The sequence below is a fragment of the Nostoc sp. genome (genome assembly GCF_036917675.1).
Classification (GTDB): domain Bacteria; phylum Cyanobacteriota; class Cyanobacteriia; order Cyanobacteriales; family Nostocaceae; genus Nostoc.
The window spans coordinates 1-230,686 of the sequence record NZ_JBALCT010000073.1 but is presented as its reverse complement, the minus strand read 5'-3'; the positions used below and the strand labels follow the sequence as shown (position 1 = coordinate 230,686).

Annotated in this window: 170 protein-coding genes, 3 pseudogenes and 1 riboswitch (1 of these 174 cut by a window edge); of the genes and pseudogenes, 96 read left to right on the top strand and 77 right to left on the bottom strand. The window is 42.8% G+C overall.

Features of this window, described 5'->3' with window-relative positions:
- Positions 1-95, top strand: the 3' end of a protein-coding gene (locus V7K31_RS29530; protein WP_335099691.1) for a PIN domain-containing protein. 355 nt of this gene lie to the left of the window's left edge; 95 of the gene's 450 nt are visible here — the last part of the coding sequence; the start codon falls outside the window, past its left edge; it ends in the stop codon at positions 93-95.
- 65 nt (positions 96-160) lie between these two features.
- Here V7K31_RS29530 and V7K31_RS29525 read toward each other — a convergent pair whose 3' ends face one another.
- Both V7K31_RS29525 and mnmG read right to left on the bottom strand, forming a co-directional pair.
- The gene (locus V7K31_RS29525; RefSeq protein ID WP_335099689.1) at positions 161-1,507 is read right to left on the bottom strand and encodes a hypothetical protein; all 1,347 of its coding nucleotides are present in this window, start codon (positions 1,505-1,507) and stop codon (positions 161-163) included.
- A gap of 137 nt (positions 1,508-1,644) precedes the next feature.
- Entirely contained in the window at positions 1,645-3,588 is a 1,944-nt protein-coding gene (mnmG, locus tag V7K31_RS29520) for a tRNA uridine-5-carboxymethylaminomethyl(34) synthesis enzyme MnmG (protein WP_335099687.1), read from the bottom strand.
- Positions 3,589-4,238: 650 nt separating this feature from the next.
- On the opposite strand from mnmG, the gene V7K31_RS29515 reads away from it, so the two are divergent.
- Positions 4,239-5,111: a D-alanyl-D-alanine carboxypeptidase family protein gene (locus V7K31_RS29515; RefSeq protein ID WP_335099684.1), complete on the top strand. Its 873-nt coding sequence runs from the start codon at positions 4,239-4,241 to the stop codon at positions 5,109-5,111.
- A 63-nt stretch (positions 5,112-5,174) separates the two neighbouring features.
- Positions 5,175-6,338, top strand: coding sequence for an NYN domain-containing protein (locus V7K31_RS29510; protein ID WP_335099681.1), 1,164 nt, complete (start codon positions 5,175-5,177; stop codon positions 6,336-6,338).
- A 70-nt stretch (positions 6,339-6,408) separates the two neighbouring features.
- On the opposite strand, the gene V7K31_RS29505 is transcribed toward V7K31_RS29510, so the two are convergent.
- Positions 6,409-6,771 (bottom strand): hypothetical protein, encoded by a 363-nt coding sequence (locus tag V7K31_RS29505; RefSeq protein ID WP_335099679.1) that lies wholly within the window; start codon positions 6,769-6,771, stop codon positions 6,409-6,411.
- Positions 6,772-7,413: 642 nt separating this feature from the next.
- Between V7K31_RS29505 and V7K31_RS29500 the strand changes: the two are divergent.
- The 4 genes and pseudogenes from V7K31_RS29500 to V7K31_RS29485 form a co-directional block, all read left to right on the top strand.
- Positions 7,414-7,668 (top strand): annotated as a pseudogene (locus tag V7K31_RS29500) (hypothetical protein); the annotation flags it as partial.
- Between the two features lie 129 nt (positions 7,669-7,797).
- Positions 7,798-8,049, top strand: coding sequence for a UPF0175 family protein (locus V7K31_RS29495; RefSeq protein ID WP_335099676.1), 252 nt, complete (start codon positions 7,798-7,800; stop codon positions 8,047-8,049).
- Between the two features lie 5 nt (positions 8,050-8,054).
- Positions 8,055-8,546: a DUF3368 domain-containing protein gene (locus tag V7K31_RS29490; protein WP_335099673.1), complete on the top strand. Its 492-nt coding sequence runs from the start codon at positions 8,055-8,057 to the stop codon at positions 8,544-8,546.
- A 200-nt stretch (positions 8,547-8,746) separates the two neighbouring features.
- Positions 8,747-10,735, top strand: a complete 1,989-nt coding sequence (locus tag V7K31_RS29485) for a S8 family serine peptidase (RefSeq protein WP_335099670.1) — start codon at positions 8,747-8,749, stop codon at positions 10,733-10,735.
- 151 nt (positions 10,736-10,886) lie between these two features.
- Here V7K31_RS29485 and V7K31_RS29480 read toward each other — a convergent pair whose 3' ends face one another.
- The 3 genes and pseudogenes from V7K31_RS29480 to V7K31_RS29470 all read right to left on the bottom strand — a co-directional run.
- Positions 10,887-11,669: an ATP-grasp domain-containing protein gene (locus V7K31_RS29480; protein WP_335099668.1), complete on the bottom strand. Its 783-nt coding sequence runs from the start codon at positions 11,667-11,669 to the stop codon at positions 10,887-10,889.
- Positions 11,670-11,998: 329 nt separating this feature from the next.
- Positions 11,999-13,372, bottom strand: a complete 1,374-nt coding sequence (gene thiC / locus V7K31_RS29475) for a phosphomethylpyrimidine synthase (RefSeq protein WP_335099665.1) — start codon at positions 13,370-13,372, stop codon at positions 11,999-12,001.
- Between the two features lie 7 nt (positions 13,373-13,379).
- A riboswitch (TPP riboswitch) is annotated at positions 13,380-13,473 on the bottom strand.
- A gap of 34 nt (positions 13,474-13,507) precedes the next feature.
- Positions 13,508-13,753 (bottom strand): annotated as a pseudogene (locus V7K31_RS29470) (transposase); the annotation flags it as partial.
- Positions 13,754-14,015: 262 nt separating this feature from the next.
- Between V7K31_RS29470 and V7K31_RS29465 the strand changes: the two are divergent.
- From V7K31_RS29465 to V7K31_RS29430, 8 genes are all read left to right on the top strand, one after another.
- Positions 14,016-15,656 carry an FAD-binding protein gene (locus V7K31_RS29465; RefSeq protein WP_335099663.1) on the top strand — a complete coding sequence of 547 codons (1,641 nt, stop codon included), beginning with the start codon at positions 14,016-14,018 and terminating at the stop codon, positions 15,654-15,656.
- Complete coding sequence (locus tag V7K31_RS29460) at positions 15,653-15,982, top strand: ferredoxin family protein (protein WP_334947728.1); 330 nt, start codon at positions 15,653-15,655, stop codon at positions 15,980-15,982. Before V7K31_RS29465 ends, V7K31_RS29460 begins: the two co-directional genes overlap by 4 nt.
- 416 nt (positions 15,983-16,398) lie before the next feature.
- The gene (locus V7K31_RS29455; RefSeq protein ID WP_335099659.1) at positions 16,399-17,580 is read left to right on the top strand and encodes an acyl-CoA dehydrogenase family protein; all 1,182 of its coding nucleotides are present in this window, start codon (positions 16,399-16,401) and stop codon (positions 17,578-17,580) included.
- 225 nt (positions 17,581-17,805) lie between these two features.
- Positions 17,806-18,627 (top strand): class I SAM-dependent methyltransferase, encoded by an 822-nt coding sequence (locus tag V7K31_RS29450; RefSeq protein ID WP_335099656.1) that lies wholly within the window; start codon positions 17,806-17,808, stop codon positions 18,625-18,627.
- 311 nt (positions 18,628-18,938) lie between these two features.
- Positions 18,939-20,045: an aliphatic sulfonate ABC transporter substrate-binding protein gene (locus tag V7K31_RS29445; RefSeq protein ID WP_335099653.1), complete on the top strand. Its 1,107-nt coding sequence runs from the start codon at positions 18,939-18,941 to the stop codon at positions 20,043-20,045.
- 36 nt (positions 20,046-20,081) lie between these two features.
- A complete protein-coding gene (locus V7K31_RS29440) occupies positions 20,082-20,945 on the top strand; it encodes a TauD/TfdA dioxygenase family protein (protein WP_335099651.1) in 864 nt (287 codons plus the stop codon).
- A 615-nt stretch (positions 20,946-21,560) separates the two neighbouring features.
- Positions 21,561-21,719, top strand: coding sequence for a hypothetical protein (locus V7K31_RS29435; protein ID WP_335099648.1), 159 nt, complete (start codon positions 21,561-21,563; stop codon positions 21,717-21,719).
- A gap of 342 nt (positions 21,720-22,061) precedes the next feature.
- Entirely contained in the window at positions 22,062-22,211 is a 150-nt protein-coding gene (locus V7K31_RS29430; protein ID WP_335099645.1) for a hypothetical protein, read from the top strand.
- A 234-nt stretch (positions 22,212-22,445) separates the two neighbouring features.
- Here V7K31_RS29430 and V7K31_RS29425 read toward each other — a convergent pair whose 3' ends face one another.
- Entirely contained in the window at positions 22,446-22,925 is a 480-nt protein-coding gene (locus tag V7K31_RS29425; protein ID WP_335099642.1) for a beta-lactamase hydrolase domain-containing protein, read from the bottom strand.
- Between the two features lie 736 nt (positions 22,926-23,661).
- Here V7K31_RS29425 and V7K31_RS29420 point away from each other — a divergent pair.
- The gene (locus V7K31_RS29420; protein WP_335099639.1) at positions 23,662-23,925 is read left to right on the top strand and encodes a hypothetical protein; all 264 of its coding nucleotides are present in this window, start codon (positions 23,662-23,664) and stop codon (positions 23,923-23,925) included.
- Positions 23,926-23,974: 49 nt separating this feature from the next.
- Here V7K31_RS29420 and V7K31_RS29415 read toward each other — a convergent pair whose 3' ends face one another.
- Positions 23,975-24,736, bottom strand: a complete 762-nt coding sequence (locus tag V7K31_RS29415; RefSeq protein WP_335099637.1) for a class II aldolase/adducin family protein — start codon at positions 24,734-24,736, stop codon at positions 23,975-23,977.
- A 327-nt stretch (positions 24,737-25,063) separates the two neighbouring features.
- A complete protein-coding gene (locus tag V7K31_RS29410; RefSeq protein ID WP_335099633.1) occupies positions 25,064-26,809 on the bottom strand; it encodes an energy transducer TonB family protein in 1,746 nt (581 codons plus the stop codon).
- Positions 26,810-26,958: 149 nt separating this feature from the next.
- Here V7K31_RS29410 and V7K31_RS29405 point away from each other — a divergent pair, with 149 nt between their 5' ends.
- The 6 genes from V7K31_RS29405 (at position 26,959) to V7K31_RS29380 (ending at position 35,040) form a co-directional block, all read left to right on the top strand.
- Entirely contained in the window at positions 26,959-27,144 is a 186-nt protein-coding gene (locus V7K31_RS29405) for a hypothetical protein (RefSeq protein WP_335099631.1), read from the top strand.
- 288 nt (positions 27,145-27,432) lie between these two features.
- A complete protein-coding gene (locus V7K31_RS29400) occupies positions 27,433-29,325 on the top strand; it encodes a lipoxygenase family protein (RefSeq protein ID WP_335099628.1) in 1,893 nt (630 codons plus the stop codon).
- A 91-nt stretch (positions 29,326-29,416) separates the two neighbouring features.
- A complete protein-coding gene (locus V7K31_RS29395; RefSeq protein WP_335099763.1) occupies positions 29,417-30,766 on the top strand; it encodes a cytochrome P450 in 1,350 nt (449 codons plus the stop codon).
- 166 nt (positions 30,767-30,932) lie between these two features.
- Complete coding sequence (locus tag V7K31_RS29390; RefSeq protein ID WP_335099625.1) at positions 30,933-31,535, top strand: hypothetical protein; 603 nt, start codon at positions 30,933-30,935, stop codon at positions 31,533-31,535.
- A gap of 139 nt (positions 31,536-31,674) precedes the next feature.
- A complete protein-coding gene (locus V7K31_RS29385; RefSeq protein WP_335099622.1) occupies positions 31,675-33,363 on the top strand; it encodes an alpha/beta hydrolase in 1,689 nt (562 codons plus the stop codon).
- An 801-nt stretch (positions 33,364-34,164) separates the two neighbouring features.
- Positions 34,165-35,040 carry an extracellular catalytic domain type 1 short-chain-length polyhydroxyalkanoate depolymerase gene (locus tag V7K31_RS29380; protein WP_335099619.1) on the top strand — a complete coding sequence of 292 codons (876 nt, stop codon included), beginning with the start codon at positions 34,165-34,167 and terminating at the stop codon, positions 35,038-35,040.
- Between the two features lie 40 nt (positions 35,041-35,080).
- On the opposite strand, the gene V7K31_RS29375 is transcribed toward V7K31_RS29380, so the two are convergent.
- From V7K31_RS29375 to V7K31_RS29350, 6 genes are all read right to left on the bottom strand, one after another.
- Positions 35,081-35,206: a hypothetical protein gene (locus V7K31_RS29375; protein ID WP_335099617.1), complete on the bottom strand. Its 126-nt coding sequence runs from the start codon at positions 35,204-35,206 to the stop codon at positions 35,081-35,083.
- Positions 35,196-36,782 (bottom strand): GMC family oxidoreductase, encoded by a 1,587-nt coding sequence (locus V7K31_RS29370; RefSeq protein ID WP_335099615.1) that lies wholly within the window; start codon positions 36,780-36,782, stop codon positions 35,196-35,198. Before V7K31_RS29370 ends, V7K31_RS29375 begins: the two co-directional genes overlap by 11 nt.
- A gap of 213 nt (positions 36,783-36,995) precedes the next feature.
- The gene (locus tag V7K31_RS29365) at positions 36,996-38,012 is read right to left on the bottom strand and encodes a catalase family protein (protein WP_335099612.1); all 1,017 of its coding nucleotides are present in this window, start codon (positions 38,010-38,012) and stop codon (positions 36,996-36,998) included.
- A 221-nt stretch (positions 38,013-38,233) separates the two neighbouring features.
- Positions 38,234-38,977, bottom strand: coding sequence for an SDR family oxidoreductase (locus V7K31_RS29360; RefSeq protein WP_335099610.1), 744 nt, complete (start codon positions 38,975-38,977; stop codon positions 38,234-38,236).
- Between the two features lie 109 nt (positions 38,978-39,086).
- A complete protein-coding gene (locus tag V7K31_RS29355) occupies positions 39,087-39,494 on the bottom strand; it encodes a hypothetical protein (RefSeq protein ID WP_335099607.1) in 408 nt (135 codons plus the stop codon).
- A 24-nt stretch (positions 39,495-39,518) separates the two neighbouring features.
- A complete protein-coding gene (locus V7K31_RS29350; protein WP_335099604.1) occupies positions 39,519-40,481 on the bottom strand; it encodes an NAD-dependent epimerase/dehydratase family protein in 963 nt (320 codons plus the stop codon).
- Between the two features lie 203 nt (positions 40,482-40,684).
- Here V7K31_RS29350 and V7K31_RS32010 point away from each other — a divergent pair, with 203 nt between their 5' ends.
- The 22 genes from V7K31_RS32010 to V7K31_RS29245 all read left to right on the top strand — a co-directional run bounded on the left by V7K31_RS32010 (position 40,685) and on the right by V7K31_RS29245 (position 64,844).
- A complete protein-coding gene (locus V7K31_RS32010) occupies positions 40,685-40,813 on the top strand; it encodes a zinc ribbon domain-containing protein (RefSeq protein ID WP_442941407.1) in 129 nt (42 codons plus the stop codon).
- A 189-nt stretch (positions 40,814-41,002) separates the two neighbouring features.
- The gene (locus V7K31_RS29345; protein ID WP_335099601.1) at positions 41,003-46,984 is read left to right on the top strand and encodes an AAA family ATPase; all 5,982 of its coding nucleotides are present in this window, start codon (positions 41,003-41,005) and stop codon (positions 46,982-46,984) included.
- Positions 46,985-47,050: 66 nt separating this feature from the next.
- Positions 47,051-47,680 (top strand): response regulator transcription factor, encoded by a 630-nt coding sequence (locus V7K31_RS29340; RefSeq protein ID WP_335099599.1) that lies wholly within the window; start codon positions 47,051-47,053, stop codon positions 47,678-47,680.
- Between the two features lie 271 nt (positions 47,681-47,951).
- On the top strand, positions 47,952-48,242 hold the full coding sequence (locus tag V7K31_RS29335; RefSeq protein ID WP_335099597.1) for a hypothetical protein: 291 nt from the start codon (positions 47,952-47,954) through the stop codon (positions 48,240-48,242).
- Positions 48,243-48,553: 311 nt separating this feature from the next.
- The gene (locus V7K31_RS29330) at positions 48,554-49,111 is read left to right on the top strand and encodes a DsbA family protein (protein WP_335099594.1); all 558 of its coding nucleotides are present in this window, start codon (positions 48,554-48,556) and stop codon (positions 49,109-49,111) included.
- Between the two features lie 201 nt (positions 49,112-49,312).
- The gene (locus V7K31_RS29325; protein WP_335099592.1) at positions 49,313-51,037 is read left to right on the top strand and encodes a ferric reductase-like transmembrane domain-containing protein; all 1,725 of its coding nucleotides are present in this window, start codon (positions 49,313-49,315) and stop codon (positions 51,035-51,037) included.
- A 17-nt stretch (positions 51,038-51,054) separates the two neighbouring features.
- Positions 51,055-51,492 carry a cupin domain-containing protein gene (locus V7K31_RS29320; RefSeq protein ID WP_335099589.1) on the top strand — a complete coding sequence of 146 codons (438 nt, stop codon included), beginning with the start codon at positions 51,055-51,057 and terminating at the stop codon, positions 51,490-51,492.
- Between the two features lie 122 nt (positions 51,493-51,614).
- Positions 51,615-52,367 carry an SDR family oxidoreductase gene (locus V7K31_RS29315; RefSeq protein WP_335099586.1) on the top strand — a complete coding sequence of 251 codons (753 nt, stop codon included), beginning with the start codon at positions 51,615-51,617 and terminating at the stop codon, positions 52,365-52,367.
- A 195-nt stretch (positions 52,368-52,562) separates the two neighbouring features.
- Positions 52,563-53,453, top strand: a complete 891-nt coding sequence (locus V7K31_RS29310; protein ID WP_335099584.1) for an alpha/beta fold hydrolase — start codon at positions 52,563-52,565, stop codon at positions 53,451-53,453.
- 135 nt (positions 53,454-53,588) lie between these two features.
- On the top strand, positions 53,589-54,584 hold the full coding sequence (locus tag V7K31_RS29305; protein ID WP_335099581.1) for an alpha/beta hydrolase: 996 nt from the start codon (positions 53,589-53,591) through the stop codon (positions 54,582-54,584).
- A gap of 240 nt (positions 54,585-54,824) precedes the next feature.
- Positions 54,825-55,472 carry a cysteine hydrolase gene (locus V7K31_RS29300; RefSeq protein ID WP_335099578.1) on the top strand — a complete coding sequence of 216 codons (648 nt, stop codon included), beginning with the start codon at positions 54,825-54,827 and terminating at the stop codon, positions 55,470-55,472.
- 128 nt (positions 55,473-55,600) lie between these two features.
- Positions 55,601-56,629 (top strand): alpha/beta fold hydrolase, encoded by a 1,029-nt coding sequence (locus V7K31_RS29295; RefSeq protein ID WP_335099576.1) that lies wholly within the window; start codon positions 55,601-55,603, stop codon positions 56,627-56,629.
- Between the two features lie 16 nt (positions 56,630-56,645).
- Complete coding sequence (locus tag V7K31_RS29290) at positions 56,646-57,104, top strand: DUF6130 family protein (RefSeq protein ID WP_335099574.1); 459 nt, start codon at positions 56,646-56,648, stop codon at positions 57,102-57,104.
- Positions 57,105-57,142: 38 nt separating this feature from the next.
- On the top strand, positions 57,143-57,622 hold the full coding sequence (locus tag V7K31_RS29285) for a nuclear transport factor 2 family protein (RefSeq protein ID WP_335099571.1): 480 nt from the start codon (positions 57,143-57,145) through the stop codon (positions 57,620-57,622).
- Positions 57,623-57,723: 101 nt separating this feature from the next.
- Positions 57,724-58,071 (top strand): DUF302 domain-containing protein, encoded by a 348-nt coding sequence (locus V7K31_RS29280; protein ID WP_335099568.1) that lies wholly within the window; start codon positions 57,724-57,726, stop codon positions 58,069-58,071.
- Positions 58,072-58,125: 54 nt separating this feature from the next.
- Complete coding sequence (locus tag V7K31_RS29275) at positions 58,126-58,776, top strand: MOSC domain-containing protein (RefSeq protein WP_335099565.1); 651 nt, start codon at positions 58,126-58,128, stop codon at positions 58,774-58,776.
- A 151-nt stretch (positions 58,777-58,927) separates the two neighbouring features.
- Positions 58,928-59,743, top strand: a complete 816-nt coding sequence (locus tag V7K31_RS29270; RefSeq protein ID WP_335099562.1) for an alpha/beta fold hydrolase — start codon at positions 58,928-58,930, stop codon at positions 59,741-59,743.
- A 223-nt stretch (positions 59,744-59,966) separates the two neighbouring features.
- Positions 59,967-61,523, top strand: coding sequence for a GMC family oxidoreductase (locus V7K31_RS29265; RefSeq protein ID WP_335099560.1), 1,557 nt, complete (start codon positions 59,967-59,969; stop codon positions 61,521-61,523).
- A gap of 408 nt (positions 61,524-61,931) precedes the next feature.
- Positions 61,932-62,309 (top strand): hypothetical protein, encoded by a 378-nt coding sequence (locus V7K31_RS29260; RefSeq protein ID WP_335099558.1) that lies wholly within the window; start codon positions 61,932-61,934, stop codon positions 62,307-62,309.
- A gap of 77 nt (positions 62,310-62,386) precedes the next feature.
- Positions 62,387-63,781 carry a mercuric reductase gene (locus V7K31_RS29255; RefSeq protein WP_335099555.1) on the top strand — a complete coding sequence of 465 codons (1,395 nt, stop codon included), beginning with the start codon at positions 62,387-62,389 and terminating at the stop codon, positions 63,779-63,781.
- 55 nt (positions 63,782-63,836) lie between these two features.
- A complete protein-coding gene (locus V7K31_RS29250) occupies positions 63,837-63,989 on the top strand; it encodes a hypothetical protein (protein WP_335099552.1) in 153 nt (50 codons plus the stop codon).
- Positions 63,990-64,301: 312 nt separating this feature from the next.
- Complete coding sequence (locus V7K31_RS29245) at positions 64,302-64,844, top strand: hypothetical protein (RefSeq protein ID WP_335099549.1); 543 nt, start codon at positions 64,302-64,304, stop codon at positions 64,842-64,844.
- Positions 64,845-64,962: 118 nt separating this feature from the next.
- Here V7K31_RS29245 and V7K31_RS29240 read toward each other — a convergent pair whose 3' ends face one another.
- Positions 64,963-65,439 carry a hypothetical protein gene (locus V7K31_RS29240; protein WP_335099547.1) on the bottom strand — a complete coding sequence of 159 codons (477 nt, stop codon included), beginning with the start codon at positions 65,437-65,439 and terminating at the stop codon, positions 64,963-64,965.
- Between the two features lie 675 nt (positions 65,440-66,114).
- Here V7K31_RS29240 and V7K31_RS29235 point away from each other — a divergent pair.
- Both V7K31_RS29235 and V7K31_RS29230 read left to right on the top strand, forming a co-directional pair.
- Positions 66,115-67,053, top strand: coding sequence for a DUF5996 family protein (locus tag V7K31_RS29235; protein ID WP_335099545.1), 939 nt, complete (start codon positions 66,115-66,117; stop codon positions 67,051-67,053).
- 35 nt (positions 67,054-67,088) lie between these two features.
- Positions 67,089-68,579, top strand: a complete 1,491-nt coding sequence (locus tag V7K31_RS29230; protein WP_335099543.1) for a glutamine synthetase family protein — start codon at positions 67,089-67,091, stop codon at positions 68,577-68,579.
- A gap of 266 nt (positions 68,580-68,845) precedes the next feature.
- Here the strand turns inward: V7K31_RS29230 and V7K31_RS29225 are convergent, their stop codons facing one another.
- Complete coding sequence (locus tag V7K31_RS29225; RefSeq protein WP_335099541.1) at positions 68,846-69,184, bottom strand: type II toxin-antitoxin system PemK/MazF family toxin; 339 nt, start codon at positions 69,182-69,184, stop codon at positions 68,846-68,848.
- Complete coding sequence (locus V7K31_RS29220) at positions 69,171-69,395, bottom strand: CopG family transcriptional regulator (protein ID WP_335099538.1); 225 nt, start codon at positions 69,393-69,395, stop codon at positions 69,171-69,173. The genes V7K31_RS29225 and V7K31_RS29220 overlap by 14 nt, the downstream gene beginning before the upstream one ends.
- A gap of 329 nt (positions 69,396-69,724) precedes the next feature.
- Here V7K31_RS29220 and V7K31_RS29215 point away from each other — a divergent pair, with 329 nt between their 5' ends.
- On the top strand, positions 69,725-70,609 hold the full coding sequence (locus tag V7K31_RS29215; RefSeq protein ID WP_335099535.1) for a substrate-binding domain-containing protein: 885 nt from the start codon (positions 69,725-69,727) through the stop codon (positions 70,607-70,609).
- Positions 70,610-70,848: 239 nt separating this feature from the next.
- Here the strand turns inward: V7K31_RS29215 and V7K31_RS29210 are convergent, their stop codons facing one another.
- Complete coding sequence (locus V7K31_RS29210) at positions 70,849-70,980, bottom strand: hypothetical protein (RefSeq protein ID WP_335099533.1); 132 nt, start codon at positions 70,978-70,980, stop codon at positions 70,849-70,851.
- On the opposite strand from V7K31_RS29210, the gene iscB reads away from it, so the two are divergent.
- The 3 genes from iscB to V7K31_RS29195 all read left to right on the top strand — a co-directional run bounded on the left by iscB (position 70,973) and on the right by V7K31_RS29195 (position 74,106).
- On the top strand, positions 70,973-72,256 hold the full coding sequence (gene iscB, locus V7K31_RS29205; RefSeq protein ID WP_335099531.1) for an RNA-guided endonuclease IscB: 1,284 nt from the start codon (positions 70,973-70,975) through the stop codon (positions 72,254-72,256). The genes V7K31_RS29210 and iscB overlap by 8 nt on opposite strands.
- Positions 72,257-72,328: 72 nt before the next feature.
- Positions 72,329-73,027, top strand: a complete 699-nt coding sequence (locus tag V7K31_RS29200) for an ABC transporter permease (protein ID WP_335099529.1) — start codon at positions 72,329-72,331, stop codon at positions 73,025-73,027.
- On the top strand, positions 73,024-74,106 hold the full coding sequence (locus V7K31_RS29195) for an energy-coupling factor ABC transporter ATP-binding protein (protein ID WP_335099526.1): 1,083 nt from the start codon (positions 73,024-73,026) through the stop codon (positions 74,104-74,106). Before V7K31_RS29200 ends, V7K31_RS29195 begins: the two co-directional genes overlap by 4 nt.
- 553 nt (positions 74,107-74,659) lie before the next feature.
- On the opposite strand, the gene V7K31_RS29190 is transcribed toward V7K31_RS29195, so the two are convergent.
- Entirely contained in the window at positions 74,660-75,895 is a 1,236-nt protein-coding gene (locus tag V7K31_RS29190) for a substrate-binding domain-containing protein (protein ID WP_335099524.1), read from the bottom strand.
- Positions 75,896-76,502: 607 nt separating this feature from the next.
- Here V7K31_RS29190 and V7K31_RS29185 point away from each other — a divergent pair.
- From V7K31_RS29185 to V7K31_RS29170, 4 genes are all read left to right on the top strand, one after another.
- Positions 76,503-76,922, top strand: a complete 420-nt coding sequence (locus V7K31_RS29185; protein WP_335099521.1) for a hypothetical protein — start codon at positions 76,503-76,505, stop codon at positions 76,920-76,922.
- 157 nt (positions 76,923-77,079) lie between these two features.
- Entirely contained in the window at positions 77,080-77,283 is a 204-nt protein-coding gene (locus V7K31_RS29180) for a DUF3172 domain-containing protein (protein WP_335099519.1), read from the top strand.
- A gap of 641 nt (positions 77,284-77,924) precedes the next feature.
- Positions 77,925-78,944 (top strand): RNA polymerase sigma factor, RpoD/SigA family, encoded by a 1,020-nt coding sequence (locus V7K31_RS29175; RefSeq protein ID WP_334948847.1) that lies wholly within the window; start codon positions 77,925-77,927, stop codon positions 78,942-78,944.
- Between the two features lie 119 nt (positions 78,945-79,063).
- The gene (locus V7K31_RS29170) at positions 79,064-79,558 is read left to right on the top strand and encodes an ureidoglycolate lyase (protein WP_335099516.1); all 495 of its coding nucleotides are present in this window, start codon (positions 79,064-79,066) and stop codon (positions 79,556-79,558) included.
- Between the two features lie 314 nt (positions 79,559-79,872).
- Here the strand turns inward: V7K31_RS29170 and alaS are convergent, their stop codons facing one another.
- Positions 79,873-82,515, bottom strand: coding sequence for an alanine--tRNA ligase (alaS, locus tag V7K31_RS29165; RefSeq protein ID WP_335099515.1), 2,643 nt, complete (start codon positions 82,513-82,515; stop codon positions 79,873-79,875).
- 249 nt (positions 82,516-82,764) lie between these two features.
- On the opposite strand from alaS, the gene V7K31_RS29160 reads away from it, so the two are divergent.
- Entirely contained in the window at positions 82,765-82,965 is a 201-nt protein-coding gene (locus V7K31_RS29160) for a heavy-metal-associated domain-containing protein (RefSeq protein ID WP_335099513.1), read from the top strand.
- A gap of 488 nt (positions 82,966-83,453) precedes the next feature.
- Here V7K31_RS29160 and V7K31_RS29155 read toward each other — a convergent pair whose 3' ends face one another.
- From V7K31_RS29155 to V7K31_RS29110, 10 genes are all read right to left on the bottom strand, one after another.
- The gene (locus tag V7K31_RS29155; protein ID WP_335099511.1) at positions 83,454-84,131 is read right to left on the bottom strand and encodes an ATP-dependent Zn protease; all 678 of its coding nucleotides are present in this window, start codon (positions 84,129-84,131) and stop codon (positions 83,454-83,456) included.
- Positions 84,132-84,303: 172 nt separating this feature from the next.
- Positions 84,304-85,134: a hypothetical protein gene (locus V7K31_RS29150; protein ID WP_335099508.1), complete on the bottom strand. Its 831-nt coding sequence runs from the start codon at positions 85,132-85,134 to the stop codon at positions 84,304-84,306.
- A 403-nt stretch (positions 85,135-85,537) separates the two neighbouring features.
- On the bottom strand, positions 85,538-86,392 hold the full coding sequence (gene purU, locus V7K31_RS29145; RefSeq protein ID WP_335099506.1) for a formyltetrahydrofolate deformylase: 855 nt from the start codon (positions 86,390-86,392) through the stop codon (positions 85,538-85,540).
- A 26-nt stretch (positions 86,393-86,418) separates the two neighbouring features.
- The gene (locus tag V7K31_RS29140; protein WP_335099503.1) at positions 86,419-87,042 is read right to left on the bottom strand and encodes a DUF4340 domain-containing protein; all 624 of its coding nucleotides are present in this window, start codon (positions 87,040-87,042) and stop codon (positions 86,419-86,421) included.
- Between the two features lie 193 nt (positions 87,043-87,235).
- Complete coding sequence (locus tag V7K31_RS29135) at positions 87,236-88,939, bottom strand: GldG family protein (RefSeq protein ID WP_335099761.1); 1,704 nt, start codon at positions 88,937-88,939, stop codon at positions 87,236-87,238.
- 261 nt (positions 88,940-89,200) lie between these two features.
- Positions 89,201-90,013, bottom strand: coding sequence for an ABC transporter permease (locus V7K31_RS29130; protein WP_335099500.1), 813 nt, complete (start codon positions 90,011-90,013; stop codon positions 89,201-89,203).
- Positions 90,014-91,024 (bottom strand): ABC transporter ATP-binding protein, encoded by a 1,011-nt coding sequence (locus tag V7K31_RS29125; RefSeq protein WP_335099498.1) that lies wholly within the window; start codon positions 91,022-91,024, stop codon positions 90,014-90,016.
- A 1,023-nt stretch (positions 91,025-92,047) separates the two neighbouring features.
- Complete coding sequence (locus V7K31_RS29120; RefSeq protein WP_335099496.1) at positions 92,048-93,784, bottom strand: diflavin flavoprotein; 1,737 nt, start codon at positions 93,782-93,784, stop codon at positions 92,048-92,050.
- A 132-nt stretch (positions 93,785-93,916) separates the two neighbouring features.
- Positions 93,917-94,429 (bottom strand): phosphate-starvation-inducible PsiE family protein, encoded by a 513-nt coding sequence (locus tag V7K31_RS29115; protein WP_335099494.1) that lies wholly within the window; start codon positions 94,427-94,429, stop codon positions 93,917-93,919.
- A 98-nt stretch (positions 94,430-94,527) separates the two neighbouring features.
- Positions 94,528-96,258, bottom strand: a complete 1,731-nt coding sequence (locus tag V7K31_RS29110) for a diflavin flavoprotein (RefSeq protein WP_335099491.1) — start codon at positions 96,256-96,258, stop codon at positions 94,528-94,530.
- Between the two features lie 198 nt (positions 96,259-96,456).
- On the opposite strand from V7K31_RS29110, the gene V7K31_RS29105 reads away from it, so the two are divergent.
- Positions 96,457-97,401, top strand: a complete 945-nt coding sequence (locus tag V7K31_RS29105) for a 1-aminocyclopropane-1-carboxylate deaminase/D-cysteine desulfhydrase (protein WP_335099488.1) — start codon at positions 96,457-96,459, stop codon at positions 97,399-97,401.
- Positions 97,402-97,547: 146 nt separating this feature from the next.
- Entirely contained in the window at positions 97,548-97,709 is a 162-nt protein-coding gene (locus tag V7K31_RS29100; RefSeq protein ID WP_335099485.1) for a hypothetical protein, read from the top strand.
- Between the two features lie 80 nt (positions 97,710-97,789).
- Here the strand turns inward: V7K31_RS29100 and V7K31_RS29095 are convergent, their stop codons facing one another.
- From V7K31_RS29095 to V7K31_RS29080, 4 genes are all read right to left on the bottom strand, one after another.
- Entirely contained in the window at positions 97,790-99,136 is a 1,347-nt protein-coding gene (locus V7K31_RS29095) for an efflux RND transporter periplasmic adaptor subunit (protein ID WP_335099482.1), read from the bottom strand.
- 117 nt (positions 99,137-99,253) lie between these two features.
- Entirely contained in the window at positions 99,254-102,682 is a 3,429-nt protein-coding gene (locus tag V7K31_RS29090) for an efflux RND transporter permease subunit (protein WP_335099479.1), read from the bottom strand.
- A 74-nt stretch (positions 102,683-102,756) separates the two neighbouring features.
- On the bottom strand, positions 102,757-103,260 hold the full coding sequence (locus V7K31_RS29085; protein WP_335099476.1) for a helix-turn-helix transcriptional regulator: 504 nt from the start codon (positions 103,258-103,260) through the stop codon (positions 102,757-102,759).
- Between the two features lie 131 nt (positions 103,261-103,391).
- Positions 103,392-103,661 carry a hypothetical protein gene (locus tag V7K31_RS29080; RefSeq protein ID WP_335099473.1) on the bottom strand — a complete coding sequence of 90 codons (270 nt, stop codon included), beginning with the start codon at positions 103,659-103,661 and terminating at the stop codon, positions 103,392-103,394.
- Between the two features lie 81 nt (positions 103,662-103,742).
- On the opposite strand from V7K31_RS29080, the gene V7K31_RS29075 reads away from it, so the two are divergent.
- Entirely contained in the window at positions 103,743-104,195 is a 453-nt protein-coding gene (locus V7K31_RS29075; protein WP_335099471.1) for a hypothetical protein, read from the top strand.
- A 707-nt stretch (positions 104,196-104,902) separates the two neighbouring features.
- On the top strand, positions 104,903-111,202 hold the full coding sequence (locus V7K31_RS29070) for a HAMP domain-containing protein (RefSeq protein WP_335099468.1): 6,300 nt from the start codon (positions 104,903-104,905) through the stop codon (positions 111,200-111,202).
- A gap of 151 nt (positions 111,203-111,353) precedes the next feature.
- Here the strand turns inward: V7K31_RS29070 and yhdJ are convergent, their stop codons facing one another.
- Together yhdJ and V7K31_RS29060 are read right to left on the bottom strand one after the other, a co-directional pair.
- Positions 111,354-112,244, bottom strand: a complete 891-nt coding sequence (yhdJ, locus tag V7K31_RS29065; RefSeq protein ID WP_335099465.1) for an adenine-specific DNA-methyltransferase — start codon at positions 112,242-112,244, stop codon at positions 111,354-111,356.
- A 175-nt stretch (positions 112,245-112,419) separates the two neighbouring features.
- Positions 112,420-113,013 carry a tetratricopeptide repeat protein gene (locus V7K31_RS29060; RefSeq protein WP_335099462.1) on the bottom strand — a complete coding sequence of 198 codons (594 nt, stop codon included), beginning with the start codon at positions 113,011-113,013 and terminating at the stop codon, positions 112,420-112,422.
- A 364-nt stretch (positions 113,014-113,377) separates the two neighbouring features.
- Between V7K31_RS29060 and V7K31_RS29055 the strand changes: the two genes are divergently transcribed.
- The 4 genes from V7K31_RS29055 (at position 113,378) to V7K31_RS29040 (ending at position 122,411) form a co-directional block, all read left to right on the top strand.
- Positions 113,378-114,355 (top strand): SDR family NAD(P)-dependent oxidoreductase, encoded by a 978-nt coding sequence (locus tag V7K31_RS29055; RefSeq protein ID WP_335099758.1) that lies wholly within the window; start codon positions 113,378-113,380, stop codon positions 114,353-114,355.
- A 751-nt stretch (positions 114,356-115,106) separates the two neighbouring features.
- A complete protein-coding gene (locus tag V7K31_RS29050) occupies positions 115,107-117,386 on the top strand; it encodes a cation:proton antiporter domain-containing protein (RefSeq protein WP_335099460.1) in 2,280 nt (759 codons plus the stop codon).
- A gap of 724 nt (positions 117,387-118,110) precedes the next feature.
- Positions 118,111-119,289: a calcium-binding protein gene (locus tag V7K31_RS29045; protein ID WP_335099458.1), complete on the top strand. Its 1,179-nt coding sequence runs from the start codon at positions 118,111-118,113 to the stop codon at positions 119,287-119,289.
- Between the two features lie 428 nt (positions 119,290-119,717).
- Positions 119,718-122,411, top strand: a complete 2,694-nt coding sequence (locus V7K31_RS29040; RefSeq protein WP_442941411.1) for a calcium-binding protein — start codon at positions 119,718-119,720, stop codon at positions 122,409-122,411.
- 87 nt (positions 122,412-122,498) lie between these two features.
- On the opposite strand, the gene V7K31_RS29035 is transcribed toward V7K31_RS29040, so the two are convergent.
- The 4 genes from V7K31_RS29035 to V7K31_RS29020 all read right to left on the bottom strand — a co-directional run bounded on the left by V7K31_RS29035 (position 122,499) and on the right by V7K31_RS29020 (position 132,923).
- Positions 122,499-123,824 carry a DUF58 domain-containing protein gene (locus V7K31_RS29035; RefSeq protein ID WP_335099453.1) on the bottom strand — a complete coding sequence of 442 codons (1,326 nt, stop codon included), beginning with the start codon at positions 123,822-123,824 and terminating at the stop codon, positions 122,499-122,501.
- A gap of 117 nt (positions 123,825-123,941) precedes the next feature.
- Positions 123,942-125,258 (bottom strand): bifunctional ornithine acetyltransferase/N-acetylglutamate synthase, encoded by a 1,317-nt coding sequence (gene argJ, locus V7K31_RS29030; protein WP_335099451.1) that lies wholly within the window; start codon positions 125,256-125,258, stop codon positions 123,942-123,944.
- A gap of 607 nt (positions 125,259-125,865) precedes the next feature.
- Entirely contained in the window at positions 125,866-127,341 is a 1,476-nt protein-coding gene (gene gatB, locus V7K31_RS29025; protein WP_335099448.1) for an Asp-tRNA(Asn)/Glu-tRNA(Gln) amidotransferase subunit GatB, read from the bottom strand.
- An 872-nt stretch (positions 127,342-128,213) separates the two neighbouring features.
- Complete coding sequence (locus V7K31_RS29020) at positions 128,214-132,923, bottom strand: amino acid adenylation domain-containing protein (RefSeq protein WP_335099445.1); 4,710 nt, start codon at positions 132,921-132,923, stop codon at positions 128,214-128,216.
- Between the two features lie 180 nt (positions 132,924-133,103).
- On the opposite strand from V7K31_RS29020, the gene V7K31_RS29015 reads away from it, so the two are divergent.
- Positions 133,104-134,231, top strand: coding sequence for an alpha/beta fold hydrolase (locus tag V7K31_RS29015; RefSeq protein ID WP_335099443.1), 1,128 nt, complete (start codon positions 133,104-133,106; stop codon positions 134,229-134,231).
- A 322-nt stretch (positions 134,232-134,553) separates the two neighbouring features.
- Here V7K31_RS29015 and V7K31_RS29010 read toward each other — a convergent pair whose 3' ends face one another.
- From V7K31_RS29010 to V7K31_RS28995, 4 genes are all read right to left on the bottom strand, one after another.
- Positions 134,554-134,721, bottom strand: a complete 168-nt coding sequence (locus V7K31_RS29010) for a hypothetical protein (RefSeq protein WP_335099440.1) — start codon at positions 134,719-134,721, stop codon at positions 134,554-134,556.
- Positions 134,722-134,766: 45 nt separating this feature from the next.
- Positions 134,767-136,296: a glycosyltransferase gene (locus V7K31_RS29005; RefSeq protein WP_335099436.1), complete on the bottom strand. Its 1,530-nt coding sequence runs from the start codon at positions 136,294-136,296 to the stop codon at positions 134,767-134,769.
- A 287-nt stretch (positions 136,297-136,583) separates the two neighbouring features.
- Entirely contained in the window at positions 136,584-139,859 is a 3,276-nt protein-coding gene (locus V7K31_RS29000) for a non-ribosomal peptide synthetase (RefSeq protein WP_335099433.1), read from the bottom strand.
- An 8-nt stretch (positions 139,860-139,867) separates the two neighbouring features.
- Positions 139,868-144,058, bottom strand: coding sequence for a non-ribosomal peptide synthetase (locus tag V7K31_RS28995; protein ID WP_335099430.1), 4,191 nt, complete (start codon positions 144,056-144,058; stop codon positions 139,868-139,870).
- A gap of 651 nt (positions 144,059-144,709) precedes the next feature.
- Here V7K31_RS28995 and V7K31_RS28990 point away from each other — a divergent pair.
- On the top strand, positions 144,710-146,365 hold the full coding sequence (locus V7K31_RS28990; RefSeq protein WP_335099427.1) for an alpha-keto acid decarboxylase family protein: 1,656 nt from the start codon (positions 144,710-144,712) through the stop codon (positions 146,363-146,365).
- Positions 146,366-146,553: 188 nt separating this feature from the next.
- On the top strand, positions 146,554-146,904 hold the full coding sequence (locus V7K31_RS28985) for a hypothetical protein (protein WP_335099424.1): 351 nt from the start codon (positions 146,554-146,556) through the stop codon (positions 146,902-146,904).
- A 200-nt stretch (positions 146,905-147,104) separates the two neighbouring features.
- Here the strand turns inward: V7K31_RS28985 and V7K31_RS28980 are convergent, their stop codons facing one another.
- Positions 147,105-148,115, bottom strand: a complete 1,011-nt coding sequence (locus tag V7K31_RS28980) for a cyanophycin synthetase (protein ID WP_335099755.1) — start codon at positions 148,113-148,115, stop codon at positions 147,105-147,107.
- A 592-nt stretch (positions 148,116-148,707) separates the two neighbouring features.
- On the opposite strand from V7K31_RS28980, the gene V7K31_RS28975 reads away from it, so the two are divergent.
- The 3 genes from V7K31_RS28975 (at position 148,708) to V7K31_RS28965 (ending at position 151,499) form a co-directional block, all read left to right on the top strand.
- Positions 148,708-148,944 carry a hypothetical protein gene (locus V7K31_RS28975; protein WP_335099421.1) on the top strand — a complete coding sequence of 79 codons (237 nt, stop codon included), beginning with the start codon at positions 148,708-148,710 and terminating at the stop codon, positions 148,942-148,944.
- A gap of 560 nt (positions 148,945-149,504) precedes the next feature.
- Complete coding sequence (locus V7K31_RS28970) at positions 149,505-150,497, top strand: MvdC family ATP-grasp ribosomal peptide maturase (protein WP_335099418.1); 993 nt, start codon at positions 149,505-149,507, stop codon at positions 150,495-150,497.
- A 36-nt stretch (positions 150,498-150,533) separates the two neighbouring features.
- Positions 150,534-151,499 carry an MvdD family ATP-grasp ribosomal peptide maturase gene (locus tag V7K31_RS28965; RefSeq protein ID WP_335099415.1) on the top strand — a complete coding sequence of 322 codons (966 nt, stop codon included), beginning with the start codon at positions 150,534-150,536 and terminating at the stop codon, positions 151,497-151,499.
- Positions 151,500-151,698: 199 nt separating this feature from the next.
- Here V7K31_RS28965 and lnt read toward each other — a convergent pair whose 3' ends face one another.
- The 3 genes and pseudogenes from lnt to V7K31_RS28950 form a co-directional block, all read right to left on the bottom strand.
- Positions 151,699-153,339: an apolipoprotein N-acyltransferase gene (lnt, locus tag V7K31_RS28960; protein ID WP_335099413.1), complete on the bottom strand. Its 1,641-nt coding sequence runs from the start codon at positions 153,337-153,339 to the stop codon at positions 151,699-151,701.
- The gene (gyrA, locus tag V7K31_RS28955; RefSeq protein WP_335099411.1) at positions 153,320-155,953 is read right to left on the bottom strand and encodes a DNA topoisomerase (ATP-hydrolyzing) subunit A; all 2,634 of its coding nucleotides are present in this window, start codon (positions 155,951-155,953) and stop codon (positions 153,320-153,322) included. Before gyrA ends, lnt begins: the two co-directional genes overlap by 20 nt.
- Positions 155,954-156,162: 209 nt before the next feature.
- A pseudogene (locus V7K31_RS28950) lies at positions 156,163-157,076 on the bottom strand (chloride channel protein).
- A 203-nt stretch (positions 157,077-157,279) separates the two neighbouring features.
- Between V7K31_RS28950 and V7K31_RS28945 the strand changes: the two are divergent.
- The 9 genes from V7K31_RS28945 (at position 157,280) to V7K31_RS28905 (ending at position 163,955) form a co-directional block, all read left to right on the top strand.
- Positions 157,280-157,471: a hypothetical protein gene (locus V7K31_RS28945; protein ID WP_335099409.1), complete on the top strand. Its 192-nt coding sequence runs from the start codon at positions 157,280-157,282 to the stop codon at positions 157,469-157,471.
- A gap of 293 nt (positions 157,472-157,764) precedes the next feature.
- Entirely contained in the window at positions 157,765-158,421 is a 657-nt protein-coding gene (gene trmB, locus V7K31_RS28940; RefSeq protein ID WP_335099406.1) for a tRNA (guanosine(46)-N7)-methyltransferase TrmB, read from the top strand.
- Positions 158,422-159,021: 600 nt separating this feature from the next.
- Positions 159,022-159,249: a hypothetical protein gene (locus V7K31_RS28935; RefSeq protein WP_335099404.1), complete on the top strand. Its 228-nt coding sequence runs from the start codon at positions 159,022-159,024 to the stop codon at positions 159,247-159,249.
- Positions 159,250-159,276: 27 nt separating this feature from the next.
- Positions 159,277-159,714, top strand: coding sequence for a nitrogen fixation protein (locus tag V7K31_RS28930; RefSeq protein WP_335099402.1), 438 nt, complete (start codon positions 159,277-159,279; stop codon positions 159,712-159,714).
- A 41-nt stretch (positions 159,715-159,755) separates the two neighbouring features.
- Positions 159,756-160,124: a Nif11-like leader peptide family natural product precursor gene (locus V7K31_RS28925; RefSeq protein ID WP_335099400.1), complete on the top strand. Its 369-nt coding sequence runs from the start codon at positions 159,756-159,758 to the stop codon at positions 160,122-160,124.
- 75 nt (positions 160,125-160,199) lie between these two features.
- The gene (locus V7K31_RS28920) at positions 160,200-161,465 is read left to right on the top strand and encodes a nif11-class peptide radical SAM maturase 3 (RefSeq protein WP_335099398.1); all 1,266 of its coding nucleotides are present in this window, start codon (positions 160,200-160,202) and stop codon (positions 161,463-161,465) included.
- A gap of 21 nt (positions 161,466-161,486) precedes the next feature.
- Positions 161,487-161,669: a hypothetical protein gene (locus V7K31_RS28915; protein WP_335099396.1), complete on the top strand. Its 183-nt coding sequence runs from the start codon at positions 161,487-161,489 to the stop codon at positions 161,667-161,669.
- A gap of 13 nt (positions 161,670-161,682) precedes the next feature.
- Positions 161,683-162,843, top strand: coding sequence for an aminoglycoside phosphotransferase family protein (locus V7K31_RS28910; RefSeq protein WP_335099394.1), 1,161 nt, complete (start codon positions 161,683-161,685; stop codon positions 162,841-162,843).
- Positions 162,844-162,872: 29 nt separating this feature from the next.
- Complete coding sequence (locus tag V7K31_RS28905) at positions 162,873-163,955, top strand: T3SS effector HopA1 family protein (protein WP_335099391.1); 1,083 nt, start codon at positions 162,873-162,875, stop codon at positions 163,953-163,955.
- A 144-nt stretch (positions 163,956-164,099) separates the two neighbouring features.
- On the opposite strand, the gene V7K31_RS28900 is transcribed toward V7K31_RS28905, so the two are convergent.
- The 3 genes from V7K31_RS28900 to V7K31_RS28890 form a co-directional block, all read right to left on the bottom strand.
- Complete coding sequence (locus V7K31_RS28900) at positions 164,100-164,306, bottom strand: hypothetical protein (protein WP_335099388.1); 207 nt, start codon at positions 164,304-164,306, stop codon at positions 164,100-164,102.
- A complete protein-coding gene (locus V7K31_RS28895) occupies positions 164,296-164,736 on the bottom strand; it encodes a PIN domain-containing protein (protein ID WP_335099386.1) in 441 nt (146 codons plus the stop codon). Before V7K31_RS28895 ends, V7K31_RS28900 begins: the two co-directional genes overlap by 11 nt.
- Positions 164,737-164,830: 94 nt before the next feature.
- Positions 164,831-165,367 carry a hypothetical protein gene (locus V7K31_RS28890; RefSeq protein ID WP_335099383.1) on the bottom strand — a complete coding sequence of 179 codons (537 nt, stop codon included), beginning with the start codon at positions 165,365-165,367 and terminating at the stop codon, positions 164,831-164,833.
- 1,213 nt (positions 165,368-166,580) lie between these two features.
- Here V7K31_RS28890 and V7K31_RS28885 point away from each other — a divergent pair.
- The gene (locus V7K31_RS28885; RefSeq protein WP_335099381.1) at positions 166,581-166,781 is read left to right on the top strand and encodes a hypothetical protein; all 201 of its coding nucleotides are present in this window, start codon (positions 166,581-166,583) and stop codon (positions 166,779-166,781) included.
- Positions 166,782-167,316: 535 nt separating this feature from the next.
- Here V7K31_RS28885 and V7K31_RS28880 read toward each other — a convergent pair.
- From V7K31_RS28880 to ppsA, 10 genes are all read right to left on the bottom strand, one after another.
- Positions 167,317-168,072 (bottom strand): peptidylprolyl isomerase, encoded by a 756-nt coding sequence (locus tag V7K31_RS28880; RefSeq protein WP_335099378.1) that lies wholly within the window; start codon positions 168,070-168,072, stop codon positions 167,317-167,319.
- A gap of 133 nt (positions 168,073-168,205) precedes the next feature.
- Positions 168,206-171,313, bottom strand: coding sequence for a cysteine peptidase family C39 domain-containing protein (locus tag V7K31_RS28875; protein ID WP_335099375.1), 3,108 nt, complete (start codon positions 171,311-171,313; stop codon positions 168,206-168,208).
- The gene (locus V7K31_RS28870) at positions 171,228-171,947 is read right to left on the bottom strand and encodes a helix-turn-helix domain-containing protein (protein ID WP_442941405.1); all 720 of its coding nucleotides are present in this window, start codon (positions 171,945-171,947) and stop codon (positions 171,228-171,230) included. The genes V7K31_RS28875 and V7K31_RS28870 overlap by 86 nt, the downstream gene beginning before the upstream one ends.
- 390 nt (positions 171,948-172,337) lie before the next feature.
- Positions 172,338-173,501 (bottom strand): hybrid sensor histidine kinase/response regulator, encoded by a 1,164-nt coding sequence (locus V7K31_RS28865; RefSeq protein WP_335099372.1) that lies wholly within the window; start codon positions 173,499-173,501, stop codon positions 172,338-172,340.
- Positions 173,502-174,342: 841 nt separating this feature from the next.
- Positions 174,343-174,789 (bottom strand): response regulator, encoded by a 447-nt coding sequence (locus V7K31_RS28860; RefSeq protein WP_335099369.1) that lies wholly within the window; start codon positions 174,787-174,789, stop codon positions 174,343-174,345.
- Positions 174,734-177,034, bottom strand: coding sequence for an ATP-binding protein (locus V7K31_RS28855; RefSeq protein WP_442941403.1), 2,301 nt, complete (start codon positions 177,032-177,034; stop codon positions 174,734-174,736). The genes V7K31_RS28860 and V7K31_RS28855 overlap by 56 nt, the downstream gene beginning before the upstream one ends.
- A gap of 409 nt (positions 177,035-177,443) precedes the next feature.
- Positions 177,444-178,982 (bottom strand): dolichyl-phosphate-mannose--protein mannosyltransferase, encoded by a 1,539-nt coding sequence (locus V7K31_RS28850; RefSeq protein WP_335099366.1) that lies wholly within the window; start codon positions 178,980-178,982, stop codon positions 177,444-177,446.
- 244 nt (positions 178,983-179,226) lie between these two features.
- Positions 179,227-179,586, bottom strand: coding sequence for a XisI protein (locus V7K31_RS28845; RefSeq protein WP_335099364.1), 360 nt, complete (start codon positions 179,584-179,586; stop codon positions 179,227-179,229).
- Entirely contained in the window at positions 179,556-179,993 is a 438-nt protein-coding gene (locus V7K31_RS28840) for a XisH family protein (protein ID WP_335099361.1), read from the bottom strand. The genes V7K31_RS28845 and V7K31_RS28840 overlap by 31 nt, the downstream gene beginning before the upstream one ends.
- A gap of 26 nt (positions 179,994-180,019) precedes the next feature.
- Positions 180,020-183,679, bottom strand: coding sequence for a phosphoenolpyruvate synthase (gene ppsA, locus V7K31_RS28835; RefSeq protein ID WP_335099359.1), 3,660 nt, complete (start codon positions 183,677-183,679; stop codon positions 180,020-180,022).
- Positions 183,680-184,679: 1,000 nt separating this feature from the next.
- On the opposite strand from ppsA, the gene V7K31_RS28830 reads away from it, so the two are divergent.
- The gene (locus V7K31_RS28830; RefSeq protein ID WP_335099357.1) at positions 184,680-186,302 is read left to right on the top strand and encodes an outer membrane protein assembly factor BamB family protein; all 1,623 of its coding nucleotides are present in this window, start codon (positions 184,680-184,682) and stop codon (positions 186,300-186,302) included.
- Positions 186,303-187,010: 708 nt separating this feature from the next.
- On the opposite strand, the gene V7K31_RS28825 is transcribed toward V7K31_RS28830, so the two are convergent.
- Complete coding sequence (locus tag V7K31_RS28825; RefSeq protein WP_335099354.1) at positions 187,011-188,939, bottom strand: alpha-amylase family glycosyl hydrolase; 1,929 nt, start codon at positions 188,937-188,939, stop codon at positions 187,011-187,013.
- A 762-nt stretch (positions 188,940-189,701) separates the two neighbouring features.
- Here V7K31_RS28825 and V7K31_RS28820 point away from each other — a divergent pair.
- Complete coding sequence (locus tag V7K31_RS28820) at positions 189,702-190,766, top strand: hypothetical protein (RefSeq protein WP_335099351.1); 1,065 nt, start codon at positions 189,702-189,704, stop codon at positions 190,764-190,766.
- A gap of 474 nt (positions 190,767-191,240) precedes the next feature.
- On the opposite strand, the gene V7K31_RS28815 is transcribed toward V7K31_RS28820, so the two are convergent.
- The 4 genes from V7K31_RS28815 to V7K31_RS28800 form a co-directional block, all read right to left on the bottom strand.
- Entirely contained in the window at positions 191,241-191,930 is a 690-nt protein-coding gene (locus V7K31_RS28815) for a Uma2 family endonuclease (RefSeq protein WP_335099348.1), read from the bottom strand.
- Positions 191,931-192,139: 209 nt separating this feature from the next.
- The gene (locus V7K31_RS28810; RefSeq protein ID WP_335099346.1) at positions 192,140-192,523 is read right to left on the bottom strand and encodes a hypothetical protein; all 384 of its coding nucleotides are present in this window, start codon (positions 192,521-192,523) and stop codon (positions 192,140-192,142) included.
- Positions 192,524-192,562: 39 nt separating this feature from the next.
- Positions 192,563-194,167 (bottom strand): GMC family oxidoreductase, encoded by a 1,605-nt coding sequence (locus V7K31_RS28805; RefSeq protein WP_335099344.1) that lies wholly within the window; start codon positions 194,165-194,167, stop codon positions 192,563-192,565.
- 267 nt (positions 194,168-194,434) lie between these two features.
- A complete protein-coding gene (locus tag V7K31_RS28800) occupies positions 194,435-196,015 on the bottom strand; it encodes an FAD-dependent oxidoreductase (protein WP_335099342.1) in 1,581 nt (526 codons plus the stop codon).
- Positions 196,016-196,595: 580 nt separating this feature from the next.
- Between V7K31_RS28800 and V7K31_RS28795 the strand changes: the two genes are divergently transcribed.
- On the top strand, positions 196,596-197,501 hold the full coding sequence (locus V7K31_RS28795) for an SMP-30/gluconolactonase/LRE family protein (RefSeq protein WP_335099339.1): 906 nt from the start codon (positions 196,596-196,598) through the stop codon (positions 197,499-197,501).
- Entirely contained in the window at positions 197,498-198,040 is a 543-nt protein-coding gene (locus V7K31_RS28790) for a DoxX family protein (protein WP_335099336.1), read from the top strand. Before V7K31_RS28795 ends, V7K31_RS28790 begins: the two co-directional genes overlap by 4 nt.
- Here V7K31_RS28790 and V7K31_RS28785 read toward each other — a convergent pair.
- Complete coding sequence (locus V7K31_RS28785) at positions 198,007-198,240, bottom strand: hypothetical protein (protein WP_335099333.1); 234 nt, start codon at positions 198,238-198,240, stop codon at positions 198,007-198,009. The two genes, V7K31_RS28790 and V7K31_RS28785, sit on opposite strands and share 34 nt — an antisense overlap.
- Before the next feature lie 53 nt (positions 198,241-198,293).
- On the opposite strand from V7K31_RS28785, the gene V7K31_RS28780 reads away from it, so the two are divergent.
- On the top strand, positions 198,294-199,469 hold the full coding sequence (locus V7K31_RS28780) for a MalY/PatB family protein (RefSeq protein WP_335099331.1): 1,176 nt from the start codon (positions 198,294-198,296) through the stop codon (positions 199,467-199,469).
- A gap of 342 nt (positions 199,470-199,811) precedes the next feature.
- On the opposite strand, the gene V7K31_RS28775 is transcribed toward V7K31_RS28780, so the two are convergent.
- The 3 genes from V7K31_RS28775 to V7K31_RS28765 form a co-directional block, all read right to left on the bottom strand.
- The gene (locus V7K31_RS28775) at positions 199,812-200,774 is read right to left on the bottom strand and encodes a VOC family protein (protein ID WP_335099329.1); all 963 of its coding nucleotides are present in this window, start codon (positions 200,772-200,774) and stop codon (positions 199,812-199,814) included.
- Between the two features lie 155 nt (positions 200,775-200,929).
- Complete coding sequence (locus V7K31_RS28770) at positions 200,930-201,535, bottom strand: DUF2231 domain-containing protein (RefSeq protein ID WP_335099327.1); 606 nt, start codon at positions 201,533-201,535, stop codon at positions 200,930-200,932.
- Positions 201,532-202,038 (bottom strand): DUF2231 domain-containing protein, encoded by a 507-nt coding sequence (locus V7K31_RS28765; RefSeq protein WP_335099324.1) that lies wholly within the window; start codon positions 202,036-202,038, stop codon positions 201,532-201,534. The genes V7K31_RS28770 and V7K31_RS28765 overlap by 4 nt, the downstream gene beginning before the upstream one ends.
- Positions 202,039-203,044: 1,006 nt before the next feature.
- Here V7K31_RS28765 and V7K31_RS28760 point away from each other — a divergent pair.
- The 5 genes from V7K31_RS28760 (at position 203,045) to V7K31_RS28740 (ending at position 210,026) form a co-directional block, all read left to right on the top strand.
- On the top strand, positions 203,045-203,857 hold the full coding sequence (locus tag V7K31_RS28760; protein ID WP_335099321.1) for an SDR family oxidoreductase: 813 nt from the start codon (positions 203,045-203,047) through the stop codon (positions 203,855-203,857).
- Between the two features lie 6 nt (positions 203,858-203,863).
- Positions 203,864-205,984 (top strand): amylo-alpha-1,6-glucosidase, encoded by a 2,121-nt coding sequence (locus V7K31_RS28755; protein WP_335099319.1) that lies wholly within the window; start codon positions 203,864-203,866, stop codon positions 205,982-205,984.
- Positions 205,985-205,999: 15 nt separating this feature from the next.
- Positions 206,000-206,938, top strand: coding sequence for a cation diffusion facilitator family transporter (locus tag V7K31_RS28750; RefSeq protein WP_335099316.1), 939 nt, complete (start codon positions 206,000-206,002; stop codon positions 206,936-206,938).
- A gap of 70 nt (positions 206,939-207,008) precedes the next feature.
- Positions 207,009-209,405: a glycoside hydrolase family 15 protein gene (locus V7K31_RS28745; RefSeq protein ID WP_335099314.1), complete on the top strand. Its 2,397-nt coding sequence runs from the start codon at positions 207,009-207,011 to the stop codon at positions 209,403-209,405.
- 162 nt (positions 209,406-209,567) lie between these two features.
- Complete coding sequence (locus V7K31_RS28740) at positions 209,568-210,026, top strand: cupin domain-containing protein (protein WP_335099311.1); 459 nt, start codon at positions 209,568-209,570, stop codon at positions 210,024-210,026.
- Positions 210,027-210,258: 232 nt separating this feature from the next.
- On the opposite strand, the gene V7K31_RS28735 is transcribed toward V7K31_RS28740, so the two are convergent.
- The 3 genes from V7K31_RS28735 to V7K31_RS28725 form a co-directional block, all read right to left on the bottom strand.
- Positions 210,259-211,056 (bottom strand): hypothetical protein, encoded by a 798-nt coding sequence (locus V7K31_RS28735; RefSeq protein ID WP_335099309.1) that lies wholly within the window; start codon positions 211,054-211,056, stop codon positions 210,259-210,261.
- Positions 211,057-211,171: 115 nt separating this feature from the next.
- Positions 211,172-212,266 (bottom strand): hybrid sensor histidine kinase/response regulator, encoded by a 1,095-nt coding sequence (locus tag V7K31_RS28730; RefSeq protein ID WP_335099306.1) that lies wholly within the window; start codon positions 212,264-212,266, stop codon positions 211,172-211,174.
- A gap of 187 nt (positions 212,267-212,453) precedes the next feature.
- Positions 212,454-213,710: an RNA-guided endonuclease InsQ/TnpB family protein gene (locus V7K31_RS28725; RefSeq protein WP_335099303.1), complete on the bottom strand. Its 1,257-nt coding sequence runs from the start codon at positions 213,708-213,710 to the stop codon at positions 212,454-212,456.
- 1,060 nt (positions 213,711-214,770) lie between these two features.
- Between V7K31_RS28725 and V7K31_RS28720 the strand changes: the two genes are divergently transcribed.
- From V7K31_RS28720 to thrB, 4 genes are all read left to right on the top strand, one after another.
- Complete coding sequence (locus V7K31_RS28720; RefSeq protein WP_335099300.1) at positions 214,771-215,490, top strand: response regulator transcription factor; 720 nt, start codon at positions 214,771-214,773, stop codon at positions 215,488-215,490.
- Between the two features lie 126 nt (positions 215,491-215,616).
- A complete protein-coding gene (locus tag V7K31_RS28715) occupies positions 215,617-217,305 on the top strand; it encodes an NAD(P)H-quinone oxidoreductase subunit 4 (protein WP_335099297.1) in 1,689 nt (562 codons plus the stop codon).
- A 1,142-nt stretch (positions 217,306-218,447) separates the two neighbouring features.
- On the top strand, positions 218,448-220,076 hold the full coding sequence (locus V7K31_RS28710; protein ID WP_335099295.1) for an outer membrane protein assembly factor BamB family protein: 1,629 nt from the start codon (positions 218,448-218,450) through the stop codon (positions 220,074-220,076).
- 177 nt (positions 220,077-220,253) lie between these two features.
- Positions 220,254-221,165, top strand: a complete 912-nt coding sequence (gene thrB, locus V7K31_RS28705; RefSeq protein ID WP_335099293.1) for a homoserine kinase — start codon at positions 220,254-220,256, stop codon at positions 221,163-221,165.
- Positions 221,166-221,295: 130 nt separating this feature from the next.
- Here thrB and V7K31_RS28700 read toward each other — a convergent pair whose 3' ends face one another.
- Positions 221,296-222,120: an SDR family oxidoreductase gene (locus V7K31_RS28700; RefSeq protein WP_335099291.1), complete on the bottom strand. Its 825-nt coding sequence runs from the start codon at positions 222,118-222,120 to the stop codon at positions 221,296-221,298.
- 647 nt (positions 222,121-222,767) lie between these two features.
- The gene (locus V7K31_RS28695) at positions 222,768-224,864 is read right to left on the bottom strand and encodes an alkaline phosphatase family protein (protein ID WP_335099288.1); all 2,097 of its coding nucleotides are present in this window, start codon (positions 224,862-224,864) and stop codon (positions 222,768-222,770) included.
- A 286-nt stretch (positions 224,865-225,150) separates the two neighbouring features.
- Here V7K31_RS28695 and V7K31_RS28690 point away from each other — a divergent pair, with 286 nt between their 5' ends.
- The 3 genes from V7K31_RS28690 to mnmA all read left to right on the top strand — a co-directional run bounded on the left by V7K31_RS28690 (position 225,151) and on the right by mnmA (position 229,031).
- Positions 225,151-226,518 carry an FAD-binding oxidoreductase gene (locus V7K31_RS28690; protein ID WP_335099286.1) on the top strand — a complete coding sequence of 456 codons (1,368 nt, stop codon included), beginning with the start codon at positions 225,151-225,153 and terminating at the stop codon, positions 226,516-226,518.
- Positions 226,519-226,662: 144 nt separating this feature from the next.
- Positions 226,663-227,739, top strand: a complete 1,077-nt coding sequence (rtcA, locus tag V7K31_RS28685) for an RNA 3'-terminal phosphate cyclase (RefSeq protein ID WP_335099284.1) — start codon at positions 226,663-226,665, stop codon at positions 227,737-227,739.
- Between the two features lie 236 nt (positions 227,740-227,975).
- A complete protein-coding gene (gene mnmA, locus V7K31_RS28680) occupies positions 227,976-229,031 on the top strand; it encodes a tRNA 2-thiouridine(34) synthase MnmA (RefSeq protein WP_335099282.1) in 1,056 nt (351 codons plus the stop codon).
- 904 nt (positions 229,032-229,935) lie between these two features.
- Here the strand turns inward: mnmA and V7K31_RS28675 are convergent.
- Positions 229,936-230,686, bottom strand: a 751-nt coding sequence (locus V7K31_RS28675) for a tetratricopeptide repeat protein (RefSeq protein WP_335099280.1), incomplete at its 5' end; no start/stop codon positions are given.

The window sequence follows — 230,686 nt, the reverse complement described above, 5'->3', positions numbered from 1 at the left end:
TGACACGCGATACGCAAGGTTTTTTGAGTTCATCTATACCCGTTTTGTCAATTCATCAGTTCTTACAGCCGTTGGGGGCGCAAGATAGCGATTAGTTAGTTGGTAGGCAAAGATAGGGGCAATATTTTGGTGTGTGAAGGAGCTGCTGACAGAAAAACTCTTACAATTTCTGCCCTGCATAAATTGATCGCACTTCGCCATTACGTCGGATGATAGCTTCGCCATTACTAACATCTACTAGTGTCCAACCACTTGAGCCAATACTTTCACCCATATTGATGCGGCGAGTCACGCCATCAATTTTAAACAAAGCGGCAGATTTTTTGCCCAACTCTAGCAATCCCTCTAAGGTATCACTAGGAGCAACCGCGATCGCAGTTGCCGGAAATACTTGTTCTTGGGTAATAGTTGGTTCTGATTCTGGTGCGAGTGCAGCCCGCAATGGAACTACTGGTAATGCCGGTAGAGGGTTAGGTGTTTGCCGCACGGTAATGGGTGCAGTTTTCCCAACCACACGTTTAAATTCGGCTTGTACAGCCGCAGCAAAGTTGGCGGTTACAGGTTTGGCAGCTTGTTGCACTGAATTCAGAGCAGATTTAACAACATTCGGTTGAGATTCCTTTAACCCATTGCCAAATTGTGGTACAAGTCTGGGACTACCAGGAATAGCCGGGAACGCGTAATGCATTGGCGACGGCGCTTGATAAACGGGGACATAGATGCGTTCAACAACACTTCCAGAACGTTTAGGGGCTGGTGAAAATGCTGGTAGATTACCAGTTATTTGCTCGTTACCAAGGGCTATTTGGTTAGTATTTGCCCGACTGGAGAATTCCGGTTTTTGATTGCTTTTTGCTTCTTCCTTGTCTATAACTGCTAGCGCTTCAAGCATATAGTCAACTAATTCTGCCTCAATTTCTGTTTTTACAGGCAACTGTAACTGCCCTTGCGGCACTATAAGAGCTGATTCAGGCAATTTGATATTTAAAAGATATATGACTCCAGACGCAATCAGGTAGATAATACCAGCGATCGCCACGCCTAAAGTTGTTCCCACAATCAGTAGTTTGCCCAAAGTCCGACTACTTTTTTGACGCTTTCTACTAACTGATTTCACAGTACTTAAGTGTTTGTGGTTATCTTGAACCACTGACTGTACTGCTTGGTTCCGTGTGGGGATCGTAACTGTTTGCAGAGGCACGTATTCTGAAGGCGACTGATGTTGAGGTTGGGGGGAAACTCCAGCAGCAGAACGCCTAACGGCTTGAGAAAGTAGATTAGTACTAACATTTAGAATGTCGTCGATATCGGCAAAGAGTTCATCCATTAGACCATCAGCATAGTTTTCTATCGACCAAGGCTCGTTGGCGATTAAGTCTTCTGATGGTTCCGGTACAATTATGAGACGAGGACGGGTGCTGGCTTCTTGTAACATAGATGTTTTATCTTTGTTGCTAGGACGGAGAAACGCCGCCCTTACTGCCTGGAAATTAAGATCATTAATCAAACACCCAATCCCCCATCCGATTTAGACGAGTTGATTGAGGTTGGTATTAAACTCAACTTTCATCGGAAGATTGTTGATAATGGCAGTACTAAGATTTATGTCATCTATCATACCAATCTCCTTGCCTACTACTATACTCAGTCTTTATCAACTTTGTGTGAAGCTAACGCTGGAAACTTAGACCGGCTCTTGGTTCTACCTAATTCTAAATATAATAATAAGGCATTAATATCGGCTGGGTTTACACCACCGATACGTGCTGCTTGGCCAAGAGTGAGTGGTTTTACGTGAGTCAGCTTCTCCCGTGCCTCTTTGGAAAGGGTATCAATTGTTGTATAGTCCAAATCCCCAGGTAAGTGGCGGTGCGCTTGGCGGGCAATTTGGTCAATCTGATTTTGTTGTCTAGCGAGATAGCCAAAATATTTAATGTCAATTTCTGCGCCTTCTTTCTCGGCGCGGTTGAGGTTGGCGTTTCCCAGTCCGAACCTGTCAAGATCAACGTAATGGAATCCTGGACGCCGCAGTAACTCATTCAGGGTAATGGAACCTTTAATTAATTGCTGGGTATCAGATGCGATCGCTATCCCAATTTCATCATGTTCTTTGACTCGTGTAACTTGCAATCTTTCTTTTTCTGTGGTAATATTTGCCTGTTTTTGGGTAAATAGATCCCAACGGCGATCGCTAATTAAACCAATTTCTCGTCCCAAGGGTGTCAGGCGTTGGTCGGCATTGTCAGAACGCAACAGCAATCGATACTCTGACCTACTGGTAAGCATCCGGTAAGGTTCCCGCAGGTCTTTTGTACACAAGTCATCAACTAGCGTCCCAATGTAACTTTGCTCACGGGCAAAGACAATCATTTCTTGAGAGCGCACAAATCGAGCGGCGTTAATTCCCGCCACCAGCCCTTGAGCTGCGGCTTCTTCATAACCTGTGGTGCCGTTAATCTGCCCAGCACAAAACAGCCCCGCAATCTTCTTAGTCATTAGTGTGGGATAACACTGAGTTGCTGGTAAATAGTCATACTCCACAGCATAAGCCGGACGCAGCATCACACATTTTTCCAAACCGGGGAGAGTCCGCAACATGTGCAGTTGCAAATTTTCTGGTAAACCTGTGGAAAACCCTTGGATATAAAGTTCGGGTATATCCCTTCCTTCGGGTTCAATAAAAATTTGATGGCTTTCCTTATCAGCAAAGCGGACAATCTTATCTTCAATACTGGGACAATAACGCGGTCCTTTGGCTTCCACCCAACCGCCATAGACGGGCGACAGGTGCAAATTATCCTGAATTAGGCGATGGGTTTCGGCGGTTGTGCGAGTGATGTAGCAAGGCAATTGTTCCCGTTCTACCCACACATCTGGGTCAAAACTAAACCAGCGCACATCTTCATCCCCTGGCTGGATTAGCATTTTACTATAATCTACCGATCGCTTGTCTACCCGTGCGGGAGTTCCTGTTTTTAGCCTTCCGGTTTCAAATCCCAGGCGATTGAGAGTTTGTGTCAATCCCTCAGCCGCAAATTCTCCAGCGCGTCCGGCTGGCATTGATTTGTTACCAACCCAAATTTTGCCTCCCAGGAAGGTGCCAGTTGTCAAGATAACTGCTTTACATTGGAACCCTACACCAAAATAAGTTTCAACGCCGATGACTTCACCGTTAGCGCCCAGAACCAAATCTGTAGTCATACTTTCGCGGATTGTCAAGTTTTCTTGGTTCTCGACAATACTTTTCATCACTGCTGCATATTCGCGCTTATCCGTCTGGGCGCGTAATGCCCAAACAGCAGGACCTCGTGAAGAGTTGAGGATACGTTTTTGCAAGTAGGTGCGGTCTGCTACTTTGCCAATTTCTCCGCCGAGTGCATCTACCTCATGAGTCAACTGAGATTTGGCCGGGCCACCCACTGCTGGGTTACAAGGTTGCCAAGCGATTCTATCTAAGTTGAGCGTCAATAGCAAGGTACGACAACCGAGGCGGGCAGAGGCGAGAGCTGCTTCGCAACCGGAGTGACCTGCACCGACGACTATGACATCAAAAGCGTCTTGGAATTCAACGGAATTGTGCATGGTCATACTTACAGGATCAGCAAACTTAAAGTCCTTTTCAATTTTAACTGTTCCGGTGGTTTGCTGGAGGTATCTTTTTGATAATCAAGTTATTAAATTGACTAGTAGTCAATTAGAGAGAAGTTTGTTTTCTACTTGAGTAATAGGTAAAAAATCTCATCTTTTTTAAGAATTGTGGCAATGTTCCGGTTTATCGATCACAGGTATTTTTTACATGGTTAGCCCTCAACATAAATTTGTTTATTACGGATATATATTAGATATCTTGCACAAGTTCTATAGAAGCATATATAGCAGTTAGTAATTACATGAAGTACATCAGATCAAAACCTCACCCCCAACCCCTCTCCTTACTAAGGAGAGGGGAGATAGAGCCAGGGCTATTTCATAGCCCCCTCCTCGCTTGCGGGGAGGCAGGGTGGATTAATTGTGTACAGAGAAAATTTGGAATCCCCGTAACCTCGTCAGTCTGCTAACAGGGTAACTCGATTCATGAACGGAAGAATAAGGGTTTCAATTTTTCTAGGATGACAATTAATCCACCCTGCTCCTCGCTTGCGGGGAGGGGGTTGGGGGTGGGGTTCTTCTACCTTACTCAATTGAGAACCGCTATAGTCTTACTTTTATTCTTGAACCAATTAAGCAACTATTTAAAAATGAAAATCACCATCAAGAAGAAAAAAAATATTAGTAGACTTATCAAAAAGCTAACTTTTATCGGTATAGTTATCTTCATCATTTTTCTCTTAAGAGCTAGTAATGAGATTACCCCCAACCAATTGAGTATAACTCCTCAATCATTAAACGGATGCTTGAGTACTGATTTATTACCTTGTACAGATAATTCTCAAAAGACAATATTACAACCATTTATTCCCAACCCAGAATTAAACGATCAACAGCGTTTTTTATCTGCGATCGCAAAAAACTTACCCACAATTCCCCAGCCTGGTACTTATGAATATATTTTGCTGCGGGCGTATGGCGCAGTCTTTGTAAATCAAGATATCGGAATTAAAGTGCCGCCAAAAGATATCATGGGAAATGAACAAGAAACCCAAGATTTTCAAGCTAGTTTAACAATGGCTCATGTTGATGGCACTAAGGACTGTTACTTACAAAAATCGGCGGCTGATGCTTTAAATAAAGTGCGAATCCAACAAAAAATTCCGCTAAAATCTGGTTATGGTTCTGGTGATTGTACTCGCACCTTCAACACAAATTTAAAATTTTGGCATAAATATGCTAACGATAGAATTTTAGCAAAAGTTCAGCAGGGTCAAGAAACAAAAATCCTTGGTTTGGTTGCACCTCCTGGAACTTCACAACATCTCTGGGGATTAGCAATTGATTTACGCGTATCTAATAAAGAACAGATAAAAGCTCTAAATGAAAATGGTTGGTTTCAAACTGTAAAAAATGATGTCCCACATTGGACTTATGTAGGTTTATCTAAAGAAAATTTACCTCTGTTTGGTTTTAACAAACAAATTGTCCGGGGCATTACTTATTGGATTACGCCACTTTAATTGTTAGATAGGATGAAAACTTGGGAATACTAACCTAAAATATGTATTGTCAAGGATTTAACTATGCCAAACGAAGCTGCTAACCAGGAACAAAGCTTCCTGATGGATTTATTAAAGGCAATTTATCAAAATCAGGAAATATATCCACTTCTGCAACATAACTTAAGCAAACTCAATGATAATCTAGCTTTAATGTTGCGAAAATGGGTAAGCGATCGCTTTGCTCAAGAACCTGCTAAGGCTATTAATATAGCCAGAGTCATTGTCAAACTGAGTACGATTATTCAAGGCTTTGAGCAAGGGAACCGTGCGAGTAATTTAGAAATTGCCATCGCTGGTTATGAAACAGTTTTACAAGTGTGTACCCATCAGGCTTTCCCCAGAGAATGGGATATTGTCCAGCAAGCTTTGGTAACTGCTTATCAGCAACGCCAGCAAATTTTTTCCAGAAACATGGCGGAACTTCGGGAGCAGACTGTCCAAACCCAGAGTCAAATCAATACATTAACTGAAAAGTTACAGCAGGAATTAGAACAAGCCAAGCTGCAAATCAATAATTTAACAACAGTAATTGCACAATTAGAACAGAAAGAAGTCAATTCTGAATTCAAAACAGAAATAGCGTCTTTAATAGCTGAGTTTCAAAACTTAAAACAGCGTCAGGTTTGCCTTGAACAGTTTACTACTACAACTAACGTTTCACCCAAGATTGAGCAGTTTAATACAGCTATTTTCTATGATATTGAGAACTTAACAATGGGTAGAAACAATCCCAACTTAAATTTTTCTTTGAAACAAATTCAAACAGATATCGAAAACACTACCCAAGTTAATAAAATTGCTATCCAATGCGCTTATGCTGACTGGAGTGATTCTCGATTAAAGCTACTCAAAAATGAGATTCAAGAACTTGGCATTGAAGCAATTCAAATTTTTGATTATAGTTACAAACGGAATGCAGCAGACATGCAACTAGCTATTGATGTCATGGAATTAGCTCAGAGTCGTCCGACACTGCAAGTTTTTGTAATTGTATCTGGTGATGGTGCATTTGCCGCCTTAGCTAAAAAGCTCCATGAATATGGAAAAACTGTAATTGGATGTGCTTACGAAGGACAAATTAATCGTATTCTTAAGTCTGTTTGCGATCGCTTTATACCTATACCAGCTCCCCAGATTCAAATCCCTACGCCCTCATCTACTTTGACACCTTTAAAAAGGGGTTAAATGCTAAAATAGAGCCATTAGAGTGCGTTACGGGTTTAACCTAACGCACCGCCAAAAAAATAGTGTGTAATTATAAAATTGTCTTCAAGGGTGTCGCTGTGCTTTTGCGAGTCCGTTTGCTTTTGCGAAGACCACCCGCCATTTCATATTCACTGCTGTCTGTGCCGTAAGTAAATGCAATTCCAACTAGCATTTTATCAGTCAGGTCAGTTAAAGTTTTTTCCAATTCATCCATATTGGTTTTAGTAGAGTCAATCACAGATAGAGCAGTATTATAAGCATCAATTTTGACACGTAATTGCTGACTTATTTGGGTTATGTTTTGGAGATTGCGAGTATCTCCAAAATCCATATCAGGATTAATTGCTCTGAGTCCAGCAAGTCTTAATTCAGCTTTTTCTAGAGCGCGGTATGTACGTTTTTGACGAGGCATATATATATTCTTTTTATTGTCTTCTAGAGCTAGCTTGGCTTATTAAAGCCAGATTTTGGTTCAGTAGAATCCACAAAAATTAGTAGCGAGTGTAATATTCACCTCAGCAATATTAACTAAAAGCACGATGATTATAAGAAAAAAATCGTGACTTTAAGAAAAAAATCACGATTTTAAGAAATAAATCATGATTTTAAGAAAAAAATCACGATTTTAAGAAATAAATCATGATTTTAAGAAAAAAATCACGATTTTAAGAAGCAAAGTTTAGATATAAGACGCAATGAGTTAAAAAAGTAGCGCTGTGGTGTCTAAAATCGGAAATATTCCGAGAAATCTCAATTTTTTAACTTAATTGCCATAATGCATCGCCAGACTACGAAACTTAAAAAGCAATAGTAAAACTTTTGTGCCGTGGGCATCTTGCCATTGGTGTCAACTTAAGCGCAAACCCTTTTAAAACCTCGAACCTCGTTTCCAGCTAGAAGCTGGAAATGCGCCTCCTGGCGGCTGTGCCGCTTTTCAAGAGGCGGAGCCTCTAAAACGGCATTCCCAGTCGGAGACTCTTAACGAGACAACATCAGCTTAGAACCAAAGCGGTGTGTTAATAAGTAAAGAGGATACACATAGTCAGAGTAGCAGATGGAACCTTTAACTACTGCGGCGATCGCGATCGGCTCTGTAATAGCCACTAAAGCCTTAGAAAAAACTGGCGAAAAGTTAGGTGAAGCGTTATGGGATAAGACTGGCAAGTTTCTCGTTACGCTCAAAAAACATTCTCCTTATACTGTAGCTGCGATCGAGAAAGCACCGGAGCAACCACTCGATTATGGCAAGGCTGTACTAGAGGTAGAATCGGCTGCTAAAGCTAATCCTGAAGTGGCTCATTTTTCTCAGTCTTCTTTAGAAGACTTTAGCTATTAGCCTCAGAATTCATTCTGAGGCGGGTTTTGAGAAGTCGGGGATCTTGTTGTTCACGAATGATTTAGGATTGCTATAGTAAGCCCTACTTAACACGAGTTGGTAATGAGTCAATTTATCCAACCCATCAACTTGCAAATATCACCTGATTCCTTAAATCAAGGTGAAAGAGCTATTCTCCAGGAATTAGCTTTACAGTTGTACGCACAGAATATTTTTACCTTTAGTCAAGCACGTCACCTAGCTAACTTGCCTGTATGGGAATTTCAGAAACTTTTAGGACAAAACAAAATTAAGCGTCATTATAATGAAGCAGATTTAGCTGAAGATATTGAAATCATTGAAGCAGGTTTTTAGAGATTGTGACCGTTGTTTGTAACGCTACGCCTTTGATAAATTTTGCAGCTATTAATCGTCTTGATATCTTGCAGACTACATTTAGACAAATTGTTATTCCCCAAGCTGTTTATTATGAAACGACTATTCTAAGTTTTCCAGGATCGGAATTTATATTGCAAGCGATCGCTGCCAGATGGTTGCAAGTTATCTCAGTTTCAACAATAACACTGAATATACCGCCAGAATTAGATAATGGTGAACGCGAAGCAATTGCCTTAGCCCTAGAAACTGGAGAACGGCAAATTTTGCTAGATGAACGTGAAGCACGCCAAGTAGCTCAAAATTTGGGATTACAAACAATTGGTACTTTAGGTATTCTCTTATTAGCAAAAAATAGAAAGATAATTACACAGGTGCAACCCTTACTAGATGCTATGATTAATACTGCTCAATATTGGGTGAGCCGCAGTCTTTATGAACAAGTCTTACGACAAACAGGAGAATTAATAGACTAATTAGCAAAAAATAGGCAAAATTAGGTATTTGTCTGCGATCGCTATTCTCTCATCAACCAAGGTGAGATCATCTACGATGTTTACATTGCCCAAGAAAACCCCGACATGGCCCTTTTGTTTTTTGATTCTGTAAGAGAAACTTTTGCAGAGGGAGGTAGAGAATTCGCCACGAATTAATTAATATCCCAGGAGATTGAATTATGGTTCAGGTTCGCTATGGTGGACAGAACGGCCAACAGTATGAACTTGCGATCAGTAACGAACACGTTGTAGTGCGTACCGAAAACCGCAGTACTCTTGTTGGTGCAAGACCGTTTGAAGCCGCACCTGTATCACCCACAGCTCGTAGCATCCTCAATCAATTTCAGCTAACAACGCGGTTTCGGCAAGCGGGTGTCGAAATTTTGCAAGCGAAAGTTCCGAATCAGGGTGTGGCTCTGCGCGATCGCGCCCGTGAAATTCTCAACCAAGAGCCGGAAGTGCAATTTGCCGGACGTGTTCTTGTCGATCCAATATCCAGACAACCTGTAGTTTACACCGAAAATCTCTTCGTTAAATTCGATAACCAAGAAGAGTCAAGGGTCTGCCAAGAGGTCTTAGGACGTTACGGCTTAACAATTAAACGCCAACTTGAATACTCACAAAATGCTTACTTTGTCAATGCACCGGCAAATACTGGTATAGCCATCTTTGACATCGCCGAGAGACTTCTGAATGAGGAATCAGTAGAACTGTGCCATCCTGAACTAGCGCGTGAATCACGCCAACGTCAGGTTTTCTCGCAGCAGTGGCACTTAAAGCAAATAACAATTAATGGTAAAATAATTAACGCCCATGCCAACGTTGAGGCAGCTTGGAAGTTAAGCGATGGCACAGGGGCGATAATTGCAATTATCGACGACGGTGTGGATCTTGAACATGAAGAGTTGCGTTCCTCTGGAAAAATTGTTGCTCCGCGTGATGTCACACGTAAAACTAATAATCCGAGACCGGGAAACGACGATAACCACGGGACGGGCTGTGCAGGAGTAGCTTGTGCAAACGGCAATTTTGGTGCATCTGGTGTGGCGCCGGGTGCAAAGCTGATGCCGATTCGTTTAGCTTCGGCGCTGGGGTCACAGGATGAAGCAGATGCTTTTGTTTGGGCGGCTGAAAATGGTGCTGATGTGATTTCTTGTAGCTGGGGACCAGCAGATGGGGTTTGGTTTGAGCCAAACGATCCTGCACACAACCAGAAAATACCTCTGCCTGACTCTACACGACTTGCGATAGATTTTGCAATCAATAAAGGACGCAACGGCAAGGGCTGTGTAATTTTATTCGCGGCTGGGAATGGTAACGAAAGCGTGGATAATGACGGCTACGCCAGCTACCAAAAGGTGATTGCTGTGGCAGCTTGTAACGATTTTGGCACGAGAAGCGCTTACAGTGACTTTGGTCAGGCGGTTTGGTGCGCCTTCCCCAGCAACAATGGCGACAGTTCTCAAACCACTGGAATTTGGACAACCGATCGCTCTGGTGTACTTGGTTATAATTCGGGTAATCGGAATCTGGGTGAAGCCGCAGGTAACTACACAAACGAATTCGGCGGAACTTCCAGCTCTTGTCCAGGTGCAGCAGGTGTAGCAGCCCTGATTATTGCCAGAAACCCAAATCTGCTTTGGGATGAAGTGCGAGATATTATTAAACACTCCAGCGATCGCATTGATCCATCTGGAGGTAAATATGATACCAATGGTCGCAGCCCCTTCTACGGTTACGGTCGAATCAATGCTCTCAAAGCTGTAGAATTGGCCAAGCCAGATCAAACATCGCCCATTAGCATTTTCAAAGCAGTGCAAGATATCCCGATTAACGATTTGCAGATATCAACATTATCGTTGGCGATCGCTAATACCAGCCTGATCAAATCTATCAAAGTTAATGTAGACATCGAGCATACTTTTATTGGGGATCTTGTAGTTACTCTCCTTCCCCCAGTGCAAATAGGCATACTGCCGATCATTCTGCACGATCGCCAGGGGGGAGGTACAGATAATATTAAAACAACCTATGACGAAGTAAACACCCTTAAACTTGCTGCCTTTAAAGGTAAAAGTCCCCAAGGAACCTGGACTCTGGAAGTTGCAGATCAAGCTGAAGCAGATACAGGAAAGATTCGCAGCTTGACCATTGAAATTGGATTGTGAACCAAGCGTATTCGCTTAAGGATAATTGTAGACTGGGTGAGCGATCGCAAAACCCAACCTTTTGCGTAAATTTCGTGGCGAATTGAGAGTTTAAATTTAAACGCAGATGCGCTTCGCCTTCCCGCAGGATAGGAACGCAAAGGTTTAATCATCAGACTACCCATAGTTGAGTAAAACGTTCAGCCGTCCATCCAACAATATCTGATACCTGTCCATCACCAATTTCTACAATCCGCTTACTACCATCTTTACGCTCTATTACATCCACAGAGAAAAACTGACTTCTAATCCGCTTGGCACACTCAGAAACAATCTCTGGGATTTCTTCATCTGGTAAAGCGGCAAAAGGTTTACCATATACGACAAAGTAACGCCTTTCAGTTTCAGGCACAAAATCTTCAATCCGCCGGACACAAATACCTCCCTCAATACTGCCCCGAAATTTCTGCATTTGGGCAACCACTGTTTTGATTTCCGAAGGTTTATCAATCATCGAACCAACTGAGGTTTTGAGAGACTTAACATAATCTTTGATAAAAAATCCATTCCAGCCAAGTCGATTCAACTCACTCTCTAAATCATCATCGACGGAATAAAATTTAGTCTCTGGAGTTAAATCAGTAATCAGGGGATACCAGTTTGTCAGATAGTGTGTAGCTAGATACTCAGCCTTAGAAGTTAAAACACTTGCCCCTGTATTCTCTACAACACTAACCAATAACTCATAATCGGAAGGCGAGAGCATCCAACCCCGATAGACCACTTTTGAATCAAGAGTGGGGACTGGAATAATCTTTGATAAACCAGATCCTAGCGACTCCAAAGAAATAACAGAAGTTGCAAACCCAGCATTTTGCATACAAGCAACTTGCTCCAAGTATGCTGCATCCGCTTTTTTAGGATTGAAGTAATCACTAGGAAAAAGAAATCTCACAGTATTTGGATTGAATATAGAGCTAATTACTAATTATAGTAGGGCTTCAAAAAAATCAAATCACCACTAAATCGCAATGATAATCATCGCGTAGCATAACGCACCAACTCGAATTTTAGGACGAATATAGCGTTTCCTAATAACGTACATCATAGCCCCCTCCTCGCTTGCGGGGAGGGGGTTGGGGGTGGGGTTTTTCTGCCTCACTCAAGCGAGAACCGCTATATCCACAACGAACCCGACAAAACTATTTAAACCACAATCCCATCGCATATCTCATCCATCTGAAACCCCTACAAGTATTCAACCGGACTCAATATGACAATCTGCTAACTTTGGGTAACAGTCTCTTTCGCCAAGAACTTCTCTAATTCTGTCAGCGCATCAGCATCAACCTTAGTTTGCATGGGGCAGAACTTCGGCCCACACATCGAACAAAACTCAGCAGTTTTATAGATATCTGCTGGTAGAGTTTCATCGTGATATTCCTTAGCTCTTTCTGGATCGAGTGATAATTCAAACTGACGGTTCCAATCGAAGTTGTAACGCGCCTTAGAAAGTTCATCGTCTCTATCCCTTGCACCAGGGCGATGTCTAGCGATATCCGCCGCATGAGCTGCTATTTTATAGGCAATCAACCCATTCCTGACATCTTCGGCATTTGGTAGACCCAAATGTTCTTTAGGTGTTACATAACATAGCATTGCAGTACCGTACCATCCAGCCATTGCTGCTCCAATGGCTGAAGTGATATGGTCATAACCAGGAGCAATGTCTGTCACCAATGGCCCCAATACATAGAAAGGTGCTTCAGAACACTCTTCCATCTGCTTACGGACGTTGAACTCAATTTGATCCATTGGCACATGTCCAGGCCCTTCCACCATCACCTGGACATCATCTTCCCAGGCTTTGCGAGTTAGCTGTCCAAGGGTTTTCAATTCAGCTAATTGTGCTTCATCTGAGGCATCATGGGTACAACCGGGACGCAGAGAATCTCCTAAACTGAAGGAGACATCATATTTTTTAAAAATCTCAATAATGTCTTGGAAATGGGTATAAAGCGGGTTTTGTTTGTGATGATGTAGCATCCACCGCGCCAAAATACCGCCGCCGCGAGAAACAATACCAGTGAGCCGGTTTCTCACCAAAGGCAAATGCTCAATCAAAATCCCTGCGTGGATAGTTTGATAGTCTACTCCTTGCTGGGCGTGCTTTTCGATGATATGGAGAAAATCATCAGCAGTTAGATTCTCGATTGTGCCGTGGACACTTTCTAAAGCTTGGTAAACGGGTACTGTACCAATGGGAATAGGTGAAGCCTTAATAATAGCGCTGCGAATTTCATCCAAATTACCGCCGCCTGTAGATAAGTCCATTAAGGTATCAGCACCATACTTTACCGCCAGATGCAGCTTATCAACTTCTTCCTGAAGATTAGAAGAGTTGGGAGAAGCGCCAATATTAGCATTTACCTTACATTTGGAGGCGATGCCAATAGCCATCGGCTCTAGGTTAGTGTGATTAATATTAGCTGGGATAATCATTCGCCCCCGCGCCACTTCCTCACGAATGAGATCCGCAGGGAGATTTTCCCGTTGGGCGACGTAGTGCATTTCTTCGGTGATAACACCTTGGCGGGCGTAGTGCATTTGAGATACATTAGCCTGTCCACGCCGTTTAGCAACCCATTCTGTCCGCATATTATAATTCCTCGATAAACAGCTTCCCTCCGCTGGTATTACCCAGACTCAGGTGTTAAGGGTGTGATCTCAGCCTGGTTTAGGCACCCCTAGCATGGATGTAGTGTACCACCTTGGCTATGGTTGCGAGCAAGGGAGTTGCAGCAACTGTTCATAAAAGATATCTCCCTCACCTTTTTTAATAAAAAAACATACCCGTTTTCAGTCTCCTTCTCGAATTCCTCCTTTTCCCTTTACCCGTCCACGTCTTCGTTGTCCTGTAAGATTTTTGCGTCGTCCTCGCTTACCCCAATTTTTGCGGCGAATCACACGTAAACTGAAACCGCTTTCGTCCCAAAATCATACCTGTAGTCGCTCTGGATGAACTCTTGCGATCGCTAAATTAAATTTATTTCCTAGAGTACTTGCTTTTTAGCGAAAACTGTGAAATGCTTTGCTATATTATAAACTACGGTAAATCGATCAAGTTAAAGTTGTTTGTAGATACGAATCTAATGGCAACCTGTGTTAATGAACGATAAATTGGGGCTACTAGTGAGCCGTCAAGTAGGTAGGCAAAGAGATTTCTGACATTAGTGCTAGTGCGGCATCGATGGGGTGAAGACTTGATGCTTAAGATTTTATCGATGGGGGGAAATTGTAAATGCTGAAGACGTTAACAACCGATTTTGAACTCGACTTAGAAGCAGATGTGCTTGTGATTGGAGGTGGGCCAGCCGGAACTTGGGCGGCTTGGAGTGCTGCATCAAGTGGAGCTAGGGTGATCCTCGTAGACAAAGGATATTGTGGCACAACTGGATGCGCTGCGGCATCTGGTAATGGTGTGTGGTACGTGCCACCCGATCCAGAAGCACGAGAAACAGCAAAGGCGAGTCGGGAATCGTTGGGTGGGTTTTTATCCGATCGCAATTGGATGGATCGGGTACTGGATCAAACCTATGAAAACGTCAATCAGTTAGCAGAGTGGGGTTATCCCTTCCCTACCGACGATGAAGGCAAACCCTATCGGCGATCGCTGCAAGGGCCAGAATATATGCGGCTGATGCGGCGGCAAATTCAACGGGCAGGAGTCAAGATTTTAGATAATAGCCCTGCCTTAGAACTACTGGTTGATGACGATGGTGCTGTTGCTGGTGCAACGGGTGTGAACCGTCAGACTGGGGAGAAATGGATAGTGCGATCGCACTCTACAATCATCGCTACAGGCGGCTGTGCGTTTCTCAGTAAAGCATTAGGATGCAACGTCCTGACAGGGGATGGTTATCTAATGGCGGCAGAAGCAGGGGCTGAGATGTCGGGCATGGAATTCTCCAATGCTTACGGCATCTCTCCCGCCTTTTCTTCAGTTACCAAAACCCTGTTTTATAATTGGGCAACTTTCACCTACGAAGACGGTACTGTCATTCCGGGAGCAAGTTCTCATAGACGGTCAGTAATTGCCGAGACATTGTTGCAACAGCCAGTTTACGCCATCATAGACAAAGCGGCGGAATCGATGCGGCCATCTATGCGTTTAGCGCAGCCCAACTTCTTTTTACCCTTTGACCGTGCAGGGATCGATCCATTTACTCAACGTTTCCCTGTGACTCTGCGCCTAGAAGGAACTGTGCGTGGTACGGGGGGAATTCGGATTGTAGATGAGAGTTGTGCCAGTTCTGTACAGGGACTCTACGCGGCTGGAGATGCTGCCACACGGGAACTGATTTGTGGCGGATTTACTGGTGGTGGTAGCCACAATGCAGCTTGGGCAATATCTTCTGGCTATTGGTCGGGGAAATCGGCTGCTGAATATACCCGCAGTTTGGGGGAATACAAAACTCAATGCCGAGTTCGGGGTGTTGGGGAGGTAGGATTACAAAGTGGGAGCGATCGCTCCCAAACTTTGGCAACTGATGAAATTATTCAGGCAGTCCAAGCGGAAGTATTTCCTTATGAAAAGAACTATTTCCGTACAGAACAAGGCTTAACCGAGTCTTTGGGTAAGCTAAATCATCTTTGGCAAGAACTCCGCAGTAGTAAGGTAACATCAGATAAAGAGCTTCCCAGAGCGCGAGAAGCTGCGGCGATGGTAGCCACAGCGCGATGGATGTACAGCAGTGCCATTGAACGTAAAGAAACTCGTGGTATGCACAAACATCTAGATTATCCAGAACTTGATGCTAACCAGCAACATCACCTGATTAGTGGCGGATTAGATCAAGTCTGGGTGAAGAGTCACCCGCTACTCAATGCAGAGCAGAAGATATTTCCCAATCCAAAATCTAAAGTAGAGGTGGCAGTGTGATTGAGTTGGTCAGCGAATCGCGGTGCATAAAATGTAATATCTGTGTGAACATTTGTCCAACCAACGTGTTTGACCGTGTACCGGATGCGCCGCCAATCATTGCTCGACAGAGTGACTGCCAAACCTGTTATATGTGCGAATTGTATTGTCCAGTTGATGCTCTTTATGTAGCACCAGAAAGTGATGTGACGACTTCAGTCAACGAGGCAGAATTGGCACAAGTTGGGCTGCTGGGTAGTTATCGAGAAAACATCGGTTGGGGACATAAACGCACATCAACAGCAAAAGCCGATCAAACATTCCAAATTTTGAAGCAGATGAAATAGTGCGGCAAAGAAAAGAGTCATGCTGTCGTTCAAAGTAGAAACAGGTTCTATGAGTAAAAATATCGCAAACGAATATCTGGCGGCGAAGAAATAACTGTCATTAGTCATTGGTCATTTGCAAAGGACAAAGGACAATTTTTTACAACGTTCCATGTTCCATTTTCTCTGTTCATTTGTAGGGTGGGTTTTGCCCACTCTGCATTTATCCTAAACTCTGGGTTTAATACCAAATTGTTAAAGTATGTCTTGTTTAAGTTTCACAGAGCAACGGATTAGAAACTTGTTGAATTAAGTAGTCTGTCATTACGAACGCTTCACTAGCAAGGACTGTAAATATTTTTGTCCAACTAGTTAATAAGCATTATTCTGTGTTTCCCATAATTACGAATTACTAAAGTAGCAAGGATGATTTTATTATGGTGCTAAATATTACAAAACCAAAGGATTACATTGAGGTAGCAACTTCTCTATCCAAGGAACTGGCTCAATCCGCAGTTGAACGGGATGCCAAAGCTGGAGTTCCAGAAGAGGAAATTAATAAACTGCGTGAGAGTGGCTTACTACCACTGATTGTACCTAAGCAATATGGTGGCATTGGTGCAACTTGGATTGATGCCTTAAAAATTGTCAGAAAACTATCAAAAGCTGATGGTTCAATTGGTCAGTTATATGGTAATCATCTCAACTTGACAGCTTTGGGTCACGTTTCTGGCACGCCGTCCCAAAAGGAAAAATATTATAGAGAAACTGCTAAAAATAACTTATTTTGGGCAAATGCCATTAATACAAAAGATACTAGGCTGAAAATTAACCCAGAAGGTGATAACTTTCGTGTTAATGGTGTTAAAAGCTTTGGCACGGGTATTTCCGTGGCAGATTATCGGGTATTCTCCGCTTTGGAAGATGGTGTAGAATTACCCTTCATATTCATAATTGCCAAAGACAGGGAAGGGTTAGTTTCCAATCAAGATTGGGACAATATTGGGCAACGTCGCACTGATAGCGCTAGTTATACATTTAACAATGTTTTAGTAGAGAAAGATGAGATTTTGGGGCCACCCAATCCCCCTGATAATGCCTTCTCAACTTTTCTTGGTATTATTGCCCAGCTAACAAAAACCAACGTTTATCTGGGAATTACTAAAGGAGCCTTCGCTGCCGCTCGTGAATATACTAAAACTACTACTCAACCTTGGATTACATCAGGGGTAGATAGTGCGACTCAAGACCCATATATTCTGCATCATTATGGAGACTTTTGGATTGAAATTCAAGCCGCGATCGCTCTAGCCGATCAAGCAGCAGAGAAAGTGCAAGCAGCCTGGGACAAGGATACAGAACTTACTCATCAACAAAGGGGAGAAGTTGCGATCGCAGTTTCTGCGTCCAAGGCATTAGCTACCCGTGTAGGTATAGATATTACCAACCGCATCTTTGAAGTTACCGGAACTCGCGCCACAGCAACCAAATATGGGTTTGATCGTTACTGGCGAGATTTGCGAACCTTTACCCTCCACGATCCTGTGGACTACAAATTGCGAGCGATCGGCGATTGGGTACTCAACGATCAACTACCCGTCATCACGCAATATTCTTAGGGCATTGGGAATGGGGCATTGGGCAATTCAATTTTGGATTTTGGATTTGAAATTTTGGATTAAATTTCAATCTAAAATCCAAAATCTAAAATCTAAAATTCTTGTTTCCCCACTCCCGCGCTAGGAGCTTAAGCTGTCTACTCGCTGTATTGTAGGGTGGGTGTTACTTAATCTCCACCTTACTTACCTAAATCCAAAATCCAAAATCTAAAATCCAAAATTGATATGACTCAACTAAAAACACTTCCTACCTACGACCCAAGTTTATTTGAGGGAGCCGCAGAGGGCTACGCTCAATATAGAACTAAATACCCAGAGGTTGTATTCGACAAACTAACCGAAATATTTAATCTCAATGGTCAAGGACGACTCCTTGATTTAGGCACTGGCCCAGGATTAATTTCAATTGCTTTGCGAACCAAATTTGAAGAAGTTGTTGCGATCGATCCCGATCCAGAAATGATTGCAGAAGCTAAACGGCAAGCAGCAGCAGTAGGAGCAAATAATATTACTTGGTTAGAACAAGGAGCCGAGTTAATTGACTCTAGTTTAGGAAAATTTAAGTTAGCCACTATTGGTAGAGCCTTCCACTGGATGGAACGCGAATTAGTACTTGAACGCCTTTATGAATTACTTACTGATGATGGTGGACTAGCACTGCTTCAGACTAGTGACAACCCTTGGCAAAGCAATCTACCTTGGAAACAAGCTGCTGTTGGAGTAGTGAAGAAATGGTTAGGTGAAGAACGGCGGACTGGACAACGAGGACAAGGCACTCGTAAGCCAGTCGATCCTCCCCATGAAGTCGTAATTGGCAATTCAGCTTTTGCTCGTCAAGAAACCTATGAAGTGCCATTTGAAAAATCTTGGACTGTCGATAGCTATCTCGGCTACTTATACACTACAGCTTTCTCTCTCAAAATTTTCTATGGCGATAACGCCCCAGCATTTGAAAAGGATCTCAGAGAAGCACTACTAGCAGTTGAGCCGTCTGGACATTTTACAGAAGAACTCAAAGCTACAATCCTAGTCGCTTGGAAGCACTAGCAAAATTGAACACGAACAAGACAGAGTTTCACTCACAATTTTTAATCTTCCACTAGCACGACATTGGAGTGAGCCTTTCTCACTCCACTTCCTAAATTTTGCCCTCCTCACTATTAAATTTTCAGTTCCTAAAGTCGTTGCAGAGTGGGTATAACCCACTCTATTTACTAGTTTAATAAATAAAGTTTTTAAAACTACAAAAAATAATTATTGTCGGTTTTAAATAAATTAATAGATAGGATTTTTTGTTATTTATATGGCAATTACTCATAATTGTTCTAACCACCTAGAGGGAATAAATAAAACAACCTATGCCAGCTTTAAAAGGAAAGTTTGAATTCAGGAAAAGCCAAAGAACAACACGTCGTTCTTTACTGTTTGCTATGAGCTATTGCTTAATGCTATCGACAGTTCTATCGAGTTGTAGTGAAGCCAAAAATAACACTCAGCAGTCGGCAGCTTCCCCTAAATCGGTGGATTTATCTAGCACTACAGCAAAGTCACCTGAGAAGCAAGTAGTGCGGATTGTACGTTCAAAACAACTTACTGCTCTAGCAGTTTTAGAAAAGCAGGGTTCCTTGGAAAAGCGATTAGAGCCTCTGGGTTTTAAAGTACAGTGGGCTGACTTTGCGGCTGGCCCACAACAGCTAGAAGCCTTGAATGCAAATGGACTGGATATCGCATCTACAGCCGAATCACCTCCTGTATTTTCACAAGCAGCAGGAGCGCCCCTTGTTTATCTAGCTACTACACACCCCAGTGGTAAAGCAATTTCACTTTTAGTTCCTGTAAACTCTCCGATTAAAAGTGTTGCTGATTTGAAGGGCAAAAAAGTAGCTTTCCAAAAAGCCTCTATTGGCCACTACTTATTAGTTAAGGCATTAGAAGACGCGGGGCTGAAACTGAGCGATGTCCAATCAGTTTTTTTAGCACCAGCAGACGCAAATGCGGCATTCAGTCAGAACAAGGTGGATGCTTGGTATATTTGGGAGCCATTCGCTACCAGAAATGAACAAAAGAAAATAGCTCGTGTTTTAGCAGATGGTGGTAAGTTGCGAGATACTGGCAACTTTTACTCAACCTCACGCCAGTTTTATCAGGCTCATCCTGACGTTATAAAAGTGTTTCTAGATGAGCTACAAAAGACAGAAATCTGGACTAAGGATCATCCCAAAGAAGTAGCACAACTGCTTGCTCCTGTAACTCAGCTAGATCCACCGACTCTAGAAATAATGCATGATAAATATGACTATGGCCTGGTACCAATTACAGAGAAAGTCATCATCAAGCAACAGGAAGTTGCAGACAAGTGGTACAGCTTAGGACTTATCCCCAAAAAAGTGAATGTTAGAGACGGGTTTTTGACACCTGAAGAGTACGTCAAAATTACTCCCTCAGACGTGTTAGCTAATAAGTAGTTATCCCAAGAAGAAACTAAAACACAGGAGAATATTATGCCTACTTCGACTTTGACAGAGGTTAAAATTAGGTCTATTGATGCCCCTTTGGGAGCGATAGTTACTGATCTTGATGCCAGTCAACCGATTGCACCTGAAGTTATCTTACAACTTAAAGAAGCTCTGCGCGATCGCCACATCTTGATCTTCAAAGACCAAAAGCTTTCTGATCAAGAACTTTTGCAGTTTTCGTTATACTTTGGCGCACTCTTTGTACCATCTGATCAGACTCCAGTATTGGCTTCTAAACCAGGAGAAACTCCGGTGGTGATTCCGATTTCCAACGTCGATGGTGGCTATACCGGTACTGGAGAACTCACTTTCCATTCTGATCACAAATGGACTCCCACCCCATCTAGTGGTTCGCTTCTTTATGCCTTGGAAATACCGTCTCAAGGTGGAGATACTTATTGGTTAAATACCAATTTGGCTTATGAGGCGTTAGATGAAACCACCAAAGAACGAATTGCAGATTTACACTTAATTACCTACAACCCATTTTTGCAAGACCGGAATGCACCCCGATCTTTGTATCGTTTAGACAAGAGTATTCCTTTAATAAGTCCGATCTTTCCTCATCCTTTAGTTAGGACACATCCAGAAAGTGGTAAAAAGCATCTTTATTTAGATATTGCTACGGAAGTGGAAATTGTCGGGCTAGAGCCTGAAGAAGGATCTAAACTGATTGAACAGTTGCGTCAGCATTTGAATCAGCCCCCATTCTACTACCAACATAAATGGTCTGTAGGTGATATTGTCTACTGGGATAATCAAGCTACCTTGCATTACCGTCAAGCATTCGATCCGAATGAGCGACGAGTATTGAAGCGGGTTAGCCTTGCAGGTAGTCGTCCCTTTTAGGCTTTATCGCTCAGGAAATTAACCTAATAGGTATTTAGATTCTACATTTTATTAAGGCAGTCAAGAGTCAAGAATTATTCTAGACTCTTGACCCTGGACATCGATCACGAATAAGTTTGTAATTTAAAGACATTAACATTATATGCTTATAAAAATAAAAATATAAGCAACTAAAAGTATTTTTTATTTTAAAACTAGTGTTGATGAATACTTTATTTAAAGAACAAATCCGATAAAATCTAGACTGGAATTGATAGTTGTTATCACACATTAAAAACGCAGTGACGAAAATTGTTAAATTTCAATAGACAAAAAATGTTATGGCATTTTTCAAATCTTTGCAGAGCCTCAAGTTGTCTAGCAAAAAAGGTTAATGTCAAAGATGGAGTGCTTACTCCAGAAGAATATGCAGCATTCACACATGATTCCATTAAATCTAATAACTAAATACAGCAGATATCAAGGAAAAGTACACAATAATTCGTCTCAAAGCCAGGTATAAAGCCTGTTTTACTTCTGAATTCTAACTGGAGGCGGAGCGTCTCCGGCTCCGCTTATGAAATCTGCTGTCATTGTAATCAACTTTAAAAAAATGAGAGTTTACGTTATTAGCTGATGTTTCTATATCAGTTGACACCTGCGATCATTGCCCAACAGCAGGCCGTTGCTAATTTTTATTTTGCACAAAAAGTCATCCCGCGTAAGATAGATGTCAAACAAGCGATTCTTCCTACTCTGCAATATCAAGCCATCACACCTGATAATATCAAGTAACGTAAACAGGTAGAGACAGGCTTATTCAGCTATCAACCGTTCAAATCTGAACTGTTTTGGTATACGATCTGTTAAAGTTGGGGTCATGCTTTATAACTGCCTAAATGCTTATCCTATATACATTTTAGCAGTTTTTGACCCCATTTTTTATCTCTTTGTGAGAAATCCGACATAGGGATTGCTGAAAATCGACCTTTCAAGGGCAAATGCCTGAGCGATGCCTACGAGGAACTATTTGGTGCTGCTCCGGCTATTGGGCTTCTTGGCATTGGTGTCAAGTTCAGAAAAATGGATGGCTGTCAAGAGTGGGCAAATCAATGGTAAAAGTCAATCAACACCCGTGTGTTGAAAAAGCAAGGGAATCCAGATTTTCGCTATCGAGTCAGCGTACCTGCCCCAGCCAGTCAAGAGATAGAATCACGCCTATTTGAACTAGTCAGCCCAGGTACATTTGCTAACCTCAAAGGGGTAAAAGACAAAAGTTTTCTTTGACATCCTTTCGGTTAAAATGCTTCCTCGTAGGCTTTGCCGCGATCGCCCTGACTTTGTACGTTGGCTGATTCAGTGCTGAGTTGCGCGAATGGCACCTGAGTAAAAGAAACCTCTAAGAGATTTTACTACGCAAAACCGTCCCTCTCCGATTCGGAGAGGGACAGACTTGAACGAAAGTTCAAGGCAGGGAGAGGTTTGTCAAACTCACGTTATTGTTAGCTGAGTACAGATTTTTCAGCAAGTAGGCACAGCTACTTTCGCGTATTTGTTAACGTAGTCTACAAATAATTGCTTCAGCCTGGGACTAACGCCAGCGTGTTCAAAGAATCCAAAACCCAGATTTCTAGCTTTTGCTAAGGTTTCCTCTGGTGTTAATCCTTCCTGGATAGCGATACTTAAGAGTGCAATTCCAGTCGATCGCATCCCGGCTGCACAATGCACAACTGCTGGTTTCGGGATTTGTTCTAGTATCGTCAGGATTTTGGTAATCGCCTCTTCATTCAAATTTTTTAAATCCACCTTGAGTGGAACATTCCTATAATACAGCCCCAATGCTTCCGCTACTTTTTGCTCATCCTGGGAAAATCCTAGCTCATCAGGCGATCGCAGATTCAGAACCGACTTAAAACCTTCTTGGATAGCTTGCTCAAGCTGTTTTGGTATAACTTGTCCTGTGGTCGTCAAATTTTCGTTAATCTGTATGGCGTTGATCACATTTACTCCTTTTGACTTTCTAGTGTCTTCCAGCTTGGTAAATACTCTAAGGGAGCAAGCTTTGAGAAGATATTCAAATAAACACGGCAAAATTAGCTACATATCAGACGATATTACTTGATTACTTCAAAATTTGCCTTTTGAAGTTGGTTATTTTATTACTCTATACATAATAAACATATATCCGATAGGATTACCGTAGTTTATAACAAATAAATTATTTTTTATCAGAGAATTGGGTTTAAAACCCCGTGCTAGAAGCACGGCTTTATATTTACTAGCGTCGTATCTGCCACTAAATCTGCTAAAATAGTTAAAACTAATTAGTACTCAGGGGCACGTCGGAATCCAAAACGCCTATGCAGACGGTTTGCTCTTGTACTGAGATATCTCGGTCTAGGTCAAAGTCGAAAACCCTTTTGGGAGCAACTAGGAAAACCTTGAAGTAATTCTTGTAAGCCCCATACCAAAAGGCGCGGGGTAATGTCACTATAGCTATTTTCAGGTAAATAGACCACGCAGTAAGGGCACAGCATTGCTCATACGTGTCAACTTAACGTGAAAACCAGTCTATAACTAGCTTTTAGATTGTTTCGTTAAGAGTCTCCGACTGGGAATGCCGTTTTAGAGGCGGAGCCTCTTGAAAAGCGGCAGAGCCGCAAAGAGCAGCATTTCCAGCCAGAGGCTGGAAACGAGGTTTTAAAAGGGTTTGCGCTTAAGTTGACACCAATGAGCAATGCTAAAGCCCCTACGACAGATGTGGTTCAAATACTTGAATTCTGCTGTAACTCCAGCAATTTCTGCCCAGAAAAACTACTATCGTTCATTAGGATTACGAGAGCGGCTACTTACCTTACCAAAGAAAGGCAGGAGGCAGGAGCAAGAAAATATATTTTTTGCCCTCTGCCACTTTCTTTTAGATCAAGTAAATTTATTTATGAAAAAAGAAGAAAATATGTATTTCGAGATGCGTAGCGTATATTTACCGCGTCCTTATTGAAACCCATAAATTTATTTATGGGGTTTACCTCCTGCCTCCTGATCAATCACTAATTCAGCAAATCAGGTTCTTCGCGCACAATCCTGTCGTAAAGTGGCTGGAAGCTGAACCACCCACTTATATGTGACCCCACTTGAGTTTGTGTTAAACGGGCTGTTTCGTGTTTGATAGTAGTGGGTCTACCCGCAGCTTCTGCCAGCAGTTGGGCTTGACACGATCGCTCTAAGCTAATGTACCAAAAGGCAGCTTCATCTACTGTATGTCCCACAGTTAAAATGCTGTGGTTACGTAGGATTATGGCTTTTTTTGGCCCCAAGGCTTGCGCCAATCGCTGACCTTCAGAAGTTTCTAAAACAACACCGGTGAAATCGTTAAATAGGGCATGGTCTTCGTAAAAAGCACAAGAATCTTGAGTCAAGGGGTCAAGGAGACGACCTAAACTAGACCAGGCTTTACCATAAAGTGAATGGGCGTGAGCGGCTGCAATTACATCAGGTCGAGCTTCATGAATTTGAGAATGGATGGCGAAAGCAGCTTGATTTACTTCAGCATCGCCTTTAACCACCTCACCTTCTCTGTTAACCAAGAGCAGGTCAGAAACTCGGATATGACCGAAGTATGTCCCGAATGGATTGACCCAGAAATGGTCTGTAAACTCCGGATCACGAGCCGTAATATGTCCTGCAATTCCCTCGCTGAACCCAAACTTACCAAACAGGCGAAAAGCAGCAGCTAGGCGTTGCTGACGATGTAGGCGTTCGTCTTCAACTCGCTCGAATACAGGGGGTTGTGGTCTATTGTACTTGGGCATTTTCTTTTTCCTCTTCTTCTTTATAGGGAGCGTTAGAATATCTAGAGCGAAAGGATTTGACGCTATGAGATTCTCTGATGAACTGATGACGTAAGACGCAGCCAGTATCATTACCTTAGAAGATGGATAGATACAGATGCGCTCTGGGACGTGGTTTTGACGGCGTGGATGTCACCATCTGGGGGTAAGAGGCGGTAGATATCCCCTAGTTAAAGCGATGCCTCGGTTGGGCTACGCCTACGCACTTCAGTTACTTATAATTGTGCGTGTCCTTCAGCATCGCCGTTATCTACACGGCGATAGACTGTAACCCATAAAGTCAACAGCCTAGCCACCATCCCCCGATAAATTTAGCTGCCCATAGACATTGATATTAAATGTAAATTGAATATCGATGTGGTTGCTCCTATATCCTGTGGGCAAAGATGCAAAAGGTGCAGCTCTCTGTATAGCCTTGAGCGCTGCTTGATCGGTGACGCTGAATCCAGAGGTTTGGGCTAGTTGGAGATTGCTTAGTTGCCCGGAACGCTTAATAGTGAAGTAAAGCACCGTTCGCCGGGAAGACTGGCTCACTTCTGGTAGCCACTGCTGCTTGACTTTTTGCTGTAGTTGCTTTAAGTAAGAGGTGATATCTATATTTTGACTACTGGCATCAATACCAGAATGACCTTGACGATCGCGGTTGGAATTAGGTAAGGCTGCCAGATAATCACCGCTAAAATTCAGACTAGATACACTCTGAGTACCACCCAGCAAGCTTGCTGCACCTTTTTTCAGAGATGACTGAGCTTGAGATGGTGTTCGCCGACTTAATCTAGTTCCCGACTGACCTAAGTTCTTAGGTTTAGGTTCTGGTGATGTAATAGCAGGTGCGATCGCTATTTTTCGCGATCGGGCTAACGGCGGTGTAATATTAGGCACTACTGCTATTTTTTTCGGTTTAGGTTCTGGTGATGTAATAGCAGGTGCGATCGCTGTTTTTCGCGGTCGGGCTAAGGGTGGTGTAATATTAGGCACTACTGCTATTTTTTTCGGTTTGGGTTCTGGTGATGTAATAACAGGTACGATCGCTGTTTTTCGCGGTCGGGCTAAGGGTGGTGTAACATTAGGCACTACTGCTATTTTTTTCGGTTTGGCTACTAGTAGTATAGGTGCAGGTGCGATCGCTGTTTTTCGAGGTAGAGCTAAGGGTGGTGTAATATTAGGCACTACTGCTATTTTTTTCGGTTTGGCTACTAGTGGTATAGGTGCAGGTGCGATCGCTGTTGGCTCTGGTTTGGGTGCTGGTAATCTAATAGCAGGTGCGTAGGCGAAGCCCGTCGTAGACATCGCTGTTTTTCGCGGTAGAGCTAACGGTGGTGTAATATTAGGTACTATTGCTATTTTTTTCGGTTTAGGTTCTGGTGGTATAGTTTCAGGTGCGATCGCTGTTGGCTGTGGTATAGGTGCAGGTGCGATCGCTGTTGGCTGTGGTTTGGGTTCTGGTATAGTTTCAGGTGCGATCGCTGTTGGCTGTGGTTTGGGTTCTGCTGGTATAGGTGCAGGTGCGATCGCTGTTGGCTCTGGCTTGGGTACTGGTATAGTTTCAGGTGCGATCGCTGTTGGCTCTGGCTTGGGTACTGGTATAGTTTCAGGTGCGATCGCTGTTGGCTGTGATTTGGGTTGTTGAGGAGATAGATTTGCTGATTCTGCTTTTTGCTGCCTTGATTCTGGCTGGAATACCTTTGCTGGAGATAAAGCTGTTAAGTCAAAAGGACTCTTGCTAGAGGCTTTATGTGCATCGGAATTAGCTGACTTCACAGCAGAAACAGGTCTTTTTGGTAAAGCTTTACCACCGGCAATAGAATCTTTAGTAGCCCGGAATGAGGACTTTTGGGGTATGTGTGTTTCATTGGGATCAACTTCAACTACCTCAATTGGAATTTCTTCCTTAGGCTCAGGCGTAAAAGCTGTGAGCCAATATTTGCTCGCAATCAGTAAAGTAGAGTGTAGGAGGATGGAAATAACTAGACTTTGGAGCATCTGCCCTGGACGCACGCTCCGATAGCGCTGAAATTCATGAGAAAAAGCCATATTATTGTGCTTTCGCGTGATCGATAACAGCCTCAACAGTCTATTTACAGGGTACAAGCTTCTGTATCCTGTACAGGATATGTGAGTGATTTTTAAGTATTAATCTAGATATAGGCACGGCACAATAACTTGCATTATAGGAACTACTAATGAACCGCTCGAAAATAATTGCCATTCTTACAGGTGCGATTTCTATTATTTTAGCGATCGCCTACCTCATCCTAGTCCAACTGCTGGACTATCGTGACATGAAACCCGCTCCCATCAGCCAATTTGACCAAGCACCTGCAATGATTTCTGATTATTGGCAGATTGACAAAATTGCCAAAGTGTAAATTAAATTTAGAAACGTGGATATCTCTAGCTTCCCTCTCCTTTATAAGGAGAGGGATTGAGGGTGAGGTAAGCTAGGGACATAAATTGTATGTTATTTAATTCTCATTCCTTAGAAACACGGGGTAGGGGCAGATGCCCTTACCCCGTGTTCAGGAGTAGAGTGTTTCTATAAAATTTCTTTGAGAAAAATCAGAATTTTAAACTTGATTGCGATAATACGTTTAGCTAACTTAAATCTATTTATTTTAAACTATTAAAGTTCCCCGTACTACAAGTGAGTAGGGTCAATGACTGCTTCATCATCAGATAATTCGCTCAGTTCCTCAAGCGCTTATACTCTATACATAGCTAGGCAAGAGTATCAATATAACTACACCCATATTCCATCTATTGCGATGGTGGATCAGCTTTCTGTTGCAGAAGAGTTCGCCACTAACTGGTATTTTTTATTAGCCCAGCAGTTACGAGTTATTTTTATCAATACCCTGATTGTCAACCGAGGCAATCAGGGTTCTGAATCGATTCGTGATGATGTCGAAAGGTTTATTTTAGAAGCCTTGCTCAAGGGAGCAATCCCAATTCAATTCAACATTATGGCGAGAATCCTGCAAATTCTCCCCCAGTTTTTACTTAAAGGAATATCTAAGGATGTTAGAGAACTCGACGAGCTTTTCTTTCATATTCTTCAAGAAAACGGACTTGTGATCCTCAGAGATACTCTAAATCAGGTAATTACGCTTCTATATGAAGGACAGCCCACAGGACACGCAACCAGTCTCAAGGACTACGAAAATTTGTTTCCGGAGATTGGTGTACCAGCGATCGCTAAAACTTACCAGGAAGATGAAGTATTTGCCTACATGCGAGTAGCTGGCTACAATCCCGTGATGATCGAGCGAGTAACCAGTCCAGGCGATCGCTTCCCAGTCACAGACGAGCATTATCAAGCAGTGATGGGAACTGACGATTCATTAGCAGCAGCAGGACTTGAAGGAAGGCTCTACTTAGCTGACTATAAAATTTTAGACGGTGCAATCAACGGTACATACCCACATGAGCAAAAATATGTCTATGCTCCCCTAGCACTGTTTGCCTTACCCAAAGGCTCAGATCCCACCCGTCTATTGCGTCCGATCGCCATTCAATGCGGTCAAACCCCAGGATCAGATTATCCCATTATTACCCCTAACTCCGGTAAATACCCTTGGCTTTTTGCCAAAACAGTTGTCCAAATCGCAGATGCCAACTTCCACGAACCGATTACTCATTTAGGAAGAACTCACCTGTTAGTTGGTGTTTTTGCGATCGCAACCTATCGACAACTGCCGCTTACCCATCCTCTAAGAATTCTGCTGCGCCCGCATTTTGACAGCACCTTAGCAATTAACGATGCCGCCCAACGCATTCTCATTGCTCCTGCTGGTGGCGTTGATAGATTACTCTCAGCATCAATCGATAACTCTCGCGTTTTAGCAGTGTTAGGGTTGCAAAGCTATGGTTTCAACAGTGCCATCTTACCCAAGCAATTCCAACAGCGCGGTGTGGATGATCCCAACCTATTGCCTGTTTATCCTTACCGGGATGATGCACTATTAGTCTGGGATGCTATTCATCAATGGGTTTGGGACTACCTGAACCTTTATTACATCACGGATGAAGACATTCAGAAAGACACAGCCCTGCAAGCGTGGGCAGCTGAAATCTCAGCTTACGATGGTGGCCGCATCCCCGATTTTGGCGAAGATGGTCGCATCAAAACGCTCAATTACCTGATTGATGCCACTACGCTGATTATTTTCACTGCCAGCGCCCAACATGCAGCCGTTAACTTTCCCCAAAAAGATTTGATGAGCTATGCCCCAGCCATACCGATGGCAGGTTATTTACCAGCCTCAACGCTCAAAAGAGAAGTTACTGAGCAAGACTACCTCAATTTGCTCCCCCCCTTAGATCAGGCGCAACGGCAATACAACCTACTCAGTTTATTGGGGTCTGTATACTACAACAAGCTGGGCGACTATCAGCAAGGATACTTTACAGACCAGAAAATCAAACCATTATTACGGGCATTCCAGAGTAATCTTCAGCAGGTAGAAGATACCATCAAGCAACGTAATTTGCACCGTCCAACCTATGAGTATCTGCTTCCTTCTAAAATTCCTCAAAGCATCAATATCTGAATAGGGACTGAGGGAAAGAAGGGGAAAACCATGCCCCATGCCCCATGCCCAATGCCCAATGCCCAATGCCCCATGCCCCAAAATAAATATTATGACACTTAAAGATAAAGTCCTCAAAGGTCACGATCGCCAGCTATGGCTTGCACCTATACTAGTCAAAGTAGGTTATGACACTGCGATCGGCAAGTTTCTACGCTTGATTTTTTATTACATGGATGCGTCAATCATGCTCAACGCATGGCGAGACTTTCTCTACATCCGTAAAGATAATATTGGAGACAAGTATTTTGCAGTAGACCAAGCAATCATGCATTCTTCTCACACCCAAGTGAGAGAACTAATGCAAACCCAACCACAACTGCGAGGAAATGATTTAGGTATCATCAGAATATTAGCTCCTAGCTACCTGCTCGATAATCCTCTGAGCTTGGGAACAAACGGGAACGAACACACAGGACTACGTGCTGTGTTCTCACAAGCCTTACCGGAACCGTCAGAACAGATAGACTTTTTAGGGTATCTAGTTGAGCAAAACCTGTTAGAGGCTGCTGGACAGAGCAAATTACATATCGGCAACGATTTGCCAAAGATCATGCTGTCGATTTTGCACGAACTGGTTTTTCAGATATCTTTATCTGAGGAAGAAATCACAGCATCAAGTAGTTACATAAAAGGTTTGGTTCTCGCATCCTTGCCAAATTTTATTAGCAAGTATCTGCTGGCAATATTAACAGCACCAAATATTCGGCATCGTCAGTATTTAACCAAGCGATATCAACAATCTGCTAAATGGGCATCTTACTTTGAAACAGGCGCTCAGTATCAGTTAAACGAACACCAAATCGCTAATAGCCTTTTCGATATGATTCATATTGCCGGTACTGCTGGCACGAGTGGGCTTTTGGGATCTGTTATTGGTGTTTTATGCTTGGATAATGCCCTCAGAAATAATGTAGTGTCAGAAGTCAATGCAGTTTGGAATGGCAAGGAAAGTTTAGACTCAGACGCACTAGAACAGTCAACACTTCTCAATCAAGTGATTTTGGAAACGGCTCGTCTCTATCCACCTGTGCGATTTGTTAGCCAACTCACTACTGAAGCGGATGAAGTTGAGATTGGAGAACAAAAATGTCCATTCCAAAAAGGTACTCGCTTGCTTGGTTCTATTTTTACAGCTAATCGGGATGCCAACAGATACCAAAATCCAGATGATTTTGACCTAACGCGGAATTTTTCAGATATCTTATCTTGGAACGGCGAAGGACATGAGCGAGCCTGTCCTGGTAGATCCTTATCAATTGGCTTTATCAAGATTTTCTGTTTACATCTGTTCAAGAACTATCAATGGGACTCAATTACAGAAGTCAAGTGGGATTTTGAAAAAGTGACTGCCGTTACTCCCAATAATTTAGTGCTACAAGGTTTTGCTCAACAACTGTGAGTAGTGAGTGCTGAGTTATGAGTTGGTAATTGTTATGGCTTTTTGAGATTGTCTTACTACAGAATTTCATAAGTTCATAGCGAATTAAAATTGGCAAAACTCAGCGCCCCTCTGCGCTTCCCTCAGCGTTCCTTTGCGTTTAAAAAAGCTACGAATTTCGGAAATTATGAGCGAATTAATCGAGAAAAAACAACTCAATAATATTGCAACCTGGATGATTCCAATCAAACAAACAAACTTACCATCTGTGCTTAAAGGTGTGTTTTTTATGGATGGCAATCCACTGCCAGATACTTGCATCACTATGTACAATTTAGAATGGGACACACAGAACAGAACTTTAGTTTTACCCGTCTTTGCACCCTTGCAGTGGACTTTTCATAACTCGATTCCTGGCTGGATATTACTACATTTAGCTCAATGGTTTGAGGTAAATTACAAAATTCAGTTTGAAGATGAAACTTTGCAGCAAGCTCAAATTATACCTATTTTACTGGGAATACCAATTTCAACATTGATTATAAATTTTACAATGTCCCAAGACAAAAATTCTCTCAATGGAAATATTTGGCACAGAAAGAACGTTTGGTTCGGCGGACTTTCTAGAGCTGGTGAGTATACTCTCCGTAGAGTTGTTGATGAAGATGGTCGTTATACTCCTGCTTTTAACGATATGCTTCCCAGAGTTCCAAATGAGTGTTTAGTGATTGCAATCAACTCAAAAGATAACGCCTCTAGTAATATTAGTAACAGCCAGTTTGCCAGGTAAAAATTGAACTAATAATCTTGATAGTAATATCTCAATCTGCTTATTATCTGATAGAATACTTTGATTACTTACCTTCAGAGTGTGAGCAAATGGAGTCTCTAAGCGATATAGTTAACCTAAATTGTAAAGGAAAATAGACATGACGAACTCTCTTGATAAGAAAAATCTGCTAGACGATCAACCGTATCAAATTTACGAATTTAAGAAAAATAACCAGGAAAAAATCTCTGGTTATTTTGTAGTTAGTACTGCCAAACTCAATGTTGAGACAGAAGAAAATAATTCTAACAACTATTTATTAACAGTTGTTAATCAAAAGTTTTTTAACATCAATGATGAACAAGCTGAACCTTCAGCCAAAGAGATGATTGAGAAAATTGCTAAAAGTTTGCAATCAAGCCCAGAACCAGAAATTATTATAAATATTCATGGATATAGTTCTACACCATCTGATACAGAGATAGGCTGCAAAAAGATTTATGATTATGTTAATACACATATTCAGCAACCAAATAAGTATATTTTTATAGGATATAGATGGCCTTCGGAAAATCCCATAAAAACAGATGAGTCTGGTTCCTTTGGGCAAAAGCTAATCAACGCACTGTATTCTTTGCCAATTTTACCAGCTATCTTTTTAGTTCTGGGACTAACAATTAGTATATGGTCTGCTATAGTTTTGTTGTTCCTAGATATTTTGAGTAATAGCGCTGTCCACTTTTTTACGGTGTTGTTAATTTTATCTGGCATTGTATCTTTAATTATTTTTACATTAATTTTTCTCAGAATATCTACTTATTTTCGTGATACTTATAGAGCGATTAATTATGGTGTAACAGACTTAGTTGAATTGATCAGACAGCTTGATGTTACTGTAAAATTACCCTCTAATAAACGCATTAAATTGTCATTTATTAGTCATAGTATGGGTTGTTTTGTAGTTACAAATGTAATTCGTATCCTCTCTGATGTTTTTGACGTTAAATCTATTAATAAAGAACCTAATTCAGATATTGGCAATGTATTTCGCTTAGGCAGACTTGTGCTAGTTGCACCTGATGTTCCTGTAGAAACTATCTTGCCAGGACGAGCTAATTTTCTTCGTTCTTCTTTACGTCGGTGCGAAGAAGCTTATATCTTTTGTAATGAGGGAGACTTAGCGTTACGATTTACCTCCACTGCTGCAAATTACTTTAGTTTTCCCGCACGAACTCGTATTAGTGGCTACAGGCTTGGCAATATAACAGTTAAGCATTTCAATAATAAAAATGATACAGTTGGTCACACACCCAGATATGGAGTTGTTAATTTAGAGAAACAAGACTATGAGAAAGATTACACACTCGACAAACCTCATAACTATTTAGAAATTCGTTCTTCTAGTAGCGAACATAGAAAACTTGAAGAGATAACTGAAATTTCCGAAAAGGAGGTTCCGCCCGCAGATTTATTTACATATTTTGACTGTACAGATTATAAAGATGATCGGAGCGATCGCATAGGTATTGTTAGTTCTGCCATCCAAAAGCCAGCGATAAATTTTGGGAATTATGTTTTACTAACTTTGGCATTTATTCGGAAGTCTATTAATAATAGAGATCCTCAAGGTGTTGATACCCACACTGGCTATTTTGAAGGTGCTTTTAGTCAAAAAGCTATCTACGAATTAGCCTTTTTAGGATTTCAGGGATTTTTGAAATCTTTGTCAATTGAGGGAGATGAAGAAGCTCAAATTCGCGCTTTTTCTCAAAAATGCCAGGAAAAGCAAATTCAAGTAATTCTTGCACCGCAAATTTATCAACCAAAGACTCAAGATTACACTGACTAACAATAGCGCTCTCATGAAGTAAGCGTGAAAGCGCAGATATTACAAAGGGCGATGTCTCTTGACTTGCCCTGACGCTCGTTTGAATAAAACCATCTGCCAGGAGATAATAATTCGGTGGGTATGGACGGGGAGAATAATTAAGTATAAATACTCAAGGATTCTTGGTGGGATAGGGTGAAACATTACGCGCGAACACCTTTTTTTTTCTCCAAAGTCCAAAATATAGCGGTTTTCAATTGCATAGAATACAGACCACTCGTAAGGGTACAGCATTGCTCATTGGTGTCAACTTAACGTAAAAACCAGTCTATAACTAGCTTTTAGAGACTGTCTCGTTCCCAGCCAGAGGTTGGAAACGAGGTTTTAAACGGGTTTGAGCTTAAGTTGACACGTATGAGCATTGCTGTGCCACTACCATGTGTTACATCCAAACGAGAACTGCTATGTGACTAAAGTCATACTGAAATTATGACTTTAGTCCACTGTCTCTTCTTACTTAGTATTTTAAACTGAGAACAACACAGCAAACCAATTAAGTCGTGTAATAGGCAAAACTTCCTATAATCCTAAAGATTAGGTGAGAATATATGTTCACAAATTATTGAGAAATGCTGTAGAGAAATCAAGCAAATTGATTGATGGAGATTTGAATATGAAACGATGAGGTAAAACTTTGCTGGCAAATAAGACTTTGGAAGTGAATGAAAGTACCTTAATCGATTCAATTTGATAACTATGAATATATATCATAATTCTCGATTTCTTAAAAATTTTCTTATATTTATACTTACAATTACTTTAGTGACAGCCTCCAATTCCATCCAGGCTGAAGAAAGAAATATAGCTAAAGAACAAATCGTGAATGGTGATAATTATGGAGAACTATATGACCAAGGAAAGTTACGTACTTACTATTTTTATACTCCAAAATCTTATAATCCAGACCGCCCGATGCCGTTAGTTTTAGTGTTTCATGGGGATGATGGTAGTGGTCGGTCTATAAGTAATGTGACTCACTTCAATGAATTAGCAGATCAAAAAGGATTTATTGTTGTTTATCCAGATGGGATTGACCAAAAATGGAGTCTTAGAGGTAACGCTCAAGGAAGGGTAGATGATGTTTTGTTTGTCAGTGCTTTGATTGATCATCTTCAGCAGCAAATCAGTATTGATAGTCATAAAGTTTATGCCACCGGTTTTTCTAGAGGTGGAATACTTACCCAAGCATTGGCCTGTAAATTACCTGATAAAATTGCTGGTTTTGCATCAGTAGCTGGTTCGCTCCCAGTTAGACTTAAACCTAATTGTCAGCCTAAAACTCCCATATCGATGTTAATGATCAACGGTACAAACGATCGCGATGTACTTTATGAAGGTGATGATCACACTCAACGAGGAGCGCTGGTTTCGATCTCAGACATGGTAGATTTTTGGCGATCGCACGATCAATGTACCTCATCGAATCAATCTCCGCAGTTTTCTGAAGTTCAAGTGAAAACCTCTCTCTACAAAGGTTGTAGTGGCAACTCAGAAGTTTGGCAGCTAGCAGTAGTAAACGGTGGACATTTTTGGCCTGGTGGTTCTTCAACTGACGAGAGCCTAAATAAATTCAATGCTAAACTGGGGCTTAACGCCAGTGAAACAATTTGGAATTTTTTTCAACGTCACAGTCAGTAGACCGAAAACTTTTGCAAGCACCTAATTTTTGAAATGCGCTTTATTTGTAGATTGCGCGATGGCAGAAAACTTTAACAGAAGTTGCTAGAACGATGTCCTTGAGAGGAATGCGATCGCCCAAGGTGAATACAATATTTAGAAATCGCGCCAGCGAGTTAGTTTGCAATTGCACTGATCTGCTTACTCTGAAACACCACCTGCGGCTTGATTAAATCGGCTGCTTTTTCGCCGATCATAATTGTGGGCGCGTTAGTATTTCCCGTGGTTAGAGTTGGCATGATTGATGCATCTACGACACGTAACCCCTCAACCCCATATACCCGTAATTCGGGGTCTACAACCGCCATTGGGTCAGTTCCCATTTTGCAGCTGCCGACCGGATGAAACACAGTACCGCAAGTTTCCCGGATGTACGCAACGAGTGCCTCATCGCTCTGAACGTCGGCACCAGGTGCGACTTCTCTGCCTCGAAACTCATCAAAGGCACTGGTATGAAATAATTGGCGCATTAATTTAACTCCTTCAACGAGCTTTTGCACATCGGATTGACTTTGGAGATAGTTCATCCGAATGATTGGTGCGTCTTTGGGGTCAGGCGATCGCGAAGCGCTGCTGCCTCCGGCAGGACGCAACTTGACACTTCCAATATTTTGGGGATGGGTCAAACTGACTAGACCCGTGAAGCCTACACCAGAGTTGAGATAGCCAGGAGGTGCCCACAGAATCGGCCCGAAAAAAAGCTGTAAATCTGGTACAACCTCCTGATTCCCCTCACTATGCAAAAACAATCCAGCTTCAGCAATGCCATTACTAGTAATTGCAGGTTGTAAATCCTGAGTTGCCTCGTATGCCATAGGAACTAAAACATGGTCTTGGAGGTTTTGACCGACACCTGGCAAGTCAACGACTACAGAAATCCCCATAGCTTGCAGGTGTTCTGCATTACCAATGCCGGAAAGCATCAGCAGCTTGGGCGAATCGAACGCGCCAGCACTTAAAATCACTTCCTGATTGACCCTGGCTTGGTGCAACCTTCCTTCGTGCATATATTCCACCCCAACGGTGCGGGTTCCTTCAAACAACAATCGAGTCACTAATGCTCCTGTCATCGTTGTCAAATTGGGACGTTGGAGAATGGGCAGAAGAAATGCTGCTGCGGTACTGTGCCGTTTACCATCCTTGACCGTGAACTGATAGAATCCTGCCCCTGACTGCTGCATTCCGTTGAAATCAGGATTGTTGTCATATCCCATTGCCACAGATGCGTCTACAAATCGTTGGGAGATTGCAGCCGGGGAAATGATATCGGTCACGTTCAACTCGCCATTCACACCGTGGTATTCGGAGGCACCGCGTTGCTGGTTCTCAGATTTCTTGAAATCTGGCAGTACATTTTGGTAACTCCAACCGGGATTACCCAATTCCTGCCAGTGGTCATAATCGTGATGATTGCCTCGGACATAAAGCAGGAAATTAATCGAACTGCTGCCGCCCAAAACTTTGCCACGAGGACAAAAGATTTTGCGGTTATTGAGGTACGGTTCTGGTTCAGAGAAATATCCCCAATCCACCTCGGAGCCTAGTAGATTTGTGCATTCCAACGGGATTTTAATTTCCGGTTTAGTATCTGGGTTGCCAGCTTCCAGTAATAACACTGTTGTTTCACTGTCTTCTGTCAGACGGTTGGCGACAACGCAGCCTGCCGAACCTGCACCAATCACAATGTAGTCATATTGAGTCATGATATTCTCCTTTTGTACCTCTGCTGTTTTTAGGTAAATAAAATTGCCAGGACGACAAAACTTCTAAAGAAAATTTTCTCATCATTATTTTTGCAATCCCAAAATATTGATGAGAAATTTTCCAACTTTTAGAGCGTCCGTAGCCAAAGGCGGGCAGGATGCCCACCCCAGAAGATTGGATAATAAGATTTCTTGGAAATCCCTAAAGAGAGACTACTGAGGGTCATCCAAGACTGAACTGTGAGATTGTGGTTCTTGAATGCGGTGTTGTATATAGTCCCGTCGAGCCTTGGCGATTTCTTGATAAACCTTCTTGCGAGCTAAGTTAACGCTACCCAGGGGCGCGTGTTCAGTCAGGGTATGCCAGGGGTTGAAGGAGAGTCCCTCATTCAACCGATCCCGCTCCTGGAAGTCGAATTTCTGAGGGGGAATTCTAATAGTTGCAAGCTTAATAAACGGTGAGTCTTCCTCTTTCCACTCTTGCATCGGATCTTCGATAGGGGTTTTCTCGTCATTGACATAGCACTGCACCAGAAAGTCAAAGGTGGCCTCTTGAGAGTCTGCCGACAGATGGGCGACCATTGCTTCACGCAAATAATTCTCGGAGTCGGGGATCGAATTGGGAGACTCTTGCTGTTGAGGTTTTACGGAAAATTTGATGGACTGAGAACCCAATTGATAGGGCGTTGTACTCCAGTATTGAATCAGCAAAGGATTGGCAACTTGTTTGCTGGTCACGGCCTTAAGGATTTCAAAAGTGGGGGCTAGCGATCGCAATTCTTCTGGATCTGCCTTACCAACACTTGCTTTCGTGAGGGCGGCAAACCCTTGAGCATTTTTCACAAAAAAGATCGGAGTATTAATCAGCAGAAAATCTTGAGTTTCCTGCTCATCATCCAGTACTTTTTGACCCTCTACATCCATGAGTTTGATCGCCATTGCTCGAATATCGGGTTCTGAATCAGACTTGAATTTACCGCGCTTCTCGGCATCGGAAGCATTTGAGAAACGCACCCAAATTGGATAGGTCTGAGACTGAGCGAAAATGCCAACCTTTAATGATTGGGGAATGTTGCCTTCAATAATAAATTCTCCCCAAACTAAGCCGTGGCTTTTGGGATGATCTTTCCGCAGGTCTGGCCCTTTTTCAGCTTGAACATCAAGATCGATATCCAGAATAGTATCAGTTGCCGCTTCCTGTGTAGCTGTAGATAAGTTGGTATGAGTCATGGTTTTTCTCCTTTTTTCAATTACTCTGAAACGAGAGGTTTTTTCAACGGACTTAGAGCAAAGTCCGTGGCACTGGTTGGGATAAGAATTTGCGTGTTGAGTGCCGGTCTTTAATAGTTTGGTCGAGATCGAACATATTTGATCAACCTCTATGAGAAGTAAATGCGAGGTTGAGTGGTTTCGTTGAACCAAGAATCCCATTGCCTTCAGGCGTGGGAGTGTCAAGCGCTGAACCCTCCGTCAATCATCAGGTTTGCGCCGGTGATGTAACCGGACTCAGGACCAGCCAGATAAGCAACCAGCCCCGCAACCTCTTCGACTGTGCCGTAGCGAACTACCGCTATGTGCTTTTTGAGCATTTCGGCAAACTCACCCTCCGAGGGATTCATATCCGTAGCGATCGGTCCTGGCTGTACGTTGTTGATCGTAATCCCGCGCGGGCCAAGGTCACGCGACAGCCCTTGCACAAGCCCTTGCAGAGCAGATTTACTCATGGCATAAACGCCGCCACCAGGAAATGGCATACGTTCGGCGTTGGTGCTGCCGATGTTGATGATGCGTCCGCCCTCTTTCATGTGCTTGACTGCGGCTTGCGTCGCCACAAACACGGCACGCACGTTAACGGCGATGGTTCGATCGAAGTCCGCGAGTGCGAAATCATCGATCGCTCCCATCGCCAGCACGCCCGCATTGTTAACGAGAATATCAATGCCGCCGAATTTGTCCACAGTCTGCTCAACAGCAGCAACCACCGCACTAGCTTCGGCACTGTCGGCTTGGATGGCAACAGCTTGGACGCCTAGCGCCTGCGCTGTCTGCACGATTTCGTTAGCGCGATCGGGTGAGCTGGCATAGGTGAAGGCGACATCAGCGCCAAGACTTGCTAAACGCTTGACGATCGCTGCCCCGATGCCGCGACTGCCGCCGGTAATGAGTGCGCGTTTATTCTTGAGTGTGTGGTTCATGTTCGATACCGTGCCATGAGAAATTGGATAATTTGCTGTGCGTGTCTAATGAAAAAAACTGCTCCCCATTTAGAGCCAGCAGTGGTATTTAGGGAAAATACGAAATAACTCATATAACCGTTTCTGGTTGCCGAATCGTTTTCAATGCCCAGATGCCAATCCAACAGCCGAATCCATCCACAATTAATATCAGGATGGCTGTGATTTGGAAAACCAGACCCCAACCTGCAAAGGAAACTTGAGACAGATGATCAGGACTAATCACGATTAAATGATTGTAGATTCCAAAAAGCAGCGATCCTGCTATTGAACTGAGCAATAGCCAGCTACCAATGCGGTAGAACTGTGTCCAAAGTAAAACGGCTGCAATGATCGGAATCGGAAAAATCACAATACCTACAAACAAACTCTGAACAAGAGAGAGGGCAACTGGGATTTCCACATGTGCTAAACCATGCAATCCGTTTATGATCGCATGGATTACCACAATCGCTGTTCCATATTGAGCAATCTTCATCTTTAAACTTCTCCCTATAAATTGTTAACTGGCATGAGCCACGGCGGTGTTAACCATCCATTCCAAGGGTCGAGGCTGAAAATTTAATTCGCGTTTTGCTTTAGCATTCGATGCACCTCGCATCTGAGTACCATAATAGACGGCATCGGCACCACTAATTCGCAGAGCATCCTCAACCGATACCTGGGGAGGTGGTGGAGCATTGAGCCATTGGGCATAAGCAGAGAGCCACTGACGAACCGCTAAGGGACGATCGTCCGTAATCAGGTAAATGCCAGGATTACCCCGCTCCACTGCCGCAACTGTAGCGATCGCTGCATCCTCAATATGTAACCACGACCATACGCCTTCGCCATTGCCAACGATCGGGAACTTTTGCTGGCGCACCTGTTGAGCAACATCGTCATCGGGAGCAAACCAGGTACCGGGTCCGTAGAGAAAGCCATAACGCAAAGCAATCCCTTCTAAGTTGGGCGTTTCGAGTAAGCAATGCTCGATCTCAGTGACTATGTGAGCATCTGCTGCAACCGCAGGCGAGGCATCAAAAGCTAGTGGCGTTTCTTCGTCTGCCAAGCCGGCACCGGGAACCGCCCAAAATGCGATCGACTGCCTCAGATAACGGCGCACACCAGCTGCTTGCGCTGCTGCCAGCACATTGGCACCCCCTTCTCGACGGATGCGAGTATTTAGTGGTGCTGCTGCACTCATCGACTCGCCAGTGTAGGTTTTGGGCAGAGAAGTGAGTTGTTCAATCACTACTTCCGGCTGAGTGCGGGTGATAGCAGCTTTGACAGCATCTACATCGAATACATCTGCGATCGCGAAGCGTAGGCTCTGCCTAATCGCCGGTTCTACACCTTTTTCTGCTAAAGTCCTGGCTCTTTCTGGAGAACGGCTCAGAGCCACCACTTCATGTCCTTTCGCCAGCAGTTGCGCGATTAACGGACGACCGATCGCTCCCGTTGCGCCTGCAACAAAAATCTTCATTTGTGAACCTCCTGTTGAAATCTTTCAAATATTTATAGAATAAAATAAAAGAGCTTGTTCTAAGTATACAAAATCGTAGACAAACCTGTACAACAATGCAAAACCCTGTACACGATTTTTGTTGACAATTTTATTCAAAACTTAGGATTATTAAATAATAGCAAATAATAGCAAATCACAGTGTTAAGAGGAATTAAAAGAAAGTGCTTTCATCGCTCAAAACACAGTTAAAATTAAATTCACAACAGCGTATGTTCGACTGCCAAAGCTGTAGAATCAGCTTAGATAGGGACCAGAATGCCGCAAAAAACCTAGAAAAGTTAGGACGATAAGTATAAAACACGGCTTTGCTTTACCGTGTCTGGACGCGGAGGGAAATGGTGCCGACTCCACCCAATGAAACGTCAAATAAATGTTGGATGTCCAAGGATGTCCAGAGTTTATGTAGCAGTAATTATTCTCATAATGAGAATTGCTGTATAGTTTGAGGTATGCCAGATCATACTCTCAAGAGTTGCTTTATGATTGCTCTACCTGGTATTGCCATCCAAAAAAAAATCTACGAAAGTTCTAATTCTCTAGTGTATCGAGGCATCAGAGACGATGGAGTAGGGATCGTTGTAAAAATGCTAAAGCTTGATTATCCCTCATCTCAAGAACTAACTCGCTACAGACAGGAATATAAAATTACCCGTTGCCTCAATTTGGAAGGAGTTATCAAGGCATACAGCCAGCAGGACTATCAACGCACTCTGGTAATTCTCTTAGAAGATTTTGGCGGAGAGTCCCTTGAGCAATGGATGCACAAGCGCCCAGAGAACTTCTGCCCCATGCCCTTATCCACTTTTCTTGGTCTTGCGATCGCCCTCACAGACATTCTGGGTAGAATCCATGCAGCTAATGTCATTCATAAGGACATCAATCCGGGAAACATTGTTCTCAATCCAGATACTGGCGTTGTCAAAATCATTGACTTCGGGATTGCGACCCAATTTAATCGCACGAATCCGACTTTCAAAAGTCCTCATGTGTTAGAAGGCACAATCGCCTACCTGTCTCCAGAGCAAACAGGGCGCATGAACCGTTTGCTTGATTACCGCAGCGATTTTTACTCCCTTGGTGTGACGTTCTACGAACTTTTAACCGGACATCTGCCGTTTCCGATAACAAACATCCTTGAGCTAGTCCATTGTCATATTGCTAAAGCGCCTGTTCCACCTCACCAACTGAATGCAGCGATCCCTAAAGCCGTTTCAGATATCGTTTTGAAATTGATGGCGAAAAACGCAGAGGATCGCTATCAGAGTGCTTGGGGAATCAAAGCGGATTTAGAATTTTGTGCTTACCAAATAGAAGAAATTGGACAAATTGGTAACATTCAACTGGGTCTTCAAGACGTTTGGGATCAGTTTCAAATTCCCCAAAAACTGTATGGACGGGACAAGGAAGTTGCAATGTTACTGGCGGCTTTTGACCGCGTTGCTTCTTCACAAAACCATGCACAAAACACTTCAAAACAGGAATCAACAGATAACTCAACATTCAAAGTCGAAATGATGTTGGTATCTGGCTACGCTGGAATTGGGAAATCTGCGTTAGTGCAGGAAATATATAAACCAATTACCCAAAAACGCGGCTATTTTATCTCTGGTAAATTTGATCAATTCCAGCGCAATATTCCCTACAGCGCGATCGCAGATGCCCTGCAAAAATTGGTGCAGCAACTACTCGGTGAATCAGATGAACAAGTGCAACAGTGGCGATCGCACCTTCTAACAGCTTTGGGAACCAACGCACAAATTATCATTGATATCATCCCGGAAGTGGAATTAATTATCGGCAAACAGCTCCCTGTACCGTCCGTTGGAGCCGATGAAGCTCAAAATCGCTTTCATCGAATCTTTGGGCAATTTTTGCGGGTATTTTGTTCAGAGTCACATCCTCTGACGATCTTCTTAGATGATTTGCAGTGGATAGACTCAGGAACGCTGAAGTTAATCGAACTGATGCTGCTGGATGAGCAAACCCAATTTCTATTTTTGATTGGAGCCTATCGAGATAATGAAGTAAATCCAACGCATCCACTGATATTAACATTAGAAAGACTGCGAAAACAAGGGGCAGTGCTTCCGGAAATTATCTTAGCACCCTTAATGCTTGAGCCGTTATCTCAGTTAATTGCCGAGACGCTACATCAAAATGCAGACACTGTTCGCTCCTTAGCTGAGTTGGTGTTGCGTAAAACTGAGGGGAATCCTTTCTTTGTCAGTGAATTTTTGAAAATGCTGTATAGCGAAAATCTGCTGATATTTGATGTTGAAAACTTAAGCTGGCAGTGGAATATTGCTCAGATTCAAGCCCAAAATATTACCGATAATGTTCTGGAGTTGATGCTTCACAAGTTGAAGAAGCTACCAGAGGTTACACAGCAAATTCTCCGTTTAGCCGCTTGTGTTGGGGCGGAATTTAATTTAGATACATTGTCGATTGTTTGTGATAAAAGTCCTAAAGCGATTTTCCGGGATTTACTGGCAGCGATCCAAGCTGGGTTAATTCAACCTCTATCTGAATTAGACGAAGACTTGTTAATTCAAGAGTATAAGTTCTTGCACGATCGCGTGCAGCAAGCAGCATATATCTTAATCGATGAGTCGCAGAAACAAGTTGTTCATTTACAAATCGGTCGTAATCTCCTCGGAAAAACCTTGCCGGAGCGACTATCAGACAGGTTGTTTGAAATTGTTGATCATCTTAATCATGGGATTGAGCTTGTCACAGATCAACCCGAACGCAATGAAATTGCGAGATTAAATTTAATTGCAGGGCAGAAAGCAAAAGCTGCGATCGCCTATATTGTAGGGAAAAAATATTTAGCCACAGCAAGAGTTTGGCTGGCAGCGTGTAGCTGGCAAACAAACTATGACTTGACATTAGATTTATATTTAGAAACAACAGAATTAGCTTATTTGTGTGGCGATTTTGAACAGGTAGAATCCTGGGTAGCGATCGTTCTACAAGAAGCTAAAAATATTCTGGACATCGTAAAAGTTTACGAAGTCAAAATTCAAACTTACATCGCGCAGAACCACTTATTAAAAGCAATTAACACTGGATTGCAAGTGTTGCAGCAACTGGGGATCAGTTTTTGCGAAACACCCAGTCAGTTAGATATTCAGCTTGAACTAGACGCAATCACATCGCTCTTTAGTGAGAAACAGATTAAGGACTTGCTACATTTGCCGGAAATGACTGAGCCAGACAAGTTAGCAGCAATGCGAATCCTATCTAGAATTACGATTGCGGCATGGATTGCCGCTCCTGATTTAATGATCTTACTGGTATCTAAACAAGTCAGCTTGTCATTGGAGCATGGAAATTCGTTTGCATCTTCCTTTGCTTATGCCAACTTTGGATTAGTTCTGTGTGGAAAGGTCGAAGACATCGAGACGGGCTACGAGTTTGGACAGTTAGCTTTAAGGCAGTTGTCACAACCTAAGTCCCATTCACTCAGAGCTAGAACATCGCTCATCGTGAATACCTTCATCATTCATTGGAAAGATCATGTGAGAGACACATTACAGCCATTAGTAGAAGCCTATCAAAGTGGGCTAGAAACCGGAGATTTAGAGTTTGCTGCCTATAGCGCTCACTCTTATTGCTTTAACTCCTATGTTGTCGGAAACGAACTCGTGGAGGTTGAACGCGAGATGAGGGAATACAATGAAGCAATTCGTCAAATCAAACAGGAAACAGCACTAACCTGGAATCAAATATTTCATCAGGCGATCGCAAATTTGATGGGATACTCGGTCAATCCAACCCGTTTAATTGGCAAATTCTACAATGAGGAGAATGGATTGCCACAACACGAAGCAACAAATGATGGAACTGCAATCTTTAATGTCTATTTCAATAAACTTTTCCTGTGCTACCTATTTTCTGAGTATGCTCAGGCACTTGAAAACTCAACCATAGCAGAACGTTATTTAATCCGAATAATAGGCACACCTATTGCGCCTTTTTACTACCTATATGATGCTTTGACAAGACTCGCAATATACCCTGAAAGCAGTACTCAAGCGCAAGAGGAAATCCTCAAAAAAATTGCCGTTAGCCAGGATAAAATAAAGCAATGGGCACATTACGCGCCCATGAATCATTTGCATAAATATTATTTAGTGCAAGCAGAGACAGCACGAGTTTTGGGTCAGTTGGTTGAGGCAGAAGAATTCTACGAGCAAGTCATTCAAAGGGCTAAAGACAACGAGTATTTGCAAGAAGAAGCATTAGCATACGAATTAACTGCTAAACATTATCTGGCAAGAGGTAGAGAAAAAATCGCCCAAACTTACATGAAGGAAGCACATTACTGCTATGAACGATGGGGAGCAGCTGCGAAAGTCAAAGATTTAGAAAATCGATATCCGCAGCTATTTTCTCAGTCGTCGGGCATGGCTTACGCGCCAATCCCCAAAACTTCTACAACCACCTCTAATACCTCACACATCGCTTTCGACTTAGTAGCAGTGATGAAAGCATCACAAGCGATTTCTAGTGAAATTGAACTGGATAAGTTACTCAGTTCCTTAATGAAGATATTAATCGAAAATGCTGGCGCGCAAACAGGATTTTTGATTTTGGAAAACTCAGGAGAATGGGTGATTGAAGCTTCTTATGAACTCAACGAGGGTGAAGATTCCTGTGCTACGCGAGTGCTGCAATCCATTCCAACTGCAAATCAACTGCCTGAATCAATTATTCATTATGTGATCCGGACTCATGAATCTGTCATCTTAAATGATGCAACTCGTGAAGGTAATTTTATTAATGAGTCATATATTCAACACAATCAAACTCAATCAATCTTATGTTTACCTCTGCTGAATCAAGCTAAACTCGTGGGCGTGTTGTATCTGGAAAATCAGTTAGCGGCTGGGGCATTTACACCGGAGCGATCGCAAGTTCTGCATCTATTATCAACCCAGGCAGCTATTGCGATCGAAAATGCCAAACTCTATTCAAAGCTACGAGCTAGCGAAAGTCAGATGACTCAATTTCTAGAAGCAATTCCAATAGGAATTGGAATCATGGATGCGGTAGGTAGTCCTTACTACTTCAATCAACGGGCAATTCAGCTATTGGGCAAAGAGATTGAACCTTCTGTAACACTGGAGCAAATCTCAGAGGTTTATCAAATTTATTTAGCAGGAACGGATCAAAAATATCCAACTGAGAAACTGCCAGTAATGCGGGCGTTGAGCGGTGAACACACTAGGATCGACGATGCAGAAATTCGCCGAAATAACGCAACAATTCCAGTTGAGGCATGGGGAACTCCAGTATTTGATGAGCAGGGTAACGTGGCTTATGCGATTACAGCCGTTCAAGACATCACGGAGCAAAGACAAGCCGAGCGACTGCTAGCCGACTATAACCGCACCTTAGAACAACAGGTAGCCCAACGAACATCGGCGTTACAGAAAAGCGAAACTGCACTGCGCGAGCGAGAACAGGAATTACGACTAATCACCGACGCTCTGCCTGCTTTGATCAGCTACGTGGATGCAAATCAGCGCTATCGGTTTGTCAACCGCACTTATGAAGTCTGGTTTAACCTTAGTCGAGATGAGATTTTGGGCAAGTCTGTTCATGAACTTTTAGGTGAGACGGTTTATCAACGGGTTGAGTCGTCTATTAATCAAGTGTTTCAAGGGCAAACTGTAACCCTGGAAGCAGAAATTCCTTTTTCGCTTGGCCAAAGGTGCATCAGCGCTACCTTGCTCCCCGATTTTGATCGCGATGCTCAAGTGAGAGGCTTCTACAGTCTCATTACCGACATTAGCGAACAGCGAAACGCTGCACTGCGTGAACGCAAACGTGCCGAAGCCGCCTCAATTCTGGAAGAACGCAACCGCATGGCGCGAGAAATTCATGACACCCTAGCACAAGCCTTAACTGGTATTCTGCTAAATGTAGGAGCAGCAACACAAGTGCTAACGGATGATTTAGAAGCGACACAGGCACACCTTGAAATGGTGGAGGATTTGGCACGAGCTGGGCTTGCCGAGGCACGGCGATCAGTGGCAGCACTCCGTCCCCAGCTATTAGAAGATGGCAGCTTGCATAGCGCCTTTTATTATCTGGTGACTCAGATGAGAGTCGCTGCCGATACATCTGTGATCTACGAAATTAAAGGTACAGCCTATTCAATGCCTGCCGAGATTGAGAATAACTTACTACGGATTGGACAGGAAGCATTAACCAATGCCATAAAATACGCTGCTGCTGCTGAAGTTCGTGTTGAGTTAGTATATGAAAATACACAATGTATTTTGCGCGTTAAAGACGATGGACGGGGTTTTGGGGTTGGTAGCATCCCACCTGTTGGTGGATTTGGATTGCTGGGAATGAGCGAGCGTGCAGAACACATTGGAGCACAACTGAGTATTCTGAGCCAACCTGGGCAAGGAACAGAAATTGTTGTCATTGTCAATCGAGAGTGAGAATATAAAAAATGCACTGGTTACAAAGGCAACCTGTAGTAGCTCAATTTCTAATTCTTAATAATTATGAGCCAATCAACGACTATTCGGGTTCTGATTGTTGACGATCATTCCATTGTCAGGCAAGGATTGGCAACCATCATTAACCGTGATCCAGAGATGACGGTGATTGCTCAAGCAGAAGATGGACAACAGGCGATCGCTCTTTTTCGTGAATACCAACCAGATGTAACGCTAATGGATTTACGAATGCCGCATATGGCAGGAGTTGAAACCATTAGTGCGATTTGTGCTGAATTTAAAGCTGCTCGAATTGTTGTGCTAACTACCTACGATGGTGATGAAGATATTTATCGTGGTTTACAGGCAGGCGCTAAAGGATATTTGCTCAAGGATGCTAAACCCAACGAACTTCTGAGTGCCATTCGCACGATTCATCGCGGTCAGCAGTATATTCCACCCGAAGTAGGGGCAAAACTGGTGCAGAGGATGAGCAATCCAGAACTGAGTGAGCGAGAACTAGATGTACTCCGTTTAATGGCGCAAGGAATGAGTAATTTAGAAATTAGCAGTACTTTGAGTATCGGTGAAAGCACCGTCAAATCTCACGTTAATCGAATTTTAAGTAAATTGGGAGTGAGCGATCGCACTCAAGCCGTGATTATTGCTGTTAAACGAGGAATTGTCAATTTGTAAATAAGTTGTCCTCAAGTTGAAATTTTGATGACAACTTTAGTTGTAGCCAACCTTCCATTTTTATATGGACTGATTTATCAATCATTGTATTGTACAAAAGTTTCAACTTTTAGTGGACGACAAGTTAGAGTTAATTACATATATTTGTACAGAAAGCCTCCAAAGCTTCAACAAAAGTATGTAAATATTTAGTTGCTCACTGGCGGCGAAATCCTCTAGTTAATTGATGCCAAAGAAAATTTAGAATTGGTAAAAAAGGCGGAATACAATTATGGATGTTTGGAATTTGGCTAAAGGTTTAGGAGTCGTAATCGTTGGCGCAATAGCTTTCTCTGGAAACTCTGCTATTGCCAAAATCAATCAGGGTGTAACTCTAGAGAATAATCTGAATGCACCTACCTTAAACACAGCGATTAAAAAGCACAATACATTAGGAGACGATGCCCTGAAAATTAATTACAGCATCAAACAAACTCAATCTCAAAATAGAAATGCTGCTCTAGATAAGAAAAAAACTTTGCTAGCAGGCTGCGGGGGAGGGCACCAGTGGGGGTGTTTTTAAGCCTTAGAGAATGTTTGAAAAGTATTTTTGGTAACTTCTGAGGCTCGGAAACCTAACCCACCTAGCCCCCCTTATCTACAAGGTAATGGGGGTTTCAAAGCCTTTCTCCGCTTGCCTAACGGCAGGCTGACGCCAACGGAGAGAGGAATGGAAGTGGGGTTTTTGGTATACTTTATTACATTTCGTTAAGGCACCATCTAATTTTCTTCTGAATGACTTAGACCTTTCCAAAAACTAGATTTTAGCTCAGGTAGTACAAGGATTTTAGAAGAGATCACTGACGATGAGCATTTTCTTCTTCGGAGGTCTCAGTGAGTTTTGACCGTGACCGCAGTTCGTTATTCGTTCCACCTTCAATACAGGATCACATAAAAGGGGTGCTGAATGCCGCCGTGGTGCTGGTGATGTATGGGGACTATCAATGTCTTGAGAGTGCGGACGTTTATAGGCTGATTAAAGTCATTGGGCGACAGCTTAGTGTTTCTTTTGGAGAGGGTTACTTATGCTTTATCTTCCGTCATTTTCCACAGATAGAGATTCATTCTCATGCTCAACGTACGGCTGAAGCGGCTGAAGCGGCTGCTGTCCAAGGTCAATTTTGGCCAATGCATGAAATGCTGTTCAGCCATCAACAAGAATTGGGAAACGGCTATCTGGTGGAATATGCTAATAATCTAGGACTTGATATTTACCACTTTCTGCAAGATATATCTAAAAAAGTGTACATTGATCACATCAATGAAGATATTCAAAGTGGATTAAAAAGTGGAGTAACGGCTACCCCAGCACTGTTTATTAATGGAATTCGGTATAGCGATCGCTGGAACATTAAGCAGTTGATGGCAGCTATTGTCACTGCAAATCATTAAACACAATAAAAGTCATAAGAAAAGTAGTCACAAGTCAGAAATGAGTCAGTAAATCTCAAGCTTTAACTCAGTTAACAGTAGCGTTTGATGAATATATCAGTCTGGCGCTAGCAAGCTTTGACCTGACTCGCTGATGTGGGTGTAGGAAATATTTAACTCATAAAAAAGTGGCTTTCATTGAAAAATTAAGGTGGATTAGTCATGGCGGCAATCGATACAGCACCGTTAGAAAACAGCCTGGGATTTCTAGCTTTAGGAGCTTATATTCTCACCTTAATGCCCACCAATCTCAGAATCATTTTTCCTCAAAGTAACCGGGCGAGTCTTCCCAAATGGCTGTTAAAGTACCGACGAATCATCGGTATTCTAGCTTTCTGCTTGGCTTTGCTTCATGGGTTCCTTTTAGTGAAAAAGAGAGATATTGATTTTTTAGATCCTAATACCTATTGTATTTATATCCAAGGTATATCAACCTTCATAATTTTTACCCTATTAGCAATTACTTCTAATAACTGGAGTGTCAAAACACTGAAAAAAAATTGGAGGCGGTTACATACCCTGACTTACTTAGCCATTTTCCTACTCACTTGGCACGTTTGGGACAAAATGTCAGAGCATTGGACCTATTTAACCCCGATTGCGCTAGTAGGGATGGTCACAACAATCCTTTTATTTCTGATGCGACGCTGGATTGAACATCGGAATAAACAACAAAAAGCGAAGGAAAAAGTGTCTCCATCTCAAATCCCAGAAAAACTGTTAGTCTCCGACACCGGGGAGCAGTTGGTGCCAGTCAGATTATTCTCCCAAGCAAACAAGGAATATCCAGTTATGAGATCGAAACAAATTACCTGGAAATATTCAGCAGCATTGGGAATCAGCACCCTAATCATGTTGGTTGCTACTAAGAGTTTTGCTAGCCTATTTTCCCTCTCTCGAAACGCTAGCGTCGCTACTATCTCTGTTGCAACCACTCAACCTTTACGTACTCTCCAAGGAAATTCTACTTGGCTTTATGCGATCGCAATCAGCCCTGATGGACGCTTCCTCGCCAGTGGCAGTTACGATAAACAAATTAAAATTTGGGATCTGTCTAGTAACACCTTACTTTATACTTTAAAAGGACACGGCGATGCAATAGTCAGCCTTGCCATCAGTCCAGATAGCAAGCTCCTTGCTAGTGGCAGTTGGGATAACCGGATTAAACTCTGGAATCTAGAGACGGGGCAACTGCTTCGTACCCTAGATGCTCATACAGATGATGTAGAAGCTGTTGCCATCAGCCCCAACGGAAAGTGGTTAGCTAGTGGTAGTGCTGACAAAACCATCCGCATCTGGAACGTGCAGACTGGCGCACAAGTCCATAAGTTCTCGGATGGAGATTGGGTAAGGACTGTTGCTTTTAGTGCGGATGGGCAGACCTTAGCTAGCGGCAATGAGGGTGGCACACTCAAAATTTGGCGACTCAGGGATGGTGTTGTCCTAGAAACCCTGAATGCTCATTCACAAGCCCTACGCTCAGTGGCTTTTAGTCCTGATGGACGAGCTTTAGCGAGTGGCAGCGATGATGGGACAGTGAAACTCTGGCAAATGCCCACTGGTCAATTGTTGCACTCCCTACCTGGACATTCAGGAGTTGTGTGGTCAGTAGCTTTCAGCCCCGATGGCAAGAGGTTAGCTAGTGGTAGCTATGACAGAACCATCAAGTTGTGGGGACTGCCTGACGGCAAACTCTTGGAGAATTTGACAGGCCACGAGCAAGCCGTCCGGTCAGTAGCTTTCAGTCCGCATGGAGACATGATAGCCAGCAGCAGTGCCGACAAAACCATCCGCATCTGGTCTTTGCCTAAAGAGAGAGAACTATCTTCTCGTTTCCTGATTCTTAAACACTCAACCAAAATTACTGCTTATTACGCAAGCAATTAATCAACAGGAGCAATCTGATGGCACAATCTCTCTGGCTTTTTGGCACTCGTCTCAATATCGTTGCCGACCACACCACTACCGGAGGTCAGTACGATCTGATCGAAGGCTACTTTCCTCCCGGCACACAAACACCCCCCCATCGCCACACGCGCTATTCCGAACAACTCTATGTGCTAGAAGGGGAGTTTACAGTCTGGGCGGGTGAGAAAAAGGTTGTGCTGAGTGCTGGCGACAGCTTCCTGATTCCTGCTGGCAAACCCCATGTGGTTGCTGCGCTCAGTGATCAGCCAGCTCGCGGGTTGGTCGTTGCTGCGCCGAGTGCCTTTGCTCGGCTAATCGCAGCAGTTGGTACACTGGATGAGACAGAAGCACCGGACATGGCGCTATTTGAGCGCATTTCCACCGAGATCGGCGACGAAATGCTGGGTTTGCCCGGAGAGCTACCCTGTACATAATACCTATTTTCTACCTACCCACAATCGCGGGTGATTTTGTCAGCGCCCTCGGTTATCGGCGTAATTATCCAGCGCATTCAGGGCAAACTTCAATGCGAAATTCACACAAAGGGAGAAATTTTATGGCGGGTAAACTTACAGGTAAGATCGCACTGGTGACGGGTGGTAACAGTGGGATCGGACTCGCTACAGCCCAACGCTTCGTAAAAGAGGGGGCTTACGTCTTTATCACTGGTCGTCGTCAAAACGAACTTGATGATGCGGTGAAGAAAATTGGAGAAAATGTTACTGCTGTTCAGAGTGATGTGTCGAATCTCGCAGATATCGATCGCCTGTTCGCCACGATCAAACAAGAGCAAGGACACCTCGATGTAATCTTCGCCAATGCTGGCGGTGGAGAACTCGCCCCACTCGGCTCAATCACCGAAGAACACTTTGACAAAACGTTCAACACTAACGTCAAAGGTTTGCTGTTCACCGTGCAGAAGGCACTGCCTCTGTTGCCAGAAGGTGCTTCCATTATTCTGAACGCCTCAATCACTTCCATAAAGGGCACCCCAGCCTTCAGTGTTTATAGCGCTACCAAAGCCGCCGTGCGATCGTTTGCCCGTAATTGGACACTCGACCTCAAAGAGCGCAAGATCCGGGTTAACGCCATTAGTCCTGGCGTGATTCCTACTCCCGGTTACAATCTCTTGGGACTGAGCGATCAGCAGGTGCAGGAATTCGTGACCAGCCAAGTCAGCACCATCCCGTTGGGAAGAGTAGGCACGCCCGATGAGATTGCCAAAGCCGTTGTCTTTCTCGCTTCAGACGACAGCAGCTTTGTGAACGGTATCGAGCTGTTTGTCGATGGCGGTATGGCACAGATTTGAAGACTTAGGTAGGGATTATGTAAAAATAAGTTGTACAAAATTTATTTGGAATAGCTTGCTAAATCTAGCTTTCATATAAAAATTGTTCAGGTTATTTTTACACAAATCCTTAGATAAAATCCTCACCGAATTTACGATGTTTAAATTTTGGAAAATGGAATTGAAGATTCAAATAACCTTACAAGGAGCAAAGTAATGACCACATTTCACACAATCGAGATTGATGGTTTAAATATCTTTTATCGAGAAGCTGGTTCCCGCAGTAATCCGACAATTCTGCTGTTGCACGGCTTCCCAACCTCATCTCACATGTTCCGCAATCTGATGTCTGCGCTTGGCGATCGCTTCCATCTGGTTGCACCTGATTATCCGGGTTACGGCAACAGTTCGATGCCAACCGTGAATGAGTTTGATTACACGTTTGATCGCCTAGCCCAGATCGTGGAGAAATTTATTACCGCGATCGATCTCAAACGCTATAGCCTTTACGTCATGGATTATGGCGCTCCCATTGGTTATCGGATTGCGGCTAAATATCCAGAGCAAGTGGAAGCACTCATTGTCCAAAACGGGAATGCCTACGAGGAAGGTCTGCGCGAATTTTGGGACCCAATCAAGGCTTACTGGCAAGACCCTTCTCCTGAGAATGCTGACAAGCTCAAACACCTTGTCACCCTGGAAGCAACCAAGTGGCAATATACCAACGGCGTTCGTAATCTGGAAGCGATCAGCCCTGATACCTGGAACATGGATCAACTCTTCCTCGATCGCCCCGGCAACGATCAGATTCAGCTGGCGCTGCTCTATAGCTATGGCACCAATCCACCATTATATCCGCAATGGCAAGAATATTTCCGCAAACATCAACCACCCACCCTCATTGTTTGGGGTAAGAATGACTACATCTTTCCTGCTGAAGGCGCTGAACCCTACAAACGCGACCTGAAAGACGTTGAGTTTCATTTACTTGATACCGGACATTTTGCCTTGGAAGAGGAAGGAGATGCGATCGCAGACCATATTCATCGCTTTCTGACCACTCACGTTGTAAAGGAGGACACCATACTAACTACCAGCAGGAAATAATTTCGACTGGGAAGCGATATCGATAGAAAGTTATTGTAATCTACAATCATTGTCCATCAATTAACACTGTCAAGTTAATTAGCTTAACAGTGCCATTTCAACAGATTGTTTACTATTCATCAAAAGGAGAATGTCATGGTTGCTCAAGTAAACTCGCAAGCAGCAAAAATTTTGGAAGTCGCAGATGATCCACGTCTTTCCAGCGAAGTGAAGGCATTTTTGAAATTACTGAATTCAGGGGGTGTGGCGTTAGAGACATTAACTCCACTCGAAGCACGTCAAGTACTTGTGGATGCACAGGCTTCTGTTAAAGTCGATCTTTCAGGCATTGAGGAGTCTGAGAAGACGATTACCGCTGACGGTTATCCAATTACGCTCAACATCGTGCGACCTGAAGGGGTCAAAGGCACATTGCCTGTTTTCATCTTTATTCATGGCGGCGGTTGGGTACTGGGCGATTACCCAACGCACAAGCGCATGGTTCGCGATCTCGTTGTGCTTTCAGGTTTTGCGGCTGTCTTTGTCAACTACACTCGCACTCCAGACGCTCAGTATCCACAAGCTATTAATGAAATCTATGCCGCGACCAAATGGGTTGCCGAGCATGGTGAGGAGATTGATGTTGACGGCAAAAATCTGGCAGTTGTAGGCAACAGTGTGGGCGGTAATATGACGGCTGTAACTACTTTGACGGCAAAAGCCAAAGGAGGTCCGCACATTAAGCTGCAAATCCTCATGTGGCCTATTGTAGATGCTGATTTTGAAACGAATTCTTATCACCAATTTGGCGATCAGCGTTTTCTGACTGTACCAACGATGAAGTGGATGTATGACATGTACATCGCTGACCCAGAAAAGCGCAAAGACATTTATGCTTCTCCCCTACAGGCAACGGTTGAGCAACTCAAAGGCTTGCCTCCAGCGTTAATTGTAGTTGCAGAGAGCGATATCTTGCATGACGAGGGCACAGCCTATGGACGCAAGTTGGATCAAGCTGGGGTCGAGGTGACAACTGTGCAGTACAACGGCATGATTCATGACTTCGGACTACTGAATGGTTTAGCCGAGGTTCCGGCAGTTCGTTCTCTGTTTGTTCAAGCTGCTGCTGAATTGAAGAAACATCTGCAATAGGATGCGTAGTTTACCGCCGCAGGCATCGTTTCTTTAACCGCCAGTTGCAATAAATCCTTGTTCTTGCCAGGTTTTGGCGTTGTGGGCTTGAGATTGCTCTGACTTATTCAATCTTCGTTGGGTAAGTCAGAGTTAAGCTCCACAGTTCACATTTGAGAGTCCGGGCAAGGGGATTGAGAGAGTTCAGTGCGATCGCGCCAGAACAGAGAAAAATGTGAACATGAACACATCAAAAGACACATGAACATCAACAAAAATGACACCGCAATCGTCGTTATCGATCCGCAGAACGATGTCTTGAGTGAAACAGGAGTTTCCTGGGATTTGGTGGGTGACAGTGTTAAGGAGAACAAGACGGTGGAGAACATCGAGCGCATCTTCAAAGCCGCAAAGCAGAATGGTTTTGAGGTTTTCATCTCTCCCCACTATTACTACCCCACTGACTACAACTGGAAATTTGCCGGAACTTTGGAGCAGATGATGCTTGGGGTAAAGGAATTTGTTCGCACTGGACCCTTAAGCCTGGATGGTTTTTTCGGATCGGGTGCCGACTGGCTCGATCGCTACAAGCCTTTTATTGAGGATGGCAAAACGATCGTGGTCAGCCCCCATAAAGTCTATGGACCGCAAAGCAATGATCTCGTTTTGCAACTGCGTAAGCGCAACTTGAGCAAAGTTATTTTGCTCGGAATGTTGGCAAATCTCTGTGTTGAAGCTCACCTGCGCGATCTGATCGAACAGGGATTTGAGGTGCTTGTCGTCAAGGATGCAACGGCTGCCCCGCGCCATCCGGATCTCGGTGACGGCTACAAGGCAGCACTGATTAACTTTGGGTATGTTGCTAACGCAGTTCTGTCCACAGACGACATTGTGGCAGCAATGTTGTAGCGGTAAATCCATTCACCACATCTCATTCTCGCCAACTGATTGCGAACTGAGGGGAATATGCTCGGCGCTTGCCTTCGGCACTGCGCTTTATGCAATCGCCTCATCAATCAAGCCAAAGAGTCAACCCTATGCTCAAAGCAATTAAACATAACCGTCGCCGCTTTCTGGGAACGGCGGCAGCAAGCATTCTCACAGAAATGGCACTCATGGGTACCGCACACGCAAGCTTCGACAAGCCCAAACAATCTGAATTTAGGTTTACTCCCATCAAGCAGATCAAGGCGGGTGTCCTCGACATCGGTTACTATGAAACAGGATCGAGCGATGGATCTCCGGTGTTGCTGCTGCATGGATTCCCATATTCCATCGATAGTTACATTGACGTTGCACCAATGCTTGCTACACGTGGATGTCGGGTGATTGTTCCCTACCTCCGGGGACATGGATCAACCCGTTTTCTCGACAGCGAAACACCACGCTCCGGGCAGCAAGCCGCAATCGGTGTCGATGCGATCGCCTTGATGGATGCATTGCAGTTGAACCGTGCTGTGCTTGCTGGCTATGACTGGGGTGGACGAGCCGCTTGCGTTGTTGCGGCTCTCTGGCCGGAACGATGCACCGGTCTGGTGTCCGTCAATAGCTACCTGATCCAGGACATTGCCAAGGCAGGGCTGCCACTTTCACCCGCGATCGAATCCGGGATCTGGTACCAATACTATTTCCAGACCGAGCGCGGACGCGCCGGACTGACGGCTAACAGACGTGAGATTGCGAGGATTCTCTGGACTCGGAATTCGCCGAACTGGCGCTTTGAGGAGGCAACGCTCGATCAACACGCCAGCGCCTTCGACAACCCCGATTATGTGGAGGTCGTCATCCATTCCTACCGCCATCGCCTTGGACTTGCTGCCGGCTATCCCATGTATGAGGAGCTTGAGCAGCGGCTTGCCGCGCAACCGACCATTACGGTGCCGACGATCACGCTGGACGGGGACGCAGATGGTGTCGTGCCAGCAACCGATGGGAAATCGACGGCAGCGAAGTTTAGCGGAGATCGCCAGCATCGGGTCATTCCGAATGTCGGTCATAACCTGCCCCAGGAATATCCCACAGCATTCGCAGATGCGGTCTGGGAACTCGCATCAAAGAAACGTTGATGACTTCTCTAGAGCTATGACCACCATACACCTCTTCACATTCAAAGGGATCTTCATATCGACCACTCTCATGTATTTAATCGCCATGAACACCTACACACCGAGCGCCAGGGACATTATCGGATCATCACCGTTGATTGCAATCGAAAATGAAGCACCACCCAAGCTAATTGTCGATCCACCGCTTCCCGAACCGCTAGCACAGGGACGCGTCTTCATCCAGTACCGGACGGAGAATCTGCGCGTGTTGCCAGTGTTCGGCAAAGGCGCTCTCGAAGTATCGCCGCGTATCGGTCACATCCACATCACCGTTGACGATTTGCCGTGGCACTTTGTAGATGCCAGCGGCCAAACGATCATCCTGGTCGGGCTGGAACCTGGCCTACACAAGGTACTGATCGAACTAGCCGACCCCACGCACAAGGTAATCACCAGCGAAACGGTGATGTTCACACTGCCCAATCCTGAGCGATAAGTAGGCATCAGATTTTTTGTGATATTTTATACTAAAATATGAACAATGCCGAAAATCCTCGACTACCCCTACCGCCTTTCGATCGTGAATCCGCCATCCAAAAAGTCCGAATCGCAGAAGATGCTTGGAACACACGTAACCCTGAACTAGTATCACTCGCTTACACGTCCGATAGCATTTGGCGCAACCGCTCAGAATTTCTATCTGGTCGTGAGGCGATCGTACAGTTCTTGACATGTAAGTGGCTTAAAGAATTGGACTACCGTCTGATCAAAGAGCTTTGGGCTTTTCAAGACAACCGAATTGCTGTCCGGTTTGCTTACGAATGGCATGATGATTCCGGCAACTGGTTCCGTTCTTACGGCAATGAAAATTGGGAGTTCGACGAACACGGATTCATGCGGTGGCGTATTGCCAGCATCAACGACCTACCAATTCACCAGAGCGATCGCAAATTCCACTGGATACTGGGTCGTCGTCCCGATGATCATCCCGGATTGTCAGACCTCAATCTTTGAGAAGCCAGATCAACGACCAGATCACCTAGTTTTTATCCTGTAAAGAGTCTACTGCTATGAATGCAAACAACGGAATCATCAACCAGCTCAGCCCGTATGCAGTGACTGAAACTATTGATCGCTTTGCAGCCATCCTTCAAGCAAAAGGCATCACCATTTTTGCCCGTATTGATCAACAGGCTGAAGCCGAAAAAGTCGGACTAAGCTTGTGTCCGACGCAGTTGTTGCTGTTTGGCAGCCCGAAAGCCGGAACTCCTCTCATGGTGGCAGAACCAACAATCGGCCTGGATTTACCCCTGAAAGTACTGGCATGGGAAACTACTGATGGCAAGGTGTGGGTGAGTTACAACGATCCTAATTACTTAAAACAGCGATTTTCTCTCTCCGATGAGTTGGCGAAGAACATCGCTATCATTGCACCTTTAATTCATCAAGCACTCTTTAATTAACTTATTTGTTGATTCAATTTAGATACTTGACTATTGACCAAATTTAAAATTCTCATGAAACTGATTTCTGTAAACGTTGGACTGCCGCGTGAAGTGACCTGGAAAGGGAAAACAGTTAGTACTGGAATTTTTAAAGAACCAGTTAGGGAACGGGTGATGTTGCGATCGCTCAATTTAGACGGTGATGGGCAAGCCGATCTCACTGTTCATGGAGGAGCAGACAAAGCAGTCTATGTATATCCGTTCGAGCATTACGATTACTGGCGAGGTCAATTACCTGACACAGAGATGCCATTAGGTATCTTTGGTGAAAATTTCACGACTACTGGGCTGAGAGAAGAGGAAGTGAATATTGGCGATCGCTTCCATCTCGGCACTGTAAAACTGATGGTGACACAACCTCGTTTACCTTGCTACAAACTGGGGATTCGGTTTGGACGACCTGATATGGTTAAACGATTTCTTGCAAGTCGTCGAACTGGATTTTACTTTCGTGTTTTGCAAGAGGGCGAAGTTGGAGCCGGAGACACTTTAGAGTTGATGAGCCGGGATGACAACAATATTACTGTTGCTAATATCACTCAGCTTTATACCCGTGAGCAGAACAATCCAAAGTTACTTCACCAAGCGGCTCAACTTGAAGCCTTACCCGAAAGCTGGCGCGACTACTTCCGGGAGCAAAGTCGTCGTCAGGATGTGAAATAACAAGGTGATATTGTTGATGTTTTTGCAGTAATTCGCTTCGTTTCAGTTCAAACATTTGCGATCGCATTTAAGCAGCGATTGGAACACTTCGCTCCGGGCTTGTTTACTAGCTCAACTCAATTAGTTCAACAGAAATATAGAGGTTATAACAGTGCTAGTTTTTACATGGAAAAAAGTTCAAAGGTTTTTGCTGTTGCTACTTGCATTCAGCGTTTTGGTTAGTGTATTGATGCGTCCAGAAGTAGCCATTTCAAAAGAATTATCCCAAAGATTCAACTCTAAACCCTCAATTGTTCTTGTTCATGGTGCCTTTGCTGACGGTACATCATGGCAACACGTCATTCCACTTTTAGAACAGGATGGCTATACAGTGACTGCTGTGCAGATTCCCCTTTCCTCGCTTGCAGAGGATGTTGCAACGACTAAGCGTGTTATTGATGCTCAGAAGAGTTCCGTTGTTGTAGTTGGACATTCCTACGGTGGAAACGTGATCACGGGTGCGGCGGCTGGCAACCCGCAAGTGAAAGCTCTAGTTTATCTCAATGCTTTTGCACCGGATTCAGGCGAAAAGACTAGCGATTTGAATAGCAAATACAAAGCAGCTCCGATCAGCACGGCAATTGTGCCTGATGCGGCAAATTTCCTTTACATTGATCGTCAGAAGTTTCACGAGTTTTTTGCCCAGGACGTATCGGAGGCTGAGGCGCGGGTGATGGCAGCAACACAAAAGCCGATCGCTAGTGCAGCGTTTGAGCAATCAGTGAATGACATAGCCTGGAAGACGATTCCTTCCTGGTATCTCGTGACTCAAAACGATCGAGCCATCAACCCTGAGCTTCAGCGATTTATGGCAAAACGCATCGGTGCCAAGACCACTGAGATCAAATCCAGCCATGTGGCCTTTATTTCTCATCCAAAAGAGGTTGCCAAACTAATCGAAGCGGCTGCAACTGCCTCTGTGAAGTAGTTCTAATTTATTTGGAATACTGTTTTACGACCGATAAAAGTAGTCTCTTGGCACAGGCGAAAGACATAACAAACTGATTCACAAAAAAGGAGATTCTCAAGATTAAGTTAATCGATGTACTAGGTGAACGAGTGCAAACACTGGGACTAGTATTTTTTTAATCACCACTTTTTCAAGCTAGCAATAATGCAAGCACTCACATTAAATTAACAAAAAGGCAAATATGACTCAATATGACTACATTGTGATTGGTGCAGGTTCGGCAGGCTGCGTCGTCGCCAACCGTCTGACAGAAGACATGAAAACAACCGTGTTATTACTTGAAGCGGGCAACCCAGATACAAAACCAGAGATTCAAATCCCAGCGAAATGTATCAGCCTACTCGGAACCGAGGTGGACTGGAGCTATTTCTCTGAACCAGAAATATACCTCAATAATCGCAAAATGTTTTGTTCTCGTGGGAAAGTCTTGGGGGGCAGCAGTTCGATTAATTTCATGATGTATGTCAGAGGCAATGCTCACAATTATGACCACTGGCAAGCATTAGGGAATCCCGGTTGGAGTTACCAGGATGTATTGCCTTATTTCAAAAAATCTGAAAACCAGCAACGTGGAGCCTCCAAATACCACGGGATAAATGGGGAGTTGAGCGTCACTGATATTGTTTCAAGAGCGATCGTGTCCCAAAAATTTTTAGACGCATGTGTGGCAATGGGATATGACCACAATCCTGATTTCAACGCCATGCAACAGGAAGGTGCAGGGTACTATCAGTTGACGGTCAAGGATGGTAAACGGCATAGTGCTGCGGCTGCATTCCTTCTGCCAATTCTCCAGCGCCCCAATTTGACCACAATGACAGGTGCATTAGTAACTCGGTTACTGTTTGAGGGCACTCGCACTGTTGGGGTGGAATATCTGCATGAAGGAATGCTGCACCAAGCGAGAGTCAATTCCGAAGTGATTTTAAGTGCGGGCGCGTTTGATTCGCCCAAGCTGTTGATGCTTTCCGGCATTGGTGATGCAGAATACCTGCAAACATTGGGTATTCCTGTGGTCGTTCATTTGCCGGGTGTCGGTCAAAACCTCCAAGACCATATTCTTGTTAGTGTAGTTCACGAAACCACTCAAGATGTACACCCTGCTATTACCAGTAATGGAATCGAAGCCGGATTGTTTTTACACAGCCAGGGTAATCTTGATGTTGCACCAGATTTACAGTTCTTCTTTGGCCCTATTCTGTTCGCACCGCCTGGCTATGTTCACTCGGATTCGGGATTCACGGGTGCAGTCTCTTTAACCCGCCCCCAAAACACTGGCAGTGTCAGTTTGCGTTCGCTTGACCCTCAAGATACACCGATGTTGCGGATGAACTATCTGCAAAGTCAAGCTGATGTGCAAAAGCTGGTTGACGGAATTAAACTAATACGCCAATTGTTTCAGAACAGTGCTTTTGATGAGTTCCCTAGTCAGGAAATCGCTCCAGGTGCGGATGTTCAAAGTGATGAAGCCCTCGAAACCCACATCCGAAACGGTTGCAGCACTGTGTGGCATCCTGTCGGCACCTGTAAAATGGGCACTGATTCAATGGCAGTTGTAGATCCTGAACTGCGAGTACATGGGGTTGTGGGGTTGCGTGTTGTTGATGCCTCGATTATGCCAACCATCACCAGTGGAAATACGAATGCACCTACTATTATGATCGCCGAAAAAGCAGCCGATTTAATTAAAACCACAGGTGTCGTTTCACAGCAAATACCTTCAGCGATCGCAAGCTGAAAGCCTTGCATGCGGAACTCGTATGCAAATTATTACCTTTGAACAGAAGTGACGTATTCAATCTTACAATGGGGAGGCGATCTGCGGTTCGCTATCGCAAATACCACTGGATACTTGGTCGTCGTCCCGACGATCGTCCCGGATTGTCCAACCTCAATCTTTAAGAATTGGATATAGGACTAGTATTTGATTTCTGAAAAGATACGTAGGGTGTGTTAGCAAGGAGAGTACGGCACCAAACTCTTGATGATGGTGCGTTACGAACTGCGTTCTAACACACCCTACAATATCTAATTTTGTTCAAAAATCAAATATGATTCCTATAGCACTTCCACTTAACGCAGTAGTGATAAACTTTGGCTATATCGCCAATGTCGTTTAATTAGTTTTTCAAGAATATTGAAAACAATGAAAATACTACTCAAAATATCCGCGTTATTCCTTGCTCTGCCAATCAATGTTTTAGCTAATTGTTCCTTAAGAGCTTCTGCTGACTCTACTGCTGGCATCGTCTTGAGTACGAAATGTCAGGGTGGTTACAACATCAATATTTGGCGGAATTATACTTCCGGCGAACTGCTCTATCGCGCGACCAATCCCAACGGTAATTTAAGTTTGGGCAAAGGAACTAGCAAAGCGACAGAAGGTGTTCGAGTGTATAAGTTTCGGAATGGAATTTATGAATATTGGGTTTGGGATGGCACGTTGGATAACCCGCAATCTGGAACTTTAGAGGTTTATAAAAATAACCGTATCTTGATGCAGAAAACTTGTAGGAAAAATTGATGTACAGAATGGGCTAAACGCCCATTCTGAATTCTGACTCCTAAGTTATGACTTCTTCTTCAACAAACTCAAAGGATATGAAAGTGGACACTCAACACTATGACGACATTATTATCGGCGGCGGCAAAGCGGGTAAAACACTTGCACCAGCGCTGGTTGCTAATGGACGTAAAACTGCTCTGGTTGAACGCAGTTTAAATATGATTGGTGGTGGGTGCATCAATATCGCCTGCATTCCTACTAAAACTATGGTGGCGAGTGCGAATGTAGCAAACACAGTACGAAACAGTGCCGCTTATGGGGTTCAAAGCAACACACCCACTGTTAATTTAGCAGAGGTGATCCAACGAAAACGATCGGTTGTGCAATCTGCGCGTGAAATGAATTTGCACAATTTAGAAATGGCTCTGAATAAAAACTTGATCATCGGCGAAGCAAGGTTTGTTGCTCCCAAAACGATCGCAGTAACGATGACTGAGGGGAACAATCGCTTACTCACCGCCGAACGGTTGTTTATCAATACAGGCACACGACCGTTAATTCCATCCTTACTGGGACTCACAGAAGTTGAGTTTTTCACAAGCGAGTCGATTATGGAGCTAGAACACCTGCCTGAACACCTGATCGTTCTCGGTAGTGGTTATATTGGTTTGGAGTTTGCCCAGATGTTTCGGCGCTTTGGCTCTCGCGTCACGGTCATTGGGCAAAGTGAGCAAATCCTGTCACAGCAAGATCCAGACATGGCGATCGCAGTTCAAAGACTTTTAGAACAAGATGATATTGAATTTTTATTAAACGCGAAGGTGTTAAGGGTCGATCGCACTGGTAATGAAACCATCCTGCAAATCCAAGTTGCCGATCGCTCCCTCAGCCTCGAGGGGTCGCATTTACTCGTAGCTGTTGGTCGTGCGCCCAACACCGATAGCTTAAATTTAGCTGCTGCTGGTGTGGCAACTGATACACGGGGATTTATTCAAGTCAACGATCGCTTGGAGACAAATGTAGCGGGGATTTGGGCGTTAGGCGATATCAATGGCGGCCCGCAATACACCCATGTGTCACTCGACGATTATCGCATTATCAAAGCTAATTTAATTGATGGGGGCGATCGCAGTACAGGCGATCGCCTGGTTCCATCCTGTCTGTTTATTGATCCAGAACTGGCTCATGTAGGTTTGACCGAAACCGAAGCACAGCAACAAGGGTATGCTATCCGAGTGGCGAAGCTGGAAGCATCAGCTATTCCCAGAGCGAAAACACTCGGTCAAACCGATGGACTACTGAAGGCGATCGTGGATACCGAGACAGGTCATATTCTAGGGTGTTCGCTCTTGTGTCATGAAGCGGGTGAAGTGATTTCGACGGTGCAGATGGTGATGCAAGCTCAGATACCTTACACCGTTCTGCGCGATGGAGTTTTGACTCATCCCACGATGACCGAAGGTTTAAATATGCTGTTTTCAAAGTTGTAAGCAGGCAGCAAGTGCAGACCCCAGGACTTTCCAACTACCAATGAGGAGTTCAATTATGCAAGCTAATTCCAAAGAAAAACCTACCCGCCTGATCACAAAAGCGATCAGTCATTACTGTGAAAAAGCACAATGGGCATTAGAAAGGCTAAGTATTCCTTTAATCGAAGAGCCTCATGTGCATTTATCTACTACAAACAACGGAAAATGAGGATGTCTACTCTGGTTCAGGATTCACAAGTCTAGTCTGTTCCAACTAATGCACCAAAGGCTAAACCTCGAATAGCTTTTAATTCGAGATTTTCCAGTCAATCAGGAAGCTTTGTTTTCATAAATATGCATAAGATACAAATTTACAAATCTAATCATTGCTGCTAGATATTTGTTGATTGTTGCCATTACTCCTTAAAATTAAAAGATCGGTCAGCGTTAACCGAGATTTAATATTTTGTTACTACAAACGGGACATTTATTGAGATGATTGAAATAGATAAGATTTATTAAATTCTGGGATTTCTTAATTATGAAACCTAATTTAGAAGATATCTGTGGCAGTTCTCCCCGCCGTCAAATTATCAAAACTGCTCTCACCTTTGTGACGGGCTTAACCACGACATCATTGGTATCTTTTTTGATGCCCAAATCCACAAAACCAGCACAAGCAATTGTTGTGCAACGACCAAATCAGTTTGAACTTGAGGGCAAAGATACTCACATCAAGTATTCAATTCTCAATGGAGTTCCACAGATTGATTACAGAGATCAAAACATTTCCGAGCATTTCAGTGGCGATCAAATTCAGACATTAGCTACTAATATCGGTACACTACTGACGATAATTATTAGCAGACCACCAAACCCTAAGCTTGGAGGAAATATAGTCAAACTGAGCTTCCTCTTACCAATTATCAACCTAGTTATCGGGACTCAAGAAACTCCCATCCTTACCGAAGCGATTTTAACTACTGAAAAAACATCAGGATTTATCCGTACTCCCCTATTTGGACAATTACAGTCATATCAGACTATAGTACTCAAGGGAACTGCCAGGGTAAACGCATCTTAAGTGGATCGGAAGATGAGGTATAGTTCATAATTAACACTGCTCTAGATTTGTACCAGAGCAGCTTTATCTTGGACAGGCTCTCTAACCCCAGCTAAAAACAGTCAAATCGGTGGTTTGACTAAAAGTTTTGGGGTGGCAGTGGTTTTCCTTGGCTCCTAGGAACATTAACTACGTTTAAAGCTTTGGCAATTGCAATAACGTCATTATCTAAACGTTGAGCTTTAGCATTGCCAGGACAGCTAATGTCTGGCGATTGCTGATCAGCTAACCTAATGGTAGTAGTTGTACCAAAAGAAACAGATTTGACGCAACTTTGTTTTGGCAAGTTAGATAAAGGTTCAGCAACTTTCAGGTCGCCCAAAAACGTTTTCGTCAGTTTTTCGGACAATTTACCTTGATTAGAACCTTTGCCATCAACATAATTAACTTCTCCATTTGGTGATACGTAAATGCGGTATCCAATCGTATTTGTAGAGCCACTATTGAGGATAATCGCAACGTTATTGGGTACAAGCGCCATTACTAATTGAGAGGAACAAAGTAAAAATGATACACCTGCTAACCCCAGTAAGCTATTAGAAAAAATCTGATTCATATAATAAATTTCCTCATTTATGAGTCTTGATTGTCAAAATTTTATGACCATTATTTATCTGGATAAGTTTCTTTCATTTCCTAATTTTAAACAGGCTGTTCAGTAAAAATTTCTGGTCATACTTTTGTTATAAGTTTGTCATAAGTGCGTCAAGGAAATATGAAATGATTAGTAGTTTGGCTTTACGGATTATGTGAGTTTCCCTAGCAAGAAATAAGGGGAAACCAGATAGATACTACATACTTTAATAACTCAGTATATCGCTGGCTTTGTTCCATTAACTAGAAAAACAGCACCTAACTACAAGCGATCGCAGCCGATACTTATATCTTTTGGATAGCAAAAGATGTATCACTTGATGCAATGTCAGCATTGGTTACAAAAGCGATTGCCTGAAGTACAGTGCTTCGGGCAATCGCAATCCTTTGCGGCTTGTCGTTGACGCAGCCTCTCCAAAAGTTGAGAAGACATCGCATCAGTAATTCCACAAACAACCAACAAGAATACTCAACAGAACCTTAAGATTAGCTACTTTTTCCCTATAGTTAACAAATATCTATTGCTGAAGATTGGGTGAACTCGGACTGCTATAGTCATAATCATTGAGGCAAAATGGCATAAACCTTTATTGGTTTATCGTATTTAACGCCAATTTCTTGCATAGAGGTAAGGATCATGGCTACTCTGCACCGTTCAACGACTGATATCTGGCCGACGCTACCTGTTGCTGCATGGCAGGATACTTATAAAACGCTGCATCTATGGACTCAGATTGTTGGCAAAATTCGGTTAGCATTAGCTCCCAAAATTAATCATTGGTGGCACTCAACCTTATATGTCACGCCCCGTGGACTCACAACCTCGACAATTCCCTACCGAACCGGCAATTTTCAAATTACCTTTGATTTTCTTCTTCATCAACTCCTAATTGAGACAAGCGATGGCACGACGAGAACCATTGAATTGGCTCCCCGCTCTGTGGCTGACTTCTATCAAGCGGTGCTTAATACCTTGAAAGAAATCGGAATCGAAGTGCGGATCTGGACAATGCCGCAGGAAGTTGCTGCTCCAATTCCCTTTGAGCAAGATGAGGAACATGCTGTCTACGACTGCGAGTATGCTCAACGATTTTGGCAAATTCTGATTCAAGCCGATCGCATCTTGACCCAATTCCGCTCTCGCTATGCTGGAAAATCTAGCCCAGTACATTTTTTCTGGGGCAGCTTTGACCTAGCAGTAACTCGGTTCTCTGGGCAACGTGCTCCAGAACATCCGGGTGGTGTGCCCAATATGGCAGATTGGGTGACGAGAGAAGCCTATTCACATCAGGTCAGCAGTTGTGGTTTTTGGTTTGGAGGTGACTCGATCGAAGCCCTATTCTATGCGTATGCTTACCCGGAGCCAGAGGGATTCAAAGATTACCTAATTGAGCCGCAGTCAGCTTTCTATAGCCTAGATATGAAAGAATTCATCCTACCCTATGAAGCGGTGCGGCGGGCTAATGACCCAGATGCAATGGCGCTTGTATTTCTACAAAGTACATACGAAGCAGCCGCTAATTTAGCACAATGGGATCGTCCTGCATTGGAATACAATCCAGTGGTTAAGAGGTGACATAGTTGAGTGTTGAACATGATTAGGCAATCCTAATGAAAAGACCTGGATTTATTGAGCGTCATCATCTGTGGACAGAAATCCAAAAAGAAGCATCTGAAAAGATCAAGGCTGTTGTCAAAGAACGGGATCTATTGTTGATTCGTACCGCTTGGTCAGACCAGCATGGCATTGTTCGCAGTAAGTCGCTCTTACCCCAAGCATTTTTAAGCGCCTTAGAAAACGGTATGCAAATCAGCACAGGGACATTCCTGTTTGATACTGGTGGTGCAATAGTATTTAACCCCTTCGTTCCCGGCGGTAGCTTAGACATGCCTCTGATGACAGGTGCGCCAAATCTTGTGGCTGTTCCTGACCCTCATACCTTCAAAATTGTGCCTTGGGCAAAACGCACTGGCTTTATCCTCTGTGACGAGTACTTTCAAAATGGCCAGGTAATGCCCTTTTCCAGTCGCGGTATTTTGCGCCAATCGTTGGTAGAGTTACATCAAAGAGGGTTGGAGCATATTGTCGGCTTAGAAGTTGAGTGGTATCTGGCAAAGTTGTCAGATCCGATGTTAGCGATCGCTAATGTTGGTACTTCTGGAAAACCTGGTGAACCTGCCAAAGTTAGCGCTGTAGAGCATAGCTTTCAATACCTTTTAGAATCCCACAATCCAGAGATTCACGACTTGCTGCGCGTTTTGGCAGAAAATTTAGTTGAAATGGGATTGCCTTTAAGGAGTGTAGAAAACGAAGGAGGTGCTGGTCAATTTGAATTTACCTTTGACCCAATTCCGGCATTGCAAGCTGCGGATACAATGATGATATTCCGAATGGCGACCAAGCAAATCTGCCGTCAACAAGGTTACATGGCATCGTTTATGTGTCGTCCAGGATTACAAGGTTGTTCTTCAAATGGCTGGCATTTGCACCAATCCCTTGTAGACCGAACCACAGGCCAGAACGCTTTCATGTCTGCAAACTCCAAAAGCCTAATGTCAGATTTAGGTAAACACTTCGTTGGTGGTCTTCTGAAACATGCCAATGCTGCTTCTGTGTTCACAACCCCGACAATTAACGGCTACAAAAGATTTAGACCTTATTCCCTAGCCCCTGATCGTGCTGGGTGGGGGTTGGAAAACCGAGGAGCAATGATTAGATTACAAGGCGGTTTTGATGATCCCACCACCCACATTGAAAACCGAGTTGGAGAACCAGCAGCCAATCCCTATCTGTATATGGCATCGCAATTGATTTCTGGCTTAGATGGGGTAGATCATAAAGTTGACCCTGGCTCCCCAACAGAGGAACCTTACGCTATAGAAAGTCCGAACTTACCCAACAGTTTGCCAGAGGCGATTTCATATTTGAGTCAAAGTGAACTTTTTTCTCAAAAAATGGGGCAGGAATTCATCGACTTCATCATTAAGATGAAACAGAGTGAAATTAATCGCTTTTTAGAGTCCATCGCTTCACAGCCACCAGAAGACTATTTATTGCAGGTGACTAACTGGGAGCAAAGAGAATATTTTGAATTATTTTGAGTTGAGTTTGGTTTAAAGGACTTCCAAAAAATGAAATCACTAGTAAATCACAATCATAATCATTACTATTGCAGATTTACCATGCTGCATCACCTTTGGTTTGAGCGTAGAATAACTGGATTAAGTCATTGATGAGGATTGCGTAGGCGCAGCCCACCGTAGGTATCGCTATGACTGCAACCAAAAAAAACTTTACTAGATAAGATTCAGCAAAATTATCGCATACGTCTCGAATAAATCTGGCGGGGCGGCTCTTTTCTTATTGTCTACCCCAAACCTAAATGCAGCTTGAGAGCAGCATCAACTAATTGCATCAAATGCTGATTCAAACAACCTACCCCATCTCCTAAAATGCGCTGCTTAGAAATCGTGCGTACCTGCTGCGCTTGTACCTTAGAAGGCTTAGATAAACCACTTTCCTCTAGATTCAATAAAACCTCAAAAGGATAAAGACGACTAACGTTAGAGGTAATCGGTAAAATTGTCACTGTACTAGCAGCACTGTTATTAGCATCATTGCTCACAATTAGCACAGGTCGGCGTTTATCCATTTCTGCCCCTACTACTGGACTGAGATTAGCATAGTAAATTTCACCACGTTTCATCTGTTAACCCATCCCCGATCGTCAAATCCCAATCTGGGTCAACTTCCGCCGAAGCTTGGCTGTAAGCTTGCTCTAATTCCTGATAGCGCAGTAACTCCAGTGCTAACTCAATGACTTGGGAGCGAGATTTACACCCCTTTGTCACTTTGTAATTCTCAATAAACTCTATCAAAGATGCTGGTAAGGAAATCGATAGTTTTTCAGTTGGCATGGTATTACCAAAAGGTAATTCTATTTTTCTTACTTTATAGTAGCCAAAATAGTAGTAAATAAACTTAAATCTAGAAAATAGAAATTCCATCGCAAAAGTCAGTTAAAACGCGGTGGTTATCAAGGTGTTAGTCCGTTAAAAGTGACTTTGGCTAATATACATGGACAGATTGTACGACTTTGTAATACCTAGAATCCTTCTGAGCATCGGAATTGTCTGGAAAACAACATAAATAGTTGATTTCCTACTCAATCTTGCTTATACTTCGCAATGTAAGCTTTACTTGCTATAGTAAAAAATATTGGCATAGAGATTGGTAGGAGAGTGCAATGATAAATCATCGGGCTGTACGTGATGGCTGTTTGGTAAGTTTGCTGGCGATTCTTTGCATCGGTATTGGTAGTAATCTAGTCAAGCAAGAGCCAACTATTGGACAGTCCCCACTGAAGAAAGATGTAATAGTGGCGATGACAACGAGCATTGAGGACAGTGGGCTGCTAGATGATTTGGTTCCAGCGATTGAAAAGAAAACAGGATACACTTTAAAAAAGGTTGCAGTCGGCACAGGACAGGCTTTAGCTTTAGCTGAAAAGGGTGAAGTTGACGCACTGTTCGTCAATTCACCGAAAGCTGAACGGAAAGTTTTGGCAGGTGGTGCAGTGATTAATCGTCACTTGGTAATGCACAATGACTTTGTGATCGTCGGGCCAGATGCTGACAAGGCAAAGATCCGAGGTAAAAAGAATGCTATAGAAGCATTCTCCCTGATTGCTAAAAATCAAGCCTTGTTTATATCGCGGGGTGATGACTCAGGTACTAACAAATTAGAAAAAGATTTATGGCAACAGGCAAAAGTCACACCATCTGGCAGTTGGTATCAGCAAACAGGTTCAGGGATGGCGGAAACTTTGCAAGTTGCTAATCAAAAACTGGGATATACCTTAGTAGATCGAGCAACCTATATATTTCAAAAGAAAAACCTGTCTTTACCTGTACTGGTGCAAGGAGATAAAAAACTGTTAAATCTCTACCATGTTATGGAGGTGAATTCTCAGAAATTCCCCAGGGTGAATAGTGCAGGAGCTAAAGCGTTTATTAATTATGTCTTATCTCCTGAAGGACAGACACTGATTGCAGCCCACGGGAAAAAAGAGTTCAAACAACCGCTATTTTATGTTGATGCAGGTAGAACGGAGAAAAATTACGGCTTTTAAACAAACTTAAGTATCAGATCATCAAGGGTTGCTCTACTGCATATTTCAGTATTTTTTTCCAATTCTTTTAGAGATTTGTCAGAAACCCCACGGATAAATCCGGGGGCTTGAAAAAGCCCGAATCTGACCAGCCTAAGTTTTAATTAACTACGTTATCGGCAAGTGTTCAATAACTTACCAGGGGATGCGAAGCTAGTTCCCTGCTCTAAAACCAAATTGTTAAACATCTTTAATAGGGGTTAAGGAAGTGCAATTTGGATAGTTACCGACCGATAACATTGGCGTTCGCGCAGCGTCTCCCCTTGGGAGAAGCTAACTTTACCCGTTCGCGGAGCGTGGCGCAAGCCATAAGGAGGGGCAGAAATGTCCAAAGTATTTTTAATTGATTCAGAAAAACGTCCACTAGATCCAATTCACTCAGCGCAAGCGAGGCAATTACTGCGAAACAAAAAAGCAGCGATTTATCTTCAATTCCCTTTCACTTTGATTCTTAAAAAATCTGGCACTGATTGTTCTGTATCACAACTTAGATTAAAGGTTGATCCTGGAGCAAAAACAACAGAAATAGCCTTAGTTAACGACACTAATGGCGAAGTTGTATTTGCAGCAGAATTAAAGCATAGAAGTTTTGCAATTAGAGATGCCCTAACCTCAAGACGACAATTAAGACGGGGTAGAAGAAATCGTAAAACTAGGTATCGTCAACCCAGATTCAATAACAGAACTAGACCATTAGGTTGGTTAGCCCCAAGCTTACAGAGTCGTGTCGAGAATATCAAAACCTGGGTTAATAAGTTATGCAGGCTTGTACCAATCACCGCTATTAGTCAGGAATTAGTTCGCTTTGATATGCAACTAATGCGTAATCCTGATATTCAGGGGAAAGAATATCAACAGGGGATACTACAAGGTTTTGAGACTCGTGAATATTTGCTTGAAAAGTGGAATAGAGAGTGCGCTTACTGTGGTGCAAAAGACGTTCCATTTCAGATAGAACACATTCACCCAAGAGCCAAAGGAGGTTCTAACTCAATCACAAACCTGACACTAAGTTGCGAAAAATGTAATGTCAAAAAGGGGACTAAAGATATCAAAGAGTTTCTTAAAAAAGATCCCTCAAGGCTAGAGAAAATATTGAAACTTTGCTTACGACCATTGGCTGATGCAGCAGCAGTGAATACGACTAGATTTGCATTGCTGGAAGTATTAAAATCTTCTGGACTACCAGTAGAAACAGGTTCGGGAGGATTAACAAAGTTCAATCGCAGCCAACAAAATTTAGTTAAAACTCACTGGCTCGATGCTGCTTGTGTAGGTAAATCTACACCGATTCTAAATATCAAAAACATTACGCCACTGCTCATTACTGCTAATGGTCATGGTACACGCCAGATGTGTGGAACTGACAAGTATGGCTTTCCAACTCGCCACCGCACAAATAAGCAGATTCATTTTGGATTTAGTACTGGCGATATTATCAAAGCCGCGGTTGCTTCGGGCAAAAAAACAGGGGAATACGTTGGGCGTATTCTTTGTCGTGCAACAGGTAATTTTGATATCTCTACTAAATCAGGAAGAATTTCAGGTATTAGCCACAAATATTGTTCACCCATTCATAAAAAGGACGGATATTCGTATGGATATTAACACGGCGAATAAATTCGCCTACGCCTTACCCCCACGGATGAATCCGGGGGCTTTCACGGCGAGAGGTCTTTGGTGAATACAATTATCGAGGGAGCTTTGAAAGCTCTTGAGCTATTAACCGATGGCGATAGTGACGTTTTCCAGGTGATGACAATGACATTGTTTGTATCTGGAACAGCTACAGCCATTAGCGTTTTACTGGGACTACCATTAGGACTGTGGCTAGCATTAGTGGATTTCGCCGGCAAGCAGACTCTGAATAGTTTGATTAACTTTGGGATGGGATTGCCACCCGTCGTAATCGGCTTAGTGGTCAGTGTATTTTTGTGGCGGTCTGGGCCTTTAGGAAATCTTGATTTAATTTATACGCCCACAGCTATGATTGTCGCCCAAGCAATCATTGCTTTTCCAATTGTAGCTGGCTTCAGTTTTACAGCAATTATTAGTATTAATCCGAAACTACGCTGGCAACTTTTGTCAATGGGGGCGACACAGTGGCAAGCAAACTTGTTGCTGATTAAAGAAGCACGTTTAGGATTAATGGCTGCTGTTATCGCCGGTTTTGGTCGCGTCATCTCGGAAGTTGGTGCATCCATGATGGTGGGGGGTAATATTAAGGGGCAGACAAGAGTTTTGACAACAGCGATCGTCACGGAGGTAGGAAAAGGAAATTACGATGTTGCGATGGCGATCGCATACATTCTTCTGATCATCACATACACTGTTATCGTGTTGCTGACTATCCTACAGCATGACAGGAAAATTCTATGAGTACTAACGAGTATGTCCTTAATATGCGACAGGTGAGCGTCGATAGCAAAACACGTAAAAATATCCTGTCAATTGAAAATTTTGCAGTCCGTCCAGGAGAACTGGTTGCTGTGCTTGGCCCCAATGGCGCTGGTAAAAGCACTTTGTTAAGAACAATCAATCTTTTGCAACCTTACCGTGGTGAGATGCAATTATTTGGGCTGGATGTCCATAATACCAATAAAACATTGTTGCGTCGTCGTTCGGCTTTGGTATTTCAGGAAACCTTACTACTGGATGAAACTGTTTTTAATAATGTTGCCAAGGTATTAAAGTTTCGCGGAACACCAACACACAAGATTCCGCAAAGGGTACATACTGCACTTGCAACTTTTGGCTGCGAACACTTGGCAAAACGTTCAGCTCGTTCACTGTCTGGTGGTGAAGCAAAGCGGGTTTGTATTGCCTGCGGTTTAGTTGCTGATTCCGAATTGCTGCTTTTGGATGAGCCTTCTGCCTCTCTAGATGTGGGAATACGTCCCCAGATGATCGAGAAAATTAGACAATGGGCCCAAGCTAGGGGATCAGCAGTCATATTAGTCAGTCATAATTTTACAGATATACTGCATTTTGCCGAGAGAGCGATCGCTTTATTTGACGGTTGTATTGTACAGGATGATAACTTGGAAACCATCATCCGCCGACCAGCTAACGAGCAGTTGGCTAGACTAGTAGGGATAGATAATATTATTCCGTGTCGGGTAGAACGGAGTAGCCGTGGAAGTTTTATCAAACTTGCAAATGGGATAGAGTTTTTATATCCTGGGGAAATCACAAAGCCAATTACTGCATGTTGTTTATCTGGCGATACTTTCAATCTTTTCGATGCAAGTTCTTCAATGTTGCATAAACCTTGGTCAGTAATTATTGAAGGGCTAGTAGAACGGGTTTTAAATGGTATTGGGATTTGTAGTATTTGGGTTAAGGTGGGAGAACAAACTTTAATCGCCAGAGTGCCCCGGAGTCATATATTCGGCAATGTATATCCCCATGAAATAATTAAGCTGGCATTCAATCCTAAAGATGCACATTTTGTTTAGAAAAAATGGCGTTATATCATCTTTGCTTGATTACTTATTAAACCCGAAGAACCCCAAAGAGCCAAAGCATAGCTTTGTCTCCCTGCCCCTAATCCCTACGGTGTACACACAAGTCCTAAAAACCTAGCTTTATCAGGTTTTCCTCGTTCCCATACTCCGTATGGGAATGCATTCATTGAGTCAGAGACTCAATATTTAACTGGAGGCAGCAGCCCCTAATCAGCCATTCCCATGCTCTTCATGGGAACGAGAGACTTTGATTCGCGGATTGTATCAGTTTGAATCTACCTTTTTTGGCTGGAAACTCCCTCTAGGACTACTTGTGTCTACACCGTAGGACCCTAATCCCCAGAGAGGGCACTGAGTTCCCCGCAGGCTCTTAGGGGTTGGGGGTGGGATTCTTTTATTATGGGTAATTTGGCGGACATGATATTACTGACCAGCCACAGATAACCTCAGAATGTGTCACTCATACCTAAAGAGTGGTTGCAGAAGGAATTTAAATTTATGCAGAGTTTTCCTTTAAGCACACAACCAACCATTGCAATCCGCTCTAAACAGTCGCTACAACTTCCCCGATTTTGCTGATATCGTAACCGCCGAGAATTTCAAATTGTGAGTGAACCATCCGATGTCCCAAAGTACTAAGTAACTGCTGTACTGGTGCTTCTTCCAGATATTTCTTGAAAATCACCAAATCATATCGTGACTGATGTAAAGGGATAAATCCCAGCCCAAAAGCGGTAGCTACAGATGCCGTACTCATACCAGCATCGGCAACTCCTCCGACTATAGCTTGGGCAACATCTTGGTGACTTTTGAGTATATTGTTAAAGCCCTGAACAGCATCGAATGGTATCTGCTCTTTTTGGAGTGTTTGTTCCAAAAGCATCCGACTACCAGAACCTATTTCGCGGTTGACAATAGTCGCTCCCCCTGCAACTAAGTCAGTAACTGTTTTAATTCCCATCGGGTTGCCAGACTTCAACAAAAGTCCCTCTTCCCAAACACCAAGGGTAATCAGAACTGCTTCCCTCCCCGCCAGAACATCTCGAACAAAGGGAGTATTATACTCACCAGTTTCAGGATCATACAGATGCATCCCAGCGATGTGCGCCTCACCTCTGCATAGACTGTGCAATGCAGCCATGCTATTGGCGAAGTTATATTGAACTCGCAGTTGGGGATGCCAGCGTTCGGTGGCTCTTGCCCATAGTGAAATCACAGGGGCACAACCAGCAATCACAACTGTGTTGTGAAGTGTGTCGAGATTATCGTCTAAAAGACGGACTCTAACTTTATTTGTACCTGTTTGGCTAGTGCCTTCACCGTTCCGGTTCGACAGTTTGCTTATGCCTTTTAACCCTTTCGGCAGTTCCTCCTGGGGGAAACCCCCAAGAGAGGACTGCCTCACCACCGCAACTGCTTCACCATCAGCCGGAATCATATCTTGGCGAAAAGCATCCTTACCAATTAACGGATAAGCTATCCATTGTCCTCCCACACGAGCCATGCTAACTCGTAGTTGCTGACCATTGGGAACAGGTTTGGCAAGAACGGCTTCAATTTCAGGTAAATCCCGCTCTAACCAGAATAGATCCTCAACTTGACAGCCAAGCGCTTTGGCCAAGCGAAGTGTTATGGCAACTGAGGGAGCATATTGTCCCGACTCTACACCACTAATAGTCTGACGAGTCACATTAGCGATGTTAGCCAAATCTTGTTGGCTCATGCCTAGACGGGTTCTGATTGACTTCAAGTTATTACGTAGGTCACTATCCTGCTTCATTGGCTTTGTCTCTTAGTTTCAAAAAGCCGTAGCGGATTTAAACATTGTATCTGCCAAGGCGAAAGTCTGGTCTTTGAGTTTAGATCATTTCTCTTTGACGACATGACTGTGCTTTGGCTGTCTTGATTCCCCATATAAAAGACTATCACATCAATTGCCAGTTTGCTTGCCAAGCGCAAAAATAATTTGCGGGTGTTTACTTTTTACCTGCTATTTTGGCTCAAAATGGACTGGGGAGACGATACAGATACAACTTGCATCCATTGACATCTAAAATCCAGTACTTAATAATACCTGACTTAGCATAAGCGATCGCCCTTGGCGTTGGCGAAGCGATCGCTTTTAGTTTTCGATCTATACTTAAGACTAGAATCAGCTATTTCTATTTAGGCGAATATTGGTGAGCATAAGATTCAGGTTAATGTCCCAACATTTTATCTCGCAGATGCTTAATGCGCTCGCTTCAGCAAGTCATTAACGTTTTAATGAAGTTTACCTATACTTATTAATAGCTGTGTTAATCTGAGGTACTCAAACTAGGCTGCTGGTTTTTGTATCTAGCCAATTGTAATTATTAAACTGACATTAAATGTTAAGTGATTGAATTATGAAATCTTCTTGTATCACTTTAGTCGTTGTGATTAGCGCACTCGCTCTTCCCCAGAGTGCCTATGCTAACCAAGAGAATGTTCCCATGATAACAGGCGATGCTCTGAACGAGCCGTTTCACGATCGCAATCAGCAGGCTGGAGTTTTATTGACGGAACCAGCCACGATTAACACGACATGGAGTAATTTTATCGGACAGACTAATAATTCCAAACACACTGCTGAATCAATTTCGCTAGTGCGGGAGCAAGACTGCCAAAATATTAACCCGCTTGAGTTCATCAAGAACCCAGACGCTTTCTTTAAGCAATGTCAAAAGCCAAGAAATACCCAAAGTTCTCAAAGTACTGAGCCAATTGAGTATCTCAAGGTTCCTAAACTCGATTCTGGTATTAGTGTGACACTCACTAAGTTTTGATATCGGAACTCTTGAACCTTGTTCTTTTCATGGACGCACACCTGCATCTGCTTTAGCGATCGCTGAAGATATATGTAGGGAGCATCTCAATGAGTGGAAAAAGCCTTGTAAAACCTCACCCCAACCCTCTCCTTGGTAAGGAGAGGGAGCAAGAGTCTTGTCGGCAAGCTACGGGGGTGTTGCTGTCTTGCCAAGTATTATCGTTGGTGCTAATGTTACCACTGTTACTACTTTTAGTCCCGAAAATGCCTCTCGGAATAATTATATTGATAATACCGCATCGAATGCAGATATCTGCGTGCATTATGACACAAGTGCAATTGTCACACATACCCGCGTCTTTATCATCCTAAATCCCTAATTACAAGTATTTGACCGGACTCCTAAAGAAAGCTATTCTTGAGCAGGGGGAGCAGGAAAAGTGCTTTCTTTGATGGTTAGCGATCGCCCGCTACGTACCCAGCTTGATATGATTGGATTATTTAGCAAAAAATTAGAGGTAAAAAATTGGCATTTTATATTTAATTAATTCCATTTAATCAGAATTATATGGAAGTATAATCAGACTATTAACACTTAAAAAATCTGTGGTTTAATAATTCGGATTTATGTTGTTATTTGCTGTTAGGAATTTGTCTATTAAGTGATGAAATCGTTGCTCGGTCGATTATTAATTTTTTTCAGTAACTATATTGGATAATTAAACTAAATATAATAATTGTGTTCAAAAATATGTAAGAATCAATAATAAAGGAGTGTAATTAGTTTAAAATATCTGCTGATGATACTTTGGATAATTGATTTGTAACTGGTAATGATGTTATTATTAATGGGTGGGTTGATTTTGGGTTTATTATCTCCAACAATTGACTTTTAATGTATCATAGACCAGAATTCATCATTATTGCCAAATTGATTGATTAGCAGTGTGAAATGGCTAAGGGTCTGAATATCTAGACTTGATACCAATAAATTGATGAGGTTACAGAAGAGCAAATAACCATGAGCAACTTAACATCTCCACCTACCGAAGTTCAAAAAACGAAGAAAAAAAGTTTAGCCGCAGATAAAAAACCTCGAGGTACAGATGATATTGTGCGTAGTTATCTGCAAGAAATCGGGCGTGTAGATTTGTTGACTCGCGAACAAGAGGTTATTTTTGCTCAACAAGTGCAGCAAATGATGAATTTACTAGCTGCTAAGGAAGAATTGGCTGTAAAATTAAATGAGCAACCCACGCTGCAAGAATGGGCAGATAAAGTGGAGTTAAGTGTTGAGGTGTTAGAGCAACAGCTAAGTAAAGGACACCAAGCCAAGCAGAAAATGATTCAGGCTAATCTCCGGTTAGTGGTAGCAGTGGCGAAGAAATACCAGCACCGCAACTTGGAATTTATGGATCTAATTCAAGAAGGTACTTTGGGTTTAGAGCGAGGGGTGGATAAATTTGATCCCGCTCTTGGTTATAAGTTTTCTACCTACGCTTACTGGTGGATTCGTCAAGGAATCACACGAGCGATCGCTCAACAAGGACGGACAATTCGTTTACCGATCCACGTCTTTGAGAAACTGAACAAAATTAAACGGGTGCAGCGAGAATTATCTCAACAGTTGGGTCGCGTTCCCACTACTGCTGAAATTGCTAAGGCGTTATCTTTGACACCTACCCAAGTTCGAGAGTGTTTGTATTTGGCGCGTCAACCCTTCTCTTTAGAGGCGAGAGTTGGTGAACAACAAGATACAGAGTTGCAGGACATACTTGAGGATGATGGACCTTCTCCCGAAGACTATGCTGTTGAAGAATCTCTCCACCAAGACTTACAAGACTTGTTAGCAAAGCTGTCTCCCCAGCAGCGAGAAATATTAACCTTGCGTTTTGGTCTGACTGATGGCTATGAACTTTCTTTAGCACAGATTGGCGATCGCATGGGTATTAGTCGAGAACGGGTGCGTCAGATCGAGCAAAAAGCTCTCAGTCTCCTCCGACGGCAAAAGGAACAAGTACGTAGTTATCTAGCTAGCTAAGGTTATTTTTTCACAATGTAGGGCATTTAAACTCAGGAAGTCACCATAATGGCTGTATGTATTAAATTTGGTCATTTTGGGGGAAAATAAACCTAACTAATCTCTCTCAAAGATTTGATATGGGCAGATCAAAGACAGTGCAACAATTGCAAGCACAATGGGTGAGTTCTGAAAATTTTCGGTGTTATGGACAGGTGATTTTTGCAAGTCTTGATGGCAAAGCTTACGATGTGGATGATGCCCAGTTAAACCTGCAAAACGGGATTCCCCGATTTTATGTTATGCGGTTGGAGAAGAAGGGGCGAAAGTTTCACACAATTACTCGCCATGTGCAATGCACTCAATGTCTGGGTTCTTTGTCAGGGAAGGATTGGTTAATTGCAGTTTGTCCTCCTGATAATGATGTGAATGAACCAGCATTAAAAGAGATTGCTGCTTTCCGCATTCCGGGGAATTGTTTTATCAAACTACATGAGGGTACTTGGCACGCTGGCCCCCATTTTGACCATGAAGCTGTGGATTTTTATAATTTGGAACTAGCTGATACAAATGTGGTGGATCATTTCACTCATGATATTTTTAAGAGTCATCAATTAGAGTTTGAGATCGTTTAATAAATAAGTTCATCTTTAGATAGGGGTGATTCTCCTACACTTGCGATCGCTGTATTAGTTTCATTTATAATACAGACCTAACCCCCAGCCCTTCGCTGCTAGCGTCTACGTGTGTATACACAAGTCTGAAATAGTTTACTCACCTAGTTTTTCGCGTCAGTTTTACCCCACCCTAACCCTCCCCTTGGAAAGGGAAGGGAACTAGATTTTCCGGTTTCCCCCCTTGGAAAGGGGGGATTAAGGGGGGTAATTCAACTTGTGTATACACAGTAGCTGCTAGCGTTGGGGAGTAAGTCTTAAAGTCAGGAAGAGGGTTAACCCAAGGCGGATTTTAACTCACTTTCCGCTTGTCTCAACGCTTCTGGTAATTTACTCGCATCGCGTCCGCCGGCTTGGGCTAAGTTCGGTCTTCCACCGCCACCGCCGCCACAAATTTTAGCGATCGCACCCACAAATTTACCAGCTTGCAAACCTTTTTTGTTCACTTCTTGACTAAAAGCTGCAACTATGCTAACTTTCCCCTCTTCGGGAACAGAACCCAGCACCACCGCACCGTTACCCAGTTTTTGCAGCAAGCGTTCGGCTGCGGTTTTCAATGATTCTGGATCAACATCTTCTAATTGGGCGACGATGATTTTATAATCGCCTACAGTTTGGGCTGTTTGTAGCAAGCTGTCAGATTTTGCGATCGCTAACTGTACCTTGAAGTTTTCCAATTCCTTCTGGCTGGTTCTGAGTTCGCTTTGCAAACTTGTGATTCTGTCTGGTAATTCTTCGGGTTTAACTTTAAAGCGATCGCTCAAATCTTTAACTACTTTATCCCGAAGGTTGAGATAATCTAGTATTGCCGGTCCCGAAACAGCTTCAATGCGCCGCACCCCAGAAGCTACGCCAGCTTCGGAGATAATCTTGAACACGCCAATCTCAGCAGTATTACTGACATGAGTTCCACCGCACAGTTCCATTGATACGTTAGGAAAGTCAATTACGCGCACTTCTTCACCGTATTTTTCGCCGAACATAGCAACAGCACCCCTAGCTTTCGCCTCTGCTAAAGGTAATACTTCCACCTTTGCAGTATGTGCTTCGGCAATCCAAGTGTTTACCTGTTCCTCAATTTGTTGGACTTCCTCGGCTGTCAAAGCACGCGGACAGTTAAAGTCAAAGCGCAACCTGTCAAAGGAAACCAGGGAACCAGCTTGAGATATGCCATCATCAACAATTTTCTTTAACGCCGCTTGCAATAGGTGCGTTGCGGTATGGTTAGCTTGGGCGCGACGCCGACAAGCCGGATCAATTTGGGCTGTAACATTATCGCCTACGCGCAGTGTACCGCGTTCGATGCGTCCGAAGTGAACAAAGAAATCAGATTCTTTCTTCATGTCTTCCACCCGAACTAGGATACCATCACCAGAAATATAACCGCGATCGCCGATTTGTCCCCCAGATTCAGCATAAAATGGCGTTTTGTCAAGGACAATTTGCACCGGTGTCCCTGCTTCTGCTTCCTCTTGGGAAACACCTTCTACCAAAATCGCTTCGACTTTTGCCGTCGCCGCAGGTTGGGTATAACCTAAAAACTCGGTAACTTGGATGTGTTCTGCTAATTTGTCGAGGGAACCTTGCACAGTTAAATCGATGGTTTCATGTGCTGCTTTGGCACGTTCCACCTGCTTTTGCATTTCGGCATTGAATCCCGCTTCATCAACTGTGAGATCATTTTCCTCGGCAACTTCTTGAGTAAGTTCGAGGGGAAATCCGTAGGTGTCATAGAGGGTAAATGCGCTTTCGCCGCTAATTTGGGTTTTTCCTTGCTGTTTCACCTCTTGGATGATTTCTTCTAGGAGTTTTTCGCCTCTATCCAGAGTTCTGAGGAAATTGGATTCTTCCCGTTCGAGTTCAGCAATAATTGCTGCTTCCCGTTGGCGCACATTGGGGTAAGCTGATTCAGAAAGAGCGATCGCAGTTTCAGCAACTTGGGTGGTAAATTCGCCATCAATCCCAATTAATCGCCCATGACGCACCACCCGCCGAATTAACCGCCGCAGCACATAACCCCGTCCCACGTTAGAGGCGCGAATTTCATCAGCGATCATGTGGACAACAGAACGAATGTGATCGCCAATGACTTTTAGAGAAACTTTGGTTTTTTCATCACTTTTGTGGTAATCAATACCTGCAATTTGGGCTGCTGTTTGGATAATTGGGAAAATTAGGTCAGTTTCGTAGTTATTGGGTACTTTTTGGAGAATTTGCGCCATTCTCTCCAAACCCATGCCGGTGTCGATGTTCTTGTTTTGCAGTGGCGTTAAATTGCCTGATGCATCCCGGTTATATTGCATGAATACTAGGTTGTAAAACTCGATGAACCGGGAATCATCTTCTAAATCAATATTTTCGTCACCGCGTTCTGGGTGGAAGTCGTAATATATTTCTGAACAAGGGCCACAAGGCCCAGTCGGGCCAGATACCCAAAAGTTATCATCTTCGCCCAAGCGTTTAATTCTCGCTATCGGCACACCGATTTGATCGCGCCAAATTCCAAAGGCTTCATCATCATCTTCAAAAACGCTGACTACAAGATTTTGCGGTGAGAAGCCAAAGACTTGTGTAGAAATTTCCCAACCCCAAGCGATCGCTTGTTCTTTAAAATAATCACCAAAGCTGAAATTACCCAGCATCTCAAAAAACGTATGATGCCGTTTAGTGCGTCCGACATTTTCGATGTCGTTGGTGCGGATACACTTTTGCGAAGTCGTCGCCCGCTTAAATTCTGGTGTGCGCTGCCCCAAGAATATCGGCTTAAATGGTAACATCCCTGCGATCGTCAACAGCACGGTTGGGTCTTCTGGCACGAGGGAGGCACTTGGGAGAATTTGGTGATCCCGTTGGGCAAAGAAGTCGAGAAATATGTTGCGAATTTCGTTACCGCTTAGGTAGTGGGGATTTAAAGACATGGCTTTTTAACTTTAGACTTTAAGATTTGGGCGTAGCGGCACTAGATAGGGTATTTTCATAAATAGCTTTATATATTCTTGCATTTTGTTTCATATTACTGCTAGCAAATTGTGCCTGTCGGTGAGCTATATGCAGTGATTAGGATGCTTTTACACCATTGCCTTACTCTGGTAGGATACGCGGTCGCATTTTGATGACTAAAATTAATCCTGAAGAAATAATTGAAAATTTCCATCTTGGAGTAACAAATGGCACTAAAACTGAAAGTATCAAATATTGCTTGTGACGGATGTGCAGAAACAATTACTGAGTCTATACATGTTATGGAACCTGAAGCCAAGGTGGATGTCGATGTTAAGGCTAAAACTGTCACGGTAGAATCCGCAGCTTCTGAAGAGTCAATTAAACAGGTAATTGTTGCTGCTGGTTACACTGTTGAAGGTTATTGATCTGATTCTAACTTTTCACAAAAGTTCAGATTTTAATATTTTAGCCTACGCTAACAGAATTTTTTCGATTATTTCCGCCCGTGGAAAAAGCGGAAACTAACTAATTTACCGACATTAGGGGTAGATTTTAAGATAGAATTTTTTATTTAGCTTTGTTTTCTAAATTTATGGTTTTACCGCAATTTAAACAAAAGATGTGAATTACAGCTATTTTCAGGTAAATAGACCACGCACTAAGGGCACAGCAATGCTGTGCCCCTACGACAGATGTGGTTCAAACACTTGAATTCTGCTGTAAGTAAACAAACACTCCAAACTTCTAACTCCTGTACAGACGCGATTAATCGCGTCTCTAACTTCTAAGGAACGTGGATTAAATAAAATGCAAAACTTCATCCTGTCTCTAGCCTCCCTCTCCAATATATCGGAGAGGGATTGAGGGTGAGGTAAGCCAGAGACATAAATTGTATGTTATTTAATTCTTATTCCTAACTCCCCACTCCCAACTCAGCATGACAATCTTCTACCGAAGTGCGTTGTCGCATGGCATTAACTAAAGCCTCGTAGCTAGACCAATTTTCTTGCAGTAGAGTTTTTGCCTGGAGAGTATGAAACCGCAGTTTCTGCTGATAAACTGACTCAGAAAAACCCAAAATTGTCAAGACTCCTATCAGCTTATTTTTATCATCAGATCCACCCTCAGCATTATTAAAAACTAGGGTTTCAGCAGCAATACCCGCCATCCAAAGAGTGCAGTAGCGGTCTAGCATTTGGGCACTGATTTTACCCACTTCTAGTTGAGATGCTAATTCGCCATCATCAAAGCTAACGCCGCCTTGCCCAGGTTGCCCCTGTTTCCAGGCTTCCCAAGCGCTGAGTGTGTAGCCGGTAACGGGAATGCCCAATAGGTAAGCAACTAAGAAATGTCCTGCTTCGTGGTGGACGATGCGATCGCGGTGTTCACTTGAAAAACCAGCAATCCAATCTAAAAAGATAGTACCACCCTTGCCTTGCAAGCTGAAACTATCTAATGTAGCTATGCCTAAAATGGTGAAGGTAGCGATCGCGGGTACTGCGGGCGACAAGTGAATGAATGGCCCCAGTAGGGTGGACATGGTGATCAGAAAGATAGATATTGCAACTAAATTTAGGCTAGTTTGGCTCATTGAGAGTTTTCTGAGTGCAGCTTAATCTTTTATTATTATGAGGCAATGTCTACAACAGGCGTAGATGCAGCACAGCTTTTTTATGGAGATGTTTGTAGCGATCGCTAGCCAAAAGATCCCCTTAGCTGAAAAGTAAAATAAAATTATCCTTGCGATCGCGCCAACCGTTTAGCTAAATTAGCGTACAACCACTATATTCTCGCGCTCTTGCGATAAACCATTCTAGGAATTTGGGGAAAGTTTCAAAATTAACTACATCTTCGACATTGATTTGATAAAGCACCCCAAAACGCGAAAAGTATATACCTAAACGTTTTAACTCAATAGCATCCTCTTCGAGTTTTTGCTCAATCACCGACAAAGTATAGTAACCCATCAACTGATCAAAATTGCTGCGTTCCAGCTTAAGTTCCTTAACTGTCTTAAAATCCACCAGCAAATCATCAACAATTAAATCGCCATCGGCTCCACGCACTAAAAGGGCAGCTTCCCAACTAGGATTCATAATTATTTTTCCCCAAGACTTAAAAAGCTCAGGCTTTAATAACTGGACCAAATTTCGCAAATCCTGAATATCTTGCTCATTAATAGCTTCCCACGTTTCATGAATATAACCCACCCGCATAACTGCATCTAGGCTTCCTAGCAATAGGGCTGATTGGAGCAACTCATTTGTGAATTGTCCATTGAGCAAGAATTCTTGGTAATTGTTATGGGCTTGGTCGATAACTCTTTTCGCTTGGTTAAACAAATGAGTTTGACCCCTACGACTAAAGTGATGCAAGCTATACTCAGCAATCCATCCTCTTTCCTGAGCGTGAGGATTTTGATACTTGATATGGAAACGTAATAAATAATCAAATGCCGTTCCCACCAGACGGACATTACTACCTAAAGGTGCAGCAGCTAATAATTCTTGTTTTATATCAAGCTTTGGCTTGAGGAATTCTGCTTTAAATCTAGCTCGAACATCTGGTAGTCCAATAAAGCCAGTAAGACTCATAAATCAAATCGTGTTTTGAATAAATCAATGACAAAAGGGAGAAAATAAAAAATTAGTCTAACTCAATTAGCTAGCAAAAGATATGATGAATTATCATGCCGCATTTCCTGATACGGACTTCCAAATAAAAAAATATCCCAAAACTGACGCAAAAATCCTTTCTATTTCTCTTTTCTCTGTGTTCTCTGCGTCTCTGTGGTTCGTTTCTTTGGATAATTTATTTCTTGGAAGTCCCATATATTTATAGACCTATTTAAACATTAGAGATGAATCGAAAGATGAAACAGAGTTAGTTTCAGCTAACTAAAACAGCTACGGCAATCCTTGAAATAACTATTTTTATAAAGTCTGCCTACGCAGAATTTTTTGTGCCGCCGTGAATTACATTCCTTCGGATATAAAATTACTCAAATACAACTGTCCTATTACCATATACTAAGACACGATTTCGCAAGTGCGATCGCACTGCTCTTGCTAATACAACTCTCTCCAAATCTTTGCCCTTTCTCACCAAATCATCAACTTCATCACGGTGACTAACTCGCACTACATCCTGTTCAATAATTGGCCCTGCATCTAAATCAGCAGTAGCGTAATGAGCAGTTGCACCAATAATTTTTACTCCACGTTCAAAAGCTCGGTGATAGGGATTTCCTCCGATAAAAGCTGGTAAAAATGAATGATGTATATTGATAATTTGCGGAAATTGACTAATGAAATCTGCACTAACAATCTGCATATATTTTGCCAATACAACTAAATCTATTTTGTACTCGCGTAGTAATTCTAGTTGTTGGGCTTCCTGTTCTGATTTATTGTCTTTAGTGATGGGAACGTGCTGAAAGTCGATATTAAATTGTTCTGCAACTACCTTTAAACTAGAATGATTACTAATAATTAAAGGAATTTTAGCCACAAATTCTTTAGCGCGTTGTCGCCAAATTAAGTCAAATAGACAATGGTCTTGCCGACTTACCCAAATAGCAATGCGTGGTACTGTATCAGAAAAACGTAGTTCCCACTTAGCGCCAAGAGGTTGTGCTATGGCATTAAATGCAGGATCAATAAATTCTCGTGGTAAATTAAACCCATCTAATTGCCATTCAATGCGGGTAAGAAATAACCCAGCAGCAAAATCTGTGTGCTGATCTGCATGGATAATATTACCACCATTAGAATAGATGAAATTGGCAAATTTCGCCACCAATCCCCGTTGGTCAGGGCAGGAAATCAGCAATGTTGCTGTCGGATTTGTCATAAGAATATCGCCACAATTTTAATTAATTATTTGCTGTTTGTCGGACTCGGTTTAGGAATGGTGAGCGGAGGAAGTTTCTGACTATTATCTACAGGTTGCTTCCACTCTGATAGTTCCCGATTCACGGCATTTGCAAAATCTGTAGATACCAACAGCACATTTATATTCCCATCGGGTTTAGCAACAGGGTCAGCTTGAGCATACAAGAAATGACCGTTAAAGTTAGATTTACCCAAAATCAACTGATGGCTTTGGCGGTTTTTCAGGGTGATACTGATAGTTGCTTGGGGTTTATCTAAGGCAAATTCTCCAAGCTCTTTTGCTGGAGTTGATAAAGCAGTATCGCTTTTACCCTTGACCAACAAATCCATTAAATAAGAAACAATAGCATCATTGGCTGGTTCCGATATCGGAGATTTGATTACCCACTTAGGATTACTAGATTCAGGACTACGTTCTAAATTCAGGGTGAGTTTTTTTGTCTTGACTGTTAAAGACTGGACATCATCTGCGGCAAAAGAAAAAATTTGCTGCTTTTGCTGCTTAATTTCTTCTCGCACACTTGCACCTCTAATTTCATAGAAGTAAACAAAACCACCTAAACCCAGCGCTAGCAGTATCAAAATTAAAGTTGTTCGCGGCAATTTCATTTTTTAGTCATTTGTCATTTGTTATTTGTCATTGGTCATTGGTAAAGAGTTAATATTTATAACTCCTCACTCACTTCTTAAGTAAGTGGGTCAAATTAAATATAACCTCATCCTGCCTCCGGCTTCCCTCTCCAAAGCATCCCAGAGGGATTGAGGGTGAGGTTTGATCTTATATTTAATTACGCCTACCTTCTTACCGTCGTTTCCACCAAATAATAACTGCCGCCGCAAACCCAATTAAGGGTAAAACCAACAAAGACGACAATATTAAAAGATTGGCTTGCGTAGTAGTCAAGGTTATTCTACGGTTTTTCGCTTCTTTGGGACGAATAGAAAGAGGTTGCTTCTCCTGTTGACTCAGCCAAGTAACTGAGTTGAGAAATACATCTCCATTTAGTTGCTGTTGAAACAAGCCATCGGTGGCGAAGCTAGAATTTCCGAAAACTACTAACCGGGATTCGGTGGCTGTTTGAGATGAGGGAGTGGGAGAAGCATTGCCTTGGGTGGTTGGTGATGGTAGGGGTGAAGCTTGCGGAGTTTTGGGGGAGGGTGAAGGAGTTGGGCTAGTTTTGCTTTGGGTGGTTGGTGATGGTAGGCGTGAAGGTGTCGGTGAAGCTTGGGGAGTGGAAATAGATTTAGCCGCTTGTTTTCTGGTTAAGGCTACGCCCAAGGTCAGAGGACCTTTGAGGTCTTTATCTGCATTAAACTCTAATTTTTCGCTTTGGAGGTCGCTTTCTGCCCAGCTGTTGGGATAGGGTTTGGTTCGCAGCAGTGGAGTAGCCTCAACACCAGGTACAGAGGTAATTTGCAGTGGTCGGGTAACTGGATAAAAAGAAATGCCGTTAGCGAAATCTTTGGTAATTGGATGTTGTCCATATTCTGTCACTAAGGGCGCAGCAGGGCCAAGTCCTACGCTATCCTTTGAGACATCTACTGCTAAACGATTATCCAGACGAACACCCCATTCTTGTAGCAAGCTGTTAAGTTTGGGATCGGTATTAGGATCAATCATCAGCAGTAAGCTACCACCGCGATTAAGATACTCTTGCAAGGCTTTGACTTCACCCTCAAACAGCCCTCGCTTAGGACCAGCTACTATTACGACAGCCGCATCTTGAGGAACTTTGGAAGTTTCTGCTAGATTCAACGGTGATGTTGTATAACTTTTGTCACCTAATCCCTGAACTGCTTGTGATATTGCACCTTTACCAGCCGAAAGTTGGCGTTCGCCATGACCTTGGAGTAAGTAAACTTTGGCTGTAGTCGAATTTGTTAGTTGTTGCAGGCGACTAGTTAATCTGACTTCTGACAGGCGCTCATTTTCATTTACCGTCTGTACTAATTGCCGTTTATCTCCAGATTCTAGGTAAACTTCCCCATAATCTTTAACGCCAAACTTTTCTGCAAGTCCTGGTCTAGCTTGGGGGTCGATATACTCATATTTAAATTTTGAGCTTTGCCGTTGATAATTTTCTAGCAGTTCTCGGTCTTGGGGATTCTGGTTAATATCAAACACCCACACTTTAACTGGCTGTGGTAATACACTTACTAATTCCCGTGACTGGGGCGCAAGGGTAAACAATTGAGTTTCTGTTAAGTCTGTCCGCAAGTGATAGCGAGTTCCCAAAAAGTTAATCAATCCCAAAATTGCCAATACTGCCAGGGTTGCTACTAAGGCATTAGTCCCAGCTTGGGTAGAACGACGCTTCCACCAGTTAGTTTGGTAGCTTTGCCATATTATCCCTAACGCACTTATGATAATTCCCGTAATCAGAAATGCTAAGGGAATTAATCCCCACTGTTCAGAGACTAATCCAATTGTTAAGCCGACTGTAATTAGGAACGGGCCAAACCAAAATAGATATTTCCACAGTTTCTTTTTTGTAACTATCTTCATATTATTTGTCATTGGTCATTGGTCATTTGTCAAAAACTAGTGATATCATGTCCGCTTGATTGCTTATTAAACTCGAAGAACCCCACCCCCAACCCCCTCCCCGCTCTTCGAGAGGGGGCTATGATGTACCTTTTCTGATTTGGAAACGCTATAAATGCAATCAAAATAATCATTAACGAACTAGCACCCAAATTAAACTCCTACCTAAACTCAATTGGCAATGTACCAAATGACAAATGACCAATGATAAATGACCAATAATTACTGCCTTTGAAAGCGTAGTGCATCAATTGATTGAGCGGTGAGAAAGATGCCCAAAAAAATGTAACTGGCGAATAAAATTAAGGCGCTGGTATCAAAAATACCTTGAATTAAGGTGTTGTAATGTTTCAGTAATGACAGATAACCTAATGCTTCGCCCACGGGGCCAGGGACAATTTTGCCGATTAAATCAATCAATAACAATAATAAGATTACTGCAAATGTGAGAACGGCAGACAGAATTGTGCTGTCTGTTAATGAGGAAATAAACATTCCTACAGATAAAATTGCTGCTGCTAGCAAGATTAATCCCAAATGACCCAGCAAGGGAATTGAGAGCGCCATTGGTGGATTTGATCCGTTGATTGCGATCGCTTCCAACACTAGCATGGGTACAACCATCGTGGTAAAAAATGTTAGCACGCCTAATAATTTACCTAAAGCTACCGCCCAATTTGTAATTGGCGATGTGGCTAACAGTTCTAAAGTGCCGCGCTTACGTTCTTCGGCATAGAGTCCCATTGAGAGAATTGGCAAGATAAACAACAATAGCCATCCCATACGATCCAAAAATGCTCGGACAAATTCGTAGGGGACATCTATCGGCGGTACTGGTACTCCCTGTTGTTGTCCTTGTAAATCTAGGGCGGCTACTCCTGGTAAAATGCCATCTGGCCCTAGCAAAATCATCACCAAGAATAACCCGGCGATGAACCAAAATATACCTGCGATCGCATAAGCTAAAGGTGATACAAAATAACTCTGTAACTCTCGGCGATAAATGGCAATAATATTACTCAGCACTACACCCATTTACGCTGCCTCTCCTTCGTTGTCTGCTGCTAAGTCTACCTCAGTATCGAAATTCTTTTCTTCTGTGGTCAGTTGCAAGAATACATCTTCTAAGGTGGCGTTAACACGCCGCAGTTCATGTAAACCGAATCCTGCACGCACTAATGTTGTAGCAATATCGCGCCCTGGTTCTTTTCCCGGTTCCGATATCACCCGCAGGTAAGCGCGGTTTTCCTGGAGCTGATGACCATGCATTCCAGTTGTTGGAATTGATTCTATCAAACTCACACCCGCGACTTTTTGCAATACCTGTTTTGCTAGGGCAGCTTCTCCTTCTATTTCCAATTCATACCCTGAACCACCTGTCAACTGAGTCATCAGGTTTTCTGGTGTATTAGTTGCTACGACTTTTCCGCGATTGATGATGGCGACGCGGCTACAAGTCATGCTCACTTCTGGCAGAATGTGCGTGGAAAGAATAACTGTGTGAGTACCAGCGAGACTTTTAATTAAATTCCGCACCTCAATTATTTGTCGGGGATCGAGTCCAACGGTGGGTTCATCCAAAATGATCGCTGGTGGATCGTGGACGATCGCTTGAGCAATTCCTACCCTTTGGCGGTATCCTTTAGAGAGTTTGCGAATAATCACCCGCCGCTTATCTTCTAAGTTGCAGCGTTTGATGGCTGCTGCGACTTTATTGGGGCGATCGCCTGCTGATACTCCCTTAATTTGGGCGACAAAATGCAAAAATCCCTCCACCGTCATGTCTGGATATAACGGTGGTGTTTCCGGTAAATAACCAATTCGTTGGCGCACAGCCAGGGAATTTTCATGGACATCATAACCAGCAATCCGGGCATTTCCATTTGTTGCCGGTAAATAACCAGCCAGAATCCGCATGGTTGTGGTTTTACCAGCGCCATTGGGACCCAGAAGCCCTAAAATCTCTCCTGGCTCGACGCTAAAAGTGACATCAGTAATCGCTGGGGTGGAACCGTATATTTTACTCAGATGTTCAACTTCGATCATCGGTATAGTGGCGATCGCAATTTATAAGATACCCAACAATCTTAGATCACGATATTGGGTATGGGGGATTGGCACTAAGATTAGCCGACAATGGGTAAAGTTCCTGAAAAACCTAACACCCTTCCCAATGCGAGAAGGGGAAAATTCAAAGTCTCTCTCTTTTTAGGCTACGGTGTACACACAAGTACTTTCGTTCACAACACAAGTACTTTCGTTCACAACACAAGTACTTTCGTTCACAACACAAGTCTTTTCATTCAGAACACAAGTACTTTCATTCAGAACACAAGTCTTTTCGTTCACAACACAAGTCTTTTCGTTCAGAACACAAGTCTTTTTGTTCAGAACACAAGTCTTTTCATTCAGAATACAAGTACTTTCGTTCAGAACACAAGTCTTTTTGTTCAGAACACAAGTCTTTTTGTTCAGAATACAAGTCTTTTTTGAGCTTTTGAGGGAATGAAACAGCTTTGCTTTTCAAGAGGAGTTGGGGAATTAAAAGTCTGTGGAGCCACTCTCAAAGACTTAACCGCCGAGAACTAAAGTTCCGGGCTAATAGCTAAAGTCCGTTATAGCGGTTATCGGTTGAGTGAGGTACAAGGAACCCCACCCCCAACCCCCTCCCCGCAAGCGAGGAGGGGGCTATGATGTACCTCATCTGATTAGGAAACGCTATAAAACGCAATACGCTTGGGTTAAGGATAATTGTAGGTTGGGTTGAACGTAGTGAGACCCAACAAAGTACCGAAAATGTTGGGTTTCGTCCCTCAAACGCCACTTGCTTCAAGTCGGGAAACCGCAAGGGCGCAGTGGCTCCCCAACCTACGCTGGTTTTGGTTTTTGACTGTTAACCCAAGCGTATTGCGTTAAAACGGACTATAACCTTTTCTCAGTCGTCTTTAGACGACTTTTGCTATTAGACTCAGAATTTATTCTGAGACGGGCTAGATGAGAATGAAATAGCCCTGGTGTACACGGTAGCCTTTTAAGAGAGAGATTTTCCAGATACCGCGAAAATTCAGGTTAATAATAGCTGCCAGATTTACGATGCTCTAAAGCGGTGACACCATCATTTTCCAACACTTCACCGTGATTGATAACGGCATAAATTAACCATCTATCACCACATTCAAGCTGATTTTGTACCGTACATTCTAAATAGGCTAATGCCTCATTTAGAATCAAACAACCATTATCAGCAGTTTTTGTGGCAAGATTTGCAAAGGGATTATCGCCTAAAGTGCTATGACGAGAAAAATAGCGTCGCACATTTCTTCCTTCTTTGAGGATATTCAGCACAAATTTATCACCAGGATGATGCATTAAATCTGCATTTTGCTCGTTAGCGATCGCAATCATAATTCCTGGCGGGTTAAAAGTTGCTTGAGATATCCAAGAAGTTAAAACCCCTTTGTGAGTTTCTTCATCACGCGTTGTCACAACACACAGAGAACCAATGATCCGCCCCACCGCTTGTTCGGTACGATCTACATGGGTTTCTGTCACAACCTGCCGAGAAGTACGCAGTTTTTTGGTTTTCTTCAAGTTTTGGGCAAAGGAAGCGCCTGCTTCTTGACACTGCTGGAGAATCTCAGGAGTAGGGCTGAAAAGCACCCGAATTGTTTCAAATCCTAGTTGATAATTTGCATCTTTGAGCTTGCTTTCTATTAAATCTATTGCCTCTCCACTCCAACCGTAGGAACCAAACACCCCTGCTAACTTAGTTTTAGCCGTCGCCGAGAGGACTATTCCTAAAGCTGTTTGAATTTGAGTCGGTGCATGTCCGCCTAAAGTGGGTGAGCCGATAATCAAACCGTCGCAAGTTTCGACAATGCGGCTAATCTGGGCAGAATCTGCTAGTTCACAGTTGATTGATTCCACATTAATTCCATTTTGAATCAAACCTTGAGCGATCGCATTCGCCAGAATTGCTGTATTACCATAAGCAGAAGCATAGAGCAAAGCGACACTCAATTCTTGAGATTTTTGCCCTTGACACCATTGACGGTAATCATAAGTAAAACGACTAAGGCTGTAACGAACAACCGGGCCGTGTGCTGGGGCGTAACATCTGGCTCCCAAAACCGACAATTTATCTAAGGCTACTTCAACTTGTTTGGCTTGGGGTGCATGGAGACATTCAAAATAGTAACGACGTTCCGCATCTAATCCCTTCCAATCTTCATCAAACAAAGTATCTTCGCAAATATGAGCGCCGAAAAGTTTGTCTGTGTAGAGAATTTTTGTTGCGGGATCATAGGTACAAAGTCCATCCGCCCAACGGGGAGTTGGTACAGTGATAAATGATAGATGATGTTCTTGTCCTAAATCTAGAGTATCCCCCGATCGCATCGCTTGAATAGGTGATTCAAATTCGGGAAAGGCAGTTTTTAGAGCATTAGCGGCGGGGCGAGAACAAATGAGAGTGGCTTGAGGAACCAGAGAGAGCAATACTTGCAAGGTTGCTCTGCGGTTCGGGTTGACATGACTGAGAACAATGTAATCGAGGGAGATAAAATCTAGATGTTGTGCTAGTTGCTCAAGGTAAATTTCGGTAAAGGATTCACCAGGAGGGTCAATTAAAGCCTTTTTATCAGCTTGAATCAGATAAGAGTTCGCTGTAGTTCCCCGTTGGCGGGAATACTCAACCTCAAATTTTAGTCTGTCCCAAGTCCGCGATCGCAGAATCAGAGTATTTTTACCAATTTCAGCAACCTGCACATCTTTGCTATGGTTGGGCGTTAATGTGGCAGTAGACATAATAACCTCTCTTAATTGGGCATGGGGCATTGGGGATTGGGTAATTCAATTTTGGATTTTGGATTTTAAATTTTGGATTAAATTTCAATCTAAAATCCAAAATCTAAAATCTAAAATTCTTGCTCCCTACTCTTAATGACTATTGGTTTGTGTTAATTCAGACTTGGCTCGGCTTCTATAGCGTTTAGATGCTTCTTGTTCCGGGTCGATACCTTCAAAGGTCGGGGGTAGCCAAACTCTGAGGAACAGTAGTACTCCCAGCACTAATAAAAAGGCACAAGTTGCTAAAACTTGACTCCAATTAGTTTCTAGAACACCTTTAACAATTACTTCTCGCAAGGCGGAAACAATAGAGACTTCAACAGCTACCCCAATGGATACTCGATGTTCCTGTAGATAAATAATCAGCAGTCTGAATAGCTCAACTAAGATAAGTAAAAAGAGAATATCGGCAGTAACAGCATGAAAATCTAGAGGCGGAAGTAAGGAGAGAAACATATCTCTCACCTGAAGCACCATGAAGCTAAATAAACCGATACACAAAGAAATCACAATTATATCTTGAATAAATTCCAAGGAGCGCACGACGCGCGCCCGATTGATTTCATACATGGTAATTGGGGTATCTTCAGCAGATTTGTACATAGTTTTTTGGGAGTTGTAGAGACGCGATGAATCGCGTCTGTAGACAGCAGGAGAAGCAAGCGAGCAGGGGGCAGCGGAGCCTAATGACAAATGACAATTTAGTAATGATTGCCAATTTTGCGGTGATGGGCGGCGGTAAGTGCATTTAGTTTGGCAACTCTTCCAGTTTGGACTGTGCTATAAATTACCCAATGATCTCCACAATCCATGCGGCTAGTAATTTCACATTCCATATAAGCTAAAGCTTCAGCTAAAACGGGCGATTCATTGTTAGCTGGATATGTTTTCACTCCAGCAAAACGATCTGCACCAGGAGCAAAACGCTTCAGGAAATGTTTCATTAATCCTTGATATTTGCCTTCTTCTAAAACGTTTAGAACGAAGCGATCGCCAACGTGCATCAAGGATTCAATTGCCCGATCTTTAGATACTGCGATCGCTACTCCTAAAGGCTCAAGACTGGCTTGTGTCACCCACGAAGCAAACATTGCACTCTGAATTTCTCCTTTTTTGGCAGTGATAATATACAATCCTGTGCTAATACGCCCTAAAGCTTTTTCTAGCTCAGTATTGATAGATTTAATCTGTTTAATGGTGCGATCGCGGTTTAACCATTGACCCATATCTGTCCCTGCTTCATCACAAAGCTGTTCCGTTGCTTGGGTAGAAGTTTCCTTAACTAAGATAGGTGGAAAACCTTCAGTTAATCCTAATGCTTGAAACTTATTCCGTAAGGGGTAAACGGGTTCATCTTCTCCCCCTCCTGATTCTAATAAACCAATTGTCTGTTTCTTGTGAACAGCAGCTAAAATAGTACTTAAAGCAGCTTGAGCCACCACCGAAGATTGGGCTGGCATTCCAATTACTAAACCAGAAGATTGTGCAACTAATTCTCGAACTTCTTGAGGCTCGGCAATATTGAGAGCTACTAATTCTACTGCCACGCCTGTTTTCGCACATCCATGTGCTATGGTACGGACTAAATGCTCACTATAGCCGTAATCTTCAACATAAAATAGAGCCACTAATGTCTCTGTTTTTGCTTGTTCTAAACTCCAGTTTTGATACCGTCCGAGCCATTCGGAGATATAGTGTTTTAATAAAGGTCCATGTCCCGTGGCAACTGTTCCTATTTCTAACTTTTCAATCCGTTTTAAAGCAGCCAAAACAGACCGGGCATTGGGACCCATGAGACAATCATAGTAATATTTAAAATCCTCTTCTATTGAAGTGATATTTTCATCATAGGTATGGTCATCACAGTAGTGCATCCCAAATACATCACAGGTGTAGAGAGTGCAGGTTTTGTAGTCATAAGTGAAGATTGTGTCAGGCCAGTGTAAGTTAGGTGCAGAAACAAATTCTAATTTGTGTCCATTGCCTAAATCTAATAGCTCTCCACTTTTAACCTGCATTGATTTAAAAGGCTGGTGAACCATATTTTCTAAAAATTGAATAGCTACCCTAGCACCGACAACAGTAATAGAGGGAGCTAATTGTAAAATATTTTTCACTAAGCCACTGTGGTCGGGTTCGGTGTGGCTAATAATCAAGTAATCTATTTTAGTTGGATCAATTAATCCCACCAGTATCTCAAGATATAATTGCTCAAACTTGCGGTGAGATGTATCAACTAAGGCAACTTTTTCTCCCTGAATTAAAAAAGAATTATAGGTTGTCCCATTCCGTAAACCAAACTCGATATCAAAACGTTCTCGATCCCAGTCGAGACAACGGATAGCAGTCGTTTGAGCAGCAATTTCAACAGTTTGAATCGTCAAACGTCCTGGATTGGGAATAACTTGACTAAGCTGTGTGAGTGCAATCATTTGTTTTTTCCAAGAGAATATTATCTGGAGCGAGTGTTATGTTTGTTATATTTACCTGAAATACTCAATTAGTAAAATGCAAATTTCTAAAGCTAATCATCAGAAAGATTTATTATTCATTTTGATTGACTTAGCATTGAATTACTTAATGTTTATCATTACTTTTATCTTCAATAATGAATGTGAGAATGTTTACGCATGTCGTTAAATTTTTTTCTTCCTCTAGAACAAATCAACAGCGAAATTGCCCGCCATGCTGGTGTTGATCTGTATGTGCTGCGCCTGGATCTCATGCACCCGTGGGTTAACGGCAACAAGTGGTTCAAGCTGAAGTACAATCTTTTGGAAGCCAAGGAGAAAAATTTCACGACGCTGCTTACTTTTGGCGGCGCTTATTCCAATCACATCTATGCAACTGCGGCGGCTGGTAATCTTTTCGGTTTTCGCACCATTGGTGTAATTCGTGGGGAACAGAGGCTACCACTCAACCCGACGCTGAGTTTCGCTGTACAACAGGGTATGCAGCTAGTGTACTTGAACCGCGAGATGTATCGACAGCGCAACACATCAGCGCTACAGGAATATCTGCAACAACGTTTCGGTGAGGTGTTTATTATTCCCGAAGGTGGCTGTAATTTAAATGGTATACGCGGTTGCACAGAGATAGTTGGTGATGCGATGCCTACGGCTGGCTACGCCTACGCATTTAATCATATATGCGTAGCCTGCGGTACGGCTACCACACTGGCTGGTATTGCGCTATCGTTGGATCAAAAGCAAAGAGCGATCGCTTTTCCAGTATTTAAAAATGGGGCTTTTCTTGCAGAAGAAATTGAAAATCTGCTGACAAATTACCTCGCCTCTGGTTTACCCGCACCATATACCTCTCCGGCTGACTGGGAATTAGTGTGTGATTACCACTTTGGCGGCTATGCAAAAGTGAACGACGAGTTGCTACTGTTCAGCCAGCAGTTCACAGAGGAACATGGCATACCCCTCGATTACGTATATACCGCAAAAATGTTTTACGGAGTGATGGATTTACTCAAGCAGGGATTTTTTCGTAGAGGCGATTCATTGCTACTATTACATACAGGAGGTTTGCAGGGCAACGTTGGCATGGAAAAGCGGATCAGTAGTTAAAGCCCTACCAAAGCCAGTCTCCAAGCTTGATTGTCGTCTTTTCCTGCACACTCTTGACAAAAGCGCAATTATTTTACAGGATAATTCAAGTATTTGAACCACATCTATCGTAGGGGCACAGCATTGGTCATTGGTGTCAACTTAACGTGAAAGCCTTTCTAGAAGCAGCTTTTACATTGTCTCGTTCCCAGTCTCCGACTGGGAATGCCGTTCTAGAGGCTCCGCCTCCCTTGCTGGCGGCAGAGCCGCCAGGAGCAGCATTTCCAGCCAGAGGCTGGAAACGAGGTTTTAAAAGGGTTTGCGCTTAAGTTGACACTCATGAGCATTGGTGTGCCCTTACCGCCTGGTCTATTTACCTGAAAATAGCTGTAACCTCTCACGAATGAGTCTACTTTGTTTGTGCAACTGGCTGCACACGCAAACCCTCTGTCTCATCAACCGTGGGAGTGGCAATCAGCGATTCATTTCCTGTCAGACCTGATGTAATTTCTACTTCAGTACCATAATCTCGCCCAACGACAACTTTTTGATAATGCACTGTTTGGTTTTTGGTTAAAGTTGCGACCTGCGTACCTCCGGCGTTAACGACTAAGGCACTATCTGGCACAACAAAGGGAGGATCGTTGCGGTTAATGGCAAATGTGACATTGGCATACATCCCAGGTCGCAGCGTTCCGTTGGAATTATGCACTTCTAATTGTGCCAGCAAAGTGCGAGTATTTGGATCTATAGCGTTGCTAGTACGCACTACTTTACCCGTAAACGCTTGTTGTGGTAACTCTTTGACTGTAATTTGTGCTGTTTGATTAGTCTGAAGTGACTGTGATAAACTCTGTGGAACATTCACATTCACGTCTAGCTTGTCATAAGCAGCAATAGTATAAAGGCTGGTATTGCTAGTATTGGTGTTGCTGGTATTGGTGTTGCCATTACCTGCTGAAATTAAAACACCTGTATTGACGTTACGTGCGGTAATCACTCCTGCAAAGGGAGCAGTGACTTTGTTATAAGACTGCAATACGGTATTACGCTGGAAGTTTGCTTGACTTGCGTAGACGTTAGCTTCTGCTGCTTTGACGTTGGCAGAGTCCGAATTAATAGTGTTTTGTGCTGCCTCAACGTTGGCAAGATTAGCCTGATATGTAGCATATTTTGTATCTGTATCTTGTTGAGCTACTGCACCTTTTTTGACAAGAAATTGCCAGCGCTGCCAGCTCTGACGTGCTATCAAGAGATTAGCCTGGGCTTGCTTCAAATCAGAAATACCTTTAGCTAAACTAGCACGACTTTGAAGCACGTTAGCTTGTGCTTGTGCTAACTCTGCCTTGGCTTGCAAAACTTGCTGATCGGTGTCTGGTGAATCAATCTCTGCCAACAACTGACCAGCTCGGACGCGATCGCCAATATCTGCATACCACCGCCGCAAATACCCAGTACTGCGAGCGTAGATGGTCGTTTGGTTAAGGGCTACAACACTGCCAGGTAGTTCCAATTTGGTACTAGCAGTAGCGCGACGCGGAGTGATCACGTTGACTGAGGTTAAAGTGCTTGCTTCCTTAACTGCTGCTTGTAATTCTGACCTTTGACTTAACCGAGGCAGAATACCTATAGCTAGTAGGCTACCAAAAAAAACAGCGCCAATTACAGCCCAACCAATTCTACCGATGCCGCGCCTTTGTTTTTTAGAAGTCGTTTGTTGTTCAGAATCAGGAGATGGACGATGCTGAGAATCCATAGGTAAACTGTTCCATATTATCTAGTTTGCAGAAATTTAGCAGCTAGAGTCATTACCATCATTGGCTTTGACAATTTTGTTCTTTGTAGCCTACCCGAATGGCATAGTTTGAATTGCTCATGACTTGCCTTGAGATGATGACAACGAGTATGCTGTCTCTGGATCTGAGAAATTTAAATCGTCATCATCCTGATCAATCGGACGAGGTTGTTGACGCCGCATAATGCTGTATACAACAGGTACAAAGATGAGTGTAGCAACTGTTGCAGCTGACAAGCCGCCAATTACAGCGCGACCCAAGGGTGCATTTTGCTCACCACCTTCACCAAGACCGAGAGACATTGGCACCATCCCGATCAGCATGGCTAAGGCAGTCATCAACACAGGACGCAACCTTGTATAGCCGGCCGCTAGGGCTGCACCATAGGCTTTTTGCCCTTCCTGACGTTGCTCATTAGCAAAAGTGATCATTAAAATACTGTTTGATGTCGCCACACCTATACTCATAATTGCACCCATTAATGAAGGAACGCTGAAAGTGGTGCGGGTGACAAACAGCATCCAAACAATACCAGCTAAAGCACTCGGCAGTGCCATCATAATAATCAGGGGATCGAGCCAAGATTGGAAGTTTACCACCATTAAGCAGTAAACCAGCACAATTGCAAACACAAGTCCGAAACCAAGTCCCAAAAACGAAGAGTTCATCGTTTGCACTTGCCCACGGACATTAATCAGACTACCGGGAGGCAATTTTTTCTGATAATCAGCGATGATTCGATTTACATCGCGGGCAACTCCCCCAAGGTCACGACCAGAGGAGTTAGCGTAGATATCGAAAACTGGCTGAATGTTGTAGTGATTGACAACTTGCATCACTGTGTCGCGTTTGACACTAGCCAAATTACCTAAAAGTTGGGGTGCAGTTTGACCGTTGCCAACTGGCGTATTTTTCAGGCTGTCAATAGAGTCAATTTTATACTGGGGAACTTGTACAGCCAGGGTGTAACTCACGCCTTTTTTGGGATCGAGCCATTGGTTGATTGCGGCTTGACCGCTTGAACTTAAGGAAGTGAGGACGCTATTGGCAACATCACGCTGAGTCATACCGAATTGTTGAGCCTCGGTGCGATCTACATTAAGACGTAACTCTGGGGCATCGACAACTTGCTGGAGATGTACATCTACAGCCCCAGGAATGCGCGTCATCCGGGCTGCGATTTGTTGGGCAATTTCAAAGTTGCCCTTTGAGTTTTTCAGAGGGCCAGATATTTGCACGTCAACAGCAGCAGGCAAACCGAAATTCAGAATTTGAGTCACAATATCAGCCGGCTCAAAAAAGAAGGTGTAGTTGGGAAATGTCCCTTTCAATTTTTGGCGGAGTTGCTTGACGTAAGCAAAAGTTGAACCAGATTTTTTTAGCGACACAAGAATATCAGCATCAGCCGGCCCAATTGTAGCACCGTTGTAGCCGTATGTAAGGTTAATGCCACTGTTGGGTAAGCCGATGTTATCCAGAATTAGAGAGAGATTGTCCTTTGGTACAGTCTGGCGGATAACGCCTTCGACTTGGCTGACAATTTTTTCTGTCTCTTCCAAACGAGTCCCAGGTAAGGCTCGAACATGGAGGCTAAACTGACCACCATCGACTTCAGGGAAAAAGTCTTGACCGACGAATGGTAACAAAACTCCTGCACTGACGATAAAAGCACCAAACAGCACAAAGACTATGCGGCGGTGATTTAATGCTGAGGTCAGAACATCGTAGTACCAACTGCGAAGTTTCTCAAATTGTCGGTTAAATTTTTCGTGTAGCCGCCATATCCAATCTTTCTTAACAGATTTGGCAGTTTTCGTTTTTACCTCTTCTGTTTGGTGATGATTGTCGCTACCATTATTGTTTTGGATTGACGAATCTAGATGATGGTTATTGTTACCATTATTGTTTTGGGCTGGCGAATCTAGATGATGGTTATTGTTACCATTATTGTTTTGGGCTGGCGAATCTAGATGATGGTTGTTGTTATTGTTACTATTATGATCTTCGCTTTCTCTATGCCAGTCTACTTCCGATGGTAGGAGATAGCTTGCCATCGTCGGTACTACAGTCCGAGATAGCACATAGGAAGCAAGCATACCAAATACTACCGCCATCGCTAGCGGGACAAATAGGTACTTTGCCACTCCACTTAAAAACACGACGGGCACAAAGACAATACAAATACATAATGTTGCTACAAGTGCTGGAGTTGCGATTTGCTGCGCTCCATCTAAGATTGCTCGCTTGATTGGTTTCCCTTGTCCGAGATTTCGGTGGATATTTTCAATTTCTACTGTGGCATCATCTACAAGAATACCAACAGCTAAGGACAAACCACCCAAAGTCATAATGTTGAAAGTTTGTCCCAAACGACTCATCACAATAATCGAAACCAGCATCGACAGGGGAATCGATACGGCGACGATGACAGTGCTGCGCCAACTTCCCAGGAAAATCAAAATCATCAGCGCAGTGAGACACCCAGCAATCAATCCTTCTTTGAGAACGCCTTGAATCGAAGCTTTCACAAATATAGATTGATCGAACAAAAAGGCTAAATTCAGTTCTGGGGGCAAGGTGGATTGGATGCGAGGCAAAGCTTTTTTTACCCGCTCAATCACATCAATAGTCGAGGCGTTGCCACTTTTAAGGATACTAAGTAAGCTTGAGCGTCTCCCATTCTGACGGACAATGTTAGATTGCACACCAAAGCCATCTCTTACCTGGGCGACATCACGAATGTAGATAACAGTACCATTAACTTGTTTAATCGGTAAGTCGTTGAGGGCTGTCACCACGTCTGGACTATTATTGATTTGTACGGCGAAGTCGCGATCGCCGATCTTCATATCGCCTGCGGGTAAGACCAGATTTTGGGCACTGACAGCATTAGTCACATCTTGGGCAGAAACGCCATTAGCCAACATGGCTTGGGGATCGATATCAACCATAATTTGCCGAGGTTTACCACCATAGGGCAGAGGTATACTCGCCCCTTGCACTGTTGCTAATTGGGTGCGGACGAAGTTGGTAGCATAATCGTTGAGTGCTTGTTCCGGCAAGGTTTTGCTACTGACACTCATCTGAATAATTGGCACTGAAGAAGCGTTGTATTGAATGATGAATGGCGGTGTGATCCCAGGTGGCAAAGGGCGGAGAATTGTTTGGCTGACAGAGGTAATTTGAGCGACTGCTGAGGCTATATTCGCGTTGGGTTGGAAGAAAACCTTGACGACACTAACACCACTCAAAGATTGAGATTCAATGTGTTCGATGTCACCAACAGTTGTTGTCATGGCACGTTCGCTAATTGTCACGATTCGCTGTGCCATTTCCTCAGATGTGGTACCAGTGTAAGTCCAAACGACGCTGACAACCGGAATGTTGATTGCGGGAAAAATGTCAACTGGTGTACTGAATATCGTCACTACACCCAGGATCACAATCATTAAGGCTGCGATCGCGAATGTATACGGAAGACGTAATGCAATTTTGACGATCCACATAGTTAGTTAGGATACTTCAAAAGTTTTTTGGGTTAAAGCTATTTTGCTGAAGTTGGCGTTTAAGTTAATTGAAGTTATTCTGTTTGCAGTTGCTCAACTAGCCACTCAATCTCTGATTTGATGACTTCGACTACCCGCCTTTGCACTTTCATTTGGTATAAATCATCAGTAATTTCAAGTGCTTTTTTCTCTGCAAGGCGTAACCGACATGACATTAATCGATGTTCAATTAACTGCACTCGTTCTTCGGGTAATAAATGATCAAAGAAAAAAAATTTGATTAAGAATCGCGATCGCGCATTCACCCAACTTTCATGAGGATATGCCAGCATCTCTTGATACCAAGTTTTTTTACCGAGGAATGTAATCTCATATACCTTTCCACACTGCCCAGCTTCTTGTCCCTGTTCTCCACATAGGATCACTTCACCTTGTTCTTCCATCCGCTTCAGAAGAGGATAAATTGCACCATAGTTGACACAAATACTGCAACTCATAAACATCTCTAGTTGCTGTTTGAGCCGATAACCATTTAATGGCTCTCGCTGTAACAGACCTAATACTGCCAACTTCAGCATTTTGATATATCAGTTTGATATGTTAATCAACAATATCAAATTGAGTCTTTTTCGCCAAGTACCTAAGGCTGATTTGTCAAAATTCTTTTTTGTGATGCCGCAGGATGCTTGTTGGGGGCAAAGTTGTATAGTTAGTTACCTGTGGGCATCAGCATTAAGTTGCCGTGAGGGGTGCGATCGCAAACAACCACCAAAGAAATATTTTCCGCGATCGCGTTCAGGATGTGCGAGTGGATAGCAAACAACCTTTTCCGCGTTCCCACGGTGCTTATTGGACAAATGCTAAAACCTGGGAGGCGATTATTCAGAGGTTGCCATAATGCTTTACTTTTTACGGTATCTAGAAAACCCCGCTTCCATTCCTCTCCCCTACAAGGCACATAATTAGTTATGATTCCCACAGTCGTTGCACCCCTCCCCGCAAGCGGCTACTGTGTACACACAAGTCGGAAAAACTATCATGGCGATGCCTGCGGCGGGCTATGCCAACCCATTTGTTATTTCGGCGAACCCATTTGTTATTTCGGCGAACCCATTTGTTATTTCGGCGAACTCATTTGTTATTTCGGCGTACCCATTTGTTATTTCGGCGTACCCATTTGTTATTTCGGCGTACCCATTTGTTATTTCGGCGTACCCATTTGTTATTTCGGCGTACCCATTTGTTATTTCGGCGAACTCATTTGTTATTTCGGCGTACCCATTTGTTATTTCGGCGAACCCATTTGTTATTTCGGCGAACCCATTTGTTATTTCGGCGTACCCATTTGTTCTTATTAGGTCATTTCGCACATGAGGTGAAAATCTGGAATACTTGCGGTGGAATCGTCAGCCTTGATTTAGCAGAATGGTTGCTTTTGTCTGGCGTTGGTTTGAGTCATTTAGGTAATTTGCATCGGCTGCATTACCGGCCTGGGATTGAAATCTTAGTCTAAAAGCTTAACTCCTCTAAAGAGGACTAAGCCATTTTTTGAGATTAATTGCAGTCCACTTGAGTGGACTTAGGCTATTAGCCCAGTACTTTGAGTGCTGGGCGGGATAGGGAGCTAATTAAGATACATTAATGAGCCTTTGATGCTCTCATTCGAGTTTATCGAATAGCAAAATTACTCTGAACTAGAGCGACACTCTGGAGTTGAAAATTAAATTAAGAAAGGTAATAAAAATAACACTGACATCAGAATCTTAATTAATGGTGAACTCAATTCTTTTAAAGGCTACCATAATATATTTAAACCTTTAGTTGCTAAAATAGGTGCAACTATAAATAAGTAAGTGAGTCAAATTAAATATAAAACCTCACCCTGCCTCCGGCTTCCCTCTCTGATACTTTGGAGAGGGATTGAGGGTGAGGTTTGATCTTATATTTAATTACGCCTACCTGCCTAACAGTCAATATTAGTAATTCCACTATCACCTAGTTTGTAGAAAAATAATACCCAGCGCAAAAACAAACCAAACAACAAAGTCAATAAATTTCTACACTACTACCATCTAAACAGCAGCTGCATGAGGGTTAAAATTCACTCAACCATTGCCCAAAGGTCAAGAAGCGTTAAGCATTACCTCAAAGTACCCCAAACAGGTACGGGGTGGAAAAAATACAAAAAAATTATTAAAGAATAAACCTAAGAATAAACCTATGGCAACTGAACAGTTAACTAGAGACAGCGACAATCTAGATTTAAATCAGCTACTAAGAACGCTGAATGCTGTTAAACAAGGTGACTTCTCGGCTCGGATGCCCATAGACCATACTGGTGTGGCGGGGAAAATAGCTGATACGCTTAATGATATTATTGATCAAAATGAGCGGATGGCGGCGGAACTACAGCGAATTGGTAATGTTGTCGGCAAAGAAGGCAAAATTGCCGATCGCGCCTCTCTGGGAGATGTTCGTGGTTCTTGGTCAAATTGTGTTACTTCTGTCAATACTCTGATTACAGATTTAGTCCAACCAACAGCTGAAACTACTCGTGTAATTCGAGCGGTAGCTAATGGTGATTTATCCCAAACGATCGCTACAGAAATTGATGGCAGACCCTTGCAAGGTGAGTTTCTCCAAACTGCTAATATCGTTAACACGATGGTAGATCGGCTTGGTTCTTTTGCATCGGAAGTAACGCGGGTTGCGCGGGAGGTGGGAACTGAAGGGAAGTTGGGCGTGCAAGCCGAAGTGCAAGGTGTGGCTGGCACTTGGAAAGATTTGACTGATAACGTTAACTTGATGGCGGGTAATCTCACCGGACAAGTTCGCAACATTGCCGAAGTTGCCACTGCGATCGCAAATGGTGACTTATCCAAAAAAATCACCGTTAATGTGAAAGGCGAAATTCTGGAACTAAAGAACACCGTAAATACAATGGTGGATCAACTTAATTCCTTTGCCAGTGAAGTCACAAGAGTTGCCCGTGAAGTCGGAACTGAAGGGAAGTTGGGCGTACAAGCAGAAGTTAAAGGAGTGGCAGGAACTTGGAAGGATTTGACAGACAACGTTAATTTGATGGCAGGGAATTTGACTGCCCAAGTCCGTAACATTGCGGATGTGACAACGGCGGTAGCTAATGGCGACCTTTCTAAGAAAATCACTGTTAATGTCAAAGGCGAAATTTTAGAGTTGAAAAACACCGTCAACATCATGGTGGATCAACTTAATTCCTTTGCATCGGAAGTCACAAGAGTGGCGCGTGAGGTGGGTGCAGAAGGAAAATTGGGCGGTCAAGCAGATGTCCGGGGAGTAGCGGGAACATGGAAAGACCTCACCGATAGTGTGAATTTCATGGCGGGAAGCTTGACGGGACAGGTGCGGAATATTGCGGAAGTTACCACGGCGGTGGCGAATGGCGACTTATCCAAAAAAATCACTGTGGATGTGAAAGGCGAAATTCTGGAGTTGAAAAACACCATCAATACAATGGTGGATCAACTTAATTCTTTTGCATCGGAAGTCACAAGAGTTGCGCGGGAAGTGGGAACCGAAGGGAAGTTGGGCGTACAAGCCCAAGTGCAAGGTGTGGCGGGTACTTGGAAAGATTTAACTGACAACGTGAACTTAATGGCGGGTAATCTCACCGGACAGGTGCGAAATATTGCCGAAGTTGCCACTGCGATCGCAAATGGCGATCTATCTAAAAAAATCACCGTCGATGTCAGAGGTGAAATTCTCGAACTCAAGAATACCATCAATATAATGGTGGATCAACTCAGTTCCTTTGCTAGTGAAGTCACAAGGGTTGCTCGTGAAGTGGGAAGTGAAGGTAAACTGGGAGTGCAAGCCGATGTGCGCGGTGTCGCTGGTACTTGGAAAGATTTGACTGACAGCGTAAATTTCATGGCGGGAAGTTTAACGGCACAGGTGCGGAACATTGCCGAAGTTACAACCGCCGTTGCAACAGGAGACTTATCTAAGAAAATCACCGTCGATGTTAAAGGTGAAATTCTGGAGTTGAAGAACACAATTAACACAATGGTAGATCAACTCAGTTCCTTTGCAAGTGAAGTGACGCGGGTAGCGCGAGAAGTCGGTACAGAAGGTAAATTGGGTGTACAAGCGGAAGTAAAAGACGTTGCTGGTACTTGGAAAGATTTAACCGACAGCGTGAACTTCATGGCGGGAAGTTTAACGGCACAGGTGCGGAACATCGCCGAAGTTACAACTGCGATCGCAAATGGTGATCTTTCTAAGAAAATTACTGTTGGTGTTAAAGGCGAAATTCTCGAACTTAAGAATACCATCAATATAATGGTGGATCAACTCAATTCTTTTGCATCGGAAGTCACAAGGGTGGCGCGTGAGGTGGGAAGCGAGGGTAAACTAGGTGTGCAAGCAGATGTGCGCGGTGTGGCTGGCACTTGGAAAGATTTAACTGATAGCGTAAACTTCATGGCGGGAAGCTTAACGGCACAGGTACGGAATATTGCCGCCGTCACCACCGCCGTAGCAAATGGCGACTTATCTAAGAAAATCTCCGTTGATGTCAAAGGTGAAATTTTAGAGTTGAAAAATACCGTCAACACGATGGTAGATCAACTAAATTCCTTTGCAAGTGAAGTTACAAGAGTGGCGCGGGAAGTGGGAACTGAAGGTAAGTTGGGCGTACAAGCGGAAGTTAAAGGTGTAGCAGGTACTTGGAAAGATTTAACTGACAGTGTAAACTTCATGGCGGGAAGTTTGACGGCACAGGTGCGAAACATTGCCGAAGTTACCACGGCGGTAGCAAACGGCGACTTATCCAAAAAAATCACTGTCGATGTGAAAGGCGAAATTAAGGAACTCAAGAACACCATTAACACAATGGTGGATCAGCTTAATTCTTTTGCATCCGAAGTTACCAGGGTTGCCCGTGAGGTAGGAACGGAAGGTAAACTTGGTGTGCAAGCTTACGTCAGAGGAGTTGCAGGTACTTGGAAAGATTTGACGGACAACGTTAACTCGATGGCGGGGAACCTCACCGGACAAGTTCGCAACATCGCCGAAGTTACCAAGGCGGTAGCTAATGGCGACTTATCCAAGAAAATTACCGTCGATGCCAAAGGTGAAATTTTAGACTTGAAGAATACCACCAACACGATGGTAGATCAACTCAGTTCCTTTGCAAGTGAAGTAACGCGGGTAGCGCGGGAAGTGGGAACTGAAGGGAAGTTGGGTGGACAAGCCCAAGTTCAAGGTGTTGCAGGGACTTGGAAAGATTTAACAGATAATGTTAACTCGATGGCGGGTAACTTAACGGCACAAGTGCGCGGTATTGCCAGAGTTGTCACAGCAGTTGCTAACGGTGACTTGAAACGAAAACTGATGTTAGATGCCAAAGGAGAAATTGAAACTTTGGCAGAGACAATCAACGAAATGATTGATACTTTAGCGACATTTGCCAATCAAGTAACCACAGTGGCGCGAGAAGTGGGAATTGAAGGTAAATTGGGCGGACAAGCGAGAGTACCTGGGGCGGCTGGAACTTGGAAAGATTTGACAGATAACGTCAACGAACTCGCTGCTACACTTACTACTCAGTTGCGAGCGATCGCAGAAGTTGCTACAGCTGTAACTAAGGGCGATTTAACTCGTTCAATTGCCGTCGAAACACTAGGGGAAGTAGCGATACTTAAAGACAACATCAACCAGATGATTGCCAATCTGCGAGAGACAACGCAGAAAAACACCGAACAAGATTGGTTGAAAACTAACTTAGCCAAGTTTACCCGAATGCTCCAAGGGCAGCGAGACTTGGAAACTGTATCTAAACTAATTCTCTCAGAACTAGCACCCTTGGTAGGAGTGCAACACGGCGTATTCTTCCTGATGGAGTATGGGGAAAATACACCATATTTAAAACTAATTAGTAGCTACGCTTACCGCGAACGCAGACATTTGGCTAACCGCTTCCAATTGGGTGAAGGCTTGGTGGGACAATGCGCTTTAGAAAAAGAGCGAATTTTACTGACGGAAGTACCAAGTGATTATGTCAGAATTGCCTCTGGTTTAGGAGAAGCAACTCCACTTAATGCCGTGGTGTTACCTGTACTTTTTGAAGGACAAGTGACAGCAGTGATTGAATTAGCATCCTTCCGCCGCTTTAGCGAAATTCATCTGACATTCTTCGACCAACTAACCGAAAGTATAGCGATCGTCCTGAACACGATCGCAGCATCGATGCGAACTGAAGAATTACTCAAGCAGTCGCAATCTTTGGCTGAAGAACTCCAAACCCAGCAAAGCGAACTCCGCCAAACCAACAAGCGTTTAGAACAACAAGCGCAATCACTCAAAACTTCCGAGGACTTACTCAAAGGACAGCAAGAGGAACTGCAACAAACCAACGCCGAATTAGAAGAAAAGGCAGAGTTGTTAGCTATGCAGAAGAAAGAAGTCGAGCGCAAAAATCGGGAAATTGAACAAGCAAGACTGTCTTTAGAAGACAAGGCTGAACAACTCGCCCTTTCCTCAAAATACAAGTCAGAATTTCTCGCCAATATGTCCCATGAACTGCGGACACCGCTAAACAGCTTGTTAATTTTGGCGAAGCTGTTGACAGATAACATTGATCGCAACCTCACCGCAAAACAAGTCGAATACAGCCAGACAATTTACTCAGCCGGTACTGATTTGTTGACGTTAATCAATGACATACTGGATCTTGCTAAAATTGAATCGGGAACTATGTCAATTGAGATGACCCAAATGTCATTGACAGAGTTGGGTGAGCAGACTGAGCGCACCTTTCGAGAAATCGCTCAGAGCAAAGGACTTGCCTTCACAATTGAATTTACTCCCGAATTGCCACTCACTATATATACAGATGTCAAACGCTTACAACAGGTGTTGAAAAATCTCCTCTCCAACGCTTTTAAATTTACAGAGCAAGGGGAGGTACGCTTAAGGATTGCGATGGCGAAGCAAGGGTGGAGCAACGACCAGGAAACCTTGAATCGCGCCCAGCTTGTGATTGCCTTCTCAGTCAGCGATACAGGCATTGGTATTGCCCCCGAAAACCAGAAAGTGATTTTTGAAGCATTTCAGCAAGCCGATGGCTCTACCAGTCGCAGATATGGCGGCACCGGATTGGGTTTATCAATTAGCCGCGAAATCGCCCGTCTCTTTGGCGGCGAAATTAAATTAATCAGTCAACCTGGTCAAGGTAGCACCTTTACGTTCTACTTCCCCCAATTGAATCCTGAATCTACATCAAAACCACAGACGCGATTAATCGCGTCTCTACCAAATCTCCACTCCCCACTCCTAAATGACGATCGCACTACTATTGAAAGAGGCGATCGCGTCTTACTAATTATTGAGGATGACGTTAATTTTGCGCGTATCCTGCTAAAGATGGCGCAACAGCAAGGATTCAAGGTGATAACTGCCCAAACGGGTAGTACAGGTTTGATGCTAGCGCAGCAATTCTTGCCTTCAGCCATTTTGCTAGATATCAGGTTGCCAGAAATGGATGGTTGGACGGTATTGGATCGTCTGAAACATGACCCAAATACCCGTCACATTCCCGTACATATTATGACAGTTGAGGAAGGGAGACAACGCGGTTTACAACTAGGTGCGATCGCATATCTGCAAAAGCCCTTAACCAGCGAGACAATATCTGAGGCGTTGACCAAAATTAAAGGTTTTGTTGAGCGCCAGGTGAAAAATTTGTTAGTAGTCGAAGACGATGATACTCAACGGCTGAGTATTGTCGAGTTGATTGGCAACAGCGATGTTTTTACCACTGCTGTGGGCACGGGTACGGAAGCACTAGAAGCTATTCGCGCCCAGCATTTTGATTGCCTCGTTCTTGATTTAGGGCTACCCGATATGACTGGGTTTGAACTGATCGATCAGATAAAGCTTCTACCTCACGGCAAAACTTTACCAATTATTGTCTACACCGGTAGAGAAATTAGCAAAGCTCAAGAAACCGAACTCAGGCGGATTGCCGAAACAATCATCATTAAAGATGTGCGATCGCCCGAACGTCTTCTTGATGAAACAGCATTATTTTTACACCGAGTCCAAGCAAATTTACCAGCACCCAAACGAGAAATACTTGAACAACTGCATTCACAAGACTACTTACTCACTGGCAAAAAAGCCCTAATAGTAGACGACGATATGCGTAATATCTTCGCCCTTACCAGTATGTTGGAGTGTTATCAAATACAGGTTTTATATGCTGAAAATGGCAGAGAGGGGATTACCCTGTTGGAAACTACACCAGATATTGATGTCGTTTTGATGGACGTAATGATGCCAGAAATGGATGGTTACGAAACAACACGCTTAATCCGCCAAAACGAGCAATTTAAATCCTTGCCGATTATTGCACTGACTGCTAAAGCCATGCAAGGCGATCGCGAGAAGTGTATTGAAGCAGGCGCATCAGACTACATCACCAAACCCGTAGATACCGAACAATTGCTTTCACTCTTGCGTGTTTGGCTATATCGCTAAAGTCTGTAGAGATGTGTTAGCAGTTTTTATGAAGAAGAATTCAGAACTCAGGAGTCAGAATTCAGCATGAATTCTGTACGACTGGGTGATGAATATTGGTTTAAAACCTTGCCTATTGTAGGCGAAACAAATTTTCAACCTTATTCCTTAATTAAAACTCTATCCCTTTATGGGTAGAGTGTTCTGAATTCTGAATTCTGAATTTTGACTCCTTTTTATTTTTTCTAGTATTGTTCTTTTGCGGAGATAATAACTTTTCTCCTTTGTATTCTTGCCATCCTAGAACACGTCTAAGACCAATTTTCAGATATTCTTCTTGAGATTCTATGCTAATAGAAATCCGCCCTAAGCGTTTGGCCACAGCAGCAGATGTAAAAGTTCCTGCGAATGGATCAAGCACAATACTACCCTGATGACTACTTGCAAGAATAATTCTCTCTAGTAATGATTGGGGTTTTTGTGAGGGATGATTTTCATATTCTTCCATTTGATATCTTACACGAGGAAAGTACCATACATTCCCAGGTACTTTTTGTGTATTGTATAGGCTTGGAACGGATTTTCTGTAATCAATCAACTTCCTCTGTGCGCCTGTTTTTGCTTCTATTTTAATATCACTTGAGTTGAAAATATAATTGCTTTTGTCTTTAACACAGTGAAGTATTGGCTCATACATTGAGCCGAAGTATTTTGTTGCTTGAACTCCAGAACTATCGTAATGCCAGACAATTCGGCTAAGAATTACCATTTTCTGCCTTAAGTAAATATCAAAGTATGGCATCGCTTGAGTGCTTGTCATCACATATAAGGTTCCATTTGGCTTCAATATCCGAATACATTCATCAAGCAATTTGTATGCCCAATTCGCATACTCCTCCTCAGACTCCCATTTGTCGTAGAAATTTGAAAACCGTTTTCCTATGTTGTAGGGAGGATCGATAAAAACAATATCTACAGATTCAGAGGAAATCTCACTAGACAAAATATGTAGGGCATCGCCATGAAATATACTATGTTCCTCGTCTTCATATCGTTCAAACATGACCATTTATCTGAAAATAAGTTGTGCGGAAATAGCCTTAACATCTGAGTTAGCACCAAAAGCCTTAATCTGCGTAGGTTGGGTTGAGGAACGAAACCCAACATTTTTCGTGGTTTGTTGGGTAACACGAATGTTCAACCCAACCTACAACTATCCTTAACCCAAGCGTATTGGACTATGCATACTCTTGAATTAATTGTTTAAACCCCTGATCATCTCGAATTTGATCTAAAAAAGGACTGGACAACATATCTTGACTTACGCTTGAGGGGTCTAAACTTATAGCTTTTCGGAGATTTTCAACTGCTAAATCTGCATTTTTTAGTGTCGCGTAATGAAACGCTTTATTTGTGTAAGCCTGTGGCTTGTCAGGTGCAAGTTCTATCGCTTTATTGATAGAAGCCTTAGCTTCTTCATGCCGCCCCAGTATATCGAGTGGGAAGATTCTATTAACCCAGGGATCATAGTAATTTGGATCAATCTGAATCGATTTCTCATAACAATCTAAGGCTTCTTGATATCGTTCTAACTGATTAAGAGTATTACCCTTACCATTCCAGGCATTCGCATCGTCAGACCGAATCTCAATCGCTTTATTATAAATGTCTAGAGCCTCTTCATATTTTTTTAATTGTCTTAATGCCTTGCCTTTTCCAATCCAAGCTTCAAAATTTGAGGGCTGGATTTGAATAGCTTTATCATAGGCATCAACTGCTTCTGAATAGCCTCCTGCAAATAAAAAAGCATCACCTTGAATAACATCGCTCATACTTCATAATATATAGAATTTTTCTGAAACCGCGTCTACCTTGAAAACCAGAGTTTTTTGTGATTAAATAAAGCTTATAACTCCAGCTACGACCGAATCATAGCATTCTGCTGAAAAACTATAGGTTTCAAAATGGACAAGGTTTAGATATCGAAATTATACCAGAACTCATCGGTTATTGTACTAAATAGACGATAGACGGCTCCTATGGTCGAAGGTGTCTACCATCTAGTATGAGCGATCGCTAAGTACAGCATTTCATTAATTCGTAGCGATTATAGACAACGATCTTTCAAGGGTTTCAGCCTACTTTATTTCCTTAACCGAGCAGTATTGCCTATTCAATTACGAATTACGAATTATGATCAAACACCTTGAAGGTAGAGTGGCATTGGTAACAGGTGCTACGCGGGGAATTGGTAGAGGAATTGCTATTGGCTTGGCTGAAGCTGGTGCAACTGTATATATCACAGGCCGCAGTCTCAACAACTCTTCCAGTAATGCGGTTTCAGGGAGTCTTAGTGAAACCCAATCAGTTATAGAGGAAGTCGGTGGTATATGCATTCCCGTCCAAGTAGATCACAGCGACGATGAGCAAGTGCGTTTACTGTTTGAGCGTATTCAAGATGAGCAAGATGGACAACTCGACCTATTGGTGAATAATGCTTACTCAGGAGTTCAGGCAGTAAAAAACGCCTATGGGCAACCTTTTTGGGATTCTGAACTAAGTCTTTGGGATGCAAGCAACAACGTTGGTCTTCGTAGCCACTATATTGCGAGTGTTTTTGCTGCCCGAATGATGACCAAGCGGAACTCTGGACTAATTTGCACCATTTCCTCGTGGGGTAGTATGTCTTATATCTTTAATACAGCATACGGTGTTGGTAAAGCAGCTTGCGATCGCCTAGCTGCTGATATGGCTGTTGAACTCAAACCCCATAATGTCGCTTCTGTTTCAATTTGGCCAGGTATTGTTGGTACTGAGCTTTTTTCCCATTTTGCTGATGAGATGAATCAAACCAATGCTACCCAAAAGAATAACTCATTTCTGGGCGATCGCTACAACTGGGAAACTCCCTTATTAACTGGACGGGTGATTGCTGCACTTGCTTGTGAGCCAAATATTATGCGCCGTACAGGACGTGTGCAGATTGTTGCCGAACTAGCTAAGAAATATGGAATTGTCGATGAAAATGGCGATCGTCCCGCATCGCTACGTTCTCTGCGTTTTGTGCTGCCGACTGTATTTCCTGTACTGAGAAACTACTCATGGCTCATACCCGATATTAAAATGCCGTGGTCACTACTACTACTGAATGCCCTTAGCTCACCTAAAATTTAATCGGCATTGGGCATGGGGCATCCACCTTTAATATTCATTAACGAGTCTTTTAGCTCCATTCATCCACCTTTGATACTCATTAACGAGTCTTTGAAAACCAGTCTAGAAACAACTTCTAGAGATTATCTCGTTCCCAGTCAGAGACTGGAAATGCATATTTTGAGGCTCCGCCTCCCTTACTCGCGGCAGAGCCGCAACGAGCAGCATTTCCAGCCAGAGCCTGAAAACGAGGTTTTAAAATCACTCTGGTGTAGGTCTGACAATTCAGGTCATGTGGAAAACCCACGAAAGACCTAACCCCCTAGCCCCCTTCCCGTGTCGGGAAGGGGGAAAATTCAAAGTCTCTCTCCTTGTAGGAGAGAGAAATAGAAGTGAGGTTTTCCAGATACCGTGAAAAGTCAGAGTGTAATTTGGGTTTACTCGCGGTAGAGCCGCAACGAGCAGCATTTCCAGCCAGAGGCTGAAAACGAGGTTTTAAAATCACTCTGGTGTAGCTTGGGTTTCGTTCCTCAACCCAACATTTTCAGGACTTTCTTGGGACAGGATGAGGTTTGACTTTTGGGTAATCGGATAACTCGTGTGTACATCATAGCCCCCTATCGAAGAGCGGGGAGGGGGAGGGGGTTCTTGACCTCACAAAGGCCGAGAACCGCTATAATCAAATTCTGTCGCCCCTTCACCAAACAAGCAGTTTGAGATCAAAAAACTTTGTATGCTGAATTAATAGGTCTTAATAGTTCTTTTAAAACTGGTGCAAGAAGATTTTAGGTTAATTGTTGATTTAGTTTTAGTTCTAGGCGTTGCAGCCTGCGGCGGACTGTTGGCGGCACTTTTGCGACAACCCGTGCTGCTAGGATATCTGATTGGTGGGATGATCATTGGGCCAGCCGGACTGGGACTGATTAAAGAAATTATTCAAGTAGAGACTCTGGCACAGTTCGGGGTCGCCTTTTTGTTATTCGCATTGGGTGTAGAATTTTCCTTTGCGGAACTCAAGAAGGTAAAAGCGATCGCTCTTGGTGGAGGTGGACTTCAGATTGCTTTGACGATTTTGGTAACAGTTGTGGTATGCGGCTTAACCGGAGCCTGGGGAACTTTACCTGCTAAGGGGATGTTTTTGGGGTGTATTCTGTCCTTGTCTTCCACAGCCGTTGTCCTTAAGTGCTTGATGGAGGACAACGAAACAGAAACGCCTCACGGGCAAGTGATGCTGGGGATTTTGGTAGTACAGGACTTGGCACTGGGACTGATGTTAGCAGTCTTACCAGCCCTCAATCAACCAGCAGAAACTATTGGTATCGCTGTGCTAACAGCCCTAGCCTTGATTGGTTTATTTGCTGCTGGTGCAGTAGCTGCGGGGATTTGGCTGATACCGCCTTTGTTGCGACTGTTAGCCAGTACCGAAAGCAAAGAACTATTTTTATTAGGGGTTGTAGCTCTCTGTTTGGGCATTGCCTTGCTGACAGAGCATTTGGGACTGTCGATTGAAATGGGGGCATTTGTCGCGGGTTTGATGATTTCTGAGGTGGAATACGCCGATCAAACCCTGACTTATGTGGAACCACTGCGAGATATCTTTGCTAGTTTATTTTTTGCCGCCATTGGGATGTTAATTGACCCAGTGTTTTTGTGGAACAACTTAGAATTGATTTTAGGGCTGGTGGCACTAGTTTTCGTCGGTAAATTTTTGATTATCACCCCCCTAGTGAAACTGTTCCGTTACCCTTTGAAAACAGCCATCATCGCCGGTTTGGGACTGGCGCAAATTGGGGAATTTTCCTTTGTTCTCGCTAGTGAAGGGCAGTCTTTGGGGCTGGTGTCCCGACAAATATACTTATTAATTTTGGGAACCACCGCAGTCACACTCATGCTTACTCCTTTTGTCCTGCGGTTAGTGCCATTTTTATTTAACTTTGCCGAATCAATGCCCTGGTTGAAACCGTATTTAGAAGAACAAGAGGCGCGGGATGTATCAGAAGATTTGCCCTTCAAAGACCATGTGGTAGTTTGCGGCTATGGGCGAGTCGGCAAAAATTTGGTGAAATTGTTGCTGCAACACGACCTACCTGTGGTAGTAATCGACCAATCAGAAAGTAGAATTCAGCAGTTGCGTGAAGCTGGGGTATCTTATGTCTATGGCAATTGCGTGAGTTTACACGTTCTGGAAACCGCCGGGGTGAATCATGCCAAAGGAATGGCGATCGCACTTCCAGACCCCATGAGTACTCGTCTTTGCTTAAAACGCGCTTTGGAATTGCGCCCAGAATTAGATTTGGTTGTCCGTGCTACCCAGGATAAAAATATTGAGGTGCTGTATCAATTGGGAGCCAGAGAAGTTGTGCAACCAGAGTTTGAAGCTAGCTTAGAAATGGCAACCTATTTATTAACTGGCTTAGGCTTGTTATCGCCAGCTGACATCCAACGCGAAATGCAGCAAATCCGCAACGATCATTATTTAGAATTGCGGCCAGAGCGTTCTGCCACTGAAGTTGCTCATGATTTGCGCCAAGCAACCCGCGATTTAAATCAGCGCTGGTATCCTTTACCATCTGCTTCGCCCCTAATTGGGATGAGCATAGAAGAAGCAGATATGCGCTACTTAACAGGAGCGAGTTTGATGGCAATTCGCCGCCTTAACGGGGATGAAATCGATTATCCCAATAATCAAACCAAATTGGAAGATGGCGATCGCTTGCTGGTAGTGGGAGCAGATGAAGAACTAGCAGCTTTGGCAGAATTCGCCAAGGGACAAGCTGCTGTTCCCGGAGAAAATAGTGCTTGCCAGTGGATTACAGTTAATGCAGATGCGCCAACGCTAGGTAAAACCCTAAGAGATTTAGATATCGGCAAACAATTTGGAGTACAGGTACAGGCGATCCGGCGAGATGGTAAGTTTATCCGCTATCCTGATGGCGGCATGGACTTACGAGTTAGCGACCAAGTATTGTTATGCGGTAGCTTGACAGGTCTGAGTCAACTAGAATTCACATTCGGCACCTTCAACTGTCACACCGGAAAAAATAGTACATAATAACTATTAAACGAGTCGGCTGTTATCGGATTATTAAGATTAATAGGACTTACGCAAAATATCTCTGAAACTCTGATTTCTCCGTGTCGCGCCAGTTGCTACAACAAGGAGGCAGCGCGGGAACAGGGGGTTTCCCTCATGAGTGACTGCCGTGGGAAAATACGCAATGCATAGGCTTCTCTGCGCCTCTGCGCCTCTGCGGTTCGTTTGATCAATACAAGTGTTCTTGGCTCACTCTAATCATATCTGCGTTCGTAATTTTGATCCTCTGTTACCACCGCAGGCATCGCTGCCATCAAAAAGGAAAATATGTATTTTTATCGCTCCTGGGAGTATTTGCCTACTGCTTTCTCTATTCCTTCTCAACTAGAGAAATATGAAGATTATACAAAGAGCAGTACTTTTAGATACATTTATCAGTAAATAATGTGAAGAATATGCAAAGATGTTTCTTCAAATATAGACATCTAAGTAAATTAGGATGTAATTAATTCTTGTGGGGTTATTTAGATGTTACCTATTTTCCAGCTAAACACCCACGGGCAATAGTCCACAAGGAGGACTTAACAATTCAAAATTAAAGACATTTTCCGACGGAGCGAAAAGTTTTGAGATGAAAGTATGCCGAAAATGTTAACTTTCCCCAGGTTATTTGTGCTATAAAACAGCACTAACAGCAACTTGATGAAGTTACTGAAAAAATTGATTTAGGTAGGTAAAAGTTATGGCAAATATCGTTGGCACTAATGGTAATGATACCCTACTGGGTAGTAACGGTGCAGACAAAATCGATGGTAAGAATGGCAATGACTTGCTGCGAGGTGGTGCCGGGAATGATACTCTTATTGGTGGTACAGGCAATAATACCCTCTACGGTGGTATTGGTGACGATTACTTGAGCGCTAACAGTTCAACAGGCAAGAATCTGCTCTCTGGAGATGATGGCAATGATTCTCTCTCAGTCTCTGGCTACTACAGCTTCACATACCCAGTCGACGAATACGACTCTCGCTCGTCTGGCAATAACACCCTTAACGGTGGCGCAGGTAATGATAACTTGAGTGCTAGCGGTTCAAAAGGCAATAACCTACTCTTTGGTGGCGATGGCAATGATTATATCTCCATCTCTGGCTACTACAAAGGAAATGACTACGACTACCAGGACTCTCGCTCGTCTGGCAATAATACCCTCAACGGTGGTGCTGGTAACGATACCTTGAGTGCTGGCGGTTCAATAGGCAATAACCTGCTCAATGGTGGCGATGGCAATGATTATATCTCCATCTCTGGCTACTACAGCTACACTCCCGGAGACGAACACGACCCTCGCAACGTCTCTACCACATACGACTCCCGCTCCTCTGGCAAGAACACCCTCAACGGTGGTGCAGGTAACGATACCTTGAGTGCTAGCGGTTCAACAGGCAATAACCTACTCTTTGGTGGCGATGGCAATGATTCTCTCTTTGCCTCTGGCGCCACTGGTAATAACACCCTTGATGGTGGCAATGGCAATGATATCCTCACAGGTGGCAATGGCAATGATATCCTCATAGGTGGTCCTGGTAATGATACCCTCTATGGAGGAGCTGGGACTGATACCTTTGCTTTCAACAGTTACAATCAAGGGATTGATCGTCTTTATGACTTCAAGGCCACTAATGAATTGATTCAGGTATCGGCTGCTGGTTTTGGTGGTGGGTTATCAATAGGTTCACTTCAGAAAAGCCAGTTTACCCTCGGAACATCTGCAACAACAAGCAATCAACGATTTATTTATGACAATATTACAGGTGGACTGTACTTTGACCGAGATGGCAGTGCGTCTGGCTTTACTCAAGTAAAATTTGCACAACTATCTGCTGGATTGTCACTAACCAACAACAATTTTGTGGTTGTTTAATCTTACAGCTATTTTCAGGTAAATAGACCACGCAGTAAGGCTACAGCATTGCTGTGCCCCTACGACAGATGTGGTTCAAATACTTGAATTCTGCTGTAATTAATGTTTTTCCATCAGTAAACGGTGCATAATGCAAGGTGCTTATAAAAGCACCTTGCATTCGATTATTCAATACAATTACTAGACATTTTCATAAATTAGGTTTTCACTTAGACAGGACAAGGGTTTCAGATTCTTTTTCCGAGATGTCTATACGTAAAAGCCTAGGAATAGGATGAATCTTCGATAAATATTACTGTTACTCAAGAGTGAGGTATAAAGTATGGCAAAAAGGTCAAATTTCGGTGAATTTTTGTGTCTGAAAACAGCACTAAACTCAAGTTTGAGAACTGAGAGTTACTGAAAAAATCGATTTAGGTAGGTAGAAAATTATGGCAATTATCAATGGCACCAACGGTAATGATACCCTTAATGGAACAACCCGTGATGACCTGATTAATGGTTTAGCAGGTGACGATAAACTAGATGGTAATGGAGGCAACGATACCCTCAATGGTGGCATTGGTGACGATACCATCTTTTTTGATAATAATTATGATCAGATATTGAATGATCAGATATTGACGACTGGTGGCGGCGGCAAGGATAAATTTGTTTTCGCTATCGGCGACAATAGTTATCGTCCTATTACCATCACCGATTTCGGTGGCATTGGTAAAGGCTCAAACCCATCAGCGGCGGTGATTGCTGAATTGGATACCTTGGAATTTACAGGTTCTGAGCAATTAGCTGCGAGAAATCTGCAACTAACTCAAAATGGTAATAACACAGAAATCAGCTTTGAAGGAGTGTCTTATTCCCCAGTGGTCTTGCAGAACTTTGCCCTGGAAAACCTAGACAATTTAGCCCAGGTTGGCAATATCCTGTTTGATGGACAAACTAGGATCACCGACAGCTTTGATGTTTTCAATGCCAACTCCACCCAAAACACCATCTTCAACAAAAACACAGTCACCTTCCTTAACGACCTCTCCAACAATGTCAACGGCTTTGACAATTCAGATGATGTGATTAATGGTCAGGGGGGTAATGACATCATTGACGGCAAAAGTGGCAACGACTTGCTGCGGGGTGGTGCGGGGGATAATACTCTCATTGGTGGTGCAGGCAATGACACTCTCGAAAGTGGCACGGAAAATAACACCCTTAACGGTGGCGCTGGTGACGATTACTTAAATATTGTGTATTCAGAAGGCGATAACCTGTTCTCTGGAGGCGATGGTAATGATAGTCTCTTCGCCTATACCGGGTTTGGTAATAACATCCTCAACGGTGGCAATGGGAATGATACTTTCTATATTAATACTAATACGTATTATCTCGTTCATGATAATTCGGGGAATGATACCTTAACTGGTGGCGGCGGCAAGGATAAATTTGTTTGCGAGTGGTCTGAGGCGGACGGTGGCACCATTACAATCACCGATTTTGATGGCATTGGTCAAGGCTCAAACCCATCCGCGGCAGTAATAGCCGAAGTTGATACCTTACAATTTACAGGAGATAAGCAATTAACTGCGAGAAATCTGCAATTAACTCAAAATGGAAACAACTCAGAAATCACTTTTGAAAGGACGTATACTTTCAAAGTGGTCTTGCAGAACTTTGCCCTGGAAAATCTAGACAATTTAGCCCAGACCGGCAATATCCTGTTTGATGGGCAAACTAGCATCACCGACAGCTTTGATGTCTTCAATGCCAACTCCACTCAAAGCACTATCTTCAACTTGAATACAGTCACCTTCCTTAACGACCTGAACAATAATGTTAACGGTTTTGACAACTCAGATGATGTAATTAATGGTCAGGGGGGTAATGACATCATTGATGGCAAAAGTGGCAATGACTTGCTGCGGGGTGGTGCGGGCAATGATACTCTCATTGGTGGTATTGGTGACGATGTTCTATTGGAGAGTTCTGATTTAACAGGCGATAATTTGCTCTCTGGAGGCGATGGCAATGATACTCTCTCCACCTCTAGTACCTTTAGCAGATTCGGCGCATACGATTACTATATGTATGGCGATGTGTCTGGCAATAACACTCTCAACGGTGGTGCTGGTAACGATAATTTGGGTGCTGACATTTCAAAAGGTGATAACCTGCTCTCTGGGGGCGATGGCAATGATTTTCTCTCCGCCTCTGGCGACTATGACTATGACACGTTTTTCTTTAACGTTTCTGGCAATAATACCCTCAACGGTGGCGCTGGTAACGATACCTTGAATGTTGACTATTCAGTAGGCAATAATTTGCTCTCTGGGGACGATGGCAATGATTATCTCTCTGCCTCTAAAGGGAAGGACGACTTCGAGGGAGAAGGCTTTGCCGCCTCTGGCAATAACACCCTCGACGGTGGCGCTGGTAACGATACCTTGAATGTTGACTATTCAAAAGGCGATAACCTACTCTCTGGGGGCGATGGCAATGATTCCTTCTATGTAAGCAGCCCCACAAGCAACCCTTATATTGTTGACCCATCGGGCTTAGTGACTCAAACGGTAGATGGGGGTAAAGGTGACGATTTGTTGTCCGTCGATTACGGCGATGCTACAGGGGGGATTACAACGACATTCAATGCCACTACTAACATTGGCTCAATTACGGAAGGCACGAATCTAGTTAGTTACAAGAATATCGAACGATTAAATATCTCAGGTACACGGTTCGATGACAACATTGTGGGGAACAATGGCAACGATACGCTCTCTGGTGGCTATGGGGGAAATGACACTCTAACAGGTGGAAACGGTAATGATACCTTTGCTTTCAGGACTTATGACCAAGGCGTTGCTCGTGTTGATGACTTCAACGCGACTAATGAACTTATTCAGGTATCGGCTGCTGGTTTTGGTGGCGGGTTATTAATAGGTTCACTTCAGAAAAGCCAGTTTACCATCGGTGCATCTGCAACGACAAGCAATCAACGATTTATCTATGATTCTACTACAGGTGGACTGTACTTTGACTCAGATGGCAGTGCGGCTGCATTTACTCAAGTAAAATTTGCCCAACTATCTGCTGGATTGTCACTAACCAACAACAATTTTGTGGTTGTTTAATCTTAATTGGCGCTCTGCCATCACTTTAGACACAGAATGTGAGATGCTATTTTTAGTGCCTCACATTCGATTCATCAATGCAATTAGCTAAAGCTGATTTCGCGCTTTGAGTTGCAGATATCGCTCAACTAACTGATCGGCAATTTGGTTTGCTGGTGCATCTAGTACTAATACACCTTTTTGTTTCAGCTGGGCAAATGCTACTTGTCGTTGCATTAATAAATCGAGTGCCACTGCACGGGCATAAGCATCTGTAACATCATCTGTGAAGGTGTGTGCCAGACGATCAACTTGCGGATCTCGCAGAGTCACGCAAAATGGGAGATAGCGGGGTGCTAGCTTGGAGAGTGCGCCCAGAAGTTCAACAGAAGCAGTGACATCAACTAAGTCGGTAATCACGACTACAAGCGCCCTGCGAGTTTGTCGCTGCAAAACATTTGTCACCGCCCCCAAATAATCAGATTCAAATAACATTGGTTGAATTGGAGTTAAGCGATCAATTAGCTGATTCAAATGATGTTGACCGCGTTCTGGGGGAATCCACGTATGCATCTGGCGGTCAAATACACCAACGCCCACGCGATCGCCTCGATGTAACCCCGCCAATGCTAAGGATAAAGTTGCATTCAAACCCCAGTCAAACCTCTGCAAACTCTGCACCTTTGCTGTCATCAAGCGTCCCCGATCGAGTAAGATAAGTAATGTTTGTTCCTGTTCTGGTTCCAAAACCCTCACCAGTGGCATCGCATTACCATAAGCCCCAACCCGACGGGCGGTAGCTTTCCAATCAATAAATCGCAAATCGTCACCAGTGCGATAGTTCCGCAGTTCGGCAAACTCTGTACCAATACCAGTTTTGCGAGATTGGCGCATTGATCCTGATAATTGTAGTGTCAGACGAATTGTGAGCGATCGCAATCCCACTAAATCGGGATAAACTTTCACTGGCAGACTTTGGGGAATTTCCCAATCATCCCAAGCTAATCCCCAAATTCCCAACTGTCGGACTTGAATATTTCCCCAAGGAAACTCGCCGCGCTGTTTTGGGTTGACGGTATACGTCAATTCTTGGGTGCTGTTACTCTTAACAATAGCCCGGAGTGAGGGTGCTGATACACCAAATCCTGTTGGGTAGTAATCGCAGATTTCAATTAGGGCGTTGGCATTTTGCGATGTCACCTTCAGCACCACCGGATTATCCCGCCCAATCGATAATCGTGACGGTAATTCGCGGGTAATTTGCACGCGAGAACGCCGCACCTGCAAACCATCTACAACCATCAATCCGAGAACAATGGCATCAAATAGCAAAGTGATGGCGATCGTTGGTTTAATGTTGAGAAAAAGGCATAGGATCGGGGCGATCGCTATACCCAAAACCAACAGTAAATAAACTCGTCTGGAAGGAAGCATTTTTTAGAGTGAGAAGTTAGGAGAAGATTAGCTTAACCTACATCATCATGGGCAAAGCGGTTAAAGAAGAAGTCTAAGGCATAGTTACGTAGTTGGTAGTAGGCAAGTCGGAGTAGTTCACGTAGTATACTCGGCGTTAATTCTCACGTAGTCGTAACTCAAATCGCAACCCCAAGCTTTACCTGAACCATGACCATTGCCAATGCTGACTGCAATGATCACCGGATTATCGACTCGTTGGGCTTTAATAGTGCTTCTATCAAAGGATAAATCATTACTATTATTAGTGGCAATGAAGTCTTTGGGCAGCGAAGAATCCGCCGCTGCTTTTTTTAAATAAGTACTCGCTACTGCACGGTCAAATTGCACAGGTTGACCATTTTCTAACATTAAAAAATCCCCTAGCTTAATTTGCAGGTTTTCTTGCTCAAAGGGTACACCTGCACGTCCGGCGGCGGCGGCGATGCGTCCCCAGTTGGGATCACGTCCAAAGATTGCAGATTTAACTAGGGATGAACCAGCGATAGTTTTGGCTATTTGCCTAGCTGATAGTTCATCGTGAGCGCCTGTCACTTCCACTTCAATGAGACAGGTTGCGCCTTCACCATCACGAGCGATCGCTTTAGCTAAATGCTGGCAAACTGCTGTTAACATCGCCTCTAATTTCTCTGCTTCTGCGCCCCATTCTGTAATTGCTGGGGTGCGAGATTGACCATTTGCTAAGGCAATTAAGCTGTCGTTGGTACTGGTATCACCATCCACGGTAATGGAATTAAAGCTTCTATCTGCTGCCCTTGCTAACATTTGCTGCCAAAGGTGAGGCGAAACCACAGCATCACAAGTCACAAATGCCAGCATGGTTGCCATGTTCGGGTGAATCATGCCGGAACCTTTGGCAATGCCACCAATTCGTACTGGGCGATCGCCTATAGTTGTCTCTAGAGCAATGGATTTAGTTACCAAGTCTGTAGTGATAATCGCTCCGGCGGCGGCATCTGAGCCTGTTTCTGAGAGTGCTGCTACTACCTTGGGAATCCCGCTTCGCAAAGCATCCATCTTAATTCTTTGACCAATCACGCCTGTGGAAGCCAATAACACAGATTCAGACGAGATGTTTAGTGCTTGGGCTACTGCCAGAGCAGATTCTAAGGTATCAAGGTTGCCTTGAGTCCCTGTAGCGGCATTTGCTTGTCCAGCGTTGCAGAGGATGGCACGAGCGCTATGTTTGGCTTGCAAGCGTTGGCGACAATATTCTACACAGGCAGCTTTAACTTGGCTGGTGGTGAATACACCAGCTGCGATCGCTTCCACCTCTGAGAATATCAAAGCTAAATCTGGCAACCCCGAAGGTTTCAATCCTGCGGTAATTCCCGCCGCCTGATACCCCCTTGGTGCTGTGATGCCACCTGTTATTTTTTGCCAATCTTCTGCCATTATTCTTCCTTATAACTATCAGGTTGGATAGGTCAATTTGTGCTTTGGAAAAGTGTTGAATTAAGAGACGCGATTAATCGCGTCTGTACAAGAGTTATTATTCTTCCCCTGCTCCTCAGTCCCTTTTGTTGTGAGTTTATTTGCTGATGGTAATAATAATGCACCAGTTAGCGATTGGCATAATTGTTTTTACCTTTCTTATGACGAAAGACAAAAGCAAAAAAGCAGAACCACTTGGGTCGCTCTCCAGATCATCAGGGTGCATCTACTTAGTACACTCTATCATTTCTAATCTAAGGGTTAATACTTATTTAATGGAAATTATTCTTAATAATATTATGAAGTTAACCGTAAATACCACAAAAATCAAATAAAAAAGAGAGCCACTTCAGCAGCTCTCCAGATCATCAGGGTGCATCTACTTAACACAGCATATCATTTTTGGTATGCGGGCTATCACCATTTTTTATATGAAGATTCTGTGAAGAACACCGGGAAAATACTGACTTGGGGCATTAGGCATGGGGCATTGGTTATTCTCCTCATCCCCCTCATCTCCCCCTGCCCTTATGCCCTCCGCAGCGAGCAAAGTTGAGTTGACAGACTACTAGGCGTTCAGTTTTTTCTCCATCAATTCGTTAGTCAGCTTAGGATCAGCACGTTTGCCTGTCTTTTTTAGAACCTGTCCGACAAAGAAGCCTTTGAGGTTGGTGTTACCGTTGCGATACTTTTCTAGTTCTTTGGGATTGGCGGCTATGACTTCATCAACGATCGGTTCCAATACACTAAGATCGGTGATTAACTCTTGACCAGCAAAGGCTTTTTCAGGAGAAATACCACTAAGCAAATCTGGCAACTTTTCTTTAGCTTGAGCATTGCTAATTTTGCCCGTTTCAATGCGAGTGATAATCTCAGCTAAATTGGTGGGAGTCAGGGCGATTTCAGTAATACTGAGTTTTTGCTTATTGAGGTGTGCTGCAATATCTTGAGTAATCCAGTTTGCAGCAGCTTTGGGATTTGCTCCAGATGCGATCGCAGTTTCAAAATATTTGGCTACTGGATGATCTTCTGTCAACACTCGCGCATCATAAGCCGAAAGCCCTAAATCACTTTCATAATGATGGCGTTTTTGGGCTGGTAGTTCTGGTAATTCGCTGCGCCATTTCTCTAATTGTTCATTTGACACCTCAATTGGTGCTAAATCTGGTTCGGGGAAGTAGCGGTAATCGCTAGAACCTTCCTTAATCCGCATACTACTTGTGCGTTGAGTGCCTTCTTCCCACAGACGAGTTTCTTGAATAATGCGATCGCCTGCTTCGATTGCGGCGATTTGGCGCTCAATTTCGTAGTCAATCGCCCGTTGGATGGCGTTGAACGAGTTCATGTTTTTAATTTCTACCTTGGTGCCAAACTGCTCTCGTCCCACCGGACGCACGGAAATGTTGACATCGCAGCGCAGAGATCCTTCTTGCATATTGCCGTCACTCACACCGAGATAGCGCACAATCCGACGCAACTCTTCGGCATATTCAGCAGCTTCTAATCCCGAACGTAAATCAGGTTCCGAGACAATTTCCACTAACGGTATACCTGCGCGATTGTAGTCTACCAGAGAATAGGTAGAACCGGAGAGGCGATCGCTCCCTGCGTGTACCAATTTTCCAGCATCTTCCTCCATGTGCAGACGCGTAATGCCAATGCGTTTGCGAGTGGGATTACCTTCAGCATCTACCAACTCAATTTCTAACCAACCATGTTCTGCGATCGGTAGATCATATTGAGAAATTTGGTAATTTTTGGGTAAGTCAGGATAAAAATACTGTTTACGGTCAAATTTGCTATATTTAGCGATTTGACAATTTAGTGCCAAACCAGCCTTGACGGCGTATTCTAATACTTTTTCATTGAGTACAGGTAAGACCCCAGGTAAACCCATACAAACCGGGTCAATGTTAGTATTGGGGTCAGCACCGAATGCCGTCGAGCTATTAGAGAAAATCTTGGTGTTGGTACTCAGCTGACAATGGGTTTCTAGACCAATAATCGCTTCATACTCAGTTTTTACAGTTGTAGCAGTCGTCATAATATCAATATTTGGGCAATAATCCTTCTAGTGGTACTATTGTAGCGGCGTATTGAGTTACCCTGAAGACGGTTATTTGGGTGAGCAATGCTTACCCTCTTGAGCTTGAAAAGGGAGATGCAAACCAAAGATAAAGAAAATCTTAATCATTGGTTCTGGGGGTGCTGGTAAATCTACCCTAGCCCGCGAACTGGGAACCATCTTAGGAACGTGGATTAAATAAAATGCAAAACTTCATCCTGTCTCTAGCTTCCCTCTCCTTTATAAGGAGAGGGATTGAGGGTGAGGTAAGCTAGGGGCATAAATTGTATGTTATTTCAATACCTTCGCCAATTTTTTAGAAAGCCCGCACAATGCGGGTTTCGGGATATAGGCTTAAAGCCCAATTCAAAAGCCTGAAACCATTGTAATCCAAGGGATTGAGCCTTTTTGTCTCCCCCTAACCCTCTAATTTTGGCAGAGGTATTGTTATTTAATTCTTATTTCTTAGGCTTAGAAGTGATTCATATCATGTCCGCATAATTAGTTATGCTAACCACAGTCATTACACCCCCCTCTTAATCCCCTCCTTGCTTGCGGGGAGGGGAGACAAAGCGTAGCTTTGGCGGGGTGGGGTTCTTCGGGTTTAATAAGCAATTAAGCGGACTTGATATCACTTGGATGCTTGGTACTGGAATCCTGGCTGGGTTGAGACTCCAAAAGCTGAATGGCACAGCATATTAACAGTTGAAAATTCAAAATTAAAACATTTTAGACATTTACATAATGGGATTTAAACCCCGACAGAAACTGGGGCTACCTGTAGAGGTAGCGGTCTTAAACCCTTTAATTTACGATAAATATTGGGGGATATTTTATTTTTTGGAAGTCCCTTAATGCCTCTTGCTCTCTTCGTTTAAGGAAGATAACTTAATCCGCCGACTTTCACGCGATAGTGGTACTAAAACTGGGGCTTGACTTTGAGCATTGCTTTCTTTAAGGCTTTCCACCACCTTAGATAGTTGTGCAATTGTGGATGCTTCAAATACGCTACGCAAAGGTAACTCCACATATAAGGCGTCGCGCACTCTAGAGACAAGCTGAGTTGCCAGTAATGAATGACCACCTAATTCAAAGAAATTGTCATAAATTCCTACGCGCTTAAGTCCCAAAACCTCAGCAAAGATTTTCACTAGCACTTCTTCAATAGGAGTCTGAGGTGCGATATAATTTTCAGGCAATTGGAGCTTGATTGCATCATGGAATGCTCTTAAGGCGCGGCGATTGACTTTACCATTAGCTGTTAAAGGTAAACACTCCAATACTACAAAAGCTGATGGCATCATGTATTCAGGCAGTTTTTCTGCTATGTAAGTCTGTAACTGCGGCACTAATTTACGCGCTGCTTTGGCTTGTAAGGGATTATTGGCGTAAGATTCCCAGGGACGAGAGTGAGTCGTGCTATGTGGAAAAATAGTTCTCTTACTTACTGCATCTTGCCGAACAAAAACTACATCATAATCTCCTTCAATACTTGAATGTGACCAGGTAATATCAATCTTATAAGGTACATTCAGCGCATAGAAATCTTCTGGTTCTACTCCGAAATTTTCGATTTCTTGCAAAGCTTTACGTATTTGACCTACAGTTTTAAAAGCTTCTACGTCTGATAGCCATTCGGCTGTTTTAACTGCTGACATCACCCGCGCATTAGGTACATTGACAATGCTTAATATTTCTGGTTGATTCTCAATTAATAACTGACGCACTGCTGAGATTGTTAAATTATCTTCAGACCAGTTTCGCACTGAATAATTTTCAGTATTATTAACACTTTCACCACTAACATGAAGAATCACATTGTAACGAAAATCAGTTAGCTCATTGTGATGTTTACCCCGCATCAGTTGAATTTGTACATGATTAATCTGCGGAAAGCGTTGCTTTATTGCAGTAAAAAAATCTGGGTCAATGACTAACTCTGTTTCTTGGAAAATTTGCATTTGTACCCGTTGCTGTAACTCGGAGCGGGTAAGAGAAGGTTCAGCTTGATGCAGTTGCACTGACGCATGGAAAGCTTGCAAGAGTGGTAAACTACGCACATCTCCTATGAAGATAAAGCCACCGGGTGCAGTTGCGTCCACAGCACCTTCTAATACACGAATCAGGTAATCAATACTAGGAAAATATTGTACAACCGAGTTCAGAATTACTGCATCAAAAGCTGCTGTTTCTACTTTCTCAAAGTCAGTAGCCATTTGCTGATACAGCGTTACCTGCGGTATTTCTTGCTTTTCTAACTGCTGCTGAATGTAGTTAAGTGAAACTGAGGAAAAGTCTGTTCCCCAATATTTAGTGCAGTGAGGTGCAATCTTAAACAAAATCAAACCTGTTCCACAACCAATCTCTAAGACTCGTTTGGGTTCCCAAGCCAAAATTTGCTCGACTTGATTATTCACCCATTCATGCATCTGCTCTGCTGGAATAGGCTGATTTGTGTAACTACTATTCCAGCCGACAATATTCAATTTTGGATCTGAATCAGCAGGTTGATTATAAGTTTCGTTATAGAGCATTTGCCATTGCAAAACTTGCTCATTCTGCAATTGCATTAATTGCATACTCTCCTGCTCGCTGCTGTATTCGCTTTTTGGTGCTACATAAGCTACGAGGCGCTTTTCGCCTTTATCCTCACGAATTATTACTACAGTTTGCTGCACTGCTGGATGCTGAGTCAGTACGGCTTCAATTTCTCCCAACTCAATGCGGTAGCCGCGAATTTTTACCTGCTCGTCGAGACGACCTAAAAATTCAATGTTGCCATCTACTCGATAGCGAACTAAATCACCTGTTTTATAAAGTCTTGCTTTTAACTTATTAGTAAAAGTATGATCAATGAAGCATTCAGCAGTTAAGTCAGGACAGTTTAAATAACCTCGAGCCAATCCATCACCACTTATGTACAACTCTCCCGAAACGCCAATAGGTACTGGTTGTAAATGTTTATCTAGTATGTAAAGTTGTGTATTGGCGATCGCACGACCAATTACGGGTGCTAAATTATCTTTATTCTTAACAGAAATATGACCAGAAGTTGTCACAACCGTGTTCTCAGTTGGACCATAATTGTTAACTAACTGGAAAGGATGGTCAGCTAAAGGATATTGATTTAGTCTGTCGCCACCTGTGAGTAATATTCGTAAAGCTGCGTTATTAGCAAAATCTAATAAGATAATTTTCTCTGCTAAAGGAGTTGGTAACAAGGTAATTGTTATCGCTTTTGATATTAGCCAATCTCGGAGATGCTCAGGTATTTGCCTGATTTGATCATCTACAAAATAAATGCTTGCCCCAGCAATAAGATAAGGCCAAATTTCCCAACCGCAAGCGTCAAAGCCAACTCCGCAAATCTGCGTTGCTCGGTCAATGGGTGAAACTGTAAACGCTTTTTGATGCCAAAAAACTAAATTTAACAATCCTCTATGTTCAATTTTAACCCCTTTAGGTTTTCCAGTTGAGCCAGAGGTATAAATGACATAAGCGAGGTTATCTACTTCAACTTGGCTGGGAAGATTATCTTCAAGTTCTTGAGTAATAATTTCCCAATCATTATCTAAACAGATTACCTGTGAATTATGGTTTCCCAAACCTTTAATCCATCGCTTGTGAGTTAATAAAACTGAGACTTGAGCATCTTCAAGCATAAAGTTTAAACGTTCAGATGGGTAGCTCGGATCTAAAGGTACATAAGCTCCACCTGCTTTCAGGATGCCCAACATTCCTATTACCATATCAAAAGAGCGTTCTACACAAAGTCCTACTAAAACTTCGGCTTTAACTCCTAATTTTTTTAGATAATGTGCAAGTTTATTGCTACGTATATTTAACTCCTTGTAGCTGAGTTGTTTATCTTCGAGTACTAGCGCAGTTGCATCAGGATTCTGCTCTGCAACGTTCTCAAATAACTGATGAATACACTTATCTTGAGGATAATCTAACCGAGTATTGTTCCATCCAACTAATAATTTATCTAGCTCAGATTCGCTTAAAAGTGGTAATTGTGCAATTCGCTGTTCGGGATCTGCAACTATACCTGACAGTAATATTTGAAAGTGCCCTAGCATCCTGGTGATAGTAGCATCATCAAATAAATCAGTACTATAAATTACAAAACCACTAATTCCTTCTGAGCTATCTGCCCATAACCCATTTTGGGTATTTGGCTCCCACAAATGGAACTCCAAATCAAAGCGCGTTGTTTCCGTTTCAAATGGTAGAGGACTTAAAGTTAAACTAGGTAATTCTAAGGCAGACATAGGCGCATTCTGGAGCGCAAAAACAACTTGAAATAGCGGATTTCGATTCAAGTTACGCTCTGGGTGTAGTTCTTCTACCAGCTTTTCAAAAGGTAAATCTTGATGAGCATAAGCTCCTAAAGTTACCTCTTTGACTCGACTCAATAATTCCCGAAAAGTTGGGTTTCCACTGAGTTGAGTACGCAGTACTAAGCTATTGACAAAAAAACCAATTAATCCCTCAATTTCACTCCGGTTGCGATTGGCAATAGGTGAACCAATAGCAATATCTTCTTGTTGTGTGTAGCGGGAAAGTAAAATTTGGAATGCTGCTAGTAGGGTTATAAACAAAGTTACCCCTTCTTGCTTTCCGAGAGCTAAAAGGGCTTTGCTCAAACTTTTTGATAATTGCAGAGGTTGCCTTGCACCCTGGTAACTTTGAGCAGCTAGTCTTGGTCTGTCGGTTGGCAGATTTAGCATAGAAATGCCGTCTAATTGCTTCTGCCAATAACCAAGTTGCTTTTCTAATACTTCCCCTTGCAACCATTGGCGTTGCCAGTATGCAAAGTCTGCATATTGAATTGCAAGTTTCGGTAGAGGAGAAGGCTGATTGCTGGCAAAGGCTGTGTAAAGTGCTGCTATCTCTTGCATTAGCACCCCAATAGACCAACCATCACAGACAATGTGGTGGATAGTCAGCAGCAGGATGTATTGTGTCTCATCCAACCATAGCAGTTTTACTTGCAGCAACGAATCAGTTGATAAATTGAAAGGACGTTGAGCTTCTTGGGTAGTCAGTTGTCGTGCTTGTATTTCTCGTTCGGCTTGTGGCAGTTGTCGTAAATCTATTACTGGTAAAGTAATAGTTAACGTCGGATTAATTACCTGAACTGGTTCCCCTGACTGCATCACAACAGTGGTGCGTAAAACTTCATGTCGCCGCACGATTTCGTTAAAAGTTTGTTCTAACGCGGCTTGATTGAGCGAACCTGTTAAATGTAGTGCTAGTGGAATGTTATAGAAAGGATTATTAGGAATTAATTGGTTGAGAAACCACAGCCGTTGTTGAGCAAAGGAGAGGGGAAGATTTACTGACCGCGAAATAGGTACTAGAGGTCTAAAGCTGTGGTTATTATTACGATTAGTTGCTTTTAAAAATTCAATAATTTCTGCTTTACGTTCTTGAATCTCTGCACGTAATTCTGCTGTAAGAGTTCCTTCAGGCGCGTTACAGCGAAACTTTTCACGATCAATAAAAACTTGAATATCTAAGCTGCGAAGATAAGATAAAAACTCAACTGTATTCAAAATTAAACCCCTTCGCAACTGTTGTTACTTAGCAGTTATTAACTAACTCAGCATTTTTATCACAGTTGCAACATTGTATAAATCATTCTTGGGACTGAAACTTGGATGATTCAACTATGCTATCAAGCTAAAAGACAACGTAGTTAATAAACTATCGCAAGGTTTAGGCTCATGATATTCATGCCTCATAATTTTCTACTTATATGGCTGTTTCAACTGCTGTCGGTTGGGGTACTTGGCGGGGGAATCTACATTCTCTATGAGTGGTACGAACGAGAACTTGTAGGAACGTTCTATTTAGTAGCTGGACTAGTAATGTTTCTGTGGTCTGTTGGCGGCCGTTTTATCAGTTTGCCACTGCTGCGCCGTCCTGGAGCCGATGAACCCAAGTTTATGCGTAGCAAAACCGTGCAGCGTTTAGCACGGCCGGATGGTAGTGTGTTGCAAGTAGAGTTTTTTGGTCCTGAAGATGGTCAACCAATTATCTTGTCACACGGTTGGGGTCCAAACAGTACTGTATGGTATTATGCCAAGCGACAATTAAGCGATCGCTTCCGAGTAATTGTTTGGGATCTACCAGGGCTAGGAAAATCCTCCAAACCGAAAAACAACGATCACTCTATAGAAAAATATGCCCGTGACTTGGAAGCTGTGGTTGCGTTGGTGACAGCCACTCCCAAAGGGAGTATCGCAGGGGATAAACCTGTTATTCTGGTAGGACACAGCATGGGTGGAATGATTAACCTAACATTTTGTCGCCTGTTTCCAGAGCAATTAGGGAGCCGGGTGGCTGGCTTAATTCTTGTAGATACTACTTACACTAATCCGGTAAAAACTTGTATCTTTAGCAATCTGGTACGTAAATTGCAGAAACCGCTACTCGAACCTGTGTTGTACCTGACTATCGTGCTGTGGCCGATTTTTTGGTTGATGACTTGGCTCTCGTATTTGAACGGTTCACTGTACATCACCGTCGAACTATCTGGATTTACGGGTAGTGAAACACGGGGTCAACTAAGTTTTGCAGGTCTATTATCAGCATTGGGTTCGCCTGGGGTTCTGGCGCGTGGCACACTGGCGATGTTCAACTTTGATGAAACAGAAACACTTGCAAATATTAACGTACCTGTGTTGGTCGTTTGCGGCAATTCAGATATAGCAACTAAACCTGTTGCAAGCGATCGCATGAAAGCAGAATTGCCTTATTCTCAAAGAGTCACCCTCAAACCAGGTGGACACATGGCATTAATGGAACAAAATCAGCAGTTTGCCGAAGCAGTCAGCACGTTTTCTGCTAGCTGCTCATAACTGCCTCAATCGCACATTTAGGAACGTGAATTAAATAAAATGCAAAACTTCATTCTGTCTCTAGCTTCCCTCTCCTTTATAAGGAGAGGGATTGAGGGTGAGGTAAGCCAGGGACATAAATTATATTTTATTTAATTATTATTCCTTAACATCCATCAAAAAATATTGCTCCAGCCTTGACGTTTCCGTATTTCGCGCAGTCTGTAGCAACTTCTGCCTTCGGTGTAAGAACTTCCGCCTTCAGGTTTCGGTGTTTCGCGCAGTCTGTAGCAACTTCCGCCTTAAGAGTAAGAACTTCTGCCTTTAGGTTTCGGTATTTCGCCTAGTCTGTAGAAACTTTTGCCTTAAGAGTAAGAACTTCCGTCTTCAGGTTTCGGTGTTTCGTGCAGTCTGTAGCAACTTCCGCCTTAAGAGTAAGAACTTCTGCCTTCAGGTTTCGGTATTTCGCACAGTCTGTAGAAACTTCCGCCTTAAGAGTAAGAACTTCCACTTTTTCTTTAGCAACTTCTGCTTTAACCCTAGTTTTGCACTTTATTTAATCCGCATTTTTTAGTCCCTTTTGATTAGTTCCAAAGTAGAGGTCGCTTAATTCTTCCAAAGAAACATCGGTCTGCGATTCTGGATTACGGAAGTAGGGATGAATGGGAAGGAGTTCAGCGCGATCGCGGGTTTTGCCTGAAGACAGAATTTGCTCAAGCAAAGTCAAGTAGTTTTCAGCAGTAGATTCCCAAGTGTACGTCTTCAACACCCGTTGCTGACCAGCTTGGGCAAAATATTCCCACTCATCAGCATTGCATAGCACCCGCTCCAAGCCCCGAACAATATCAGCAGCATTTTCTGGGTCAACGAGTACGCCATATTCCTTATTTCCCTGTCGCAAGCTCTCGCTGGGACCACCGTTCTGGGTTGCTACCACTGGTAAACCTGCTACTGCCGCTTCTAAGGGAGCAAGCCCAAAGGGTTCGTAGAGTGCAGTTAGCGCGAACACCGAGCGGCGTTTAACCATAAACCGATAGGCTGCTGCCAGTGACTCTTGAGACTGATCCGACAAGCCAAATGCACTGATTTTGCTCCACAAGTCGTTTTCTTTAACGACCTCCCGAATCGGGGCTAATACCTCTTCAGTCGTGTCGTCGCTAGTTTCCTCTCGTAAAGGATCGTCCAGCCCCCCTGTAAGTAGCACCAAGTTAGCTCGTTCCTGAAGTGTTGGACTCATTGCGAAGGCTTGCACCAGCCCTAATACGTTCTTTTTAAGCTCTAATCGACTGGATGCTATAATAACGGGCAAATCTCGACGGGCTTCTGCAATGTCGCGTGCCAATCGTTCCTGAACGAGTTGGTAGGTAGCCTCCTCATTTTCCGAACGCGCCTTTGCACCGAAAATCGAGAAATTTGCTCCCGGTGGAATCACTGCAAAACAGTTGTCATTCTCCACATCCACTGCACCACCATAGACTCGATGAGAGTACTGTTCAAAGCGTTCCTGTCGTGTACTGGTGATATTAACAGCCGAGCGATTCATACTTAGGCGTTCGGCTAAGATACGATATCTGAAATTAAATTGCTCGTCTATTTCTGTGAGATTTTCTGGGGTGATTTCCAGTTTATCCATCTTTTGAGCGCCGAGAGAATGAGCAGTAAAAGTAAAAGGTATGCCTGTCTGGTCTTCAATTAGAACGCCACATAGTCCCCCATCAGCGTAGTGGGCAGTCATTGCATCAGGTAAGCTACCTTCTTGTTGATAAAATTTCAAGATGTTGGGTACCCAATCACTAACCAGATGAGGCCATAACAACTCTTTAGAGATAAATTCTTTTGACCCAGCTGGTAAGCGAATAATGCGGACGTTATCGACGCCTGGATAAGTGTCAATCGCTTGGGCAAACTCTGGCCACTCTGGGTCAATGATTTGACGGGTGAGAATATCAACTTTATGACCCATTTGAGCGATCGCTATGGCAACTTGCTTAACATAGATTAGCTGACCCCCAAAATCTGGGTGTTTCGTTATGTGACTATTGGCTGAATCAAAATTGCCTTGAGGGTTAAGAAATCCAATGTGCATCGCCCACTTCCTAATACAGGTTGATTTCTACTAGAGATTTTTGCCTGAAGACGGCAGCAGAACACCTTAGTAAGCTTGTTAAAAACTCCCAAGACTGAAAAACGCAGGCAGCGAGGCTGTACATAAATGCCATCAAAAAGCAAGTCAAAGGGCTTTTATTTATTCCCTTTAACTTAAACCCAGCCAATTCGCGCATTTTCCTAATGCTTAAGTTAATCGCTACTGCGGCTCGCGCACATATACCAGATGGCATAAATGGTATGATGATTCCCTGACTCAGAGGTTTCTCAAAATTCCACTTCTTCTCGCTGAATTCCTGTAGTTTCAGTCTTATCCACACCTTTTGTCGCCCAACACATTGTGTAAATGTACTTAGCAAGTTGTTCAATAGTTGGTGTTTCAAACAAATTGCGTACAGGTAAATCTATTTGGAAGGTATCACGGATACGGGAAGTTAGCTGAGTCGCTAGTAGAGAATGACCGCCCAATTCAAAGAAATTGTCGTGGACGCCTACTTGCTCTTTTCCCAAGACTTTAGCCCAAATTTGGGCAAGTAACTCTTCGACTTGCGATCGCGGTGCCACATAATCTTGATTATTGAAAGTAATTATATTAGGCGTGGGTAAAGCACGACGATCCACTTTGCCATTAGGTGTTAGAGGTAGATATTCCAATATCATATATGCTCTTGGCACCATGTATTCTGGTAACTTTTCTTTGAGAAATTGACGAAGTAAGGACGCAAAGCTTTGCACTTCTTGCGTCGGTATCTGTTCCTGGTTGGGAACAATATAAGCCACCAAGTACTGCTCATCAGGTACGTTCTCAGCAGCAATGACAACAGTTTCTCTGACTGCTAGATGTTGACTCAACACCGCTTCAATCTCTGATAACTCAATGCGGAAGCCGCGAATTTTTACTTGATTGTCAATGCGACCTAAAAATTCAATATTGCCATCTGATAAATAGCGACCTAAATCACCCGTTTTATAAAGACGTGTTTTGGGATTATTACTAAAAGAATGAGTAATAAAGTGTTCAGCAGTTAATTCAGGGCGATTGAGATATTCTCGCGCCAGCCCCTCCCCACCCATATATAATTCGCCAGTAACGCCAATAGGCACTAGTTGTAAATGGGTATCTAATATATAAATCTGCGTGTTTGTAATCGGGTGACCAATAGGAAAAGATGTGGCTGATTCTGGAAACTCTTCTACGTAATAATAAGAAGAAAATGTTGTATTTTCTGTAGGTCCATAAACATGAATTAAATGCTTTGGCGCACCATATTTGATAACTTTATTAACCCATCTTGTATTAACAGTCTCACCACCAAATAGTAAATATCGTAATGAAGCAAAAGCTTGCGGAACATCTCTGACAATCTGTTGAAACAAGGCGGTAGTCAAAAACAGAACGTTGATACCTTTTTCTCGTAGTTGTAAAGTAAATTCGTGAGATGAAAGGATTACATCTTTACTAATTCCCACAAGTTGAGCGCCGTTAAGTAGCGCTCCCCAAATCTCGAATGTGGCTGCATCAAAGGAAGTATTTGCAGCTTGGGCGATTTTATCAGATGATGACAATTTTATATAGTTAGTATTGCACACTAACCGATTGACAGCTTTGTGAGGTACAGCAACTCCCTTGGGTTTGCCTGTAGAACCAGAGGTGTAAATAACATAGGCTAAATTATCACTATTTAAATCCCTTTTGAGATTGTCTGCCTTTTCTTGGGTAATAATTTCCCAGTCTTTATCTATAGAAATAATTGAATTTGAGAAACCTTCAAAATGCTTGAGCAAGTTTTCTTCTGTCAGCAATACTGAAACTTGTGCATCTTCAAGGATAAAATTTAGACGCTCTTGAGGATAACTAGGGTCTAATGGAACATACGCTCCACCTGCTTTCAGAATGCCTAATAACCCGATGATCATTTCTATAGACTGTGAAATACAAATGCCGACTAAAACTTCTGAACTTACCCCTAATTTTTGTAAGTGTTGTGCGAGTTTATTACTGCGAGTATTTAACTCTTGATAAGTGAGTTGCTCGTTAGAAAAGTTTACTGCTATAGAATCAGGATACTGCTGTACCTTTTCTTCAAACAATTGATGGATACACTTATCTTGAGGATAATATGCGTTAGTATTATTCCATTCCACCAATACCTGATGTAGCTCCAATTTACTTAATAACGGTAAATTTGCAATTCGTTGTTCTGGATTTGTAACAATGCTTGACAATAGAGTTTTAAAATGTTTCAGCAGCCGGCTAATGGTGGCTTGATCAAATAAATCTGTGTTGTAAACCATTACGCCTCGCAGACCTTCAGAATACTCCCAGTTTCCACCCAGTAAGCTCCTAAAATCCTCAGAACACTTCCACAGATGCAGTTCCAAATCAAAGCGTGTTTTTTTAAAGTCAATATTCATAAAGCTAGGTACTAATCCAGGCAGTTCTAGCGCTGACATTGGCGCATTCTGGAAACCAAACACTACTTGAAATAGCGGGTGCTGGCTCAAGTTACGCTCTGGATGCAGTTCTTCAACTAACTTTTCAAACGGTAAATCTTGATGGCTGTATGCTCCTAATGTTACCTCCCGTACTCTGCCTAGTAGTTCCTGAAAAGTGGGGTTTCCAGATAAGTTGCTACGTAGCACCAAACTATTAACAAAAAACCCAATTATGCCTTCAATTTCACTGCGGTTACGGTTAGCAATTGGCGAACCTAGCGCCATATCTTCTTGATGTGTGTAGCGGTAAAGTAATGTTTGAAATGCTGCCACCAATATCATAAATAAGGTGACACCTTCTTGCTGTGACAGCTTTTCTAGTGCATCAATTAGCTTGAGCGGTAACTCTAGAAATTGTGTTGCTCCTTGATAGCTTTGTATAGCTGGTCTTGGTTTGTCAGTAGGCAGATGCAGTATGGAAATAGCCTTTAATTGCTCCCGCCAGTAAGCTAACTGGGTTTGGAGTACTTCTCCTTGCAGCCACTCGCGTTGCCAGTGAGCAAAATCGGCGTACTGAAGAGGTAGTTCTAATAGAGGTGAAGGCTGGTTTTGTGCAAAAGCTGCGTAGAGCGTTCCCAGTTCCCGAACCAGTACGCCCATAGACCAATCATCACAGATAATGTGGTGCATATTCAATAATAGAATATGTTCTGTCTCGCAAAGCACAAGCAGCGTTACTCGCAGCAATGGCCCGGAGGATAAATCGAAGGGATGTTCTATCTCTGCGTTAACAATGCACTTTGCTTTAACCTCTTGTTCATCAGCTGGTAATTGTTGGAGGTTTAATACAGAAAGAGGTATTGTTAAGCTGGGTGCAATCGCCTGTAGGGGTTGCCCATCCAACACAATAAAAGTGGTGCGTAAGGTTTCATGGCGACGCACGATTTCGTTAAAAGTCTGTTCTAGTGCGGCTAACTTCAGCGAACCTGTCAAGCGAATTATTGCCGGCACATTGTAGATAGCATTGCCAGGGATCAACTGGTCAAGGAACCATAGGCGCTGTTGAGCAAAAGATGCTGGAAAGACGAAGACTTCTTCAGAAGACATATTGATCCTTATTTTAATTTTTGTGCTTTCTCAATACAGGCTTTTAACTGTGCGCCAAGAAATTGGATATGGGGTTTTCTCAGCATAGTTAGGTGATTGCCAGGAATATGATGAATTTCCGTTCCTCCCACAATTAGCTGATCCCAACCCATACTCGGATCTTCCTTGGCAATGCTTGATTGAACCTTTGTTCTAAAAAGATTAATTCCTTTAGGGTACGCTTGGGGAACGTAGTTAAGAACTGCTTGGCTATTGGCATAGAAAACACGAAGCATTGGACGAATTGCCAACTCGCTTAAAAATCTTAACTTGGATTCTTCAGATATCAGGTTGACTGTGGCATCCTCTTTTAGGATGAGTTGAGAGAACAGATTTGTTTGGAGCGTTCGCGTTAGCGACTCCCAAAAGGAGTATCGCACAATTTTATTAAAATTAGTCAACCCAGAAGTTAAACTATTAATTCGATTTTTGGTGATAGCGATAATTAGATATAAATAATCGAGGAAAAAAGGCCATATATATCGCACCACTGTAGTAAGCATAAACTTAAAACTATTACTTAAAGAAGGTATATTGCCCGGAATTGGTGCTAAAGTGTCAAGCACAGCAAGTAGAGCCACTTCTTCCCCAGACTTTTGGAGTTGTTGAGCCATTTCAAAAGCAACCCAACCTCCAAAAGACCAACCTCCTAAAAAATAAGGGCCTTTGGGCTGCACTGTACGCAATGCTTCAATATAGTGGGTAGCCATATCCTCAATGCAAGTTAGTGGTGGAGTTTTTCCATCAAGTCCAATGGGTTGTAGCCCATAAAATGGTTGATTTTTTCCCAATTGATGAGCTAATTCGTAATAGGGAAAGACAACACCAAAAATTGGATGAACGCAGAAGAAAGCTGGATTTGAACCAGTAGGCTGAATCGTAACTAAGGGCGACCACGCGAGAGAATCTGTTTCTGAAGATAGAGAAGTTGCTAAACTTTCAATTGTGGGATTTAAAAATAAGCTAGATAGTGGTAATTCACGCTCAAACTGCTTGTGTATCTGCTTCAGTAGGCGTACAGTTAACAGCGAATCTCCTCCCAAGTCGAAGAAGTTATCGTAAATACCCACACGCTCAATATTAAGGACTTCAGCCCAAATTTTTGCCAAGGTTGACTCGGTTGGATTACGAGGAGTGATAAATGTTTTATCTATTAAGCGGCTAGCCAGACTGTCAAGTTCTGTTAGCGCCAAACGATCCACTTTGCTACTAGCTGTAAGCGGCAGAGAATCCAGCACTACAAAAGCTTTTGGGATCATGTATTCTGGTAATTTTTCTTTTAAGAATTTACGTAGTAGAGGCGCGAAATTTTGCGTCTCTAGATTGCGAACAATATAAGCCACCAAGTACTTATCGCCAGATATGTTTTCTTTAACAATGACTACTGCTTTTTGCACACTTTTATGCTGACTAAGCACTGTTTCAATTTCTGACAACTCAATGCGGAATCCCCGAATTTTTACTTGATTATCAATGCGACCTAAAAATTCCATATTTCCGTCTGGTCGATACCGAGCTAAATCACCCGTCTTGTAAAGTCGCGCTGACTTTTTATCACTAAAAGGATTAGGAATAAACTTTTCAGTAGTTAATTCTGGACGGTTAATATAGCCTTGTGCCAATCCCTCACCACCTATGTATAATTCACCAGAAACTCCAATTGGTAAAGGTTGTAAATGCTGATCTAATATATAAATTTGAGTGTTAGCAATAGGGCGACCAATGAGCGGTTTTTCACTAATCAGACTAATCTCTGCAAATGTTGACCAAACCGTAGCTTCAGTAGGCCCATAAGCATTAAAAAATCGACACTGAGAGTTCCACCAACGTTTTACAATATCATCGGTGCAGGATTCGCCTGCACTGATGATAGTTTGCAATGCCGGGAGTGATTCTGTAGGTAGGACTGCTAATACTGCTGGCGGAAGGGTGACGTGGGTAATAGCTTTTTCGCGCAATAATTGGAGCAAAGGTTGTCCGGGTAGAAGAGATTCTTTGTTTGTTAAATAAAGAGTTGCTCCGGTTTGTAGTGCCATGACAATCTCAAAAATTGAAGCATCAAAACTTAATGAGGCGAATTGCAGAATACGGTTACTCGGTTGTAAGTTGAAAACTTCAATCTGAGCTTTTGCTAAGTTAGACAATCCCCGATGCTGGAGCAAAACGCCTTTAGGTTTTCCTGTTGAGCCAGAGGTATAGATAACATAAGCTAGGTTGTCAGATGTTACGCAATTGGTTGGGTTTTCTTGGCTGTGTTGTGTAATAGTTGTCCAATCTTCATCTATACAAATAATTGGATTCGAGAAGTCCTGAAAATGCTTGAGCAACTTTTCTTGTGTCAGCAATACTAAAACTTCTGCATCTTCTAGCATGAAGTTAAGACGCTCTTGAGGTAGGCTCGGATCTAAAGCCAGGTATGCTCCACCAGCTTTGAGGATGCCTAATAGTGCGATGATCATCTCTAGCGATCGCTCTAGGCAAATGCCAACTAAAGATTCGGTTTTTACACCTATTTTTTGAAGATAATGTGCAAGTTGGTTGCTGCGAATATTTAACTCTTTGTAGCTGAGTTGTTGATCGCCAAATACTACTGCGATCGCATCGGGAGTTTTTTCCATCTGCGCTTCAAATAACTGATGAAAACACTTGTTCTCTGGGTAGTCTCTTTTTGTTTGATTCCAATCAATTAATAACTCTTGCCGTTCTCGCACAGTCAGTAAAGACAAATCTGAAAGACGCTGTTCGGGATTGGCCACAACGCTTTCTAGCAGCGTTTGAAAATGTCCCAGCATCCGGGTAATGGTCGTGTGATCAAATAAATCGGTGCTATACACCATTTGTCCTTTCAAACTATCCAAGTCCTGCCACAGATGGAACTCTAAATCAAGCTTTGCGGTTTTGCTGTCAAACTCAAATAGCGAAAGCGTTAACCCAGGTAACTCTAGCGCAACGATTGGAGTGTTTTGCAAACTAAATACAACCTGAAAAAAAGGATGATAGCTCAAATCTCGCTCTGGATGCAGTTCCTCCACTAGCTTTTCAAAGGGCAAATCCTGATGGCTGTATGCTCCTAAAGTTACCTCTCGCACTCGATTTAACAATTCTCGAAATGTCGGGTTCCCTGATAAATCTGTACGTATCACCAAACTATTGACAAAAAAACCAATTAACCCCTCTAGTTCGCTACGGTTGCGATTAGCAATAGGTGAACCAACTGTAATATCTTCTTGCTGCGTGTAGCGATAGAGCAAAGTCTGAAACGCTGCCAGCATTGTCATGAACAAGGTAACGCCTTCTTGGTAGCTCAGTGTCTCTAGCGCTTGAGTTAAAAAATGTGGTAGCTCTAAAAATTGTTTTGCACCCCTGTAGGTAGGAACTGCTGGTCTGAGTCGGTCGCTGGGGAGATTCAGTACCGAAATTCCGTCTAATTGCTTTTGCCAATAAGCTAACTGGGTTTGTAGGGGCGAGGTACCGTTTGCTCCCACTCCTTGCAGCCACTCCCGTTGCCATTGGGCGAAATCTGCATATTGAATGGGTAGTTCTGGTAGGAGGGTAGATATGGAGTCGCTTGTCGTCAGACATCGCTTACCCTCTGCAAAGGCTTTATATAATATTCCCAGTTCTCTAATTAGCACTCCAATTGACCAGCCATCGGCAACAATATGATGTAGATTTACCAGCAACACATATTCTGCTTCATCTAGTTGTAGCAGCTTCACCCGCAGCAATGGCCCGGTGGTGAGATTGAAAGGATGTTGAGCCTCTGCTGTTGCGATTTGCAGGACTTTTGTCTCACGTTCTTGGCTCTGAAAATTGCGTAAATCTATTAGGGGAAGAGGTATGGTTAACCTGGGTGCGTTAGCGCAGCTTTCCGCAGGAATCACCTGCACTGGTTGCTGCTTCACCATAACAAACGTAGTGCGTAAGGTTTCGTGGCGACGTACAATTTCGTTAAATGTCTGCTTTAAGGCGGTGAAGTTGAGGGAACCTGTCAGGCGAAGTGCTGTTGACACATTGTAAAATGGATTGCCCGGTGCTAACTGGTCCAGAAACCACAATCGCTGCTGGGCGAAAGAAGTGGGAAAAACGAAAACCTCTGCTTCTTCAGAAAAATTAAGTTCTTCATCATCTGTGAGACTACTGAGAATATACTGGCTCATAAGTGAAGCATAAGCCCGGATTTCTTATTTGTGATAAATCCGGGAGAAGTGGTACGATAATTATAAGTATTTAATCGTACAAAAACTTTGGACTTGCCGCAGCCCTACAGCTACTAAATATACAAAAACTTTCCATAACACCAAATGCAAAGTTATAAAACATACTTTAACTACTCAGCTTCTACTGATAATAATGCAATGACAGGATATTGGCTGAAGATGCTTTAAATAAATCATTAGCATTTAAAAATAGCTCAATTAGTTTCTAAGTAGTCCCGAAACTGTATGTTGCAATAATGTCAAGTTGAAGAATTGTTATTTGATGTGTGTAAGCTTTTATGGTCAAGCGATCGCTCCAAACATCACTCGCGGGGATTGAACAAGCTTTGGGAGGAGCCTTGCAAAGGAACAACTGATAAGTTATCAAAAATAATCCAAGTTCATCCTCTACCAATGGTAGATGGTAAAAAGTTTAAACCTGTAGAAAATAATAGGTAAATGTGCAAATAAACTTAGTGGCAATCTGAATTTTTATTAATTGGTTCCTTGGAATTGCAATTTCTCGATTCTAAATTTAAGCACCAATATTTTTGTGCCTACTATCAGATAAAAATATTTTAGATCCTAAGAAAATCAATGAAGGCTAAAACAATGACATATTTTACTGTTGGTGATTACCTAGTGCTTCGTCTGGTGCAGATCGGTGTTAAGCATATCTTCGGTGTTGCTGGAGACTACAATATGGAGTTCCTCGACTCTATTGTTAACCAGGATGGAATTGAGTTGATTTCAACCTGTAACGAACTTAATGCATCCTATGCTGCCGATGGCTATGGTCGGATCAATGGTGTTGCAGCGTTAGTAACTACGTTTGGTGTTGGCGAACTCAGTGCTATTAATGGTGTTGCTGGCGCCTACGCCGAACACGTTCCTGTTGTCACGATTACTGGATCTCCTGCTACCAAAATTCAAGCATCTGGTTCCCTTGTTCATCATACACTTGGTACTGGTGATTTCTCTATGTTTGCCCGAATGTATGAAAAGGTAACGGTGGCTCAAGCATATTTGACAATAGAGAATGCAACAGCAGAAATTGACAGAGTTTTAGGTATCTGTCTTCTCTATAAATTACCTGTTTACATCTCCATACCGATGGATGTTGCTAAACACAAAGTAGCTATACCGTCTGATTCATTGATACACCCTGTATTCCAAAGCGATCGCGCTACTTTAGTTGAGGCAGTTGATGCCTGTGTAACTATACTGGAGAAAGCCCAGAAACCAGTGATTATTGCTGATGTTGGTGTGGAGCGTGAGCGTCTGCATGAGGAATTGCGAGAGTTGCTGGCAGTTACCGGATACCCTTATGCCACCATGAACATGGGAAAAGGACTGCTGGAGGAAACACACCCCCAATTTATCGGTATATATAATGGTGCTGCCAGTGAGGATTATGTGCGAAAACGTATTGAGGAGGCAGATTGCGTCTTGAGTATTGGTGCTTTGATGACTGATTTCAACACCGGCAAGTTTTCTGCCAAACTTGAGCAAGGTCGAACTATTGAAGTGCATGGGCACTATCTAAAGATTAAACGTGCGCTATACAACAATGTAGCAATGCGGGATGTGTTATCTGCTTTAAGCAAACGCTTGCAGCGCCGCGATGCTCAAACGTTAGACTTCAAGTCTGCGATGGAGAATTTGGATGCTGGCTTCACGACTCCCTTCAATCCTAAAACGGATGCGGCTATTACACAAAAGCGTTTTTGGTATAGCCTAGCTCATTTCCTCAAAGAAGATGACATTATCGTTGCTGAGACTGGAACTTGTCTATTTGGAGCCTCAGTAATTCCTTTGCCAAAAAGAAGCACCTTCGTTGGGCAAGTCCTTTGGGGTTCGATTGGCTATTCAGTTGGCTCATTACTTGGCTGTTGCGTCGCAGCGCCACAACGACGAGCTATTCTGCTAGTAGGTGACGGTTCTTTTCAAATGACAGCACAAGAACTGTCAACAATATTACGTTATGACTTGAAGCCAATTATTTTTCTGATTAACAACGATGGATATACCATAGAGCGTGATATACACGGTGCAACTATGCCATATAACGACATTCAACGGTGGAATTATCACAAGCTCCATGAAATTTTTGCTAATAATGGTTGGGGCATTAAAGTAACCACTGAGTCTGAGTTAGAGTCAGCATTGCAAAAAGCCGAGCAAAATCGACACCAACTTGCTTTCATTGAGGTCGTGATGGACAAAATGGACAGCCCAGAAATTCTTTTGAAGATGTTACAAAATTAGGCTTAAGAATTTAAACAGAAAAAAATATTAGCACTCAAGACTTGTTAGTGCTAATTTCTGACTGAGGTTTTATGCCTATGATATAGACCAAAACTATACTTTTTCTAGATGCTTTAGTTACTTGTCAGGTATTATATTATAAAAAACTAAAGCTTTACTGTAAGTAATTTCAAACTGGGAGTACTAGCATGAAATACACTTTTGATATTGTAGGCGTATCTCCACTTTTACAGTTTTTTAATCATCAACAGCAAAATGGGCAAAAACCACCCCACCAAGGCGTGGAATACTTGGGAATGCATACGTGTACACTAGATACGTTTCTAAAATCGGTGGAATCAGTTCCAGCAAAGTGGGGTTGGAATCTGGATAAAGTGGTAGATACCGTGATTCAGTTTTGGTTGAACAACTCAGACAGCATTCGTTATTGGAAAGTACGTTTAAGTGATGCTGGTAAGGATAATTTATTAGTCACAAGATTGGCAGATATAACTGCCTTACAAGCTGAATTTGAATCCCTACTAGATAAGGAGTGGTGAAGAGATATAGCGTTTCCTAATAAAAATGAGGTACAGCTTAACCTCACCCCGATAAAGAATAAGCTTTATCTCCTCTCTCCTTATTAAGAAGAGGGGTTGGGCTGAAGTTTTGATATGTACTTCAACCTGGGAACCGCTATAGATAGAATTGAAAAAGAATTCAAGAGCGGAGCAGGAATTGCTCCGCCAAAGCGTCAAAATTAATGCTTTTCTCTGTGATTCTCATTTTCAAGTGCTTTGAGAACTTTGAGATATAAATTTTCTACTCTCTTGGTCTGAACTTCACCAAATGATGCATAGTGAGTTAAGCTAGGAGCGCCATTTACTTCAATGATCGTATAATCTACTATTGGTGAGGTTATATCACTAGTAAGAATATCCACACCTGCTAATCTCAATTCCATATCTTTTGTAATACTTACTGCTAATTTTTGAAAATCAGGATGAATATTTTCCGTGAAGTCTATTGCCTCGCCTCCAGTCGATAAATTTGCATTGTCTAAAAGATAGACTAGATTATTCTTGGGTATAATACTATTAAAATTTAGCTTCCGTCTTCGCAAGTTTTTTTTGATTCTGTAATCTTCAAAATCTATAATTTCTTTTCTACGATTTTTGATAAAAGTTTCCTCTTTCTGTTGCATAAGTTCCAAAACATTAGATTGGCCATCTCCGATTATAAATAGAGGAATTCTTTGATATGCCGAAACTACTTCATCATCAAGTACTACAATTCTATAGTCATTGCCACTATAGAATCGCTCAACAATAAATCCTGAGATTTTTTGCAAGATTTTCTTGGCTGCTTGATAGTATTCTTGCTTATTGTGAACCTTTGTAACAAATACTCCTTGACTGAGATTAATCGGCTTGACAATTACGGGAAATCCCAACTCTTTAGCATAATAGAATCCTGCATCTCTATTCCTGGAATTAGCTATTTCTTCGCATAATTCTTCACTAAAAAATGTTTTTCCTTCAGTAACCTTATAGCCAAATTTATTCAGAAAAAAGCTCGAAACTCCTTTGTCTTTAGCTATTGCTACTGAACCAGAAGAATTAATACTAAATCTGCTAGTACGAAAAAAGGTTTTATTGCCGTTTTTAAAGGTAATCAGTCCCATGAAGGTGCATTCTGGGTCTAATAAAACTACTGCTCCTATTTCCTCTGCTACTTTTTGAATTATTGATGTTATCAAGGGTATTTCCATCATTATAACTATAATTAATTTTATGAGAAGATATTAACTATTCTCAGGTAGTTAGTCAAGACATTTTAAATTAAACAATTGCACTATGTATTCTGCCTAAAACTATAGTAAAAATAAAAGAAAAGTGAATTTTTTAATATCTAATTTTCAGTATTCTAAACTAACGATAAAAAACGTAAATGCCCGAAAGATGGCTAAAGCGATCGCAATAGAGAAAATTAAGAGTGTGTCCGCGCCGATTAATCCTATGCACGTTATCTGAATTTTTAATGGTGAGTTTTCGGACATTGATCATCAATTCCACCACTGATACGGAATTAACTTACGTATACGGAGAAATTTATACAAATAAAATAATTATAAACTTCTGCTTGAGCATTGTTATGTCCTGGAAACAATTGCCAATTCAGGCTTTGAGATTCATAGACACCTGCAAGTTCTAACTTAGTTGGTCTAAAATATAGCGCTAAGTGTTGACAATCTAAAAATAATCGAATAACAAGGTGGCAGCAGCATAAAAAAAAGCGTTAGTGCATTCCTAGCCAGAAACTAATTAACGCCCTTCATGAAATTTCATACGGATAACATAATTATGCCAGAAAATACGGATAACAAAGCTTCCAAATCAGACAATCAGCCTATTGCCTATAAAGAACGCCTCAATTCTTGGGCGATCGCTCGTCTAGTTCCTAATACACAACGGGAGATTGTTGCTCGCTTCCGCAGCCGTTCTGATGCCGATGGCTATATGCGGCACCTTCCTCAGGAAATACCAAATGCTTCCTACATGGTTGTTTTTGATTGTCAACGCCAAGAAGCTGTGATTTAAAGTACAAGCACAGGCAGTAGACCTTCTATGAAAATAAGGACTTAGGCGAGATTTATTTAGACGTTCTCTATCAGACGCTGCGCGTAGCTTACTTCCCCGTAAGGATACGCGGACTCGCTAGCACTGCGCTATCTGCCAGTTGGACTCAAATTCATGCTGAATTCTGACGACTTGTGATCACGACATCTCAAGAGAAGGGGTGCTTAAGGATCAACTTAACTATAGGCGATCGCTTATCGCAATCTCAAGTTCAATCATTTTCACCGTTGGTCTTTGGGATTTTCAGCCAGCGATAAGGCGATCCAAGAAAACGTTTTGCATTAAGCTGTCACTTAATGGCTGGCATTTATAGTTATGACCTTGAAAATGCCAGTCAACTTTTTGACAATTTGTTCAACGAATCTAATCTACCACAAAACTTCTTTGCAAGAGGTCTACTGTTAACTTTGCCAACCCCAACTAGGGGTTGGTTTCTCATGATTACTATGCTTGCTTTTTAAGTGGTTTTCCCTGTTAATAGTTTGCAGTAGGGAAAATGCAAGAACTTATTAAGATGTTTTATGCACCATGAGCGTAATGTAGTTTTATTAATTACCCATAGTGGTGATTACTTTACAATAGATAGAGTTGCCCAAGCCCTTACAAGACGAGGCGCACAGCCATTTCGGTTGGACACCGATAAATTTCCGATGACAGTCAAACTCCAGGCTAATTTTAGCAGCTTTGGCAGCAATCATAGACTAGAATACGGCGATCGCTCCTTCAATACAGAGCAAGTACAAGCAGTATGGATGCGGCGTATTTGGCAACCTGAGTTGAGTAAAGAATTGGCTCCAAAATTTGAAGCAGCCTGCACTGGAGAATCATTGGCCGCCTTAGATGGCTTTTGGGATAGTCTCAGAGAAGCTACATGGGTGGATGATTTACAACGGATTAATGCAGCTGAAAACAAGTTACGCCAACTGCGGCTTGCATCAGAAGTTGGTCTTGTTATACCTCAGACCCTTGTCACCAACAATCCTCAAGAAGCACGAGAGTTTTTCCACCGAGTCAAGGGAAAAATGGTTGCTAAACTCCTCAGACCTCTTTCTTACAGTATGGAAGGCTCCTCTTTTTTTATGTACACTAGCGTAGTTAAAGAAGAAGATTTAGTTGATGCCGAGACACTGCGCTATTGTCCAGTTGTGTTTCAAGAACAAATCCCCAAACGGCAAGAACTACGGGTGGTGTATGTAAATGGCAAACTGTTTGTCGGAGCATTAAACGCATCAGCTTATTCAGCCTCTACTCAAGACTGGCGACGTGCGACAAAAGAGGCTTGTGCATGGCAACCTGATGAATTACCTGATGAAATAATCCGTTGTCTCCATGCCTTTATGGCAAAATTTGGGCTGGTTTTTGGAGCGTTTGACTTCATCCAAACACCATCAGGGGAATACGTTTTTTTGGAAGTTAACCCTACAGGAGAGTGGGGAATGCTGGAGAGAGATTTGGACTATCCGATTGCGGAAGCGATCGCAGATGCACTACTCTCAACAAGTGCCCAGCGATAACTTTGCCCCGGAAAAATTTAAAATTCGGCAGTTAATATGACTGTTTTAATCATTACCCACAGCGAAGACAACGAAAGTATCCCCTTGGTAATTCAGGCAATTGAGGCTCAAGGAGGGAAAACGTTTCGTTTTGACACAGATCGATTTCCTACAGAAGTGCAGCTAGATGTTCACTACGGTGCAACTGAGCAAGTAATTCTCTCAGCAGATCACCAGAAGCTAGATTTGAGTGAAGTATCCGCAGTTTGGTATCGACGCATCGCCATTGGGTCAAGGATTCCCACCACGATTGATAAGCAAATGCGACAAGCCTCCATTCAGGAATCTCGCGTTACTATTCAGGGGATGATTGCCTGTATTCAGGGGTTTCATCTCGACCCCGTGCCAAATATCCGTCGAGCCGAAAATAAGCAGCTTCAATTACAAGTAGCAAGGAAAATAGGTCTAGATACTCCACGCACCTTAACTACAAACAACCCACAGGCAGTAAAGCAATTTGCCCAAGAGTGCGAACAGGGTATGATTACCAAGATGCTTTCTTCCTTCGCCATCTACGACGAGCAAGGGCGAGAAAAGGTCGTATTTACCAATCCAGTAGCATCTGAGGATCTGGACAACCTTGATGGATTGCGTTTTTGCCCAATGACGTTTCAAGAGAAAATCCCAAAAGCTTTGGAACTGCGGACAATTATTGTAGGTAAAAATGTGTTTACAGCCGCAGTTGATTCCCAGGCTTTGGATAAAGCACGTTACGACTGGCGCAAACAGGGAGTTGCCTTACTTGACGCTTGGCAACTTTACACCTTACCCCATGATGTGGAAGATAAACTGCTCAAACTCATGGCAGAATTTGGTTTGAACTACGGAGCGATTGATATCATTTTGGCTCCTGATGGTCGTCATATATTCCTTGAGGTCAATCCAGTTGGCGAGTTCTTCTGGCTGGAACGCACTCCTGGCTTACCGATTTCTCAGGCGATCGCACAGGTTCTACAGAAATAAAAGAACCTCACCCAGGTTTTGCTATGCAAAACCTGTCCCTCTCCTTGGTAAGGAGAGGGATGTCCGTTAGGACAGAGTGAGGTTTTTGTTTACTTTCTTTGTATCCCTAAAGGAACGTGGATTAATCTCTAGCTTCCCTCTCCTTTATAAGGAGAGGGATTGAGGGTGAGGTAAGCCAGGGATATAAATTGTATGTTATTTAATTCTTATCCCTAAGTTGAATCACCAGCCAATATCCTCCAGAAGATATTAATAACAACGGTGTTAACCAATCACCCCAGCGCACATATAAAGTCTTTGTCTGTCGCCGATAAATTGTTTCAGCATGAGTTTCGTAGGTATTATATCCAGATATCCACAAGGTTCTACCGTGAGGATCTACAAAGGCTGAATATCCGGTATTAGTTGCCCGTGCTGACCATCGATCAGTTTCAATTGCCCGCATCATATCCTGTGCATGGTGCTGCAATGGCATGGATGCAGTGTAATGGGCATCGTTGGAAGAACTGAGGATAAATTGCCCACCCGCCGCAGCTTGACGGCGAAATTGTTCAGGAAAAGCAGATTCATAACATATACTAGCGATCGCTCGACCAAAAGGAGTGTCAAATAGCTGATTTGCTGAACCGGGAACTTGGTGTGCATCCAGTGGTGACAAGCGCTGAACTATTCCACCTAAAATTCCTTCAAAAGGAATATATTCTCCCAGAGGTACTAGTTTGGCTTTATCGTAGCGGCTGACAATTTCACCTTTACTGTTGAAAGTAAACAAACTAATTGTATAACTGTCTCCCCGTTCGCCAAAAGCCCCAATCCAAGCAACTACACCTTTTAGTTTCACGGCTGCGACTAAGGCAGTTCCCAACAAGTCACGCTGGAAAATAGGTAAGGCTCCTTCTGGGGTGAGGACTGCATCTACACCTTGGTCTGCTAAAGTTATATACCCACTGGTGTAATTTTCTTGAGCGCGACGAAACCCTTCGGAACTTCGTAAAAGTCGGTTCGGGATATTACCCTGAACAATCCCCACTTTCAAAGCCGCTTCTGGGGGTTGAGCAATCGGACGGCTATATAAGATAAAACCAATCAGGTGTAAGCTAATTAATAATCCTATGGCGGTAGCAAAGTATCTATTAACGAACCACAGAGGCGCAGAGAACACAGAGGAAATTCTCTCTGCGCCCTCTGTGTCTCTGCGGTTCGTCCATCCTTCAGCAATTAAACCATTAAAGGCGGCGATCGCTGCTGTCACAGTATTAGGCCCAGAGAGTTGGCCCAGATGTAAAATCACGAGATTGTGTGGACTTTGGGTGTAAGCAAGGGAACTCCACCACAGAGGACCAGCACTCCATAGACTTTCTAAGCCGCACCAGACAGCTGTACCAATTAATATACGTAGCCACGATTTTTGTCCACCCAGGCGAACCATTACAGCCGCCCAAATAGCTACGAATACCCCTCCCAATACACTGATAAATCCCCAACAAAAAAGGGTAATTGCCAAACTTGGCAACCACGGAACGCCCAACCATGTCATCGGATGAATTCCGGTAATCCAAAATAAGGCGACACCGTGATAACCGATACCCCAAGCGAAGGCATTTTGGATTTTGGATTTTGGATTTTGGATTGAGCTAGAACTAACAACCAAGATCCATAGGGGAGCTAAGGCAATCCAGGCCAAGAACCATGCACCTACTGGGGCTACGGTTAGCCCCATTAAAATGCCGCTAGCTAAGGCAATTAAGCAAGGTAGTAAAGAGATAAACCTCTCCCCCTGCCTCCCCTGCCTCCCCTGCTTCCCCTGCTCCCCCTGCTTTTTACTCTGCTTCTTCTGCATCGACAGCATCAGGTGGAACTATTGCCACTCCGGTAATCGCGTCATCTTCATCTAAACGCTGCACTCTGACTCCAGTTGCCGATCGCGATTGGATAGAAATCGCATTCAACGCTTGACGGATGATAATACCGCGATTTGTCACCATCATCATTTCATCGTCATCGTCGTTGACAATGCGTAGGGTTGCCAGCTTGTCTTTGTTTTTGCGGTTTTTGAACTTGGTTGCCATTAAACCCTGACCAGCCCGATTTTGCAGCCGGAACTGGGCAACTGGTACCCGCTTACCATATCCTGCCATTGTAATTACTAATACCCAAGGACCAATACTGCCGTTGCCAGGTACTTCTGGGGATTCTTCATTAATTTCGATAGTTTCGATAGTTTCGATAATTTCGATATCTTCTGTTTCGACTGCTTCGATAATTTCGATATCTTCAATTTCGGCTTCTATTTCTGTATCCAAAGTGGCAAGAACTGCTGCGGGGAGAATATCCATACCCACCAGTTCATCTTTATTTTTGAGTTTCATGGCTTTCACCCCACGAGTCGCCCTACTTAAAGGACGCAATTGTTCGTGGTTGCACCGGAAGTGAATCGCCATCCCGTGACGAGAACCAATGATTACGCTGTCTTCTGCTTTAGCGCGTCGCACCCAACGGAGTTGGTCGCCTTCTTCTAAGGAAATCGCAATCAAGCCATTGGCGCGAATGTGACTAAACGCTGCCAATTCGGTTTTCTTGATATTGCCGCCTTTGGTGAGCATAACCAAATATTCTTCTTTGCTAAACTCGTCAACGGGTACAATCGAGGTGATTTTCTCCTCTTTGGGAATGGGTAGCATTTGAACAATTGGTGTCCCGCGACTGGTACGCGAACTCACTGGAATTTGATACGCTCTTAGGCAGTAAACGACACCACGCTGGCTAAAGAATAAAATACTGTCGTGATCGCAGCAAGTCAAGAAATGCTCAACAGTATCATCATCTTTGACTTTAGCTGCGGCTTTACCTCTAGTAGCACGGCTTTGCGCCTCAAAGGTGTTGACTGGCATCCGTTTGATGTAACCTTGCTCTGTAACCAGAATGATCGCTTTTTCATTGGCAATTAGGTCACGGTCATCTAATTCCCCTTCCCCTGGTAAAATTACCGTGCGGCGGGGTGTGGCAAAACTAGTTTTTAGTTGCGCGACTTCGGTTTCAATGATTTCTAGCACTCTCTCCCGACGTGCCAAAATATCTTGCAAGTCGGTAATTTTGGTTTGCAAATCATCGTGTTCCAGACGAATTTTGTCTGCTTCTAAGGCAGTCAACCGCCGCAATTGCATCTGCAAAATCGCATCTGCTTGGACTTCCGAGAGTCCATAAGTTGTGATCAACTCGCCTTTGGCTGTGGGCGCATCTGGTGCATGGCGAATCAAGACAATAATCGGATCTAACTGGGAAAGCGCAATCAATAACCCTTGCAGGAGATGGTCGCGTTCCTCGGCTTTCCGCAGTTCGTAGCGGGTGCGTCTGGCAATGGATTCGATGCGGAAATCCAAGAAGACGCTTAAGAACTGCTTGAGGGTGAGTACTTGGGGTTCGCTATTCACCAACGCCAGCATATTCGCCCCAAAGTTCGCTTGCAGTGGCGTTTGCTTGTAGAGGTTGTTCAGAACGACGCGGGGATAAGCATCACGCTTGAGTTCGATCACAATTCGCATCCCGTCGCGATCGCTTTCATCTCGGATATCTGCGATGCCCTCTAGACGCTTCTCGTTCACCATTTCGGCGATTTTTTCAATTAGCGCCGCTTTGTTGGTTTGATAGGGCAATTCGGTGATGATAATTGCTTCTCTATCTGGGCGTCCCCGTTGTTCAACGGTTTCAATGTTAGCTACACCACGCATGGTAATAGAACCACGCCCAGTGGTGTAAGCTTCTCGAATGGCAGATGTCCCCAAAATTTGCGCCCCAGTCGGAAAGTCTGGGCCGTGGACATACTGCATTAATTCGAGATCGGTGATTTCTGGATTGTGGATTACAGCCACCAAAGCATCAATCAATTCGCCCAAATTGTGGGGGGGAATGTTCGTGGCCATACCCACGGCAATTCCAGAGGAACCGTTGAGCAATAACTGCGGAATCCGTGCTGGTAAGACTGTCGGTTCTTGCTGGGAACCGTCGAAGTTATCGGCAAAGTCTACAGTTTCTAATTCGATGTCGTGGAGTAGACCAGCACTAGTTAAAGCTTGCAAGCGGCATTCTGTGTATCGCATTGCGGCTGGCGGATCGTTGTCTACCGAACCAAAGTTACCATGTCCGTTAACTAAGGGCGATCGCATCGAAAAATCCTGTGCCATCCGCACCAAGGCATCATACACTGCCGTGTCGCCGTGGGGGTGATATTTACCTAATACTTCCCCCACCACACGGGCGCATTTTTTAAACGGGCGATCGTGGAGCAGACCTAGCTCGTGCATTGCGTAGAGAATGCGACGATGCACAGGTTTTAGACCATCCCTGGCATCTGGCAACGCCCGACCCACTATCACGCTCATGGCGTATTCCAGATAAGACTGCGACATTTCGGTTCGCAAGTCTATCGGGATAATCCTCTCCTGTGAGGTTGTCATAACCTAAAAATCTCCAAAAATCGTAGATTTTAGCTTTTTTACTCAACAAAGCGCAAAATTATTCTAAATTGCTCTTGAATAATTGCTATATTTTGATACAATCCTAGCATATATTGCCTTATTTTGCCTGGAGGACTAACTCAAACGTTTTGCTGGGATATGGTAAATACTCTAAGCTTTGCTCCAAGTTGTAATTTTTAATTTTGAGTTTACTCAAAAGTTTGCTGAGACTTGAGTTGAGATGCAATCAAGGGAACTTTGGGAGCGAGAAAAAATCCAACTAAACTGGCAAACAGGATCGGTGTCAAAGGACTTAAGTTAGTCAGTTTTGACAGTAGCAAAGTCGTGCTTATAGGTGTACGCGTTACGGCTGCATTGATCGCCGCCCTTGTACAAATCATGGCAAGGGTGGGATTAAGTCCTGGAATTAAGAGTGCTACTGCTTTACCAATACAAGCACCAGTGAAAAACAAGGGGATGATGAATCCACCGCGCCACCCACCTGTGACGGTAATGCTAATGGCAGCCATTTTAGCAAGAGCTAGAGTTAAGAGAAAAACAGCAGGAAAACTAGTATTTAGGACTGGCTCTAACTCTTCATGTCCAAAATAACGGGTTAGTGGTAATAAAACTGCTAAAATGCCAAGTCCTAGTCCTGCTAGGGTTGTGCGTACATAAATGGGGGCGGGAATCCGGGCAAAAAGGCGATCGCAACCGCGAAAAATGCCCATAAAAATCCATCCCGCCACCGCCCCAATGATTCCGAACATAATCGCGATCGCAAAATCATCAATTTTCTCTAAGTGGTACTGGGGAAAATGCCAAGTGGGCGCAATTCCCAAATGTGTAATTGCGGCAAATACCAGATAACTAGCGCAACTGGAAACAATGGCTGGCATCAGGGCTTCATAAAGCTAAAACCTTCAAATCGTTGCAGTTGTTGAGTTAAAAACTCTAGAACATTCCAGTACAACGCCGCAAATAGACCACCAGCAGTCCCCACAAGTGCCCAGAGGATCGCCCACTGCGAAATCATCAAGGGATTACGTTTTACCAGTCCAAAAAGTTGAGCAAATGTCCAGCGTTGAGTCTCATTGGTAGTCGGGGGCTTTTTTGGTAACACTGCTTATTTCCTAATTTTGTGAAACGTAAAATACTGAATATTTACGCTTTTTATGGTAGAGGCTATTTAGTTTACTGAATCATTTTTAGTCTACAGGAGGCGATCGTCTTTCTTACCTACCGCTATGTGAAATTAAGTCCCAAGATAGTGTGTATTCACTCTAGAAGAGCTTAAGCTTGGCGTATAAGTTTGGGGAAATAGTGATGAATAAGGAAACAGTTCCTAGTCAAGCTGAAAAGTCCAATCCAGAAGGTGATGAATCGCAATTAAGTCCAGAGGTACTGGACAAAATCAAACACCCTCGGAAAATTGACGATGTTATTCGGGAGCAATCGGTAGAAGAACGTAAAACTAACCCAGCTTTAGTACCGGAAATGATTGATGAACCAAATTAGCTAAGGTTGCTTTATCTCCCCTCTCCTTAGTAAGGAGAGGGGTTGGGGATGAGGTTTTGAGAGCTGCTTCACTCTTATTCGGAAATCCTGAATTTATTGATCTGTGCCTTGTTTTTTCCGAAAATAACTTTATAAATCTCACCTAAACCAGATGCGTATATTCCTCTTTGCCCATCTCTAACTTAGTGTGTTTTAGTATAATTATGAATATTTTGCTAGTTTTTTCAATCCAATCCCCAATTGCTGCTCTAATGTAACACCACAGAATATTTTCACGTAAAGGAGAGCAACTTTTGGCAGCAGTCCGAGTTCGCCAGCATGTTAATCCACTTGGTAAAAAGTATCAAACACCACCAAGTCCCCTTGACTGGGAAAAAATTTATGCAAAGCCAAATCAACCACTACATTTAGATATTGGCTGCGCTAAGGGACAGTTTTTGATGAATATGGCCAAGATAGAACCAAACTGGAATTATTTAGGCTTAGAAATTCGGGAACCTCTGGTGGGGGAGGCGAATAAGTTACGTTCTGAGTTGGCTTTAACAAATCTGCATTACTTATTTTGCAATGTGAATAACTCACTGCGTAGGCAAAGCCCAACCCACGCATCGCTTTTATCTTCGCTCCCTCCAGAAAGTTTACAACGCGTTACAATTCAATTCCCCGATCCTTGGTTTAAAACCCGCCACGCTAAACGTCGTGTAGTCCAACCAGAACTAGTGGCAGACTTAGCTAATTATCTTGCGGTTGGTGGAGTTGTATTTCTGCAATCAGATATGGAATTTGTTGCGGTGGAAATGCGCGATCGCTTTGCTGAAAATCCAGCTTTTCAAAGAGTTGGTACAGAAGAATGGTTAGCCGAAAATCCGTTACCAGTTCCCACAGAACGGGAAATAAGTACGCAAAAAAAGGGTGAACCTGTTTATCGGGCTTTATTTGTCAAGCAATAAGTTGTAAATAAAGGGTAGTGAGCGTATAAGCATCTAGTGCTATAAATGCCAAATTTTACTTTACATCTTGAGATTTTATAAATCATAATAATGTCTTAGAGGATGTTTGAAAAGTCGTAAAGTATACTAAAAACCCCGCTTCCATTCCTCTCCCCGAAAGGTCAATAGGCTTTGAAACCCCCATTTCCTTGTAGGGAAGGGGGGCTAGGGGGTTAGGTTTCCGAGGCTTTGGATGTTACCAATAATACTTTTCAAACATCCTCTTAGGAGTTTATCTCGAGTGTATTTTCATTAGACATTGCCTGCCAGTTGGTAATAATTTTGGGACATAATCATTATAGTTAATGGTCATAATTATCGAAATATTCAATTTTGATTAGTATGCAAGAGTATATGGCTTGATTAACTGATATATGTTCTTCCTCAAAAATCGGATATTTCAACACTTATTTTTTAGTGACATAAAAGTTTTATTTATGTCTAATTGAGAATCTTAACAATAGAGTTAGTAGCTTTCCTTTTTTATAAAATGAGGACATAGTTAGGCAATTTGATTCAGTCTTTAAGCCTAAAAATGTCAACATTTAGAGGAAAATCAACATGGAAAGGAAGTATAACGGTCAACTTGAAATTAACGATCTAATTGATGATGCCGTAAAAAATGCGGTGGAACGACGGAACCAAGGTTTAGATTCAGAAGATACTTTGTCTGATGAGGAAATGAAAAGCGTTGCAGGTGGAACAACTTCTAATGTTATTAAATTTAAAGCCCCTATTTTGATAGGAATCATAGCATATCCATATCCAGAGCAAACCGTTTTGTCATAAAGGTTCTCTTCCTTGGAGGCTCAATTGATGGAAGAATTTGCTGCTGATAAACCTACACTTTGTCCCAGTGCTAGACCCGAATCTGTGGATAGTGTTGTCTTTGGCATAGTCGGTGGGACAGTGACACAACCCCGTGTAGCTTATCTCAAAAAGCCCCAACCGATCACGGATGAACTAATAGCAAAAGCTAGTCCAATTACACCTGCCGAAATTTTTCGGACGGCAGCACCTTGCGCTACTAAGGGTTGTCAGCATTTTGATGGACAAGATTGCCGTCTAGCAATGCGAATTGTAGAAAAGTTACCTGTAGTAGCAGAAGAACTACCACCCTGTTCCATACGCCGAGATTGTCGGTGGTGGCAGCAAGAAGGCAAGGCAGCTTGTATGCGTTGTCCGCAAGTTATTACAGATAACTACAACGCATCTGAGCTAGCAGTTGAGGTGGCAATACCGATTTTTGGTTAAGCCAAGCTAGGTCTGTAGTTAAATAATTTCAGGAGAAAATCGTGTCTATAGAAAATGTTCAAGCCTTTTATACAAAGCTAGCAAATGATGAGGCTTTTCGCGCTCAAATTCAAGGAGTGACAAGTAAAGATGAATGTAGCCAAATTGTTAAAAGTGCTGGCTACAATTTCACCCAGGACGAGTTTGAAGAATATACGGCTCAATTGTTAGAGTCAACTGCTGGCGAAGATGAACTCAAGGATTTAAATGAACAAGAACTAGAAGCCGTTTTTGGTGGTGCTTCATTAATTACTGGAAAGCCTACTATACGGCCGTTTTATGGAGTTATTGTTTCGCCGCCTCATTGTCAGCATAAGCCACCTGGTTATCAGCTTGCTTATGGAGTTATTCAGCCAGATTTTCTTACTTAGATAACAGTTTAGGTCTATGGGGACGAATAGGGATATATTCGTCCTTTTCTCAAGAAATTAATTGAGGGTATTCTAATGACTTATCGCCGAATTAGTTATGCAGTTTGGGAAATTACATTAAAGTGTAATCTAGCTTGCCAGCACTGCGGTTCTCGCGCAGGACATACAAGAGCTAACGAGCTTTCTACAGCAGAAGCCCTTGATTTAGTTAGACAAATGGCGGAAGTTGGAATCACAGAAGTAACCATAATTGGTGGTGAAGCATTTTTGCGTCCTGACTGGCTAGAGATTGCCCAAGCAATTACTTCTTCTGGGATGCTTTGTGGTATGACGACTGGGGGTTATGGGATCACTTTGGAGACAGCACACCGGATGAAGGAAGCTGGAATTAGTGTGGTATCTGTCTCAGTTGATGGCTTAGAAGCAACTCACGATCGCCTCCGTGGTAGACAAGGCTCCTGGCAATGGGCGTTTCAGACTATGAGCAATCTCAAACAAGCTGGTATACCCTTCGGTTGCAATACTCAAATCAATCGTCTCTCTGCACCAGAATTTCCACGAATTTACGAGCATCTGCGCGACGCTGGCATCTTGGCTTGGCAAATTCAGTTGACTGTACCAATGGGGAATGCCGCTGATAATAGTGAAATTCTGCTGCAACCTTATGAACTACTAGATGTATATCCGATGATTGCTCGTGTTGCCCAACGCGCAAAGCGAGAAGGGGTGCAAGTACAGCCAGGAAATAATATTGGCTACTACGGGCCTTATGAACGAATGTTGCGGGGAGAAGGAGACGCTTGGACTTTTTGGCAGGGGTGCAATGCTGGATTGTCTTCTTTAGGCATCGAAGCCGATGGTGCGATCAAAGGTTGTCCCTCACTGCCTACCACGGCATACACTGGCGGCAACATCCGCGACTATTCACTGCGAACAATTATTGAAGAAACTGAAGAACTACGGTTTAATCTCGGCGCTGATACTCCTAAAGGAACATCACACTTATGGGGTTTTTGCAAGACTTGTGAATTTGCTGAACTTTGTCGAGGCGGTTGCACTTGGACTGCTCACGTTTTCTTTGATAAGAGAGGGAACAATCCTTATTGTCATCATCGCGCCCTCACTCAGGAAAAAAGCGGTATTCGAGAGCGTGTGTATCTCCAGCGTCGGGCAGATGGGAATCCCTTTGACAATGGCGAGTTTGGGCTAATTGAAGAACCAATTAATGCCCCTTGGCCGGAAAACGATCCACTTCACTTTACTAGCGATCGCATTCAATGGCCAGAAAGTTGGGAAGAAGAACCAAATCTAGTACCATCTTTAGCTGCTTCTAGTAATTAAAAACTGCAAAATCCCATTTCTATGAATAATATCTCTAGTGACTCTATCTCGTCAGAAAATACGACTATTCCTGACTCTCAAGCAACCCTATTCCCTCGTTCAGGTTGGAATAGTCAATTAGCTTATTTGAGAGTTATTTTTCGAGCAAAAAAGGCTTTAGACCGAATTGAGAAGGAAGCTGGTATTTTGAGAAGTTACAATTAATTTATGAAGACCTATGACTTTTTTATTGAATTCTCATAATGTTTTCGATTATTTAGTTGCAGATGGTTTATGTAATCAGTCTAATCAACCACCAATTAAGATAGAACAAGTTGCAGCTAAAAATTTTAATTTATTACTGAGTTGGTCAGGCGATCGCAAGCTTCTTGTTAAACAAGAACGACACAATCAGGAAGGGAAAGCGGCTGGTGAGTTTTTAAGTGAGTGGCGAATTCAAGAGTTGTTACAACGATTTCCAAACCTTGGCAACTACCGCTCATTTTTACCAGAGGCACTGCATTTTGATGCAGAGAATTCTATTATTGTCTTTAGATATCTGGATGAATATCGGGATTTAATGGATTTCTACACTAAAGAAAATAGCTTTCCTACAGAAATCGCTACGGCAATTGGTAATATTTTAGGGACTATCCATCGTGATACTTTCAACCGCCAAGAATATCAGGAATTCTTTTCTAAAAATTCAGATAATTTCATGGCTGATCAAGTATCACTTATGGTTCGGGGATTAGAACGGGTTGAACCGGAAATTTTTGGTCTAGTTCCTGCCGATGGGTTAAAGTTTTTTGCTCTATATCAACGTTATGATAGCTTGGGGAAGGCGATCGCAGAATTAGGTAATGCTGTGATTCCTTCTTGTCTAACCCACAATGACCTCAAGCTAAATAATATTCTCTTACAAAAAGATTGGCAGGTTTCCAGTAACAATATTGTCCGGCTAATTGATTGGGAACGCTCCGCTTGGGGAGATCCAGCTTTTGATTTAGGAACACTTATTGCTAGTTATGTGCAAATCTGGCTAAGTAACTTGGTTATCAGTAATTCTTTGAGTATTGAAGAGTCTCTACGCTTGGCAATAACACCTTTAGAACTACTTCAGCCTTCAATTGATACATTAACCCAAGCTTATTTAAACACTTTTCCAGAAATTCTAAAACACCGCCCTGATTTCTTGCAACGGGTGGTGCAATTTACAGGTTTTGCTTTGATTCAACAGATTCAGGCGATGATTCAATATCAAAAATCTTTTGGCAATATGGGGATTGCTATGCTTCAGGTTGCTAAGACGTTATTAAGCCGTCCTGTACAATCGATGCCAACAGTTTTTGGTGCTGCTGCTGTTGAGTTGACTAACTTGAGTAGTTCTGCTGTTTAAATCATTTTGTTATTACTAAATAAGTAGTCATGCAATTATTAAATTCTCCTCAAACTCAGCTAGAGAGTGGTTTAACTGGGCAATTACTGGATGTTCTGCAAGATATTGTTCGGAAAATTGAGATAAAATCTGATTTCTCCATCCACCATCCAGATTACAAACCTTTGGAATTACCATCTGAGGCAGCTGAACGTTTTCAGAAGATGCCAACCCAGATGCAACAGAAATATCTGAGTCTGCAATTGCGGAGTTTTCTTTACGGTATCTATTACAACGGTTCTATGCAAAGTACGTTGGCACTAGATGGGGAGGGAAATGGTTTGCCCCTAGATTTGGAGAATAATACTGTTTTAGGGGTAGATGTGGGGTTTTATAAGCGATTACATGAAAGTAATTTTGGAGATGGCTACTTTGACCCTGGTTGGTCTGTTTTGAGAGAAGAAAGCGATCGCAGTTTAGCCGTGACTAAAGGCGGTTTGAGGGTGCATATTGAACGGAATAAGCATCTTCAACCTACTGAAGTGGCAGCTGTGCTAGGTGATTCTGTCGCTATCAAGATGCCGAAGAATCTGGTGCAAAATGGCTTTTACGTGGCAGTTAGCAATGCCGCATCTGAAAGTGGTGAAAATCTGGTACGGGTGTACTTTAACTTCAGCCCTGAAGGTGCACTGGTGGTGATGGGTAGCCTGACGCGGCGACTGAATGCCATTCCCATTGTCTTCCACTTTAAGGTGCTGTATAACCCAGATGACTACAAGCGTTACGATTCAGGAGTACTGTACTTTGAAAAAGGCAACTATGAAGCTGTCCGGCAAGTTCTTGAGGCTGTTTATGCAGAAAATCAATCGCATTTTCAGCCGGAGGTGCCGCTATTTACCATGCAACTTGCACCAGGGTTAGGCTTGGCAGAAGAACCAGACCAAAAGTTTGGTGTTCAGGAAAGCTTTGGGATGAATCGCTGTCAGATTGTGGCGAATGGGTTACTGGAAGCTTGGTATCAAGGAGATGAATCAATTGAGGGGAGGATGCAGGCTATCCTTGGGCAATTTTCTCATTTGGGAATTGACTTGCAGCGCCCTTATCTCAATGCCAATTCAGAAGATATTTATTAGACATCTCCGCAAAAGAATAGACCTCTTGCATAAATCCTAAATGTGTCAATTAAGCGAAGTGAAACATATTGTGAGATTCTTCTCTACGAGACGCTGCGCGAACACTATACTCCGTTCCGTTCAGAATTACTCATCTATGTTTCATTACATATCTTGATAGGCTTTAATTTTTTCATACAAACTATCAACATTATCTTGAGCAAATAGCTTTTCTTTTAGTTGTAAATAATCACCTTCGCCTAATTTACAAGCTGCCCAAAATTTCATCACCTTGGATGGCTCTAAATGTGTGAGTAAAACTTGTATTACTTCTTGTAAGTTTTCCTGTTCGTTAATAACTTTAATTGTCATCTTCTATCTCCAAAATAAAATTAGTGGGGTTAATTGCTTTGAGTGTTAAACCTTGACAGCGATTGATTAATATTTTATCGCAAGTGATAAAATAATCACTTTTAGAAGCTTCGGCACAAGCAACGTGGAGAGCATCAATGGCTTTAATCCCTTGTTGTTCTAGTTGTTTTGCTCTCCCTCTAATATTTTCATCTAGTAATACTCTCAATGTAGCTATTTGTAAGTATCGCTCCATTGACTGTTGGTTTACAGAAAATGGGTTACGGCTATTTTCATATTCTAGAACTGAAGAACTAACTAATTCTATTAATTTGGCTTCGACCATTTGTAAAATTAAGATGACAGCTTGTGTTTCTAGAAATACTTTTGGCTGTGTTTGGTCATCAAAGGGGCGGTTATAAATACTTGTGTCTAAATAAACTCTGGTCATGTCACCGTATCTAATACTTTCTCGGCTTCTTTAACTAACATCATGATCAGCACTCTGTAACAAATTAACTAAACGTTTTGCCTGGGAGTCTTCATCAATGAGTCGTTTTAGGCTCAAGGGAGACTCCTTGTTGTTCGAGGCGGTAACGCTCCTCTTCTGCTTCCAGTTTCAGAAGTTCTTGGTGACTTTCGCAATAGCGAATAGCTTCCTCGATCGCAGCAAGGGGAAGATTCCAATTGTCTGCTGCCTCTTCTATTGACATCTGGTTAACAATCATATCCTGCCAAACAGTCGAGGCAAGTAGTTTTCGCCCTTTAATGTAAGGTTGCCGCCGCCAGGGGTGAGGGCGTTCCACCAGATATTGCCAGTCGCCTGTTGGGGAAGATTCAAGTTCTGGGATAAGTAAACGGACTTGCCCTTCTCTTGTGTGGAGAAACAGTTGAGTGCCGGGACGCATCTGGCGCTTGAGAGTAACCATTAGGTCGATGGAACGCAGGATTGTTTCTTTGGTATTAGGAGCTGCGATCGCATCACGTAGCCAGTTGAGCTTTGCTTCTTGTTCTGGAGTAATGTTAAAGTTCTGTCGCTTGGTTTCTACCGTTTCTGGATTAGATGATATCGGCGTTGTCATGTTACCTCATAACTAGGAATTAGGCGAATGAGTACAATATGAGTATATCAGACTCATTAAGTCTACACAATTGATGCGATGTCTACGACGGGCTTTGCCTACGCATTTTTGGCAATGCAACCATATTTAATATCTGTTGATCAGCCTAGAGTTTGGATGCCAACGCAGAGCGTCTGCGACTCTCAGGGATTCACGAGAGAGTAGATTTAAGAGCGGCTGTGGAAAGCGATCGCGCAGTTTGCAGCACATCTCACCTGAGTTCGAGAGATTATGGCAGATAGCATCAGGTCTGCTTCTACCATCAGAATGAAATAGCTCTAAATTTTTATCGTTCAGTCCAAGAGGATTCTTGGACTGATTTTTTATTGGTTTTTCTAATTTTGAGAAATTAAGTAAGTAGTGAAAAAACAAAAAGGTCATAAATATTTTATATATATCCCACATTCCGCACTTCATCATGTAATACACGAGGATTTCCAACATCTGGCTAATGGTGGTTAAATAAAAATCAAAAAAAAGTTAAAATTTTTCAGTATTAATACTTAATAATTAAGCATTATTAGGAAATATTCTTGAATATTTATGTGCTACATCTTGAAGTGCGGAATGTCGGATATATCATCCACAATAAGGCAATACGGTTCAGATAAGTAGGGGGAGCAGGGGAGCAGGGGGAGAAAAAAGTTGATAGATAATTAGTTCTTTGCCTCCCCTGCCTCAAGAGCCTGCCTAAACAGATAAATTTGCTTAACTGAACCGTATTGCCACAATACAGCACTTCCGCCTGCTATGAGGTACGCACACAGTCTCAAAAGTTAGGATAGGAAAGGGATGTGGGTAAAATTGTGCTTCATAATAGCCGGAAGTGCTGTAAGGTATTTTATCCAAATAAATATAGCAATCCTAAATGAGTCGTGAAAAATATAGATAAGGAAACGAACCGCCAAGAACGCCAAGGACACAAAGGGAAGAAAGAAGAAAGAGATATAGAATTTTCACAAATGATTTAGGACTGCTATATAGGATTTTTGTTTACCGAAAAATAGTGTAGTAAGTTGCGGACTAAACAAACATATAACGGCATTCTTTTTGTCCCTCTTCTAGTGATTAAAATATTTAAATAATCGATTATATAACATATTATGATAATCGTAAGAGGTAATTAAAAGTCTAATTACAACCAACACAAATTGACTTAGGAGTATATTTCAAAATGGCTAGTATTACAATCTCTGAACTACGTCCTGCTGGTATTGATCTGTTTCATGATTCTGAGAGTTTTTTCAGTGAGCTAACAGATGCTGATCTTGATTTAACTCACGGCGGCATAACTCCTGCTTTAATTCTTAGTTCAGGATATTGCGTCGGTGCAGGTATTTTTCTAGCTGGCTACATAGTTGGAAAGCTGTCCTGACTTTTCACGCTAAGTTCTCAAGCCCCGAAAAAGCGCGGCTTTTTCCACAGTCTAATTCTCAATATTTTTTAGCTAATGAAAATAGCTAACGGAAAAATCAGGGCTTGGAAAACTCTTAAAATAACCGTTTCCACATACCGTGAAAAGTCAGGAAAGCTGTCTGGGTGATAGAGGTAGATGGAAGTCAGTAAAAACAAGAATCTGGATAAAAATGGTCGAGTGAAATGAAAGGCTGAAGTTATTACATAAATAGCCAAAAATATCATGTCAAACTCAACCTGCTTTCATAATCAAATATTGTTGCTTCCTTTTTACCCTCAACCTTGCTTCGCTCTCCATTGAGCCAAGCAAGATTTCTATAACCAAATCTGGTTCTTTCACATTCGCTCTTTATATTGTCTAGTTTGACTTGCAAGGTATATGAGATGATTTGGCAGATCCTCACTAAAGTTGTGGCTGTTGGTATTCTACATTAAACTAGATAATAAATAAGAGGAGAATATAATATTTTTTCTCCTCTTTTTTTTATTAAAACTTAAGCTATAAGTAAATTTAAATCCAGCTTTTTTGCTACTTTAACTTGCTTAATTTGCTGTTTTATCCATTCAAAGAACAAAGTTAATAGAATTTGATAGCGCAGTTTTTTATCCAATTCTGGTTGAATAATTTCCTCCACTAAAATCAGATGCACCCCTTTAGAAGTTATAATGGGTTTGAGAAGCTGTGGCGGCTTAACAGCAAAAATAGCAGCAGAAATTTCTGGTTTCAAATCTTTTCGGCGTACCATTCCTTGATATCCGCCTTTTCGGCGTAATTCCGTATCCTGAATATATTTGTGAGCAACATCATAAAAACTCGTCTCGCCTTCCCGAATGGCATATAAGAGTTCTATCGCCAAGTCTTCATCATCTAGAACAACCTCATACATGAACACACCAGCATAATCTAGTTGATTTTCAAAGAAATAGGCTTCGACTTTATCTGCAAACAGATGAGTAGCTAACTTCTCATAAATGACGGTGCTGTAGACAATTTCTTCATAATCATCTATAGAAAGACTATGTTTTTCTAACCATACCCAGGTATCATCAGCACTAATAAGTTTGTTCATTAACCGCATTTGGTCTGCTGCTTTCTGAAGTTCTTCAGTCTCTACTTTGATACCTGCCTCATTTGCGGCATTTTCAATAATCTTGCGGGTAACAATTCCCTCAACCAACTCAGGCATTTTGCAAGATAGCTTGACTTGAGAAAGAATATCTTCGTTGGTAATAGTGATAGTTTGTAACATGATGTTTCTCCTAAGTAGATAGACGACATTAAATGTTTTTCGCTGAAAGAAGAGCTTTCCGCCCGCTTTCCTTACTTGCAAGGAAATTAGGGGATTAGCTGGTTAGGTTTAGGAATGTATAAGTACCGCGGCTCTACAATTTCACACCTCCTTGCTGCAACTGCTTAAATGGATCAAGCAGAAAATCAATAATCCGACGCTGGCGCACAATCACTTCAGCTGTCGCCGTATCCCCAGGATGCAAGGCAATACATTTATTAGCTGAGGGAATACAATTTTGTTTTAAGGCAATTTCCAAGTCATAAGCTGCTACCTTCCCATTAGGTGTATCCACTTCTATAGTAGTAGGAGAAATCTCTAACAATTCTCCTTCCAGCACGCCATAATCCTGAAACGGATAAGCATCAAACTTTAACTTGACTGGCAATCCTCTTCGCAAAAAACCACTCTCAGTTGTCGCCATTTGCGCCCGAATTATTAAAGGCGAACCTTGAGGTGCAATCTCCGCAATCATTGTTCCAGGCTGCACCACAGACCCAGCCCGTTGTATCGGTAATTGAAACACTCTACCATTCACGGTGGCTCTTAACTCTCGTTGTCCTAACTGAAATTTTAACGAGACAATCTGACTCTTATTTTGAGCAATTTCTGCCTGAAGCGTAGTAATTTCTGTCTCCAAATTCTTCTGTTGTTCGTCGATTTTTAGCATAGCTAGTTTGCTGGAACGAGTTAAGGTCTGATAACTCCTTTCCTGTTCTTTCAGTCGCAATAGTGCCTGCTCAATATCTGCATTTGCTTGGCGAATAGTCCGCTCATAACTACTCTGTTGTTCTACCAAACGTAATTTAGCCTGCTGAATATCTGACTTATTTTGTTCGGATAACTGTTGCTTGTCTTTAGCTATATCTTGTTTCTGGACAACATTAATTTCTGGAACAACCCCTGACTGCCAAAGACTGCGATAGCGTTCCACTTCCCGCTCGGTACTCGCCAAACTACTATTTACTAACTTATTAGCTGTTTGACTATGCTCAAAAGTTTGCCGTGCCTGATTGACTTGAGCTAATTTTTCGTCTTTTTGTAAGTCATAGGAATTCCTAAGAGCATTCATATTCTGTCGCGCTTGGTCAATTTGAGCCTGCTTTTCTAACTGTTGAGATTGGTTTTGTTGGTCTTGCGTTGTCAAAGATACAACTAACTGACTTTTAGATGAATTTAACTGAGAAAGTCGATTTAATTGTCCCTCCAATTTATCCTGCGCCTGTCGCATTTCCGCCTTAACTAATTCCGATTCCAACACCAATAAAGTCTGCCCAACTTTAACCGAATCACCCTCCTTTACCCGAATTTCGGCAACAGTACCTGCCACAGCAGCATCCAGCCTAACCGTCTTTCCCTTTGGCTCAAGTCGCCCTCTTGCCGTACCCGTTTCATCCACCTTAGATAGCATCGCCCAAGGTAAAATGATCGACACAAAGACTACCAAAAAATAAAGCAATCCTCTTGTCCAAACTTGGGGCAAGCTATCAAGTAAATCCTTCGTCGCGTCAGCCCAATCATCAGTTGCTCTAGCTGGTGTTTGCTCTCTTAAAATTTCCTCGCTCTGTTCTACTGCTGTGGATTTAACTGTTCGCACACCAGAAAGGGCTTCGATCAGATAGCTACTTTCATTAGCAACAGCATTAAATATTTCCCTAGAAATCTTTTGTAAAAAAGGTGTGGCAATCAATGCCAGCAGGAAAAAAGGCGGTACAATCACCAATACCAGCAACGCCATTTTCCAGCTGTACCAAAACATCAATCCTAAATAGATAAAGACAGTGACTAAATCTAGCAGGATGGATAACGCCTCACCAGAAAGGAAGCGTTGAATTTTGCGGTTTTCCTGTACACGAGAAATAATATCCCCTACATAACGGGACTCAAAGTAACTCAAGGGTAGCCGTAGGGTATGGCGAATAAATCCCACAATCAGGGCTAAATCGATTTTATTCGCTGTGTGATCTAATAGATATTGCCGCAACCCTGTCATCGCCACACGGAATAAACTAAAAATCAGTAACCCTAACCCCACCGCCGTTAAGGTTAGTTCAGAACGCTGCACCACCACTCGGTCTAAAATTAACTGGGTGAATAGGGGAGTAACCAGTCCAAAAATCTGGATAAATAAGGAAGCGACAAACACTTCTAGCATTACTAAAGTGTGAGGCTTCATCAACTCAAAGAATTGCCAAAAGGGAGTTGTAGCCTCTTTGGCATCCTTCAACCAGGCTGTGGGTTGCAGTAGCAATGTGTAACCAGTCCAGTTGGCTTTAAATTCGGCGTGGCTGAGGCTGCGTTGCCCAATACCAGGATCTGCCACAATTACCTGTTTTGGAGTGATTTCATAGACAACGATGTAGTGCTTCCCCTCCCAGTGAGCGATCGCCGGCAATTTTTGCTTCGCTAATTGGTCAAGACTCGCTTTCACAGGTCGCGTAGCAAACCCAATGCTTTCCGCCGCCGCCGATAACCCCCGCAGCGACGAGCCATTGCGGTCAACATTGGCGATATCCCGCAGGCGATTTACACTAAAATTTTTCCCCCAATAGCGAGACACCATCACTAAACAAGCTGCACCGCAATCCGATCCACTCTGTTGAGCAAAAAACGGATAGCGCCGAATCACACGCTGTAATAAATGTCCGACTCGCTGCGTGGAGTTGGGAAAATAGGCTTTGCTAATCTTTTTCTCGCGTTGCTCTACTGCTGGCGTTGATAAAACCTTTGTTTCATGCTGCCGTTTGGAGTCAGATGGCATTACTGGCGGGTTATCTGAGTCCACCTGTTGGGGATTACGAGATAGCGCCTTAGCCCATAAATGTTGGCGAATTTGGGGATATTTAGCCATCAATGGCCACAACACTTCACCCGGAACAAAGCCCAGTTGCAAGTTGACCGAAGCTCTGGCTGCATAAGATTTAAAGTCACCCTCCTTAAACAAAGTAAATTCCCCAAATGAGTCTCCCGCCTCCAAGGTGGCGATTAGCTCATCGGCGCTATCTAGCAACCTGACCTTACCAGCGATCGCAATATAGATTCCTGCTTGAGCATCGGTTCCTTGCCAGAATTTGCCGACTTTCGGGTTGATAAATTTAACTTGTTGAAGACAGGGTTTAAATTCCTCTATCGAGAGAGAATAACCCAGAGTATTGTTGAACTGTTGCAGAGAAAGCAACTGAGCAGATATATCTTGCACCATGAACGTCTACATCTTTTCCTAATTTTGCAAAGTTAATAAGTAACAATTCAGAATTATCGGAAATAGGTGCCGATTTAAGATCAGCAATCAAAATTTTGGAACCTTGAGCCTGTTCAGCATTACTGGGTTTTGCTAGTGTGGATAACCCCATCTGTTTGAGCAGTCGCTTGATATGGCGATCGCTCACCTCAATCCCAAATTCTTTTACCAGATGTTTCCCTAGCCAGTTTGCTGTCCAGCGCCGAAAAACATAGCCATGATCGCGGGGACTACTACTAACCAGCTCTTTCAAACGTTCTAAATACTGGTCATTTATGGCTTTAGGGCGACCAATAGGACAATCTTGCCATTGGTGCGCCATCCCAGTCCGAGCTATGTGCATCCAATGCCTTGCTGTTGCTGCACAACATCCCAAGGTTTGACAAATCGACCTTTGAGTTTTCCCCTCATCTGCCAACAACATGATTTCAATTCGTTGACGGTAAGATTCAGGTAAACTTTTGTACAAATTTTCTAGCAGTAGTTTCCGTTGAAACGGTGTTAAATATTTACCACCAGTTGCAGTTGGATATTTAGTTTCAGGTTTCCCTTGGCAGTCGGACATATACATAGGATTTACTAGTTTTGCAGACATACGAATACCTCATGCTTGAATCATAGTCAAGCACTTGCAAATGAGTTTTTCGGGTGTTTGTTTTTACCTTTTTTACTCTACAATTAGCGATCACACTATGTAGGTATACATTAACTACAAATCAAATTTGGGAATTCCGAAGAATTATCAATTAATTTTCTATGTTTAAACGCTTACTCAACAAGTCAAAATCAACTTGGATTTATCTCTGCCTAAGAGGATATTTGTCAAGTCTTAAAGTCCACTAAAAAACCCCGCTTCCATTCCTCTCCCCGTCAGGGTTGAGAGGCTTTGAAATCTCCATTAGCTTGTAGTGAAGGGCGACTAGGGGGGTTAGGTTTGGGAGCTTTTGGTATTAAGTAATAATACTTTAAAACATCCTCTAACAGCTTAAATTCTGAGCAAAGGGAGGGTGACAGTAAATGTAGTGCCCACTCCAACTTGACTATTAACTACAATTTCGCCTCCGTGTGCTTCGACAGACTTTTTGGCGATCGCTAGCCCCAAGCCGGTACCAGGAATGCTTCCAACATTGTCCGCACGTTGGAAAGGCTGAAACAGTTGCTTTTGGTCTTCTTGAGGAATGCCAATTCCCCAATCTTGAATTCGGAAAATTACTGTTTTTTCCTCACCAATTAGTTCAAAGCGCACTATTCCGTCCGGTAGTGAATATTTAATAGCATTGGTAAGTAAATTGCTCAAAATGTGCCGCAGCAAGCTTTTATCCCATAATCCTTCGCCTAATTGCCCAAAACTGGCAAACACTAAAGTCAGATGTTTCTCGCTTGCCATTAATCGAACTTCTTCGACCAGTTGGCGGCAAAAAGCTTCTAAATCTAAGCGGATCGGATGAGTTCGCAATCTACCAGAATCAGCTTTACCGATAAATGAAACTTCATCTAATAGCTGACCCATATTTTTGATCGCCGAGCGAATCATTTGCAAATGATTCAGTTTTTTCTCTTTGGTCAAATTTTCGTCATAGTTTTGTAGCAATCCAGCAGCCAAGAGAATAGTATTTAGGGGATTGCGGATGTCATGGGAGAACATTGAGACAAATTCAGATTTGAACTGGTTGAGTTCATTGGCTTTCACCAGTTCAGCAGTTCGTTCTTCAACCCGGCTCTGTAACGCTTCATTGACTGTGCGTAATGATTCTAAAAGCTGCTTGCGCTCGATCGCATAACGCAAGGAGCGAACCAATACATCTGGATTTACCTGGCGCTTGACTAGATAATCTTGTGCCCCCTGTCGCACTGCCTCAATTGCCAGTTCTTCGTCATTTAGATTAGTTAGGACAACAATTGCTATACCTGGGGCTTGATCAATCACAGGAGGCAGAGATGACAATCCTTCGCTGTCAGGTAGATTTAAATCTAACAAAATAACATCATAATTACACTGAGTTAGTTCCTGAAGTGCTTCCCCCAATCGATTCACATGAACCAAAGTAAACCCTTGGGAGTGGGTTTGCATCAAAAATTCTTCTAACAACCTAGCATAAGCTAGGTTATCCTCAATTAACAAGATTTTTACTGAGTAGCTTACAACCATAATCTTCGGGTTTCACCCCTGGAAATTTTTGAGTGCTGAGTTATGTCATGTCCGCTTAATTACTTATTAAACCTCACCCTACCTCCGGCTTCCCTCTCCTTACTAAAAAGAGGGATTGAGGGTGAGGTTTGATCTTATATTTAATTACGCCTACCTACTTACATCTAGTTGACATATCTAAATTTATATCTAAATTTAATTAAAGTCTTGTGGGGTGGGCAGCGCTCAGTCGAACGCTGCCCACCCCACAAGATGCATAATTTATTTCTTGGAAATCCCTTATAAACCAATACGCTTGGTTTAAGGATAATTGTAGGTTGGTTTGAACGAAGTGAAACCCAACATTAAACATGATTTCTTCGCTAAGGAATGCGGTTTATACAGAAAAGCCTGTGCATAGTTTTATACTATTGTACAGGCTTGTCTATTATTTGACAGCAGATTGCAACAAGCGCCTCTGTACAGATTATTGTAAAGGCACAACAATAGACCTCTTGCATAAATCAATAAATTTGAACCCCACCCCGCCAAAGCTACGCTTGTCTCCCCTCCTGCTTGCGGGGCTACAGTGTACGTACAAGTGCTTTCTGAACGGCAATTTTCGGGTTAAGTCTCATAGCCCCTGAGATACCTCACCCTGGTTTTACGTAGTAAAACCTGTCCCTCTCCTTATTAACGAGAGGGATTAAAGATAGGACTCTTTGAGGTTTTAGAGGACTTTTGGGTAATCGGATAACTGGCTGGGCGTGGGGTGTTAGGGACTTTTGCAAGAGGTCTAATGTTGTGCCCCTACCTCTGTACCTCATTTACCTGAAAAACGCTGTATATGCTTAGGACAAGCTCACTTCGATGGTAGCGTCACAGTCGAGAGCCAAAAATCTTCAATACTCTTGACGATTTGGAATAGCTGATTAAGATTGCGGGATTTAGTGATATAGCAATTTACATGCAAGTTGTAGCTTTCAAAAATATCATCCTCATTTTTTGAGGTTGTTAAGACAACGACTGGAATACGTTTTAGTGCTGGGTCAGTTTTAATTTCCGCCAGCACTTCTCTACCATCTTTCTTGGGCAAATTCAAATCCAGGAGGATGAGATCAGGGCGCGGTGCATTAATATATTCGCCTTCTTGGCGTAAATAAGCCATAGCATCTATGCCATCCTTAACCGTTACTACCTCGTGTGGCACTAAGCTATTTTTCAAGGCTTCTTGAATTAAGCGAATGTCAGCTTTATTGTCCTCGACCAAAAAGATAGTTTTGTGTTTTTCTCCTGTTTCTGTGCTCAAGTTCACGTCCTCCAACTGGAATTGTAAAGTAGAAGGTTGCGCCTTCACCTAGTTTTGATTCTACCCAGATCCGTCCCCGGTGGCATTCGACAATCTTTTTACATATTGCTAAACCGATACCTGTACCGATATACTCATCCCGTGTATGTAGGCGCTGAAAGATCACGAAAATGCGATCGCTAAATTGTGGGTCAATGCCAATCCCATTATCACGAACTGAGAACAGCCATGCATCTTCTATCCTTTGTGCCCCCACATGGATTTGTAGCGGCTGGTGACTGTGGAACTTAATGGCGTTACCGATCAGATTTTGGAATAGCTGCATCAGTTGGGTGCTGTCAGCCATCACGGTTGGTAAGGCATCGTGGGTGATCGTCGCCCCAATTTCATTAATCCGTTGACGCAAATTGCCCAGCGCCTGATTTAAGGCTGTCTCTACTTCGGTCATTTGAAATGCGATCGCTTGCATATCCACTTTTGAGTATGCCAGCACGTCATCAATTAATGTCTGCATTAGGGTAACTCCCTCCACAGCATAGCTGATAAATTCCTGAGCATCTTTGTCGAGTTTTTCACGATAGCGCATCTCCAATAGTTGCACGTAATTCACAACTTGATTAAGAGGTTCTTGCAAGTCATGGGAGGCGACGTAGGCAAACTTTTTCAGGTCGGCGTTAGAACGTTCTAAATCCTGGGCTAACTGGGCAAGTTCATCAGCTTGACGCAGCACAATATTCACAATTACTTTCCGCAATTCCAGTGCTGCTTTTACTTCTATATCTTTCCAAGGTAAAGACGTTAAGCGGACGGTTTCTTTCCACAGTTCAAATGATTTGCGTGGACATAAACGGACATTTCCTTGGGACTGCCTAACTTCAAACGCCTGGTTAGGATCGCCACCCCAATTTACAGTTTGAATTACTTCCGGTCGGAACCACAAAATATAATTCCGTTTGGCGATGGGAATAGCTAATAAACCGCTAGCAACGTTTTTAAACCTTTCGGCATCTGGGTAAATCTGCGGCAAAGAATCTGTATGGAATACTTCTTCCTCAACGTTATTCTTCAGCCATTGGACTAAAAAATTCAGGTCTTCTTCTTTAGGCGTTTCACCAACTATCCGATAATTCCCCCCAAAATACACGGCTGCGCCTTGAGCGTTAGCCAAATCTAGAAAATGCTGCGGGTTTTTAACTAAACCATTAATAAAGTTTTCATCTTGAGACATATCTTCTATCAAGAGTGATTGAAGATATATCATATTTATCCGGCGATCGTGGTCTTCTGTCTCTTCTCTAGCTGAGATTTCAGCAAATATCAATCGCCCCAAAAATTCGCAAGCTTTACGCAATTCGTAGGAAATATATTTAGGGGACTGATGATGAAAAGCAATTAGCCCCCAGAGTTTTTGGTCTTTAATTAAAGAGATAGTAAGCGTTGCACCAACACCCATATTATGCAAGTACTCCATATGACAAGGAGCAGCATTTCTGAGAATAGAGTTGCTTAAATCAATCGGGCGATCGTTAATTGGATTATTGACAGGAAAAACTTTTACTGGCTCAGAAGAAGAATCCGGTATGATTCTGATCGAATTGGTAACAAATAAATTTCTCGCTAGTTTGGGAATATCTGATTCTGGGTAATGCAGTCCTAAGTATGGTTCTAGGCTTTCTAGTTTTTCTTCAGCGACAACGGAACCATGTCCATCATCATCAAATTTATATAGCATTACCCTATCAAATTCCGTTATTTTCCGAACTTCTTGAACGATAACTTGACAAAACTCATGAAGATTTGATGTTTTTTCTAGTTTATTTATGGAGGCTCTAGCTAGATGATAAAAGTTTAAAAATGGAATATTTCCCTCAGTAATAGCAGGTTCTAATTCCATAATTAAAAATCCCTCTTGATTGCGGTGAAATACTGCATCAAATACTATGTAGTTATCACCTTCTTTTCGCACCCAAACTTTGGTGGAATTGATGAAATCAATATTTAACCCGGATAGCCCTGCTTTAATTCTATCTATTTGGAATGGGTCGAGTAAATCTTCTAGTTTTGTTTGCACCATATTTTCGTGAGCAATTCCGAAAATATTTAATGTATTAGTGCTAACTTGTAATATTTTTAGCTCAGGCTCCTCTAAGACTAACAGGACACCATGAGGCTGAATTTGACTAGAAAGATGAATCGATGCCTCTTTCAAGCTAATTAAATTAATATCTGGCAATTTTAAGTTCATTTTGATGATCACCCTCCTCTATTGTTTGGGAGCATCAAAACTAGATTATCTATAAGAACGGAGAATGATAAATGTAAAAATTTTATAATTTCTCATTCATTATTTTTACTTAATATCTAATTCACCATGCCCTGGTGTTGCTTTTTGCAGCTTTATTTTCATCTGCTTCCGCTTTTAAGAGTTTAACAGTAAATAACGCACATACTAATAAGAAATGTGAAAGCCATGTACTTAGACAAATCTATATTATATGTAGTTATGTTAAGTTAATAAATAAGTTAGGAGAGACGCGATTAATCGCGTCTGTACAAGAGTTTGGAGTTATTAGACCTGTCCACAAATAAAGCTCTCATTTTCGGGTGAATCTATTATTCTTCCCATGCCCCATGCCCAATGCCTTATCATTTAATCAAATCCAAGAGTTGAACCACATTCGCAGCTTATAACCGTTAGGGGAGAGGGGTAAACCCAAATAAATGGGCATCCAGAAAATAAAAGCAACCAGAATGATAAAAGTAATAGTGACACCTACCGCCCGGAGTTGTTGATGATAACTGCGAAGACACTGATCAACAAACCAAGCGATCGCTAAAAATACAAACACCACTGCACACATATAATGGTAGATAAAAGCGCACCTCGTCACTTCCACCCAAGGTAATAAGTTAGCAAGATAATTAATCACTAAATACAAGGCAATCCAAGTATCAACAGTAAGAGTTGCAGGTACAGAAAAACGCTTTTTCTTCACATAAGAAATTACTAATTGTGACACCAGCATCCCAACTAAAAACAACATGGCAGCAATACCAAACCACCACAGAAATGGATTGCCCATTGCATGGACATCATAAACAACTTGCCCAGCACCAGCAGGCAAAGGTGGCCCCATCACAGGTAACGGTTCGGTGATACTTTCAGCCGTTTGATAATAATATGCCATTGGCCGAGTCATCAAAGGCCATTTGTACCAAGCAGCACAGTAAGGATGCACATTAGGACTATTGCCACCTAAACTTAAGTGAAACTTCAAAATCTCTTGATGTACTGCAATAAATCCATACCTTTTATCTAGCTGAAGATGAGGAATCCAAATAATGCTGTAGATAAAAGCTGGGATAATTCCTAGATAAAACAGCATCTGAAAAATGTTTAGCTGAGTCAAGTTTTGTAGTGGCGTCTGAGATGAGGAATATGAGGGAGAATAAGTATTAACTCCTGTCTCCTGACTTCTGCCTTCTGACTCCTGACTTCTGCCTTCTGACTCCTTCAATGAGGGGGATGTAAAAAAGAGTTTTGGGTTAGGAAAAGAATGTATCAAATGAATTACCCAAGCTGCTATCCAAATCAGATAGGCACCTGACAGAAACCATAAACCATTCCATTTAGTACCGACTGACGCACCAAAAGTAATGCCAGCAAAAATTAAATAAAAAGAACGTCTCCGATTTTGATTATCTAATGCTAATAATAAAAACCAATGTCCTAACAAACCAAAAATGACGATATAAACATTACTTAAAGCATAGCGAGACTCAACTAGAAAGATGCCATCACAAGCTGTGAACAAACCTGCAAGTATTGCAAAGCTACGGCGATAACTCAATTGATAAGCGATCGCAGCTACAACTAAGGGAATAAATGAGCCTGTGAGGGCATTTAACCAACGATAAGTCCAAGGCGATCGCAATGAACCTGTCAGCCCATTTACCGTATCATGCCAAAAAGGAATGTGACTACCAATCCAAATGCCGATACCAATTATATATTGACTTAGCGGTGGATGAGCATTAAAAAATGGCGTATGCGTGAGATAATTATTACCGAATTTAGCAAAGTAAACTTCATCAAATACCAGAGTGTTGAATCGCTCCAATCCCCAAAACCGTAAGGCAAGTGAGAGAAGAAATACACACACCATCCCAATTTGAAACCACTTTTTAGTCATTTGTCATTTGTCATTTGTCATTTGTCATTGGGCATTGGGCATTGGGCATTGGGCATTGATTAATAATGGGAGCATCTCAATGAGTGTAAAAAGCCTTGTAAAACCTCACCCCAACCCTCTCCTTAGTAAGGAGAGGGAGCAAGAATCTAGTTTCTCTTCTGGTATATTTGCAAAACTGAGATACTTCCTTAATAATTCTTCTTCCCCTACTCCCTACTCCCTACTCCCCACTCCCCATTCTCTACTATGCGATCGCAAATTCTGAATTTTTCCGCAGTTCTTCAGACCGAAATCCCAATACAATCCGATCCTTCGGCACACCTGCCCTCACTAGTTCCGTTGCTAGCCCCTCTTCAGTGCCATCACGTTGAATCCAAATTTTGCCATCAATAATATCAATGTGAATCAAACAGCCGTGAACGCGACGCGTTGCAGTTGGAGAGAGTTCTAGCACTGGTTCTCGACCAAGAATCATTACCAAATATCGATCCTGTTCTTTATCAAAGATAGTTTCATGCTGAATATTGCCATAAGAGTAAGGAATCTTTGTGTGTTCAGTAAGAATGCTGCAAATTAGCTGCCTGTATTGCTCCAAATTACCCATCGGACAATAACCTCTTGCTTTGGATTAAAAACAATCAGAGGAATTTTGTAGTCTTCCAATATAAGTTTACCAAGCGGCTCTTCCTCAAAAATATCAGTAAAAACATCCTCATGAACAGCAATATACAAAATCCTATCTGGATAATTGCGGGACATTACAGCAAGGTAAGTAAAGTACTGACCAATTGCCTGTTCGAGGTCTGCTACTTCCGAGTCACCACTGAAGGTCTTGATTTCAACAGCAATCTTCTGTGTTCCTTTTTCTGCTATGAGCAACTTTTCGGCTGCCAAATCAACGTACAGATCCTTTTTTCCCCACTTTAGATGAAAGGGATCGTCGGTAATCGTCCAGCCATCTTTAATTAAGGCATTCTTCAAGTTTTCGTGGTAACGGTCTTTAGCTGGCATAAATTACTCGAATTACGAATTACGAATTACGAATTACCCTCAACTTTTGCGACTTCTAGCATCGTCTTTAAAACCGAATCTGGATTCAGACTAATGGAGTCAATTCCTTGTTCAACTAAAAACTGGGCAAATTCTGGGTAATCGCTAGGTGCTTGTCCACAAATGCCGATTTTGCGATCGCATTTTTTCGCCGCTTCTATGGCCATTTTCACCATTCGCTTCACAGCTGGACTGCGTTCATCAAATAACCGCGCTACCAATGCCGAATCCCTATCTATCCCTAGTGTCAGCTGAGTTAGATCATTGGAACCAATGGAGAAGCCATCAAATACCTCAGCAAATTCCTCAGCCAAAATAACATTACTGGGCAACTCACACATCACATAAACCTGCAAGTCGTTAACAGCTTGCTTTAAACCATTTTTTGCCATCTCTGCCAAAACTAAACGCCCTTCATCGGGAGTGCGACAAAAAGGAATCATCGCAATCACATTCATCAAACCCATTTCTTCCCGTACCCGTTTGATGGCATGACACTCTAAGGCAAAAGCTTCTCTGTAACCTTCATCATAGTAACGCGCCGCTCCTCGCCAACCCAGCATTGGGTTTTCTTCATGGGGTTCAAACTGTCGCCCACCTAGCAAATTGGCATATTCATTACTTTTGAAATCTGACATTCTTACAATTACTGGTTTGGGATAAAAAGCCGCCGCAATTCTACCTATGCCTTGAGCTAATTTATCTACAAAATACTGGGGTTTATCGTCGTAAAGTCCAGTAATCTCAGCAATTTTAGCTTTCACAAATTCATCTTTTAACAAGTGATAGTGAATCAACGCCATTGGATGAATTTGGATTTGATTAGCGATGATAAATTCTGTCCGTGCTAAACCTACGCCATCGTTGGGAATTGCCGATAAACTTAATGCTTCTTGGGGATTACCCACATTCATTAAAATTTGAGTGCGGGTGCGGGGTAAGTTCTCTAAAGGAACTTCTTGAACCTCAAAAGGTAATAAGCCTGCATAAACTTTTCCTTCTTCCCCTTCAGCGCAAGAAATTGTTACCTCTTGACCAGGTTTCAAAATTTCTGTAGCATTGCCACATCCCACGATCGCAGGTACACCCAATTCTCGCGCAATAATTGCTGCATGACAATTACAGACAATCACTGGTGTATATTTGCTGGTAAATACAACATAGTTATGATGTTCGGCAACTGTAATATTGAACACATCATCATGAGTCTCTTCATCCACTCCAACCACCCGATGCATCCGAATATCACCTGCAAGTAGGTGATTAAATTTGCCAATTTTATATAGTTGTTTGTCAGAAATCAGGAAATTATTATCTCTTCTGAGTTTTATCTGTCCTGTGGCATTTTCATCAAATAGTTGTTTGGTAGCAAAGAAGCGTGTTTGTATTACTCTATCGCTAACTTTACCTTTAACTCTATTGGTAAACTGCAATATTTCTACTAATTTCTCAACCAACTGTACATTGTGTATTCCTCTATTTTTCGTCACTTGAGGAACAGTACCTATTTTTAAACAAGCTACAATTACAGCTTGTAATAAAAGTTCTTCTGACACATATATATGAATACGATTATTAAAGTAACAGCCATCTCCATCAATTACACCTGCTAGGAAATTATAAGCAACTTCCAAAGAGTTGTTGAGCAATATACTAACAATATTTTGCTCTTTGTCGTACAAATCGTAGGCTATTTGTTTAGAGTAGAGTCTGTAAGCTGTTGCTTGACCTACTACTAATTGACCTCTTATATACCCAGAAGACGGATTTTTTGGATATGCGACAAATGGTTTATTGTAAAGTGTAGACACGCATTCGTGCATAGCAGCGATAAATTCCTGCTTTGGCAAAGTATCCTTTTGGATAAACTGTACCTCTCCATGAGTACGGCGTTTGTAAATTGACCCATCTGTGAGAATACCCCCTAAGAAGTAAGCCATCTTGATGTTTTCTTTTTGAGGGACATCTAACTGCGGGATATTTTCTGCTATCACCACCATTTCTTGGGCTGCAAGCATATCTTGAATTTCAGTTTTTAGATATTCGCCATCTCTAATATTAATCATTTTGTGATCTGGAGTCAGGCGCAAGCAGTTGTCAGTAACTCTGCCTGTTTGAGAGACACTAACATTAATCATTTTTGATTGTCTTTTCATCGAATCAAGAATTGGTTGCCACTCTATTTTATTCGTCTGGGTATTTAATGATAGAGTTAGCAAACCTTGATAACCTTGCTCATAAATCTCACGCAAGGTCATAAAACCTTTATTGGTTAAAACCTTTGTTTTTCCATCAAAGCAGGTGCGCCCCCCTGAGTTGGTGACAATTGCACTGGCGCGTTTCATAATTGGTTCCCAATCGGGATCAGTTCTTTCTGTCACCAAAACTTCCCCGGCTTTAAACTGTCCAAGTTTCTGAACATCTAAAATTAGGCGTGCTTTTCCTTGACTAATAGCTTCTCCAATCGCCCGCCCAGTAATTAGAGGTGTTGGGGATTGGGAAGATTTTTCCCCAGTCCCTAGTCCCCAGTTTCCAGTTTCCAATAACAACCGATAACTCCGCAATATATTTCCCGTCTTCTGCGACTGCACGGTTTCGGGACGCGCTTGCACAATAAAAAGTTGGTTAGTAATTCCATCTTTTGCCCACTCAATATCCATTGGAGTGGAAATGCCGTGGACTTGGGAATAATGGTCTTCAATTAAACACGCCCAAGTTGCTAGTTGTAAAATCTCTTGATCGCTCAGGGCGAATTTGCCTCTTTCACTGGCCGGAACAGCCACATTTTTCGTAAATTTGGAGCCGTCATCATAAATCATTTTTAGTTCTTTACTGCCCAATTTTTTATCGATAATTGGGCGGAAACCTGCTTTTAAAGTCGGTTTAAAAACATAGTATTCATCGGGATTTACAGACCCCTGGACAACGTTTTCACCTAAACCGTAAGCGGCTGTAATCAGTGCCGCATCCTTAAATCCGGTTTCTGTGTCAATGGAGAACATCACCCCAGAGGTTGCTAAGTCAGAGCGCACCATTTTTTGCACGCCCACAGCTAAAGCAATGCTAAAATGGTCAAATCCCTTGGTGTGGCGATAAGAAATGGCGCGATCGGTAAATAGGGAAGCAAAGCATTTATGACAAGCTGCTAAAACTCCTTCGGCACCGACAACGTTGAGGTAAGTTTCCTGCTGTCCGGCAAAACTCGCATCGGGTAAGTCTTCGGCGGTGGCACTAGAACGGACTGCCACATCTGTCTCTGCGTTGTATCGTTCACAAAGACTATGGTAAGCTGTAGCGATCGCCTCTCGCAATTCTACAGAAAATGGGGTGTGGATTAATAGCGATCGCGCTTTTTTGCCTCGTTCTCGTAAATTTTTGACATCTTCAACATCCAAGTCTGCAAAGAGTGCGCGTAGCTTTGCTTCTAACCCTGCTGATTGGATGAAATAACGATAAGCGTAAGCAGTGGTAGCAAATCCGCCGGGAACATTAATGCCTTTGGGCGTTAGCTGTTGAATCATTTCCCCTAGTGAGGCATTTTTACCACCAACTACAGGGATATCAGCAATACCAACTTCATCAAACCAGAGAATGAGCGATCGCTCTTTGGAAAATTGAGATAAAGTGCTTGTTGATACTGTCGCCATAAATATTACCTTTTAAGTTTATACTGAATTTGTCAGTGTATAACTGTCAGTATATTTTGCCCATATTCGATTTTAGATTTTTAATCTTGTCGCATGATTTTATATTTGGCGATAAAATGCAAAGCTATGTGAATAACAATTAACAATTATTCACGTTAACGGAGAGGAACGGCTTTTGCATAGCATAAATCTTTCTTGAGGTATTTTAGGGGCTGCGCGATCGCTCCTAGCATTTACTGAGAACAACTTACTAATCACCAGTTGTCACCACTTCAGGAGGCGTCACCCTGAATGCAGAAGCTGTCTTAACGAACATCACGATATTTCTAAGGAACATCACGATATCTCTAATGAACATCACGATATTCCTAATGAACATCACGATATCTCTAATGAACATCACGATATTTCTAAGGAACATCACGATATCTCTAATGAACATCACGATATCTCTAATGAACATCACGATATCTCTAATGAACATCACGATATCTCTAATGAACATCACGATATCTCTAATGAACATCCAGTACCCTGGTTTACCTCACCCTCAATCCCTCTCCTTATAAACGAGAGGGAAGCTAGAGACAGGATGAAGTTTTGGATTTTATTTACAGCAGTTTTCAAGTATTTGAACCACATCTTTCGTAGCGGCACAGCAATGATCATACGTGTCAACTTAACGTAAAAGCCAGTCTATAACTAGCTTTTAGATTGTCTCGTTCCCAGTCTCCGACTGGGAATGCCGTTCTAGAGGCTCCGCTTCCCTTGCTGACGGTAGAGCCGCAATTGAAACGATCCCATTTAATTTGTCACTGTACACCAGGTGCGAGATATCAGTTATCTACTTACTTGCTTTATGGTAGGCTATCAGCAATTATGGCTTTTTTCGCAAAAGTATAACAGAGCCATAACAGATTGTCTTTAGTACTAGTAGTGGAACTTGCTAATGGTGACTAAAAGTTATTCGTTTTGCCTTCGAGCAGTTGGAGTTGTTACAATGGCATTGATACTGGTCGTGCCAACGATTGTTAGTCGTGCTAATGATAGGCAGTGGAAGTGGAATGGCGAGTGGAAGTGGGATGGCGAGTGGAAGTTGGGTGGTCAGAACTTAAAGAATACCCGCAATCAAGCGACTGAGAGATATCTCAAACCAGAGAACGTAGCTTCCTTGTCCCCCAAATGGGTTTTTACTACAGGTGGTGAGATATCAGCGACACCGGCGGTTGTAGATGGAGCTATATACCTGCCTGACTGGGCTGGAAACTTGTTCAAGATCGATGCACAGACGGGTGCCCAGATTTGGTCAAATACTATCGCCAACTACATCAGTGACCCAAGTATCCTAAAAGCGAGTTCGGGCACACCTTACTCAATTATCCCAACAGCGATGTCGCGCACAAGTCCAGCCGTCAAGGGGAACAAAGTGATTATCGGCAGCCAGGGTGGTGCCTACCTGATGGCAATTAACAAAGATACGGGCAAGCTAATCTGGAAGACAAAACTTGACTCTCATCCAAGCGCCGTCATCACTCAGTCGCCAGCGATTTATAGGAACCGTGTATACGTTGGGGTTGCCTCACTGGAGGAGGGAAACCCTTTCGGAAATCCAAATTACCAATGCTGCACCTTCCGTGGCAGCATGGCATCAGTCGATTTGACCACCGGAAAGATATTGTGGAAGACCTACACCGTACCGGATAACGGTGGCCAACCGGGTGGCTACTCAGGCGTAGGAGTGTGGGGCAGTACACCAGCAATCGACCCCAAGCGAAAGTCAGTATATATTGCAACAGGTAATAACTACGAGGTGCCCCAGACGGCAAAAGATTGCATCGCCAAGCTCTCTTCGCCAACGCCGAGCGATCAGTCGCAATGCCTCGCTCCCAACAATTATATTGACGCGATCGTGGCACTTGATCTCGATACCGGCGCGATTAAGTGGTCGAATAAGCTGGAGGGGTACGATACGTGGAATATTACCTGCCAGTTTGGCCTTGCGCGCAATTGCCCTGACCCCAAAGGAGAGGATTATGATTTCGCCCAGGGGCCGATGCTCTTTACCGTTAAAAATGCTGGACAACCGCGCGACTTAATCGGCGCTGGGCAGAAGAGCGGCGTTTTTTGGGCGCTTGACCGGGATAACGGTCAAGTCGTCTGGAGCCAAATCGTTGGTCCTGGTGGCACAACAGGTGGAATCCAGTGGGGTTCAGCCACAGATGGTCAACAAATTTATGTCGCCATCTCAAACTCTCAATCCAAGGAGTATAAGCTACAACCATCGGGTAAGACTACCAAAGGTGGGTCATGGAGTGCGCTCGACGCAGCGACTGGCAAGATTATCTGGCAAATTGCGGACCCAGCAGGTGCGAAGGATCAGGCTCCAATGACGGTAGCGAATGGAGTAGTGTATGCTGGATCCCTGGCATCAGGGCAAAACTCAAATAATATGTATGCATTGGATGCAAAGACTGGTAAAATTCTCTGGGATTTTAACAGCGGGGGGTCAGTGGTTGCAGGTGCCGCGGTGGTTAATGGTACGGTGTATTGGGGCTCCGGCTACAGCCACTACGGACTAGGCGTGTTTAATAATAAACTATACGCATTCACAGTCTCCAAATAGAGATGCGTTATTACTAAACAAGTAATTAGGACTTACGCATTGACAGAGAAGCCAAAGTAACAGGTATAGTTTTCAAGGCTTATAGCTAGATTTTTCAATGATACAGCAGAATTCAGGAGCAAAGCCGGAGACGCTTTGCCGAGGCGTCAGAATTCAGAATTATAATAGGCTCTGTGCCTAGCTTTGAGGCTTAGATGGTGTACTTCACTAACTTGAAATCTGCTGTATTTTAGCGATCGCAACCAATCAAAAATGATTAATAAAAGCCTGAAACAACGTATTTACGTTTATCCATAAGATGGTTATTTTGTATACTGCGTAAGACCTAATTAGATCATGTCCGCTAGATTACCCCTAATAAAAGAACCCCACCTCGGCAAAGCTACAGTTTGTCTCCCCTCCCGAAGAGCGGGGAGGGGCTGGGGGTGGGGTGCAATGACTGTGGGAATCATAACAAAATTACTCAAGTATCTAACTACTACACTATGGCGCACACTGCGGTAGAATACGCTTCTTTATGTATTTTTTGTTACTTATTATTTATAAATAATGAAGAGTGAAGAATCAAAATTTTAATTCTTCACTCTTCATAAGCTGTTCCACATTTAAATTGCATATTCTGGGCGGGCAAGATGCCCACCCCACAAGAGTTATTTTTAATTTAGTTATGCAAGTTAGATGTTTTTTAGCTTACATCATTCTATATTTCTACGATTCTCTTCCCGACGCCCAGCTGTCACGCCATTTGACGGTACCTTCTTTCGCAATCACCCAACGGCGATTTACGAGATTTTCGCGCAAAGGCGATCGCCCTTCCCGCCACATGGCATATTTAAAAGTAATCAGCTTACCAGCACTCTCATCAAAGGGAATCTCGGCAGACCAAGTATTTGAGTTGATGTACTCTAAAGGATATGCTTTGCTGATATCCCAGTTACCCAACTCTGGGCAATCTCCTGTCACCACAATGATTTCACCGGGTTGGGTATCCACGCCATTGAGTTGCACGCGCACAATTGTTTGTGCTTTTATGCGTTCGCCAACGTGGCTGAAAACAAATACTCCCCGTTCTTGTAGTACAAAGTCATAAATTTTGCCGTCTTTCACCTCATACTTATTGCGAGTCACCACGCAAGTATGTTCGCCATCGGGTAATTCTGTTTCCACTTCTGGGAGAGTAACTTCTCCTCCCCGGTTTAAAGCGACAAAACACACGGAATCACGATAGCGCCGCACATAACAGTAAACGTCGGCTGTTAAGTATTTTTGCCAGTGGCTACCCATTGACACGGCGGGATTCAGTCGCCGTAAACCAGATAACAGTCTAATGCAACGATAAATCTCGCTCTCAGTATCCCAATTTTCCATCATTGGGCGGTTATATGGGTCATTACCGCCATCGGTGTCGTCATGCAGATACTGTTCTGTACCGTAGTAAATGCAGGGAATGCCGCGACATGTCATAATTAAGGCGATCGCAACCTTCAACATTGCTGGATCAGGATTCAGCGATTGGAAGCGGGACATATCATGATTATCGATGAAGGTGACTAACTCAGCCGCCCCGTTGTAGCGATAATCCTGATCAAAAATGTATTGAATTGTTTGGAATCCATTTTCTGAACCTTGCGCTAGTGCGGCTCGAATTGCCACACACAAGCCAAAGTCTAAAAGTGTCATCCCTGAGTGGTTAACAAATTCCACGGAGCGATCGTCACTAGGATTACTATAAATCCATTCACCGAAAATAAATACATCTGGTTTGTGATTGGTGATCTCGCCATTGAATTCTTGCCAAAACCAGATAGGCATGTGCTTGACAGTATCCACCCGCAGTGCATCTACACCCCGGTCTAGCCATTGTTTGATTGCTGACTTGATATACTGACGATATTCAGTATTGTTTTCATTAAAGGTTGCTAAACCAGATAGTTCACAATTTTGTACTTGCCAATCGTCTTCCCAGTTTTGCACCTCGCCATAGTGGTGATACCAATTATTAACATCATCATTGAAGTCAGCAATTTTCACGCCATCATCAAACAATTCGCCTTTACTACCACTAGTATCAGGGCTGCTATGGTTGCAAACAATATCTAGCACCAGCTTCATATTCCGCTTGTGCAGTTCTGTAATTAACCGATCAAAGGTGGTATTTTTTTCTTCTTGGGTAGCGTTTAAAGAAGGATTCTCTCCCTCAGCAATGTAGCGAGGATTAATTCGCTTAAAGTCTTTTGTCCAATAGCCATGTAGCGCTGCATTGCCAACAAATAATTCTTCAACCTGCTCAAACAGTGGAGTTAGCCAAAGGGCAGTCACTCCCATATTTTTGAGATAATCTAATTTATCAATCACCCCTTGCAAGTCGCCACCCCAGTACTTACCCCACTCTTGTCTAGTTGGATCGTACAATTCTGAGTTTGCACCTTCGCTATTATCTGGATCGCCATCATAAAAGCGATCGACCACAGCAAAGTAAATAGTTTCTTGACGAAATTCAATATCTCTGGTATAAAGAAACTCTAGATCAATCTCAGTTTCTGATGGTGGGCTTTCTATAAGAACTTCTATTTCTTCTTGTGGCGAATCAACTTTGTATTGATCTGGTGAGAACTGAGATGCAGGGCTTTTTACCATAAAAAGACTCAAAGTTTCATGTAATTGACACTTGTAGAACCAACAGTACAACCTTTCGAGTATTGTGTGTCACTACAAACTTCGCTATTGTGACATCTGTCTCACGGTGTAGGTATCTATCGCTAGCTAGTTTATAATTCCATCGATAGATATAATTCCTCTGCAAGAGAATAAAAACAAAGGACTATAGCAGTTATTAACGCTAATAGCTTCAGGGAATCCCAAAAAATAAATTCTCCAATAGTTAGTAAGTAGGTAGTGGCTTACCTCACCGTCAGTCCCTCTCCTTATAAAGGAGAGGGATCATGAGATAGGATGAAGTTTTGCATTTTATTTAATCCACGTTCTTCAGAAAGTAACGCAGTTTTGCAAATATACTAGGTGAGAAACAAGATTCTTGCTCCCTCTCCAAAGCATCCCAGAGGGTTGGGGTGAGGTTTGACAAGGCTTTTTAGACTCATTGAGATGCTCCCGTAATACACCCGACTAAATGGAGATTTTTTTAATTGCAAGTCCCTGATCACAAAAATTTACAATATCTAGTTAAAGTGACTTGCTGTAAATATTGAGCCTAGCTAATGTTTAGGTGTATATTTGACAACAGATTTTACGACAGTCAACAAGGTTTCGTTACACCTGAGCAATACTGAGTAAACCATGTATTAGCCAACTTTTTCTCTAGAAGATTCGCTGCATTGGTAAACTGACCATTGTCACTTTCAATCTGTTATTACTATTAACCGATTAATTCAGGTAGCAATTATGACCAAATATGACAAGGTTTTTAACTCACCAAAGACATCAGAGGAATCACTAAGTCCAGAGGAAGCAGTGGCGGCGATCGCAACTGTCACTGCGATCGCTGATTCATCAATTGAAGATGTAGATGCAGAAAGTTTAGCGGGTATCCTCTGGGAATTTGAGGTCTTTGACGAATACTCAGAAGATCAAATTACAGAAATAGTTGATAGACTCATAGAGATTGTAGAAGAAGAGGGAATTGGTCCCTTGTTTAATGTTGCTAAAGTATCTCTCTCAGATGAATTAGTGCTGGATGGTTTTGCAGCTGGGGTGATAGTGCTTTTAGACGATGATCTCGCCATCCCGAAATCGAAACAATCCTACCTCAAAAGGCTACAAGCAGCTTTGGAACTTGAGGATGAAGAAGCAGAAGAAATCATCAAAGAAGTAATTGCAGCCTTTAAAGAAGCAGAAGAGGAAGAGGAAGAGGAAGAATATGCAGATGATGACGAAGATGAAACAGTAGTCATCGAAGATTTTAATGAACAGACATATCAATCACTTTTAGGTAATTTTACGGTGCCGATTCCGGTTGATCCGCAGCAGGGCGGTAGAATTCAAAGCCAGGAAGGAGTAGTTGGCTTTTCCGATGACATCGGTACTTTGCTGAGAATCGATTATTATCCTTTTCCCCTAGAACAGTTAGAGGAATTGGAGGCTATTGGACAAGAAGAATATTTACAAACAATCTTAGTAGATAAGTATGTACCCCAAGCGATTTTTGCCAATGTACCAGATGCTTCTGTGGAATATACTGAATATTTGTCAGACACTTTGCGAGGCGCTTACTACGTTTTAATTGATATGCCCAAAGGTTCGACAATTTCTAAGCAAGAAAATAATGGAACTGCGATCAGATTAGATGCTTACCGGGGGCTGCTGACTTTTATCAGGGGTGAGTTTTTGTATATAGTTAGTAATCAGCACAGCTTTATTAACGGGGAAATTCCCGATTCCGTTGAAGAAGAAGCCGAAGACATCAAGGAGAGTATTTTAGAGTTTATTGAGACTATAGAGTTTGCTTAGGAACGTGGATTAAATAAAATGCAAAGCTTCATCCTATCTCTAGCTTCCCTCTCCTTTATAAGGAGAGGGATTGAGGGTGAGGTGTATTAAATAAGCTCTCTATCCAAAAAAGCGATCGGGGCTACGGTGTACACACAAGTGTCTCTTGAGGCAATTTACAGTTTATCGCTTAAAGAAACCTCACCCTGGTTATGCTACGCAAAACCTGTCCCTCTCCTTATTAAGGAGAGGGATTAAAGTCAGTACAGGGTGAGGTTTTTCGGTAATATCATGTCCGCTTGATTGCTTATTAAACCCGAACAACCCCAAAGAGCCAAAGCTATGCTTTGTCTCCCCTCCCGAAGAGCTCTTAGGGGTTGGGGGTGGGGTTCTTTTATTATGGGTAATCTGGCGGACATGATATTACAGCACAATTCAAGTATTTGAACCACATCTGTCGTAGGGGCACAGCATTGCTATGCCCTTAGTGGTTTATTAAGCTAAACGCTCAACAAACTCTGTGTGTTCTATTGAATTTAACCCTTGTTGTAGCACTGCTAAAACTTTTGTCATGTCTCCAGTAATTAGTGAGGTGACAGCTAACCACAAACCTGGAAATACCCTACTTTTAATCACCCCATCTGCATTTGCTATGAGTGGCAAATATTCACCATTTTGCAAACAAAACCAGTCGAGTTTATTATCCAAAGTCTGCCAAACGATATATTCCTGTACTCCGTTGCGACGATAAGCGCGTTTTTTGTCGTACAAATCAATAGATGCACTACTGGCTGCTACTTCTGCGACTAATTCCGGTGCGCCTTCTATGTAGTCATCTTCACTGATTTGTGCCTGTCCCTTAGCTGGTTTATCTATCAACAGCAAAACATCAGGTTGTGGTTCATTGTCTAAATCCAAGCGCACAGTAGCATTGTCGCCTAGTTCTACGCCTGGGGTGGAAACTTTGTAATTTCCTAACCAGATAATTAAGTTTCCATGAGGTAAACCATGACTTCTAAAACGCAGGGGTGATGCGACGTAGACGACTCCTTCAATTAATTCTGCTTTTTTATCAGGCATTGCTGTATAACGACGCTCAAATTCGTGGCGGGTTAAGCGATCGCCACTTTCTAAGGGAGGAATAAAAGCGCTATTATTTAAGCCATGTTCCACAGAAGCCGCCATTACGTGATTCCTCATCCGCAGGAGTTATATTGAATTTAACATAGTGGGATTGCTGGGAAGGCAAAGATTGTCAGGAGCGATCGCACATGAACCATTACAGCTATTTTCAGGTAATATTTGGAACCCCACCCCGCCAAAGCTACACTTTAGCTCCCCTCCCCGCTTGCGGGGAGGGGTTCTTTATTATGGGTAATTTGGCGCAAATAATATCATATAACTTGAGTTTCTCCACCTTGTGGTTTTGATAATGCTTGTAATTCTTGCCAAGAATAGTGAGGGAGTAGTTCAATTGGTTTGTGATTGGCTCCTAATCCCAATCCAATTGTCGGCTGGAGTTCTTCAATGAATTCTCCCGCGTATCCTACCAACTTATTGGCTGCAACGCTACCAGTAATTGCCCCTGCAACCACGCCAATTGCAGCACCGATTTTACCACTAATGGAGTGACCCAGTGCGGCTCCGGCAAGGCCACCTCCAACGGCACCTAGACTTGTAGCCAGGGGATGAGGAGAATCTGTCACTTCTAAATCGTCCGGTTGAGATGGAATCTGTGGTTGCTGTTGTGGTGTAATTTGCCGTTCATCATTTGTCATAACGTTTGCCCTTTTTGATTTTACTAATGACTCTTTCAGCTATGCGTTAGCGTTCGCGGAGCGTGTGTTTGCACTCAACGCTGCTGCAAGCAGGTCGCCAACACGTAACGCATTTGCCATAATCGTTAATGTCGGGTTAGCACCGGAATTTGACGGGAAAAAACTACTATCTATCACATAGAGATTATCCACATCATGGGTACGACAATTAGGGTCAAGGACTGAAGTTTTAGGATCTCTACCAAATCGACAACTACCACATTGATGAGCAACTGCTTGTTCAGGTAGTTGAGTGCGAGGATAAAGGCTAAATGGTAGGACGCTTTTAGCGGAGTTAGAGATGGACTTGAGTACAGATGTCCAACGATGGATTAAGCGATCGCTTGCTTCGGTATTATTCAGTGTATAGTCAACGTGAATCTTGTCACCCACCACCCGAACCCGATTATTCGGATCTGGTAAATCTTCTGTCTGCAACCACCAACCAACCGATCGCTCGGCCAGCAAATGGCGCTCAAAATTGGGAATCAGCTTGACAAATGGTGCCATTAGTGGTGGAGCTTCACCGGGAATCATATCGGCTAGCACATTACCTGTATTTTGTACCATGCCCATCGGATAAGGAAAATCTGGCTCTCCCCAATAAAAATCGTTAACAGCGATGGTTTTTTGAAAGTTGGCGTGATTCACCTCTAAGTGTATGGAAACTATGGCTGTTTCCAGTTGCTTCATGAAATTCCGCCCCACCTGATCGGAACTGTTTGCTAATCCGTTGGGATGCTTGTCATTAGCCGAGCGTAACAGCAAAGCAGCTGAGTTGACAGAACCACAGGCAACAACCACAATATCGCCTGTAAACCAATGTTTTTCCCCAGCAATTTCAGTTTCTACTTTTGTAACCTCTCGCCCCGACTCATTGGTATGCAGCCGCAAGACTTTGGTATTAGTTAAAAGGGTGAAATTGGCATACATTTCCCAGCTAGGACGAATGGCGTTAACATCGGCATCGGCTTTTGCATCTACAAGACAGGGGTATCCATCAAAAGTATCGCAGCGAATGCAAGGACTTTTGGTGCGCTCGCTTTCATTCAGCTTTAATCCTAGTGGTAGGTGAAATGGGTAGTAACCCAGTTCACGAATGCAATCAGCAAGAGACTGCATATCTGGCTCATGACTGACTGGCGGATAGGGGTATGGCTCACTGCGAGGTGGTTCTGTGGGGTCTTCCCCTTCCTGACCATGCACGTCATACAGCTTTTCTGCTTGCGTGTAGTATGGCTCAAAGTCTTGATATTTCAAAGGCCATTCTGGAGAAATTCCTCCCTTGTGAATTACCCTTTCAAAATCTCGCTCCCGCAATCGAATTAAGGCTGCACCATAGAGTTTAGTATTGCCGCCAACCCAGTAACCTGTTTGAGGCTTAAAGGCTTTTCCTTCTTTGTTATACCATTGCTCATCTGTATGGTAGCGATGTTTTTGATAAACTTCCTCTGGATTCCAGTTAGCTTTTTCTCTCGGCAAAAAGTCGCCTCGTTCCAGCACGAGAATTTTTTTACCTGTGGGTGCGAGACGATGAGCCAGTGTACCTCCACCGGCTCCCGTACCAATAATGATGATGTCGTAACGCTCAGTGATGTTGGTCATATATGCAGGAGGTGGCAAATTACTCTTGTCTCAAACCTATTGCTTGTTATATTATGTCCGGTTGATTGCTTATTAAACCCGAAGAACCCCAAAGAGCCAAAGCTATGCTTTGTCTCCCCTCCCCGCTTGCAGGGAGAGGGGTTGGGGGTGGGGTTCTTTTATTATGGGTAATCTGGCGGACATGATATTATTACAGCAGAATTCAAGTATTTGAACCACATCTGTCGTAGGGGCACAGCAATGCTGTACCCTTGCTGCGTGGTCTATTTACTGTTTTTGAATCAAATCAACTGTACCACGGCGTAATTCTTCAACAGTTAGCATCTGGTTCAAGCGCATCAATTCTGAGATAGCTGCTGTTTCTGTATCCCGATGGCTGGTTGCAACTGCCAAAACTTGATTGTTTTTGGTGTAAAAAGCAATGAATTCTTGTTTTTGCAAATCCCCATCTACAATTATTTCATCCCAACTTTGGGCATGTCCAAGGTAGCGCAACGGAAAGTTGAATTGCATTGTCCAGAACAAAGGAAGCCCTCTAAATTTGACTGCTTTCCCTGCCATATTATTAGCTGCAATTCGCCCCTGCTGCGCTGCGACTCGCCAATGTTCAACGCGAATCGATTCGTTTGTCCGCCAATCGGGATAACGGGCAATATCGCCTGCGGCGTAGATGCCATCACCTGCACACAAGTATTCATCAACAACAACACTGCCATCTTTGGGATGCAAATCCACACCTTTAAGAAAGTCTGTTGCCGGTTGTACGCCAACTCCGATAATTACGATATCTGCTTGCAAGCGATCGCCATTATCTAAAATTACAGCTTCTACCTTGTCACTACCCTCAAACTGTACCGCTTTTCTACCCAACTTAAAGGAAACACCGTTTTCCTCATGGACTTGTTGAAAGATTTTGCCGATTTCCTCGCCCAGAGTTTTCTTAAAAGGTACAGAATCTGGTGAAACAACGGTTACTTGTAAGCCGTGCTGACTTAGCCCAGATGCAGTTTCCATACCGATAAAACTGGAGCCAATGACTACCGCTTGTCCTTTTTGCTTGCTCGCTGTCAAAATGCGATCGGCATCATCAAAACTGCGTAATGTCAAAATGTTTTGCAAGTCCGTACCTGGAATATCTAGCTGGCGTGGTTTTCCTCCCGTTGCTACCAGCAGGGCATCATAGGTTAAGGAATCACCATCGCTAAAGGTGATCGCTTTTGCCGTTGTTTGCACCTGTTCAACTCGCTTATTCAACAGTACTTCAATGGCGTGTTCTTTGAAGAAATCGGGCGATCGCAGGAGCATTTCCTCGGAGGATGTTTTACCAATGAAGTAGTCTTTACTCAGCTTGGTGCGATCGTAAGGCAGCTTGTTATCCTGAGTAATCATGACGATTCGCCCTTGATATCCAGCTACTCGCAAAGTTTCTGCGGCATGGACACCCGCCGCTCCTGCACCTAAGATCACAAATGTGCGTCCATCAGCATTGGGGTTAAATTGCGCCATTGCGGGTGATCGCAATCCTGTTGTTTCCTTAGGTACGCTGAGAATAACGTTTTCACCTTGAATGCGTACTTTATAGCAAGCTAAAGCATCCAAACCAGGTGGCTCTAGTTGGTCGCCAGTCGTCACGTCAAAATAGGCATTGTGCCAAGGGCAAACAACATTATGTCCACTCAGCACCCCGTCAGCCAGTGGTGCTTTATAATGAGAGCAGTGTGCGCCGACGGCATAAAACTTTCCATCTATACGACTGAGTAAAATCTCTGTCTCGCCGACAGAAACCTGTCGCATTTCCCCATCATTTAGATCGTTGATATTGGCAACAACTGCTTCTATCTGTTTCATAATCAACTCTAAAATTAAGAATAAGAGTTATACCAATTCTTTAAAATCCGGCAACAGATTCAAACCCGAAAAACCAGATGCAATCTGAGTCCGAGCGCAAGCCCTTAAGTAGGTAGGCGTAATTAAATATAAGATCAAACCTCACCCTTAATCCCTCTCCTTACTAAGGAGAGGGAAGCCGGAGGCATTTGATATTTAATTTGATCCACTTACTTACACCTATTGATTACGAATTACGAATTGATATAAAACAAAAAATTTGCATACTGTGTTTGTGGCTAGTTTCCTCTACAGTTTTTGCTTGCACGCTTTACTTTATGTCACAAACTCGGAATTTTTCAACTCATAAATGGTATATCTATCAAATCATAAATTCAGCCTTTGGATAGATAGCAATTCTCTTGGAGTTATGGGGTAAGTTTCATTTATGCCTAAAGTAAGGCTAATATTTCATTTTAATTTCATTGATGTTTATGTATTATGTAAATCAGGCATATTTGATATTTATAAAAACTAAGTTTGTATTAACTTGAAGCTGCCATTTATCGCCAGTAACTAAGTTAAATAACAGGAGATTCCTATGGCTGAAGCCATTGAGATTTATGACGATCGCCTACTTACTATTGTCCGCCCCGGTGCTTCACTCCAGGAGCTAGCCAACGGTGCCGTTCATAGTGAGGGACCTGTTTACTTCCACGAAGACGATCGCCTTGTGTGGAGTGACGCTCACGGCAACCGTCTGTTATGCTGGAATTCTACCGATGGTGTAAGCGTCCTGCGAGATCCATCTGATTACCAAAGCGGTAATTACCGCGATTTAGAAGGTCGTCTAGTTGCGTGTTCCTCCGGTCTGCGTGCTATCATCCGACGCGAACATGATGATGAATGGAAGATTTTAGTTGATCGCTACCAGGGCAAACGTCTTAACAGTCCAAATGATTTGGTAGTCAAAAGTGACAACACAATTTGGTTCACCGATCCGCCCTATGGCATCACCGAGCCGAACCAAGGTTACGGCGGCGAACAGGAACAACCTGGAAGTTACGTATATCGCTTCGATCCGGCAACGGGTGAAATTTATCCTGTAGTAACAGATATGGTGCGCCCGAATGGGCTAGCTTTCAGTCCAGATGAAAGCCTTTTGTATGTCTCGGATACAGCTGCGTTTAATATTCCTGGCGGGCCTCATCATATTCGCGTCTATGAGATTGTGGACAATCGCCATGTAAAGAATGGCCGTGTGTTCTGTGTCATCGATCCAGGACAACCTGATGGATTTCGGGTTGACGAACATGGCAACATTTTTACTAGTTCTCAAGACAGCGTACAAGTATACGCGTCCGATGGGACTCAGTTGGGAAAAATTCTTATACCGCAGACAAGCACTAATCTAACTTTTGGTGGTAAAGAACGCGATCGGTTATTTATCACAGCCGGTCATTCCTTATATGCTATTGACCTTAATACCCGTGGTGTACAACTATGATTTATCAATTTGGGCTGGGTGTAGCGATCGCATTTTTCCTAGCTGCATTTAATTATCCACAGCTAAGTCCACACTTGTTAAGTTCACTCTCTCCTGTTTATCCTGACGGACTCCCAGGATTAGCACTTTTACTACTAAGATTTAGCCTTGGCGGGTTGTTTCTACTACACGGCTATCCAAAGTTAACGCATCTTCGACAGTGGGCTGAGTCTCTAAAAATGCCTGTCTCTCTTTGCTTGTTATCAGCAGCGTCTATGTTAGGTGGTGGAATTTTTCTAATTATTGGATTCCTGACACTCTTAGCGACATTGCCCATTCTCGGCTCAATGATTTATGCGATATATTTAGATGTCTCTGGACGTAAACCTTTTGTAGCCCAAGATCCATACTTAATTCCAGAAGACCAGTATAAAGGTCCTTTAGGAACAGGTGAACCACCAAGTTGGGAAAAAGCGTTTATGTATTGCGTTATGCTGATTGCGATCGCGGTTTTAGGCCCTGGTACTTATTCCCTAGATGCTTTAATTTTTGGACGTTGAATCATCGTTAATACTGGCAAGAATGGGATAATTGGCAAATCAGCAATCTTTATTCCATGTGCCAACGTAATCGCTAAAACCTTTAACCGACTAAAGCGCAAAGCGTCCTCCAAATTAGTAGGAACTATTAACTTTCCTAAAGACTGTTTAATCGAAATTTCCCAAGCGCTAATAGCACTGACAAAAATTAAATTTTCCACGAGGTATTAATAGTTTCAGCCCCCAATTTCACTTTTAGGGGTATTATGTTCAAATGAATTATAACTTTGACAAAATCATTTTACGTTCCAACACTCGTTCTCTCAAATATGATACCCGGGAACGATACCTTAAGCCTAAAGATACTATACCCATGTGGGTTGCGGACATGGATTTTGAGGCTCCCCCTGAGGTTTGCGAAGCCATCCGACAACGCGCAGAACATGGAATTTTTGGCTACAGCGTCACAAGTGACGATTACTACGATGCTGTGATCAACTGGATGCGGCGGCGGTTTGCTTGGGAGGTTAAACAGAGTTGGATTACCTTCATTCCTGGGGTTGTTGCGGCATTAAACTTCGCGGTCAAGGCTTTCACAAATCCTGGGGATAAGGTGATTATTCAACCCCCAGTGTATTACCCCTTTATGAATGCGGTGATCAACAACGGTCGGCAACTAGTAACTAACCAATTGATTCAACATGAAAACGGCACATATGCCATCGATTTCGATAATTTGGAACGTTCTATCGACGACCAGACGCGATTGATCATCTTTTGCAGTCCTCACAATCCAGTGGGGAGAGTCTGGCGTCTCGAAGAACTAAATCGTTTTGCAAAAATTTGTCTGAAATATGACCTTGTGGTTGTTTCTGATGAGATACACGCAGACCTGATCATGCCGGGGTATAAACACACCGTACTTGAGACGCTTTCCGATGAAATTGCCACCCGCGTTGTGACCTGCACAGGCCCAAGTAAAACATTTAATCTCGCTGGACTGGGACTTGCCAACATAATCATCTCTAACGCATCGCTGCGTAACAGGTTTAAAGCTGAGCTGTCCAAAGCAGGATTAATCATGACAAATACCTTTGGCATTGAAGCTACCATTGCGGCTTATCGGTATGGTGAACCCTGGCTCGAAGCGTTGAACTCCTACCTTCATCAGAATTTTAAATTTTTAGCGTCCTTTGTTCGTGACCATCTCCCCCAGGTAAAAGCTATCCCTTTAGAGGGGACTTATCTGGTCTGGTTGGATTTCAGGGGTATGGGACGCAGCGACGATGAGATCAAGGAGACCTTGCTTAATCAAGCAAAAGTATGGTTAAGCGATGGTTCAACCTTTGGTAAAGGCGGCGAAGGATTTCAGAGGATCAATATTGCAACTCCACGGGATGTCTTAGAAAGTGGGTTAAAACAAATTGCAAAAGCCTTTGCCGATAACTGATCAAAATAAAGTTTAAAATTCAATGTATAGAAAGGCTTCTGATACAGTCAAATCACTTCACAGCAGGATTAGAGGGTGTTTGAAAAGTATTATTGCTAACATCAATATCTCAGAAACCTAACCCCCCTAGCCCCCCTTCCCTACAAGGGAATGGGGGTTTCAAAGCCTCTCGACCCTTGCCTAACGGCAGGCTGACGCCAACGGGGAGAGGAATGGAAGCGGGGTTTTTGGTATACTTTAGGACTTTTAAAACATCCTCTTACAGTGATTTGGAGAAAATAGCAATTATTGGTTATGGTTATGTGGGAACTGCTTTAGACAAAAAGTGGCCATAAAAAAACATTAGGATTCCGCAATTAGCAATATTGTGTGTCCATCAGGGTCTTTAACTAAACACCCCTGGCGATAAGGACTTGCACTATCAGTAAACTGTATAATCCCCGATGACACAAATTGAACCCCATTCTGCCGCAACATCTCTACTGCCTGCTCAATGTTATTGACAACAAGTTCAATTTGCATCTTCGCAATATCACAACTTTTCCAGTCACTCGGTATAGGACGGCCTTTTCCAGGCAAAATGTAATCTAACAGTTCAATTCCCACACCATCTTCAACAGGTCGCAGTCCTGTAATTTGGACTTTCGCTCCTGGTAAATTATCCAAGCGAGTTTGGGTTGACTCCCAGTTAAGACTACGGCTATCAATTTGCATTCCCAGGAGGTCGCAATAAAAGTGTAGACTTTGCTCGGTATTAGAAACTGCGATCGCACTATGATCAATTCCCAGAAATAACCGATTGCTGTTTTGATGCCATTTATCTTTTCCTTTATCAGGCGGAAACCAAATTAACTCTAAATTATGACCATCAGGGTCTTTAAACTTGAAGGCACGGACACCAGCAGATGCTTCATTACTAGGTGGCATTGTCTGGGGAGAAACTGAAATTGGTTCAATGGGAAATGAACGCAAGTGAGCATAGGCGCGATCCATATCACTCACCACAATTGCCAGATGTTGAAACCACAGGTCATTACTTTGTGAATCGCTGGGAATGGGTTTACCCTGAATGTTGAGATATTCCATCAACTCGATAAGTTCATCACCTAGTCGTAAGGTAACAATGCGAATTTTTGCCTCAGTCACATCTTCTAGGTCGCTGTAATTCTGTCCTTCAACAGTGATGTCGGAAACTAGTTCAAAACCAAGCGCTTCTTTATAGAAATTTAAAGAGCGATTGCAGTTTGTCACTGTTAATCCAATAGCTCGAATTCTTTGTCCTTGTACATAGGTTTGACTAGGCATATTCGACGGCCTCTGTACTTACAATTAATGTTTTCTTAAGTAGGTAGGCGTAATTAAATATATAGCTTTTCATAATCAAATGAGGTACATCATAGCCCCCTCCTCGCTTGCGGGGAGGGGGTTGGGGGTGGGGTTCGTGTAGTTTTACGTAAGTCCTATTTGAGTAGAAAATTTGGGTCTTTACCTTCTTGGAGTAACTTCGCAGCAGTAACGTGAATTCCAAAGTCCTCGCCCAATTGCGCTCCCAAAGTTCCGTGAATGTAGAATATTGCCAGGATCGCCATACCTGCTAATAAATAACTCCACTGCACCTGCACCGAAGCATCCTTGCGCCAGCGATAGCGTTGCAAACCTCTCCATACAGTCATGGCTGCGATCGCCCCCAACAGCAAAACGCCACCCAAACCATGCAAAAGCATCGTCCAACCAGTAGTTAACCCCCAAACGCTCTTTTGATCAACTGGTGGATTTGCTAGCAGTAGCTCGAAAAAACCAGCTGCAACGGTGAAAAAGGTGATAAAAGCTGCTCCGATGAGGTTATACCAGCCGACATCAAAGAAACCAGAACGCAGGGCAGGCAGACCTAAAAATTTGAATATTGGTTTTTCTAAAGCAAAAAGCGTTCCTGCTATATCAAAAATGATCGCAATAATGAACAAACCCAATGTTAGATGCACCAGTTGCGGATGTATTGGAATCTCATAAGGCAATCCGTTAGCATTCAGCCTCAATCTCAACTGTTCAATCAGTTGCAAGTTCATGGCGAAACTCCCTGCTTCATTGCTTGCACAACTGGCTCAATGTGTAACCCGTACACCCAAACTAGCTTACTGCCTAGATAGACTTGCAAGCACACCAAGCAGACTAAAAACGTTGCAGCACCCAAATAAGCAGGCGGTATTTTCCGGGGAGTGCGATCGCGAATCACGAAACGCCAAGCTGTAATGGCGACGACAATAACCGCCAGCGACCAACCCATCACCGTATGAAAATTCAGTGTTGGTTGGACTGCTGGGTAGATGTTCGCCAGACCCGCTTCAAACTGACCAAAAATCACCGCTAAAAAGATGGTTACTGAGGCAACAAACATATTCCAGAAACTCACCTCAAACAAACGCACGTTGCGGGTAAAATAGCCCAGCACATCGCATAGGAAAGAAAAAAGCACCATCGCAATTACGAAGTGGACGATGATGGGGTGTAGAGGGTCAGGGTATGGTAAATTTTGGTTATTCAAAGACAGAGCATAAAAAACGTTTTCCATATTTACTGTTTTTTAGTACTTATTTTTTCAAATGCCAATACTAATTAAATTAACCACGATTTTAGTTTAAATAATATCCCAGCTGGTATTTATGAAAACTAGAAAATGATTATTTTTGATTACTTTAGATTGGTTCTTTGACAATATAAGACTCCTATTTGATTGTTGAACAAAATTAGGTATGTAGGGTGTGTTAGAACGAAGTTCGTAACGCACCATTATCAAGGATTTGATGCCGTACTCTCCTTGCTAACACAACGCCAGTTGCTACAACGGAGGGAACCTCCCTTCGGGTTCGGGGGTTCGCAATCGACGCCAAGCGCCAAGACTGCGACCCCCTCACCGCAACGCACTGGCTCCCCTACGTATCTTTTCAGAAATCAAACCGGATTCCTATAGCTAATCTAATCAGATACTCAGGAGTGATAAAAACAATAGCCTAAACCATGATTCTTAAGGTAGGGGCAATTCATGAATTGCCTTACCTGAATATCTGACATTGTTCTCTCATTTAGATTGATTAACTAAATATTTTACCTGAATTCATCACCGACATTGCTCTGAATATACCATAAATCTTTCTTGAGATTGATCTGATCTTTAAAATTACAATCCTCCAAATAAAGCAAATAAAGACATCCTGTTGTCATAGGAATGACAACTAATTGAAATATTGCTTAGTAAAACAATATACTGTTTATCTTTCTCTAGATAGATTAGAAAAATACTGGGGATTTCTTAAAATAATAAAAAGTTTTGCTTCTTTAAGTAAGTGGGTCAAATTAAATATAAAGCCTCACCCCTGCCTCCGGCTTCCCTCTCCGAACTCACGGAGAGGGATTGAGGGTGAGGTTTGATCTTATATTTTATTACGCCTACCTACTTAATCTATAATTTACCGATTTTACGAGCTAAATCGCCAAGGCAATACTACGCCCAGCAAAAATATCATGCAAGTCTTCAGCTACTTACAACAAACACAAGTTTTAAAAGTATCGAAAGCATTATGAGTTCTTCTCCTTATCTGCTTAAAGGTCAAAAAGCACTTGTGACGGGTGCTAGTTCTGGCATTGGTGAAGCGATCGCTCGCTATTTAGCTTTATCAGGTGCAGCAGTAGCTGTCAACTATCATTCTGAAGCCGAAGCAGCCCAAAAACTTGTCGATGAGATCAAGGCGGCTAATGGTGAAGCATTTGCCATTCAAGCTGATGTCAGCAAAGAAGACCAAATAAAGGCGATGTTTAGCCAGACGATCCAGCAATTCGGCACTATTGACATTTTGATAAATAACGCGGGTCTTCAAAAAGATTCACCGTTTGTAGATATGACCCTTGACCAATGGAATACAGTCATTGGGGTAAACCTAACAGGACAATTCTTGTGTGCTAGAGAAGCAGCAAAGGAATTCTTGCGCCGGGGTGTACAGCCCAATATTTCATCTGCCGCAGGTAAGATTATTTGTATTAGTTCAGTGCATCAGGTAATTCCTTGGGCAGGTCATGTTAATTATGCCGCAAGTAAGGGCGGTATAAATATGATGATGCAAAGTATTGCCCAAGAACTTGCACCTCACAAAATTCGCGTCAATAGTATTGCCCCTGGTGCAATCAAAACTCCAATTAATAAATCAGCTTGGGATACTCCAGAAGCAGAAGCAAAGTTACTAAAACTAATTCCAGCCAAACGTGTGGGAGATGTAGAAGATATCGCCAAAGCAGCAGTTTGGTTGGCTTCTGATGACTCTGATTATGTTAATGGTATAACACTGTTTGTAGACGGTGGGATGACCTTATATCCAGGTTTTACAGAGAATGGTTAATTGACAATGCCGACAAAAGTTACTGTCAATCCTGATTTGATAACCATCAACGATGGTTCCTCTTTTCTCGTAACAGCTAGTGATGGTTCCATCGACGAAAATTTACCTCAAGGTTTTTTTGTTTGGGACACACGCCTAATTTCTTACTACGAAATTTCTCTGAATCGCTACCGACTTTCGCTGCTAGCATCTAGCAATATCACCCATCATAATGCGCTTTACCAATTCACCAACCCGCAACTTCCTACTATCAACAGTTCTTTACCTCCGGGTAGTTTGCTTGTAACTGTTCGGCGCGACATTGTGGAAGGGATGCATGAAGATATTGATATAACTAACTATCATAATGAAGTTGTTAAATTTCAATTAATGCTAGCTGTGCGCTCGGATTTTGCGGATATTTTTGATGTCAAATCACAGCAAATTTTGACGCGGGGTGAAACAGAAACCAAATGGGAAAATGGTGTACTCACGACTGAATATCGGAACGGCTCTTTTTTCCGAGGTATTGTGATTGAACCAGTTTCTGCTAGTTCTCAGCCACGCTATGCCAATGGTCGTTTAATGTTTGATGTGGCGATCGCTCCTGGCAAAACATGGCACACTTGTATCAACTTTACAGCCTTAGCTGATGGAAATGTTTTCAAACCTCAAGACACCTGCGCTGTGCCTCACAATACAAAAGCCGGAAAGGTCAGGGATGAGTTTCTGACTAATGCGACAAAGTTGCGCTCGTCTAATGCTGAAATAGCGGAATACTATCAGCAAGCGATCGTGGATATGGGAGCGCTGCGGATTGAGGTATATGACAATGGGCATCAATTTTGGATGCCTGCTGCTGGTATTCCCTGGTTTGTCGCCGTTTTTGGGCGCGACTCAATAATTGCTAGCTTGCAAGCGATCGCAGTCTATCATGAATTTGCCCGTGGCACATTACTGAAACTGGCTCAACTCCAGGCAACTGAGTTGGATGATTGGCAGGATGCCCAACCGGGCAAAATACTACATGAACTACGGCGCGATGAGTTAACTACACTAAATCTACTTCCATACAAACCCTACTACGGAACAGTAGATACTACCATCCTTTGGATTGTGACTCTAGCTGAAGCCTATAACTGGAACGCCGATCTCAGTATGCTTGATGAGTGTCGAGCGCCACTGGAAAAGGCGCTAAGTTGGATTGACAAATACGGCGACTTTGACGGGGATGGCTTTGTTGAGTATTTAACTCGTTCGTCAAAAGGATTACGGAATCAAGCTTGGAAAGATTCGGGTGATTCAATAGTTTACCCGGATGGCAAATTAGTTGAGCCGCCAATCGCTTTGTGTGAAGTGCAAGGCTACGTTTATGATGCTTGGCTAAGGGCAGCTTTAATTTATGAAGTCTGGGGCGAAAAAGAACAAGCGAAAAAGCTGCGTCAAAAAGCAGAATCACTTTATCAACGATTTAATGATCGCTTTTGGATGGAATCTGAAGGCTTTTACTGTTTAGGATTAGATGATAAAAAGCAGCAAATTCAATCAATTACCTCAAATCCTGGGCATCTGCTGTGGTCTGGTATCGTCCCACAGGAACGAGCAAAAAAGGTTGTTAACCGACTTTTTCAACCAGATATGTGGTGTGGTTGGGGTGTGCGGACTCTTTCATCTCAAAATCCAGCTTATAACCCGATTAGTTATCAACGGGGTAGTGTTTGGCCTCATGATAACTCCATCATCGCGGCTGGATTAAAAAAGTATGGCTATCACGAAGAAGCTAACCGCATCGCTGAGGGTATTTTTGCTGCTGCTAATTATTTTCAATCTGGGCGAATGCCAGAATTGTTTGCCGGAATTGAACGCCAAGATGATAACTTTCCAGTACCTTATCCAGATGCCAATATTCCCCAGGCTTGGGCTGCTGGCTCAATTTTCTTACTCATTCGTACCATTTTAGGACTTGAAGCTGATGCACCACAGCGAAAGTTAAAGGTACAACCTTCACTACCAAAGTGGTTGCCAGATTTAGAACTCACAAATTTATCCGTGGGAGACGCTACGGTTGGATTACGCTTTTGGCGCGATCGCGAACAAACCCAATGGGAAGTTATCCATATAGATGGTGAATTAGAAGTTTCTGCATAATTATTATTTACTATCATGGCATCTGATTCATCTAATAAAACTATATTTGCGGCAATGGGGGCTAACTTAGCGATCGCTATTACTAAATTTATGGCCGCCTCCATTACTGGCAGTTCCGCCATGATATCTGAAGGGATTCATTCAGTTGTAGATACTGCCGATCAACTGGTACTTTTGCTGGGAATTCGCCGGAGCCAAAAGCCAGCAGATGATAGCCATCCCTTTGGTTACGGTCAAGAACTTTATTTCTGGACTTTCATCGTTGCTATCCTCATCTTTGCCATTGGCGGCGGCATGTCAATTTATGAAGGAATCACTCATTTAATTAATCCCAGCCCTTTAGAAGACCCAAAATGGAATTATATTGTGTTAGGTATGGCAATATTATTGGAGGGTTTTTCTTGGACTGTAGCTTTAAAAGAGTTTTTGCCGACCAAGGGTAAGCAAAATTTTTGGCAAGCAATCAAAACCAGTAAAGATCCTACAGTATTTACAATACTATGTGAGGATTCTGCGGCAATTTTAGGTTTACTTGTTGCCTTAATCGGAATATTTTTAGGGCATTTATTTAATAATGTTTATTTTGATGGTATCGCCTCAATTATTATTGGCATTATCTTGGCTATAGTAGCAGTGATATTAGCGAGAGAAAGTAAAGGATTATTACTTGGTGAAAGTGCCGATCCTCAAACCATAGCTAATATCCGTTCTTTGTCAAAAACAGAACCAGGAGTCAAAGAAGTTATCCGGGTGCTAACAATGCAGCTTGCTCCACAGGAAGTATTACTCAACTTAGAAATTCAATTTTCTCAAAATCTTACAGGTGAGGAAATAGCTTTAACTGTAGAAAGTTTAGAAGTAAAAATTAGCCAAAAACATCCGGAAATAAAACAAATTTTTATTGAAGCAAAATCCTTAACTGCCGCTCGCAAATCTTCTCAAGCTTCGCAATAAATTTTTAATCAGATAAATATCAACTACAGCATTTCCAAATAGTACTTAAAGCTGATCAACACAATAAATTATGGTAGAAATTATTGGTCAAAGACAGGCTTTTGGCGCACCGGGTATCGAACCTCGATGGACTCATGCGAATAAAGATGGAGTCGGAACAGCTTACTCTACCTCCAGTCGCGTTTGGTTTACTATCTGGAACGGTATTGTCACTGAAATCTACCATCCCACAGTAGATAAACCCCAAGTTCGGGATTTACAGTATCTAATTTCTGATGGAAAAAGCTTTTTTCACGAAGAGAAACGCCATCTCGAATCAAAAATTGAACCGATGTGGACTTACGGTTTGGGATACCGCATTACTAATTCCGATCCCCAAGGGCGCTATACAATCATCAAGGAAGTTATTGCTGACCCGCATTTCTCCTGTATCTTACAGCACACAAAAATCACAGGAGAGCGCGATTTTATCTCCCAACTCCAGCTATATGCTTTATGTGCGCCGCATCTGGAAGTTGGAGGCAGAGGTAACAATGGTTACGTCATAGAAGTTGCTGGGCATCACATTCTAACGGCCGAGAAAGATGGAAGATGGCTAGCGCTGGGTGCAACAGTTCCCTTTACCCGTCTTTCCTGTGGCTACGTCGGTGAAAGTGATGGCTGGACAGATTTGGCTGATAATTTCCAGATGGATTGGGAATTTGGTCAGGCTGTGAATGGCAATATTAGTCTGACAGGAGAAATAAATTTGAATGGTGGTGACGAGTTTACTTTAGGACTGGCATTTGGCAGCAATCTGCACAATGCGGTTTCTACACTATTTCAGTCGCTGAATATTCCTTTTGAACAGCAAAAGCAACAATACAACGAACAGTGGAAGCGATCGCGCCGCAATATCCGACCCCTAGAAGATGTTTCGGATGACGAAGGTAATTTGTATCACAGCAGCATTAGTTTGCTTTTGGCACATGAAGACAAAGCCTATCCAGGTGCTTTAATTGCATCCCTTGCTATCCCTTGGGGCGAAGCCAAAGACGACCAAGATCAAGGAGGATATCATCTAGTCTGGACGCGAGATATGGTCAGCAGTGTAGCAGGTTTGGTGGCTGCTGGTGAAACAGCTACAGCAGTGCGATCGCTCATTTATCTCGCCACTAGTCAGCAGGAAGACGGGGGTTTTGCCCAAAATTTCTGGGTTGATGGTAAACCTTACTGGAAAGGTATCCAGCTTGATGAGGTGGCATTTCCCATTCTGTTAGCATGGCTACTGCATCAGCAGAATACTTGCTTAAACTTCGATATCTATCCGATGGTTCTGGGGGCGGCGGGTTATTTAATTCGTCGCGGTCCGGCTACCCAACAAGAACGCTGGGAAGAAAATAGTGGTTATTCACCATCAACACTAGCATCGAATATTGCCGCCTTAATCTGTGCTGCTCAATTTGCTCGTGAACGTGGGGATGAAGCAACAGCAAAATTCATCGAAGAATACGCAGATTTTTTAGAATCTCACGTCGAAGCTTGGACAGTTACTACTGAAGGAACTTTAGTTCCTGGCATCAAACGGCATTATATCCGGATTACTCCTTCAGATATTAATAATCCTCAACCCAACGAAAATCCAAACCAAGGAACTCTTTTTATCAGCAGTCAACCTCCTGGTGAACCAGCAGAATTTCCGGCGAAGGAAATTGTTGATGGCGGGTTTCTACAATTGGTGCGCTATGGAATTCGTAAACCTGATGACCCGATTATTGTTGATTCTGTCAAAGTAATTGATGCAGTCTTGAAAGTAGATACACCCGTTGGGCCTTGTTGGCATCGTTACAACCACGACGGCTATGGACAGCAGGAAAATGGCAATGCGTACACAGCTTGGGGTAAAGGACGTGCTTGGCCTCTCTTAACAGGAGAACGAGGACATTATGAATTAGCTGTTGGTGGTGATGTCAAAACATATATTAAGGCGATGGAAGGATTTGCTTCAAACACTTGTTTGCTACCAGAACAGGTTTGGGATGAAGCAGATACACCTGAAAACCACATGTGTTTAGGAAAACCAACAGGTTCTGCTATGCCTTTAATGTGGGCACACTCGGAATATATTAAGCTGCTACGGTCAAATCATGACGGTCAGGTGTTTGATTTGATTCCAGAGGTGGCGAATCGATATCTGGGCGAAAGACAAGAGTGTAAATCATTAGAAATTTGGAAGTTTAACCGTCAAGTAGACAAAGTTAAAAAAGGTTATACACTGCGAATTCATGCTTTAGCATCTTTTCAGTTGCACTGGTCACAGGATAATTGGCAAACCGTACAAGATACGCCTGCTACTTCCACCAAGTTAGGAGTCAATTTTGTAGATATTTCTGTTTCTGATCACCAGCAACAGCCAATCAGCTTTACCTTTTTCTGGATTGAAAGCAGTAAATGGGAAGGGCGCAATTATAAGGTTGCGGTTTCATAATTTGTAATGAAGTTAGACCAGTCCAAGCAGACATTATAAATTCAAAATTCAAAAATAGCAGCGCAGGCCTAGCCCGTCGTAAACATTGCTTTACTAGCTCTATGATGAGCGAATAAATGAAACCAAAGTAAAATAACCCCACAATTAAAGAGAGCCATTTTTATGCAGAATAATTCATCACCCAAACCAACAATTGACTACTGGCACGTCTGGACTGACGGCGACGGTATAAGTCACCAGTCCCGTTGTCAAATTGAGGATTTCATCGAAAAAGGCATAGCCCCAGATACCTCGCCGCAGTGGCTTTCTAATTTGAAGCAGTCTGGTGCTACAATCACCTTTACTGTGCTACCTGTAGGTTGGGTTGGCAACTGGCATGAGAACCCCAAGCCCCAGTGGATCATCCCACTGTCGGGACGCTGGTTCGTGGAGACTATGGACGGCCAGCGAGTCGAGATGGGTGCTGGCGAAATTTCATTTGGAGAAGATCAAGGCACAAAAGCAGACGCCCAAGGTCATAAGGGTCACTTATCTGGAACAGTAGGCGATGCGCCAGCTGTTCTGATAATAGTCCAACTTGAAGAGACTCCGACTATAGAGCAATCTTGTCGCTTTAAGTAAGGCTTTCTCAAAACGACCGGGGTCAGGGCTATTTCATTCTCATCTAGCCCGCCTCAGAATGAATTCTGAGTCTAATAGCGAAAGTCGTCTAAAGATGACTGAGACAAAGTTATAGTCCGTTTTAACGGACTTTAGCTATGAGCCTCGGAACTTTAGTTCTGGGCGGTTTATGTTTAGAACGAAATAGCCCTGCGACCAAGATTGATTGTAAATTAATACAAAGCTGACCACTTTACTCAACTTCCTCACAGCGAATTAAGAGTGTTTCCATCGCCTCTGCTAAAGAAATCAACTCTGTCCAAGAGGAGCCAGTAACTAAATTTTGGGCATGAGCTAATCGGTTTCGCAACTGTTCAGCAGACTTGAGGAAGCGTTCACCAAACCGCTTAGACTTGAGTCCCAATTGCTGAAGAAGTTCTGGTTGATTTAAAATCAACTCTCGCTTATCACAGAATTGCAGATAATCTAACAAATCGGTAGCTTCGTTTCTTTCTTGGCTTTCTCGCCATAGCCGTTGAGCAACTTCTAAGCGCTCAATTCTGAGGACTTTTTGCCAAGAATCTTGGGGATAGTAAATCCGCACCAGCCGCAGCAAATTCATTTCTAGCAGCGTTACCAAGCCAAACAGTAACATTCGCACAGGTGCTTTCTGCAAGTCACCACAGGTAACAATACCACTTACCTGATTGCAGTCCAGAACAAACAATCGCGGAGTTTGTTGCAAAATGGGTAGCAACTTCATCAGTGGGGTAGAAATGGCTATTAGTTCTTTTGGATGAAACACTCGTTGATATTCGCTACATTTGCCTTCTTTGCCTTGAATCAAACTAGAGCGTTCTACATAACCGCTAATAATATCTTCTGTCTCAATGCCGATAACATCAAAATTTTGTGCTTGCATCCAATGCAGCACTTCTATCACGGGAGCATCAGCTGGCATAGCTTTGAGAGGTTCTGCCACGTATTCAATGGTGATATTGTTCTCAAATAAACTCCGGAGGTCTTGAGAACGCGATTTTAGGTGTTTCATCCCCCTGCTGTGAACTCACGTTAAATAATCCTATGGCACTGACGCGATCGCAAAATATTTTCTCAAGCTATCACTGGTTTTTTCAAAGGTGCTAATATTTTTTGTCTGCCTACTTTTAGTTTTCGCCAGCTACAGGTAGACGTATAGTGAATGTACTACCCTGCCCTGGTTCAGATGTCACATCGATTGTGCCTTGATGTGCTTCGATAATGCAACGAGATAGATATAGTCCCAAACCACTACCAGAACGCTGGTGTTTACCTTGGCGAAATCGCTTGAATAATATCGCCTGATCTGGTTTAGAAATTCCTGGGCCTGTATCTTGGATATCAATAGTTACAGCTACCGGAGTCAGATAGCAGTGAATATCTACAGAACCTTTGTCTGTAAATTTGATGGCATTGCCGATGATATTTGTCAAAACTCGCCGCAGTTCTACGCGATCGCCCATGATCGTACTTGCAGTTTCACCTCGATCTATATTTACAGCTAATCCTTTTTCTTCAGCTAAGGGCGTTAATTCTTGGGAAACTTCACTAACTAATTCCTGAATATTGCAGGGAGAAATTTTTAAGATTTTACAGCCCGCTTCATGACGATAAACTTCTAGCAAGGTATTTACCATTTCCAGCAGGTCTTGATTACTGCCAATCATGGTATCAATTATTTCTTGCAATTGTGGCGAAACTTCGCAAAACCTGCCTTCCAGCAATAATTTTAATACGCGGTTGGAAGCTACTAGCGGTATGCGTAAATCGTGAGTAAAACGCGAGACAAAATCTGCCCGGAGATTAGCCATCTGATCTCGTTCGTCGATACTATGTTTGAGCCGCAGGAGCGATCGCACTCGTGCCTCTAGTTCATCAGGATCGAATGGTTTACGAATAAAGTCATCTGCACCAGCATCGAGTCCTTCAACAACGCTAGACTCATAGTGAGCCGTGAGCAGCAGAATCGGAATAAATGGCAACGCCGGATTCTGTCGGATGCGTCGAGTAAATTCATAGCCATCTATCTCCGGCATCATCACATCTAAGAGAATTATATCTGGTGGTGACTCCTCAACCATAGCCAGAGCAATTTTGCTATCTTCCACCAAGCTAATTTCATAGTTCTTATCTTCTAGGACTGCTTCCAATACCAGTAAATTGTCAAAAACATCATCGACAACGAGAATTTTATCTTTTTTGACACTTTTAGTTAAAGACATGGCTGAATAAAAAAAAGAAGTGCTTGGCTATCCGTTACATAAAAACTACCCAAACAGTAAGATATAGGTAGCCTTGTCTAGAAATTAAGTTACTGTTTGAATCCCTAGCAAATGTAGCAATAGCTTACTTTACCAGCGCTGAGATTATTAAGGATTCACATTTTCCTTTAAAGTTTCTTGAAGTGAACTACCCACACTGACTTGCAGTACCAAGTGCAGTTTGGGCTTCTGCAATCACGGGGGAATGCCCAAACTTAGACTTTCGCCCAAGTTTAGGACTTACCTCCCCTCCTACAGCAGAGACGGCTGAACCTTCCGTCTTTATCATTCTGATACCCTCTGCTCTAATGTTTATTGCGGCGTTACCGTCACGATCATGATGAGTATTACAATGAGGACAAGTCCATTCACGGACATCCAACGGCATCTCATCTATTTGATAGAAACAATTAGAACAGAGTTTGGAACTGGGGAACCACCTATCAATCTCAACTAACTTTCCACCTCTGCGTTCTAGCTTATAGGCTAAAAAGTTTGTGAATGTTCCCCACCCTGCATCAGATATTGATTTTGCCAATTTGTGATTACGAACCATGCCTTTGACATTAAGGTTTTCTACTATGACAGCTTGGCTATCGCTGACCAACTTATAACTAAGTTTATGTAGAAAATCCTGCCTTGAGTTACTAACTCGTTCGTACACTTTGGCAACAACTTTTCTATATGTATTCCTTGAATTACTTCCCTTTTGCTTATGAGCTAATTTCTTTTGCTTCCGCTTGAGGTTTTTCTCGTGCTTGGTAATGTGTTTAGGATTACCATATTTAGAAATCTTTTCGCCATCGGTTACAACGGCGAAATGTTTCAAACCTAAATCAATCCCGTAAATTTTACCTTCTGAAATAACTGGATTTTCGCCCTCTGTCTCAGTCAAGATAGAGGCAAGGTATTTACCAGAAGGCGTTTTACTCACAGTAACAGTTTTAATTTTTCCCTCAATCAGCCTATGTATTTTGGCTTTGACTATCCCGATATTGCCAGGAAGTTTGACATTACCATCTACAATTTTGACATTTTGAGGGTACTGGACAGACTGTTTATCATGCCTGGATTTGAGCTTAGGAAAACCAGCACGTTTATCAAAAAAGTTTTTGTACGCCGTGGTTAGATTGAGTGTTGTAGCTTGTAAAACTTGGCTGTAACAATCAGCTAACCAAATCGTATCAACAGATTTTTTGAGTGCTGGAAGAAGTGCGTTGAGCGCTGCACGAGTAAGTCCAAACCCTGTTTCTTTGTAAGTCTCAATTGACTTATTTAGGGCATAATTCCACCACCAACGAGCGCAACCAAAAGCTTGAGCTAATTGGATTTGCTGCTCTTGCGACGGATATAAACGGACTTGTACAACCCTTCGACATCGCTCAGGGCAAGCCTTGTGTAACACTCAACATCACCTCATTGATATGCTGATCTTAACATGATATGTATTTTCTGGTAAGCGGGTAAAAGAAAATAATTGTTGATTCGTCATACATCTAATATTTGTCTTTGCTGTGCAAAAAATTAATATTAGATGCAATCCTTATCAACCACCTTATATCCCGCCACTGATTCCGAGTACAGAATTCAGTGGGGGACTTACGGCGTAATAGTTAAATATCTTACCTCTATACGTAATTACACTAAAATTTTATTTATATACGTATAATTAATCAGATAAGATTACTTTTTTACCGAAGAAGAATTCACTCCGTCAGGAGCCAGAATGGGCTAAACCTTAGCTATCCGCTAACAGAATTGAATTCCGAACTAAAAAGTGGATAGCGAAGCGGTAGCGAGTCTGCGAGCGTCTGAATCATGGTTTAGAGCAAGCGATTTTAATCGTGGAGATCAAGAAAAATTTTCTTTGCTTGAAACGCCTGACTTAACTGCTGGGCTATTCTGACAGGAAACGTCTCCGGCTTTGCTTCTGACTTCTAACTTCTGACTTCTAACTTCTGACTTCTAACTTCTGACTTCTAACTTCTGACTTCTAACTTCTGACTTCTAACTTCTGACTTCTAACTTCTGACTTCTGACTTCTGACTCCTGACTTCTAACTCCTGACTTCTGACTTCTGACTCCTGACTCCTGACTTCTGACTCCTGACTTCTGACTCCTTTTCATAAGTATCTTAACCGTCTGATTATCCAAGCAATATCTGTGTCTGGATCTTAGGGAGAGGTAGTTTAGTCCTTTTTATGTACATCATCCTAGCCATTGCAAGGGCAACTATTTAAATTCTCAGGTTAATGTATAAAAATGTTTTTTGATTGAATTATTTATATTGTTATATCGAAACTCTTGCTTTAGAAAAACTTCCGAGATCAGATTATTTATGTCTAATGGTAGATGAAGTTCAGGAAATAATACCAAACGCATTGCTTTTTGTATAAGATACCGAATAGAAGAACGAGATTATTTTAATCTGTACTTTAGATAAATAACAGTAAAGTTAAGCAACTATGAGTGAAATCAAGATCCTTGTGATTGAAGATCACAACCTGACGAGAATCGGCTTACGGGCTGCCTTACAAACCCAGCCAGAGTTAAACATTGTTGGTGAAGCAGCAAATGCAACCGAGGGTATCAAGCTTCTGAAAACTCTCAAACCGGATGTTGCTACTATTGACATCGGTTTGCCTGACATGGATGGTATTGAGCTAACACGCACATTTAGGCAATATCAAGCAGAGAATGAAGATTATACAACAAAACTGCTAATTTTAACGATGCAGAATAGCGAACAGGCAGTTTTAGCAGCTTTTGCAGCAGGTGCGGATTCTTATTGTATGAAGGATATCGAAACTGAGAAACTAGTTGAGGCTGTGCGAACGACCTATGCAGGTAGCTCATGGATCGATCCAGCGATCGCAGACCTTGTATTACAACAAATACGTCAAGATTTCCCCGATGGCAGCAGAGGCGCAGCTGGAAAAAGAGTCTTGATTGAAGGTATTGACCCAGATGTTGAGAAAAGTATAGTCGGCTATCCTTTAACTAATAGAGAGATGGATGTTTTAGAGTTGATTGTCGCTGGGTGTGACAATGCAGAAATTGCTAAAAGGCTCTATCTAACAGTCGGTACTGTAAAAACTCATGTTCGAGGTATTCTCAATAAACTCTGTGTAGCTGACCGTACACAAGCTGCTGTTCGGGCTTTGCGGGCTGGATTAGTACCGTAAATATGCTTATTAAGAATTGTTTTTCGGTCAAAGCGATTACCTGGGACAAAGATTTATGAAGAAATTGTTACACAGTTTAGTAAAATGACATAATTGACGAACAAATAAATATTTTTTCTCGTATACATGATATCGGATCAATTTCCCTGGCTTACCGCGATTGTCTTGCTGCCACTCATTGCTGCCTTGCTCATCCCTGTGCTGCCTGATAAAGATGGCAAGCGCGTGCGGTGGTATGCACTGGGTGTAGGTATCGCAGACTTTGCTTTGATGTGCTACGCCTTTTGGAAACATTACGATGCCAGCAGTGCTAGTTTTCAACTTGTAGAGAATTATGCCTGGGTGCCTCAGTTAGGTTTGAACTGGGCGGTATCAGTTGATGGACTTTCAGCACCACTTGTGCTTCTAGCAGGATTTGTCACCACACTATCGATTTTTTCAGCTTGGCAAGTTGATCACCGACCTCGCCTCTTCTATTTTTTGATGCTGGTGCTGTATTCCGCACAGATAGGGGTATTCGTTGCCAAAGACTTGCTGCTATTTTTCATTATGTGGGAAGTGGAGCTGATTCCCGTCTACCTACTAGTCTGCATTTGGGGTGGGCAAAGGCGACGTTATGCGGCTACAAAATTTTTGTTATACACAGCAGCCGCTTCTATATTTATTTTGGTGGCAGCCCTGGCAATGGGGTTATACGGTGGCGGTAATATGACATTTGACATCACCGCCCTCGCCAAGAAGGAATATCCCCTTGGTCTACAACTGCTACTTTATGCAGGGTTGTTGATTGCATTTGGTGTCAAGCTTGCTGTTTTCCCAATGCATACTTGGTTGCCTGATGCTCACGGTGAAGCATCTTCTCCTGTGTCGATGATTTTGGCTGGTGTATTGCTGAAGATGGGCGGATACGGGCTGATTCGGCTGAATCTTGAACTACTCCCCGATGCACACATTTACTTTGCGCCAGTTCTAGCGATTCTGGGTGTTGTCAATATTATTTATGGTGCATTGAACTCCTTTGCTCAGACAAATATGAAGCGGCGTTTGGCTTATTCGTCGATTTCTCACATGGGGTTTGTACTGCTTGGGATTGCCTCCTTCACTGATTTGGGAATCAACGGCGCGATGTTGCAAATGATTTCACATGGTTTGATTGCATCGGTGCTGTTCTTCTTAGCAGGCGTTACTTACGATCGCACCCACACAATGGTAATGAAAGATATGGGCGGTATTGGTCAAGCCATGCCCAAAGTCTTTGCCCTATTCACAATCGCAGCAATGGCATCTCTGGCACTTCCCGGTATGAGCGGCTTTCCTGGCGAACTCTCGGTATTCGTTGGTCTGATAAGCAGTGATGTTTACAGTTCGACCTTCAGCACCGTCACGGTTTTTCTCGCCGCAGTTGGAGTCATCCTCACACCTATTTATCTACTTTCCATGCTGCGAGAAGTATTTTATGGTGACGGTGCAGCACTCATCTGCGACATTAATAATGCAGGCTCAGAAAATCAAGAAGATGACGGAACAGTTTGTTTTGGTACAGACTGCTTCGTGCCAGAAGATGCAGTTTACGACGATGCTAGACCGCGTGAGGTGTTTATCGCTGTCTGTTTTCTGCTGATGATTATTGGTATTGGTTTATATCCGAAGATGGGGATGCAGATGTATGACGTGAAGACTGTCGCAGTCAATGCTAATCTTCGCCAGTCTTATGCCATAGTCTCGCAAACAAATCCCCAGATTTATGCTAATCGATTATTGGTTCCGCAAATTTCAGAGGTTGAGGTAGCGCCCGTTTTAGGAACTTTGAAGTAAGCTTTTTGACTAATAGACTTGTGGAAAAGGGTATTGTCTAAGCTTCTATAGCCCAACTAACTGTTAACAGCTTGGGTTGTTTGGGAGAAAAACTTCGCGCTCATTATTCCAGAATTTTTCTCCCACCAGTCCAATGTTCTTTGTTACCTCTAGCACCCGATTTCAATTACTTTACCGTATATACTGACCTTTCTCTTGAATCCTTTGTGAGCAAGCTTTTTGAGACTTAACGGAAAAAGTCAGATTTATCACAGGTAACAGCATTATATAAAGCTTACATAAACTTGATTATTGCTTGACAATAAATGTCTTCAGCTTACATATAAAATTAAATTATGTAGTTTTCAGCACAATCATATATCATAAAATTATTTCTGTTACAAGAAGAAATTCCGTTTTTGTCAAGAACAAAATAAAATTTCATAACATATCGACTTTTAAATAAGCGAACACAATACATTTGTGCAAAGGATAAAATTTCGCTTATAAGCATTTGAAAATGTATTAGATTTTACATAAGTTTACATCTTAAAGATTGGGTAAAGAAGTTTACTTGGACTGGAAATAGTGATAAATATACAGCTGTGTTGACTAAGCAAAATAAAGCACTCAAAAAAACCATTTAAATAAGCTATTTTGCTAGATTTAGGGAAATTATTACTGAACAAAATTCATAGCTAGCTTTTGAAAAACTAATGAAACAGTCGCATAAGTTTTTCATCGTGATTCCAAGTGAGCGCCTGCTTTTGATTAATAAGTTGTTCCACATTTAACTTGTATAATTAGAGCGCTCATGTTGCCCACCCCACAAGAATTATATTTAATTCTGTTATGCAAATTAGATGTTTTTTAGCTTAATACCTTCGCTTTCTTTAGGAGTATTGCCTATTGCGCGTCATTGATAGCCCCTATTTACATAAAATATTGATGTTTTGTCGTTTATCGTAACGATAGTAGCGATCGCATTGTTACCATTTTACCCTATAGTCATCAAATTTGTAAAAAGTGGATTAAAGCTCACGAGAGACATTAGCTTAAAGCCTAATTACTTACTTTGTGAAAACCTTCAGTAAGCTGAGATTTTTAACTAAAAGTACGGTCAAGTAATAGCGAATTCTTTTTAGTAGTAGCGGAGGATATTAATGACTGTGATTAAAACTTATTCATCCTTTAAACAAGCGCTTGCAATTGTTACAGTGACATTAGTCTTTGTCATGCCAACAATTAGCAGTAGTGCTAAAGAAAGTCCGTCTAGATCGGATAATCAGTGGAGATTGGGTGGTCAGAACTTAAACAATACTCGCTCTCAAGCAGGTGAGAAATACCTCAATCCAAACAACGTAACACACTTGTCTCCCAAATGGGTTTTTAGTGCAGGTGGTGAACTCTCTGCAACACCAGCAGTTGTAGATAAAACTGTATATATGCCAGACTGGGGCGGTAATTTTTTTAAGATTGATGCACAGACGGGTACACAGATTTGGGCAAATAGCATTGCCAGCTATATAAATGATCCAAGTATCCCAAAAGCTGTCTCGCGCACAAGTCCAGCAGTTAACGGGAATAAAGTGATTATTGGTAGCCAGGAAGGTGCTTTCCTGATAGCAATTAACAAAGATACTGGGAAGCTAATCTGGAAAACAAAACTTGACAAGCACCCGTATGCTATTATTACCCAATCACCGACCATTTATGGCAATCGTGTGTATGTTGGAGTTGCCTCTTCTGAGGAAACAGCGGCTAACAATCCGAAATACCCATGCTGCACATTCCGTGGAAGCATGACGGCGGTAGATTTGAATACTGGAAAGCTTCTGTGGAAAACTTACATTGTACCGGAAAATTATGGTCAATCGGATGGCTACTCAGGTGGAGCAGTATGGGGTAGCACACCAGCAATCGATCCAAAGCGAAATTTGGTATATATAGGAACAGGCAATAACTACAATGTGCCTCGAACGGTAAGAAATTGTATTGCAAAACTCTCTTCACAGACAGTTCCTGATGAGTCGCAATGCCTCGATCCCAAGAATTATATTGACGCAATCATCGCACTTGATCTCGACACTGGCACGATTAAGTGGGCAAATAAACTACAGGGATACGATACCTGGACTGTTGCCTGCGTCTATGGCGGTATCTCCAATTGCCCTGACCCCAAAGGACCAGATTATGATTTCGGTCAGGCACCCATGCTTTTCACTGTTAAAGATGCTGGAAAATCGCGCGATCTACTTGGTGCTGGTCAGAAGAGTGGTGTCTTTTGGGCGCTTGACCGGGATACTGGAAAAGTCGTCTGGAGCCGAATTCTTGGTCCTGGTGGTCCTGTTGGTGGAATAATGTGGGGTTCAGCTACGGATGATCAACAAATTTATGCCGCGATTTCAAACTACGGATTTGAGAAGTACACATTAGATCCTTCAGGTGAGATTATTAACGGTGGGTCATGGAGTGCGCTTGATGCAGCTACTGGCAAAATTATCTGGCAGACAGCAGATCCAGCAGGTGAAAGAGATATGGCTCCAATGACAGTAGCGAATGGAGTGGTGTATGCTGGCTCGATGGCATCAGGAGCCGATAAGAATAACATGTATGCATTAGATGCAAAGACTGGTAAGATTCTGTGGAATTTTAACAGTGGGGGATCAGTAGTTGCAGGTGCAGCAGTGGTTGATGGTACAGTGTACTGGGGTTCTGGCTACAGCCGCATCCCAGGCGGGTTTAAGTCTAATAATAAGTTTTACGCATTCACAGTCTCAAAGCATCGATAACATTTAAGATCATAAACAATTTGTCAATAAGTAATAGTGCTTAAAATTCTCTCGAAAACGGGGGCGAAAAACACAATTTTTCAGCTAGCGATAGTGCTGGATTAAAGAACATCAAAAACTAGCCCCAAAGTGCTACTAATACATGGGATGCTAGTTGATGATTAGTGAGTTTTGCCAATGTCTGTTGTTTCTACCATCACTGTTACGGTTCCCGCCACAACTGCTAATTTGGGGCCTGGTTTTGATTGCATCGGTGCAGCATTAAAGCTGTACAACGAATTCAAATTCACTCGCATGGAAGAGGGTGGGCTAACCATTCATGTCACTGGTACCGAAGCTGAACGAGTCCAAACTGATGATAGTAATCTCCTTTACCAGGCGTTTGTCAAGTTTTATCAACATATAGAGCAGACACCGCCGACTGTGAAAATAGAGATTAAGTTAGGCGTACCGTTGGCGAGGGGTTTGGGTAGTTCGGCGACAGCAATTGTTGGTGGCTTGGTTGCTGCTAATCAACTTGAGGGTGCAACTCTGTCTCAGTCGCAGGTAATGGAGTTAGCGATCGCAATGGAAGGACATCCTGATAATGTAGTTCCAGCTTTGTTGGGAGGATGTCGTCTCGCTGCTACCAGTGGTGCAGCTTGGGAAATTTGTGATGTTCCCTGGCATCAAGATGTTGTACCAGTTGTGGCTATTCCTGATTTTGAACTTTCCACTTCAGAGGCGCGGGGCGTTCTCCCAACCCAAGTAAGTCGCGCCGATGCGATTTTCAATACAGCACATTTGGGGTTATTGTTGCGCGGCTTAGAAACTGGTAACGGACAATGGTTAAAGACAGCTTTGCAAGATAGATTGCATCAGCCCTATCGCAAAGCTTTAATCCCTGGTTATGATGTTGTCAACATCGCAGCTGTTAATGCTGGTGCTTATGGTATGGTGATTAGTGGTGCAGGTCCGACACTGTTAGCTTTGGCAGATAAATTACACTCAGAGGCAGTGGAGGCGGCGATGTTAGCTGCTTGGCAACAAGAAGGAATTACAGCCGAGGTGCGATCGCTTTCTCTCGATACTCAAGGCGCAAAAAGCTAGAAGATAAGGGAGATGAGGAGCAGCAGAAGAATTTTTAACTCCCCACTCCTGTACAGACGCGATTAATCGCGTCTCTACTCCCCACTTAACTACAGCAAATGGTTGCATAATTCCTACTTTTTAATACTTGCTAAAAAATCATCTGTGGATGAATTAACTGGTATCCAGCCTCTTTAAGCTTTTCATTCGACACCCAAGCATTATATGGGCGGGTACTCTTGATAGAAGTATCCCATTTAACTTTGGGTAAATTATGTTTTTCAAATAGGCTATCTAGCAAGTCTCGGCTGGTGAGATGTGCATCATCTACCAGATTGTAAATCCCTTGCAAACGACGATCGCGGGCAAATTCTATCGCACCAACAATATCATCCAAATGAATCCAATTTGTGATATCCTCGCCATTGCCAGGACGGGTTGCACCAGAATATCTGCTAAATATTTTCAACAGTTCCCTACCAGTCCCATAAATCCCTCCTAAACGGAAGATACAAACACGGAGATTTTCGCTAGATGCTGATAGCAAGACATCCTCTGTTTTTCGGAGAATTTGTGCATTTAAATTAGCGGGTGCAAGCGGTGTTTCTTCATCTACCCATACACCATTTCTATCACCATACACTGCATAACTCCCTGTGTATATTAATTGTTTCACACTCTTAATCTGCTGCAAGGATGAAACTAAACTTTGGGCAGTTTGTAGATAAGTTTCTTCATAAACTTCCCCACCTTTTGCACCAACACTCAAAAGTACAACATCTTGATTGTCCAAAACTGATTTTAGACTATCGAGGTCATTCCCACGGGTAACTACAACTCTTTGGGATACTGATTCTAGTGCCGGGACACGCTCAGGGGAAGTTGTGGTTACACTGACAACAAAACCCATTTTTTGCTGCCAATATTGAGCAAGTTTATAACCAACATAACCACAACCAATGATTGCAACGTTCATGACAAATTAGACACAAGTAAATTAAACTACTCATCGAGACTATATTCTCAATTAAGGGAATATTGCCAAGTCTCCCATATTACAGGTACTCTAAACCCGGTTTCTTTAAGGAAATTAGGTTTGTTAGCCTTGTTAACCCTATTTTCGGCTAAATATTCTGGGTATGTTTTTAGCGATGTCTACGACGGGCTATTCGGCGTCACATTCAAATAATGAACCTACATATCAGCATCTATTAGCTTTCGTTTATCAAGTGCAGCAACTCTTGTGTCGATATCTTGCCACTTAAATCCAATACAGTTCAGTTAAGGATAATTGTAGGTTGGGTTGAGCGAAGTGAAACCCAACAAATGCCTGAAAATGTTGGGTTTCGTTCCTCAAACGCCACTTGCTTCTCCCTAGGGGAGACGCAGCGCGAACAAGTCGGGAAACCGCAAGGGCGCAGTGGCTCCCCAACCTACGCAATATATTTTTTGGGCTTAACCCAAGCGTATTACACTTAAATCAGCACCTTCAACCAGGCTCGAAGCCAAGTCTCCCTTGTGGTAATGTAACTCTACGAATAGTAACTGGGCTGACAATTCAGGTCATGTGGAAAAGCTCACGAAAAACCTAACCCCCTTCCCGATGCGGGAAGGGGGGAAAACTCAAAGTTTGATAACCTGTCCCTGAACCGTTGAAGCAGAAGGAACGCCCAGTAAATTATTGATAGTTGGAGCCACATCAATATTATGAATCGTGCCGATACTGCCACGACGACTGATATCGGGGCCACCCGCATAGAAAATGGCACTCAGTTTGGATATATTCGGGTCATAGCCATGCGCTCCGTAGAAATTAGGTACTGAAAACACTAAATTGTTGTCATCCCCCAAACGAGTCACCACAGGACTTTGAATTCCGTCAAAGTTATAACCATCGCTCATAATTGCGAAGACATCACCACTATCCTGACCAACAAATTCGCTAGTATCGAGTCCAAATCTCGGCTCGTTTAAATTCGCTGGCAATGGACGAGTATAAATCTTATCAAAAATGGCTTGACGTTTTGACGGTACATAGTTGGAATTCGTGTCTACCAATTCCTTGAGAGCGGCGACAATTTGTTTTTGGATAGTCACATATTCAGAGCGACTGACGATGCCGTTGGGTTCTCGTCCCTGAAGATTAATATAAATGTTAGTTGCTGGCCCCGATGTTACACTTCGGACTTTATTTGAGTCAAAACCTTTACTCTTGAGGAAGTTATTCAGGTTAACCGTGGTGTGAAAGGTAGAAAAACCATGATCCGATACTACAATAATGTTACTATTTGGTCTTCCCTGACTATCCGTACCTACTGCATTAATGATCCGTTGTACAGCATCATTAGCTGCCCGATAAGCAGTCTGTACATAAGACTTATATCGAGCGACTTTTGCTTTGTCTTGCGCTGCACCAATTGTATTGGGATTGCTCGGATTAGTTGCTTGACGTAAATCAGTTAAGAGAAACTGATGTTCAGAGCCATCTGGCTGCTCAATATAAACCATCACCAATGAAGCATTGGGATTTTGCTTGATTGCTCTCAAAGCAATTCGCGTCTGATAATCTACAAAACCTCGAACTTGGTCTTCATAGATAGCTTCTAGTTCCGTGTCGGGGAAAGTGTTAAATCCCGGACTCAATCGTTCTATAATTCGGTAATCAGACTGAGGCGACCAAAAACCAACGTTATTATTAATGTCATCAACTGTAGTTTGGACTGCGGGGTTATTAGGAATAGCGTTAGCACCGTAACGCGCAATCCTCACACTACTCAAGTCAGGAGCAAGATTACTAACATAAAAAGCAGTTCCGGCTTTGTTAGAACTACCTTCTAAATAAAATAAACTGGATCTTTTATCCCGCGCTCTTACGTATGCTGGCCCAGTTGAAGGTAAATTCAAAGGTTGATGTTGAATCCCAATACTGGAATCAAAAAATACTAGGGTGTCATAGTCCTTTTGATGATTATTGCTGGTATCAAGTGCAGCAACTTGGATATTATAGTTGACACCACCAACAAGAAATTGATCGCCAAGAGTTGCTTGTGCAATTGGGCTGTAATAAACTTTTTTTGCTGTTTTGAGTTGAGTGACAGTTTGACTGGATGCCAAGCTGAAGTTAGCTGCCATCAAACTGAAACCTTTAGCACTTGCACCAGCAAAAGCTCCAAAAGGGACTGTATAAGATACGGTTCTCTTACTAGCGGGTTGAATAATTGGGCTGTTAGTTAAACCTGGTACTGGAACATCAACTCCATCTGCTCCGGGAAAAGTTGCAGTCACAACTTTCTTCCCCTTTTGCTGGAGTCCAATCCATAGTGGTTCAGCAGTTGGGTACAAACTTGCAGCAGGACCAGTAGTCAAATATCCGCCGATTGGAGCCGCAAAACCACTTATGTTAGAAGTGAATGGGCTGGCTACTAGGTGAAATGTGTTGGCATTAATATCATTGCGTGCAGCCGTAGAACCTGTACTGATTGCAATATGGCAAGCAGCAGTCAGAGATGCGCTACAGGTTATGTTCCGCTCTGCATAAACTCCCTTGTTTCTAATCAGTCCTAATCCTTGCTTTGGACTCAGGACACCACTCTTGAGATACTGTTCGACAAAATCTGGAGTGGCACCATCTAGAGAAATCAAAATCACTTTAGGTTGTGATTTGCTTACTCCTGGTTGAACTGCTAAAGAATGCACACTTATAGTTAACAAACAAGCCACAAGTAAAACAACAGTTAAACGCAGAAGCCATTTATGCCTTGACCATCGAAATATTTTATCTAACTCAAAACCTCTACTTTTTTTAAATGAATAAAATTTTCTCACATTTCCTCCCTAAGCATAGTGTTATATTTTTAACTTGATTACTCATTTTTAATTTACTAAAAGTATGTTAAGTAAAAACTATGAAACTCTTAAGTAGAGCGATTTTTACATTCAAGTACCAGATATATTAATCCCTCTGCGTTCCTGTACGTCGCTTTGCGTTAAAAAAAGGATATAAGCTATGACGACAATATTAGATGCCCTGATTAATTCTCTAAAAGGCATAGAAACTATCACCGACTCCGCCCAAGTCGCAAAATTATCCCAGGATTATCACACCTTTAGCCCCGTACTAGTACCCAAACTAGAAGGAAAAGTTGGGGATATAGTAGTGCGTCCCGCCAATGAAGCAGAGGTTATAAAAGTTGCAGCCGCCTGTGCAAAATACCGTGTACCCGTAACAGTGCGGGGTGCGGGAACTGGGAATTATGGGCAATGCGTACCGTTGCACGGTGGCGTAATTTTAGACATGACGCGGATGCAAGAGATTCCTTGGGTAAAACCGGGGGTAGCGCGGGTAGAAGCTGGGGTGAAGTTGGCGGCTTTGGATAAAAAAGCCAGAGAAATCGGCTGGGAAATCCGCATGGCACCCTCGACTTACCGCACAGCTACAATTGGTGGATTTATTGCTGGGGGAAGTGGGGGCATTGGCTCGATAGAATATGGGTTACTAAGCGATCGCGGTAATATCCTAGCACTGAGAGTGGTAACTGTAGAAGATGAACCCCGTGCGATCGAATTACGTGGCGACGATGTGCAAAAGGTGAATCATGCTTGGGGAATTAACGGCATCATCACCGAAATAGAAATCCCCTTAGCACCAGCTTATCCTTGGGCAGAAGTCATTGTCACATTTGACGAGTTTATGACAGCAGCAAAGTTTGGTCAGGCTCTTGGCAATGCTGATGGGATGATTAAGAAGTTGATTTCTGTCTTTGCATCCCAAATTCCCCAATATTTCCACGCCCTACAACAATACATTCCTGAAGGAACTCACCCAGTATTTTTGATAGTTGCTGAGTCGAGTTTGGAATTCTTACCGGGTTTGGTGCAGCAATACAACGGCCAGATTACCTATGAAAAACCAGCCGAAGAAGCAGCCAAAGGTATACATTTAGCAGAATTTTGCTGGAACCACACCACCTTACACGCCCGGAGTGTAGATACTGCAATTACTTATTTACAAAGTATGTTTCCTAGCGATGCCTGCGTTGGGCTGCGCCTACGCAGTTTGCAACTAGTAGAGCATATGTATCATCACTTCGGCGATGAGGTAATGATGCATTTGGAATTTTTTCGGGTGAACGGTGCGGTAGTTCCTGGTGCTTTGCAACTTGTGCGCTACACCACAGAAGAACGCCTCAACGAGATTATCCGCTATCACGAAGAACAGGGTGTGAGTATTGCCAATCCTCACACGTATATTATTGAAGACGGCGGTAGAAAAGTTATTGATCCTGAGCAGTTAAAATTTAAAGAAATAGTTGACCCCTATGGGTTGATGAATCCCGGTAAAAGCAAGGTTCTTCAATTCCAAATTCCAAATTAGCAAACTACAGAAACACATATCAGAACTTTCTCTGTATATTTGTGTAACCTCCCTCCAAAAAGCTAGCTACTAGGCGCCTATAATTTGTGTTTTGATTTTAAAATCCGTGGGGATAACCCAAAATCCAACATCCCAAAATCGCCCATGATTGAAATTGACGGTTCCTACGGAGAGGGAGGCGGACAAGTTCTTCGCACTTCCTTAAGTCTAGCTGCCATCACTGGCGAACCCATACGAATTTCAGGCATTCGCGCTGGACGCAAAAAGCCAGGATTAGCAGCACAACACTTAACAGCAGTTCGGGCTGCGGGTAGAATTTGTAATGCCCAACTCCGGGGTGATGCTTTGGGTTCAATGCTGCTGGAATTCATCCCAGGTAGTGCTGTGCAAGCTGGAATTTATACCTTTGATGTTAGTAAAGCACAAGTTGGTGGTTCTGCGGGTGCGATCGCACTAGTTTTACAGACAATTCTCTTACCTCTGTCACTAGCATCCGGCAATTCTCAAGTAACACTAAAGGGTGGAACTCATGTGAACTTTAGCCCGACAGTGACGTACATTGAGCAAGTTTATCTGCCGATATTGCAACGCATGGGTGTAGAAGCCCAAGTCAAGTTAGGCGCTTGGGGCTGGTTTCCCCAAGGTGGGGGAGAGGTAGAGTTACAGGTGAGTGGCGATGGTAAAATCGGCGGGATTAACTTGGTGCAACGGGGAGAGTTACAACAGGTGCGAGGACTAGCAGTGGTAACGGAATTGCCTTCAAATATTCCGCAACGGATGGCGAATCGTGCCGAGAATTTGTTACGATCAGCCCATTTGAAAGTTAGTGTACAGGCTTTACGAGAAAGAGGTGTGGCACCTGGGGCGGGTATTTTCCTAACTGCTGAGTATCAGAACAGCTTGACTGGCTTTGGTGGATTCGGGCGTTTGCGGTTGTCGGCGGAAACAGTTGCAGAGATTGCTTGTCAGCAACTACTTAAGTTTCATCAAACTGGTGCAGCAGTGGATGAACATTTAGCAGATCAGTTATTATTGCCAGCTGCTTTAGCTTCACAGCAAAGTCAGTACCGCGTGGCTGAGGTGAGTAGACATTTGACGACAAATGCAGCAGTAATTGAACAGTTTGGGCTAGCGCAAATAACAGTAGATGAAGCTGAGAAAATAGTCTCGGTGATTCCTGTAATTGTAAGATCAAACCTCACCCTCAATCCCTCTCCTTAGTAAGGAGAGGGAAGCCGGAGGCAGGGTGAGGTTTTATATGTAATTTAGAATGTAATTTAGATCCACTTACTTATTGGTTGGTTTACCCTCCTAGCAAGGCTTTGAAGAGTGTGTGCTACAATTAGACAACCACGCAGCAAAGCTGTTACTCTTTAACTTGGCACACCATCACCAGCCAGAATGCTTACTATAATTTAGTTTTTTAATTTTGAATTGCTTATTATATCGTGCTTTGTATGAAAAAAGTCGTCGTTGGTCTTTCTGGTGGTGTTGACAGTTCCACCGCCGCAGCTATCCTGCACCATCAGGGCTATGAAGTGATTGGTTTGACTCTTTGGCTAATGAAAGGCAAAGGCCAATGTTGCTCTGAAGGTATGATTGACGCGGCTGAACTCTGTGAACAACTGGGCGTTCCCCATCAGGTTGTGGATATTCGGGATCTCTTTCAGACGCATATTGTCGATTACTTGGTGACTGGTTACAGTGCTGGGATCACACCTTTGCCTTGCTCCCAGTGCAATAAGACGGTGAAGTTTGGGCCAATGGTACAGTATGCCCATGAAGAATTGGGATGCGATCGCATTGCCACTGGTCATTATGCCCGAATTAGCCATGACGAAGCAACTGGACGTTACCAATTATTAAGGGCTGTTGATCGCAACAAAGACCAGTCATACTTCCTCTATGATTTGTCTCAAGATTTACTTGCAGCAACGATATTTCCTCTAGGCGAACTAGAAAAAACTGACACGCGCCGCATCGCTACTGAATACGGACTAAAAACTGCTGATAAGCCAGAAAGTCAAGACTTATGTTTAGTAGAAAGTAATGGTTCCATGCGGGCATTTTTAGATAAATATTTAGCTCCCAAAATGGGGGATATTGTGGATGTCACAGGGAAAGTTTTAGGACAGCATGATGGTGTCCATCACTATACCATTGGACAGCGCAAAGGTTTGGGAATTGCTGCTGCCGAACCGTTGTATGTGATTGAATTAGATGCGGAAAATAATAAAGTAGTAGTAGGCGATCGCACTAAGGTAACTCAGCCGGAATGCACTATAAATCGGGTAAACTGGGTTTCTATTGCTGAACCATCCACGCCAATTCATGCCGAAGTGCAAATTCGCTATCGTTCAACGGCTACACCAGTGACAGTGATTCCGTTGGAAAACTCCCGTGTGCGTTTGGTGTTTGATGAACCCCAAATCAGCATCACTCCCGGACAAGCTGCGGTGTGGTACGACGGGGAAAAAGTGTTAGGTGGCGGAATTATTGAGCAATTTCTTTGAATCTCACATTGGTTTTGGTAGAAGCCAAAACTCAGGGCTATTTCGTTCTAGACAGAAACCGCCCCGAACTGAAGTTCGGGGCTAATAGCTAAAGTCCGTTAAAACGGACTATAACCTTTTTAGGACTTACGCAAAACTACACGCTGTAGGGGCAATACCCTGCGGGAAGCTAAAGCTACATGAATTGCCCCTACGGAAAATCAGGGCTTTCACTGCCTTTTTGCGTAATTCCTGCTTTTATTAGTCGTCTTTAGACGACTTTCGCTATTAGACTCAGAATTCATTCTGAGGCGGACTAGATGAGAATGAAATAGTCCTCAATTGCCAGACCTGACCAATATGGTATCGAAAAGATAGTTACTTATGAAGTCAATGATGACTAAAGCAATTTTAAATGAGCAAGAATTGACCAAGAGAAATATTGTTCAATTGTTAGCACAGTTGACTAACGCATATCAAAGTACTCATTTGCAGTTTCAGAGGGACTAAAATCATTACTGATTAACCTTGGTTTGACCCTTTATGCTTGGCGATTCTTTGCCGCACAGCTTGGCGGATGTCTTCCCAATCGTCAGGATTCATCTCAGAAGGCGATCGCCCTTTGAATTGTCGATGATACCCTATTTATCAACAAAAGCATGGGTTTCATCAACAAAATCGTTCTGTTCATCAACAAAGGCATGATTTTCATCAACAAAGGCATGATTTTCGTAACGACAGCTTTTGAGGGAATTGCCAAACCCTCAACGCAGAACTCTAAAATTGTCCTACACCAGGTTTAATTTTTAATTTGAGTCAAGCAACTGTTGACTTTTTACTAGTTGACAAGGTAATATATTCATAATGAAAAAGGTGCGCTCAGGTATACCACCTTGTACAAAGATATTCGTTACTAATTTTCGACTTAGCGACGCACCAGTAGAAAAGCAATTAAACCAACAAGAAAACAAAATGCGAATTTTACCCAACGCTGCTGGATAAATTGGATGAACCTCTCTTTTATTCCCCCTGTTGGTGTACCTGTAGAGTTGATTTCGGCTATGCGACTTTGGACGTATTCTTGGAATGGTGCATAGTTAATGGTAGTGGCGAGTTCAGCCGCATGAGTTAAGGAATTAATTGCAGCGTCTGAGTCTCCCATGTTTAACTGTGCATCAGCGAGAAATAGCAGATTACGACTTTGGCTGTAGATATTGCCAATTTGGATGTATAGGTTTTGTGCTTGCTGAAGATATTCTAGTGCTTGCTGGGGATTTTCTTGCAACTTACCGAATTCTTGCAGGATGTTTGCTTCCCCCAAGCGATCGCCGATGTCGCGGAAAAATGACAAAGCGGTTTCGTAGCGTTGTAATGCTTCATCACTGCGTTTGAGGAACTGCAAAACATCGCCGATCGCAATTAATGTATTAGCTTCCCCCAAGCGTGCGCCGATGTCGCGGAAAAATGACAAAGCGGTTTCGTAGTGTTGTAATGCTTCATCACGTCGGTCAAGGAACTGCAAAACATCGCCGATCGCTCTTAATGTATTTGCTTCCCCCAAGCGATCGCCGATGTCGCGGTAAAATGACAAAGCGGTTTCGTAGCGTTGTAATGCTTCATCACTGCGTTTGAGGAACTGCAAAACATCGCCGATCGCAATTAATGTATTTGCTTCC

Excerpts from the sequence above, each read along its gene's own strand:
- mnmG (WP_335099687.1), bottom strand. The coding sequence starts at position 3,588 with ATGACCATGCACAATTCCGTTGAATTCCAAGACGCTTTTGATGTCATA.
- V7K31_RS29515 (WP_335099684.1), top strand. The coding sequence starts at position 4,239 with ATGAAAATCACCATCAAGAAGAAAAAAAATATTAGTAGACTTATCAAA.
- V7K31_RS29510 (WP_335099681.1), top strand. The coding sequence starts at position 5,175 with ATGCCAAACGAAGCTGCTAACCAGGAACAAAGCTTCCTGATGGATTTA.
- V7K31_RS29505 (WP_335099679.1), bottom strand. The coding sequence starts at position 6,771 with ATGCCTCGTCAAAAACGTACATACCGCGCTCTAGAAAAAGCTGAATTA.
- V7K31_RS29495 (WP_335099676.1), top strand. The coding sequence starts at position 7,798 with ATGAGTCAATTTATCCAACCCATCAACTTGCAAATATCACCTGATTCC.
- V7K31_RS29485 (WP_335099670.1), top strand. The coding sequence starts at position 8,747 with ATGGTTCAGGTTCGCTATGGTGGACAGAACGGCCAACAGTATGAACTT.
- thiC (WP_335099665.1), bottom strand. The coding sequence starts at position 13,372 with ATGCGGACAGAATGGGTTGCTAAACGGCGTGGACAGGCTAATGTATCT.
- V7K31_RS29465 (WP_335099663.1), top strand. The coding sequence starts at position 14,016 with ATGCTGAAGACGTTAACAACCGATTTTGAACTCGACTTAGAAGCAGAT.
- V7K31_RS29455 (WP_335099659.1), top strand. The coding sequence starts at position 16,399 with ATGGTGCTAAATATTACAAAACCAAAGGATTACATTGAGGTAGCAACT.
- V7K31_RS29450 (WP_335099656.1), top strand. The coding sequence starts at position 17,806 with ATGACTCAACTAAAAACACTTCCTACCTACGACCCAAGTTTATTTGAG.
- V7K31_RS29445 (WP_335099653.1), top strand. The coding sequence starts at position 18,939 with ATGCCAGCTTTAAAAGGAAAGTTTGAATTCAGGAAAAGCCAAAGAACA.
- V7K31_RS29440 (WP_335099651.1), top strand. The coding sequence starts at position 20,082 with ATGCCTACTTCGACTTTGACAGAGGTTAAAATTAGGTCTATTGATGCC.
- V7K31_RS29435 (WP_335099648.1), top strand. The coding sequence starts at position 21,561 with ATGTTTCTATATCAGTTGACACCTGCGATCATTGCCCAACAGCAGGCC.
- V7K31_RS29420 (WP_335099639.1), top strand. The coding sequence starts at position 23,662 with ATGCTAAAGCCCCTACGACAGATGTGGTTCAAATACTTGAATTCTGCT.
- V7K31_RS29415 (WP_335099637.1), bottom strand. The coding sequence starts at position 24,736 with ATGCCCAAGTACAATAGACCACAACCCCCTGTATTCGAGCGAGTTGAA.
- V7K31_RS29410 (WP_335099633.1), bottom strand. The coding sequence starts at position 26,809 with ATGGCTTTTTCTCATGAATTTCAGCGCTATCGGAGCGTGCGTCCAGGG.
- V7K31_RS29405 (WP_335099631.1), top strand. The coding sequence starts at position 26,959 with ATGAACCGCTCGAAAATAATTGCCATTCTTACAGGTGCGATTTCTATT.
- V7K31_RS29400 (WP_335099628.1), top strand. The coding sequence starts at position 27,433 with ATGACTGCTTCATCATCAGATAATTCGCTCAGTTCCTCAAGCGCTTAT.
- V7K31_RS29395 (WP_335099763.1), top strand. The coding sequence starts at position 29,417 with ATGACACTTAAAGATAAAGTCCTCAAAGGTCACGATCGCCAGCTATGG.
- V7K31_RS29390 (WP_335099625.1), top strand. The coding sequence starts at position 30,933 with ATGAGCGAATTAATCGAGAAAAAACAACTCAATAATATTGCAACCTGG.
- V7K31_RS29385 (WP_335099622.1), top strand. The coding sequence starts at position 31,675 with ATGACGAACTCTCTTGATAAGAAAAATCTGCTAGACGATCAACCGTAT.
- V7K31_RS29370 (WP_335099615.1), bottom strand. The coding sequence starts at position 36,782 with ATGACTCAATATGACTACATTGTGATTGGTGCAGGTTCGGCAGGCTGC.
- V7K31_RS29365 (WP_335099612.1), bottom strand. The coding sequence starts at position 38,012 with ATGACTCATACCAACTTATCTACAGCTACACAGGAAGCGGCAACTGAT.
- V7K31_RS29360 (WP_335099610.1), bottom strand. The coding sequence starts at position 38,977 with ATGAACCACACACTCAAGAATAAACGCGCACTCATTACCGGCGGCAGT.
- V7K31_RS29355 (WP_335099607.1), bottom strand. The coding sequence starts at position 39,494 with ATGAAGATTGCTCAATATGGAACAGCGATTGTGGTAATCCATGCGATC.
- V7K31_RS29350 (WP_335099604.1), bottom strand. The coding sequence starts at position 40,481 with ATGAAGATTTTTGTTGCAGGCGCAACGGGAGCGATCGGTCGTCCGTTA.
- V7K31_RS29345 (WP_335099601.1), top strand. The coding sequence starts at position 41,003 with ATGATTGCTCTACCTGGTATTGCCATCCAAAAAAAAATCTACGAAAGT.
- V7K31_RS29340 (WP_335099599.1), top strand. The coding sequence starts at position 47,051 with ATGAGCCAATCAACGACTATTCGGGTTCTGATTGTTGACGATCATTCC.
- V7K31_RS29335 (WP_335099597.1), top strand. The coding sequence starts at position 47,952 with ATGGATGTTTGGAATTTGGCTAAAGGTTTAGGAGTCGTAATCGTTGGC.
- V7K31_RS29325 (WP_335099592.1), top strand. The coding sequence starts at position 49,313 with ATGGCGGCAATCGATACAGCACCGTTAGAAAACAGCCTGGGATTTCTA.
- V7K31_RS29320 (WP_335099589.1), top strand. The coding sequence starts at position 51,055 with ATGGCACAATCTCTCTGGCTTTTTGGCACTCGTCTCAATATCGTTGCC.
- V7K31_RS29315 (WP_335099586.1), top strand. The coding sequence starts at position 51,615 with ATGGCGGGTAAACTTACAGGTAAGATCGCACTGGTGACGGGTGGTAAC.
- V7K31_RS29310 (WP_335099584.1), top strand. The coding sequence starts at position 52,563 with ATGACCACATTTCACACAATCGAGATTGATGGTTTAAATATCTTTTAT.
- V7K31_RS29305 (WP_335099581.1), top strand. The coding sequence starts at position 53,589 with ATGGTTGCTCAAGTAAACTCGCAAGCAGCAAAAATTTTGGAAGTCGCA.
- V7K31_RS29300 (WP_335099578.1), top strand. The coding sequence starts at position 54,825 with ATGAACATCAACAAAAATGACACCGCAATCGTCGTTATCGATCCGCAG.
- V7K31_RS29295 (WP_335099576.1), top strand. The coding sequence starts at position 55,601 with ATGCTCAAAGCAATTAAACATAACCGTCGCCGCTTTCTGGGAACGGCG.
- V7K31_RS29290 (WP_335099574.1), top strand. The coding sequence starts at position 56,646 with ATGACCACCATACACCTCTTCACATTCAAAGGGATCTTCATATCGACC.
- V7K31_RS29285 (WP_335099571.1), top strand. The coding sequence starts at position 57,143 with ATGAACAATGCCGAAAATCCTCGACTACCCCTACCGCCTTTCGATCGT.
- V7K31_RS29275 (WP_335099565.1), top strand. The coding sequence starts at position 58,126 with ATGAAACTGATTTCTGTAAACGTTGGACTGCCGCGTGAAGTGACCTGG.
- V7K31_RS29265 (WP_335099560.1), top strand. The coding sequence starts at position 59,967 with ATGACTCAATATGACTACATTGTGATTGGTGCAGGTTCGGCAGGCTGC.
- V7K31_RS29260 (WP_335099558.1), top strand. The coding sequence starts at position 61,932 with ATGAAAATACTACTCAAAATATCCGCGTTATTCCTTGCTCTGCCAATC.
- V7K31_RS29255 (WP_335099555.1), top strand. The coding sequence starts at position 62,387 with ATGAAAGTGGACACTCAACACTATGACGACATTATTATCGGCGGCGGC.
- V7K31_RS29250 (WP_335099552.1), top strand. The coding sequence starts at position 63,837 with ATGCAAGCTAATTCCAAAGAAAAACCTACCCGCCTGATCACAAAAGCG.
- V7K31_RS29245 (WP_335099549.1), top strand. The coding sequence starts at position 64,302 with ATGAAACCTAATTTAGAAGATATCTGTGGCAGTTCTCCCCGCCGTCAA.
- V7K31_RS29240 (WP_335099547.1), bottom strand. The coding sequence starts at position 65,439 with ATGAATCAGATTTTTTCTAATAGCTTACTGGGGTTAGCAGGTGTATCA.
- V7K31_RS29235 (WP_335099545.1), top strand. The coding sequence starts at position 66,115 with ATGGCTACTCTGCACCGTTCAACGACTGATATCTGGCCGACGCTACCT.
- V7K31_RS29230 (WP_335099543.1), top strand. The coding sequence starts at position 67,089 with ATGAAAAGACCTGGATTTATTGAGCGTCATCATCTGTGGACAGAAATC.
- V7K31_RS29225 (WP_335099541.1), bottom strand. The coding sequence starts at position 69,184 with ATGAAACGTGGTGAAATTTACTATGCTAATCTCAGTCCAGTAGTAGGG.
- V7K31_RS29220 (WP_335099538.1), bottom strand. The coding sequence starts at position 69,395 with ATGCCAACTGAAAAACTATCGATTTCCTTACCAGCATCTTTGATAGAG.
- V7K31_RS29215 (WP_335099535.1), top strand. The coding sequence starts at position 69,725 with ATGATAAATCATCGGGCTGTACGTGATGGCTGTTTGGTAAGTTTGCTG.
- iscB (WP_335099531.1), top strand. The coding sequence starts at position 70,973 with ATGTCCAAAGTATTTTTAATTGATTCAGAAAAACGTCCACTAGATCCA.
- V7K31_RS29195 (WP_335099526.1), top strand. The coding sequence starts at position 73,024 with ATGAGTACTAACGAGTATGTCCTTAATATGCGACAGGTGAGCGTCGAT.
- V7K31_RS29190 (WP_335099524.1), bottom strand. The coding sequence starts at position 75,895 with ATGAAGCAGGATAGTGACCTACGTAATAACTTGAAGTCAATCAGAACC.
- V7K31_RS29185 (WP_335099521.1), top strand. The coding sequence starts at position 76,503 with ATGAAATCTTCTTGTATCACTTTAGTCGTTGTGATTAGCGCACTCGCT.
- V7K31_RS29175 (WP_334948847.1), top strand. The coding sequence starts at position 77,925 with ATGAGCAACTTAACATCTCCACCTACCGAAGTTCAAAAAACGAAGAAA.
- V7K31_RS29170 (WP_335099516.1), top strand. The coding sequence starts at position 79,064 with ATGGGCAGATCAAAGACAGTGCAACAATTGCAAGCACAATGGGTGAGT.
- alaS (WP_335099515.1), bottom strand. The coding sequence starts at position 82,515 with ATGTCTTTAAATCCCCACTACCTAAGCGGTAACGAAATTCGCAACATA.
- V7K31_RS29160 (WP_335099513.1), top strand. The coding sequence starts at position 82,765 with ATGGCACTAAAACTGAAAGTATCAAATATTGCTTGTGACGGATGTGCA.
- V7K31_RS29155 (WP_335099511.1), bottom strand. The coding sequence starts at position 84,131 with ATGAGCCAAACTAGCCTAAATTTAGTTGCAATATCTATCTTTCTGATC.
- V7K31_RS29150 (WP_335099508.1), bottom strand. The coding sequence starts at position 85,134 with ATGAGTCTTACTGGCTTTATTGGACTACCAGATGTTCGAGCTAGATTT.
- purU (WP_335099506.1), bottom strand. The coding sequence starts at position 86,392 with ATGACAAATCCGACAGCAACATTGCTGATTTCCTGCCCTGACCAACGG.
- V7K31_RS29140 (WP_335099503.1), bottom strand. The coding sequence starts at position 87,042 with ATGAAATTGCCGCGAACAACTTTAATTTTGATACTGCTAGCGCTGGGT.
- V7K31_RS29135 (WP_335099761.1), bottom strand. The coding sequence starts at position 88,939 with ATGAAGATAGTTACAAAAAAGAAACTGTGGAAATATCTATTTTGGTTT.
- V7K31_RS29130 (WP_335099500.1), bottom strand. The coding sequence starts at position 90,013 with ATGGGTGTAGTGCTGAGTAATATTATTGCCATTTATCGCCGAGAGTTA.
- V7K31_RS29125 (WP_335099498.1), bottom strand. The coding sequence starts at position 91,024 with ATGATCGAAGTTGAACATCTGAGTAAAATATACGGTTCCACCCCAGCG.
- V7K31_RS29120 (WP_335099496.1), bottom strand. The coding sequence starts at position 93,784 with ATGTCTACTGCCACATTAACGCCCAACCATAGCAAAGATGTGCAGGTT.
- V7K31_RS29115 (WP_335099494.1), bottom strand. The coding sequence starts at position 94,429 with ATGTACAAATCTGCTGAAGATACCCCAATTACCATGTATGAAATCAAT.
- V7K31_RS29110 (WP_335099491.1), bottom strand. The coding sequence starts at position 96,258 with ATGATTGCACTCACACAGCTTAGTCAAGTTATTCCCAATCCAGGACGT.
- V7K31_RS29105 (WP_335099488.1), top strand. The coding sequence starts at position 96,457 with ATGTCGTTAAATTTTTTTCTTCCTCTAGAACAAATCAACAGCGAAATT.
- V7K31_RS29095 (WP_335099482.1), bottom strand. The coding sequence starts at position 99,136 with ATGGATTCTCAGCATCGTCCATCTCCTGATTCTGAACAACAAACGACT.
- V7K31_RS29090 (WP_335099479.1), bottom strand. The coding sequence starts at position 102,682 with ATGTGGATCGTCAAAATTGCATTACGTCTTCCGTATACATTCGCGATC.
- V7K31_RS29085 (WP_335099476.1), bottom strand. The coding sequence starts at position 103,260 with ATGCTGAAGTTGGCAGTATTAGGTCTGTTACAGCGAGAGCCATTAAAT.
- V7K31_RS29075 (WP_335099471.1), top strand. The coding sequence starts at position 103,743 with ATGCCAACCCATTTGTTATTTCGGCGAACCCATTTGTTATTTCGGCGA.
- V7K31_RS29070 (WP_335099468.1), top strand. The coding sequence starts at position 104,903 with ATGGCAACTGAACAGTTAACTAGAGACAGCGACAATCTAGATTTAAAT.
- yhdJ (WP_335099465.1), bottom strand. The coding sequence starts at position 112,244 with ATGTTTGAACGATATGAAGACGAGGAACATAGTATATTTCATGGCGAT.
- V7K31_RS29060 (WP_335099462.1), bottom strand. The coding sequence starts at position 113,013 with ATGAGCGATGTTATTCAAGGTGATGCTTTTTTATTTGCAGGAGGCTAT.
- V7K31_RS29045 (WP_335099458.1), top strand. The coding sequence starts at position 118,111 with ATGGCAAATATCGTTGGCACTAATGGTAATGATACCCTACTGGGTAGT.
- V7K31_RS29035 (WP_335099453.1), bottom strand. The coding sequence starts at position 123,824 with ATGCTTCCTTCCAGACGAGTTTATTTACTGTTGGTTTTGGGTATAGCG.
- argJ (WP_335099451.1), bottom strand. The coding sequence starts at position 125,258 with ATGGCAGAAGATTGGCAAAAAATAACAGGTGGCATCACAGCACCAAGG.
- gatB (WP_335099448.1), bottom strand. The coding sequence starts at position 127,341 with ATGACGACTGCTACAACTGTAAAAACTGAGTATGAAGCGATTATTGGT.
- V7K31_RS29015 (WP_335099443.1), top strand. The coding sequence starts at position 133,104 with ATGCCTCATAATTTTCTACTTATATGGCTGTTTCAACTGCTGTCGGTT.
- V7K31_RS29005 (WP_335099436.1), bottom strand. The coding sequence starts at position 136,296 with ATGCACATTGGATTTCTTAACCCTCAAGGCAATTTTGATTCAGCCAAT.
- V7K31_RS29000 (WP_335099433.1), bottom strand. The coding sequence starts at position 139,859 with ATGTCTTCTGAAGAAGTCTTCGTCTTTCCAGCATCTTTTGCTCAACAG.
- V7K31_RS28995 (WP_335099430.1), bottom strand. The coding sequence starts at position 144,058 with ATGAGCCAGTATATTCTCAGTAGTCTCACAGATGATGAAGAACTTAAT.
- V7K31_RS28990 (WP_335099427.1), top strand. The coding sequence starts at position 144,710 with ATGACATATTTTACTGTTGGTGATTACCTAGTGCTTCGTCTGGTGCAG.
- V7K31_RS28985 (WP_335099424.1), top strand. The coding sequence starts at position 146,554 with ATGAAATACACTTTTGATATTGTAGGCGTATCTCCACTTTTACAGTTT.
- V7K31_RS28980 (WP_335099755.1), bottom strand. The coding sequence starts at position 148,115 with ATGGAAATACCCTTGATAACATCAATAATTCAAAAAGTAGCAGAGGAA.
- V7K31_RS28975 (WP_335099421.1), top strand. The coding sequence starts at position 148,708 with ATGCCAGAAAATACGGATAACAAAGCTTCCAAATCAGACAATCAGCCT.
- V7K31_RS28970 (WP_335099418.1), top strand. The coding sequence starts at position 149,505 with ATGCACCATGAGCGTAATGTAGTTTTATTAATTACCCATAGTGGTGAT.
- V7K31_RS28965 (WP_335099415.1), top strand. The coding sequence starts at position 150,534 with ATGACTGTTTTAATCATTACCCACAGCGAAGACAACGAAAGTATCCCC.
- lnt (WP_335099413.1), bottom strand. The coding sequence starts at position 153,339 with ATGCAGAAGAAGCAGAGTAAAAAGCAGGGGGAGCAGGGGAAGCAGGGG.
- gyrA (WP_335099411.1), bottom strand. The coding sequence starts at position 155,953 with ATGACAACCTCACAGGAGAGGATTATCCCGATAGACTTGCGAACCGAA.
- V7K31_RS28945 (WP_335099409.1), top strand. The coding sequence starts at position 157,280 with ATGAATAAGGAAACAGTTCCTAGTCAAGCTGAAAAGTCCAATCCAGAA.
- V7K31_RS28935 (WP_335099404.1), top strand. The coding sequence starts at position 159,022 with ATGGAAAGGAAGTATAACGGTCAACTTGAAATTAACGATCTAATTGAT.
- V7K31_RS28930 (WP_335099402.1), top strand. The coding sequence starts at position 159,277 with ATGGAAGAATTTGCTGCTGATAAACCTACACTTTGTCCCAGTGCTAGA.
- V7K31_RS28920 (WP_335099398.1), top strand. The coding sequence starts at position 160,200 with ATGACTTATCGCCGAATTAGTTATGCAGTTTGGGAAATTACATTAAAG.
- V7K31_RS28915 (WP_335099396.1), top strand. The coding sequence starts at position 161,487 with ATGAATAATATCTCTAGTGACTCTATCTCGTCAGAAAATACGACTATT.
- V7K31_RS28910 (WP_335099394.1), top strand. The coding sequence starts at position 161,683 with ATGACTTTTTTATTGAATTCTCATAATGTTTTCGATTATTTAGTTGCA.
- V7K31_RS28905 (WP_335099391.1), top strand. The coding sequence starts at position 162,873 with ATGCAATTATTAAATTCTCCTCAAACTCAGCTAGAGAGTGGTTTAACT.
- V7K31_RS28900 (WP_335099388.1), bottom strand. The coding sequence starts at position 164,306 with ATGACAATTAAAGTTATTAACGAACAGGAAAACTTACAAGAAGTAATA.
- V7K31_RS28895 (WP_335099386.1), bottom strand. The coding sequence starts at position 164,736 with ATGACCAGAGTTTATTTAGACACAAGTATTTATAACCGCCCCTTTGAT.
- V7K31_RS28890 (WP_335099383.1), bottom strand. The coding sequence starts at position 165,367 with ATGACAACGCCGATATCATCTAATCCAGAAACGGTAGAAACCAAGCGA.
- V7K31_RS28885 (WP_335099381.1), top strand. The coding sequence starts at position 166,581 with ATGGCTAGTATTACAATCTCTGAACTACGTCCTGCTGGTATTGATCTG.
- V7K31_RS28880 (WP_335099378.1), bottom strand. The coding sequence starts at position 168,072 with ATGTTACAAACTATCACTATTACCAACGAAGATATTCTTTCTCAAGTC.
- V7K31_RS28875 (WP_335099375.1), bottom strand. The coding sequence starts at position 171,313 with ATGGTGCAAGATATATCTGCTCAGTTGCTTTCTCTGCAACAGTTCAAC.
- V7K31_RS28870 (WP_442941405.1), bottom strand. The coding sequence starts at position 171,947 with ATGTCTGCAAAACTAGTAAATCCTATGTATATGTCCGACTGCCAAGGG.
- V7K31_RS28865 (WP_335099372.1), bottom strand. The coding sequence starts at position 173,501 with ATGGTTGTAAGCTACTCAGTAAAAATCTTGTTAATTGAGGATAACCTA.
- V7K31_RS28855 (WP_442941403.1), bottom strand. The coding sequence starts at position 177,034 with ATGAACTTAAAATTGCCAGATATTAATTTAATTAGCTTGAAAGAGGCA.
- V7K31_RS28850 (WP_335099366.1), bottom strand. The coding sequence starts at position 178,982 with ATGACTAAAAAGTGGTTTCAAATTGGGATGGTGTGTGTATTTCTTCTC.
- V7K31_RS28845 (WP_335099364.1), bottom strand. The coding sequence starts at position 179,586 with ATGGGTAATTTGGAGCAATACAGGCAGCTAATTTGCAGCATTCTTACT.
- V7K31_RS28840 (WP_335099361.1), bottom strand. The coding sequence starts at position 179,993 with ATGCCAGCTAAAGACCGTTACCACGAAAACTTGAAGAATGCCTTAATT.
- ppsA (WP_335099359.1), bottom strand. The coding sequence starts at position 183,679 with ATGGCGACAGTATCAACAAGCACTTTATCTCAATTTTCCAAAGAGCGA.
- V7K31_RS28830 (WP_335099357.1), top strand. The coding sequence starts at position 184,680 with ATGGCATTGATACTGGTCGTGCCAACGATTGTTAGTCGTGCTAATGAT.
- V7K31_RS28825 (WP_335099354.1), bottom strand. The coding sequence starts at position 188,939 with ATGGTAAAAAGCCCTGCATCTCAGTTCTCACCAGATCAATACAAAGTT.
- V7K31_RS28820 (WP_335099351.1), top strand. The coding sequence starts at position 189,702 with ATGACCAAATATGACAAGGTTTTTAACTCACCAAAGACATCAGAGGAA.
- V7K31_RS28815 (WP_335099348.1), bottom strand. The coding sequence starts at position 191,930 with ATGGCGGCTTCTGTGGAACATGGCTTAAATAATAGCGCTTTTATTCCT.
- V7K31_RS28810 (WP_335099346.1), bottom strand. The coding sequence starts at position 192,523 with ATGACAAATGATGAACGGCAAATTACACCACAACAGCAACCACAGATT.
- V7K31_RS28805 (WP_335099344.1), bottom strand. The coding sequence starts at position 194,167 with ATGACCAACATCACTGAGCGTTACGACATCATCATTATTGGTACGGGA.
- V7K31_RS28800 (WP_335099342.1), bottom strand. The coding sequence starts at position 196,015 with ATGAAACAGATAGAAGCAGTTGTTGCCAATATCAACGATCTAAATGAT.
- V7K31_RS28795 (WP_335099339.1), top strand. The coding sequence starts at position 196,596 with ATGGCTGAAGCCATTGAGATTTATGACGATCGCCTACTTACTATTGTC.
- V7K31_RS28790 (WP_335099336.1), top strand. The coding sequence starts at position 197,498 with ATGATTTATCAATTTGGGCTGGGTGTAGCGATCGCATTTTTCCTAGCT.
- V7K31_RS28780 (WP_335099331.1), top strand. The coding sequence starts at position 198,294 with ATGAATTATAACTTTGACAAAATCATTTTACGTTCCAACACTCGTTCT.
- V7K31_RS28775 (WP_335099329.1), bottom strand. The coding sequence starts at position 200,774 with ATGCCTAGTCAAACCTATGTACAAGGACAAAGAATTCGAGCTATTGGA.
- V7K31_RS28770 (WP_335099327.1), bottom strand. The coding sequence starts at position 201,535 with ATGAACTTGCAACTGATTGAACAGTTGAGATTGAGGCTGAATGCTAAC.
- V7K31_RS28765 (WP_335099324.1), bottom strand. The coding sequence starts at position 202,038 with ATGGAAAACGTTTTTTATGCTCTGTCTTTGAATAACCAAAATTTACCA.
- V7K31_RS28760 (WP_335099321.1), top strand. The coding sequence starts at position 203,045 with ATGAGTTCTTCTCCTTATCTGCTTAAAGGTCAAAAAGCACTTGTGACG.
- V7K31_RS28755 (WP_335099319.1), top strand. The coding sequence starts at position 203,864 with ATGCCGACAAAAGTTACTGTCAATCCTGATTTGATAACCATCAACGAT.
- V7K31_RS28750 (WP_335099316.1), top strand. The coding sequence starts at position 206,000 with ATGGCATCTGATTCATCTAATAAAACTATATTTGCGGCAATGGGGGCT.
- V7K31_RS28745 (WP_335099314.1), top strand. The coding sequence starts at position 207,009 with ATGGTAGAAATTATTGGTCAAAGACAGGCTTTTGGCGCACCGGGTATC.
- V7K31_RS28740 (WP_335099311.1), top strand. The coding sequence starts at position 209,568 with ATGCAGAATAATTCATCACCCAAACCAACAATTGACTACTGGCACGTC.
- V7K31_RS28735 (WP_335099309.1), bottom strand. The coding sequence starts at position 211,056 with ATGAAACACCTAAAATCGCGTTCTCAAGACCTCCGGAGTTTATTTGAG.
- V7K31_RS28730 (WP_335099306.1), bottom strand. The coding sequence starts at position 212,266 with ATGTCTTTAACTAAAAGTGTCAAAAAAGATAAAATTCTCGTTGTCGAT.
- V7K31_RS28720 (WP_335099300.1), top strand. The coding sequence starts at position 214,771 with ATGAGTGAAATCAAGATCCTTGTGATTGAAGATCACAACCTGACGAGA.
- V7K31_RS28715 (WP_335099297.1), top strand. The coding sequence starts at position 215,617 with ATGATATCGGATCAATTTCCCTGGCTTACCGCGATTGTCTTGCTGCCA.
- V7K31_RS28710 (WP_335099295.1), top strand. The coding sequence starts at position 218,448 with ATGACTGTGATTAAAACTTATTCATCCTTTAAACAAGCGCTTGCAATT.
- thrB (WP_335099293.1), top strand. The coding sequence starts at position 220,254 with ATGTCTGTTGTTTCTACCATCACTGTTACGGTTCCCGCCACAACTGCT.
- V7K31_RS28700 (WP_335099291.1), bottom strand. The coding sequence starts at position 222,120 with ATGAACGTTGCAATCATTGGTTGTGGTTATGTTGGTTATAAACTTGCT.
- V7K31_RS28690 (WP_335099286.1), top strand. The coding sequence starts at position 225,151 with ATGACGACAATATTAGATGCCCTGATTAATTCTCTAAAAGGCATAGAA.
- rtcA (WP_335099284.1), top strand. The coding sequence starts at position 226,663 with ATGATTGAAATTGACGGTTCCTACGGAGAGGGAGGCGGACAAGTTCTT.
- mnmA (WP_335099282.1), top strand. The coding sequence starts at position 227,976 with ATGAAAAAAGTCGTCGTTGGTCTTTCTGGTGGTGTTGACAGTTCCACC.